At 57.9% G+C, this 230,686-nt stretch carries 191 protein-coding genes, 1 tRNA gene, 1 other RNA gene, 3 pseudogenes and 1 CRISPR repeat array (2 of these 197 only partly in view); of the genes and pseudogenes, 107 read left to right on the top strand and 89 right to left on the bottom strand.

The window, feature by feature from the left end; translation table 11 throughout:
- From AC3RLQ_RS10890 to AC3RLQ_RS10850, 9 genes are all read left to right on the top strand, one after another.
- Positions 1-856, top strand: partial view of an ABC transporter ATP-binding protein gene (locus tag AC3RLQ_RS10890; protein WP_493036961.1) — the 3' portion only. It extends 65 nt beyond the left edge of the window; 856 of the gene's 921 nt are visible here — the last part of the coding sequence; its start codon lies off the left edge, out of view; the stop codon is at positions 854-856.
- Complete coding sequence (locus tag AC3RLQ_RS10885; RefSeq protein WP_493036959.1) at positions 853-1,731, top strand: ABC transporter ATP-binding protein; 879 nt, start codon at positions 853-855, stop codon at positions 1,729-1,731. Before AC3RLQ_RS10890 ends, AC3RLQ_RS10885 begins: the two co-directional genes overlap by 4 nt.
- Positions 1,732-1,764: 33 nt before the next feature.
- Positions 1,765-3,171, top strand: coding sequence for an alginate export family protein (locus tag AC3RLQ_RS10880; protein WP_493036957.1), 1,407 nt, complete (start codon positions 1,765-1,767; stop codon positions 3,169-3,171).
- Positions 3,172-3,347: 176 nt separating this feature from the next.
- Positions 3,348-4,553, top strand: coding sequence for an MFS transporter (locus AC3RLQ_RS10875; protein ID WP_493036955.1), 1,206 nt, complete (start codon positions 3,348-3,350; stop codon positions 4,551-4,553).
- A 24-nt stretch (positions 4,554-4,577) separates the two neighbouring features.
- Positions 4,578-6,209 (top strand): bifunctional protein-serine/threonine kinase/phosphatase, encoded by a 1,632-nt coding sequence (locus tag AC3RLQ_RS10870; protein WP_493036953.1) that lies wholly within the window; start codon positions 4,578-4,580, stop codon positions 6,207-6,209.
- Between the two features lie 29 nt (positions 6,210-6,238).
- The gene (locus tag AC3RLQ_RS10865; protein ID WP_493036951.1) at positions 6,239-7,873 is read left to right on the top strand and encodes a diflavin oxidoreductase; all 1,635 of its coding nucleotides are present in this window, start codon (positions 6,239-6,241) and stop codon (positions 7,871-7,873) included.
- Positions 7,874-7,895: 22 nt separating this feature from the next.
- The gene (locus AC3RLQ_RS10860; RefSeq protein ID WP_493036949.1) at positions 7,896-9,611 is read left to right on the top strand and encodes a NirA family protein; all 1,716 of its coding nucleotides are present in this window, start codon (positions 7,896-7,898) and stop codon (positions 9,609-9,611) included.
- The gene (locus AC3RLQ_RS10855) at positions 9,608-11,197 is read left to right on the top strand and encodes a DmsC/YnfH family molybdoenzyme membrane anchor subunit (protein ID WP_493036947.1); all 1,590 of its coding nucleotides are present in this window, start codon (positions 9,608-9,610) and stop codon (positions 11,195-11,197) included. Before AC3RLQ_RS10860 ends, AC3RLQ_RS10855 begins: the two co-directional genes overlap by 4 nt.
- A 2-nt stretch (positions 11,198-11,199) precedes the next feature.
- A complete protein-coding gene (locus AC3RLQ_RS10850) occupies positions 11,200-13,407 on the top strand; it encodes a molybdopterin oxidoreductase family protein (RefSeq protein ID WP_493036945.1) in 2,208 nt (735 codons plus the stop codon).
- A gap of 252 nt (positions 13,408-13,659) precedes the next feature.
- On the opposite strand, the gene AC3RLQ_RS10845 is transcribed toward AC3RLQ_RS10850, so the two are convergent.
- Together AC3RLQ_RS10845 and AC3RLQ_RS10840 are read right to left on the bottom strand one after the other, a co-directional pair.
- A complete protein-coding gene (locus AC3RLQ_RS10845) occupies positions 13,660-16,191 on the bottom strand; it encodes a DEAD/DEAH box helicase (RefSeq protein WP_493036943.1) in 2,532 nt (843 codons plus the stop codon).
- A gap of 48 nt (positions 16,192-16,239) precedes the next feature.
- Complete coding sequence (locus AC3RLQ_RS10840) at positions 16,240-17,196, bottom strand: YHYH protein (RefSeq protein ID WP_493036941.1); 957 nt, start codon at positions 17,194-17,196, stop codon at positions 16,240-16,242.
- Between the two features lie 107 nt (positions 17,197-17,303).
- Here AC3RLQ_RS10840 and AC3RLQ_RS10835 point away from each other — a divergent pair, with 107 nt between their 5' ends.
- On the top strand, positions 17,304-18,491 hold the full coding sequence (locus AC3RLQ_RS10835; RefSeq protein WP_493036939.1) for a XylR family transcriptional regulator: 1,188 nt from the start codon (positions 17,304-17,306) through the stop codon (positions 18,489-18,491).
- On the opposite strand, the gene AC3RLQ_RS10830 is transcribed toward AC3RLQ_RS10835, so the two are convergent.
- The 7 genes from AC3RLQ_RS10830 to AC3RLQ_RS10800 form a co-directional block, all read right to left on the bottom strand.
- Positions 18,488-19,000: a hypothetical protein gene (locus AC3RLQ_RS10830; RefSeq protein WP_493036937.1), complete on the bottom strand. Its 513-nt coding sequence runs from the start codon at positions 18,998-19,000 to the stop codon at positions 18,488-18,490. The genes AC3RLQ_RS10835 and AC3RLQ_RS10830 overlap by 4 nt on opposite strands.
- 98 nt (positions 19,001-19,098) lie before the next feature.
- Positions 19,099-19,602 carry a hypothetical protein gene (locus tag AC3RLQ_RS10825; RefSeq protein ID WP_493036935.1) on the bottom strand — a complete coding sequence of 168 codons (504 nt, stop codon included), beginning with the start codon at positions 19,600-19,602 and terminating at the stop codon, positions 19,099-19,101.
- Positions 19,603-19,908: 306 nt separating this feature from the next.
- Entirely contained in the window at positions 19,909-20,382 is a 474-nt protein-coding gene (locus tag AC3RLQ_RS10820) for a DUF2127 domain-containing protein (protein ID WP_493036933.1), read from the bottom strand.
- 193 nt (positions 20,383-20,575) lie between these two features.
- Positions 20,576-21,523, bottom strand: coding sequence for an FAD:protein FMN transferase (locus tag AC3RLQ_RS10815; protein WP_493036931.1), 948 nt, complete (start codon positions 21,521-21,523; stop codon positions 20,576-20,578).
- 81 nt (positions 21,524-21,604) lie between these two features.
- Positions 21,605-22,003 (bottom strand): roadblock/LC7 domain-containing protein, encoded by a 399-nt coding sequence (locus AC3RLQ_RS10810; protein WP_493036929.1) that lies wholly within the window; start codon positions 22,001-22,003, stop codon positions 21,605-21,607.
- Between the two features lie 20 nt (positions 22,004-22,023).
- On the bottom strand, positions 22,024-22,677 hold the full coding sequence (locus AC3RLQ_RS10805; protein WP_422319793.1) for a GTP-binding protein: 654 nt from the start codon (positions 22,675-22,677) through the stop codon (positions 22,024-22,026).
- A gap of 63 nt (positions 22,678-22,740) precedes the next feature.
- Complete coding sequence (locus AC3RLQ_RS10800) at positions 22,741-26,058, bottom strand: hypothetical protein (protein WP_493036927.1); 3,318 nt, start codon at positions 26,056-26,058, stop codon at positions 22,741-22,743.
- A gap of 601 nt (positions 26,059-26,659) precedes the next feature.
- Here AC3RLQ_RS10800 and AC3RLQ_RS10795 point away from each other — a divergent pair.
- From AC3RLQ_RS10795 to AC3RLQ_RS10785, 3 genes are all read left to right on the top strand, one after another.
- Positions 26,660-26,734: transfer RNA gene (locus AC3RLQ_RS10795), tRNA-Glu, on the top strand.
- 183 nt (positions 26,735-26,917) lie between these two features.
- Positions 26,918-27,862: a GDP-L-fucose synthase family protein gene (locus AC3RLQ_RS10790; RefSeq protein ID WP_493036925.1), complete on the top strand. Its 945-nt coding sequence runs from the start codon at positions 26,918-26,920 to the stop codon at positions 27,860-27,862.
- A gap of 54 nt (positions 27,863-27,916) precedes the next feature.
- Positions 27,917-29,200 carry a class I SAM-dependent methyltransferase gene (locus AC3RLQ_RS10785; protein ID WP_493036923.1) on the top strand — a complete coding sequence of 428 codons (1,284 nt, stop codon included), beginning with the start codon at positions 27,917-27,919 and terminating at the stop codon, positions 29,198-29,200.
- A 37-nt stretch (positions 29,201-29,237) separates the two neighbouring features.
- Here the strand turns inward: AC3RLQ_RS10785 and AC3RLQ_RS10780 are convergent, their stop codons facing one another.
- Complete coding sequence (locus AC3RLQ_RS10780; protein ID WP_493036921.1) at positions 29,238-30,122, bottom strand: hypothetical protein; 885 nt, start codon at positions 30,120-30,122, stop codon at positions 29,238-29,240.
- Between the two features lie 209 nt (positions 30,123-30,331).
- On the opposite strand from AC3RLQ_RS10780, the gene AC3RLQ_RS10775 reads away from it, so the two are divergent.
- Positions 30,332-32,083, top strand: a complete 1,752-nt coding sequence (locus AC3RLQ_RS10775; RefSeq protein ID WP_493036919.1) for an ABC transporter ATP-binding protein — start codon at positions 30,332-30,334, stop codon at positions 32,081-32,083.
- Between the two features lie 195 nt (positions 32,084-32,278).
- Here the strand turns inward: AC3RLQ_RS10775 and AC3RLQ_RS10770 are convergent, their stop codons facing one another.
- The gene (locus AC3RLQ_RS10770; RefSeq protein ID WP_184338114.1) at positions 32,279-32,848 is read right to left on the bottom strand and encodes an elongation factor P; all 570 of its coding nucleotides are present in this window, start codon (positions 32,846-32,848) and stop codon (positions 32,279-32,281) included.
- Between the two features lie 131 nt (positions 32,849-32,979).
- On the opposite strand from AC3RLQ_RS10770, the gene AC3RLQ_RS10765 reads away from it, so the two are divergent.
- Positions 32,980-33,369, top strand: a complete 390-nt coding sequence (locus tag AC3RLQ_RS10765; RefSeq protein WP_493036917.1) for a hypothetical protein — start codon at positions 32,980-32,982, stop codon at positions 33,367-33,369.
- A gap of 123 nt (positions 33,370-33,492) precedes the next feature.
- Here the strand turns inward: AC3RLQ_RS10765 and AC3RLQ_RS10760 are convergent, their stop codons facing one another.
- The 3 genes from AC3RLQ_RS10760 to cysS form a co-directional block, all read right to left on the bottom strand.
- Positions 33,493-34,809 (bottom strand): DUF1552 domain-containing protein, encoded by a 1,317-nt coding sequence (locus tag AC3RLQ_RS10760; protein ID WP_493036915.1) that lies wholly within the window; start codon positions 34,807-34,809, stop codon positions 33,493-33,495.
- Positions 34,810-34,937: 128 nt separating this feature from the next.
- Positions 34,938-35,540, bottom strand: coding sequence for a 3-keto-disaccharide hydrolase (locus tag AC3RLQ_RS10755; RefSeq protein ID WP_493036913.1), 603 nt, complete (start codon positions 35,538-35,540; stop codon positions 34,938-34,940).
- 339 nt (positions 35,541-35,879) lie between these two features.
- The gene (cysS, locus tag AC3RLQ_RS10750; RefSeq protein WP_493036911.1) at positions 35,880-37,286 is read right to left on the bottom strand and encodes a cysteine--tRNA ligase; all 1,407 of its coding nucleotides are present in this window, start codon (positions 37,284-37,286) and stop codon (positions 35,880-35,882) included.
- A 401-nt stretch (positions 37,287-37,687) separates the two neighbouring features.
- Here cysS and ssrA point away from each other — a divergent pair.
- The 4 genes from ssrA (at position 37,688) to AC3RLQ_RS10730 (ending at position 42,100) form a co-directional block, all read left to right on the top strand.
- Positions 37,688-38,039: a transfer-messenger RNA gene (gene ssrA, locus AC3RLQ_RS10745) on the top strand.
- Between the two features lie 190 nt (positions 38,040-38,229).
- Complete coding sequence (locus tag AC3RLQ_RS10740) at positions 38,230-39,021, top strand: hypothetical protein (RefSeq protein WP_493036909.1); 792 nt, start codon at positions 38,230-38,232, stop codon at positions 39,019-39,021.
- 108 nt (positions 39,022-39,129) lie between these two features.
- Positions 39,130-39,483 carry a hypothetical protein gene (locus tag AC3RLQ_RS10735; protein WP_493036907.1) on the top strand — a complete coding sequence of 118 codons (354 nt, stop codon included), beginning with the start codon at positions 39,130-39,132 and terminating at the stop codon, positions 39,481-39,483.
- 121 nt (positions 39,484-39,604) lie between these two features.
- On the top strand, positions 39,605-42,100 hold the full coding sequence (locus AC3RLQ_RS10730) for a DUF5906 domain-containing protein (protein ID WP_493036905.1): 2,496 nt from the start codon (positions 39,605-39,607) through the stop codon (positions 42,098-42,100).
- A 969-nt stretch (positions 42,101-43,069) separates the two neighbouring features.
- Here the strand turns inward: AC3RLQ_RS10730 and AC3RLQ_RS10725 are convergent.
- The 9 genes and pseudogenes from AC3RLQ_RS10725 to AC3RLQ_RS10685 form a co-directional block, all read right to left on the bottom strand.
- A complete protein-coding gene (locus tag AC3RLQ_RS10725) occupies positions 43,070-44,053 on the bottom strand; it encodes a hypothetical protein (protein ID WP_493036903.1) in 984 nt (327 codons plus the stop codon).
- A gap of 237 nt (positions 44,054-44,290) precedes the next feature.
- Positions 44,291-45,067 (bottom strand): HNH endonuclease, encoded by a 777-nt coding sequence (locus AC3RLQ_RS10720; RefSeq protein ID WP_493036901.1) that lies wholly within the window; start codon positions 45,065-45,067, stop codon positions 44,291-44,293.
- Positions 45,064-48,084: an RNA-directed DNA polymerase gene (locus tag AC3RLQ_RS10715; protein WP_493036899.1), complete on the bottom strand. Its 3,021-nt coding sequence runs from the start codon at positions 48,082-48,084 to the stop codon at positions 45,064-45,066. Before AC3RLQ_RS10715 ends, AC3RLQ_RS10720 begins: the two co-directional genes overlap by 4 nt.
- The gene (locus AC3RLQ_RS10710; protein WP_493036897.1) at positions 48,081-49,109 is read right to left on the bottom strand and encodes a hypothetical protein; all 1,029 of its coding nucleotides are present in this window, start codon (positions 49,107-49,109) and stop codon (positions 48,081-48,083) included. Before AC3RLQ_RS10710 ends, AC3RLQ_RS10715 begins: the two co-directional genes overlap by 4 nt.
- Positions 49,110-49,120: 11 nt before the next feature.
- A pseudogene (locus AC3RLQ_RS10705) lies at positions 49,121-49,660 on the bottom strand (IS630 family transposase); the annotation flags it as partial.
- Positions 49,642-50,058 carry a transposase gene (locus tag AC3RLQ_RS10700; RefSeq protein WP_493031933.1) on the bottom strand — a complete coding sequence of 139 codons (417 nt, stop codon included), beginning with the start codon at positions 50,056-50,058 and terminating at the stop codon, positions 49,642-49,644. The pseudogene AC3RLQ_RS10705 and the gene AC3RLQ_RS10700, both read right to left, overlap by 19 nt.
- A 144-nt stretch (positions 50,059-50,202) precedes the next feature.
- The gene (locus AC3RLQ_RS10695) at positions 50,203-51,012 is read right to left on the bottom strand and encodes a hypothetical protein (RefSeq protein ID WP_493036895.1); all 810 of its coding nucleotides are present in this window, start codon (positions 51,010-51,012) and stop codon (positions 50,203-50,205) included.
- Between the two features lie 142 nt (positions 51,013-51,154).
- A complete protein-coding gene (locus AC3RLQ_RS10690) occupies positions 51,155-53,176 on the bottom strand; it encodes a hypothetical protein (RefSeq protein WP_493036893.1) in 2,022 nt (673 codons plus the stop codon).
- Positions 53,173-57,141, bottom strand: a complete 3,969-nt coding sequence (locus tag AC3RLQ_RS10685; protein WP_493036891.1) for an Eco57I restriction-modification methylase domain-containing protein — start codon at positions 57,139-57,141, stop codon at positions 53,173-53,175. The genes AC3RLQ_RS10690 and AC3RLQ_RS10685 overlap by 4 nt, the downstream gene beginning before the upstream one ends.
- A 294-nt stretch (positions 57,142-57,435) precedes the next feature.
- Between AC3RLQ_RS10685 and AC3RLQ_RS10680 the strand changes: the two genes are divergently transcribed.
- Entirely contained in the window at positions 57,436-57,726 is a 291-nt protein-coding gene (locus AC3RLQ_RS10680) for a hypothetical protein (protein WP_493036889.1), read from the top strand.
- A gap of 243 nt (positions 57,727-57,969) precedes the next feature.
- Here the strand turns inward: AC3RLQ_RS10680 and AC3RLQ_RS10675 are convergent, their stop codons facing one another.
- From AC3RLQ_RS10675 to AC3RLQ_RS10605, 15 genes are all read right to left on the bottom strand, one after another.
- Positions 57,970-59,181: a PDDEXK-like family protein gene (locus AC3RLQ_RS10675; RefSeq protein ID WP_493036887.1), complete on the bottom strand. Its 1,212-nt coding sequence runs from the start codon at positions 59,179-59,181 to the stop codon at positions 57,970-57,972.
- A gap of 13 nt (positions 59,182-59,194) precedes the next feature.
- Positions 59,195-59,836, bottom strand: coding sequence for a hypothetical protein (locus AC3RLQ_RS10670; RefSeq protein WP_493036885.1), 642 nt, complete (start codon positions 59,834-59,836; stop codon positions 59,195-59,197).
- Positions 59,833-60,870: a PDDEXK nuclease domain-containing protein gene (locus AC3RLQ_RS10665; protein WP_397385640.1), complete on the bottom strand. Its 1,038-nt coding sequence runs from the start codon at positions 60,868-60,870 to the stop codon at positions 59,833-59,835. Before AC3RLQ_RS10665 ends, AC3RLQ_RS10670 begins: the two co-directional genes overlap by 4 nt.
- A gap of 62 nt (positions 60,871-60,932) precedes the next feature.
- Positions 60,933-63,770: a DUF8741 domain-containing protein gene (locus AC3RLQ_RS10660; protein ID WP_493036883.1), complete on the bottom strand. Its 2,838-nt coding sequence runs from the start codon at positions 63,768-63,770 to the stop codon at positions 60,933-60,935.
- Positions 63,767-69,103, bottom strand: a complete 5,337-nt coding sequence (locus AC3RLQ_RS10655) for a DEAD/DEAH box helicase (RefSeq protein ID WP_493038717.1) — start codon at positions 69,101-69,103, stop codon at positions 63,767-63,769. The genes AC3RLQ_RS10660 and AC3RLQ_RS10655 overlap by 4 nt, the downstream gene beginning before the upstream one ends.
- 327 nt (positions 69,104-69,430) lie before the next feature.
- Positions 69,431-72,463: direct repeats of the CRISPR family, unit length 36 nt; unit sequence GCTTCAACGGGGCCGCCCTCCGAGGAGGGCGGATAG.
- A 213-nt stretch (positions 72,464-72,676) separates the two neighbouring features.
- The gene (gene cas2 / locus AC3RLQ_RS10650) at positions 72,677-72,994 is read right to left on the bottom strand and encodes a CRISPR-associated endonuclease Cas2 (protein ID WP_397386015.1); all 318 of its coding nucleotides are present in this window, start codon (positions 72,992-72,994) and stop codon (positions 72,677-72,679) included.
- A gap of 21 nt (positions 72,995-73,015) precedes the next feature.
- Positions 73,016-75,127, bottom strand: coding sequence for a CRISPR-associated endonuclease Cas4g/Cas1g (cas4g/cas1g, locus tag AC3RLQ_RS10645; protein ID WP_493036881.1), 2,112 nt, complete (start codon positions 75,125-75,127; stop codon positions 73,016-73,018).
- 276 nt (positions 75,128-75,403) lie between these two features.
- Positions 75,404-76,276, bottom strand: coding sequence for a hypothetical protein (locus tag AC3RLQ_RS10640; RefSeq protein WP_493036879.1), 873 nt, complete (start codon positions 76,274-76,276; stop codon positions 75,404-75,406).
- A gap of 131 nt (positions 76,277-76,407) precedes the next feature.
- Complete coding sequence (gene csb2, locus AC3RLQ_RS10635) at positions 76,408-77,997, bottom strand: type I-G CRISPR-associated protein Csb2 (protein WP_493036877.1); 1,590 nt, start codon at positions 77,995-77,997, stop codon at positions 76,408-76,410.
- 12 nt (positions 77,998-78,009) lie between these two features.
- Complete coding sequence (gene cas7g, locus AC3RLQ_RS10630) at positions 78,010-79,095, bottom strand: type I-G CRISPR-associated RAMP protein Csb1/Cas7g (protein WP_493036875.1); 1,086 nt, start codon at positions 79,093-79,095, stop codon at positions 78,010-78,012.
- Positions 79,092-79,910: a type I-G CRISPR-associated protein Cas8g2 gene (gene cas8g2 / locus AC3RLQ_RS10625; RefSeq protein WP_493036873.1), complete on the bottom strand. Its 819-nt coding sequence runs from the start codon at positions 79,908-79,910 to the stop codon at positions 79,092-79,094. The genes cas7g and cas8g2 overlap by 4 nt, the downstream gene beginning before the upstream one ends.
- Positions 79,911-82,586: a type I-G CRISPR-associated helicase/endonuclease Cas3g gene (gene cas3g / locus AC3RLQ_RS10620; protein WP_493036871.1), complete on the bottom strand. Its 2,676-nt coding sequence runs from the start codon at positions 82,584-82,586 to the stop codon at positions 79,911-79,913.
- Positions 82,587-82,694: 108 nt separating this feature from the next.
- Entirely contained in the window at positions 82,695-83,117 is a 423-nt protein-coding gene (locus AC3RLQ_RS10615) for a WYL domain-containing protein (protein WP_493036869.1), read from the bottom strand.
- Between the two features lie 2 nt (positions 83,118-83,119).
- Positions 83,120-83,476 carry a hypothetical protein gene (locus tag AC3RLQ_RS10610; RefSeq protein WP_493036867.1) on the bottom strand — a complete coding sequence of 119 codons (357 nt, stop codon included), beginning with the start codon at positions 83,474-83,476 and terminating at the stop codon, positions 83,120-83,122.
- An 82-nt stretch (positions 83,477-83,558) separates the two neighbouring features.
- Entirely contained in the window at positions 83,559-84,251 is a 693-nt protein-coding gene (locus AC3RLQ_RS10605; RefSeq protein ID WP_493036865.1) for a vWA domain-containing protein, read from the bottom strand.
- On the opposite strand from AC3RLQ_RS10605, the gene AC3RLQ_RS10600 reads away from it, so the two are divergent.
- Positions 84,235-85,383, top strand: a complete 1,149-nt coding sequence (locus tag AC3RLQ_RS10600) for a helix-turn-helix transcriptional regulator (RefSeq protein WP_493036863.1) — start codon at positions 84,235-84,237, stop codon at positions 85,381-85,383. The two genes, AC3RLQ_RS10605 and AC3RLQ_RS10600, sit on opposite strands and share 17 nt — an antisense overlap.
- 17 nt (positions 85,384-85,400) lie before the next feature.
- Here the strand turns inward: AC3RLQ_RS10600 and AC3RLQ_RS10595 are convergent, their stop codons facing one another.
- The gene (locus AC3RLQ_RS10595) at positions 85,401-87,305 is read right to left on the bottom strand and encodes a hypothetical protein (protein ID WP_493036861.1); all 1,905 of its coding nucleotides are present in this window, start codon (positions 87,303-87,305) and stop codon (positions 85,401-85,403) included.
- 362 nt (positions 87,306-87,667) lie between these two features.
- On the opposite strand from AC3RLQ_RS10595, the gene AC3RLQ_RS10590 reads away from it, so the two are divergent.
- Entirely contained in the window at positions 87,668-88,030 is a 363-nt protein-coding gene (locus AC3RLQ_RS10590; RefSeq protein ID WP_493036859.1) for a hypothetical protein, read from the top strand.
- A gap of 30 nt (positions 88,031-88,060) precedes the next feature.
- Here AC3RLQ_RS10590 and AC3RLQ_RS10585 read toward each other — a convergent pair whose 3' ends face one another.
- The 5 genes from AC3RLQ_RS10585 to AC3RLQ_RS10565 all read right to left on the bottom strand — a co-directional run bounded on the left by AC3RLQ_RS10585 (position 88,061) and on the right by AC3RLQ_RS10565 (position 90,755).
- Positions 88,061-88,306 carry a hypothetical protein gene (locus AC3RLQ_RS10585; RefSeq protein WP_493036857.1) on the bottom strand — a complete coding sequence of 82 codons (246 nt, stop codon included), beginning with the start codon at positions 88,304-88,306 and terminating at the stop codon, positions 88,061-88,063.
- Positions 88,307-88,439: 133 nt separating this feature from the next.
- Positions 88,440-89,129 (bottom strand): hypothetical protein, encoded by a 690-nt coding sequence (locus tag AC3RLQ_RS10580; RefSeq protein WP_493036855.1) that lies wholly within the window; start codon positions 89,127-89,129, stop codon positions 88,440-88,442.
- A 161-nt stretch (positions 89,130-89,290) separates the two neighbouring features.
- Positions 89,291-89,977: a DUF4230 domain-containing protein gene (locus AC3RLQ_RS10575; protein ID WP_493036853.1), complete on the bottom strand. Its 687-nt coding sequence runs from the start codon at positions 89,975-89,977 to the stop codon at positions 89,291-89,293.
- A gap of 54 nt (positions 89,978-90,031) precedes the next feature.
- On the bottom strand, positions 90,032-90,292 hold the full coding sequence (locus AC3RLQ_RS10570) for a hypothetical protein (protein WP_493036851.1): 261 nt from the start codon (positions 90,290-90,292) through the stop codon (positions 90,032-90,034).
- A 49-nt stretch (positions 90,293-90,341) separates the two neighbouring features.
- Positions 90,342-90,755, bottom strand: coding sequence for a hypothetical protein (locus tag AC3RLQ_RS10565; RefSeq protein WP_493036849.1), 414 nt, complete (start codon positions 90,753-90,755; stop codon positions 90,342-90,344).
- Between the two features lie 49 nt (positions 90,756-90,804).
- Between AC3RLQ_RS10565 and AC3RLQ_RS10560 the strand changes: the two genes are divergently transcribed.
- Both AC3RLQ_RS10560 and AC3RLQ_RS10555 read left to right on the top strand, forming a co-directional pair.
- Positions 90,805-91,470 (top strand): RNA polymerase sigma factor, encoded by a 666-nt coding sequence (locus AC3RLQ_RS10560; protein WP_493036847.1) that lies wholly within the window; start codon positions 90,805-90,807, stop codon positions 91,468-91,470.
- The gene (locus AC3RLQ_RS10555; RefSeq protein ID WP_493036845.1) at positions 91,437-92,225 is read left to right on the top strand and encodes an anti-sigma factor; all 789 of its coding nucleotides are present in this window, start codon (positions 91,437-91,439) and stop codon (positions 92,223-92,225) included. The genes AC3RLQ_RS10560 and AC3RLQ_RS10555 overlap by 34 nt, the downstream gene beginning before the upstream one ends.
- A gap of 187 nt (positions 92,226-92,412) precedes the next feature.
- On the opposite strand, the gene AC3RLQ_RS10550 is transcribed toward AC3RLQ_RS10555, so the two are convergent.
- From AC3RLQ_RS10550 to AC3RLQ_RS10520, 7 genes are all read right to left on the bottom strand, one after another.
- Complete coding sequence (locus tag AC3RLQ_RS10550; RefSeq protein ID WP_493036843.1) at positions 92,413-93,189, bottom strand: DUF932 domain-containing protein; 777 nt, start codon at positions 93,187-93,189, stop codon at positions 92,413-92,415.
- Between the two features lie 43 nt (positions 93,190-93,232).
- Positions 93,233-93,436, bottom strand: a complete 204-nt coding sequence (locus AC3RLQ_RS10545) for a hypothetical protein (RefSeq protein ID WP_493036841.1) — start codon at positions 93,434-93,436, stop codon at positions 93,233-93,235.
- Positions 93,437-93,508: 72 nt separating this feature from the next.
- Entirely contained in the window at positions 93,509-95,017 is a 1,509-nt protein-coding gene (locus AC3RLQ_RS10540) for a hypothetical protein (protein ID WP_493036839.1), read from the bottom strand.
- A gap of 95 nt (positions 95,018-95,112) precedes the next feature.
- Positions 95,113-95,256: a hypothetical protein gene (locus tag AC3RLQ_RS10535; protein ID WP_397383925.1), complete on the bottom strand. Its 144-nt coding sequence runs from the start codon at positions 95,254-95,256 to the stop codon at positions 95,113-95,115.
- Positions 95,257-95,288: 32 nt separating this feature from the next.
- Positions 95,289-95,450 (bottom strand): hypothetical protein, encoded by a 162-nt coding sequence (locus tag AC3RLQ_RS10530; protein WP_493036837.1) that lies wholly within the window; start codon positions 95,448-95,450, stop codon positions 95,289-95,291.
- A gap of 308 nt (positions 95,451-95,758) precedes the next feature.
- Positions 95,759-96,814, bottom strand: a complete 1,056-nt coding sequence (locus tag AC3RLQ_RS10525) for an ATP-dependent DNA ligase (protein ID WP_493036835.1) — start codon at positions 96,812-96,814, stop codon at positions 95,759-95,761.
- A 118-nt stretch (positions 96,815-96,932) separates the two neighbouring features.
- Positions 96,933-97,481, bottom strand: coding sequence for a hypothetical protein (locus AC3RLQ_RS10520; RefSeq protein ID WP_493036833.1), 549 nt, complete (start codon positions 97,479-97,481; stop codon positions 96,933-96,935).
- A gap of 125 nt (positions 97,482-97,606) precedes the next feature.
- On the opposite strand from AC3RLQ_RS10520, the gene AC3RLQ_RS10515 reads away from it, so the two are divergent.
- The gene (locus AC3RLQ_RS10515) at positions 97,607-97,885 is read left to right on the top strand and encodes a helix-turn-helix domain-containing protein (RefSeq protein ID WP_493036831.1); all 279 of its coding nucleotides are present in this window, start codon (positions 97,607-97,609) and stop codon (positions 97,883-97,885) included.
- Between the two features lie 39 nt (positions 97,886-97,924).
- On the opposite strand, the gene AC3RLQ_RS10510 is transcribed toward AC3RLQ_RS10515, so the two are convergent.
- The 5 genes from AC3RLQ_RS10510 to AC3RLQ_RS10490 all read right to left on the bottom strand — a co-directional run bounded on the left by AC3RLQ_RS10510 (position 97,925) and on the right by AC3RLQ_RS10490 (position 102,658).
- On the bottom strand, positions 97,925-98,740 hold the full coding sequence (locus AC3RLQ_RS10510; protein WP_493036829.1) for a RecB family exonuclease: 816 nt from the start codon (positions 98,738-98,740) through the stop codon (positions 97,925-97,927).
- Positions 98,737-99,336, bottom strand: a complete 600-nt coding sequence (locus AC3RLQ_RS10505) for a hypothetical protein (protein WP_493036827.1) — start codon at positions 99,334-99,336, stop codon at positions 98,737-98,739. The genes AC3RLQ_RS10510 and AC3RLQ_RS10505 overlap by 4 nt, the downstream gene beginning before the upstream one ends.
- A gap of 94 nt (positions 99,337-99,430) precedes the next feature.
- The gene (locus AC3RLQ_RS10500) at positions 99,431-99,754 is read right to left on the bottom strand and encodes a hypothetical protein (protein ID WP_493036825.1); all 324 of its coding nucleotides are present in this window, start codon (positions 99,752-99,754) and stop codon (positions 99,431-99,433) included.
- Between the two features lie 102 nt (positions 99,755-99,856).
- Complete coding sequence (locus AC3RLQ_RS10495) at positions 99,857-101,005, bottom strand: tyrosine-type recombinase/integrase (protein ID WP_493036823.1); 1,149 nt, start codon at positions 101,003-101,005, stop codon at positions 99,857-99,859.
- A 390-nt stretch (positions 101,006-101,395) separates the two neighbouring features.
- On the bottom strand, positions 101,396-102,658 hold the full coding sequence (locus AC3RLQ_RS10490; protein ID WP_493036821.1) for a L,D-transpeptidase: 1,263 nt from the start codon (positions 102,656-102,658) through the stop codon (positions 101,396-101,398).
- A 514-nt stretch (positions 102,659-103,172) separates the two neighbouring features.
- Between AC3RLQ_RS10490 and AC3RLQ_RS10485 the strand changes: the two genes are divergently transcribed.
- Positions 103,173-105,128: a hypothetical protein gene (locus AC3RLQ_RS10485; protein WP_493036819.1), complete on the top strand. Its 1,956-nt coding sequence runs from the start codon at positions 103,173-103,175 to the stop codon at positions 105,126-105,128.
- Positions 105,129-105,179: 51 nt separating this feature from the next.
- On the opposite strand, the gene AC3RLQ_RS10480 is transcribed toward AC3RLQ_RS10485, so the two are convergent.
- The gene (locus AC3RLQ_RS10480; RefSeq protein ID WP_493036817.1) at positions 105,180-106,754 is read right to left on the bottom strand and encodes a formylglycine-generating enzyme family protein; all 1,575 of its coding nucleotides are present in this window, start codon (positions 106,752-106,754) and stop codon (positions 105,180-105,182) included.
- Positions 106,755-106,921: 167 nt separating this feature from the next.
- Here AC3RLQ_RS10480 and AC3RLQ_RS10475 point away from each other — a divergent pair, with 167 nt between their 5' ends.
- On the top strand, positions 106,922-107,413 hold the full coding sequence (locus AC3RLQ_RS10475; RefSeq protein WP_493036815.1) for a hypothetical protein: 492 nt from the start codon (positions 106,922-106,924) through the stop codon (positions 107,411-107,413).
- 67 nt (positions 107,414-107,480) lie between these two features.
- Here AC3RLQ_RS10475 and AC3RLQ_RS10470 read toward each other — a convergent pair whose 3' ends face one another.
- Positions 107,481-108,086 (bottom strand): YdeI/OmpD-associated family protein, encoded by a 606-nt coding sequence (locus AC3RLQ_RS10470; RefSeq protein ID WP_493036813.1) that lies wholly within the window; start codon positions 108,084-108,086, stop codon positions 107,481-107,483.
- Between the two features lie 1,076 nt (positions 108,087-109,162).
- On the opposite strand from AC3RLQ_RS10470, the gene AC3RLQ_RS10465 reads away from it, so the two are divergent.
- From AC3RLQ_RS10465 to AC3RLQ_RS10450, 4 genes are all read left to right on the top strand, one after another.
- Positions 109,163-109,543 carry a helix-turn-helix domain-containing protein gene (locus AC3RLQ_RS10465; protein ID WP_493036811.1) on the top strand — a complete coding sequence of 127 codons (381 nt, stop codon included), beginning with the start codon at positions 109,163-109,165 and terminating at the stop codon, positions 109,541-109,543.
- Positions 109,544-109,572: 29 nt separating this feature from the next.
- Positions 109,573-110,481, top strand: coding sequence for a toprim domain-containing protein (locus tag AC3RLQ_RS10460; RefSeq protein ID WP_493036809.1), 909 nt, complete (start codon positions 109,573-109,575; stop codon positions 110,479-110,481).
- Positions 110,478-111,713, top strand: a complete 1,236-nt coding sequence (locus AC3RLQ_RS10455) for a hypothetical protein (RefSeq protein WP_493036807.1) — start codon at positions 110,478-110,480, stop codon at positions 111,711-111,713. Before AC3RLQ_RS10460 ends, AC3RLQ_RS10455 begins: the two co-directional genes overlap by 4 nt.
- A 376-nt stretch (positions 111,714-112,089) precedes the next feature.
- Entirely contained in the window at positions 112,090-113,346 is a 1,257-nt protein-coding gene (locus tag AC3RLQ_RS10450) for an NAD(P)/FAD-dependent oxidoreductase (RefSeq protein WP_493036805.1), read from the top strand.
- 264 nt (positions 113,347-113,610) lie between these two features.
- On the opposite strand, the gene AC3RLQ_RS10445 is transcribed toward AC3RLQ_RS10450, so the two are convergent.
- The 4 genes from AC3RLQ_RS10445 to AC3RLQ_RS10430 form a co-directional block, all read right to left on the bottom strand.
- Entirely contained in the window at positions 113,611-114,282 is a 672-nt protein-coding gene (locus AC3RLQ_RS10445; protein ID WP_493036803.1) for an REP-associated tyrosine transposase, read from the bottom strand.
- A gap of 442 nt (positions 114,283-114,724) precedes the next feature.
- The gene (locus AC3RLQ_RS10440; protein WP_493036801.1) at positions 114,725-116,152 is read right to left on the bottom strand and encodes a CBM96 family carbohydrate-binding protein; all 1,428 of its coding nucleotides are present in this window, start codon (positions 116,150-116,152) and stop codon (positions 114,725-114,727) included.
- Positions 116,149-116,679, bottom strand: a complete 531-nt coding sequence (locus AC3RLQ_RS10435; RefSeq protein ID WP_493036799.1) for a sigma-70 family RNA polymerase sigma factor — start codon at positions 116,677-116,679, stop codon at positions 116,149-116,151. Before AC3RLQ_RS10435 ends, AC3RLQ_RS10440 begins: the two co-directional genes overlap by 4 nt.
- A gap of 167 nt (positions 116,680-116,846) precedes the next feature.
- Positions 116,847-117,779, bottom strand: coding sequence for a TlpA family protein disulfide reductase (locus AC3RLQ_RS10430; protein ID WP_493036797.1), 933 nt, complete (start codon positions 117,777-117,779; stop codon positions 116,847-116,849).
- Between the two features lie 110 nt (positions 117,780-117,889).
- Here AC3RLQ_RS10430 and AC3RLQ_RS10425 point away from each other — a divergent pair, with 110 nt between their 5' ends.
- On the top strand, positions 117,890-119,347 hold the full coding sequence (locus AC3RLQ_RS10425; RefSeq protein WP_493036795.1) for a 3-keto-disaccharide hydrolase: 1,458 nt from the start codon (positions 117,890-117,892) through the stop codon (positions 119,345-119,347).
- 291 nt (positions 119,348-119,638) lie between these two features.
- Here AC3RLQ_RS10425 and AC3RLQ_RS10420 read toward each other — a convergent pair whose 3' ends face one another.
- The 7 genes from AC3RLQ_RS10420 to AC3RLQ_RS10390 all read right to left on the bottom strand — a co-directional run bounded on the left by AC3RLQ_RS10420 (position 119,639) and on the right by AC3RLQ_RS10390 (position 129,906).
- A complete protein-coding gene (locus AC3RLQ_RS10420; RefSeq protein ID WP_493031625.1) occupies positions 119,639-120,859 on the bottom strand; it encodes an IS4 family transposase in 1,221 nt (406 codons plus the stop codon).
- A 227-nt stretch (positions 120,860-121,086) separates the two neighbouring features.
- Positions 121,087-121,788 carry a hypothetical protein gene (locus tag AC3RLQ_RS10415; RefSeq protein WP_493036793.1) on the bottom strand — a complete coding sequence of 234 codons (702 nt, stop codon included), beginning with the start codon at positions 121,786-121,788 and terminating at the stop codon, positions 121,087-121,089.
- A gap of 142 nt (positions 121,789-121,930) precedes the next feature.
- Entirely contained in the window at positions 121,931-123,877 is a 1,947-nt protein-coding gene (locus AC3RLQ_RS10410) for a DNA topoisomerase IV subunit B (protein ID WP_493036791.1), read from the bottom strand.
- Between the two features lie 390 nt (positions 123,878-124,267).
- On the bottom strand, positions 124,268-125,155 hold the full coding sequence (locus AC3RLQ_RS10405; RefSeq protein WP_493036789.1) for a sugar phosphate isomerase/epimerase family protein: 888 nt from the start codon (positions 125,153-125,155) through the stop codon (positions 124,268-124,270).
- A gap of 63 nt (positions 125,156-125,218) precedes the next feature.
- A complete protein-coding gene (locus AC3RLQ_RS10400; RefSeq protein ID WP_493036787.1) occupies positions 125,219-126,310 on the bottom strand; it encodes a hypothetical protein in 1,092 nt (363 codons plus the stop codon).
- Between the two features lie 437 nt (positions 126,311-126,747).
- Positions 126,748-128,589: a GreA/GreB family elongation factor gene (locus tag AC3RLQ_RS10395; RefSeq protein ID WP_493036785.1), complete on the bottom strand. Its 1,842-nt coding sequence runs from the start codon at positions 128,587-128,589 to the stop codon at positions 126,748-126,750.
- A 75-nt stretch (positions 128,590-128,664) separates the two neighbouring features.
- Entirely contained in the window at positions 128,665-129,906 is a 1,242-nt protein-coding gene (locus AC3RLQ_RS10390) for a class I SAM-dependent rRNA methyltransferase (RefSeq protein WP_493036783.1), read from the bottom strand.
- A 193-nt stretch (positions 129,907-130,099) separates the two neighbouring features.
- Between AC3RLQ_RS10390 and AC3RLQ_RS10385 the strand changes: the two genes are divergently transcribed.
- Positions 130,100-132,286: an AMP-binding protein gene (locus AC3RLQ_RS10385; RefSeq protein WP_493036781.1), complete on the top strand. Its 2,187-nt coding sequence runs from the start codon at positions 130,100-130,102 to the stop codon at positions 132,284-132,286.
- Between the two features lie 112 nt (positions 132,287-132,398).
- Here the strand turns inward: AC3RLQ_RS10385 and queA are convergent, their stop codons facing one another.
- Entirely contained in the window at positions 132,399-133,379 is a 981-nt protein-coding gene (queA, locus tag AC3RLQ_RS10380) for a tRNA preQ1(34) S-adenosylmethionine ribosyltransferase-isomerase QueA (RefSeq protein ID WP_493036779.1), read from the bottom strand.
- Between the two features lie 137 nt (positions 133,380-133,516).
- On the opposite strand from queA, the gene AC3RLQ_RS10375 reads away from it, so the two are divergent.
- On the top strand, positions 133,517-134,644 hold the full coding sequence (locus AC3RLQ_RS10375; protein WP_493036777.1) for a Gfo/Idh/MocA family protein: 1,128 nt from the start codon (positions 133,517-133,519) through the stop codon (positions 134,642-134,644).
- A 44-nt stretch (positions 134,645-134,688) separates the two neighbouring features.
- A complete protein-coding gene (locus AC3RLQ_RS10370) occupies positions 134,689-135,372 on the top strand; it encodes an SDR family oxidoreductase (RefSeq protein ID WP_493036775.1) in 684 nt (227 codons plus the stop codon).
- 14 nt (positions 135,373-135,386) lie between these two features.
- Here the strand turns inward: AC3RLQ_RS10370 and AC3RLQ_RS10365 are convergent, their stop codons facing one another.
- Both AC3RLQ_RS10365 and AC3RLQ_RS10360 read right to left on the bottom strand, forming a co-directional pair.
- Entirely contained in the window at positions 135,387-136,124 is a 738-nt protein-coding gene (locus tag AC3RLQ_RS10365; protein ID WP_493036773.1) for an RluA family pseudouridine synthase, read from the bottom strand.
- Positions 136,121-136,858 (bottom strand): M15 family metallopeptidase, encoded by a 738-nt coding sequence (locus AC3RLQ_RS10360; protein WP_493036771.1) that lies wholly within the window; start codon positions 136,856-136,858, stop codon positions 136,121-136,123. Before AC3RLQ_RS10360 ends, AC3RLQ_RS10365 begins: the two co-directional genes overlap by 4 nt.
- A 63-nt stretch (positions 136,859-136,921) precedes the next feature.
- Between AC3RLQ_RS10360 and AC3RLQ_RS10355 the strand changes: the two genes are divergently transcribed.
- Positions 136,922-138,163 carry a prepilin peptidase gene (locus tag AC3RLQ_RS10355; protein ID WP_493036769.1) on the top strand — a complete coding sequence of 414 codons (1,242 nt, stop codon included), beginning with the start codon at positions 136,922-136,924 and terminating at the stop codon, positions 138,161-138,163.
- 127 nt (positions 138,164-138,290) lie between these two features.
- Here the strand turns inward: AC3RLQ_RS10355 and AC3RLQ_RS10350 are convergent, their stop codons facing one another.
- The 7 genes from AC3RLQ_RS10350 to AC3RLQ_RS10320 form a co-directional block, all read right to left on the bottom strand.
- Entirely contained in the window at positions 138,291-139,877 is a 1,587-nt protein-coding gene (locus AC3RLQ_RS10350) for a sulfatase family protein (RefSeq protein WP_493036767.1), read from the bottom strand.
- A gap of 57 nt (positions 139,878-139,934) precedes the next feature.
- Complete coding sequence (locus AC3RLQ_RS10345; RefSeq protein WP_493036765.1) at positions 139,935-141,446, bottom strand: sugar ABC transporter ATP-binding protein; 1,512 nt, start codon at positions 141,444-141,446, stop codon at positions 139,935-139,937.
- A complete protein-coding gene (locus AC3RLQ_RS10340; protein WP_493036763.1) occupies positions 141,443-142,492 on the bottom strand; it encodes a sugar ABC transporter substrate-binding protein in 1,050 nt (349 codons plus the stop codon). The genes AC3RLQ_RS10345 and AC3RLQ_RS10340 overlap by 4 nt, the downstream gene beginning before the upstream one ends.
- 311 nt (positions 142,493-142,803) lie before the next feature.
- Positions 142,804-143,280 carry a ribosome silencing factor gene (gene rsfS, locus AC3RLQ_RS10335; RefSeq protein ID WP_493036761.1) on the bottom strand — a complete coding sequence of 159 codons (477 nt, stop codon included), beginning with the start codon at positions 143,278-143,280 and terminating at the stop codon, positions 142,804-142,806.
- Between the two features lie 218 nt (positions 143,281-143,498).
- Positions 143,499-144,752, bottom strand: a complete 1,254-nt coding sequence (locus AC3RLQ_RS10330) for an exo-beta-N-acetylmuramidase NamZ family protein (protein ID WP_493036759.1) — start codon at positions 144,750-144,752, stop codon at positions 143,499-143,501.
- Positions 144,753-144,818: 66 nt separating this feature from the next.
- Positions 144,819-147,083 carry a peroxiredoxin family protein gene (locus tag AC3RLQ_RS10325; RefSeq protein WP_493036757.1) on the bottom strand — a complete coding sequence of 755 codons (2,265 nt, stop codon included), beginning with the start codon at positions 147,081-147,083 and terminating at the stop codon, positions 144,819-144,821.
- 108 nt (positions 147,084-147,191) lie between these two features.
- The gene (locus AC3RLQ_RS10320; protein WP_493036755.1) at positions 147,192-148,055 is read right to left on the bottom strand and encodes a ThuA domain-containing protein; all 864 of its coding nucleotides are present in this window, start codon (positions 148,053-148,055) and stop codon (positions 147,192-147,194) included.
- Between the two features lie 146 nt (positions 148,056-148,201).
- Here AC3RLQ_RS10320 and aroE point away from each other — a divergent pair, with 146 nt between their 5' ends.
- Both aroE and infC read left to right on the top strand, forming a co-directional pair.
- Entirely contained in the window at positions 148,202-149,086 is an 885-nt protein-coding gene (gene aroE / locus AC3RLQ_RS10315) for a shikimate dehydrogenase (protein WP_493038842.1), read from the top strand.
- Between the two features lie 907 nt (positions 149,087-149,993).
- Positions 149,994-150,848 (top strand): translation initiation factor IF-3, encoded by an 855-nt coding sequence (gene infC, locus AC3RLQ_RS10310; RefSeq protein ID WP_493036753.1) that lies wholly within the window; start codon positions 149,994-149,996, stop codon positions 150,846-150,848.
- A 48-nt stretch (positions 150,849-150,896) separates the two neighbouring features.
- Here the strand turns inward: infC and rpe are convergent, their stop codons facing one another.
- Positions 150,897-151,571, bottom strand: coding sequence for a ribulose-phosphate 3-epimerase (gene rpe, locus AC3RLQ_RS10305; RefSeq protein ID WP_493036751.1), 675 nt, complete (start codon positions 151,569-151,571; stop codon positions 150,897-150,899).
- A 69-nt stretch (positions 151,572-151,640) separates the two neighbouring features.
- Here rpe and tadA point away from each other — a divergent pair, with 69 nt between their 5' ends.
- Entirely contained in the window at positions 151,641-152,195 is a 555-nt protein-coding gene (tadA, locus tag AC3RLQ_RS10300) for a tRNA adenosine(34) deaminase TadA (protein WP_493036749.1), read from the top strand.
- Between the two features lie 555 nt (positions 152,196-152,750).
- Here tadA and AC3RLQ_RS10295 read toward each other — a convergent pair.
- On the bottom strand, positions 152,751-153,377 hold the full coding sequence (locus AC3RLQ_RS10295) for a hypothetical protein (RefSeq protein ID WP_493036747.1): 627 nt from the start codon (positions 153,375-153,377) through the stop codon (positions 152,751-152,753).
- Positions 153,378-153,553: 176 nt separating this feature from the next.
- Between AC3RLQ_RS10295 and AC3RLQ_RS10290 the strand changes: the two genes are divergently transcribed.
- From AC3RLQ_RS10290 to AC3RLQ_RS10140, 31 genes are all read left to right on the top strand, one after another.
- Positions 153,554-156,904 (top strand): hypothetical protein, encoded by a 3,351-nt coding sequence (locus AC3RLQ_RS10290; RefSeq protein ID WP_493036745.1) that lies wholly within the window; start codon positions 153,554-153,556, stop codon positions 156,902-156,904.
- Between the two features lie 327 nt (positions 156,905-157,231).
- Positions 157,232-157,636 carry a 30S ribosomal protein S12 gene (gene rpsL / locus AC3RLQ_RS10285; RefSeq protein ID WP_397384263.1) on the top strand — a complete coding sequence of 135 codons (405 nt, stop codon included), beginning with the start codon at positions 157,232-157,234 and terminating at the stop codon, positions 157,634-157,636.
- Positions 157,637-157,670: 34 nt separating this feature from the next.
- A complete protein-coding gene (rpsG, locus tag AC3RLQ_RS10280; RefSeq protein WP_397384262.1) occupies positions 157,671-158,144 on the top strand; it encodes a 30S ribosomal protein S7 in 474 nt (157 codons plus the stop codon).
- A 44-nt stretch (positions 158,145-158,188) separates the two neighbouring features.
- Positions 158,189-160,336, top strand: a complete 2,148-nt coding sequence (gene fusA / locus AC3RLQ_RS10275; RefSeq protein ID WP_493036742.1) for an elongation factor G — start codon at positions 158,189-158,191, stop codon at positions 160,334-160,336.
- 43 nt (positions 160,337-160,379) lie between these two features.
- Positions 160,380-160,688, top strand: coding sequence for a 30S ribosomal protein S10 (gene rpsJ, locus AC3RLQ_RS10270; RefSeq protein ID WP_294398955.1), 309 nt, complete (start codon positions 160,380-160,382; stop codon positions 160,686-160,688).
- A gap of 37 nt (positions 160,689-160,725) precedes the next feature.
- On the top strand, positions 160,726-161,379 hold the full coding sequence (rplC, locus tag AC3RLQ_RS10265; RefSeq protein WP_422318261.1) for a 50S ribosomal protein L3: 654 nt from the start codon (positions 160,726-160,728) through the stop codon (positions 161,377-161,379).
- A gap of 17 nt (positions 161,380-161,396) precedes the next feature.
- Positions 161,397-162,008 carry a 50S ribosomal protein L4 gene (rplD, locus tag AC3RLQ_RS10260; RefSeq protein ID WP_461526817.1) on the top strand — a complete coding sequence of 204 codons (612 nt, stop codon included), beginning with the start codon at positions 161,397-161,399 and terminating at the stop codon, positions 162,006-162,008.
- A gap of 2 nt (positions 162,009-162,010) precedes the next feature.
- The gene (rplW, locus tag AC3RLQ_RS10255) at positions 162,011-162,295 is read left to right on the top strand and encodes a 50S ribosomal protein L23 (RefSeq protein ID WP_294398963.1); all 285 of its coding nucleotides are present in this window, start codon (positions 162,011-162,013) and stop codon (positions 162,293-162,295) included.
- A 36-nt stretch (positions 162,296-162,331) separates the two neighbouring features.
- The gene (rplB, locus tag AC3RLQ_RS10250) at positions 162,332-163,171 is read left to right on the top strand and encodes a 50S ribosomal protein L2 (RefSeq protein ID WP_397384258.1); all 840 of its coding nucleotides are present in this window, start codon (positions 162,332-162,334) and stop codon (positions 163,169-163,171) included.
- Positions 163,172-163,195: 24 nt separating this feature from the next.
- The gene (gene rpsS, locus AC3RLQ_RS10245; RefSeq protein ID WP_294398970.1) at positions 163,196-163,474 is read left to right on the top strand and encodes a 30S ribosomal protein S19; all 279 of its coding nucleotides are present in this window, start codon (positions 163,196-163,198) and stop codon (positions 163,472-163,474) included.
- 22 nt (positions 163,475-163,496) lie between these two features.
- A complete protein-coding gene (locus AC3RLQ_RS10240; RefSeq protein ID WP_493036738.1) occupies positions 163,497-164,276 on the top strand; it encodes a hypothetical protein in 780 nt (259 codons plus the stop codon).
- Between the two features lie 26 nt (positions 164,277-164,302).
- Positions 164,303-164,740, top strand: a complete 438-nt coding sequence (rplV, locus tag AC3RLQ_RS10235; RefSeq protein WP_294398976.1) for a 50S ribosomal protein L22 — start codon at positions 164,303-164,305, stop codon at positions 164,738-164,740.
- A 33-nt stretch (positions 164,741-164,773) separates the two neighbouring features.
- Positions 164,774-165,565 carry a 30S ribosomal protein S3 gene (gene rpsC / locus AC3RLQ_RS10230; RefSeq protein WP_395730652.1) on the top strand — a complete coding sequence of 264 codons (792 nt, stop codon included), beginning with the start codon at positions 164,774-164,776 and terminating at the stop codon, positions 165,563-165,565.
- A 46-nt stretch (positions 165,566-165,611) separates the two neighbouring features.
- Entirely contained in the window at positions 165,612-166,034 is a 423-nt protein-coding gene (gene rplP / locus AC3RLQ_RS10225) for a 50S ribosomal protein L16 (RefSeq protein ID WP_397383893.1), read from the top strand.
- A gap of 17 nt (positions 166,035-166,051) precedes the next feature.
- On the top strand, positions 166,052-166,270 hold the full coding sequence (gene rpmC, locus AC3RLQ_RS10220) for a 50S ribosomal protein L29 (protein WP_294398985.1): 219 nt from the start codon (positions 166,052-166,054) through the stop codon (positions 166,268-166,270).
- A gap of 34 nt (positions 166,271-166,304) precedes the next feature.
- The gene (rpsQ, locus tag AC3RLQ_RS10215; protein WP_397383894.1) at positions 166,305-166,589 is read left to right on the top strand and encodes a 30S ribosomal protein S17; all 285 of its coding nucleotides are present in this window, start codon (positions 166,305-166,307) and stop codon (positions 166,587-166,589) included.
- A 43-nt stretch (positions 166,590-166,632) separates the two neighbouring features.
- Positions 166,633-167,001: a 50S ribosomal protein L14 gene (gene rplN, locus AC3RLQ_RS10210; protein ID WP_294398988.1), complete on the top strand. Its 369-nt coding sequence runs from the start codon at positions 166,633-166,635 to the stop codon at positions 166,999-167,001.
- Between the two features lie 5 nt (positions 167,002-167,006).
- Positions 167,007-167,291: a 50S ribosomal protein L24 gene (gene rplX / locus AC3RLQ_RS10205; RefSeq protein WP_300202268.1), complete on the top strand. Its 285-nt coding sequence runs from the start codon at positions 167,007-167,009 to the stop codon at positions 167,289-167,291.
- 91 nt (positions 167,292-167,382) lie between these two features.
- Positions 167,383-167,967, top strand: a complete 585-nt coding sequence (rplE, locus tag AC3RLQ_RS10200) for a 50S ribosomal protein L5 (RefSeq protein ID WP_397383895.1) — start codon at positions 167,383-167,385, stop codon at positions 167,965-167,967.
- Between the two features lie 27 nt (positions 167,968-167,994).
- Positions 167,995-168,384: a 30S ribosomal protein S8 gene (gene rpsH / locus AC3RLQ_RS10195; RefSeq protein WP_395730657.1), complete on the top strand. Its 390-nt coding sequence runs from the start codon at positions 167,995-167,997 to the stop codon at positions 168,382-168,384.
- Between the two features lie 21 nt (positions 168,385-168,405).
- The gene (gene rplF, locus AC3RLQ_RS10190) at positions 168,406-168,945 is read left to right on the top strand and encodes a 50S ribosomal protein L6 (RefSeq protein WP_422318248.1); all 540 of its coding nucleotides are present in this window, start codon (positions 168,406-168,408) and stop codon (positions 168,943-168,945) included.
- Between the two features lie 15 nt (positions 168,946-168,960).
- Positions 168,961-169,320, top strand: a complete 360-nt coding sequence (rplR, locus tag AC3RLQ_RS10185; protein WP_422318276.1) for a 50S ribosomal protein L18 — start codon at positions 168,961-168,963, stop codon at positions 169,318-169,320.
- A 19-nt stretch (positions 169,321-169,339) separates the two neighbouring features.
- Entirely contained in the window at positions 169,340-169,939 is a 600-nt protein-coding gene (gene rpsE / locus AC3RLQ_RS10180; protein WP_422318246.1) for a 30S ribosomal protein S5, read from the top strand.
- A gap of 30 nt (positions 169,940-169,969) precedes the next feature.
- Complete coding sequence (gene rplO, locus AC3RLQ_RS10175; RefSeq protein ID WP_461526820.1) at positions 169,970-170,413, top strand: 50S ribosomal protein L15; 444 nt, start codon at positions 169,970-169,972, stop codon at positions 170,411-170,413.
- 95 nt (positions 170,414-170,508) lie between these two features.
- Complete coding sequence (gene secY, locus AC3RLQ_RS10170; RefSeq protein ID WP_397383899.1) at positions 170,509-172,011, top strand: preprotein translocase subunit SecY; 1,503 nt, start codon at positions 170,509-170,511, stop codon at positions 172,009-172,011.
- 17 nt (positions 172,012-172,028) lie between these two features.
- The gene (gene map, locus AC3RLQ_RS10165) at positions 172,029-172,856 is read left to right on the top strand and encodes a type I methionyl aminopeptidase (protein WP_422318243.1); all 828 of its coding nucleotides are present in this window, start codon (positions 172,029-172,031) and stop codon (positions 172,854-172,856) included.
- 196 nt (positions 172,857-173,052) lie between these two features.
- Positions 173,053-174,312: an MdtA/MuxA family multidrug efflux RND transporter periplasmic adaptor subunit gene (locus tag AC3RLQ_RS10160; protein ID WP_493036731.1), complete on the top strand. Its 1,260-nt coding sequence runs from the start codon at positions 173,053-173,055 to the stop codon at positions 174,310-174,312.
- Positions 174,313-174,339: 27 nt separating this feature from the next.
- Complete coding sequence (locus AC3RLQ_RS10155) at positions 174,340-177,447, top strand: multidrug efflux RND transporter permease subunit (RefSeq protein ID WP_493036729.1); 3,108 nt, start codon at positions 174,340-174,342, stop codon at positions 177,445-177,447.
- A complete protein-coding gene (locus AC3RLQ_RS10150) occupies positions 177,444-180,560 on the top strand; it encodes an efflux RND transporter permease subunit (protein WP_493036727.1) in 3,117 nt (1,038 codons plus the stop codon). The genes AC3RLQ_RS10155 and AC3RLQ_RS10150 overlap by 4 nt, the downstream gene beginning before the upstream one ends.
- Complete coding sequence (locus AC3RLQ_RS10145) at positions 180,557-181,963, top strand: efflux transporter outer membrane subunit (RefSeq protein ID WP_493036725.1); 1,407 nt, start codon at positions 180,557-180,559, stop codon at positions 181,961-181,963. The genes AC3RLQ_RS10150 and AC3RLQ_RS10145 overlap by 4 nt, the downstream gene beginning before the upstream one ends.
- A 105-nt stretch (positions 181,964-182,068) precedes the next feature.
- Positions 182,069-182,449: a Rid family detoxifying hydrolase gene (locus AC3RLQ_RS10140; RefSeq protein WP_493036723.1), complete on the top strand. Its 381-nt coding sequence runs from the start codon at positions 182,069-182,071 to the stop codon at positions 182,447-182,449.
- A gap of 65 nt (positions 182,450-182,514) precedes the next feature.
- Here AC3RLQ_RS10140 and AC3RLQ_RS10135 read toward each other — a convergent pair whose 3' ends face one another.
- Positions 182,515-184,200 carry a formylglycine-generating enzyme family protein gene (locus AC3RLQ_RS10135; protein WP_493036721.1) on the bottom strand — a complete coding sequence of 562 codons (1,686 nt, stop codon included), beginning with the start codon at positions 184,198-184,200 and terminating at the stop codon, positions 182,515-182,517.
- A gap of 331 nt (positions 184,201-184,531) precedes the next feature.
- Here AC3RLQ_RS10135 and AC3RLQ_RS10130 point away from each other — a divergent pair, with 331 nt between their 5' ends.
- The 5 genes and pseudogenes from AC3RLQ_RS10130 (at position 184,532) to AC3RLQ_RS10110 (ending at position 187,111) form a co-directional block, all read left to right on the top strand.
- Positions 184,532-185,095 carry a WcaF family extracellular polysaccharide biosynthesis acetyltransferase gene (locus AC3RLQ_RS10130; RefSeq protein ID WP_493036719.1) on the top strand — a complete coding sequence of 188 codons (564 nt, stop codon included), beginning with the start codon at positions 184,532-184,534 and terminating at the stop codon, positions 185,093-185,095.
- Between the two features lie 103 nt (positions 185,096-185,198).
- Positions 185,199-185,930, top strand: a complete 732-nt coding sequence (locus AC3RLQ_RS10125) for a class I SAM-dependent methyltransferase (protein WP_493036717.1) — start codon at positions 185,199-185,201, stop codon at positions 185,928-185,930.
- Positions 185,930-186,046 (top strand): annotated as a pseudogene (locus tag AC3RLQ_RS10120) (NAD-dependent epimerase/dehydratase family protein); the annotation flags it as partial. The gene AC3RLQ_RS10125 and the pseudogene AC3RLQ_RS10120, both read left to right, overlap by 1 nt.
- 10 nt (positions 186,047-186,056) lie before the next feature.
- Positions 186,057-186,257, top strand: a pseudogene (locus AC3RLQ_RS10115) (GDP-mannose 4,6-dehydratase); the annotation flags it as partial.
- A 23-nt stretch (positions 186,258-186,280) separates the two neighbouring features.
- Positions 186,281-187,111 (top strand): FkbM family methyltransferase, encoded by an 831-nt coding sequence (locus AC3RLQ_RS10110; protein WP_493036715.1) that lies wholly within the window; start codon positions 186,281-186,283, stop codon positions 187,109-187,111.
- 110 nt (positions 187,112-187,221) lie between these two features.
- On the opposite strand, the gene AC3RLQ_RS10105 is transcribed toward AC3RLQ_RS10110, so the two are convergent.
- Positions 187,222-187,941 (bottom strand): glycosyltransferase family 25 protein, encoded by a 720-nt coding sequence (locus tag AC3RLQ_RS10105; protein WP_493036713.1) that lies wholly within the window; start codon positions 187,939-187,941, stop codon positions 187,222-187,224.
- A 261-nt stretch (positions 187,942-188,202) separates the two neighbouring features.
- Between AC3RLQ_RS10105 and AC3RLQ_RS10100 the strand changes: the two genes are divergently transcribed.
- The 27 genes from AC3RLQ_RS10100 to AC3RLQ_RS09970 all read left to right on the top strand — a co-directional run bounded on the left by AC3RLQ_RS10100 (position 188,203) and on the right by AC3RLQ_RS09970 (position 220,159).
- Positions 188,203-189,336: a polysaccharide biosynthesis protein gene (locus tag AC3RLQ_RS10100; RefSeq protein WP_493036711.1), complete on the top strand. Its 1,134-nt coding sequence runs from the start codon at positions 188,203-188,205 to the stop codon at positions 189,334-189,336.
- Between the two features lie 40 nt (positions 189,337-189,376).
- A complete protein-coding gene (locus AC3RLQ_RS10095) occupies positions 189,377-190,417 on the top strand; it encodes an NAD-dependent epimerase/dehydratase family protein (protein ID WP_493036709.1) in 1,041 nt (346 codons plus the stop codon).
- A gap of 2 nt (positions 190,418-190,419) precedes the next feature.
- On the top strand, positions 190,420-191,481 hold the full coding sequence (locus tag AC3RLQ_RS10090) for an NAD-dependent epimerase/dehydratase family protein (RefSeq protein WP_493036707.1): 1,062 nt from the start codon (positions 190,420-190,422) through the stop codon (positions 191,479-191,481).
- A 103-nt stretch (positions 191,482-191,584) separates the two neighbouring features.
- A complete protein-coding gene (locus AC3RLQ_RS10085; RefSeq protein ID WP_493036705.1) occupies positions 191,585-192,883 on the top strand; it encodes a polysaccharide biosynthesis protein in 1,299 nt (432 codons plus the stop codon).
- Between the two features lie 21 nt (positions 192,884-192,904).
- Entirely contained in the window at positions 192,905-193,753 is an 849-nt protein-coding gene (locus AC3RLQ_RS10080; RefSeq protein ID WP_493036703.1) for a hypothetical protein, read from the top strand.
- A gap of 42 nt (positions 193,754-193,795) precedes the next feature.
- Positions 193,796-194,986 carry a glycosyltransferase gene (locus AC3RLQ_RS10075; RefSeq protein WP_493036701.1) on the top strand — a complete coding sequence of 397 codons (1,191 nt, stop codon included), beginning with the start codon at positions 193,796-193,798 and terminating at the stop codon, positions 194,984-194,986.
- A gap of 25 nt (positions 194,987-195,011) precedes the next feature.
- On the top strand, positions 195,012-195,938 hold the full coding sequence (locus tag AC3RLQ_RS10070) for a hypothetical protein (RefSeq protein WP_493036699.1): 927 nt from the start codon (positions 195,012-195,014) through the stop codon (positions 195,936-195,938).
- A 75-nt stretch (positions 195,939-196,013) separates the two neighbouring features.
- Positions 196,014-196,769 (top strand): class I SAM-dependent methyltransferase, encoded by a 756-nt coding sequence (locus AC3RLQ_RS10065; protein ID WP_493036697.1) that lies wholly within the window; start codon positions 196,014-196,016, stop codon positions 196,767-196,769.
- 41 nt (positions 196,770-196,810) lie between these two features.
- Positions 196,811-197,758: a hypothetical protein gene (locus AC3RLQ_RS10060; protein WP_493036696.1), complete on the top strand. Its 948-nt coding sequence runs from the start codon at positions 196,811-196,813 to the stop codon at positions 197,756-197,758.
- A gap of 209 nt (positions 197,759-197,967) precedes the next feature.
- A complete protein-coding gene (locus AC3RLQ_RS10055; RefSeq protein ID WP_493036695.1) occupies positions 197,968-198,702 on the top strand; it encodes an FkbM family methyltransferase in 735 nt (244 codons plus the stop codon).
- Positions 198,703-198,834: 132 nt separating this feature from the next.
- Entirely contained in the window at positions 198,835-199,830 is a 996-nt protein-coding gene (locus AC3RLQ_RS10050) for an exostosin domain-containing protein (protein WP_493036694.1), read from the top strand.
- Positions 199,831-199,855: 25 nt separating this feature from the next.
- Entirely contained in the window at positions 199,856-200,743 is an 888-nt protein-coding gene (locus AC3RLQ_RS10045) for a hypothetical protein (RefSeq protein ID WP_493036693.1), read from the top strand.
- A complete protein-coding gene (locus AC3RLQ_RS10040) occupies positions 200,740-201,624 on the top strand; it encodes an FkbM family methyltransferase (RefSeq protein ID WP_493036692.1) in 885 nt (294 codons plus the stop codon). Before AC3RLQ_RS10045 ends, AC3RLQ_RS10040 begins: the two co-directional genes overlap by 4 nt.
- Before the next feature lie 29 nt (positions 201,625-201,653).
- Positions 201,654-202,820: a hypothetical protein gene (locus tag AC3RLQ_RS10035; RefSeq protein WP_493036691.1), complete on the top strand. Its 1,167-nt coding sequence runs from the start codon at positions 201,654-201,656 to the stop codon at positions 202,818-202,820.
- Position 202,821: 1 nt separating this feature from the next.
- Positions 202,822-203,805: a GDP-mannose 4,6-dehydratase gene (locus AC3RLQ_RS10030; RefSeq protein WP_493036690.1), complete on the top strand. Its 984-nt coding sequence runs from the start codon at positions 202,822-202,824 to the stop codon at positions 203,803-203,805.
- A 49-nt stretch (positions 203,806-203,854) separates the two neighbouring features.
- Complete coding sequence (locus tag AC3RLQ_RS10025) at positions 203,855-205,075, top strand: glycosyltransferase family 4 protein (protein WP_493036689.1); 1,221 nt, start codon at positions 203,855-203,857, stop codon at positions 205,073-205,075.
- Between the two features lie 171 nt (positions 205,076-205,246).
- Positions 205,247-206,443: a glycosyltransferase family protein gene (locus AC3RLQ_RS10020; RefSeq protein WP_493036688.1), complete on the top strand. Its 1,197-nt coding sequence runs from the start codon at positions 205,247-205,249 to the stop codon at positions 206,441-206,443.
- Between the two features lie 430 nt (positions 206,444-206,873).
- Positions 206,874-207,815 (top strand): glycosyltransferase family 4 protein, encoded by a 942-nt coding sequence (locus AC3RLQ_RS10015; protein WP_493038839.1) that lies wholly within the window; start codon positions 206,874-206,876, stop codon positions 207,813-207,815.
- A 53-nt stretch (positions 207,816-207,868) separates the two neighbouring features.
- Positions 207,869-209,335 (top strand): hypothetical protein, encoded by a 1,467-nt coding sequence (locus AC3RLQ_RS10010; protein ID WP_493036687.1) that lies wholly within the window; start codon positions 207,869-207,871, stop codon positions 209,333-209,335.
- A gap of 7 nt (positions 209,336-209,342) precedes the next feature.
- Positions 209,343-210,236 carry a glycosyltransferase family 2 protein gene (locus AC3RLQ_RS10005; RefSeq protein WP_493036686.1) on the top strand — a complete coding sequence of 298 codons (894 nt, stop codon included), beginning with the start codon at positions 209,343-209,345 and terminating at the stop codon, positions 210,234-210,236.
- A gap of 151 nt (positions 210,237-210,387) precedes the next feature.
- Positions 210,388-212,178 carry an asparagine synthase (glutamine-hydrolyzing) gene (asnB, locus tag AC3RLQ_RS10000; RefSeq protein ID WP_493036685.1) on the top strand — a complete coding sequence of 597 codons (1,791 nt, stop codon included), beginning with the start codon at positions 210,388-210,390 and terminating at the stop codon, positions 212,176-212,178.
- 15 nt (positions 212,179-212,193) lie between these two features.
- Positions 212,194-214,557, top strand: a complete 2,364-nt coding sequence (locus AC3RLQ_RS09995) for a glycosyltransferase (protein ID WP_493036684.1) — start codon at positions 212,194-212,196, stop codon at positions 214,555-214,557.
- A 78-nt stretch (positions 214,558-214,635) separates the two neighbouring features.
- On the top strand, positions 214,636-215,553 hold the full coding sequence (locus AC3RLQ_RS09990) for a class I SAM-dependent methyltransferase (RefSeq protein WP_493036682.1): 918 nt from the start codon (positions 214,636-214,638) through the stop codon (positions 215,551-215,553).
- A gap of 100 nt (positions 215,554-215,653) precedes the next feature.
- The gene (locus AC3RLQ_RS09985; protein ID WP_493036680.1) at positions 215,654-216,829 is read left to right on the top strand and encodes a glycosyltransferase; all 1,176 of its coding nucleotides are present in this window, start codon (positions 215,654-215,656) and stop codon (positions 216,827-216,829) included.
- Between the two features lie 48 nt (positions 216,830-216,877).
- The gene (gene gmd / locus AC3RLQ_RS09980) at positions 216,878-217,891 is read left to right on the top strand and encodes a GDP-mannose 4,6-dehydratase (RefSeq protein ID WP_493036678.1); all 1,014 of its coding nucleotides are present in this window, start codon (positions 216,878-216,880) and stop codon (positions 217,889-217,891) included.
- Positions 217,891-218,826, top strand: coding sequence for a GDP-L-fucose synthase family protein (locus AC3RLQ_RS09975; protein ID WP_493038837.1), 936 nt, complete (start codon positions 217,891-217,893; stop codon positions 218,824-218,826). Before gmd ends, AC3RLQ_RS09975 begins: the two co-directional genes overlap by 1 nt.
- A gap of 115 nt (positions 218,827-218,941) precedes the next feature.
- A complete protein-coding gene (locus AC3RLQ_RS09970; RefSeq protein WP_493036676.1) occupies positions 218,942-220,159 on the top strand; it encodes a glycosyltransferase family 4 protein in 1,218 nt (405 codons plus the stop codon).
- A gap of 168 nt (positions 220,160-220,327) precedes the next feature.
- Here the strand turns inward: AC3RLQ_RS09970 and AC3RLQ_RS09965 are convergent, their stop codons facing one another.
- Both AC3RLQ_RS09965 and AC3RLQ_RS09960 read right to left on the bottom strand, forming a co-directional pair.
- Entirely contained in the window at positions 220,328-221,401 is a 1,074-nt protein-coding gene (locus AC3RLQ_RS09965; protein WP_493036674.1) for an alpha/beta hydrolase, read from the bottom strand.
- A gap of 47 nt (positions 221,402-221,448) precedes the next feature.
- Positions 221,449-222,144 (bottom strand): zinc metallopeptidase, encoded by a 696-nt coding sequence (locus AC3RLQ_RS09960; RefSeq protein WP_493036672.1) that lies wholly within the window; start codon positions 222,142-222,144, stop codon positions 221,449-221,451.
- Between the two features lie 138 nt (positions 222,145-222,282).
- Between AC3RLQ_RS09960 and AC3RLQ_RS09955 the strand changes: the two genes are divergently transcribed.
- Both AC3RLQ_RS09955 and AC3RLQ_RS09950 read left to right on the top strand, forming a co-directional pair.
- Positions 222,283-223,017 (top strand): hypothetical protein, encoded by a 735-nt coding sequence (locus AC3RLQ_RS09955; RefSeq protein ID WP_493036670.1) that lies wholly within the window; start codon positions 222,283-222,285, stop codon positions 223,015-223,017.
- A gap of 94 nt (positions 223,018-223,111) precedes the next feature.
- Positions 223,112-223,351, top strand: coding sequence for an acyl carrier protein (locus tag AC3RLQ_RS09950; RefSeq protein WP_294399132.1), 240 nt, complete (start codon positions 223,112-223,114; stop codon positions 223,349-223,351).
- Between the two features lie 1,018 nt (positions 223,352-224,369).
- On the opposite strand, the gene AC3RLQ_RS09945 is transcribed toward AC3RLQ_RS09950, so the two are convergent.
- From AC3RLQ_RS09945 to AC3RLQ_RS09935, 3 genes are all read right to left on the bottom strand, one after another.
- Entirely contained in the window at positions 224,370-224,693 is a 324-nt protein-coding gene (locus AC3RLQ_RS09945) for a septum formation initiator family protein (protein WP_493036668.1), read from the bottom strand.
- Positions 224,694-224,703: 10 nt separating this feature from the next.
- A complete protein-coding gene (gene eno / locus AC3RLQ_RS09940) occupies positions 224,704-225,990 on the bottom strand; it encodes a phosphopyruvate hydratase (RefSeq protein ID WP_422323032.1) in 1,287 nt (428 codons plus the stop codon).
- Positions 225,991-226,185: 195 nt separating this feature from the next.
- Positions 226,186-227,382 (bottom strand): hypothetical protein, encoded by a 1,197-nt coding sequence (locus AC3RLQ_RS09935; protein WP_493036666.1) that lies wholly within the window; start codon positions 227,380-227,382, stop codon positions 226,186-226,188.
- Between the two features lie 495 nt (positions 227,383-227,877).
- Here AC3RLQ_RS09935 and AC3RLQ_RS09930 point away from each other — a divergent pair, with 495 nt between their 5' ends.
- The 3 genes from AC3RLQ_RS09930 to AC3RLQ_RS09920 all read left to right on the top strand — a co-directional run bounded on the left by AC3RLQ_RS09930 (position 227,878) and on the right by AC3RLQ_RS09920 (position 229,770).
- Entirely contained in the window at positions 227,878-228,096 is a 219-nt protein-coding gene (locus AC3RLQ_RS09930) for a helix-turn-helix domain-containing protein (protein WP_493036664.1), read from the top strand.
- An 82-nt stretch (positions 228,097-228,178) separates the two neighbouring features.
- Entirely contained in the window at positions 228,179-228,544 is a 366-nt protein-coding gene (locus AC3RLQ_RS09925; RefSeq protein ID WP_493036662.1) for a hypothetical protein, read from the top strand.
- Positions 228,541-229,770: a hypothetical protein gene (locus tag AC3RLQ_RS09920; RefSeq protein WP_493036660.1), complete on the top strand. Its 1,230-nt coding sequence runs from the start codon at positions 228,541-228,543 to the stop codon at positions 229,768-229,770. The genes AC3RLQ_RS09925 and AC3RLQ_RS09920 overlap by 4 nt, the downstream gene beginning before the upstream one ends.
- Before the next feature lie 472 nt (positions 229,771-230,242).
- Here the strand turns inward: AC3RLQ_RS09920 and AC3RLQ_RS09915 are convergent, their stop codons facing one another.
- A protein-coding gene (locus AC3RLQ_RS09915; protein WP_493036658.1) for a HEAT repeat domain-containing protein crosses the window boundary here: on the bottom strand, positions 230,243-230,686 show its 3' portion. 324 nt of this gene lie beyond the right edge of the window; only the last 444 of its 768 coding nucleotides appear in the window; its start codon lies off the right edge, out of view — the gene reads right to left on this strand; its stop codon occupies positions 230,243-230,245.

Raw genomic sequence — 230,686 nt, 5'->3', positions numbered from 1 at the left:
TCTCAAGAACATCAATCTCTCCCTGGAGGAAGGGGAGTTCGTCGTCATCGTTGGATACTCCGGATCCGGCAAAAGCACGCTGATCAATCTCATCTCCGGTCTGGTAAAGCCTGATGCAGGCGTGGCCACGATCTCCGGTGAGACCATCACCGGGCCGGGGCCAGATCGGGGCTTGGTCTTTCAGAACTACTCCTTGCTGCCCTGGCTGACGGTGGAGGAAAACATCGCGCTGGCAGTGGATGAGGTCTTCAAAGACTGGACGCCCGCGCAGCGCAAAGAGCATGTACAGAAGTACATCGACATGGTGAAGCTGAAGCCCGCGGCGCACAAGCTGCCGAAGGAACTCTCCGGCGGCATGCGGCAGCGCGTGGCGGTGGCTCGTACCCTGTCGATGAATCCCAAGGTGCTGCTGTTGGATGAACCTTTGAGTGCCTTGGATGCGCTCACTCGGGCGACGATTCAGGACGAGATCAGCGAGATCTGGCGTCAAAACCTCACCACGGTGCTGTGGATCACGAATGATCCCGATGAGGCATTGTTGCTGGCGGACCGTGTCATTCCACTGCTGCCCACCGCCCCCGCAACCCTCGGCGAGCCGATTTTGGTCGATATCGAGCGGCCACGAGATCGAAAGACGCTCAATCACGATCCTAAATTCAAAAAACTCCGCACTCAGCTCATCAACACTCTGTTGGATGCCAAGGGGCGCATGAAACCCAAAACCAGTGTCAAGCTCACGCTGCCAGACATCCTTCCTGAAGATCTGACACACGTGAACTCGTTGCAGTTTCTCAACCGCGCCGGTCCCAGGCGGCGCTCCGACTCCAAACGTGAAGAAGTGGAGGTGGTCGCATGAAATCCTCTCCTCCCATGCTTGAACTGGATCGTCTGTGGAAGACGTACGAGACGCCGAAAGGGCCGGCAACGATCGTCAAAAACTTCAATCTCAAATTGAAGGAGGGCGAGTTCGCCACGCTCATTGGCCACAGCGGCTGCGGCAAGAGCACGGTGCTCATGATGGTGGCCGGCCTGAGCGACCTCAGCCAGGGCAACATGATCCTTGCGGGGCGTGAAGCCAGCGGCCCGGGTCCGGACCGTGGCATTGTGTTTCAGTCGCCCTGCCTGCTGCCCTGGATGACGGCCTTTGAAAACGTCATGCTCGGCGTGAATCAGGTCTACTACACCGCCAGCAAAGCGGAGCGTCGTCACATGGCGGAGTATTACCTTACCATCGTTGGTCTTGGCGATGCGATGCACAAGCATCCCGGTGAACTTTCCCAGGGGATGCGCCAGCGCGTGGGCATTGCCCGTGCGTTTGCCCTGCAGCCCAAAATGCTGCTGCTGGACGAGCCCTTTGGCATGCTGGATTCACTCACTCGTTATGAACTCCAGGAGGTGCTGCTCGAACTGTGGAGGCGCAACCGCATCACGACCCTCATGGTCACGCATGATGTGGACGAAGCCATCTTTCTCTCGGATCGCGTCGTGATGATGACGGATGGCCCCGAGGCCGAAGTGGGTGATATTTTGCAAATCCCTTTCGAGCGTCCACGCAATCGCAAGCAGATCATGGAAGACCCGCGTTACTACGAGTTGCGCGAGCGGCTCATCACCTTCCTCAATGACAAGTCGCACATCCGCCCCAGCCGTGATCCGAAGTTTGTCCCGTCTCCAGACATGGCCGCCGAACTGGCCACCCATGCCCCCAATTTCCCTGCAGCCGCCGCTTAGCCGAATCAACAACACACCCACCCACTACACCCCATGAAAAGGCTACTCCCGCTTTTGCTGGCGACTTCCTCGCTGGCATTCGCCCAAACTCCCGCACCCAAATCCACGGCCCCCGCACCAGCGCCTGTCCCGGGCTTCACGCTGGCCCCTCCGCCGCCCACCTATGCTCCCATGAAGATGGGCAAGCTGACTGTGGATGTGCAGGAAAAGATGCGCTACGAAATCCGTGACAACAACTTCGACTTCAACAGCGCCGTCAACAGTCCGCAGGACGCTGCCTGGCTGCTCCAGCGTTTTCGTCTCGGACTTGGGTATGATTTGAATCCATGGCTCAAGCTCTATGTGCAGGGACAGGACGTGCGTGAAATCGGCGGCAGCCGGGCGCGCCAGATCGGAGTGAACGGCGCTGAAGGCGATGATGTCTTTGATGTCCTCAAGGCCTACATCCAGATCGGCAATCTCAAAAAGGGATTCAGCTCCGTCCTCGGTCGCCAGTTCCTGTCCTATGGCGATCAACGTCTCCTGGGGCCGCTGGAATGGGCGAATCAGGCGCGCACTTTTGACGCCTTTAAGTTTCGCTATACTGCGAGCAAATGGTCTCTTGATCTCTTCACTGCCAGCCCGGTGAACTTTGCCAACAACAAATGGAACAAGTCGGATTTCATTGATCAATCGGATCACCGCAATGCCTTCATGAGCGGAATCTACCTGAGCACGCTCTTTGTGCCCTTCAACACCACCACGGACTTCTATGTGTTTCACAACCGGGATGACGGCACGGCAAACTTCGGCGCACCGACTGGCTCAACGAGCTTTGTCACTCTGGGCACGCTGTGGAAAGGCGATCCGAAGAAGCTGAACGGCTTCGACTATGACACCGAGATGGACTTCCAAACCGGCAAGGTGGGCGGTCGTTCTCTCACCGCCTACGCCGGCCACTGGGGTGCTGGCTACAACTGGCTCAAGCACGCCTGGAAGCCACGTTTTGGTCTGCAATACAACTATGCCAGCGGCGATGGTGATCCTAACGATGGCAAGATCGGCACCTTCCAGAACCTGTATCCGACGAACCATCTGTTCTACGGCTACATGGACACCACGGCCTGGATGAACGTGCACAACCCCCAGGTGAATTTCAGCTTCATGCCGACGCCCAAGATGAAGGTGATGCTGGACTACCATCTCTACTGGAACGCCAACAATGCTGACGCATGGTATCGTGCCAACGGTGCCACCAAAGTTCGCCCTCTCAGCGCCGCCGCCAACAATGCGAGCAGTTTCCGCGGGCAGGAGTTTGACCTCACCGTGAGCTACAAGCTCAACCCTCACGTCGCGTTTCTGACCGGCTACAGCTATTTTATCGCTGGTGATTACCTGAAGCAGACTGGTGCGGCGAGCAATGCCCAGTTTGGTTACGTTCAGGTGCAGATCGACTTCTGATCTGCCGGACCCGCCGCCTGCCGCGACCAGTTTATCAAGCGGCAGGCGACTGGGTTTTTATGCATGAGAGAAATTCATCAATAATATAAAAAACATTCAAGGCGTTCGTGGATTGCCCTAGCACACTTGGCACGGGGAAAGCTCTCATAGAAGGGATAGAACTTCCACCCAACCTCATGAAATTAGCCGATCTCAAAACCTCCGGACACTGGCCCACGCTGTTAACTTCGTTTCTGTACTTTGATGTCAGTTTCATGGTCTGGACCATTCTCGGTGCGCTTGGGGCGCAGATCGGGTCCTCTCTTGGGCTCACACCTCAGGAGAAGGGGCTGATGGTGGCGGTGCCCTACTTGTCGGGTGCATTCATTCGCATCCTGCTTGGGATGCTGGTGGACCGCATCGGTGCCAAGAACACGGGCATCATGGCGCAGCTCATCGTCATCGCAGGCATGACCACGGCGTGGCTCACGGGCCTGCACCAGTTTTCACACACTTTGATGCTGGGAGTGGTGCTTGGCGTTGCCGGTGCCAGCTTTGCCGTGGCGCTGCCTCAGGCTGGGCGCTGGTATCCGCCGCACATGCAGGGGCTGGTGCTGGGCCTCGCAGGTGCGGGAAATGTCGGCGTGGTCATTGATGCGATCCTGGCGCCACGGCTGGCTGTCATTTATGGCTGGAATGCCGTTTTTGGTCTGGCTCTCATCCCGCTGCTCCTGGTGCTCGTCATCTACATCGTGTTCTCCAAGGAGGCGCAGGTGAAGGTGAAAAAGAAGACGCTCAAGGATTATGTGAACCTGCTGAAGGAGAAAGACGCGCACTGGTTCTGCTTCTTCTACACCATCAGCTTCGGCGGTTTCTCCGGACTGGCCGCATCACTCATCATCTACTTCACGTCCGAGTTTCATCTTCAGCCAGTCGAGGCTGGCACCTGGGCGGCGCTGTGCACGCTGGTGGGGGCTCTGGGCAGGCCGGTAGGAGGTGCGCTGGCCGATCGTCTCGGTGGTATTCGCGCCCTGCATGTCTTTTTTCTTGCTGCAGCACTGGCGCTGGTGCTGGCGGCTTGTGCAGGAACGATCGGGCTTTGCGCCTTTGGTTTCTTCCTGGCTTCCTGCGCTTTCGGCATGGCCAATGGCTCCGTCTTTCAGCTGCTCCCGCAGCGCTTTGCCAAGGACATTGGTGTGATGACCGGCCTGGTGGGCTGTGGTGGTGGGCTGGGCGGCTTCATGCTCGCCAGTTCGTTGGGCTTTTCCAAGGGCCTCACGGGCAGCTATCTCGCAGGTCTGCTCGCTTTTTCCACGCTGTGCATTCTGGCCCTTGTCGGCCTCAATTTCGTCAAACTCCGCTGGCGCACCACCTGGGGCGCTCTGGCTGAGGCACGCATTTAGTCCGCACCTTGTTTTTCCGAAGTGATGAAAGTTCTCACCACCAGTCACGGCATGGCCAGAGAAGAAGGGATTCCTTCTTCCGATGCCTTTGCCGTGCGCTCGTGGGATCAAACCGTCATCGCCGTGCTCAGCGACGGCGCGGGCAGCGGCGAACCCGCGCGAGAGGCGGCGCAGCGTGCGGTGAGCTCTCTCATTGAGCATTACAGCGCACGTCCGCGCTCCTGGTCGCCGCAGCAGGCGCTCACCACCTTTGCCCGCATCCTCAATCTGGCGCTGTATCAGGAGTCACAGGTGCGCTATGAACGCACAGAGATGGTGGCCACGCTGGCCGCAGTGGTGATCGAGGGAGACACGCTGCATGGCATCAATCTCGGAGACTCCTCCATCTGGCTCTGGCGTGAAGGAAAGCTGAACACGCTCTCCACCACACACGTGGAGACGGAGCGCTCCCACATCCTCACGCGTGCGCTCGGCATGAGTTCGGAGATTGAGCCTGCCTGTTTCACGCTCACGCTGCAGGACGGTGATGTGGCTTTCCTGTGCTCTGACGGTGTGTCCAATCATGTGTCAAAGGATGAGATCGCCATGGCGCTTTCCCGTCACAGCTCAGCTCGTGGAATTGTGCAGACGGCGCGCCAGAAGGCGAAGGATGAAACGCTGGACGACATGAGCGCCCTTGTTCTCGACATCCAGCAAACCGGCAGACTTCACGCCATGAATGCACGCCCGCTCACCATTCCCGCAGTTTTGAAAAAGGGTGACAAGATCGACGGGTATGAACTCATGCGCTCGTTTCATGGAACCAGCCGCGTGTGGCTGGCTGAAAAGGACGGCCATCGCGTGGTCATGAAATTTGCACCCGTGGAGGCGGTGGACAGCCCGCAGCATCTCGAAGCCTTCACACATGAGACGTGGAACGCCACTCGTGCGCAGTCCGCGCACTTCGTCCGCTCCTACGAGCCGCCGGGGCAGACCATGCGCTACTATCTCATGGAGTTTGCGGATGCGCCAAGCCTTGCCGCCGTGCTGCGCGAGCGCGTGCTCTCGGTGGACTCCGCCATCGCGCTGGGGAAGTTTCTCGCGGAAGCCACGCAGACGCTCCTGCGCCTGGACCTCGCTCATGGTGACATCAAGCCGGAGAACATCCTCTGCATCGGTGACTACACGCGCCTCACCTTCAAGCTTGTCGATCTCGGCAGCGCTGCCGCCATCTTCTCCGTCTCATCACGTGCTGGTACTGCCAGCTACCTTGCACCGGAGCGCTTTCACAGCGTTCCCATCAGCGAGCGCACAGAGATCTTTGCCATTGGTGTCACGCTGTATCAGGCGCTCACGGGCAGGCTGCCTTACGGTCAGATCGAGCGCTTCCAGACGCCTGTTTTCCATGTGGCGAAGCGGCTGTCCAAGATCAATCCGAACATTCCATCATGGCTGGAGGCTGTCATTCACCGTGCCATCGCCATCAAGCCCGCACGCCGCTACCAGCATTACTCCGAGCTGGCGCATGATCTCAATCATCCCGAACGCGTGCAGCCTTTCTATGAAGCGGACACTCCGCTGATCGAACGCAACCCGGTCGCCTTCTACAAGACCGGCTTTTTCATCTTTTTGCTCACCACGATCTGGCTGGCTTTCAGGCTCCTGTCCCAGAAGTGACGCACTTCAATTCCCCCACCGCCGCTAACATGAACTCAGTCCCCGTCATTCCTGACAACGCACCCTTCTCCACCGAGCAGCGAGCCTGGCTCAATGGCTTCCTCGCCGGTGTGCTCAATCGCGGCTCCGCAGCCGCCTCCGTGGTTTCGCCCCAGAAGGCAGCCACCCCGCTCCTCATCGCCTTCGGCAGTCAGAGCGGTAATGCGGAAAGTTTGGCCAAGCGGCTGGCCAGGGAAGCATCGGGTCGGGGTTTTGCAGCGCGCGCTGCAGGCCTCGACTCGCTGCAACCCTCCGACCTTGTCAAAGAACAAAACGTCCTTCTCATCACCAGCACCTGGGGGGAAGGGGACATGCCTGACAATGCCGTGTCCTTCTGGGACAGCCTCAATCAAAATGGCAGCAGTCCGAAACTGGATGGCGTGCAGTACAGCATTCTCGCGCTAGGAGACAAAAACTACGGTGATACTTTCTGCCTTGCCGGCAAGAAGCTCGACACACGCCTCGCCGAACTCGGCGCGAAGCGCATTGTGGACAGGGTTGATTGCGACGTGGAGTTCGATGATCTCGCGAAGAAGTGGAGCTCCAATGCTTTCACGGTCTTGAGCGGAGATTCCGCAGCGGCATCTGCCGCAGTCGTTGGTGCAGCAGAGGTAGAAGAGACAGGCTATAGCAAAAAGAAGCCGTTCCCAGCCAAGCTCATCGCCAACGTGCCTTTGAATACCCGGGGCAGCAGCAAGGACACCCGACACATTGCTTTTTCACTCACCGGCAGCGATCTGACCTACGAGGTGGGAGACGCTCTGGGTGTGTTCGTGCAAAACTGCCCGGAAGTGGTGGATGCGGTCATCGCTGCGCATGCCTTTGATCCGCAGGCGGTGGTAGCGCTGCCTGACGGTGGCAGCGCACCGCTAAGGGAGGCGCTCATCAAGCACTATGAAGTGAGAAACCTCTACGGAAAAAGGCCTGAAGCCAGCCTGACTCTCATGGCGTTCGTGGAAAATCTGCGCAAGCTGCAGCCTCGCCTCTACTCCATCGCTTCGAGCATCAAGAAGCACGAGAATGAAGTCCATCTCTGCGTCGCGGCGGTCCGCTACAGCAGCGATGGAGTGGCTCACAAGGGGGTGGCTTCCACGTTCCTGGCGGATCGCCTGCCGCTCGAAGAGACCACTGGCATCTACTTCCATGCAGCCAATCATTTTCGTCTGCCTGCGGATCTCACGAGGCCCGTTATCATGGTCGGCCCGGGCACCGGCATCGCGCCGTTCCGTGCCTTCCTCGAAGAGCGTGAAGCAACACAGGCCTCGGGAAAAAACTGGCTGTTCTTCGGAGATCAAAAGCGCGCCAGCGACTTCCTCTACCACGACCAGATCATTGAGTGGGTTCAAAAAGGGCACCTCACACGGCTGGACACCGCCTTCAGCCGCGATCAGGAAGAAAAGATCTACGTGCAAACACGCATGCTGCAGGCCGCCACGGAACTCTGGCAGTGGCTGGAGGAGGGGGCACACTTCTATGTGTGTGGTGACGCCAAACGCATGGCCAAAGATGTTGATGATGCGCTGCACAGCATCATCCAAACCGCCGGTGGAAAAACAGCCGAGGAGGCCGCCGCCTACGTCAACCAAATGAAAAAGGAGAAACGCTATGCCCGCGATGTCTATTGAACCACCTCCCGCTGTGCTCCCGATGAACACTGATTTTTCCAGCGAGCAGAAGCGCTACCTCGAAGGATTTTTTGCCGGCATTGCCGCAGGCGGAGTCTCCTTTGGTGATCTGGCGCCTGCACCGGCTGCTGCGCCTGCCGGACCCGCGTTGGATGATCTGACCAAGGAGGAGCGCATCAAACGTGAGCTGCATCCTTTTGACGCCATCGAGCAGCTCGTCATGGATGCACGGTGGAATTCCAAGCCCGAGCCCGAGTCGGTGTTTCGCTACAAATGGAACGGGCTCTTCTGGCTGAATCCTGTGAAGGACGGCTACATGTGCCGGTTGCGCATTCCCGGCGGCATCGTGAAGAGCTATCAGTTGCGGGAGCTTGCTGCCATCGCCCGGGAACTCACCACGGGTTACATTCAGATCACCACTCGGAACAATTTTCAGATCCGCCTCATCGAGCCGAAGAACTGTCCCGAAGTGCTGCGCCGCATCCAGGGCTGTGGCCTGCACTCCAAAGGTGCGGGTGCGGACAACATTCGCAACATCACGATGAACCCATGCGCGGGCTATGATCCGCATGAACTCATTGATGTGCGTCCGCTGGTGAACGAACTCGCCACGCTCATCATTGCTTCAAAGGAATTCTACGATTTGCCACGCAAGTTTAACATCGCCTATGATGGCGGTGGCCTCATCTCGGCGGTGGAGGATACCAATGACATCGGCGCCAGTGCCGTGAAGATCGGCGAGAACAGTGAGGGCATCGAGCCGGGAGTGTACTTCCGCATCGCTTTGGGTGGCGTCACAGGACATCAGACTTTTGCCAGTGACTGGGGTGTCATCGTGAAGCCGGAACAGCTCAATGACGTCATGGTCGCGCTGCTGCGAGTCTTTATCCAGTTTGGTGACCGTACGAACCGCAAGAAGGCGCGTTTCAAGTATGTGATCGAAGACAAGGGCCTGGATGGTGTGCTGGTCGAAGCTGAGAAGCTGCTGAAGTTCAAACTTACCCGCCTTGCGCCTACGGCACCGTGCCAGGCTAAGCGAGAATTCTCCCAGCAGGGGCATTCACACGTTGGCATGTTTCCGCAGAAACAGGAGGGCTTGGTTTACATCGGTGCCAGCGTTCCCGTGGGGCAGATGACCGCCAGGCAACTCGACCGCATTGCAGATCTGGCTGACAGTTATGGCTCTGGTGAGATCCGGCTCACAGTCTGGCAGAACTTCATCATTCCGAACATCAAGGCGGCCTACGCTGCCACGGTGGCAAAGTCGCTGAAGAAGCTGGGCTTTCCCAGCGAGCAGTCGAATCTCAAAAGCGGCTTTGTGGCCTGCACCGGCAACAAGTACTGCAAGTTTGCTGCCACCGATACCAAGGGGCACGCCATCTCCATGATGGAGTATCTCGACAAGCGCGTGAAGCTTGACAAGCCCGTGAACATTCACTTCACCGGCTGCGCTCACTCCTGTGCCCAGCACTTCATGGGAGACATCGGCCTGCTCGGCACCAAGGTGAAATCTGAAAGCGGGGAAGGCTACCACATCACCGTGGGTGGTGGCTTTGGTGAGAATCGCAAGATTGGCCGCCAGATCTTCAGCGGCGTGGCCTTCGAATCTCTCGGTTCCACCCTTGAGGCGATGCTCAAAGGTTATCTGGACAAGCGCAGCGCTGAGGAAACTTTTCATGCCTTCTGCAATCGGCACACGGTCGGTCAACTGCAGGAGGTGTTCAGCTCTGAGTCATGATGTGCGATCTGGAGCGCTCGATCTCAGCCGGCGGCTCTGCCGTCAGCATCATCGACGCGGCGCTTCGCGAGCAGCAGACGCTGCGCACTCCTGTTGCTCTTTTCTCCGACGAATACGATTCTAAATCAGTGCGTGATCGCTTCACGCATCTCATCCCGTTGAGCAAGCCGGATCCCGGTGAGCAGTATGCATTTGAGGTCAATCTGGACGCCTGCACCGGCTGCAAAGCCTGCGTGGCAGCCTGTCATTCCCTGAACGGACTCGATGATGGTGAAAGCTGGCGCGACATGGGCTTGCTCGTCGGCACCCGGAAGCAGCCTTATCTGCAAACCGTCACCACCGCCTGCCATCACTGTGCAGAGCCCGCCTGTGCGGATGGCTGCCCGGTGCTGGCCTATGACAAGGACGTGGTCACGGGCATTGTGAGGCATCTGGATGACCAGTGCATCGGCTGCAGCTACTGCATTTTGAAGTGCCCATATGAGGTGCCGAAGTTCAATCTGAAGCGTGGCATTGTGCGGAAGTGTGACATGTGCCAGGGGCGTCTCGCAGAAGTGGAGGCACCTGCCTGTGTGCAGTCCTGCCCAAACGAAGCGATCAAAATCAAGGTCGTGAAACTCGATGCAGTGCCGGATCGTGGCAGCATCATCACGGGTGCGTTTGATTCAAGCTACACTCGTCCTACAACGACCTATGTTTCTTCGAAACCGCTTCCAATATCCGCCAGACCGGCAGATGCGGGCCGGCTGGATCTTGATCATGGGCATGATCCGCTCGCATGGATGCTAGTTCTCACGCAGATGAGCGCCGGGGGCTTCATCGGTTGCGCCATCGCCATGTGGATGAATTTGATCACCTTGCAGCAGGCCGCCATGACCAGTGCAGCAGCCCTTGTTGTGGGGCTTGCCGGAGTGGCTTTGAGCACGCTGCATTTGGGGCAGCCATTAAAGGCCTGGAGAGCGTTTCTTGGCTGGCGCAAATCGTGGCTGTCCCGCGAGATCATGGCCTTTGGTGCTTTGCCAGCAGGCGGGCAGGCGATCTTTGTGACCTGGTGGCTCGGGAATTTTGAATGGATGCGGCTGGCTGTCACGGGGACTGCAGGCGCAGCCCTGATCGCCGTTTGGTGTTCGGTGATGGTGTATGTGGACACTCGCAGGCCGTTTTGGTCGATGCAGAATGTCGCCGCCAAATTCCTTGGCACGATGTTGCTGCTGGGAGGCGTCTTGTGTGCCGTCGTTTGGAGCTGGACCGGCATGGTCATCGCTTCGTGGGCCATGACATTCTCGCTGGTATGTCGTTGGAGTTTGTCGCTTTGGGAGATTTCCGGCTATCGGCGGGCTTTGGCCGATGAGAACTGTGCCTGGCACAAATCAGCGCGCGTATTGCAGAAACACCTTTCGAAGCAAATCGAAGCGCGGGGGCTGCTGCTCATTGTCACAGGCTTGTTGATCCCTGTTATGATCGCCGCCGGGGCCTCGGTGGGGTGGATGTTGAGCTTGTCGCTGCTGCTGACTTTTGGCAGTCAGTTGATGGAGAGGCGTTATTTCTTCACTGCCGCCGCTGGCTCAAAAATGCCGGGGAACTGAACATGATGAAACTCCCTGCCATCAAGCTGCCGGCAATGACCTTGCGAGAATGGGCCGGCCCTCTCACGGCTGACCTCGTGCGTGAACCCGCGAGGTTTGGCCTCGGACAGGTGCCATCCCACCTGATGCCGGATGCGACGACGACCGCGGTCTGTGGCTTTTGCTCCACCGGCTGCGGGCTTAAAGTCCATCTGAAAGATGGCGCAGCGGTCAATCTCACGCCGGATCCCGACTATCCGGTCAACCTCGGTGCTGCGTGTCCCAAGGGCTGGGAAGCGCTGAGTGTTCTGGATGCTCCGGACCGTGCCAGGATGCCGATTCTACATGGCAAGGAGGTCAATTGGGATACTGCACTTCGTTATTTCTGCGACCAAATGCGCGGCATCCTGGATAAGCACGGCCCAGAGGCCGCAGCCTACCTGAGCACCGGACAGATCATGTTTGAGGAGATGGCCTACCTCGGCGCTCTGGCAAAGTTTGGAATGGGCATGATCCATGGAGATGGCAATACGCGCCAGTGCATGGCCACTGCTGTTACCGCCTACAAGGAGAGCTTTGGTTTTGATGCGCCGCCGTTCACGTATGCTGATTTTGAAGAAAGCGATGTGCTTGTCTTCATCGGTGCAAATCCGTGCATCGCGCATCCGATCATGTGGCAGCGCGTGCTGCGGAACAAACGCCAGCCGCAGATCATCGTCGTTGATCCACGGACCACGGAGACGGCCATGGCCGCCACTCAACATTATGCCATCAAGCCCAAAAGCGATCTCACGCTCCTCTACGGTCTCGCCCATCTCATCATCCGCGACGGCGGCGTGGACACCTCCTTCGTGGAGCAGCACACCAGTGGCTTTGATGACTTTCAGCGCTTCCTCGCGGACTTCCATCCGGCGCGCGTCTCGCAGGAAACAGGCATTAGTGTGCATCGCCTCGTTCATTTTGCGCAGACCATCATCTCCGGATCACCGCGTGTCTCGTTCTGGTGGACGATGGGAGTGAATCAAGGGCATCAAGCCACCCGCACCGCACAAGCCATCATCAATCTGGCACTGATGACAGGGAACATTGGCAAACCCGGCACCGGCGCCAATTCGATCACGGGACAGTGCAATGCCATGGGCTCACGCCTCTTCTCCAACACCACGAATCTGCTTGGCGGGCATGATTTTCGCAATCCACGGCATCGCGAGAAAGTCGCCGCCGCCACCGGCATTCCGGTGGAGCGTATTCCTGACAGGCCCAGCATGGCATATGATCAGATCCTCAAAGCGGCTGACGAAGGCAAGGTGAAGGCGTTGTGGTTTGTGGCCACCAATCCAAGCCATTCGTGGATCGACCAAAACGAGATCAACCGCATTCTCGACAAGCTCGACTTCGTGGTGGTGCAGGACATGTACTGCACGACTGAAACGGCGAAGCGTGCGCATCTGGTGCTTCCAGCGGCGGGCTGGGGTGAAAAGGAGGGCTGCTTCATCAACAGCGAGCGCCGCATCGGGTACAGTCCCAAAGTTCATCGTGCGCCGGGTCAGGCGCTGGCGGATTTTCACATCTTCCGTCTCATCGCCCATTACTGGGGTTGTGATGACTTGTTTCGTGCATGGAGCAGTCCGGAGGCGGTCTTTCGCGTGCTGCAGCGCTGCACGGAAGACCAGCCCTGTGACATCACGGGCATCAATGGGCATGAGATGCTGCGCAAATCCGGCGGTGTGCAGTGGCCATTTTCCAGAGCTCAAAGTTCCAAGTTTGAAGCTTCAAGCTGGAAGGAGCGCCGCTTGTTTGAGGACGGACAGTTTTTCACTCCGGACAAGCGCGCGAAGTTTGTCTTTGATGCGCCGGAAGCCGCGCCGGAACAGAGCAGCAATGAGTATCCGTTGATTTTGATCACCGGGCGCGGCACCAGCGCGCAGTGGCATACGGAGACACGCACTGGGAAGTCCGCAGTGCTGGCGAAGATGATTCCTGAAGAGTTGATGCTGGATCTCAATGCGCAGGATGCTGCCCGTCTCGGCGTACGCGATGGCATGATGGTGCGCGTCATTTCGAAGCGGGCTGAGCTCACGGTCAAAGCACGGCTAACCACCACGGTCTCTCCTGGTGAGGTGTTTTTGCCGATGCATGACAGCCGCGTGAACCAGCTCACGCATGCCTCCTATGATCCTCATAGTCGGCAGCCGAGTTACAAACATTCGGCGGTGAGGGTGGAGAAGTAGCGCCAGTTGCGCCGCAAATGGAGTACGATGGACACTCTTGTCCGTCGATCAGCGCTCACATCATCTCCAACGCTGTCGAACTTCAAAACGCTCTTTCCAGAAGTAGGTTGAGTGTGTTTGGCGAACAAGACATTCTTCATCACGCAAACCCCTCGCCGCCAAACCGGCCGACTCTGGGGGCGTTCGCAGGTCATTGTGCTTGCCATGCGCTGATCGACGGACAGGAGTGTCCATCGTACTTCAGGCGGTGCGCTATTCGATTTTCCGCACGGTCAGCAGTTTCAGCGCTGGCTTGCCATCCTCACGGGCTTGAGCGAGATCCACAGCAAACTCCACCTGCCAGTCGTTCAGTTCTTCGGGATCGATCAGCACCTGGCAGATGCGCCAGGAGGTGTTGTCCTCGCTCGGTTCCACGTAGGTATGGCGGCCGTTGCGGGCTTCGTTGTCGAGGCGGATGCGCTCATGCTCCGCGTAATACGGTTCCATGAGAGATGCCAGGGCTTCGGCGTTGAGTGGGCCGCTGACGGTGCTGACTGCGGCTGGGTAGTTTTCAACGGAGAAGGGGCGCAGAAAGCGGAAGATCTCGGTGCGGATGAGGGCGGTGAATTCGCGTTTGTTGCGTGTGATGTCGGGCGCTTCGGCTGGTTTTTCCTGCGGCTCGTCCGGCTTGAAGTTGGGATCGCGCATACGCTCCCATTCATCCAACAGGCTGGAGTCTGTGCCGCGCAGCACTCCGGCGATCCAGGCTTCCATCTCCTGCACGGGCTCGGTCTTGAAGTTCTCAGGCACGGTTTGCGCCAGCACCTTATGCACGCCGGAGAGATGGCGTAGCAGCACGCCTTCGGCACGGTGCAGTTCGTAGTCGTTGATGTAGTCGCTGAAGGTGCGGAAGTTCTCGAACATCTCGCGCGCGATGCTCTTGGGGCGGATGTTCTCCTGGCCAATCCATGGGTGCGCCTCGCTGAAGGCGTTGAAGGTGCTGTAGATGAAGTCGCGGCAGGGTTTCGGGTATTCCAGCTCCTCCAGCTTGGCGATGCGTTCTTCAAATGGCACGCCTTCGTTCTTCATCGCCACCATGGCCTCGTCCTTCACCTGATCGAGCTGACGGCGCAGGATGATGTCCGGATTTTCGAGGATGGATTCGCACAGCGTCATCACATCCGCCGCATAGGTGGGCGAGGCGGGATCAATGAGCGCGAGGGTGTCGATGAGATAAAGCGAGAGCGTGTAGTTCAGCGAGAAATCCTCCTGCAACTCCACATTGAGCCGCAGCTTGGTGCCGTCCTCATCACGCTGCGCTGTGGGGATGATCTCGATGATCTTGCGCCGCACCAGCGCGCGAAACAGCTCCCAGGCACGCTTCTCGTGCTGTTTCTTCGCGTTGGTTGTTTCGTGCGAGTCTGCAATGAGCTGGCGCATCGCGGCACAGGCATCGCCTTTGCGGCTGAGCACTTGAAGCAACATGCCATGCGAGACTTGAAAGCGCGACATCAGCGGCTCCGGTGCGGCGCTTTGCAGCTTTTTGAAGGTGTCTTCATTCCAGCCCACGAAGCCCTCCGGTGCTTTCTTCTTCACCATCTTGCGCATCTTTTTCACATCGCCGGCAGCCTTCGCCTCCATCTTCGCATTCTCCACCACGTGCTCCGGTGCCTGGCAGACGACGTAGCCCACGTCGTCATACCCACGCCGTCCGGCACGTCCGGTGATCTGGTGGAAGTCACGCGCGCTCAGTGTGGCCACCTTTTCGCCGCCATACTTGCTCAAGCGCGTGAGCAGCACGGTGCGGATGGGCACATTCACGCCGACGCCCAAAGTGTCCGTGCCGCAGATCACTTTCAGCAGGCCGCGCTGCGCCAGTTTCTCCACCAGCACGCGATACTTTGGCAGCAGCCCGGCATGATGAATGCCCACGCCATGGCTGAGATACTTCTTCACTTCCTTGCCATAGGGGCTGGTGAACTTCGCGCCCTGCATCGCTTCTTTAATCGATGCCTTTTCCGCGGCGGTGCAGAAGTTCAGGCTCATCAAATCCTGCGCTGCCTGTGCGGCTTCATTCTGCGTGAAGTGCACCAGATACACCGGCGCTTTGTTGGCCGTCACGAGCTCCTGCAGCGTCATATCCACGGACGTCTGCGCATAGCTGAATTCCAGCGGTACCGGCCGCTCATACGCGGCCACCACGGTGGTCTCGGCCTTGGTCAGGTTGGTGATCTTCTCTTTGAAGAAATCGGAGCCGCCCATTGTGGCGGACATCAGCAGAAAGCGGGAGTTGCTCATCGTCAGCAGCGGCACCTGCCAGGCCACGCCGCGCTCACGGTCGGAGTAGTAGTGAAACTCATCCATGATGACTTCGCGAAAGGGGGCCTCAGCTCCATCCCGAAGCGCGTAGTTTGAGAGAATTTCCGCCGTGCAGCAGAGGATGGGCGCGTTGCGGTTCACCGTGGCATCTCCCGTCGCCATGCCCACGTTGTCAGGGCCGAAGTCGCGGCACAGGGAAAGAAACTTCTCATTCACCAGTGCCTTGATGGGACAGGTGTATACGGAGCGGCAACCTTTCGCGAGGGAGCGAAAATGCAGAGCCAGCGCCACCAGCGATTTGCCCGAGCCCGTGGGGGTGTTGAGGATCACGTTGCGATCATCAAACAGCTCCAAGATGGCCTCCTCCTGCGCAGGGTAAAGCTCCAGGTTTTTCTCCGCCACGTAGTCAAGAAACCCCGCCAGCAGCTCATCATTGGAGCAGTCGGTGGATTTCGGCAGTCGGCGCAGCAGCGGGTGGTCAGTCATCTCCTGCCCATCGCCTGCGACCATCACGCATGCAACCGTCTGACGAGATCAAAACGGGGGTGGGAAGAAACCTGGAGGTGGGCGCATGCCGGGGCCGCCGGGGGGACCTCCCGGGCCACCACGCCGACCGCGTCCCGGAGGGCCTAAGCCGCCGCCGGGAGGACCCCGCCGTGCAAAGCTGGCATCCGGTGTGCCGGCGAACTGACGTGGCACGTAGGGATACTCATCGGTGAGCACGTAATAATAGGTGCCCTTGGGAAATTCAGGCGTCACTCCAAAGCGGCCGTTGCCGGCATCCAGGTCGCCGCTGCCTTCGATGTATTCGTAGTCCTGCACAAAGGACCCATCATACTTGCCACCGGGAGAGCCAGCGGGGCGGGTGCCTGCCTTGATGGCATAGCTGGAATCGAGCTTCTTCAAGGCGCTGTTGCCATCCTGCGCCGTGCTGTAACCCCAGGGGCCATAAATGGGAAAACCATCTGCCGCCCAACCGACGAGCACCATCTTCGGTTTGTCGCCGGCGATTTTTTCGATCATGCCGTTGGGGATGCCGTGGTAGTGGTAGGCCCCATTGGGCTGCACGTGAGCGTTGCTCGCATCGAGCCCGAGATCAATCGCCCCGCCATGCGGTTCATACTGCCAGCCGCTCGCCGGATTGCCCTGCCACCACTCAGCGGCGAAGGGATCAAAGACAACGCCGTTCACCGCGATGCCGAAGGGCTGCAAGTGAAAGGGCACCGGCTTTTCCGCGACCTTCGGATGCAGCGGCACTTTGTAGTCGTAGCTCTGTGGCGCGATCACGTTGGGATTGTGCCGGTTGGGGAACTGGCCGGGCGTGTGATCGGGAATGCCATTGGCCTGGATGCGGCGGTAATGGTCATCCGTGGTGATCTTCACCTCATTCGGAGGCAGTTTTGATGAAGCGGCGAGGCAGGCGGTCACAAGTGCGGTGCTGATCACTTTGATCAGCATGGCAGGAGTGGCAGCGAGGCGGGAAAATCTCATGTCGGGGAAATAACCCCTCGGGCGCGGTTTCGTTACAAAAATAATCCTCCCATGCGTCTCACGATTCCTGCTTGCTTCCGGGGGAGGATTCCGGTTTGCATCCTGTCATGCCAAAGGCTCCACGTCCCCAACCCGACCGCATCCCGCAGGTCGCCGTTCTTGTCGATACTTCGCGGTCTTATGGCCGTGACATCGTGCGCGGCATCCGGCGTTATGTGGCGGAGCACGGCCCGTGGTCGCTGTATCTGGAGCCACGCGATCTGCGCAGCCGTTTCCCTGACTGGCTCAAAGACTGGCCCGGAGACGGCATTCTCTCACGCACCGTCGATGCCGCGATGCTGCGCCAGCTCAAGGCGACGAAGCTGCCGGTGATCGAACTCCGCACCACGGTGCTGCCGCATTCGTTTCCCTTTGTCGGCATGGACAACCGCATCGTGGGCACGCGGGTAGCGGAGCATCTGCGCAATCGAGGCTTCCAACGCTTCGCCTGCTATCTGGACACCGCCGAGGCCTTCTTCGTCGAACGCAGCGAGTACTTTACGCAAACTCTGCGTGCGCATGGCTTCGAGTGCTCCCTGTTCAAATCCGGCGGGGCAGGGACGAAGCGGCTGCGCTGGGATGAGCACCAGCGCGCCTTATCCGAATGGCTGACGTCTTTGGAGAAACCCGTGGGCGTGTTTGCGGTGAATGATCAGCTCGGCTTCTGGCTGCTGGATGCGGCGCGCCGTGCAGGCATCGCCGTGCCGGAGGAGGTGGCGGTTGTCGGGGCGGAGAATGACAACATGCTCTGCGACACCGCCTCCCCACCGCTCTCCAGCGTGCGCTTGCGCGGGCAGGCCGTGGGTTACGAAGCAGCGAGCATGCTTGATGAATGGATGGCGAAACGGCGTGTGCCCAAGCCCGGAGAAAAGCATCTGCTGGCGCCGGGGGACATCGTCGTGCGTCAGTCCAGCGACATCGTCGCGGTCGAAGATCCCCGCATAGCCGAAGCGCTGCGCTTCATCCGCCAGCATGCCACAGAGCAGATTGATGTGACGCGGGTTGCGCGGGAGACGGCGCTCTCACGCAGCGTGCTTGAGCGCCGCATGAAGGCGCTCATCGGCCGCAGCCCGGGGGAGGAGATCAACCGCATCCGCTTTGCGGCGGTGGAAAAACTACTCACTCAGACCGATCTCACGCTCGATGCCATCGCCGCCCGCTGCGGCTTCACGCACCCGCAGTACATGGCCGAGGCGTTTCGAAAGCGTGCAGGCATGACGCCGGGAGAGTTTCGCCGACAAAGGGCGGTGATCTAAGGTGCGGGATCGGCAGGAGGCTGCCGCTTCGATTGAAACAGCTTCACCGCCTTGAGAATCATCGCGGCACGGGAGCCGAAGACGAAGTGATCGAAGTCCGGACGCAGTTCCATGATGTGCAGGCACATTGCCTGCAGGACCATCAGATCAGCCCCCATGAAGGAAATGGGTTTCCGGCTGGCAAAGTAAAACTTCGCACCGCTGCCCACGGCGATTTCCACCTTCGTCAGATCATCCACGCGGCCTTCAGCGAGCTTCTTGCGGTGGCACAGCCAGTGGGAGATGACGCCGTCTTCGATACGGATGGAAAAAAGCAGGGTGGGCAGCACGAACACCGGAAGCAAACATCCCATGCCCACGCAGATTCCCAGCAGGAGCTTCAGATCCAGCGGGCGTCCTTGATGGTGGTTCATGGCACCAATCGCCACGGCTGCCACCGCGCCTATGACCAGACCGGCGATAAAAATAGAGCGTATCTGTTTCCAAGTATTGCCGAATTCAGTGCGCATGGTGGAGCATGCTTTAACTAAATCCTGCCTGAGACGGCAAGAAAAAAGGCGGTTCCGATGAATCGGAGCCGCCCTGTGAAACTGCTTTCAGCGCCTGATTAAGGAACCGACTTCACGCTGGAGAAGATCTTGCCCAGAGTTTCCAGGCTCTTCTCGCTGTCTTTCTTCGAGATCCAGTAGGTGATGGTCAGCACCTTGCCGTCTCCCACTTCGGTGAAGAGGAAGCCGATCACGGCAGGGCCCCACTCCTTGCTCTCGCCGCTCCATGAGATGCGGCTCCACTTGCGGCCGGAGTCTTCAAAGTCTTTGGTTTCTTTGGTGGCGGCATCCACCTTCACCTCATGATCTTCGGTCAGCCATTTGAGGCTTTCCTCAATGACGCTGTCCATCTGCTTCTCGTCGGCCACCACTTCGAGGTAGATCGTAGCCACATTGTCGGCGGATTCGGCGAGGATGCCGTCGTCAGAGGCTTCGGGCTCCCAGGAATCCGGGATGCTGACCGTCGTCGCTGGTTTGTCCTCCGGAAGTTTGACCGTGCCAGCCGAAGCCAGAGCAGGGAAAAGGGTGAGCAGGAGGGTGGCGACGATGAGGGTGTATTTCATGGGATAGAGTGCCGTGGGCACAACATATCGCAGCAACGAGACCCGTGGATTTATCTGCAAGTGGAAATCTGACCGCTTTTTGCAGTCGGTAGGTACAAAAAACGGGGTGGATCACTCGATCCACCCCGGTTCTTTGAAGTGTGTACCAACAGCCATGCAGGAACCACTATCTGAAAATTGCGACTGGCAGCCTTGCGCCGCTTTCGTTGTCTGGTCGCAGATTCCCACATCTTGAAGAAGATGTGTCAGAACGATGTAAAACATTCGCAAGAAAGACGGCTCCACTCGGCAGGGGAATCTGCCTGCTTAGTGAGTCTGCCTAGTTTTGCGCTTTTGCAGCAGTACCTTGGCCACCAGCAGCACGATCACCAGATTGACCACCAGGGCGGACACATGGATGACGCTTGCTTTCTCGTAGATCGCATAAACCTCGGGTGGCAGGTAGATGCAGCCGCCCACGAGAGCCAGCCATTCGGCCCACGCTTTCTGCTTCCACAACCCGTAGGCCTCCGCAAAGCGGATCGTGGAATACAGCAGCGCCATGCCGGCCATCAACCACAGACGCTGGTCGGTGAACGAGGAAAACAGATCAATGAAGATGTGGGGATACTTCCGGGCCGGATTGAGATGCAAATGCTCCACGATTTCGCTGCTCCACACGTGCAGATCCCGGTGCAACAGCCCCAGCAGCCCAAAACCCGCCAGCAGGACAATCGCCCCCTTGGCCGCTTCAATCGCGGCCACTACATCAAGACTTTTGCGCAGGCCGGAGGAGGTCATGCAAAACAATGCGCGGCCCGGTGGTGGCAGCAATGGGTAAGCGGGTGGATCATTTCAGTGATTCATCGTCTTGTCTGCCCTTGAAGGATGCATTGTCCCATTCGTTCAGGGGGCCTTGGTCTTCGTTGTTGAGCTGGATTCTGCCCGGGGAGCGCCAGCTTTGCTGAACTCTTACGGCATGTCTAATCCAGGCTCACTCCACAAACCGCACCGTCACACCTTTGACCTGCACCGCCATTTTGAGGCCGCGCTCCTTTCCCATCACGCAGATGGCGGTGTCGAGGGCATCGCTGGTCATGCAGTCCGGGGCGATCACGGAGCAGGCGATACGCTCCGTGAGTCCCAGTCCGGTCTGAGGCGAGACGATGTGGGAGTAACGAACGCCTTCGATCTCGGTGAACTGGTACAAGTCTCCCGAGGTCGAGACGCCGCAGTTGTGCAGGCGCACGCTCTCCAGTTTTTCTTCCGGTGCGGCGCTGGCAAACTGCCGCAGTTTGATCTCCCAGGCATCCTCTCCCGGTGGTGGATCGCCGATGGCGATGTCTCCGCCCGCCATGACGAGGGCGCGGGTGAGGCCGTGCTCACGCAGCACGCGCAGGCCGGCATCGGCGGCGTAGCCTTTGGCGATGCCACCGAGATCGAGCAGCATGCCTGGCTTCAGCAGCGTGATGGTGTGCGCTTTGGCATCCATCTGCACGGCGCGCCAGTCGGTGGCGGTGAACGCCTGCTGGAGGCGGTCTGCGGGGGGCAGTTTGTGGGTGCGTTTGGTACGCCGCCAGAGGTGGGTGAGATTGCCGCAGGTGATGTCCAGGGCGCCCTCGGTGAGGCGTGCGAATTCGAGGGAGTGCGAGATGAGTTTGAAAAGATCGTCGCTGGCTTTGAAGGGCTTGTTGGGTCCGGCATTGCAGAGCTGCATGAGCTCGCTGTTGGGCTCGTAGTCGGAGAAGACGGCGTTGAGTGCGGCGATGCGTTTGAAGGCGGCATCGGCGGCGGCTTCCGCCTGGGCTTTCGTGTCCGCATGCACGGAGATGCGGAAGGTGGTGGCCATGAGCGGCGCGGAGAAATCAAAGCGTTCCAAGGCCTGCGCTGGAAGGGCACAGAGGAGCAGGAAAAAGGGAAGGATGGAATACACGGAACTCACGGCAGGAGGATCGTATCGACGAAAAACCCGGCCTTGGAAAGGCCGGGGTAGGCAGCGGGATGGGAGTCTCCCATTCCTTGTTTACCAAGCTGGCTCTGCGTGAAGCGCGTCGGAGAGATTCATGGAAGGCGCAGAGACAGGGCGGATGCGGGTCGTGATGGGCTTTGCCAGTCCTTCACAAGCCGTACGGATCAGGGGAATGACGTCGGTATTTCGGCAGCGGACGAGCAGCACGCGGCGCTGTGGCAGACCGTGAAGGTAAATGACGCCGCCGTCATGCTGCTGGACGATCTCCAAGCAATCGCCGCTGCCGGACCGGCGGCCCAGTTCGGAGGCGGCAGACAGGGTGGCATGCGCCAGCACCAGGATGGCGGCGGTGGGTTGTTCGGCATCGCCCGCGCAATCGAGCAGACGCCCGGCGTCATCAGCGATAGCGATCTGAATGACTTCGGGAATGGAGGCGAGGGCGGTGAGTTCCATGGTCAAAGCACAAGGCGGGTTTACGCGGCGAGAGCGTGGGTGGGAAGCTCGTGAGGGGTGGCGGAGGTGCTGTCTGCAGGCGCGGTGCGCAGGCGGAACTGATGCAGCACGGCCTGGGAGATGGCATTCAGCGTGGCCAGCACATTGCGACCGCTGCGTGCGTCCGATTCGAAACTGAGAAAGGGCGTGGGCCGGTTGTTGAAAAGGTACTCCAGGTATTCCACCGGCGCGGCATTGGGCAGGTCACGCTTGTTGTATTGAATCACGATGGGCAGGCGGTCGAGCGCGCTGCCGTTCATGCGCAGGTTGGCTTCCAGGCTTTGCAACGAGTGCAGATTGTCGCGCTGGCGGTCCATCTGGGAATCCGCCACGAAGACCACTCCATCGGCCTGCCTGAGCACGAGTTGCAGCGTGGCATTGTAGGTGATCTGGCCGGGAACGGTGTAGAGATGAAAGGTGGTCTTGTAACCGGGTAGGGCATCCGCCTCGACGGCGAGGAAGTCGAAGAAGAGGGTGCGGTCCTGCGCGGTCGAGAGCGAGACGAGATCGCTGCAGCCATTGGGGTCCAGCTTGGCGTGGATCTGCTGGAGATTGGACGTTTTCCCGCTGAGCGGACTGCCGCAGTAGACGATCTTGAAACTGACGGTGCGGTCGTCGTGATTGATGCTGGGCATGGCGGAGGGGAATGACGAATGGAATGAAATGAAGACCGCAGCCTGACGCTGAACGCCGGGCTTTTAGTCCAGCATGCGGGCGAGTTCGCGGGCGATGAGAGTGATCTTGTCGCGCATGCCGGTGGAGGGTTCGTCATCATGCAGCACGCCGATGATGGATTCCCCTGGGAAGCAGAACGTCAGCAAACGACCACCCGCATTGAGCGTGAAAGTTTCGGCACCTTCAATGCCAATGAGCGGAGCGAGACCGCGCAACTGACGGGCGATGTCCGGCGCCTGGCGCTGGAATTCCACGGCATCCTCCTTGGATAAATCCGCATGGCTGAGCACCTGGGAGCCGTGCAGGCAGACGCAGGCGCTCAGACCCGGCTGCAGGGCCAGCAGTTCAACGACGCGTGGCGCGGCCAGTTTCTCCTCAGTGCCCAGCAGGGCGCGCAGCAGGAGCTGATCCGTCTGGGTGTCGAGCGGGGAAAGACCGAGGAAGGAATGCTTCACCGCCGCCATTTTAGCCGGAGCCGCCGCGAGCGGTGTGGCTTGAGCTGCGGGTGTCCTGAACAAAGCGGGTGCAGCCGGAGCGAATTTGGGTTCTGGTCTGGACTGCGGTGCCGCCGCCTCTGAAAACAGCGGTACATTCAGCGACGGGGAGCTGAACAACCCACGCGAGGCAGGCTGTGGTGCCGGGGCCGCAGGCGTGGAGAACGATGGAATTTCTTCCAGGGCCGGAGCGAAGGAAGGAGTGGGCTGAAACGAAACTGGCGCAGGCGCGGGTGTGGCAAACAGGCTGGAGGCTGGTTTGACCTCGGGCGCGGGTGCAAAAGCAGGGACAGGGGCAGTGGTCTGCGGTGTGGGAACCTGCCCAAGCAACTGGGCGCTGCTAAACCCTGATTCCGCAGGCCCTTTGCCTGAAAGGGGGCCGGTGGAGGAGGAGGCAAAAGGATCGAAGGGTTTCACCGTCCCAGCCAGAGGTGCACTCTGCGGAGAAGCTGAAGGAGCCCCTGATGGCGACGGCGATGCACCGAAGGATTGAAACGCTCCGGCAAGTGGCTGCAGGGGGTTCGATGGCGATGCAGACGCCGGCTGTGCTGAGGGAAATGAGAGTCCTCCCGGTGCTGGAGGCGGGGCCCCTTCGGCGGGTGCAGCAGGAGGAGAAAATCCAAACTGTGCAGGTACGCTGGCTGGCTGAGGGGAGCCAAAGGCTGAGTTGGGAGAGGAAGCTGCCGCAGGCTGGCTTTGGGTAAAGGGAGCCAATGCCGCAGCGAACATCGGAGCTGGCTGCTGGGGTTCAGCGGGGGCAGGTGGAGAAGAAGCAGCGAACATGGGCTGCGAATTCTGATCTGGCTGCTGCTGAGGATGGGGCTGCACCGAGAAGCGGGCAGGGGCTGGGGCTGCTGCCGGGCTGGGACTGCCAAAGGTGGCTGCCGCCGCAGGTGCCGCCGACATGTTGGTGAGCGAGTGAAACACCTCGTTCTGGGGCAGCTTGATCTTGAAGTCGCGCTTCGCGTTGGAGAGCGTGTTGCGGAAACCGAAATCGGAGATGCCATCAATGAGCATGCCGAGTTCCAGCACCACGTTGCCGGAGGCAATCTGTTCGTGCAGCGCGCTGGCCTGCACGCTGGTGGTGATCCACGCGGGGAGAGTGGCCGGGTTGAAGCCCAGTTCTTCCACACTGTAACCGGCTAAAACGGCAGCGAATCCAAGCTTCGCCATGCCTGATGAGCCGGGCGCCCCTGCTGGTGCCTGTGAGCCGAAGGCATTCGTCGCGGGAGCTTGCGGCTGGGAGGCAAACGAGTTTGGCGCGGGAGCTTGTGGCTGTGGAGCAAAACCGTTCGGCGCAGGTGACTCGGCCGGTGGTGGCGCCTCCTTCATGGCAGAGACGAAAGCGGAACCAAAGGGCATTGCGGGGGCCGTGGCCACGTCTGAAGGCGTGGATGCTCGCTGCTGTGCTGCGGGCGTGAACAAGGTGGAAATGGATGCCTGTGGCTGCGCCGTCGCGGAAGACGCAGCAGACCAATTTTCCGCCGGTGCAGGGGCAAACGGGGAAGCGGATGGCGCAGCTGCTGCAGGCTGCTGCTGCGGGCTGCCGAAGAGCGAACCATTTGGGCCACCACTCAATGAGAAGAGAGAGCCTGCCGATGTCGCGGGAGCAGACGCTGCGGGCTGTTGCTGCGGACTGCCGAAGGGCGAACCATTCGGGCTAACACCGAACGAGAAGGGAGATCCCGCTGGTGTTGAGGGTACAGGTGCTTCGGCTTGCTGCTGCGGACTACCGAAGGGCGAGCCATTCGGGCCACCACCGAGCGAGAAAGGAGATCCTGCTGGTGTTGAGGGCGCAAGTGCTTCGGCTTGCTGTGAGGTGCCGAAGGGCGAACCATTCGCGCCACCGCCTAGAGAGAAGGGAGATCCTGCCGATGTTGCGGGAGCAGGTGCTGCGGGTTGCTGTTGCGGGGTGCTGAAGGGGGAGCCATTTGGGCTGCCACCGAACGAGAAAGGAGATCCTGCTGGTGCTGAGGGCGTTGGTGCTTCGGCTTGCTGCGAGGTGCCGAAAGGCGAGCCATTCGGGCCACCGCCCAAGGAGAAAGGAGATCCAGTTGAGCTGGCGGGCGCAGGTGCTGCGGGCTGCTGCGGCGGGCCGAAGGGCGAGCCATTTGGGCTGCCACCCAGTGAGAAGGGAGATGCGGCTGAGCTGGCGGGAGCGGGGGCGGCTGGCTGCTGCGAGGTGCCGAAGGGGGAGCCATTTGGGCTGCCACCCAGTGAGAAGGGAGAAGCGGCTGAGCTGGTGGGAGCGGCTGCGGCTGGCTGCTGCGAGGTGCCGAAGGGCGAGCCATTCTGGCCACCACCGAACGAGAAGGGAGACCCTGCTGGTGCAGAGGGCGCAGGTGCTGCGGGCTGCTGCGGCATGCCAAAGGGCGAGCCATTGGGACTCGCGCCAAATGAGAAAGGCGATGCTGGAGGCTGCTGCGCCGAAGGTTCGGCGTTCGGCGGGCTCATTTGGAAAGGAGTGCCCAGGGGCGATGCGGGCGGGCCGAAGGAAAACGGTGCGGGTGATGGGGCTGCGGCAGGAGCGGGGGCCGCACCATTGACCTCGCGGGCTTGCGCGATCAAACCCGGAAGCTTGGCCGCTGGCAGGGACACCATGCGTGGATCCTGAGGTGAGATGGGCACTTGGAAAAGCGCTGGGCAGACCCGGTAGAGTTCAAAGACAGGCAGCGCCGCCTGTCCGCTGCGCAGGGCGTTTTCCAGCAGGGCAGGTGGCAGGGAAAGAGGCTGCTCCGCAGGCAGCGCCCCCATGCGCACCACTTCGGCTGGGAGCTGGTGGATCACATCGCCGACGGTTAGCGGTGAATTCGTGGGCGTGGCTCCGATGACGCTGAAAGGCGACATTCCTGCGGCTGAATTGATCGGCGGTGCAGCAATCGGTTCGTTGCCAGCTGTTCTGAAAAGTGGATTGCCCCCGACTTGGAAGGGGGATGCACCAGCTGGAAACTGTGTAGGGGGAGACGCTTGCATGGAAGAGGGGCTGTTCGTGCCAGGGCCAGCCATTCTCTGAGGATGTGATCCCGCGAAGTATTGTGGAGGGTCTTGCCCCGGTTCGTTAGAACCGGCCCCTCGCTGGAACAAACTTCGGAACGAAAAACTCATCTGCGGATGTAGCGGCCCGGCTTATCAAAATAGCAAGCCTGTGTGAAAAATCTAGTAATTATAAAGAAATGCCTCGGCATTAGCGTTATTTAACTGAGGTTAAGTATTATTGCCACACAGTTCAAGCATTTTTCAGCGGTTTCACTTATCTGAATCATTGTTAAGCATCCTTGTGGCTATGCCTGTAGGGGTTGCATGGTACTTCGCGCCGAAAAGGAGATGCGGCCCTGTCTTTAATGAACGGATACCGCCTGTCCGAAAAAGAATTTCAGAATCAATGAATTTTCTCTTGCGCAATTCTTCTTTGAAAGCAATATCCCCGCCCGCTCAATCCGAGCAAAACGACCCCTTCGTCTAGCGGTTAGGACACATCCCTTTCACGGATGCGACACGAGTTCGATTCTCGTAGGGGTCGCCACTCTCTTCAAGAGAGTGGCGGCCGAGGAAAATCAGCCACGACTGATCACCGGCAAAACTGCTTCACAATGGTGCCATATGCCATGCCATGGTAGTGCCGGCCCGGGATCAGGCCGCCCCGTCATTGTCACCGGAAAATGAAGCTTTGCTGGACACCGCAGGCGCATCCGCTAGGCATGCAGGCATGTCTTCATCAGGCGGCAAACTTTTCATCACGGGTCATCAGGGTCTTGTCGGACGCGCATTGATGCGTCACTACGCCGGCAAGCCGGAATGGCAGATCATCACCCGCACCAAGGCCGAGCTGGATCTGCGTGACCAGCATGCCACGGACGCCTTCTTTGCGGCGGAGCGGCCGGACCAGGTCATCCTCGCGGCGGCCACCGTGGGCGGCATCAAGGCCAGCTACACCCAGCCGGTCGATTTCCTGCTCAATAATCTGCAGATTCAAAACAGCGTGCTCTCTGCGGCACACCGCTTTGACACGAAGAAGCTGCTCTTCCTTGGCAGCACCTGCATTTACCCAAAGGTGGTGGAGATGCCCATCCGTGAAGACAGCCTCATGACCGGGCCGATGGAGGAGACCAATGCGCCGTATGGAGTCGCCAAGATCGCAGGGATCAAGCTCTGCCAGGGATACAGGCACCAGTATGGGCGTGATTTTATCTGCGGCATGCCGGCAAATTTGTACGGCCCCTTTGATAATTTTGACCCCGAGCACTCCCACGTGTTGCCCTCGCTGATCCGCCGTTTTCACGAGGCCAAGCTGCACAACAAGCCCAGCGTCACCCTCTGGGGCAGTGGCAGGCCGACGCGTGAATTCCTCTTCGTGGACGATCTGGCCTCCGCCTGCGCCTTCCTGCTGGAGAACTACAGCAGCCCCGACATCATCAACATCGGCACCGGCGCGGAGATCAGCATCCGCGATGCCGCAGAGGTCATCAAAACCATCATCGGCTACACCGGTGAAATCCTCTGGGACACCACGCAGCCAGACGGCAATCCGCGCCGCCTGCTGGACGTCAGCCGCATGGCAAACCTGGGCTGGAAGGCCAGCACCGACTTCCGTGAAGGTGTGGCGCGCACCTACCAGTGGTTCCTCGACAACCGGGCCACCGCCCGCGTGTGAACCTGCCAATGAAGTCTAGCTGGACACACCAGCACAACAATGCCAATTGAACCCATGGCCATCCAAGCTTTCCGCCCCGTCCTCATCACCCGCAACACCTGCCGTATTTGCGGCTCACGCAGCCTCACTCCTGTCGTCAGCCTTGGGGATCAATTCATTGGCGGCGTGCTTGCCAGCGCTGATGGCAGCGCCCTCATCAAGCGCAAGGTCCCTCTCGATCTCGTGCGCTGCGACCCTTCGCAGGATGAAAACGCCTGCGGTCTGGTGCAGATGCGCCACTCGGTGCCGCCGAAGGTTCTGTATCATCGCTACTACTATGAGTCTGGCATCAACCAGTCCATGATCGACAATTTGTCGGGCATCACCCAGCTCGTGGAGCAGACTGTCAGCCTCCGCGCCAAGGACATCGTGCTCGACATCGGGTGCAACGACGGCACGCTGCTCTCCAGCTACAAGACTCAGGGGTTGCGCCACATCGGCATTGATCCTTCGGACGTGGCCCTCAAGGCCCGCGCCAAGGGCTTTGAAGTGGTGAACGACTTCTTCTCCGCCCGCGCCTTTAGGAGCGTGCATGCCACGGAGAAAGCCCGCGTCGTCACCAGCATCTCCATGTTCTATGACTTGGAAAACCCGCACGCTTTTGTGCAGGACATCGCCGATGTGCTCGCCACGGACGGCATCTGGATCCTGGAGCAGAGCTACCTGCCAGCGATGCTGGACATCAACAGCTTCGACACCATCTGCCATGAGCACCTGGAGTACTACTCCCTCGCCGTTCTTGAGCGCCTCTTCGGCGATCACGGCCTCGAAGTCATCGACGTGCACCTCAACGATGTGAACGGCGGCAGCTTCCGTCTCGTGGTGGCCAATGCCGGCCAGGTGAAGCCTTCCGCTGAAGCCGCCGCCCGCGTGCAGGACCTCCGCATCCGCGAATTCGAAATGGCGATCGATTCCGACGCCCCTTACGCCGTGTTCCGCGAAAACATCGAGCGCATCCGCGCCGACCTCACCGCCTTCCTGCAGAAAGCCAAGGCCGAAGGCAAAGTGGTCCACGGCTACGGTGCATCCACCAAGGGCAGCACCACGCTGCAGTTCTGCAATGTCACGCCCGATCTCGTGCCCGCCATTGCCGACCGCAATCCGGTCAAGTGGGGCAGCTACACCATCGGCACGCAGATCAAGATCATCTCCGAAGAGGAATCTCGCGCTTTGAAGCCGGACTACTACCTCGTGCTGCCGTGGCACTTCATGCCTGAGTTCCTCAAGCGTGAGCAGGACTTCCTCGCCCGTGGCGGCAAGTTCGTCGTCCCCATGCCACAGGTGCATCTGGTGGGTTGAGTTTTGTCTTTAATCCCGGGGCTGTGCTGAGAGCGACTCATTTCGCGCCGCTCAGCCAGTCCTTGGGAACAAAGATCTGGAGTGCAAGATCGGCAGCGGTGGGATCGATGCTACAAACGAAGCCTGGACCACCCATCCAAAAGCGCCCTTCGGCTTCGCAAGAGGAGTGGGCATCAGAGGCCAAATATGCAAAGCATTGATCCGGCACACACATGGCGATGCTCGTATTCGTGGTCACATTCCAGCGAGCCAGCGTATTTTGAGTGATAAGAAACAGTGTTTCTTTGTCTGGACTGGGCAGTATTCTCAACAGACCGCTTATGCTGAATTGAAACACATTCAGCGGTTTCAGTTCGGGATTTCTGCCGGGAACAAGCTCTGAAAAGTCGAAAGCATATTTTTCGCTGTCATACGTCGTCGCGAAATACCGGCCTTTTATTGTCGCCAGTGTCACAATTTGGTTCTTGGTCAGCAATGTCTTTGTTTTTCCTGCATTGGAGAAGAGCCAGCAGCGATTGCCAAACTCGCCGTATGCATAAGCGCAGAGCCAATCTTCGCCCACGCGCATCATATGAGTGGGTTCTTTGAACCGTTTGTTAATGTGCGTCATGTCCGTGTTGAAGCTGACCCTCTGAGGCCGCCACTCCTGAGTCTCTGAATAGGTGAGCCTGCGAACGAGAACAGCAAGCTTTCCGTCTTGGAGTGTGACGTCGCACATCGGCCATCGTTCCTCCGGAGAGGTGAAGTTATTGCCCAGGGCCTGCCATACGTTCAGAACCTCGCTGGCAGTCACCTTGCCAAACCCTGACTGGGTAAGAGCGGCAGGTATGTGATCTTCAGCCGCCACGTCATGCACGACAGCCCCTGCCCAGCAAAAGATGATCGTCAGCAGATGAAATCTGCGAAAAGCGCATGGATTCATTAGAAGCTGAGGATGTCATATTGGCGGTTGAACTACCAGCTTTTTGCATGACGGCTCGACTATTCCACTCCTACGCCAGTGTGCTTGCGATACGCTGGCAGACGGGCGGGCTTACGCCACGACCATCCTACGATGAGGCGCACATCATACCACGCATTCCACATTCAGTTTGAATCCCGCGCCCTGCTCGCTCGTCTAGCCACACACCCATGGAAGACAAGCCCGAGCCGATGACGAACAGCGCCGCGCTGCGCCGCTTGCTTGTGTTCGCACGCGGGCATTGGCGCATCGCCGCGTGGCAGTTCACGCTGGCTGTGGCGGGCACCTCGCTCATTTTTGTGTTTCCCGGTGTGGTGCGCTGGTTCATGGATGAAATCATCCCGCTGAAGCGCGGCGATCTCATCTGGAGCGCGGGCGGTCTGGCGCTGCTGGCCTTCGCTTTGCGCGAAGGGTTGTTCTACTTTCGCACCCGGGTGAACTGCACCTTTGAGCAGCGCATGATCACGGATCTGCGCAGCCAGCTGCACCGGAAGATCGAATTGCTGCCGCTGCACTGGTTTGACCATCAAAGCACCGGGGACATCCTCACCAAGCTGGCCGACGACGTGCCTGCGACCCAGCGCGTCATCCTTGAAGGCATCGAGCAGGGCTGCACCGCCATGCTGCAGATTCTCATCACCGCCATCGTCATGCTGGTGGCGGATGCGAAGCTCGCGCTCATCGTCCTAGCCCCCACGCCGTTCATCGCCGCAGGGGGCTGGATCTACTCGCGCTGGGTCTCCCCACGCGCCACCGCCGCCCGTGAGGCCACCAGCGCGCTCAATGCCACGCTGCACGATACCATCACCGGCATTCGTCAGATCAAGAGCTTCACTGCCGAAGAGATGCGGCAGTGGAAGTTTCTCGCCGCCAGCCAGCGGCTTCAGGAAAAGCAGACACGCCTCATGGCTGCCTGGGCCTTCTACGCGCCCTCCATGACGCTGCTTGGAAACGGCGGTCTCGTCCTGCTGCTCATGGCCGGTTCCTGGTGGTGTGTGCAGGGCAGCATGACGCCCGGCCAGCTGATGGAGTTTTTGCTGCTCGTGGGCTTCCTTTACGAACCCATCGCCCGGCTCCACGGCGTCAATCAAACCCTGCTCAACGGCCTCTCCGCGGCCAAGCGCGTCTTTGCCATCCTCGACAAGGAAACCGAGGAGGACCTCGATGCCGGGCAGTCGCTCCAATCCATCCGTGGTGAGATCGACTTCAACGCCGTCACCTTCAGCTACCGTATCGAGAAGCCGGTGCTGCACGACATCACCCTGCGCGCCGCACGCCATCAGACCATCGCCATCGTCGGTGCCACTGGCTCGGGAAAGAGCACGCTTTTCCAGCTTCTCACACGCTTTTACGATCCGCAAAGCGGTGCCATCACGCTGGATGGCGTCCCGTTGCAAAATCTCAGCAAACGCTTCCTGCGCCAGTCCCTCGCCTACGTCACGCAGGAAGCCTTCCTTTTCGCGGGCACCGTGCGCGACAACCTCCTCATCGGCAAACCCAGCGCGACCGATGACGAACTCTGGGCCGCCTTGCGCGATGCCTGCGCCGAAGACTTCATCCGCCGCAGTCCCGAAGGACTCGATGCCGAAGTCGGCGAACGCGGCGTCCTTCTCAGCGGCGGCGAGCGCCAGCGCCTCGCCCTTGCCCGCGCCTTTCTCAAGGACGCCCCCGTGCTTCTCCTCGATGAAGCCACCTCCGCCGTGGATGTGAAATCCGAGCACCTCATCCAGGCCGCGCTGGCCAAACTCCGCGCCAACCGCACCAGCCTCATCATCGCCCACCGTCTCAGCACCATCGTGGAGGCAGATGTGATCTACGTGCTGCATCTTGGGAAGATCATCGCCCACGGCACGCATGAAGAGCTGCTGCAAAGCTCCGCGTATTACCGCGAGATGGCCGCGCTGGCGTTTGACGGAGGATAGGCCTCCGGCCTGTCAACGGACTGGGGCTTCCAGCCTGAGTCCGGATCCAAAAACGGAGGCGAGACGCCCCGATCCGCAAGACAGGCCGGAGGCCTATCCTACAAACAAAAACGCCTGAGCGTTTTCACACTCAGGCGTTCGTGGATTCAATGAACTCAGTTCAACTCAGTTCAACTCAGTTCAACTCAGTTCAACTCAGTTCGCGCGGCCGAGGTAGGTGCCGTCTTCGGTCTTGACGCTGATCTTGTCGCCAGGGCCGATGAAGAGGGGGACCTGCACGCGCATGCCGGACTCCGTGGTGGCTTCCTTGTACACGTTGTTGGCGGAGTCGCCTTTCACACCGGCAGGGCTGTCGGTGACGGTCATGATGATGTTCGCAGGAAGTTCGATGCCGGCGACGACGTCATCCGCGAAGACGACGAGGTACTTCTGGCCTTCGATGAGGTAGCCGCGGGTCTTGGCGTCCAGCTTGTCTTCACCGATGAGCACGTCTTCAAACGTTTCAGGGTGGATGAAGTGGTAGCCGTCGCCGTCTTTGTAGCTGAATTCGTGGTTGTCTTTGACGAGGTTCACGGACTCGAGCGACTCGTTGGAAGTCATGCGCAGGTTGTACATCTTGCCGATGGTGATGCTGCGGACGGACATCTGCACGAACGAGGCCATGCGCGGTGGCGTCTTGAGTTCGGTGTCGGTGACGACGCAAACGTCGTTGTTGTAACGGACGGCGTGTCCCTTGCGGAGATTGATAACTGGGGTGGCTGGCATAGGAGCGTGTTTCCTTGGCGAGTTTGGCGTGCTTTGCAAGCGCCGGTTCGCGCCCCGGAAAACCCCGGGGCAGGCATGCCGGACTCCAATCGCATTGATTTTCTTTGTTTTAGGAGCATGATTTAAGCGCCATGAATACCAATACATCGTCGTCTTCCGGCAAAGCCGGAATGTGTCTGCTGTGTGCCACCGCGATCCTGACCCTCACGAGTTGTGATCCTCTCTACTTTGGCCCGGGCTACGGTCCGGGTTACTCGGCCTACGCTCCGGCCTACGGTCGCAGCAACTACCTCTACTACCCGCGCTACTCCACGTACTACCATCCGCAGACGCGGCTGTATCATTATCATAACGGCAGCTCCTGGGTGGCGAGCCCGCGTCCTTTCGGCGTGCCCTCCGGCACCTTCCGCACTTCTCCCTCGGTGCCGCTGCACCTGAACAGCCATCCGCAGTTCCACCATTCAGGCGTGGGGCAGGCCTACCCGCACAACTGGAACGGACCCGGCCACGGGCGCCACTAGCATGGCTTCTTCCGACCGCTGCCGCTGAACCGGTGGCGTGTGTGGAAAGGTGGGAATGAAATCAAAAAGGCGCGGGACCAGTGGGTCCTGCGCCTTTCTTTTTTTTGAAGGATGAGCCCCCGGTTAAGACAGGTTCAGCGCGCCGCCTTCGCAGAGTTCCTTCTTGCCGAAGGTCTGCAGATCGTGGCCCATGGCCTGCGCCACGGACATCCAGAGGCGGTTGTGCGCGGCTTTGTCGAACTTCAGGCTGCGGCCCATTTTGAATCCGCAGCCGCCGCCGATCATGATGTAGGGGATGTTGTCCAGCGTGTGGCTGTTGCCCTTGCCGAGTTCATTGGTCCAGACGAGCAGGGTGTTGTCCAGCATGCTGCCGCCGCCGGTGGCCTCGGGGGTCTCGCTCAGGCGCTTGGCCAGATAGGCAAATTCGCCGGCGAACCAGGTGTTGATCTTGATGAGCTTCTCGTAGCTGTCCTTCTTGTCGTCCGGATCGTGCGAGAGGGAGTGGTGGCCCTCCTGGATGCCGAGCCAGCGCATCTGTGCCATGCCCACAGAGCGCATGTACTGCAGCGTGCCGATGCGCGCCATGTCGTTGGCCAGGGAGTTCACCAGCAGGTCGATCTGAATGCGGCTGATTTGAGGCGTGTTGTCGTTCACGAGCTCGATGCTTGGGTCCACCTGCGGCACGGGGTGGATCAGCTTGCCCTGTTTGTCGGCATCGGCCAGATCCTGCTCCATGCTGCGCACCAGCGTCATGTGCTGGTCCAGCAGCGCCTTGTCGCGGGCGCTGAGCTTGGAGGACACCTTTTTCAAATCCTCGCGCACATCGTCCAAAATGCTGACGAGGCTTTCCTTGTCCTTCATGCGGCCATAGACCTTTTTCAGGATCTGATGCGGGTCATCAATGGGTGCCACGGGCTGGTTGCCACCGGCATAGCTCATGCGCGTCCAGGGGTCGGCACGCTCCGGCACCGCCACGCCAAACTCCAGGGAGCCAAAGCGTGTCTTCGTTTCCGCGCGGCTCTGCAGGAAGTTCTTCAATTCCTGGTCGATGGAAATATTGCTGGCCCAGCCGGCGGGATTGCCGCCGCCGCCCATGATGTTGCCCTTGAGCAGTTCATCGCAGGTGAGCAGGCAGCTCATGCCGCGCATGTGGCTGTCGCCATCGCCCTTCACTTTGTTGGCGATGCCGTGCAGCACCAGCATCTGCTTTTTGAACGGCTCCAGCGGCTTGAGGATGGACTTGAAACTGAAGTCCGAGCCTTCCTGATCCGGCCAGAACTCGTTCGGCAGCGTGCCGTTCGGCGAGAACATGATGATCAGCCGCTGCTTCCGCTGCGGTGCAGGGGCGCCCGTGATGCTGGGCAGTCCCGCAAGGAAGGGCAGGGCCCCGGCAGAGATGCCGAGATCGCGCAGGAATTGGCGGCGGTGAAGGTGTTTCATGGGGGCAGGCTTTTTTTGTCTGAAGGGGGGTAATCATATACCACCGCAGAAGAGCCTATCTAGCACTGAGGCGGGGGCATTGATCATAAATCTGCCGCCCTTCCTGCGCCCCATCCTCCCAGCGCACCTCACGGCACTTCCTTGATCTGAATATGCCGGTACTCCATCACGCCGCGGTCGCCTTCGAGGCCGATGGGGCCGGTGGCGGGGAGTTTGAGGGCGTCTTCCAGCACCTCGCCGTTGCAGGTGCAGTGGGCCACCCCATCCTTCACCTCGACCACGATCTGGTTCCACTCCTGCGGCTTGTACGCCTTCAGCTCCTTATACGGACCCGCCACGAGGTAGTCGCGGCACTGCAGCTGCGGCTTGCGGATGAAGACGCCGCTGTCCGCATTCACGCTGGCGCGGAATTCCAGCTTGAGGGTGAAGTTCTTCGGGAACTCGGCCACGGTGTAGATCTGCCCGGTGAGCTTGTCCATCTCGGTAGGGAAGGTCACGGCAATGACTCCGTCCTTCACGATGTAGCGCCCTGCATCGGCGGCTTCGGTCTTGCCATCGTGCTTAGCGGTGATCGCGCCCGGATTCGGATCATCCTTCTTCGTCTTCTCGCGGAAGCACCAGCCGGTGAGATCCTTGCCGTTGAAGAGCGAGGTGAAGCCCGCCTCCGGCTGCCAGTCCTCCGCATGCAGGGTGGAAACGGCGAGGGCGAGAAGCAGGGCAAGGTGTTTCATGGTGATGAAAAAGCAGTTCACGACGGTTTTCTTCCGCCCGGCCGAAAAAAGCAAAACAAAAGAGCGAACTGATGTTCGCGATTTCGCAAAGGGCGCAGCGGGCCCCGTGCGCGATGGCGCGTATTTGGAGTGCGGTCGCGGAGTGAGGAACGAACGAAGCTACCGCTTTCGCAGGCCGGACGGCAGACAAAAGCCACGAGACCCACGAAAGCACATTCTCCTCGGAATGCGCAGGCTGCATGCCTCACGCTCACCATGAGACGCTCGAAAGCGGCAGCTTCACTCGTTCCTCGCTGCGCAGCCACGCTCCATATTCTGCTGCGAGCACTCACCACCGCCTTACTTCGCCACCACGGTAAAGCCTTCTTTGCTGTCCTTGATCAGCCAGCCGGCGGCTTCGAGTTCTTTCCGCAACGTGTCGGCTGCGGCCCAGTCTTTGGCCTGTTTTGCGTCCCAGCGCTGCTGCGCCTTGGCCTGGATGTCCGCAGGCACATCGGCGGCGGCTTCATCAGCGATGGCAGGCAGCGTGAGGCCCAGAGCCTGGAGCATGAAGTGCAGGCCGTTGCGCGCGGCGGCGGCTTCTTCCGCAGAGAGCGCGGCGGGCTTGAGCTTGTTCAGCACGGCGAAAACGGCGCCGATGGCACCGGGCACGTTGAGGTCGTTGAGCAGCGTTTCCCAGGCTTCGGCAAACGGGCCTCCTGATTTCGCCTCGGGCAGGGCAGGGGAGAGGGCGGCCAGAGCCTTGTCCGCCTTCGCCAGCTTTTGCAGCGCCTGCCGTGCGGAGTCCAGGCTGTGCATGGTGAAGTTCAGCGGCGCGCGGTAGTGGCCGGAGATCAGCACGTAGCGCACCTCCACGGCGCTGTAACCGCGCTGGGCCAGGTCTTCCAGCGTGTAGAGATTGCCGATGCTCTTGCTCATCTTGCCGCCGTCCACCATGAGGTGGGCCACGTGCATCCAGTGGTGGGCAAAGTGCCCGTGTGTACTGCAGCAGCTCTGGGCGATCTCATTCTCATGATGCGGAAAAATGAGGTCCACGCCGCCGCTGTGCAGGTCGAAGTCCTCGCCGAGGTATTCGAGAATCATGGCGCTGCACTCCAGGTGCCAGCCGGGTCGGCCTTCGCCCCAGGGGCTGGGCCAGAAGTTCTCGCCGTCCTCCGGCTTGCGGGCCTTCCACAGGGCGAAGTCGGTGAGGGAATCTTTCGTGTACTCGTCGCTGTCCGTCGCGCTGGCGGCCTCGCTGGCACCCAGGCGCAGTTCGCGGTCTTCCAGGTGGCTGAGCCTGCCGTAGTCTTTGAAGGAGGAGACACGGAAGTACACGCTGCCGTCCGCCGCCGCGTAGGCATGACCACCGGCGATGAGTTTTTCAATCATCGCCACCTGCTGGGAGATGTGCGCCACGGCGGAGGGCTCGATGTGCGGCGGCAGGAGGTTCAGCGCGGCGCAGTCGGCATGAAACTTCTGCGTCCAGCCCTGGGTGAAGGCGGTCAGCGTCTGCCCCGCCTTCTGGGAATCGCGGATCGTCTTGTCGTCCACGTCCGTGATGTTGCGCACGTGCAGCGTCGGCGTGCCGGAGGCCTCCACCACACGGCGCATCACATCCTGCGCCACAAAGGTGCGGAAGTTGCCGATGTGCGCCGGGCCATAGACCGTGGGGCCGCAGCAGTAGAAGCGCAGCGTCTTGCCATCCAGCGGCGTGGTTTCGCGATCGGTGCGTGTCAGGGTGTCGTGGAGCTTCAGGGCGGGCATGGGGGCGTGGAAAATGAATGGTGAATGCGGAATGTCGAGCGCGGGAATGAGCCGAGGTGGGTGGCATCAAGAGGTCCCATGGCAGTCAAAGGGCCGAAATGCGTGATCGAAGCGGAATCGTCCTCGTCCTCGTCCTCGTCCTCGTCCTCGATCCCGCCACCCCGCCACCCCGCCACACCCAGAACATGCGCGCCATGCCAGGCACGTATTGTAGTTCCGCCTTCAGGCGGTTCTGGTCGCGCTACCCAGAATCCAGATTCCGGCTACTGCGCAGCCGCGAAGCGAACCCGGTACTACGGAACAGCGCTGGGTTGCTCGCGGCCGCCTCCAGCATTCCACGCCACCCGCCGATGCCCCTTGACCACGCCCCGCCATGGCGTATCCTGAGGCCTCTCCAAAACGGGGGCGTACTGGTTTCGACGGGTAGCCTTAGTTCGGAGCTGCATGCCGAGGATGATTCGTTGGCCTCGTTAAACACCGGATCAAAAACACAAATGCAAACTCTAACGAGCTAGCACTCGCAGCTTAAGCCCTGCGACATCCTTCAGGCAATGTCTGGTAGCCTGAACGATGCCACTACCAGGCTGGTTTGTTGGCCGGGCGACCGGGTCACAAACGAGATCAAACAGGACGCTGGGTGAAGAGTAGGCTGTCTCAAGCCGCCTCCCACCGAGACCAAAGATGAGACTGAGCATGGAGACGCTACGGGCAACGACTATTCGGACAGGGGTTCAACTCCCCTCGCCTCCACTTCTTTGAGGGTCAAGGAAGTAGCGATGGAATAAGAGGCGAGTAAGACACAGGGTAAGACAATGACGCAGATGGACTTTGATGACTCGCAGCTTCCAATTGGAGAGCCAATTGTGGCGTTCAAAGCGATGGGACTCATCTAACTCTGCCTTGTGGGGGTGGACAAAATAGCTGTGACACGTCATTGATTTGAATGAGCAGTTCCGAGAAAAAAGAGGAAACGAGCGGGAATTCGACGATTTCTGCCAATCTCGTTAATCAAGCGGCAGCAGTTGCAAATTTGGCGCTTATCATGGCTCAATGTGAACGGAACGCAGATTTGGCCTTACTTGATGATGCCACATCCTTGCTTCCTACGGCTCAAAAATTGTTGGAACGGTCGGCATCACAATTGTCCACTCAGCCTTTAAGTATTAATTCGGCTACCGTTAAACAGCTTTACACATTCGACGAACTGTGTGCTGACAAAACAAAGCCAGTTCGCATTGCTGATGATGTGGTGTGGATCCCATTTGCAGAGGATGGGAGCAAATTTCGCGAACTTCTTCGCGCCTGTGCCAGTGCGTCTATAAAAACCCAAACCGAAAAGTGGGACGGGTATGTGGCCAAGATTTTATGCAGCATCGCAATTGAGCCTCCCACAAACCCAGAAGAAATTGATCCAAATGAACTGGAAATTGACAGTCTGCTTCAGACAAAAGGCGATTCCATCGTCAGAATACGGGGGCATGAAGTAAATGAGCTCCTCAGAATTGCCCGCGCTAATATTACAGAGAAGGGAGCGCGAAGTTTGGACTGGGCTCAAAAGATCATCGACAGTTGGCGTAAAACGCTGGCTGCTCAGCTCTACGAATTGTGGCTGAAAGAAGCGCGAGATCCAGGACTCACGAGAGATTTTGTCATTTGGCTAGTTGAGCAAAGAAAACAAAAAAACATTACCAAAGGGGTGCGAGGTAAGAGCTTGTTGGCATGCCCTCCTGATTGAGTCTTTTCAGGCAGAGTTTCGGTCGTAACTGAGGTGAAATCCGCCTTATCAGCCCCTTAAAACGATTGGATTAGGAGAAAAAAACTCGCTGTAATATCGTCTGCCGACATGAGCAATCATCGGCAACATAAGAATCATCCAACTTCTCAGGCCCCGGGCGGACCTGCGAGGATTATCACAAGCCGTCCATCCATTGCAGGGGATATTCCCAAAGGGTTTGAAAAGAGGTTTGAACCTGCATCTCTTGATGAGTGCGAGTTCATTCGGTTGCCCTCGGTTTATGAGCGCTGTCGTCTGACCGGCTTGAGTCGTTCGGCACTGGTATCCACTGCCAAGGCGGCAGGGGCATTTATCTCGGTCCGTCTTCCCGGAAAAGTTCGCGGGGCCGTGCTCATCGACAAGACGAGGTTGATGGAATTTCTGCGCAGCCAGGTCGTGATGGTGAAGGAGGGCGAGAAGTAGTGGATTTCCCGAGCCAACAAAACCCACCACCACCATGAACGGACCACCAAACAATAACGAAGCCGTCGGAATTCCAGTTCCGACGGCTTCAAAAAATTAACACCCACAGCTTTCGAGGACAATGAATGACAAGTTTTCAGAAAATACTGCCGCGTCTGAGGCTGCGCAACCTCCATGTGTAGTGCCGAATTCAAATCCTGAATCAGCGAGGATCTACCCAAGCAATAAGGACCCGCTTGCAGATTGTGGGCCGCCTCAACGTCCCGGCGTTACAAACCGCACGTTGCGTGACAATTGCATCCAATTGCTCAGCAATCCACCACTTGGACTTCGTCTGCGAATTCCCTATTTTAAGCCACGCGAGGAAACTGCACGCAGAAATCCAATTCCTGACGGTCACGGAGATTTTTATCGTGAACGCCTCATCAACGCGGTCGGCGATCAGCCGAAATATCACCAGCCAAAGGAAACTTTCCCCCACGCCTACTTTCCGAATGGGTCTTTCGATCTCATTAACGAGCGCGGTACCATGATCGTTACTGAGGGCGAGTTTAAGGCTTTGTCTCTAGCTGAGGCGGGTTACCCAGCAGTCGCTATCGGCGGCATTCATAATTTCGCGATTGGCGACGCCCTTGTTCCCGAGCTTGAGTTTCTCTTTACTCAATGTGGACCTGTCGTTCTATTTCTTGGTGACGCTGACACGGCTTTAAATCCCCAATTTGCGCATGCTGCGATCAAGTTCCAAAAGCTGGTGGTCGCGAAACTTCCACACACAATATTCAAACTGCCAAGGATGCCGCTGGCTGATCTCGGCCAAATGAAGGGCATCGATGACGCCAGGAAGGTGCTTGGAAAGGAAGACTTTGAGCCATACTTCAAGGACCTTCTCCAGAATGCTCTGGTGCTTGAGCAGGGGACACGCACTGAGGATCTCGTCTTTGAACTGATCAATCGTGAAACGGCTGGGTTGAATATCCTTGTGCAAAAATCCACTCATCAGGATAGCCATGACATTCTCAAGAAACTGACACGAGTTGCAACAGCATGCGGCCCGACCCGTGGCCAAATGGTGGCCCAGATGGCAGTCGATGCTGGGCTCTTGAAAAGCGTTTCGCTCTTTAAGCGGGAACAAAAGGTGCAGGCCCGTAAAGACGCAGGAAAGCGTTCGGAAGAGACAGCCAAAACTCCTCCTGAAATGTACTATTATCCAAAAGGGGCCAAAAACTACCTCTACCGGACCTCCTACGGTTCTTACACGCCCGTAGATCGTAGGGGAGCCACCAACCATTTGGTGAAGTGCGGATTCATGTGCAAAAACTGCGGTGAGAATTCGCTTTCTGAGACAGATTGTTTTTTGACGGATTTGGAAGCTCAGCCAATGGACTGGGTTGGCTCTCTGGCAGGCAGAAAATCCGGCATGCACTGGATCAACCAAAAACGCATTTTGGTTACCACATCACCCGCTTTGGTGCCCCCTCTTCAGGGTGAATACCCGGTTATCCGTGCGTTCGTAACCGGACTTCTAGACTACGATCCTGCAACAGATCCAAACCCTTCGAAGAAGAGTGACGATCCTGTAAATCAAAGCTGCGTTTTTTTCTCCTGGCTGGCGCTTGCTGTCAGGGACCTCTACGTCGATGGCAAATTCTGCCCGGCCCAGGCACTGGTGCTTGCCGGCCCAAAAAGAGTGGGGAAAAATGTCTGTCAGGAAATCATTACCCAGTGTCTCGGTGGCCGCCACGCCTCCCCGTTTTCAGCCATGGTTGGGGAAACCGCTTTCAATGGCGAACTTGTGGGTGCCGAGCACTGGATGATCGCCGACGAGCAGCACGGGAACGGATATGCTGAAAAGCAGAAACTGCAGTCGGCTATCAAGAAGTTCTGTGTCAACCAAAGCCTCTCGTTCAACGCTAAATATAGCGAGGCCATCAGCCTCGATCCATATCGCAGGCTCACCATTTCCCTGAATGATGATGCGGAATCCTTGAGGGTCCTTCCAGACCTCACAGAAAATGGTGCCGATAAGCTGATGAACCTTCACGCTTTCGGAAAACCTTTTCATGGAGAGGGAACCTCCTTCGATTGTTTCGGTGACTGGTGGAAGGTCGTGCTGAGCGAGTTGCCAGCCCTTATTTATGATCTCATCAACAATTTCAAAATTCCGGGGGAACTCCAGGACCGGCATTACCGAGTTGTCTCTTACCATAACGAAGACCTCGTTGAGGCATTGCAATCCACAAAGCCCGAAACCGCCTTTGCTGAGATTGTGCTCCGGTGGCTGACTCCCCAGGTACACATTCATGGAACCGCTCCTTGGCGTGGCACTGCGAGTGCGCTGATTGCTGCATTGAAGGAACGGGGGTGCCGGGAGATCGATGGCGTTGACCACTACAACAAACCCTTCCATGTGGGACGTTATCTCTCCGCCCTGTGTCGAGCGAAGCCGGAAAGCTTTTGCCACGGTGGGGTGGTTGACGGCTACGCCACGTACTTCATTGGCACACGCCTCCCGCCTGGTTCACGACAGCCACTGCCCGGTGAACTGCCTCCTCCGTTGCCACCAACGGAAACGATTTGCCCAGGACCGGATCTGCCACCGCCGCTCCCGCCTGAATAGCAGGGTTCTCAGGTCTGCTGGAAATGGTCAAAGTGGAGAAGTGTAGAGCAATTTCAGATCTAATAGAGGAGAAAAAGAAAAGTTCATGAAATTGAACAATCAATACAAGTCTCTCCAAAGCAAAGATCTCCACTTCTCCACTTCGGCCACTCCTGATTACCCCTACCGTCGCCCGCCCGGAGACCCTCCACCCATTGCACCATCGGTTTTGATTTCATAAAGTGAGCAATTTGGTCCTGTCGTCGCATGAACTCGCGCCTCCTTACCGACTCTGAAAAGAGGGAAAACAAGCGTTTGCGCATCGCTCGCTGCAAAATGCGGGAGAAGCACCTACGGGATGAGGCCATGATCATCCGCATCGGACAGATGCTGCCAAGTGCGGACCTCATGGAGGATGTCCTGAGCCCATTTGAGGCTTTTTCAATGCTGTACCGCCCGCTTCAGAAGGGCAGGGCCATGGAGCCTCTCATCCAGCTCCGTCTTTGCCGCCCAGGGTTGATTGAAGCACAGTCCCCCGTAGATCCTGTGGACTCCCCCCACCGTGTCGTTGAGGCCCCACTGCTGCATCGCTCACGTCGCAGTCGGATTTATCCCTGGCTGGTGCCTCCCGTCCGAGTCTCCCTGCCCGCCGGGATGTCATTGGCTGAACTCAAGGATGAAGCGGATAGTTGGAAGTGCGCCCCCATTGAGCCCTATGCCACGCTTGACCGGCTTCACTCCTTCACCGGCTCCTGGCAGCAGGCGGCTGATCTGGAACTGCAGCTAGGACTGATTACGACCCCCATCCCGGCCGCCATGATTGTAGAAATTGCACGGGCACGGGAGTTTTGGAACACCTGGTCCGCCGGCAGCCACCACCATCAGACCGCTTCAAAGGCAGGGCTGCTGCCAAAGCTGGAAGGCAGCAACTGGGCTTGTTTTGATCACGCCGGGTTGATGGCGCTTCTGCCAGGTGTGCGACTGCCCCGGTCAGTCTGCCGGGATTTCTATATGCTGCGGCTCGAAGGAAGTGTCATCCGACGTGACCACAGGCTGGTCATCTGTTCCCGAAACGGTCACGATCTTGCTATTCACCCGCTTTAGTGGTGGTGCATTGAGCATCAGGCACTTTGCACGTCTGCCCCCTGCAGGCATTGCACCCGGGCCGTTTGTTTGTCCGAGCGATAGTGCCCGCTCATTCACCTCGGGGGTGAAGAGATCTCTTTCCGCAGCTTCTAACATCCAGGCCACCCACGTCATCCCCTCATGGTCTCGATCTTCCTGCACAGGATTTTTCGCTGCGGCAGCAGAAACCATCAAGTGGCGATTAAAATCATCCGCCCCAGGTGGAAGCCCTCCGTCATTCAGATCTTCGATGTACTCCATCGCACGAGCAGCAACTGCGTAGCGAACCTGATCGCTCAATTCCAGAATCTCTTCAGGCGTCCTTGATTGACGAGCCGAAAGCAGATGAACGACCCCATCCAGGCCCTTGTGGAATGCGCTTTTCAGAAGCCGGCGTTCGCGGGATTTGGCTTGGTTTTCGCCTCCGCAAAAGTCACGACGCAGAAGAGATTCGAGCCATGATTCATTGTGAATGTAGCGCTCAATATCAAAATACATGCGGCAGAAAATAAAGATGTTCCGACGCGAAGTAACGACCTCTTTCGCCATTTGATCGTAGGTCATTCCGGCCAGCGCCATGGCTCGAATGTTTGATGCAATGCCGGTCATGCCGTTATGCTGCTGACAGCCAAGCGCATATCGCACCGCCTCGGGAATGAGAGATGAGCCCAGATGATAGCGCACCACCTGCCGGACCACGACATCACGCTCGTCTTCAAGCAATTGCACCCAGGATTGGTTCCCTCCACTGGCAGCGTGCTTTTTGAGGTAATCAGCGACCACCTGATGCCTCCAGTCAGGTGAATAATCCGACCCTTCTTCGAGGCTGCGAGTGATGGGAGCGATCATGGAGAACGCTCGGATACGATTTAGATAATTCCATAAAAAAAACGAGTTACAGTCAGACTGGTCTAGCTGGCGGTTTCATTCTTCCATGGGCTGGGGTGGTAGCGGTACGGTAAAACGGTCTTCAAAGTTGCCGGCGGGCATATCTTAAGCATCACCCAGTTTGCAGAATTGGCCGTTACTGAGACGATGAAGACGCATCAAAAAAGGTGAGCTTCAGGTCAGGGAAATTCACTGGCATTAGTTGTACTCAGGGGATTTGTTCTTCTGAAAAAGGTTTTCGCGATGCCATGCGAGGAATGGTGAGTGTTCAGCGGTGAGCCAACGGAGCTTAATTGGCTGATTGATGGCGAGCCTGGTTAAGATCTCGATGTCGAGGCGTGGGGAGAAGACTGCGGTTCCCAGCTCATCGAATGTCATGAGGCCGCAATCAAAGAGGGCGTCGATATGAGAGCAGAGGAGAAAGCCATTGAAGGCGTTAAGTCGTTCTTGGTCGGTTTCGCATCTGGCCCAGGGTTTGGCGTGGCTGGCACGGAGAAGTTCGGGGACGTCGATGCCGGTGATGGCGCAGGCTCCGCCCCAGTAGTCCATCTGGGCCTTGCGGAAGAGTTCCTGGCCTCGACGCTGTTTGACCAAGGCAAGGACCTCGGTCGTGCTCGGCGGGTTGGCACCGAGTTTGGCGATGTCGACGGCGTATTGCTCTGCAGCCTGATTCGGCAATGACATAGCCAGTTCGGCGGCCCGGCGCAATAGACAGCCCAGAGAGGCTTCCCCTCCTGCTTGGAAGGTGTTGCCACCTTGATGGAGTGATGGCAGGCTACGGACGAGCTCGGCCGTAGGCGGACCTTTAGGGAACTCCACCAGCCAAACCAGGTTCGTTTCGTTTGGTGTGACGTGAGCCTCAGCTTTGTGGCGGGCAGAAAACATAATCACTCGATCCACCGTACTCTCCCGAACGTTTTCCCAGCCGTGGGCGTAGCCGGCTTTTTCGATGAGTGTGCGTTCGAGGGAGTTCATAGCGGTGTAGTTCTTCGGGCCACTGATAGGCGTGAGGGAAAGCCGATGGGGAATGGCTTGAATTCAACATCTTTACCAGACGGAGGTATGGCATGAGACTGGAAATCTCTGAGGGCGGAGTAGTCGATCGCTCCAATGACGAAGTAATCGTTCAGACCACCCTTCACTCGGACGAGATCCCGCTTGAAGTGCTCCTTCATAGGGGCACGCATTCGGCTGTCTCCGAAGCGGCGGTTGTTGGCTTGGACAATGTATGCATGAACATCAAGAGCGGCGGACTCGATGAGGGCGGTAAATGATTCAATGTCTTGATTCCACTCGGGCACAAAAAGGACATCCACCTTGCCTTGAAAATGACTTCGATTCCGGATATCCGTTAGCTCGCTGCAAATAAGCACGCCGAAACAAAAACCTTGATGACTGTACACGGGACGGTCGAGACTAAAAGTAGTCGGTGCCATCAGGAACTTTCTCCGTTTATTTGCCAGTTCTTGGCGTTCGTTCCAAGCCGCTTGCTGCTTGGGTTGAAGTAGGAACAATGAAGTCTCGTATCCGGGGTAGGTCGTTCTGAGCACGATCAAGGCTTCATTATGTAATCCATGTTGATTCGTGGAGTCTTGCCGGTACTCCAGCCCTGCGACCACTGAGATGCCACACCCAGCGAGCCGGTTTACCATCGCCATTGCCCAAGCCCTAGGGAGGCACAGTTCAGGAAGTACGACATAATTCGGATGCGGTTGCGCTCCAATTATAGCGTCTAAAAGATGGGCAAGCCGCCGGTACCTCTTCAGCGAGAGAAGGGGCTTGCCATTAACTGCGCCCTTCCATTCATTGTCTTCGACTTCGAGGCTCGTGATGGCGACTTTCGGCTTCCAGTGCGAGATGTAGGGGATTTTGATCGTTTGAGGGTCATCGCTCTTTGCCTCCTTGATGCTAAGTGGCGTATGCTCGGGCATCCAAGTGCCACGGAAGCCCATGACTACGGAACTGAATAGATTACCATCTTTCAATAACCCTGGTGCACGAGACGTGATTTCACTCACTGGCAATGGGCGGGTCGGAAATGCGAGAGCCGTCCAGAGGGGCATTCGCAAATTGGCTGATGTCCTTAACTCATCCATGGCAGAGAGTCGAAGTGCTTCGCGGATCGCCAGTGAGCGAGGTTTGGAGGGAATATTTTCTGCATCCGCAGTTGCTGAAACCCAAGTGGTCCAATATGGGGCCTTCGCCCAATCGGCACGAGCTAGGCCGCGCGACAGTCTGGAGATCGAGGCGACAGAAGTCGGAAATTCACCAATGACACGAAAAGACTGTCGAATATGTACCAACAACTTTCGGGTCATCACGTTGGCGCTGAATACTGAGCGAAGCACGGCCTCAACGATTCGGATGCCAAGATTACAACAGGCTTCGTCAAAGACATGGTTAATGTTTCCGTCTCTGAGCCGGCATGTCTTGCGAAGAGTCTTTAGAAGTTTGACGAACTCATTGAGGAAATGTTTCGCTTCCTCCCAGTCACCACAGCCAGCCATTAGGCCCACGACACGAGGGTAGTACCGGGAGTAATCAAAGAAGGCAGGCGGTGTAATGAGATGCCTTTGAGCGAGTCCATAAAACTCGTGACGAACTCGTCGCCAGCCTGTGTCTTTGAGATCAATGTCTCGGGCGTGGGCTTCAACATCGCCTAGGAGCATGGCGAAGCCCGATCTGCGAAGCGTCACTGCATCTGCTTTGCGGAGTGCGTCGGCATCCAATGTTGCGTCAGAAGTTACCAGCAGTGCACGGAACGCCATCTCGCGTTCTGAGTCAGGCAGATCTGGTAGGTCACGAAATTCACTGCTCTGTTTGCGAATTTGTTCTTCGATAGGTCCGATCATGTCGATGCCATGCTGGCCTTTGAGCTGGAAAATCTTTTGCTTCTTCCCCACAAACAGCAGCTCCGAACCATCTGCATACTCCAGTGTAATCTTGAGCGACGGACCATCAGAAAATGGTTTCCTTTTTGTGGGTAGGATTGCTGTTGCAAGAGGGCCGAGCTTCTGGCCCAGCCAGCGCATGAATGCTTTCCCATCCGCAAAAGGTCTTGATCGATGGATCACCAGAAATACATCGTCCACATAGCGAGCGTAGTGGGCTGGCTGAATCCGATTCACCAGTCCCCTATCAAATTGGCGAAGGAGAACATTAGCAATGAGCCCCGAAGCCGACAGGCCGACAGGAAGACCTCGGGTGCCCCCGTTGTAATGCTGATGGGAAACCTCGTTCCAAGTGGAAATCGCGGTGATGATTTTCTGCGTGAATCGTTTTTGGGCTGGTGTGAGTGTGAGATCCATCTCGTCGAGATAGTCCTTGTGCAGCAAGAACGATGCATCGACTTGATGGTAGAATCTCTTTAGATCCATCGTCACAGCCACGATGCGGCGACCTTCCTTCAACTCACGTCGCATGGCCTTAAGCCCAGCAGATCGCCACTTTCCATAGGCGGAGAAATAGGGTTGGAACAAATCGGGAGAGAGGAGGTTCAATTTCCCTGTCTCCCCTGGCTGCGAGCCTTTACGGGGACGCCACCTTTTCAGCCTGTTTCCGACTGCATATCGAGTATCAAGCTTTGCTTCATAGAGGTGACCAACCTCAAGAATCCAAAGCGCGGAAATCACCATGAAATCAACAGTGGCATTGATCACCGGGCGAAAATCTGCCACAGCATCTTTTCCCGGCCTGCACTGGCGTTTCCACTGTTCGAGCGGGTCACTCGACTGGTAGTGGATCGAAGCATCTGACTCAACGTCGCCGGCTTTGACTGACTTTGGAATGCACGTCACCGCGCCGAGAAACGAGAAGTCCGTCTGCCACCTGGAACTCCGTTGATTGAGCTTTTTTTGCAATCGGATCAGGTTCGCACTCAGTTTCTGCTCGTAGTCAGCAATCTTTAATCCGTGGGCGCAATTGGTATCTCCAAAAGCATCCTTCTTGGCTTTGCGATAGGCGTTGTAAAGTTGTTCAAGACGGACTTTCATTTTGGCACCTCGGTAAGTTTTGCTTCAACATTTGGAAACCTTCCTTTTGAGTCGGGATCAGGTAGCCACCTGGGTCCTTCGTTTTGGTAGATCACTTTCCATGCAGCGCGGATTGCTCGGATTGTGAGCGTTACTGTCTCCCTCACGAATATCGCGTCAGTCTCGTGGAAAAAAATTTCTTTGACTGTGCCGAACTTGGTTGGTGCAGGACCGGGCTCGCAGTGGACGAACGCATCACGCCGCCATTTGCACTCACCAAACAAGGGATCGAAGACTGATTTGAAAGGTGCCATCGCATTATCCTGTTGGGCGATCATTGAAGGAATATCTTCCAATCGGGCTTTGAGCGATGATCTCTTTCTGTCTGGTTCTCGAAGCTTCTTTAGAGTCGCCTCGTCTGCTTGGGGATTTTCGATGACAAAGGCTGTTACGAGACCGCTGACAAATGATTCCAGAAGGTTGTAGCAGGCAAGGATCACGCTCCGGGCCAAGGATTGGCTGTTCTCGTTGTTATTCGGCCTTCGATTTCGCTGATGGTCATCAGCTATCGCCTCGGCATCGAGAAAAAGGTTGTTCAACAACGCAAGATCACGGGAGAGGTGATACTCGGGGTGACGAATCCCGGCTCCTCTGTATCCTTGAAGAATTACCTGGGCGTAGGGCGGGCATTCGATTTGAGTTCGATGGATGAGCGGGCCAAGGGCGGCTTCCACCTCATGAACTCGGCCGATCTCGAACACGGGCTGTTTGGCTGCCATCCAGGCATCATGTCTGCTGGCTAGCCACAATATGACTGTTTTTCGTTGCTGTTTGCCCCAAACCTCCGTGACCAAGGCTTTGTTGAGTTTCATGAGTTGGCGATCCAGGTCCTCAATCAGCCTCTTGAGCGGCTTTACTTGGAATAGTCGATAGTCAGGCAGATCGTCAACTCGACCTGCTTCCGGACCTAGAATGGCGACGCCAAGCAGCAGCGCTTTGTGCAGCTTCGTGGCTTCTTCGGCGAGGTTTAGAATCTGCGCGGACATGTTAGAGCATATTAAATAATACTATAGCCACAAGAAGCAAACCAACCTGCAGCGTCTTTGGCTGTGATTTTTGAGAATGCCAGACTGATGGCTTGGTCGAGTTGCTCGGGGGTGCGGGCCTCGGCGCTGCGCAGCAGCGCTTTGATCTTGCTCCACATTTTCTCAATGGGATTGAGGTCGGGCGAGTAGGCCGGCAGGAACCGCACCTCCGCTCCTGCTGCCGCCACCAAGCGCAGCACTTCCGGACTCTTGTGCACCGCGAGATTGTCCATCACCACAATGTCACCTTGCTTGAGTGTTGGGCAGAGCACCTGGCCGATATAGGCCACAAAGGCGTCGGTGTCGGCGGCTCCTGCCAGGTGCATGCAGGCCGTGGTGCCATCGAGCCGGATGGAGGAGATCATCGTGGTGCTCTGCCAGCGGCCACAGGGGGCTGCGGCATGCAGCCGCCGCCCACGGGGTGCCCTGCCGCGCAGGCGCGTCATGTTGGTCTTGGCACCGCTCTCGTCGAGAAAGACCAGCCGCCAAGGCTCTAAGCCGCCTTGCCGGCGCTTCCAGCAGCGGCGTGCTTTGCGGACGTCCTCCCGGTCCTGCTCGGCGGCGCGGAGCGTCTTTTTTTATATGTCAGCCCCATGTCCACGAGCACATAATGAATCGCGGGCAGCGTGCACTTCAGCCCCAGAGCGTCGCGCAGTTCGGCCAGCGTCATGTCGGGCTTGCGTTTGAGCTGCTGCCTAATGGTCATGCGGTGCTCAGCCACAATGAGCTTCTTGCGTCCGGCGAGGTGGTGCCGGGACTTGATGCTGCCGGTCTTGCGACGCTGCTGGAGGAGCTTTTTGACCATGCCCAGCGAGACGCGAAAGCGCCGTGCGATCTCATCACGCGTGCCTTCACCTTTGTCATACGCGCTGACGATGCGTTCACGCAAATCAAGGGAGAGTGTTGCCATGCCCAATGCATAGCATATCCCCGCCCAATGGCTACATTATTATTTAAAATGCTCTAGTCTGGATGGCTTAGGGCAGGTGGGCGTAGATTTGGAGGATGGCTGCTTGTATGCGCTAATGTCCCTGATTGGACCTGTCTTCGCGCTTCACAATGGGGATTCGACTGTGGTGGGCGGCAATGGGCGAACGACGCATGCGGCGATGAAACTGGGCACGTCATCGAACACGCTGCTATCGTTTTTAGTTCCGGGAGGCTGGGAAGCGTGGCTCCAGAAATTCGGCGTGCATAACACCCCTCGGAAATTGCGGACAGGCATCAGGCTGAACTCGGCATTCGGAGCATTGACGATGCGTACGGCCAGATGGTTGAGCTGGACCAGCACATCGAACGACTCCCGGTGCTGCTGATACTCATGGAGGACGTTGCCGTTCAAAGTTGCAAATCCACGGCTGATACGGAAACCGCACAAGGACTCTCGAATCCATCCAGCATAGGTCTTGCAGGAAGGCGGGAGAGCGTTTTCAAAAGCCCATCGGGAAGCGCTTGCAGGCAACTTCTCTAGTTGGCCACGCGGGGCGACTTCCCTGAGGCAGCAGGCGGTCTTCAGCATCCAACGGTTCACATTTCGCAGGTTTTCAGGAGATAATTGAAGCGTGTCGTGGGTCAGTTGGGACGACTCAATGTTGAGCCATGGCTCAATCACAGGCTTTACTGCTGCTTCGAGGGCACACATCCAGCCCGTGTTGCAGTCATGGCAGACAAGCTTGGTGACGACATTACCTGTGGCCCGAGGATTCCCATTGGTTTCCCAGCCGCCAGTGCTGGCAAACAGTGCCGGCAGCAGCGGGTCGTTCTTGCGGCCCATGGATTCAGCCAGCCATGCTGGAAAAGCATGCTCCCTACTGCCTGAAGGCTTGCCGCAGAAGATACAGGCGTTATTGCGTCGCTTGCTCATGAGGTGGGCTGAGTGCTTGCGTGCCGGGCGGCAGGAGTCGGGCGGGAAATTCAGGAGGGGTTGGTGGACGCCGCCGCTTTTGGCGCGGGAGTGGCCATATTAGGAGCGCCTTGGAGCTTCACGATAAAGAGGAAGTTGTTCATCAGAAATCTGCCTTCAACAGCCTGCCTTCCTTTGTTTTGCCGCTGAGTCTGTCTCCGAGCAGCCAGGGAGTTCCTTCCTGCATATCCGAAGGCGGATGTGTGGTCGTGGTGAGGATGTACTGAAAAGCAGCGGCCTCAGGCGGAGAGCATTCTTCCATTCTGCGAGCGTAGATGAAGAAGCGTTCGTAGATGACTCGCGCCATGTCGGCCTCCCGTGGGCCATCATGAATAAGGAACCGGGGATGATCACCCTTGCCTTCCATGCTATGAACGACGGCAGCAAGATCGAAGGCCAGCGTCTTGATAGTTTCAAGAGCCGCGCCTCCGAGTTCACGAATCCTCCTCACTGTGGGGTTCAGCCCCCTTTCCCCAAGTTCGGTTGAAGCGCTCACGCTGGTTCCCAAAACAGCTTGGATGACGTCGGCATACATTGCTGAGAAGGGCTTGAGTCGTTTTTCAGCATCCTCTTTCAAGGTTGCCAGTCCAGTCTTTAACTTTAGGATCTTGCCCTGGCCGTCGGACACCTTTTTTGCCAAGTCTGATTCGGCCTTGGTGGCCTTGAGGACATCGTCGATCTCCGATTCGGCAGTTTCCAGAATGGTTATTTCCTTCTGAATCCTTGCAGACGGACTTGGGTGACGTGCGATGGCAGCATTGAGGGCCGCACTTTTCGTGGCAATAGCTGCGGCGAGTTGATCCGCCTGTGATTCCAAACGTGCCTTTTCCGCCTCCTTAGCTTGGAGTGCGGTCGCTCGTTGTTGAGCTTGCGCTTCCAACTCGCCGATTTCGACCATTGAGGTATTTACGTCATCAGGAGACTTTGGGACACATCCTTTGTTTTTGGCGAAAATATAGCTGTTGGGACAATAATTATCGGCCACACGTTTGCCGTCACGCATTCCCTGAGTTTTGATTCGCTCGATGGTTAGAAGTTGCTCATCGGACTGTGCCTTTTCCGCAGGAATTTCCTTTGCCAACGTTTTGATGCGTGAGTCAGCCTCGGCTTTAGCCGAAAGTGATTCTTGAAGCTTTTTTCGTGCGTCTTGAACCTCCGGGCTTTCGGGTTGGTTTTGAAAGTGGTTGAGCGACTCTTGCCGTATGCTTCGCTGGCCAGTGATATGCTTTTGAGCGGTGATTAGATTAGCCAGATCGACGGTGACGGAGGGCACTTTGCTGAGAGTTCGGTCAAGACTTCTCCGCGCTGCAGAAACTGATGATTGCTTCAACGGCAGTTCAGCCTGCCAGCCTTTGATTTGATCCTCAGTTGTGGATATTTCCTGGCGGTTATCGTACTCCCCAGGGTCCAGCAAGCGAAGCACCGCACGCATGATGAGGTGCTGGGCTGTTGCGCTGGTTCGAGGATTGTCCGCCTCACTCAAAGAATCACGCCACGCAGTGATATTGGAGAATCGTGCTTCTTGGTCGCGAGCAATCCAAGGAATCAGATGGCGCCAGGCCTCAGATGGATGAATCTTTGAAAGAGGGCTGCCGCATTCGTTCTCTAAAGCTGATTGGAAAAGCTCGAAGCCGCCAGGAGCAGGATCTTCAGACCATACAGATTCCAAGGCTCCACCCTCAACTGCGAAGTCAGCTCCTAACCCGGCAAGACAGCGCCCCACGATCCATGTCTTTCCGTTCAACCGTATAGATGCGATGCTCCATAGTTCCTTAAAGGATTCAGTTACATGCTTGCATAGGTCATCTGTTCCGAAGTTGGGTTCTGCAAGAAGATGGCGCAGAATGCGACAAAAGAGAGTCTTGCCTGTGGAGTGACCGGCAATCCCATCGCGATACAGGCCTGCCGTGACTTCAGGATCCTCCGGTTCAGCCCAAAGAATGTTAAGACCACGCTGGAATTTGAAGCTGCGAATGCGGGTCTCGTCATTGAGCCCGGCCCCCAAACGACGCATGAGGTGTAGTTCTTGAAACCAAAGAAACGGTTCATGGATGTCTTGATGAGGGTTGATTGTCCTGGCGAACTTTTCCTCAAAAGTCATTTGGTGTGCTCGTTCGTGTTTCATGCGGTTTCAAGGGTGAGAAGCAGAGACTCAATTTCCTTTTGTTCTGAGATTTCGATAGCATCACTCCATTGAGCTGCGATTTGCAGCGCGATGCGAGAATCATCGACCGCTTCGTGGATCGGATTTTCTGGCAAACTGCCAGTCCAACGAATCTTGCGGACTCCTTGCTCACGCCAGATTTTTAGATCTCCGAGGATTGCCGAGCCTTTTAAAGTGGGAATGAAGTCTTTGGTTTCCAGAACTTCTTTGCGGCTCTGCCACCAAGAGACAGGGATTTCTGAAAACAGTTGCTTGCCCTCCTTCTCAAAAACGGCGGGTGCGCTCAACAACCAGTAGGCCTTTCTGAAAGTTTCGAAATCGAGATTCTGATTCAACTGCCTCAGCAACTCCGGCCAAACCACCACCCGGTAATCGTGAACCTTCTTGCGCTGAGGAGCTAGCAGGACAAATGCCGCATCCTGCCAATTTTTCACGATGACAGTGGATTCGGGTTTCGTCGTATGCGGCGGGTGGCAGCAGCTTGGATCGGCTGGCGACGGGTTGAGATGTGTCTGGTAGGCCAATCCCGTGCGGATGGCTTCACCAAGGGCATCGTAGATTTGGAGGATGGTTTCTTTGGTGCGGTAGTGGCCGTGTTTGGCTTCGTCTTTGCGCTTCACGATGGGGAAGGTGTCCATGATGTAGCTGACGGCATGGCGGGGCGTGGGGAAGGCGCGGGTGAGGGCTTCTGGCTGCTGCTGCCATTCGTTCTGGGGGCCGAGGTAGAGGTGGAAGAAGGCGGCGTCCAGCTCGCACCGAAGTAGGAAGCGCCGCTCCTCGTCCCACCGGAATGGCGGCCCGCTCCACCCGCAGTCAGTCGCGAATGCTTCCAGGTCCCACGCCGTATAGGTTAGCTCTAGCACGCGGGGGAGGAGCCAGTCGCGGAGCGATTGCGGATTGGGTATTTCGGGTTGCGTATGGTTGGCCCATGGGCAGGGCTGGGCGTAGGTGGCGGGCGGGAGGACGGGGAATTGGTTGACGTAATGATAGTCAAGCTGCGTGCCTCCAACTTTCTGCCGCGCTGAGTAATCAAAAGCGAAAGCGTTTAAGCAGGCCAACAAGCAGACCATTGAGATCGCAGGCTGTTGGCTCATCATGACTGGCGCTTTGTCCGCTACTCCTGAGAAGGGCAGAACAGCAGCAATCATTGTTCTAAAGTCACTAGTTCGCGCAATACGGCGATACACGGGAAGCCAGCGTCGAGCCTGTTGGCCGACTGTCGTCGCTTCCGCAGCAGCCACTGGCAGCCAATACCGGGGCTTAACTGTGAATGAAGGATCTTGCAGTTGGTCTAGGGGTACATCCGGCAATGCAGTTGATTCCGAATCTTCAGGCTTTGCGTCGTAATCACCGAAGCGATGCTCAAACTGGTGCATCATTTTCGCTTCGTAGAGGGGTAAATACACCTGTTCTTCTCGCCTGAATACATTGCCGTCGAGACACCATCCATCCTTAGCGAGTTCGTGTTGTTGTTTGAACATTCCACTGTCGTTCGACATGTCGAACATCCTGCTGAATCGGACAGACCATGGATTTGGAGCTTCGCCTGAATCAGCTACAAACACCGGCATTCGCCGGTAAATCAATTTGGTGAGCTCAGCGTCCGTGCTGCATCTGAAAATCGGGCAAGTCCGTGTATTGGGGTTCAGGCGAGCGATGTCATCCGCAGACAAAGCGAAAATCGTATCTGGATCTTGAAGTAGCGTTATGTCGCGAAGGAAGAATGCAAACTTTGCTTCGTCCTCACACGCATCATCTGTCCCTCGCAGCGTGAGCAAGCAAAACTTGAAACGAGCATGCCCAATATCACCAAATAGACCTGGGCCACTTTGGAAGTCGAATAAACTCACGACGGCCTTAGTCTCGACGATATCACGGAAGAAATACTTCGTTGTGTCGTCCGTAGCGATCCCAGTTGGAAGCACACAACCAATGCGCCCGGAACCTGATACGAGTGAACGATTGGCCTCGGCGAATACAGGATAGAGGTTCACATCGCCTCTTCCACAAAGTGGATAGCGCCCGCTTGAACGTAGCAGATGACTCTCTCCCTCCGCCTGCCTGCAAGCGTCAATGAATTGGCGGTAAAGAATAGGCTGTTCATTAACTAGACGGTCAATCAGGTGCTTTCGACTTGTTGCGTTTGCCGCGACCGCAATCTCTGGATTCCGTTCGGAGAACCACTCTTTCTCTTGGAGCTTAACTCTCTCCCACGGCGGGTTGCCGAGGATGCAGGCGAAGCCACCTTGGTCGAAGACTTGTGGGAATGCGAGGTGCCAGTGGAAGAATCGGTATTGGCAAGCGAGCGTTTCAACTTCGGCTTGGAGATCGTCGGGCAGGGGCTTGCTTCGGACGAAGTCGCGGAGATGGGCCGTGGTGATACCCCAAGCCGTTTCTGGTTCTTTGTTCTTGGTTGTTTTTGTTTTCGCAGCCTTGGGAGCTGGAAGGGCTGTTGCTTGGCCGAAGAGGTCGTCTTCTGTGTGAAGGAGATGGCCCTCGATGGGAGATGGAAGGTGGGAGTTTGGAGATGGGGAGGATTGGGCTTCGCCTGCGGTGGCGCGGTAGTGCTTTTTGATAACGAAGGCGGCGCACCAGAGGTCGGCGAGGAGTTTGGCGTGGCGGTATTCGGGGGTGGTCTCACTGGTGGTGAAGGCAGCTTCTTTTTGCTGAAGGGCAGTGGGCTGGCTGTCGTCCATGGCCTCGATCTGCGTGGCGGCGATGCGGAGGCGGTCGCGGATGGATTGCTCCTCCTGTTCGAAGAGGGGGCCGAAGCCGTCGCGCTCTTTTTTGTTCCGCTTTTTGAGTTCGGCGCAGGCGGCTTTGTCGTCTCCCTCGATGGCGGTGAAGGTTTCGTCGGGGAGACCGGCGGCGATGAGGTCGGGGGTGGTGCCGAGGAGGCTGTTGCCTGTGCGGATGTGGTGATTGAGGAAGCCGAGGGGCTTGCCGGGATCGACGGTTTCTAGCCAAAGGGCGACGCGGCACAGCTCGACGGCCATGGGGTTGATGTCCACGCCATAGAGGCAGCGGCTGGCGACCTCGCGCAGGGCATGGCGGTAGTCATCAGGGCGGACGGCTCCGTCGGGGGCGCGGAGTTCGGCGAGTTTTTCGGCGAGGCGACGGGCAGCGGCGAGGAGGAAGTGGCCGGAGCCGCAAGACGGATCGCAGACGGTGATGGAGAGCAGGGCGTCGATGGGGCGGTCAGGCTGCGCTGCAAGGCGGTCGGAGATGACAGGATCGAGGGCGGACTTGATGAGTTCCTGGACGAGGGAGTCCGGCGTGTAGTAGGAGCCGGTGGTTTTGCGAGCGTTGCCAGAGGTGGAAGCGTTGTCCGTAATACCAGAGAAGCCGAAGCTGCGGGCGGGGAGATCGAGCTGGGGGACGAGTTCCAGAAGGGACTCATAGACGGAGCCGAGCTCTTCAGGCCCCATGTTGCGGTAGTCAATAGCTCCGCGCTGGCCGGTCTTTTTGTCAAAGAACCAGCGCAGATGCTTCATGGCGGAGAGAAGGTCTCGATTGGTCAAAGAGGCGCTGTCTAGGTCCGAACACTGGGCCTGCGCAAAGAGGCCGCCGAGGGCGGGCAGGCCAAGCCGTGGCTGGCCGGTGGCCAAGGAGGAGAAGGTGATGCGGACGGACTGCCAGAGGTCGCCATGGGGATCGTGGGCAGATTGACGCAGGGAGCGGGTGCGCAAGCGGCGGAGGCTGTAGCCCGTTGCATAAGCCTGGCGGGCGGTGATGCTGGCGTCCTGCGGGTGCAGGAGATCGCGCTCTTCCGAGCAGAAAAGGAACAGGCAGCGGTAGATCAGGCGGAGAAGCTGCTGGAAGTAGTCTTCCTTGGTCAGGGCACCGTCATGGAGGCGCTGGCGAAGTGAATCGTTTTCCCGGTGGGTGATGAAGCCGGTGCCGAGGATGAGGAGCGCTTCCTGCACACCATCGCGGAGGCCATCGCGAATGCGGAGGCCCTGGGCGTGGCCTTCGGATTTCCACCTCTCCCAGATGCAGTCACTAGCAGATGAAGTGGCTGTGCCTGCGCGGGAGGCATGGAGCATGCGCCATAGCGCGGCGAAATCTGCATATCGCTGCTGTTCATCACGAAGGATGTTTTCGAGGTCGAACTCCAGGAAGTTGGGCCGCGTGAGGGTGTCGGCATCGCGCAAGAGGCGGAGGGTCTTGCCGTTGGTGACGATGGCCCAGAGGCTATTGCGATCAGCATTGAGGAACTCTTGGGCAAGCTGATGGGCGGATTTTCGGCGGGTGCCGGAGCCGAGAATGGCAAAGCGTTGATCAGGATCATCAAGGCCAAGATTATGCGGGGCGATGATTACAGGGAGGCGTCCGCCGATGGCCTGGGCGCTGATGGGAAAGGCGCGATCTCCAAGCTCTATTGGGGCCAAAAGCGGGTCGATGTCTACGTAGTCGAGGCACTGGCGGAAAAAACCCAGAACAAAGGTTTGGGTGGTGCTGACAGGATCGAGATCCGTGCGAGCGAGCTGTGGAACGAAGGCCTGCCATGAGGCGGTGGCAATGCGGAAAGCGCGGCCGTATTCATCGTGAATCTTGAGGCCGCGTGGGATGGCATAATCAGCCTCTTTCTGGGCGGTAGCGTCACCGCTGGCCGCACGTTCGAGCAGCTCAGGCACGAAGAGGGTGCCTTCAAGCCGGAGGGTGTCGAACGGGGTGGTATCGGTGAGTTTGCGGCGGCGGGACATTGGGGGAGAATGACGAAATCAGAATGAGGAATGACGAACGGACCGCAGTCAGGACGCGTTGTGGGTGCGCTTTTTTAACGCCTCTTTGAAGTCGCGGATGAATTGATCCAATTCGTCTTCCATCGAGGGAAAAGGAAACACCCGTGTTAAAGAGCCTGTGCTTTGATTAAGTTTGAAATCGGCGCTCATGCTGATCTCTGTCAGTATTTGCTTTGGCAGAGGGCTTTCGGGATCATCCTGGTTCTTGAAGACGATGGTTGTGTGAGCTTGAGACCTGCAGTCCACATCAAGTTTGATCCTTACTCCGCCTACACTTTCGAAAACCACAAATCCAGGAACCCAGATAAATATCCTTTCGAAGGGAGTCGTGTCATGTTGGAATGCTTCAAACAGCCTTTCGGCTCGGTAAGCACCTAAATCATTCATCATGGCGGTCAGTGCCAAGGCTGAATCGTGATGCTGTTTGTCTCGCATCAAGCCGTAAAATTTTTCCATGATTGGTTTGTTCATAAGATTTCGTCCGAGTTTGAGGATCAATTGTTGATACTGACGGAGCACGTGGGTGACCTCATCTGCGGTAGAGGTCTGGCAACATGGTAGCAGCCACCCGTGGTAAAGGTCGCCTTCTGATTCGTCATAGGCGCAAATCACCTTCAACAAGGCATGGACATCCTCGCGCTCCCTCTTTGTCCAGCCGGGTGTTTCAGGATGCTTCTTTTGATTCAAACACAAGTAAACAATGGCATCGCAGGCGTATCCCAGATCCTTGACCTTCTCCAAATAACGCACGAGCTGACGGTCCATGTCCGCCGCGCCATTGATCTTGTTTTCGATGATGATCGCTTTCTTGCTGTCCTCGTCACAAATCAGCAGGTCGATTCTTCCGGCCTCGCGGCAAACTCGTGCGTTGGAGTAGTTGGCGATTTCGATGGCGACCCCGTAGTGCTCCCGTAGGTATTTCAAAAACAGGCGCAGAAAATGATCGCCATGACCATGGCTACCTGCGGGATCGATGATTGCCTGCATGATGTCGCTATGGAGATTTTCTCGATAATAGACGTCGGAAATCAGGTGGAAGAGATTGAACCCCATATCCACCTCTCTGCGCTTCACGCACTCCAAATGCTGATGGCCAAGTCGCACGATCTCATCGTCATGAAGCCATGCAGAGACGATGCCTATGAAGTGCTCATTCAAGGCACTCACTTCGTTGAGCAGTTGGATTTTTGGCTCCATGGTTTGCATCAGATTTTGGAGCATGGTCGGCAGCAATTCATAGCGCATTGGACTTAAGGCCGTCGGGAACTCGAAGAATACCAGGAACTCCATACGATGAATTTCCGCCTAGGATTCCCGTCACGGATACGATGCTTCCAACCACCTGTGGAATGAGCAACTCCTGTCCATCACGCCAACGGCTGAGAAGCTCTTTGGCGACGTCCATGTGGCTTGGTTTGTTGTGTTGCTCATCAGTATAGCGTGAAGCAAAACCCTCAACCACATGGATGGTAATCTCCTGCTTGATTCGGAGACTAAGGGCATGGCAAAAATGTATGGCGGCCAGTGCCATGGATGCTCCAGCCATGATATTCCAATGGCGGGGGCTGCTTCGGTTGGTCTCGGAGTGGAAGCGTTCAAAGTCTCCTCTCGGGATCGGATTGCCGTCTGGATCAAAGGCTCCAGAAAGTGGAGCTTCGAGGATAAGCACGACTGCGGAATCATTCTTGCCGATCCACCTGCAAGTGGATTCCAAAAAACGGCTGTAGTTCAGTGGAGCCTGAAAATCTTGGTCAGTTGGCCATACTGCAGCACCGCATGTTTCCTTGGTCGCAGAAAAGCCAAGATCGATGGCGAGAACCGGCAGCGAGCGAAGGTGCGCCTGATTATCCTTGTTGGTGACTGGCGCGAATCTCATGCCTCTCCTTTGGATTTGGTGTCAGCAATGCGGCTCTGTGCGAGCTGGACGGCATTATGGAGCTTCTGTTCCAACAGCTTCTTGGGTGGCAAAGCGGTGAGGTATTCGGCGACTCGGATGCCGCGTGTGGCGAGTTCGAAGACTTCGATGCGCTCGTCGGATTTCTCGGCACAGAGGATGAGGCCGAGTGGTTCTTCTTCGCCCGGGCGCATCTCGTTCTTCTTGAGCCAGCGCATGTAGAACTCCATTTGGCCGATGTCTGCAGGGGCGAACTTGCCAAGCTTCAGGTCGATGACGACGAGCCGCCGCAGGCTGCGGTGGTAGAACAGGAGGTCGAGATAGAAGTCATCTCCATCGACGACGATGCGTTTCTGCCGGGCGACGAAGGCGAAGTCGCTGCCGAGTTCGACGAGGAAGGACTCCAGATCGCGGAGAATGGCGGATTCGAGATCCTTTTCGGAATAGGTGTCCTTGAGGCCGAGGAAATCGAGCAGGTAGGGATCGCGGAAAACGAGGTCAGGCGTGAGGCGATCTTGTTCGCGGAGATCGGCGAGTTCTTTTTTGATGAGTTTCTCGGGCTTCTTCGAAAGGGCTGTGCGCTCGTAGAGCATGCCATTGATCTTCTCGCGCAAGGTGCGTGTGCTCCAGCGCTCGACGCGGCACATCTCGGCGTAGAAGTCACGCTGGTGCGGTTTGTTGAGCGGGAGGAGGTCAACGAAATGCGTCCAGTTCAATTGTGTCGTCAGTGCCGACACAATCTGTGAATCTGGAAAGACCTCTGAAAATTGAATCATGCGCCGGAGGTTTCGTTCGGCAAAACTGCGGCCAAAATCGGCCTCCAATTGTGTCGCCAATGCCGACACAATTCGATCCCCATAACCGGCTCGCTTCTCCCTGAGGACGTCTAGGCGGATGCGCTCGCCGACTTTCCAGTAGAGCAAAACAAGGGCCGCATTGACGCCACGAGAGACGGTCTCCCTGGCACTTGTGATAAGATTGCGAACGTCACCGAGCAGTAGTGAGGGAACGGCCATTGGAGAGGCCGATTTCAAGATGCGGGAGCGAGATGACTTTTTGGCAGGCATGGCGAAATGGATCAGATGTCGGCAGGAAGGAGAACATACACACCGAGGACATCGACAGGGAGGCAGGGGGTGACAGTATAAGCGCCACGGTCATCTGCTGCCTGACGGACGCGGCGATGATCGGTGAGGAGGGCTTCTGCACGTTGCTGGGCAAGGGATTCGAGGTAAGTAGTCTGGGCTGTGAGAAAATCGAGGGCGGTCTGTATCTCGCGAGTGGCGGCAGCTTCGGTGAGGTTCGATGCGGGTTCGGCGGCGAGCAGGGCGGTGAGGTCGGATTCTGGGAGCCACTGCGGATCGCCACGACCAGCGACAGCGAGGGTGACGCATTCCTCTGCCATCAGCGTGCGGGTGACATCGCGGCGCTTGCTGGTGAGTTGATGGCGCAGGCGGAGGATGAAGATTGTCGTGGCGATGCTGACGGCGTTGGTGACAGTGGCGGAACTGCGGGCGGCGAGCGGGTGCTGGGAGCCAGACAGAGAATCCTCCAACAGGGTGTCGGCGAGCAGGGCGACGAGCGGGTGGGTGCGGTGGATGTAGCGAGCACCCGGCAAGGAAGCCTTTGGGTCGAAGTAGAGCGGGAGGGGCTTCTTGATACCTTCGAGGTCGAGGCGCTCGCGCAGCGCCTGCGGCAGGTGCTGCGGGAGCAGGCGGAAGGCGACTTTGCGGTGCGGCTCCAGCGGGGAATTCAAGCGAGAGCAGGTGTTTACGACGAAGCGCTGGATGTCACTACCGCCACCAAGCAGGGAACGCTGCTTTTCCCATTCAGGAAGCACCTCCTCTGGACGAAGCCGACGCTGGGCAAAGACGGTGCGGTTGGCCTTGGCGTTCTCCATGGCATCGCTCCAATGAGTGTCGAGTGTGGCGAGTTCGGGAGTAGCGGTCAGGTCGCCGAGGTCGAACTCTGTCTGGTAGTTCACCTTGCGGTTCTGTTTGAGCAGGGCGGCCTTGATAAGGGCCTGGTTGATACGCTGGGCATCCGCAGGCATGGGGACGAGAATGCCGAGTTCTTTGCGGATGGCCTCAGCCTTTCGGAGGATGACGTTGAGGATGAAACCATCTACTGGGTTGTCCTGGCCATAGAGCATGGTGGCACGCACTTCGCGGGCCTGCTGGCCGAAGCGATCCACCCGTCCTTCACGCTGCTCATGGCGAGAGGGATTCCAGGCGAGGTCGTAATGAACGACTGCGGTGAAGATGTGCTGGAGGTTGATGCCCTCGGATAGGCAATCGGTGGCGACGAGGACAATGGGTTTGGATGTCTCAAGCCATGCTTCACCGAGCGCAGCAACACGTTCCTCGCGTTCTGGGGATGGATATTCACCCGTGATGGCTTCGACGATGGCATCCTTAAACTCGGTGCCGAGATGCTGGGCGACGTAGCGGGCGGTGGCAATGTAGCGGCAAAAGACCACTGGGCGGAAGCCGTCTTTGAGCAAGCCGCGCAGGTGGGTGACGAGGGCGGCAAGCTTGGGGTCGCCTTTAGCACCGTTGAGGCGATGTGCGGTGGCGATGAGAGCTTTCAGTTTACCCGCTTCATCCTCCATGGCAGCGGCGGGTTCGATGTCGCTCTGGGTGAGTTCAGCGCCTGCGCCGTCGTAGAGGCGTTCATCCTCGTCCTCTGCGAGTTCCATAACGGCAGATGGATCGGAAGTGGACGAGCCTGAGAGACGGGTTTCAAGAGACTTGGCGGCAGCGGCGGGCGACGAGGAAACACAACGCAGGAGGGCGAGTGTGGCGTACCAGATCATGCGGGCGTGCTGGCCATGAGTCTGTTCGGCGCGGGTCGCGAGACCAACGCAGTAGTCGCGCACGTCATCAAAAAAGGCTCCCCATTCGCCAGTGAGAGCGTAGGTGATTTCGGTGGTGAAGCGGCGGGGGAAGACACTGGTGTCCTGCCATTCCTCAATGTCTTTGCGCCGGCGCTGGACGAAGTGACGGGCGAGCTCGTCGCGCAGGGTGCCGCGCTGATCTTTGTCTTCGCGAAGAGCAGAGAACTCAGGGCGTAGGAGCGAGAGCAGATTGTAGAATGCGTCGTTGTCGCCAGAGTGAGGGGTGGCGGTCAGCAGAATGAGGTGGCGGTCGTCATTAGCGGCGAGTTTTTGAAGCAACTCGAAGCGGAGCTGTTTGCCCTGGCCGGTGGCGCAGGTGTGGGCTTCATCCACTATGACGCATTCGGGGGCGATGGAGAGGAAGTGTTCGCGGTGACGCTCGCTTTTGATGTAGTCGAGGCTGACAACGACGAAGGGGTGTTGGTCGAAGAGAGATGTTCCAGGGGGCAGGGAACGTTCGACACGACTCGCGCTCGACGATGTGAGGGCGATGGCGCGGATGTGAAAGCGGTTTTCCAACTCGCCCTGCCATTGGTCCACGAGGTGGGGTGGGCAGAGGATGGCGCAGCGGGTAATCTCGCCACGGTCCAGCAATTCACGCAAGATGAGCCCGGCTTCGATGGTTTTGCCAATGCCGACGTCATCTGCGATGAGAAGGCGCACCACCGGCAGACGCAGCGCCATAAGCAGAGGGACAAGTTGATAGGCGCGAGGCTCGACGGCGATGTTGCCGAAGGATCGGAAAGGGCCGGCACCATTGCGCAGCTTCAGGTGAATGGCGTCACGCAGCAATGTGGCGGCTTGATGGCTGCCATGTCGGGATGGATCGGGTAACGGAAAGGTGGCGGGCTCGGGTGGAGTGAGTTCAAGATCGGGCAGGATGAGGGCGATGTCCTCTTCTGAACCGCCAAGGGGACGAAGGGATAGCGCTTCGGGTGAGGAGCCCGGCTGGACGACCCATTCTCGGCCTCGGGCACGGATCAGAGCACCTGGAGAAAAATCAGCGAAAGCGATGCTCATGCGGGAGGGAAAGGAGTGCCGAAGATGGCGGCGTGTGAGGCGAAGATGGCGGGCCACTGAGCGCTGTCAGGCGGGAAGACGATGACGGTGAAGCCACGGTCTAGAGCGTAGTCGATGGTGGAAGCCGTTGGGGGTGAGAGGAAGACGAGAGCACGAGAGGCTAGATATGCGGCATCTGCGATTGCGTCGCCGCCGTTAATAGGAAAAGCAAGCTGATCGGGCTTTCGCAAATTTAAGCTGGTGAGTCCAGTGAGCCAGACTTGGAGTGGCAAGGGAGTGCTGCCAGTGGTGGCATCGGCTGCCATGGCTGATGCGTGAAGGGGCTGCACGGTGGCATTCGCCAGCGCGGCAAGGAACTTCACCGCACCAGCGTTACGGCGGTCAATAATCTCATGATCGGGCTGGTTGTAGTAGGACAGGAGGCACTGATAGCAGCCTGCCTCGCATTGTATGGCATCAAGTCCGGCATTCGCACCGCCGAGGTCTTTGAGGTGATCAGGGTGGACCTCATTTCCAAAGATCTCGTAGTGCATGAGACTTAACGCGGTGCGTGCGGCCTGGGCAAGCTGGGTGGCATCGGTGGCGAGTCGATTGAGCACGCCTGCGCCGCCCTCAGCAGCCTCGTAAAAGAGCAGCGAGCGCCGCTCCTGCGGAGAGGGCAGGGCTTCGACCACAAGTTCGGCAGACTCGATCTGGAAAGTCTGTTCGATGCCGCGTTTGAGCGCGGCTTGAATGGTTGCCATAGATGCTTGTGGAAGCGGATCTGGCGGCGTGATGATGAGAATGTTGCGGTGGTCTTCGACAAAGGGGACGATGCGCTGGGATGCTGACTGCTTTTCCTTGGGCTCTTCGGAGGCATCTTCGGAGTCGCCTTCGGCATCGGGTTCGTCTTGCTTGCTCCACTGGCCGGTGAGTGGATTGATGTAGAAGCCCAGTTGTTTCTTGTCTTTGCGACGTCGCCAGCCGCGATTGATGCGCCACAGCGAGGCTGCTGGCGAGTAGGTGAGCTTTGCCACGGCCTCATTGCCACTGATGACATCGGCTTCCTGCTTGTCAGGGGCTCCACCGGGACCGGGCAGGAAGCGGTAGGTTGTGATGATGTCGAAGCCCTGGCGCTGGCGATCCTCGTCATTCACCGAAATGCGCTCTACGGGTTTGGTCTCGACGGTCTCGATGCGGTAAAGTTTGTTGACGCGGCTCTCCGAAACGAAAGCATTGCCGCAGTTATCGCAGACGTGGTGCTTCGGCTCGGGGTCTTCCGGTTTACCAAGATGACCATAGCCGCAGCGCGTACAGACGAGTGCATTCAGAGTGGCGAGCCGGGAGTCCGATGTGATGTGGTCGGCTGCGGTGACATTCAGCTTGGCACGCACGACGCGAAACATGCGGCCTTCATGGTAAATGAGACTACGCGGCCCGAACTCGGAGAGCGCAAGAAACCGTGGCCGACTAACCATGCTGCCTGAATCATCCTTACCGCTTTTGGTGCGGCCCTGAGCAGGTATCCAGGCCATCAGCGGAAGGCGTGGAAAGTTGTAGCCGGGCAGGAAACCTTGGCTGGCGAGATAGCGGAATGTATAAAAATCGTTGTTCTGCCCACCGCTGGTTTTGAGGAGGTGATTTCTCTGATTTACTGCGTCTGTATAGCGGCGCTTGGCATCCTCCGAATCTTTTCTGAGCGTGGCGGGACTCTTGTGAATTGCGTAGGCCACGTCCATTTGTTGCTGGGTTGCGTCGTAGAGATCCCGCCAACGTCCAAATGCTTTGGCAAAGGTGTCTGCACTCGTGCGAATGATGTTCTCGACGTACTCCTGCGAGAACCACGCGACTTTTTGTAGTTCATTTTCGACCTGAGCAATCACGTCTTTTGCCGCCGACAACGCACGTTGACCGACGGCAGGATCGGTGATGGCGTCCCATAAGCCGGGCTCTATCGGTTTCTCTCGTTCGTTCAAATTGAGAAGGGGTGCGATACTGGTGTCAATTTGCCTATATACCGCTGCGATCCAGACTGCGTGTAGGTGGCTTTCGATGAGGTCGCGATTGCAGAGATCAAGTGTGGGGGCTTTGACGACGCCGTGAACCATCTCGTCAGAGTGATGGAAGAACCATTGATCGTGAGGACTCATTGAGGCCGCGTAGGTGACGACGAGAGCGGCTTGGCCACTGCGTCCAGAACGTCCGCTGCGCTGAGCGTAGTTTGCCGGTGTGGGAGGAACATTTCGCAGATAAACCGTGTTCAGCGCAGAGATGTCCACACCGAGTTCCATGGTCGGTGAGCAGTAGAGAACCGGCAGGCGAATTAGAGGCCCACTCTGCCCAGACTCGTTTTTCCACCACTCTTTGTCGCGCTGTGACATGCGGAAACGAGCCTCCAGCACTTTGCGTTTATCGGCATCTACTTGCGCGGTGTGCTCATGCGCCTCGAAGTCGAAGAAGTAGTGGCCAGGCTTGCTGATAAGATCCGACACGGACTCATAAAGGTCGCGAAAAAAAACATTGGCTTTGCTGCCATCTGCCCCTGGCGTGTCATTCAGTTTCCAGCAAAGAGCAGTGTCTTTGAGCGCCCAGCCTGTCAGGGTTTTATCCACATTACATCGGGTCGCAAAACCGCATTTTGAAGCAGCCAGAAGGAAGGCGCGGATCAATTCGACAATGATCTCACCGTTCGTTTTTCGCAGACTTTTGGCTTCGGGATAGTTGTCCCATGCTTTTGCATAACGGATCTCACGCACTAGCCTAGATCTGGGACCGCCGCCTATGAGGTCATCGCGTTTGCGTCCTTTGTTGTCCGGTCGCTTGTCGAGGATGAGGTATCTCGAAGTCACCATTTTTTCATCGAAGCCGAAGGACCAGCGTTCCGTGAGGTGACTGGCGATGGTGGGCTTCATGCTGTCCTGCTTGGCAGCGTCGAGATATTCAGACTCCACGCACAAATCACGAAGCATGGCTTCGAAGATGATGCGGCCAAGGGTTGCTCGGGCCGGCGGTGGAAGTTCGCGCAGAAGTTTCCAAGCAGTACCTGTAGGGTCGGTGAGATTGTCTGGCTGCTTGTCGGCAGCAAAGGCATTCTCGTGAGCGGCAAATTCTGCCAAACCTGGATAGTCGATGTGTAGGAGGTCGAGTTGGCGCAGGTTTGGGTTGTTGAAGCGCCAGCCTTTGCGCAGATCCCGAAGCAAGCGGTAGCCGAGGACAAAGCGGGCAGCACGCGAAGCTTCCAATTTGGGTGGACCATAAAGCTCGGGTTCTAACAAGTATTCCGACAAGATGCTTTCGTCGTTCGTCTCAAAGCCAAGAGCCCGGAAGACCTGCACGCCCAGATCACCAGCGAGGAGGCTGCCGCCCTGCTGCTTCAGTGCCGTGAGCAAGCCGGCGCGAATTAGCAGGAGATACAGGAAGTCATTGAAATGACCCGCTTGCAGAGCGGCATCCTGGCGGTTGTCGGTGAATCCAAGTAGCTTGCGTGGATCGAAACTGGCGTTTGTGGGGAGTGGGGTATCGAAGTGCTGACGTAGTAGGGCCAACGTCAGAACCGTAGTGGCCGAGGATCGGCCTTCGCCTGAGAGACTGGAGAGGCGATTGATGTCGCGTCCATGGGCTTGGTGCTCGTACTGGCAATTAAGGCAGAAGCGGAATTTTCCTGGAATGAACCAGAAGTTTCTGCCTCCGCCATGGTGACCACGCTCATTCACTGAGACGGGCAGTGGAACTGCCTCCTTGTAAGTCTGCTTTATCTTGGTCTCGGTTTTGGGCTGCTCTGTCCAGGAGTCTGGGAGATCTTCGATGTTGCCTTGGTAGCTTTGCTCGGGTCGAATGGGGCAGAGAAATCCGAACCGTCGCTGTTTCTCATCGCTGCCGACATCGTCGATCTGGCGTGGCGTGAATTGCGGTGCGTTTTCGGACGACTCCCATACCGGATGATACTCCTGACCACATTCACGGCAGAAGTGGGTGGTGAAAAGCAAGACGCCCTCCTTCTGGCGACCGGGAGCGAAACGCTGGGCATCGAGGGTGATCTGCCTTTCGCCGTCGGGCTCCAGCGTGCTGAGCACTTTGCCAGGGCCGCTGATGAACTGGTGCAATTTGAAGGCAAACAGGGCACGTCCGTCCGGAGTGGTAACCTCCTGTGCAGCGCTGAGAAAGTTTTTCAACGCTTCCGTGGCCCTGGGGACTTCGACATCTGCATCTTTCGCCAGCAATTTCGCAGCCTCAGAAAGACTGCGCGGCCTAGCTCGACGAGGTTTCGACTGATTCCTCATGTCCAGGCCAAGTGTCAATTCAGTCCATACAGCGAGCGGGTCACGGCGGAAGGCGTCAAGTTCCGGCCACGGCCCTGAGGGAACGGCGAGGCGGCTGGCGAGGAGAGGCTTGATTGCGTCCAGTCCCTGAGACAGATCGGTGGTGCGCTCAAGGGTCTCGTCGATGACATCGGTCTCGGTGATGTTTGTTCCAAAGAGCTTGGAGGCCACGGCAGCCACCGTCCGCTGCTGGTCCTCCGCCGTGCCTGAGCTTGACATGGTGGCGGAGGTGCCGATGCAGAGGAGATTGTCGGCCTTGAGTCGCTGGCGAAGTCGGCGAACGAGCATGGCCACATCGGCTCCCTGGCGTCCTCGGTAGGTGTGCAGCTCATCGAGCACGAGAAACTCCAGCCCTTGGCAGTGGTTCACGACCTGCCGATCAACCTCCTCGAAGCGGGTGAGGATCAACTCCAGCATCATGAAGTTGGTCAGGAGAATGTCGGGAGGGTTCTTGGCGAGCGCCGCCCGTTCAGCGCTGCTCTCCTGCCCTGTGTAGCGGGCAATGCTAAGCCCGAGGCTCGATGCTCCGGGATTCTGCATGAACTTGCCGATCTCTTCCGCCTGGCTGTTCGCCAGGGCATTCATTGGATAGACGATGATCGCCCGCGTCCGGGGCGCTGGGTCCGTCTCTTTCTCGGAGAGGATGTGGTGAACGATGGGAATGAAAAAAGAGAGGGATTTGCCTGAGCCGGTACCCGTGGTCACGACGAAACTGCGCTGATTCTGTCCCTTGCTGACCGCCTGGACCTGGTGGGTGAATAGTCGAATGGATTGCAGGCTGGCAATGTCCTTTCCTGCCTTGAATAAGGTGGCGCAGCCCTCATGCAGAGAACCCTCTGCAACGAGTTCTTCAACAGAGAGCCCTCGTTTGTAGTTTGGATTGATCTGAATCAGTGGCTCAGGCCAGTAACGACCAGCTTTGTATTCAGCCTCGACGTGATTTTGAATATCCGTGGCTGCGATCCGCGTGAAGCTCCGGGAGAAGGAGCTATATTGGTCAATCAGGTCGTTGCGAAAGCGGAAGACGTTTTGCATGCGGAAATGGCTAGGCATGCATACTAGCAAGCGACCTTTATCAAAACAAAAGTTTCACCTGCTCTTTCTTGACGGAGATTCTGATGCGGCTGCTGACGGATCTGGTCAGCCAGACCGCCGACGTTTGAGGCCGCAAGTACCACCACGACGGCGAAGATGCCCTACAGGATAGCGAAGAGGCTGCCGAGGAGGGTGAGGGCTGACATGAGGCTCAATAGGGCATTATGATTGTCGCAAAAATGGCGCAAAAGTTCCGAGACTGCAGCCGTTCAATTCACCCGGCAGGTTGTGCCCCAAATCCGACGATGTCGCCCAGGCTAACTCGCAGCTTCAACGGGGCCGCCCTCCGAGGAGGGCGGATAGGCCGCCACGGCTCCGCGCCCAGGTCCGGCATTTCAACGCTTCAACGGGGCCGCCCTCCGAGGAGGGCGGATAGTTGCCCCTACGACTGGGAGCTTGTCGCTTTTCACACGTGCTTCAACGGGGCCGCCCTCCGAGGAGGGCGGATAGAGAGTGGCCAAATAGACGTGGTGGTCGGCCTTGTGCAGCTTCAACGGGGCCGCCCTCCGAGGAGGGCGGATAGGAACTCCTCGTTGCTCGGGTTGTGCCCGAAGTCGTTCGCTTCAACGGGGCCGCCCTCCGAGGAGGGCGGATAGATGTTCGATGGCATCACCGTTACCAACACCAAGCATGCTTCAACGGGGCCGCCCTCCGAGGAGGGCGGATAGGGCAGCTTCGACAAAGGGCTGGCTGCGGAGCTGGTGGCTTCAACGGGGCCGCCCTCCGAGGAGGGCGGATAGTCGGTGGGTGTGATCCAGGCCATGACGATGAATTGAGCTTCAACGGGGCCGCCCTCCGAGGAGGGCGGATAGGTGACTTCTCCGGGATGCTGGAGGACATCACACAGCAGCTTCAACGGGGCCGCCCTCCGAGGAGGGCGGATAGCGAAGAGACCCGCGAGGCCATCCTCGCCCTCGTGCGGGCTTCAACGGGGCCGCCCTCCGAGGAGGGCGGATAGTCTCATCACAGATACCTCGCCATCAAAAGATTTATTGCTTCAACGGGGCCGCCCTCCGAGGAGGGCGGATAGGCGAATAGCTGCGCTGCTTGTCTCCAAGCAAACCCACGCTTCAACGGGGCCGCCCTCCGAGGAGGGCGGATAGTTCCTGACCGCTGAAGAAATCGCCAGCTTCCAAGCTGCTTCAACGGGGCCGCCCTCCGAGGAGGGCGGATAGCCTTCAGCGTGGTTTGATGACACGGTCCCAAGCCTCGCTTCAACGGGGCCGCCCTCCGAGGAGGGCGGATAGGAAGGCCATCAAAAATGGGTTTCTCCTTCGCTGCGTGCTTCAACGGGGCCGCCCTCCGAGGAGGGCGGATAGCGCGTTCACCATTTCGGCGTATTCTTTGCGCTTGCCGCGCTTCAACGGGGCCGCCCTCCGAGGAGGGCGGATAGCCGCCGCCGCTTCACCGACCGCAGAAAACCACCGCAGAGCTTCAACGGGGCCGCCCTCCGAGGAGGGCGGATAGCCAATCGGATTGCGTCACGTAGTCGCCAACAAGGTGAAGCTTCAACGGGGCCGCCCTCCGAGGAGGGCGGATAGGATACCATGGTGGGATTCATCCACCCGCCGAATTTAGCTTCAACGGGGCCGCCCTCCGAGGAGGGCGGATAGCATGAGTTTGCGGACCTCCATTCACATCCCCCCGGTGCTTCAACGGGGCCGCCCTCCGAGGAGGGCGGATAGGATGCGTTTCATGGCAATCATTCCACGGTGTCAATTGCTTCAACGGGGCCGCCCTCCGAGGAGGGCGGATAGTTTTGATGCGCCAGCGGAAGGTGTTGGCCACCCACACTGCTTCAACGGGGCCGCCCTCCGAGGAGGGCGGATAGGCGCTCAAACCCAATCATGCCCTCAGCCATGCACGCATCGCTTCAACGGGGCCGCCCTCCGAGGAGGGCGGATAGATGAGGTAAAACATACGCGCCCTATGGCGCTTCACACAGCTTCAACGGGGCCGCCCTCCGAGGAGGGCGGATAGGAGCGGCTGAGCCTGGAAGCCGCGACCGACAGGAGCAGCTTCAACGGGGCCGCCCTCCGAGGAGGGCGGATAGGGCCAGCGTAGTGGCTTCAATGCCCGAGCCTTTCTCGCTTCAACGGGGCCGCCCTCCGAGGAGGGCGGATAGCCTGCCCCTGCAACTGTCGCCACTGCTCAGCAGGTCGTGCTTCAACGGGGCCGCCCTCCGAGGAGGGCGGATAGTCCTGAGCGCGGAAGGTGGTGAGCTGCTCATTCAAGCCTTGCTTCAACGGGGCCGCCCTCCGAGGAGGGCGGATAGGCGGATGCGGTGTGCCGGGGAAAAAATCAGCGGCCATGCTTCAACGGGGCCGCCCTCCGAGGAGGGCGGATAGCCCTGTTTGCCATGAGACCTGGCGCTCATTGATGGCCTCGCTTCAACGGGGCCGCCCTCCGAGGAGGGCGGATAGAATTTAGACCGCTACACCTTCAACAGCTTCCAGTTCAGCTTCAACGGGGCCGCCCTCCGAGGAGGGCGGATAGCATTGCAGCGCTTAGGCGAAGCCGCCGAAATCCTCGGCTTCAACGGGGCCGCCCTCCGAGGAGGGCGGATAGGCACGTCCCGCACCTCATAGCGCAGCTTGGCCAGGTCGCTTCAACGGGGCCGCCCTCCGAGGAGGGCGGATAGAGGCGTCTGTCCCATCCCGCACGCTCAGGCCACGTACTCGCTTCAACGGGGCCGCCCTCCGAGGAGGGCGGATAGAATCTGCCGCCCTGGGGGCTGTCCGGGTCGGGGTGGCGCTTCAACGGGGCCGCCCTCCGAGGAGGGCGGATAGGACGGTCAGGTTGTCAATACCAAGATCCACGATGAGGCTTCAACGGGGCCGCCCTCCGAGGAGGGCGGATAGCCCACCTACGCCTCCACGCCCATGACCACGCTGCAGCGGCTTCAACGGGGCCGCCCTCCGAGGAGGGCGGATAGGGCGCTGTCCTGGATTGTCATTGATGCACGCTGAGAGGCTTCAACGGGGCCGCCCTCCGAGGAGGGCGGATAGTGGTTTGCCAGTCATGGATTGATTCAGGCGGCCCATGCTTCAACGGGGCCGCCCTCCGAGGAGGGCGGATAGATTGCTTCCGCTTCACGCCACGGCTACCACTATCCATGCTTCAACGGGGCCGCCCTCCGAGGAGGGCGGATAGAAAGCAATCTACAACCGCGTGAATATGCAAACCATGGGCTTCAACGGGGCCGCCCTCCGAGGAGGGCGGATAGTAGCCGAGCCTCTTCAATCTTGCAGGGCACTCCAACAAGCTTCAACGGGGCCGCCCTCCGAGGAGGGCGGATAGAGTCGGCTCCCGGGCCTCGCAGATTCAAGCTTTCCAGCAGCACTTGGCGAGCGGCTGGTCAACAATGATGCTGGTGACGGGGACGACATTAAATAAAAGGGGCGAAAGCGTTGGTTTTCAACGTGCGAGCGCTTGCGGCATCCTAAGACGCCACCGAACCGCTCGCGGTCTAAACTTTGGATATGTAAAAGATCACAAACGAACATGAGTGTTCTACACCACGTAGCACGGCGCATCAAACTTGGAATATGGCAATCCCAACGATGAAATCACCCGGTCGCCACGTCCCTCAGCAGGCCCGAGCGAGACGAATAGCACCTGGTCTTCGTCCTGCTTGATCAGCGATTTCAGTTCACGCTGGAGTTGGACGAGTTCGCGGGGATTCAGATCACACTCGAAAACGGAGAACTGCAGGTGCGTGCCATGATTCTTGCACACCTTGAAGACCTTCTTCAACCGCCTGTCATTGGCGATGTCATAGCACACCAGGTAAGTGTGACGTGAACTGACGATGACATTGCGGTCGGACATGAGGGAAGGGATTTCAAATCGTCATCGGGTGACCATAGGCACATACTCCGGGATCTCTCCCGTCAGATGGCGGGCCAGCAGCCGCGCCTGCAGTTCCAGCACACGGCGATAGCTCACCTTGTAATCGAACACCGGGTGGGTGATCAGGGCGTTCATGCGTTGTTCGTAGGCTTGGAAAAAGGCCTTCCGCCCCTGGGGGCTCAGATTCACGGCATCACCGGCACGTACAAAATGACCGCTTTGGATCATGCGATTGTTGATTGCAGTCAGCACCGTGCTCTCTGCGATGAGTGGGCGAAACTCCTCCATCAGATCCAGGGCCAACGCAGGCCTGCCGTGGCGTGGTTGATGATAAAAGCCGACGTACGGGTCAAAGCCCACTGCCAGAGCTGCGATGGTGCAATCCTTCGCTAGCAAGCTGTAGGCCAGCGAGAGCAGCGCATTCACAGGGTCTGTGGGCGGCCGGCGACGGCGTTGGGTGAAGTCAAAGGTGAATGCCTCCGCTTCGGCCTTACGCTTTTTCTCAGCGGACTGCGTCATCTCCAGTCCCGGGATCTCATCATCGAGATCGTCCTCACCCACCTTGATCATACCGGCGAAGTTTTGAAAATAGAGTGCAGCCGCTGCGCCCTCCATGCCCAACAGCTCATCTAGACCGCGAGCCGACGGCACACGCCCGGCGATCTCCTTCATACCCTGCACGGCTGCGGCGGGCGGCTGCATATGCAGACGCATGAGCATGGTGCGATGGTTCCTGATCTTCGCCTGCACGATCTTTTGGGCCATCGCCAGACATTGCAACGGATTGGACGCTGCGGCGAACTGCCGAATTCGCGTATGCACATTCTTCAGACCATGCCCGCGAGTCAGTCCGTAAAACCAGCCGCCCATGCTGAAGTAGGCCACCGGGATCTCCTGCTCGCACAGTTCCTGCACCGCCTGCGTGCTGAGTTGGATGTTCCCAAACAGCGCCACATGAGTCACGTCATTCATCCGCACCTCGTCGATCACACTGTCGCCATCCTTGATGACCAGCCGCTCCGATTTGACGCCCACGCGATACCCCTGGGTGTTCAGATACAGCGCACGCTCATCGTCGCGTGCGGCGATCAATCGTCGTGGAGAATTCACCACTGCATTCGCGGGAAAGCGGGACGTTTCGGAGGGTAGGGGACGTGCGCCCACCAGCAGCCGCGTCTCATCCGGCAGGCAAACCGGTGCCAGAGAGCAGCGCACGCATTTGGGACTGTTCACCAGCGGCGGCGGGATCGTGGGAGAGGCCGCAACGACCCGCGCCGCAGCGATGCGGTCGATGATCCACGCCTCGATCTCCGTCGTCATCACCAGTCGCACTCGTTGCTTCGTCGCCCGGTAATAAATGACACCCTCATCACAGGGGTAGCCATTGTCGCGCAGGATCAGGATCTGCAGCCCCAGCTGCATCTTGTCAGCATCCCACAGTTCATTTTGGTCCACACCCTGTCTTGGCGCACCCGCCTTGTAGTCCACCGGCGTAACCGACTGCGCCTCGCGAACGGCAAAAAAATCATCCGCACATCGTGCCTTCACTTTCACCTCGATGAGGTCCATTTTGGCCACCACATCGAGCCGCGTCGAACTCATCATGGCTGAGCGTGAATGAATTGTCTCCATGGGAGGCTCCGCATCCTCAGCCGGCGTCATGGTCTCTGCCGCCGCAGTCTCGCCAGCGCTTGGCTCGGCCGAGGCCTGACTCTCTACACCTGGCTCTTCGCCCTCGGCGCTCGCTTTCTTCTTCGCTCGCAGCAGCGCACCTTTGCCCCGGTCCACCTTCTCATGGATCGCCGATCCTCGCGCAGTGTCCGCATTCTCCACAAACACCCCTTCCACCTGCTCGTAATAAAACAGGCGCGGGCAGTAAACAAACTCATTCAGCATCCGAGCCCGCATCGGCTCCTGGCTTTTTTCGGCTGGTTTTATCGTCGCAGGATCGGTCAACGACTCCGCCACCTCCACCATGCGCCGTACCCCAAAAAGATCGAACTCCGGGTGATCCACCGGCTCCGGCAGCGGTTCATAGAGATATTCCGGCTCCCACTTCTCGGGTCGATGCGGGTAAGGAGCACGTGCAGTGCGATAGGCGGGCAGATTCATGATAAGTGGCCCGCAACAGTCAATCCGCGCGGCTTCGTGAAAGTGAATCGAACGAACCATGCTAGCTGCACCAGCACGATTCGTAAAGAAATGTTATGCCCTGCTCCCGTGCTCCAGCTTGGAAAGTTAATCCGAATGGCCTGCTGACTCTACCAGCCCTGACAACAAACCCGCTACCTGTCCGTCTGCGCCAGCCTTTAACGCAAGCCTGGCAAGGCCGCCTCTATTGATGGCTAGGCATGGGTTATTGAATAGGGGCGGAGTTCACGCAGGCTGCTAAAAACCAAGGTGTGTACCTTGCAGCCAGATCGTGCCCTGAATCAGATCACCTCGTTTTGGCACGTAGCCATCCGACAGCGCTGGAGGAAAGACGTAGAGGGGTATTGTGGATCCCGTATTGTTTTCGTCGTGTCGGCACTGAACTTCCAATCGCCAGCCTTGTAATCCGGGTGCCAAACGCACTTTGGCGACTCGCAGGACCTGACCGACCAATTCATGGTGATCATGAAATGAGGAATATAAAGTTCGCATTTCCTCTGTGCGGAAAGTGATGGTCAAATTAGGATCATTGGCTTCATCATGCCGGCCTTCGGCATTCAATTCCGAGCGACGTTCCGCAATCCTCGGCCCATCCTTAATGACAATGGGTTCCGCAGTAAAGCGTTCCAAGGAAAGTGCCAGCCCTGAAAGTCCCACCTTCATGCGTCCACCCCGCCGCCATTCCTCTGCTTCCCGGCCAAACCGTGGGGCAAACAATTCAAGGCCATGACCGGTATCTGCATTAGCTGTGATGACGCCTTCGAAAGGACCATAGCTGTCTTCGACGCCAAAGATTTCCAGGATCCAGGGTGAGGTGTGGCAAAGAATAGGGAAGCCAGAGAGTAAATTCAGCGATTCCTCATGGCGTGGCTTCCCAAGTATAACGGAATAAATCACCTCTCGGCTCGACAGTTCTAGCTGGACCAATCTTCCAAAGTCACTCTGCGGCCATGGAATTTGAAAATCATGCATGGTAGTGGCTTCTTGAGCGGTAAGAGTCAGGAGCGAGATCAACGTCTCACCTTCCAGGCCCAAAGCCGCCCAGTGGTCACCATGGCCAAGCGGTTCGTTCTTGTTGACCTTCTTGCTTCGGCGGGATGATTTCTTCATATCGATGAATATGGCAGACGGTAGGTATCAGAAACGGGCGCAAACAACCCGAAGCCAAAGTGGGAGCCATAATCCAGAGCCAGACGGCTTTGAATCTCCTGCTCAAACTCGAGGGGGATGCTCCGGTGTTTTTATGTCAGCGCCGCAAACAAGCCCATGCCGGTGAACTTACCGCTGCCGATGCAGATCGGGCCAGGGACTTGGATGGTGGTACCAGTCGCGTCTCTCCACGTGATACGGACGTGGAGTTTGCGGTAGCGGCGGTGCTGATCTCCTGCCGCGTATTGGGTGGCAAGGGCGGTTCCGGGCCAGAAACCAGAGGAGCGCCAGTCAAGTTCGGCGTGGGTGGCGAGGGCTTCTGAGTAGCCAGCTTGACGGATGGCTTTGCGCAGGAGGACGTCGATGCGCTCGTCGAGCTTTTCGAGCACGGCGGCTTTTTCCTCTGCCGAAAGCTTGTTGCCGGGTTTGAGTCGCTGACGGAGCTTGCGGGGGTCGTCGTAGCCGGGGAGGATGACGGGGGTTACGGTGGCCCAGGTGGTGGCAGAGCGAAGATAGAGTTTAAGGGTTTCTTTTTCCCCAACTGCTTGTTGCTGGAGGATGGCGACCTCTCCTTTGCTTTCGTCGATGAGTTCGCGTGCTTCGAGCCGTTGCACAAGGCGTTTGAAGATTGTCGTGTCGCCGCCGCCGCGCAGGCTGATCAAAACCCGGCGCACGCTGCTCACGACGAGTGATTTTTCTCGTGGTTCGATGCTAGGCAGCGGAATGAAGGCAAGGCGTGGGCCTGCGACGGCTTGGTGGTTTTCACCTTGGGCTTCTCCGTGACCGAGAACGAGACTGCGGCCTTCTTCGGGGCTTAGCCCGGCGCTACGGAGCAAGTCCGGCTGGCTGGCGGCATGACGCAACATTCCGGCAATGTGCAGGCTGCGACGGGCGGGATCAAAGGCCTTAAAACTGGCACCATCAAGGCTGCGGAGTGCAAAGATGGCGTGGGGAACGGCTGCGGGGTCGGAGTCACGCCTATAGCCCACGACTTGGTAATCCGAGAGAGGCGGAACTGGGGCGAAGCCGTTGGCTGTGACGCGGTTGAGGAATGCTTGATGCCGCTGGGCCAGATCGTCGAAGGTGCCAGGTTTGGGAGCACGGAGTTCGGCTTTGGGGGCATCGCTACCGGGTTGCCAGGTCTCGCCAGGGAGGGATGCGATAGCATCCTCTGGCACGATTGCCGCTGAGGCAACGACCAGATCGACTCCCCAGCCGATGTGAGTGATGGATTCCACGGCTTGGAAAAGTACGCTGCGGTGCTCGTCGAAGCCGGGAGGCAACCCGGCGGTGGGCCAGAGGTAGTGAACGGCACCTTCACAGGGGAAAACCATCGGACGGATGGATTTCTCGGTGCGGTAGTTGGCGATGCTGTCATCTCCTCCTCGTGAAAGGGAGCGGCCCACGAGGTCGCCTGCGTTGTCCGGCACATACAGGCGGTATCCCTGCGATTCGCGGGCCTGCGGAGCGATGATGGCTGGCGGCGTGAGCTGCTCCAGCCACTTCAGGGCGGGTTCGGCATGGCGCAGGCCACGGCGTTCGTTCCATCGTGCGGCGGATGCAGCGACGATGGCCTGATAAAGCCGCAGTGGCGATGGTGGCCACTCAGGCTCCCCATGATCGGCACGCCCGTGGAACGCGCCATCCAGGAAGCGGATGGTGATGCAAATGTGGTCAGGCATGGCGTGGAGCGGTTACTTTTCCTTCTTGGCCTTTGGTTTCTTCTCTTTGGGTTCGAGGTCCTTTTTGGCTCGTTCAGCATCGAAAGGAACTTCCCGGCTTTCTCCGACTCCGAAGGCTTCAGCCGTCGCCTTAGCATATTTCAGGGCGGCGTCATGAGTGACGGTGAACGGCTTTCGAGCGCCATTGGCAAAGACTTCATCAGTCTTGCGCTCCTGGTCAGGATCGGAGACGAGGATGGTGCCTTGGCGCAGGTAGCCACCGGGCAGCTTGGTGAAGGCGACAAGGGCCAGGCCGAGGATGTAACGACGCAACACAAGCGTCGCCGCAGCATCAGAACCAGCATGGATGAGCTTCAAAGCAGCAACGGCGAGAGTGGCATCCCGGCGGATGCCGCCGTCGGCAATGATGCCGCCGTGAGAGCCCGTGGCAGGGACATGAGTGAACCCGGATGTAGAGCGTTCTTTGCGGTCTTTATCATCCTTGATGGGGCCGAGAATGTTTTCGTCGTCATACACTGTGACGGGGCTAGAGCTGCCCCCTGCCCAGTATTGCGCCGATCGGGTCAATTTCCGCACATTATAGGCGCGGATGGTGGAGGCGATCAGACGCGGCATTTTGGCCTGGGTATCGCGGGAATCCCAGACTCCGAACACGAGCGAAGTGGGGGCGATTTTGGCTAAGCTGGCGGCATTTCCATCCAGTAGTGCCTTAAACGCATCCTGGAGTTCCTGTTGCAGGGAAGAACAGCGGACGATTGCATCTCCTGCGCGATGTCCCGCTTCCAAGAGGTTAATTTTCTTGGTTCCGGCGGTAATGACGACTTGGGGGACAAGCGCGGCATGTTCAGGCTCGGCAAAGAGCGGCTCGATGCGGTTGGCCTGGGAGCCGACGCTATCCACGAGGGCGATGTTTTTGCCGTTCAGGTCGCCGTCGATATTGTAGCCACCTTTGAAATCACCACTTGGATCAGCAGCATAGGTAGAAGGGAAAAGCACGCCGTCGGCTCCCTCGACGGGAATCAAAGGCTCGCGTGTGACGATGGCGGCGGGACCATCGGGTTTCAGGTAGTGGTCAAACTGTTCGAGGATGTTGCTCATGGGATGTGTGTTGTGGTTTGGAGTTTGGCAGAAAGGAAGGCTTTGTGTTTGCGCTGGCTAGTCCGGAACCAGTTCTCAAATTGGTATGTTCTGATCTGTGATTCTGGGAGCAGACCAGCAATAGCGGCTGGAAAGAGAAGTAGCTCCCGTGGCGTGCTCCACGTTTTGTAGTTGAAAATGCGTGGCTCACCCGTTGCAATAGGTCGGCATCTCTGAAGACCAACAAAGCAGAGCGCCTCGACAACAGGATTTGCCAGAACGAGCATCTTTTGCGCATCAGTCGAGAAACCAACATCCCGGGAGTGAGTATTATAACCTCGACGTGAATCAAAGTAGAAGGGTTCGCGTTTTTTTGGCTTCTTCGCACGGCTTGCTGGCGGAACAGGCTGCTGCTCGTAAACCACCTGAGATTGGTTAAATGGGTCGGGCGAATCGGGGTCGATTGCTCCGCACATTGCAGCGAAGATAATAGCTTCCTTCATGGAGCCTGCCCAAGTCTTCAATGATTTCTGTTCCCACCAATCCAGGGTAATCGAGATCGGAGAAAAAATGTGAATCGGAACCAGTGCACCTTCTTCATCGTCATCCGAGTCCTCTTCACTAGCATCGTTGAAGTCTTGTGATTTCTCGAATTTGAAATTACGAGCGCAAGCTAGCAGGTCGCGCAAAGTTAGCTTCGTTTCAATCGCGAACTGTAAGCCTTCGAACCAGCCTCGGCTTTCAGCATCTAGTCTGCTCGCGATCTCCATGAGCCCGCAACAGGCAAACATTTGTCCGGGATTGGTCACGTCCACACTGAGTCTCACGGTGTTCATCTATTGGAGGGGCAGAGGTTCGATTTCGGCGCTGGCGGCGTAGTCGGCTGAGCGGAGGAGGGATTCAAGATAGGCGAGGCCCCAGCGGCCAAAGCGGCGCTGGAGACGGGCGAAGCGCTGAGGCACCTCGGTGGCAGCTTTTTGAGTGGCCTCGTATTCGGACTCGGGATCAAAAGTCTCGTCTGCGGGCGACATCGCGAAGTGAGGTCGTGCGCGACCGTGATGGCCGGCGACGAGGTGCAGAACGATGTCTTTTTCTTCGTCTGTAAGAGCTGCAAAGTCGCAGAGAAGATGGGCGTCGGCCTCTTTGTGCTGGCTGGGGGACGAGACATCCAGCAGAGAGCCGAACTCGTGGCGATAGGGATCGAGTCCAGGACGAGGGCGGAGCTTTTTACCGGTGGTTGGGTGCTTGCCTGATTTGGCGAAGCACTCCGATTTGTCGTAGTTGCCAATGCCTTGCTGCCAGTGGCGGCGTCGTTTGCCGAGATCGTGAAGCTGGGCCGCAAGGAGGATGCAGCGGCCCAGCGATGCGGAGAGCCCGAGCTTGGTGACGATATTGCGAGCATGGCTCACCACGTCTGCGACGTGCTTGTCAAGAAAGACGGCGGTGGTGTTTCCCGTGCTATCTGCGCCTGAGGCCTTTCTGGCTTCCAACCAGAGCCAGTATTGAGGCTTTGAGGTTTCTTCATCGACTTCACTGAGATCTTCTTTTTGAATCAGCGTGTCGATGAGCAGCTTGAGGCGAAGACGGGAATATTCTGCGGGAACATCTTCTGAGGCGCTTTTCACGCGAACTCGCATGGCAGGGCCGTCGAGAATATCGGCAACGTCGAGTGTGCCAGGTGTTTCCGGTGCAGCAGCCTTGCCCTCAAGCAGACCGCTTTCCGAAAGTCCACCGTGGGGCGGAGCCAGCAGCAGGGTCGCGTCGTGCAGCAGGGCTTCATTATCCTTTTCCGCGAGTTCAGCGAGAGAGTGGGAACGGGAGACTTTGCCATCATTTGAAACCAGCCAGGGGCAAAGAGTGGCGGCTTTGTCATGGCCGAGACGTTTCACGATTTGGGCGAGTTCATCCCGCACACGATAGGAGGACGAGCGCAGCAGTTCGTGAGGCTTGAGCGGATACTCGCTGAGCAGTTCCTCCGGGTCGTAAATTTTCGCGAGTTCGCCAGTGATGGTTTCCACCTCGCTACGCCAGGCGATTTGAGTTTCTGGGGGCTGCCACTCAGCCTCGCCGTGCAGATAGGGGGCAATGGCTGGGCGTCCGGGCAGTGGCTCGCGAATGCTGGTCATGGCCCAGGCATCGAACAGAATGTCGGTGGCGGGGCGGAGGGTTGGAAGCGGTGAAAAGGCCTTGGTGCGCTCGTCGGCATTCAGTATCCGAAGAGCTGCGGGACTGGCATCCGCATTGAGCTGGCGCAGGAGATTGAGCGTTCGCTGACGGGCAGCCTGCATGGGGTCAAATTTGCTATCGTCAGGGTCGGTGTTTTTGAAGGTGGCTGGATAGATGACCTCGACCACGGTGTCCGTGAGCATGCCGAAGCGGTTCACCCGGCCAAAGCGCTGTGCCATGCTCTCATAGGTCGAGAGATCACAGATGAGGTCGTCTGCGGAGAGGTTCACACCGACTTCTCCCGCGCTGGTGGCGACGAGATAGCACGTGCCCTCGTGAGGAGGTTGCGCATTCTCAGGCCGAGATGAAGACGGCAAGAAGCGGCTCAAGATGGGTTTCTTAATGAGTCCCTCTCGTTCTAGGCCGCGCATGGTGCCCGTAAGGACTTCGACTGGCAGCTTTTCAGCCGCGAGCGCTGAGGCTACTTTCTGCACTGCATCGACGGTTCGGGCGAAAATCAAAACAGCACGGCCTGAATCGCGTCGAGCCAAGGCAAGGTTGCTGAGCTTTGCAGCCAGGGGGGCGGGCTTTTCATCCTCAATCGGGTTGAGCCGCAGGAGCTTCCTAGCCCTGAGCCGCTGGCGCACAACTTCGTGCTCCTCATCGGCTGGGGTGAGGGTGAAGGGCTTGCTGGAATCCCTAGCCGTGGCGCTGAGTTGCAGCACATGCAGCGGCCTTGCATCACCACACCGTTTTTGTTCGTCCACGATACTGTCAAGCAACCTTTGGAAGGCGGGTTCCAGATGAGCTTCATCATGCACCAGCAGCACATCCTGCCCAAGGAATGCCGCATGGTGGGGGCGCGTTTTAAATCCGCAGGTGTATCGGCTGAAAAGAAGCCCGCTGCCGATCATGTCCACTGTGCCAACGATCACTGCAGGCCGAGCGGGATCAGCACACCATTCGCGGTTGTCCGCAAACTGTCCCCGCAATGTGCTCAGCGCCAAGGGAACATCCACTGGCACAGCACAAAGTGCAGTCAGCTTCGCGTTCAACTCAGGATTCGCCTTCAAACGCTCCCGAATGCGCTCAACCTCCGCTGTCGTCTGATCCACCACCGTGCGTCGATTAACGACATAGACCAGCCGTCGTGACACTTTTTCTGGACGTGTTAGCAAAGCAATCAACCAAATTGCAACAACTGAGGTCTTGCCGAGACCTGTGGGCAAATCTGCAACCGAAGGCGGCTCTGAACAAAGAAGGCGGTCATACAAGGCTTGTTGCCAAGGGAATGGAGCCGAACCTGTGAGTTCTAGGAAGAGGTCTGAAAATAAGGCAGTGGACATGCACGGAAAATCTCTAAATAGGTTGGGTTGTTTCGATCTTGGGTTCCTAATCAATTCCGCACAATCAGAAACTCGTATTCTTGTGTGCCATTTCGTTCAGCGCAGTTTTCACCAGGGGATTGGCGACTCCAGTGTGATTTGATCAAGACGCAGCGTGCGGTGGGCCTTGCGGTCATGGCACCAGCCGTTCGCGTAAAGGGTATCGGATTGCCCGGGACAGAACACCAGTGCCGGTGAGAAAAGCCGTGGCTCGCCTGGCTTGGTGCCACCCCGATAGATTAGCCGCAGACTTTGTGATCGTTCGGCGGCGTGAATCAAAAGCGCTGCTGTGGGGTCAGGACTTTCCCAGATGGGATGGCGTGACAGGCCACGCCAGTGCCTAAGCCAAGGTGGAATTTCGCTGTCAGCTGCGTTCAGCAAGGTGACTGGATCAGGAATTGCAAGGACCGGTGCAGTGCTGACGGCTGATGATGCGGTGGCAGATGCAGTCAACGCATTCAAGATGCGAGCGAAAAAGGAGCGGCGTCTCATGATCAGTCGAATGGATCGTTCAAACTGCCATGACGCGGATGCGTTCGGGGCGTGGCTTCGAGGATTTGCAGGCGGACTCCTGCAGACAGATGCACCTGAAGGGTGTGCGGCCAAGGTACGGTGACAAATTGCCCGCGCTGGAGGCTGATCAGCGGCTCACACGCATTGGCGTGCTGCAGGTAGGTAATGACCGGACGAGGCGTGTTGGTACTGACCGCATTCTGGCGATGGCAGGTGCGACTGGCGATACCTGCCACCGCAAACACGAGACCCAGTGCTATCGCGCCGGCGAGCGAAGCGGCAAGGCAGCTGAGCACGCATAAGACGAAAAAACCTGTGAGGGTTGAGGTATTCATCATTTGCTCATGGATGAGGACAAACCGTGCATCGTTTGTGGCATGGCCTTGAAAGGGACGTGGAACGGCTCATTTCTGCTGGAAATCATTTGGATTCCTCCTCCCGCAGAATGGCATCCAGGGTCATGGCCCCGTCCGTCTCGGCAGCGGCGTCCATTTGACCACTGGCCTTGAGGCGGGAGGCGCGGACTTTGCGAGCGAGGGCACTGCCGGTGGATTTGATGCCTTTGGCACTGAAGGTGACATTGGCTGCGACGGCACATTCGATGTTCATAACGGTGGCACTGGCAATGGCATCCTGATTCGCAGCAAGGAAGAGGAACTCCCAGCCTTTTGTCTCGCGGTAAAGGTGAATGAGATCGCCGATGTGCTTGGCGCTGTATTCCCGCGAGGCATTCTCCATGCCATCCGTGAAGATGGCGAGAATGACCTTAGCAGGCTGATGTGAGGCTGGAAGCTTTTGAAAACGAGTGTCAAGGTCCCGGATCGTGCGGCCGATGGCATCGAGTAAGGCCGTGCTGCCACGCGGAACGTAGGTGGCCGCAGTGAGCTGGGGAACGTCTTGCAGACGAAGCGCCATCATGGGCACCTCGTAGCGATCATCGAACTGTACCAGCGTCAGGCGTGCCTCTCCCGGCACGTCGATCTGCGATTGAACAAAGTCATTGAAAGCAGCTACGGCGGGTTCCTGCATGGGCTGCATGGAGCCGCTACGGTCCAGGATGTAGGCAATTTCGGTGAGGCTATTTGAGGCTAGTGGAATGGGGTCGGTTTTCATCGTGGCCGCAAACTGTCACAGGGGGTGGGACATTGGTGGGGTGACAGATGAACTTTCTGCATTAATCTTCGTTAAGATGCCTAAAGTATCCACCTCACGAACATCACGAGCCAAGGTTCCTGATTCGTCTCCCTCTCAGCGTTCCGGTGCCAGCCGTCCAGCGATGTGGCGGGTCCTGGAGATCCACAAGATCATCCGCACCGGCAAATATCCCAACTGTTCTACTTTGGCACAGGAAATCGAGGTGACGACCAAGACCATCCAGCGAGATGTGACCTTCATGCGCGACCAGCTCGGGCTGCCGCTGGAGTATGACCCGCTCAAGCACGGCTACCACTACACGCGGGAGGTGCATGAGTTCCCGATGCTGCATCTGTCCCGCAATGACCTCGTGGCCTTGTTCCTGGCACGTCATGCGCTGGAGCCGCTGCGGGGAACACGCTTGGAACGCATGCTGACGGAGAGCTTCAGTAAAATTGCGGATGCTTGTCCCGGAGAGATTTCCATCGAGTGGCATGAACTGGACGAAGCCTTTTCAGTGAAGGCCTCTGGGGTGCTGCCGGCGGATGTGACGCTATTTGGCGATTTGCTCGATGCAGTGCGGGCGTGCAGGGAGGTGAGTTTTGATTATCACAAACTCACCGGCAGCAAGCCGGAGCAGCGAACTGTACATCCCTATCATGTGGGGCAGATCGAGCACGGCTGGTATTTGCTGGCCCATGACCCAGTAAGGAAAGCCGTCCGAACCTTTGCACTTCAGCGCATAACGAACCTGAGCCTGCTGAAGACTAAATTTGAACGCAGTCCCCAATTCAATGCACGGGATCATCTGGGAGGCGGCTTCGGCGTGTGGAGCTATGCGGGTGAGGAGAAGCGCACACACGAGGTGCACCTCCGCTTTGAAGGCTACGCCGCTCGCGTAGTGGCAGAGCGCCTGTGGCACTCGACTCAAGCGATCCGAAAGCTGAAACCGGACGGCAGCGTGATCGAGTTTCAAGCGGACCTGTCCGGCCTGGAGGAAATCACCCGCTGGGTGCTGAGTTGGGGCAGCAAAGCAAGGGTGCTGGGGCCACCGGAACTCAAGAGCCGGGTGCGAGAAGAGCTGGCAGGGATGATGAAGAGCAGCGGATGAACCATATTCATCTGGAGCTAAGGTTTGAGTTCGTCATCGCTGAGCACAGGTATGGGCATCTCGACGCTTGCTGCTCGTTGTGCCTTGCCTCGCTCGATGAACTCACAGAGAATGTGCTGCCAAGTCTCGCCATTCACCCAAGCGTTGATGGTGGAACGCCATTCAGCAGGAGCATTTTGTCCAAAGGAAAGCGTTTCCATGTTGATGCCGAGCCAAAAAAAGCGCCCGTCCACCTCTTTGACCAGCGGGATCATTCTTGGGATTTGGTGGTTGTTTGCTGGAACCGGCTCCATGTGCCAGATGCGGCGGATGTTGCGAGTGACGATGTGGTCACGGCGTCGACGACCGTCGGCGGTTATCCGCTCCAGCCAAAAGCATTCTTTGGTAACAGGCCCATGATTGTGGTCGGGTGGGGCAAGGCAATCGAGACAAGCATACACGCGGCTGCCGTCTGGCAATTGAAGCGGTGTTTGTCCGTGCGAATCAAAGTGATCCAGCACGTTCGATCCATCAGGGTTCGGTTGGCATAGCCAGAGCTGACGCATCGACGTGCCGAAGTCCGGCTTGTGTCGCCGGATGCGGAACATGACTCGCGGAAGGTTCGGGTTATTGCGCAACAGATGAAGTAGAGCGTCATAGTGGCCACCAGCGACAATGTCTGAAATCAATGTCGGCGTCAGGGTGGTGGGCAGGCCAAGGGCTTCATACTTTTTGAGAAGTGGCAACTTCTCATCCGCCAACACGCAATTCAGAAATGTCGTGGTCACGCCACCTTGCGCATTACCTTTGTAAAACAAGGGAACCTGCCAGGGTTCAGCCAGCGGAACAAGCGGGGCAATCGTTTGCATCACCCAATCAAGATCATGCTGCCGGTAGGTGATTAGAGGATGACCGCCCGGAATGAATTGCCCCTTCTTTATGAAATCCTCCGGTTTGTAGTCTCGCCCCCCCTTGAAACAAGCGCCGTGCTCCAGAAGTCGGTCTGCCAAGCCCCATCGCTGGCTTCTCATGGCGAGCATGAGCGGATTATTTATGCCCTCACACGCCAAGCCCTGTACATTCGCACCATGCTTGATCAGCAGCTCGATCATCTCTTGGACATCAGCAGTGTCCTCAGCATCGCGCAATGCATGAATCGCAAATGACAACGCGCTGAACCAGTCGCTGAAGCTCCGTTCGAGATTCCAGCAGGGAAGGTTGGGTGTGGCTCCACGCTCCAGCAGGATGCGCATTGCAGATGGTTGGTAACACCGCACTGCGGCCTCCAGCAGCACGTCCAGCAGACGGGTGCTGTGTTGGGAGAGCTGCCGCTCGAATCCCATCTGATGCGGGTAGCCATTGACTCTGGTAACATACCCATCGCCACGAAAATCATGGTGCGACAACACGGCATCGAGCACATCAAGGCGGTTTGCCTGAATCGCATTCGCCGCAATCTCAGCGGCAGACTCCGCATCCAGCGAAGCGTCCGGAAGCTTTCGCAGAATCTCCGTCACCACATCAAAGACTGCCGGAGCTGAGGTGCCGTTCAGATGGTCTCCAATTAAGATGTCCAGGGCATCCGGGTTCGCCGCTCGTCGGATGTGCCTTGATAGACCGGCGAGATAACGCCCGAGTGCGTGGGCGGAAAGTTCCGGACCCAGGAGACTTGGAAGACGGCACATCAGCAGCGATCCTGTCGTCCATGAGCGGACTTCGACCAGGGGGAGAACTTTGATCAGCGTCTCTTTTCCGAGCGCACCTGCCGCTTTTTCGAGTTGTTCCCATTCTTCCTCCCCTTCCACAAAATCACTCAATCCGCCGTACCGCAGTGCGAAACCGTAGTGCATCCAGTCCACGATTCCCTGGGGACGCTTGGTTCCAGTCAAAGCGAGCGCTTCGATGCATTCGTTAGCCGTCCGTGTTACCTCTGGAGTGCTCATGTTATTTTCCATGCACTCATACTACTGTATTGGGTAGGACAATGGCAGGGTGATGTCTTGGCTTTTTTGACTTTTCGCACAGGACATGCCCCGCCTGTGCTTTCGCGCACCCCAATCTCCCTCTCGACTCGAAGAACGCTTTCTGATGCTGTGGAAACACTTAAAGGGGCCGGACTTGGAGAGAGCACACCGCTTCCATGGGGAGCGGCGTTGGCGGCGCCGCTATTTTTTTGACGTGTTTTTCCTTGGTCGCGTTATTCATGGATTCCGAGTTCCTCTAAATATTTGCGGTCAGGCTTCTCGATGCTCGACACCGCAAAAGCACAGTGGCTGCCCCTGCAACATCTCCGCACTTTCAAACCATGAACCTCCAACTCTCCAACGCCACCTTCACAGCCGCACGCGGCCGCCTGATTCAGATCGACGGCTTTGCCGCCGACATCAAAACCAAGTTCGGCCTGCTCTGGCAGGGCGTGTGTTCCATCGTCGCACTCAACCCCACAGACAGCGACAAGGCGGAAGCCCTGCTCATCTCGCCCTGTGGCCAGGATGGCGCCGTGTTTGGCTGTAATGAGCCGCGCCTGGTCGAACTCGCCGCCCGTCACAGCGCCTGGCTGAATGATGAAACCAACGCGCCCTGGGCGGACACCACCGCCGTGCCGCTTGAACCTCTTGAGACCGCCATGGCCTTCCAACAATACCTCAGCACCCTCAACCCTGCTTAATCCCATGTGGCTCTTCACCGTTCACGGTTTTTAGCTAATTCTTATCGGCCTAAAAGGCGGCAGCGGCATACTGACACAGTCAGTGATAATGCAGCTCGGCAGGAGATTGAGCAGGACTTGGCGGGCCAGCATGGCGAGCGGAGTGAAGGTGCCGCCCGGAATGGAATCGAGCCCCTGGTTCAAAGTAGTCCACAGCGGCCCGCTGAAACCGCGTTTCTCATCCCAGGTGATGACGACACCACCGGGTGTGGTGGCTTTAAAGGAAGCTTCATTCAAGATGGATCCCTTTTGCAGTGATCATCTCGCCTGTTTCGTATTCCAGTAGCGGACGGACATTGGGCAGACAGATAGCAAAATCAGCGTCTCTCATCTGACAACTGAGAGCATGAAGGAGCGCGAGACCTTGTGGTCACTTGCCAAAGAGTGACTGCCAATATTCAACGGCTTTCTGTTTGACAACCGAGTCTTGAGTCAGTGTCTTTGAAACCTCGGCGCTCGCTTTGCTAATTTCGTCTGCGACGGATTTGGCGAGATCAGCAGTCGTCTTGACTGCTTTGCTGTTGCTGACTGCCTGCCAGTTCTCTTTGATTGTCGATGTAGCTCGGCCAGCAACAGCGGCCGCATCATTATACGTTTGCACTACCACGCCAGTGGCAGAATCTACTTTTTTCCCAAGATCCGCGATCCCTGTTTTGATCGCTGGTTCGTTCTGCTTGTAGGCCTCAGCAGTAATGCCCGCTACAACCACTCCGAGGTTCAACCATACTTCGGCTTCACTATTCCCCCCGACGATTTTGCGGGTGAAGGCGGCGTCTGAGGATAGCGGCGCATAGTTGGCTCCCATATAAGAACCTGCACCGTGGCTCTGACTGCTCCAATTATGTGTTACCGTCGTCACTCCTCCATCCGCCCTTGGAATGTCATACACCTTTTGCGTGAGGCTGTTGGTGTTGGTCGGAAAGGGAATTTGGATTTGAAGCGGCGCCAGCGTCGAATTGGAGAGCAAAGGTTGTGGCGGTGACTGTTGTGCGAAGGCACTCGAAATAAAACTCGCTAACGCACAAAAGACGATCCGTGAAATTAATGATGAACGCTTCATAAACCAAAGACACATGGATAGGTGAGAATTCAATCTCTTTCTCAGTCTTGAGGTGGCGGCTGGAGCGTTGCATTACCCCGTTGCAGCGACGACAGCCCAGAACAAAGTGGTGCTCTAAAACATTTGTGTGCATCACATTCGCAGACCAGGAATCACCGACCTCATGGAAGAACCTCGTCGGCCGTCTGGAACGAATACTGTTCCTGAAGAGGGGTGAGACGATCCAACAGTTTCTGGGTCGCGGAGGCCATCAGATCGGACTTTTCGGCACTCGTTCTGGCCTGTTGGAGAAGGCTATTATGGGCGGCCTCTCGATCTTCGGGTGTCAATTTGTTCCACCACCCATTTTCATCCTTAACCACGGTGAGATTCTTCAATTCCGATGAAATCAAGATCGGCTTCGAATGATGCACGGTCACAATTCTTCCATCTTCCGATAGCTTCAGGCCGAAGGAGTCATTTATCGGGAAGCCGGCTTTGGCAACAAAATCACCCTTCAATTCCAGGCGCTTGGTGCTTCCAGCCCACGTGGCCTGATAAAAATACGTGTGCTCAAAGTCCTTTGTAGCTGTCACCAGTTCAGTGAGTTCAGTTGCAGGACCATGGACGACAGTGCCTGCTATGGTGATCTTGGGCTCCAATTGAAGAGCGCGATAAAGATCGCTGCCTGCTCGTCTGAGCAAGTCGTATCCTTCGTTTATGGCGCTGATGGCCTCATTTTTGGTGGAGCTAACCACTTTTATGGGTCCAACATAAACAAGAATATAAATGCCACCGAAAAGTATGCTCAGCACAAGGGCGACTGAAAAACCTTTTGCCAGCGCATTGCGTGTATTGGACGTGTTCATAGGATTTGGAGATGATTTTGTTCGAAAAATGTTTGGCGTGAGCTCTCGATACGCTCATTTGAAAATCCGGTAGATGCCATACCCTGCCATGCCGAATACGGCACCTGCTGCAACGATCGGCGCGGCACCAATAGAAAACGCTGTGCCAGCCACAGCGATACCAATTGATCCGGTGGTTGCGAACGTTGCTCCGCCCACGAGAGCTCCCGCTGCAGCAGCACCCCCTGCTTTGAGGACTTCATTTTTATTTTCTTTTGCGCTGACTGGTGCGGTGATGAGGATCAGTGCGGTTCCGAGAGTGATGATGTTTTTCATGAGATGTGGTATGTTAAAAGTTGCTGACCGAGTTTCGAAGGGATGCTGACTAGTGGTTGAGATCAGAAGCGGTGTAGGCAAGGAGGGGCGACAACTCATAGGGCATGTTCGCCGCATCGAATGCAGTGAGCGCATTCCCTGAAAGTGTGAAGAAGCGTGCAACCACCACGGCGACGAAGGTCAAGATGACATATTTCGGGGCGTCTTGTTTGATCTGCCCAGCCCTCGCTTTAGCCACTTGGGACTTGGAAGCGGGCGATGGTTGTGAATTCGAGCGCATGACACTTGCGGCTTGTCCATCAATGGAGGACGAAACCAGGGAGATGCAGAGAAGGGACCTGACAATTTTTGTTTTCATTTGGGTTTGCTTGCTATCTTGTTTAAAGCGGCGCATTTCGGTGCCGTCATAGCTTGTCCGAAAAACAGGAAATATTTCTTGGTACTCTTTTCTTTGCTTCCTCATAAACGACTCATTTTCAGCACAATGAAGGACGTAAAAAGTTTACACCGAAATGGAAACCGGCTCTTCTCATCTTAGCTCACTGAGGGAGCCCGAGGTGCCTTTTGAGTCTTTGCGGCAGGACCCAAAAGCTTGGACGAGAGAAGTTTACGAGTACCTCTACGGGCCAGCACTGAATCAAGCGAAACGCACTCTTGGGAATTGGGCTTCGAAGCATGCTGAGGATGTGGCGATTACGAGCATCACGAAGCTCATGCTCAAGCTGCCCAAGGAGACCCAATTCCAGAATTATATGGGGCTCAGGAACTTTGTGGTTCACATTGCAGCCGACGTTTCTATTGACCTTATCAGGAAGGAGAGCGCTAAAAAACGCAAGGCATCAGACGACGAAGTAGTGGGCGAGGATGAGTTCATGGAGCTCCCTTCTGACGAACCGACCCCATATGATTATGCTGCAGTTTCTGACCGGGCAAAAATCATCCACGAAATTCTAAAGACGTTAAAACCCAAACAGAAAGCCATTCTCTTTGATTTCTTCTTGGGCGGCCTCAAGCACAGAGAAATTGCCGAAAAGCACGGCCTACCAATCGGGAGTGTTGGTGGTTATCTTAACGAAGGACTGCGTGAATTAAAAGAGTGCATAGGACTCAAGCCGGCGCTGATGGGTGAATTGCAGGCTCTCACATGCATCAGCTTTATGTTTTTAACCACATTCTGAATATGAATTCCGAAGACGACATCCTCTTCATGGAGCGTGTGACGGCAAAGTTACGTGGGGAGCTGTCTGCTGATGAGCAAAGTGAACTCAACGCGATCATCGAGTCCGACCCTGCCAGGAAACTCGAAAGCGAACAATTTGCGGCTGCGTACCACCTTCTTGCCCTATGTGCTGCGGCTGAATCTCCGCCAAAAGAACTCTCCTCAACTGGATTGAAGAGGCTTCAAGAAGCTGCTACGAAAGTCGGCAAAAAGCCAAAAAAGCCACTGTGGTATTACGTTGGCATTGTTGGTGGAATCATTGGTGCAATGATTGTCATATGCCTGACAACCTGGCATCCTAGGGAAACTACACCGGAGCCTTATGTGGAGTATGCGATGCGAAGGCAAACTGGAACGTTTCTTGGCTTTCTGGGAGTGAGTACCGCATCCACGCAGTTCGAGATGAATGCAGCATTGCGTGGGAACTCTTTCAACTATTTGGAAAATGATGTTTCGATAAATGATTGGGAGAACAACTGGTCATCATCAACCAACCGGCCTGTTTTTAAAGTGCTTCTTCTGGCAAAAGGCGATTGGGAACATCTTGCAGCGAAATTTAGGACGACTCAACTTGGTGAAGTTCGAGTCACTGGGCATTGGAAAGGGAATCAATACAGGAAAACCATTTTGATAAACTCGGTGGGAGAATGGGAAGAGGCCATCCAAAGTGCAAGAAGGTACATCGAGACCTGCCTAAAAGAAGGAAAGAACTAGTATGGGTCCTTCTGGTATCCGACCGTTATGTGCAAGTGACATTGGCGGTGCTGTGAGATATAAAATGGGGGATCACAACAGATGGCGCCCCACCATTGTCTTCGGTAGCTAAAAGAAAAGCCCCTCTCGTGAGAGAAGCTTTTCCGTCCCGCCTGCGGCAGCTTGATCCTGTGGGAATCAAGTGCAGCTAGGCGGAGAGCCCGACGTGGTTGTCGAGCAGGCCGTGGAGGGCTTCCGTACGGCGGGGGAGTTCGGTGAGATTGCCCTTCAACGTTTCGGTGAACGCATTGAAGAGGCTCCAGACATTCCGGGGCTGGAAGTCCTCATGACGTGGCATACGCCATTCATGCAGAACCAGCGGGATATGGCGATTGGGGCAGACACCGACATCCAGGGCACGAACCACGAGATCGTGGGCTGTGCGGTCGTCGAGGTCGGTGAGTTTGTAGCTGGCGATGCGGCTGTCCTGATGGTGCCAGCGCTCCATCAGCCTGCCCACGGCGCTCTGCACAAGGCCGGGCAGATCACGCAAGATGAACCGGGTGTGCTTGCGGGCGAGTTTGACCTCCCCGTAAAACGCGAGATTATCGCAGCAAAACACGGATGATCCTGCCACAATGCCGGCGGGGAATGTCTTGTCGTGGCTGTTGCGCAGTCCGAGCACCCAACAGTAATCCTTGTCGTTCTCACGACGCTGGATTTCCATGAGGCCGAAGTAGCGCATGCCGTCGTGTGTCAGGCTGTGGGCCTGAGTTCCGACGCTCAGGCCGTTGCTGCGGAGGGTAAATTCCACTTGTTTCACCAGTTCGATGTGCGGGATGGGACTCCAGCTTTCCGTTGGATGCGGAGTGGGGACGGCGATGATTTCCTTCCGCTCGGCGGCACGAGCGCCGCAGTGGAGGATGAGGTTGGGATGGGGACGTTGAATGAACGTTGGGGCTTCGAGTTCGAGATGAGCAATCATGGGGATGGTTCCTTTAAGTGTTGGGTTTGAGTTTGAATGAGCGTCACAGTTTTTGGGTGAGGCGCTCGATGCGTTCGATGACGGGCACGGCGAGTTTCTTGGCATCAAGCCCGCCGCTGGTGAACCAGCTGCGGTCACCATGCACCTCCGTCCACTGCACCTTCACGGTGCCGAGGCTGGTGATGATGGTGGCTCGTCGTGGCCGCTCTTCCTTGTCGAAGACAAGGCTGGAGATGCGTGGTGACATGGTCTGAAAACAAGGCGGGCCGGGGCATCTGGTGGATGCGCCCGGCCCGTGCCTTGTGATTGTGGGTTGATGCTAGATGCGAACGCCCTGCAAGCTGCGCAGGGTTTGACGCACGGTTTGGATCTCCTTCTCGCTGGCCTTCTGCTCGCGCATGGACTGGCGGATGTGATCCCCGAGCCTGGTCAAGCCGTTGATGGTTTCACGGAATCCCGTCTTGATCGCCTCGATCTGCACGAGGGCGGCTTCGAGTGAGGATTTGGATTCTTCTTTGCTGGTTGCCGTCTGAGCAGTTGGCGTGCTGGAGCCGTTGGCTCCTGATGTTCTGGTTTGTCCGAGGGTGGGTTTGTTGGTTTGCATGGGTGGTGGTGTGGGTTGTTCCGCTGATGGCGGAGGATTGGTATTTGGGGTGGGTGCTGTCTCAACAGGAGGCGGAGTTGTGGCGGCATTGGTGTCGCCATTCATGCGCAGGGGCATGATGATCATCTGCCGCCCAGCCAGGCTGAACCTGAGGGGTGACATGGAGTCGATGATTTCGATGCGTGTGAGACCAAAGCGCAGCGCCTTGAGCAGCGTTCGCCGGTCGAGGAAAATCGTGGCATCAGGACCGGTGGCTCCGGCTTCCTGAATGTCGATCTTTGTCCATGGCAACTCCGGCCGGGATCTGCCCAGCAGGCGGAAAGCATTGCCAGCAACATCAAGGCCGATGGTGTGATGTTTGTCGTCACCAAGGGGCAAGCGCTGCACCGCCACCATCACCTCATCCACGGCCTCCGGGTTGATGGAGATCGTGGTTTGGTATGAAGCAGGGTTGGGCAGCACCGTTTTCCATTGGGGGAATTGGCTGTCGATGCTCTGTGACAAAAAGCACCAGTGGTTGCTGGCGATTTCAAAACAGGGCGGACCGTCGTCTTTGGCAGGCATGGTTCGGAGCTTCCACTCGCCATCTTGCTGAAAGCCTTTCCAGCCGAGGAACTTGTGTTCCGTGATGAGAATGGATTCCTTCAACGGGAGCGAAAAACTGTTCGAGCTGAACAGGTGATGACCATCCGTGCCAACAACGTAGTGAGCCCTGTCGTCGCGGACATCAATGAACGCTCCGTTGAGAACGGGGCGGGCGGGGTCAGCGCTGGCGCATTCAAGCGCCTCATGGATGGATGAGCGCAGGGCCTCATGAACTGCGATGCTGGTTCCATGGACCTCCGGCTGAAGAGGAAATTCTTCGGGCGGGGCGGATTCGCAGTGATGTTCGGCGCTCTGGCCGCCCACCGGGAAGCGAATGGAGATGGTGTTTTTGCTGAGCGGGACGAGCTCGATGAGATCGGCACCGCCGCAGCTTTTGGCGATGTTGTTCAAATCGCCGAACGGAACCAGCATAGTGGAAGGTTCGGCCTGGCCCCGATGATTCATTGAGTAGGTGGCGAAGCGGTCCAGATCTGTGACCGTGAGGTCGATGACGCCGGAGTCGTGACGACGCACGCGAATTTGGCCAAGAATGGCAAGGCTGATGCGTTTGGGAATGACTTTGCCGAGACCCGCGAGTGCGGTCCTCAGTTCGGCTACAGGAAGTGAGATGGTTTGCATGGGTATGGATGTGTATTGGGTTGAAGTGGATATGAAAAAGCCGTGGACACTTCTGTTGGCGAAGTGGCCACGGCCCGGTGGAGGGGTGGGGTTGGTTATTTGCTGAATCGTCGGAAGGCGACGAATGCGGCGACGATGAGAACTGCCAGCAGGAGCCAGTGATAGCTGACGACCACGAGACAGAACCCGGTGATCGCCAATAATACGATGGCCTGCAGACATTGCGTCCAGGTGGGCATGGTGAGGAGTGGTGGGTTGCGAGCGTTGCCGCTCAGGGTTTGTCCTGCTTTGACAAGGCACCAAGCACCTGAACCACGGCGAAGCAGACCAGGCAGATGCCAATGGTCTTCAAGCCATCGCCGATGGGCGTGTAGTCAGGTGGGGCCTCGGCACAGCCGGAGAGGAGCAGGAAGGGCATGAGGAGGCGGTTCATGGGCATGTGCTGACCTCCTTGGGTGGAGGTTGCGATGTTCCGCTGCTGATGACCGTCTTTCTGGTCTGAGGAGGCATCAGTATGATGACCTCATGGTGAATGGTCTGCTGTGGTGGTGGCGTGCTATCCAAAGAGGGCTTCTTGTGGCAGGCTACCAGCGTGGCAAAAATCACGCTGGTCAGCATCGGGTGAAACAGGGAATGAATTGAGAAGTGCTTCATGGGTAAGGTGTATGGGTTAAAACGCCGACAGCCCACGCACCCGGTGAAGGGCAGGTGGGCTGTCAGGCGTTGGGTTGAGTGGTGGGGTTAAGCGGCAGCTTTGAACTTGAGCTGCCCGGTGGTGCAGTCGGTGCGCTGGATGTCATCGCGCCGTCCCAGATAAACAGGCTGATAAACACAGCCGCTTTCCGGGAAGGCGTAGAGGTAGCGCACCTCCACGATGTCTCCTTGGGAGGGGACCGCGTGGTTTGGCGGGATGGTGACATTCCCGGCTGGGACCGGTTGTTCATCCCGCAGCAGGGCGAGACTCACGCTGCGTTGTTCATTGATCTGGCTCACCAGGAAGGAGGCCGTCACGTAGAACTTGTGCTTGAGCGCAGAGCCGCCACTGGCGGGGCGACCTGGGGTGTACAAGGCATCCAGACGCTTGAACACGACGCCTTCAGCTTTACTGGACTTGAGTTTTTCCAGCATCGCCTTCTTCGTCTCCGTAAGGATGGTTGTGGCGGCGGTGCAGATGCAATCGCCCCCTGACGGAACGATGTTGTTCAACGCCACTAAGCGCACTCGGTAAGGCTGGGGTCGGAGATCGGTTCCATCGAGTTCGAGCAGGTCGAAGGCGATGAATTTCTCGCCGACACACTCGCCGTCGAGAATGAGATGGCGGTTGAGCGCTTCAACGGCTTTGGTGATGGACTGCGGTAATGAGACGATCAAACCTGAGCGGTTGATGCCATCGATGCCTTGGTCGTTGCATCGGATGAGCAGGCGCCGGCCGTCGAACTTCTCCTGCATGACCCACTGAGGATCACACACGAGTGAAACGGCATCGTCCTGCTCAATGGGATTGAGCAACTGTGGCAGGATGCCAGTGGCCTGCTGCGCTTTGTCTGTGTGCTGGTAAGGCGTTCCAGTTTCGCCGGGCGTGTAGCCCTTGGCGGTCTTTTCGCGCACCAGCTTGTCGAAGATGCTCTTCGCCTTGGGGTAGTCCACTGGGGACTGGGTTTTGGTTCCGGTGGTGAGCGCGGAACCGCGTCGCCCGTAGGCGAAGTGAACGACGAAGCAGCCGTCCTTGGGTTGAATGCCCGCCTGATAGATTTTGTCAGACGAGCCTTCACAGAAGTAGAGAGTTATGTGCTCCATGGGGTGGGTTCTCCTTTCGGTTGGGTGTTGTGGGTTGAAACAAAAAGAGCCGCCCACGGGGTGTGGACGGCTCCTTTTGAAATGGATTTTTGTTCAATGGCTCGAAGCGTAGTCCCTGCTAAAATGCAGGCCTACGCTGCTGGAGACCTTCTTTGCAGCCTGTTTGGAAGCCATCAAGAAATGCCTTATGGAATGCCTGATCCATGCTGCTGGCTGGTTCAGGAGGTGCGTTCGAGAGCTTGATCAATTCATATTCTGCAGTTGTCGGGACTCGTCCGTAGTTTGCGGCCCATTCCATTCCCTTTTGGTAACCTGCGAATACAAAAAGCATGGAGCCCTTGACCTCGTCTGTGAGGACAACCTTCTTGGACTCATTTGAAGGCTCAGGAGAATTAGCCGGTTGAGAATCGACGTCAGCTATTGGCATCGGCGTTTCATTCACGGCTTCGTGAGTGGGATGTTGGGGCGCTTCGGCTTTTTGTTCTGTGGAAAAAACGCATATAAGAAAATATCCTCCGACCAAGACAACAAAGGCAGCAAAAACCCAGGCAACCCTCTCAAAGATTGAGCGGGGCGTTTTGGGTCTCGTTTTGTTTGGGATTTGGATGGGAGAATCGCACGAAGGACAGACCACGACTTGGCCTGGAGTGACTGATTGAATAGCCATCTTCTGTCTGCAAAGAGGGCATGAAAAAGAGTGGTGCATAGGGATTGTGGGTTTGTGGTTTGGATAATTACACTACCGATGAGTGAGTGTAAAGAGCATGACGGACCCGCTAATAGCAGGGTCAGATGACCAGCCCGACGCTCAAACGCTTATTGGCGAGATTGAAGCAGTTGCGTATGCAACAGGGGCTGACGCAGGAAGAATTCGCGGACAAAAATGGGATCTCTTACAAGTATTACCAGGCCGTCGAAGCAGGCAGGAAAAGAGACCCGCGCCTTTCGACATTGGAACGATTTGCCAAGATTCACGGCATTGAGGTCTGGCAGCTGCTTGTCCCCCTTTCGGATGATAAGACAATTGTCAAAAAAGACCTCCTGAAAGCAAAGCGCTCATCGAAGAAATGAAAGCGGCTCCGGTGGGCATTCCCGGAGCCGCTGGCGTGCTCAGTGCCATTTTTTGCACTCGTTGAAGAACTCGCAACTGCCGCACTGCAGTCCAGGCGCGGGTACGAAGTCCTCCATCTCCAGTCCTCGCACGTAGGAGTGGATCATCCGCAGGAGCTTGTCCTGCTGCTCCAGGCTGGCTGGCCCGCTGCGGGTGACAACCAGCTTGGGCGTTTTAAGCCGCACCAGATGATGCAGTTCGATGCCGCTCTCCTGCCGGTCGGTCGCCTCGCGGTAGAGCATGGCGTACGAGGTCGTCTGCACTTCGGTGAAGTGCAGCACCTTCTCGCTGTCGGGTGTACGGCTGGTCGTCTTGTAATCGACGATGCAGCCACCCTTTCGCACGAGATCCATGATGCCCACGAGCTTGGGCAGGCCGTGCCGGGCAAGGTCCAGCTCTACCGAGACCTCCACGCCTTCGGGCCGCTCATCCAAAGGGATGGGCGTGTCACGCAGGTAGGTTTCCAGCAGGGCGAAGGCACCGGCCTTGGTGCTCTCTTCTTCATCGCCCCAGTTGATCGGCTCATCCTCTTCGGCATTGGCCCAGGCCTGGTCAAACACAGTCCTGACCATCTCATCAAGCAGCGGGGCTTTGCGCCAGCGAGCAAGATTCCACTGCTGCAGGACTGCATGAACGACGGTGCCGACCCGCATGGCCGAAGAGGGCTTCTTCGGTTTGCCACTGAGGTAGCGGAAGTAGAACTTCAACCGGCACGACAACCACGTCCCCAAGCGGGAAGCGGAAATCGTTTCCAGCAGTTCGTCCTTGGTGCGGCCCACCTTGGCAACTGATTCCTGATCGGGGGATGCGATCATGACGTGAGCCCTCCAATCATCGGTTTCGACGCAGTGCGGTAGAGGGCAGGGGAGCCCGCCGTTTCCGTGCTAGGATGACCATTTCCGTTGCTGCGCGGCTTACCGTTGCGCCTGACGCCAGCGTTGTAGCGCTCGAACAGCTCGTCAATCAGACCGCTGGCCTGAAGTCGATCAAGCTGACGCACGCCGGCGCCGAACATCTCCAGCGCGATCTGTTCGACCTCACTTTTGTCGATGTTCTTCTCTCGCACGACCTTTTCGATCAGGCCGCGTTGCTTGTCGCTGCAACGCCAGGCTCCAGTGCTGGAACCGTTGGTGTGCCCGTTGCCGTTGGCATGTGGATGTCTTCTGCCATTGGTGGCGGGTGGGGCGGCACCGTTGGAGGCGCTGCCGTAGGTATGGGCATCGGGCATGAACCCGACTTCCTGGATGGATTGATCCACCGCATCCTGCAGGAGGCGGTAGAGCCTGCTGCTTTCCTGCTCGACCTGCGAGAGGTCGGTCAGTTCCGTGCGAATAGACACGGAGTATTGATGTGAGCTGTAGCCGGGGAGGCCCAGCTTCTTTGCGTAGTTTGCTTCGAGGACGATAGCCATGATGTGAATCTCCTTGGGTTTGATGTTGGGATGACGGCACAAAAAAGCCCGGCGAGTGGCCGGGCTTGATGGTGACGAGGTGGTGTTGATCCGGTCATTGATGCCGGTCCGATGGATCAGATCGAACCGGTGGTGTTTCAGCGACACAAACATCCGACGGCATCAGGGTCATGCGGCGCAAACCCTCGGCGACCAGACTGCTGGCGAGAGCAGTCATGGGGATGCCTTTGGATTTGGCCGCATGATAGAGCGGCGAGATGAGAGTGTACTGAAGCCGGGGCGAGTAGTATTTGGACTGCGCCATGAGAGTGCTCCAGACCATCAGCGACGGCGAACTCACCACTGCCCAGTAAAGGGCTTCACGATACGCCCAGGTGACGGGCGACTGTGGCGGAATGCCACGATGAGGAAGGCTCAATCGAGCCAGAGGCTAAGCCTTCCTCATAGGATTATGGTCTATAATTCTTCCAAAGAGGCCAAATGGGAGAATGGATGATGTCAAAAATGCAGTTGGTAACGCTCACAAAGAAGGGAGCGCAGCAGCGGCTTTGTTGAGGGCTTCTTCTCCCACTGTGGTATAAAGTTCGGAAATCTGCGCGGACTCATGACCGATGAGTTTTTGCACGACGGCGGCAGGAATGCCCGCCTCTTTGAGCAGTGTGACGGCTGTATGACGCAGGCTGTGAAACGAAAGCTGCTCATTATCATGACGACCGCCGCGCCCTTCGCCCGTGGTGGCACGGTGAGCCTTTTTCTCCCGCAGGCCAGCGAGGGCCAGTACGTCGGCGAACTGATTGGAGAGCGTTCCGCTTTTGCCGCTCTTCTTCAAAAGGGCGCAGGCTCGCGGATGCAGGGGAGAGAGTTCGGGCCGCGCATCGGGTGCGGGCAGGCTTTCGATGTGCTCGCGAAGCGGGGGAGCCATCGGGATGATTAGGACAGCGCCGGTCTTTTGCGTGACAAGGCGCACCTGCCCCTTTTCGAGATCCACGTTTGCCCAAGTGAGCCGAGCAATGTCGCCGATGCGCTGACCCGTGTAGAGGCCGCAAAGGATCATGGAGCGCCATTCTGCATCGGCCACTGAGAGCAAGGCGCGGATTTGATCGAGCGTGAAGGGACGGCGGCGCTTCTTGTCCGACTGCTTTTCGCGGATTGTCTCCACAAACTCGGCGGGATTGTCCACAATGAAGCCATCCCGCTTGGCGGCACGGAAAAGCATCTTCACGACTTTGATATGGTGATTCGCTGCCTTCGCGGAGAGACGTTCCAGGAGTGCATTGCGGAACGTGACAATGTGCTCCTTCGTCACCATGGTAAGCTCATCTTCGGCGAGTGCTCCGAGATGCTTTAGAAACTGGCTGGTGCTGTTTTCGTAAAAGACCTGCGTGGCCTTTGCGGTGCTTTTCTTCTCAAGCAGCCAGTTTGCCACGAAGGCATGAACGGAGGAGCTCGGAAGCACTTCACCGGTGATTTCAGCATGGAGCCGCGAGAGCACACGGCGGGCCTGCGTGGCGGTGCGTCTGACGGTCGCTCCCGCCTCGAATTGATCGGCGAGCTTTTGCGCTTCTTTACGATCCGTTGTTTTCGTGGAGGCATTCCGCCAGCGGCCATCTTTGGAGAGATAGCGAGCGTACCAGAACCGGCTCTTGGGATGCTTCCAAACGGATGCCATAAAAGTAAGACACAGAGTAAGACAAACGCGGATGTTTTCAATGACTTTGATGGCGCTGGAAGCCTTGATTTTGCAGGAAAGTTCATAATCAGAAGTGCGCTTGGCGAAACAGGGGTTCAACTCCCCTCGCCTCCACTTTCTTGAAGTCCAAGGGAGTGCGATGGGTTCTGAGAGTATGATTCCCTGAACTTGGGCCAGCACGTTTGGTGAAATCGGTTTTGGAAACGGCTGTCTGCGTGAAAGCCGTGCGCTGAGAGATCGGGACGATCCATCTCCGCCAGAGCCTCCGGCAGGAGAGGGATCATCTTGATCCCTCAACGCTCCGCCTCTCCCAGTTTTCTTAAAGCCCAGCGTCAAAGCTTGCGATCGGCCCAGCTCCAAAGCTCCACCTCAATGAATCGACACCACCACGCCCGCTCGCACGCGTGTGGCCAGGCGGGCGATGTCCCAGTTGGCCAGGCGCACGCAGCCGTGGCTGGCGCTGCGGCCGATGGAGTCGGGATCGCTCGTGCCGTGCAGGCCGATGCCGGGCTTGTTTAGAGCCACCCAGATCACGCCGACGGGATCATTCGGGCCGGGAGCGAGCAGATACGTTTCGTCGCCACGCTCGCCGGTCTTCAGGAAGGAGAGATCATAGCGGAAGTCCGGCAGCCGGGCGATGCCCTTCACCTTCCATTCGCCCAAGGGAGACACCGTCTGCGCGGAGCCGATGGTCACCGGATAAGCAGCCACGAGTTGGCCGTTTTCAAACAAGCGCAGCATGTTGTCCTTCGTGTCCACCTTGATGGAGATCTGGTCAGCCGTCAGCGGGCCGGACTTGGCCGGAGCCTGTTTCTCTTCGGCGGCCTTCGCGTCCTTGGACTTGGCTTTGTCGGCGACTTTGCCCTTCGCTTCGCTGCTCTTTTTGCCAGCCTCGGCCTTGGGCTTCTGCTTGCCCTTTTCCTTCTCCGCCAGTTGATCCAGCATCGGCAGCGTCTTCACGCCGCTGATTTCAAAAGGTTGCACATTCGGCACCCTCAGCGTGTCACCGACTTTCAATGCGTCCAGCTTGCCGGGGTTCAGCTCCTTGAGGTAATCGATGTCCACGTGAAATTTCTCCGCCACCGCCTCAGCCACGCTGGCGTACGGCAGCCATTTTAGCTTGGCCATTTCCGGCACTTCTTTCGGCAGTTCGCCTGTGGCTTTGACGTCGGCCTCCGTCACCACGTAGTCGATGAAGACGGCCTTCACGCTGGCCAGATCCATATCAGCGAGATCCGGCAGCGGGTTGGTCTTTTCAGGCTGGCCTTCCACCTTGGCAGGAGCGGGTGCCGCAGGCAGAGGAGGGAGGCCGTGCGCCTCACGGTACAAACCCAGCGCCTTCTCTGAAAAGCCGCCGTAACGCCCGTCGATCTTCCCCGGGCCGAAGTTCGCGCGATCAAGAAACACCTGCAGCCGCGTCGCCGCCTCACGATCAGCGGGCATGGCGGGCGTGGCCTTTTCGGCTTCAGCCGTGGCGGCGGGTTTGGCTGCTTTTTTGTCAGCAGCAGGCTTGGTCTCGGCCTTCGCCTTCGCCGCTTTCTTGTCAGCCGCCGCTGCGGGAAGAGCAAGCCCGCACAGCAGGCTGAAGGTAAGGGCAAGCAGAGGCGGCAAACGAAACACAGTGGGATACATGCCTTTCCTTCGCCTGTGCTTCGACAACCGGCTGTGCGCGAATCCGCTCGCGCAGGTGAAGAAGCCCCTGGCCCACGAATAACGCAGCCCCCATATGGAGTGCGGTTGCGCAGTGAGGCACGAACGAAGCTACCGCTTTCGACGTGCTTTGTGATCCCCGCACGCCAGCAGTTCTCCGAAGGCGGGACCACGTGGGACGTTCGCCTGCAGGTCAGCTCACGCCCACCACGCGCCTCTCGAAAAGCGGCAGCCAGGCTCATCCCTCGTTTCGCAGCCACACTCCAAACCATCCCATGCCGCATCAGGGTCATGGATGAAAAAAGGCTGCTCCATTTGAAATGAGCCTTGGAAATCTCCCCGTCTGCCGCCCTGCAAAACTCATCGCCCGGCCGCCCCTGCGAATGACAGAACCGCCCCCGCCACCCGCAGCGATACCAGTGACGAGATACGCTGCACTGAACTCCCGCCCCCGCCCGGGCCGCAACTCCTCTCAGGGCCGCCTGCCACTCCCACGATGTCTCACGCCAAAGTCCATTCACCCCACCGCAGGCTCCGCCTGGCGCTCATCGCCACGGCGGTTTTCGTTGTCGTCTTTTTCGGTGCTTATCACTGGCTGGTCAGCACCGCGCAGTCCACCCTGCGGCGGCGTTTGACGGAGCACGGGCTCAGCCTCACCAGCAGCAGCGATTCATGGTCACTCTTCGGCGGCATCACGCTGAACAACGCCGCGCTGCGCGGCCTGCCGGACAATGAGCCTTTGATCGAAATCAGCGCCCTGCATGTGGACATCCTGTGGCGGGAAGTGTGGAAATCACGCACCGCCGTCACGCGCTGGCACACCACGGATGGCACCCTCACCCTGCATGATCCGGCCGGGGCGGTGACCTTTGAGCACTTCACCACCGACCTCTCCGTGCAGGATGACAAGATCGACATCGCCCGGCTCGACACCGTGAATGGGCCCGTCTCCATCGCCGTGACCGGCCAGATCATCACCGCCAAAGCCAGCCGCCCCGCCACCGCGCAGAATGAGGAGGCCTTCAAGCTGAGCCTGAAGCCCGTGCGCTCCGTGATGGACATGCTGGATTTCAAACCCGGCGGCGGCACCTTCGCCATCACTGGCGGCTTCACGGTGGATCTCCGTCCCGACACTACACAGTGGACCGCCACCCTGCACGGCAGCGGCCCGAATCTGGAGCTGCACGGCGTGCCCATGAAACAGGCGGAGGTGGAGGCCCAGATCTCCCAGTCAGACTTGAAGCTCTCCTCCAAGATCGCCTTTGAAAAAGGCACCGCCGAGGTGGACGCCACCCTCGCAGGCTGGCAGGATCAGCCGCTGCTGCTCTCCGGCACGCTCATCGATACCGCCGGGCGCAAGGACACCTTCAAAGGCCAGCGAGTGGGCAAGTTCGACACGCTGACCATCTCCCAGCTCAGCGGTGACGCGAATCTGCTGGAGCTCGCGCTCAACATTCCCGTGCTCGCGAAAGGCCTGCCGAAGGACGTGAAGGTCACCACCTTTCCAGACATCATCGCGGAGGACTTCGTTTTCAATTCCGGGGCCCATCCCCCGGAGTGGACGCTGCGCTCCATGCGCATCCGCAGCGCCGCAGACCTCGTGGTCACCGTGCGCGAGCATCCGCTGGTCATTGAGCGCCTTCAGGGCAAGGTCTCCTACGATCACCGCGCCTGGCATTTCGACAGCTTGAAGGGGCGCATGCTGGGCGGCAGCTTCGCCCTCACCGCCACCTACGACGGCAAAAAACTCAGCGATGCCCATGTCTCGCTGCAGACCCTGCACCTGGACACCCTCACGCCCTGGGTGGGCAAGCTCAGCGCGAAGCTGGAGGATGCGCAGATGACGCTCACCTATCGCGGAGTCATTGGCGATGACCCCAGCAACTCCACCGGCAGCGGCACGCTGGATCTCATCCATGCGCCCATCGTGCACGTGCCCCTGCTGGATCAGGCCTATCAGCTCTTCCCCAAAATCCTCAACCATGAGGACCCCCACGACACCGGCGAGGTGAAAACCACCTTCATCATGAAAAACGGCGTCGCCATGGTGGAGCCCATGAAGGTGCTCGGGAAGTCCATCGTCGTCACCGCCCGCGGCACCGTGGATCTGAACAAGCGCACCGTGGAAGGCCATGGCCGCGCCAACATGCGCGGCTTTATGGGGGTGGTCATCTCGCCCATCAGCGTCGTGTTCATGGAGATGCAGGTGAAGGGCCCGTTTGACGACATCAAAGTCGCCCCTCTCGGTTTGATCGGTGCCGCGAAAAGCGTCCTCAAAAATGCCGCCAAACTCAGCAGCCTCGTCCTCCGCGAAGGCGTCTCCGTCCCCTTCGAAGCCCTTGGCATGTTCAGCCGGCAGAGCACGAAGGAAGAGGCGAAGGAGGCTGCCAAGGAAAGTGCGAAGGAAAGTGCGAAGGCAGGTGTCAAAGAAGGCACCAAGGCGGCGGAGTGAGCGCTCGTTCCATGCGCGTGTCCTGCCATGCCGTGGGATGGAAAGCTGGTCCTATTTGATCTTCTCGGCCGTCATGTCCTCGTTCTTGTTGCTCTTGCCTTTCATTCGTCCGTCCTTCGCTGGCAGGTCAAACTCCGCCCACGCGCCATTGGCATAATCAACGCGCAGGGTCTTCCCCACGACTTTCCATTTTCCTGCGATGTTGCCTGAGACGACGGTGCCGTCATTCAGCAGTTCTTTGTTCATGGCAAAGTCTCCGGCCTTGAAGATCCATTGTCCTGCCAGGGAGCTTTCAATGTCCGATTTATTCGAGGGCGCACTGGCCGCGCCTTCGGCACTTAGAACGACTCGGAAGCCATAATACGGGCGGCGATGAGTGGGTGGAAGTGCTCCCCTAAAGCCCGAAAGCATGTCGTCGGCTTCGTATCCATACCATGACCCACCACGTGATACCCTGCGTTCTTTTGCATCGTCAAACCAATCTGAGCACCACTCCCAGACATTCCCGCCCAGATCATAAATGCCAAGGCTGTTGGCTTGAAACTTCATCACGGGCGCCGTTGTGGTAAAACCGTCAGAATATCCTTTGATAAAGAAGCGTGTTGGAAATTTAGCATTGAAGGCAGCATCGGCATAATTGCCGAATCCGTTTGGCGGGGTCGGCATAACGCCCCATGGAAAAACTTTTGCGGCTGACATGTGCTTTGCGACTGGCAGGCCCGTTTTCGGTTCTTTGCCTGCCATGCCCACGGCGGCGCTCCATTCATCATCGGTGGGAAGGCGGTAAGTGCGGCCCTCCTTTTTGGACAGCCACTCACAAAATCCCACCGCTTCATCCCATGACACCATCGAGACCGGTTCGTTGTCATCGGTGCTCAACGAAACGCCTTCAAAAGTCACGTTTTTCCACTGGGTGCTCACATCTGCCCCCGCACTCGCGTAGCTGGCAAAATCGCCCCTGCGCGTTTCATGGATGCACATGAGGATGCTGGTGCCCGGAACCGGGACGAACTTCATGCCCAGGCTGTTGGTGTAGGCTTCAGCTTTGAGAGATGGCGATGGAGCGCCCTTTGACGCTGCCATATCCAGACCTGCATTCGCCAGAGTTTCCCGAATCTGCTTCACATGCAGTGCGCCCTCCACATTCTGCGCCGCCGTCAGCTCGTCCTGAATCTGTGCCAGTCCTTTGTCATACCGCTGTTTGGCATCGGTCAGAGCCAGCTTTCTGACCGCCTCGATCTTGGTGGCCTCGATCTTGTAGGCTGCATAGATGTTCTTGAGGGAGTCTGGCGGTGGTGACTCTGCTTCGGTGAGCAGAAGCCCCTGGCCGATGCGTTCGATGTCGGCCTTGATCCGCACCAGGGCATCCAGATCCTTCCGCTTTGCCGCCGAGGCGCTCTCACGCTCAAGGGCGGGCTTCACCTTGGCATTGAGCGCCTTGATCCCTTCTTCATAGGGAATCGCCACGCTTTTGAGCACAAAGGATTCAAAGCCCGATTTCAAGGTCTCCAACCGCTGCTGAGCCTCCACCGGCAGGGCAGGCTCTGCGGCATGTGGGCTGGATGCAAAGACAAGTGCCAGGCAGGCGAGCAGCGCCAGACTCAGCCGAAAAGGGGGTAGGTTCATCCGGCCAAAGAACCGAATCCATGCACGTAGTCAAAGTTCTTTGAGTATGGTGGCAAACCTTTGCAGTCATCGCCTCACGTAGGGGTCTTGGAGAATGCCTTAACCTCAAATCTTTCTCCCTCAGCGTGTTGCATGGCTGCGGCGTGGATTTCGTGCTAACCTTCTTCATGCGTGCACCTCGACGCGAGACCCCAGCCAGCCACACAGCGGAAGCGCCAGCCGCGAATGCGATTCGTACCGCAAGCGAACTGAAGAAGCTCATTGCAGGAAAAGGCAGGCCTGACACCACGCAGACGGCAGCGGTCCTCGCCAGGATCAGCATCGTCATGGCCGACTATCTCGAAGGCGGCAAACCCATCGGCATCGTTTTGAATCCCGTGGAAATTCTCTCTGCCGTGGCCGCCGCCATTCAGGAGGCCGAAGGCCGGCCGAGTCCCTGGCCGGACGGCGCGGACGCCCGCACCTTTTTCATCCACGGCCTCTACGACGAGATCATCCAGCAGCCCAGCAACATCTTCGAAACCAAGATCTTCCCGGACGGCACGGAGCGCTACATCCCCCTCGACAAAGCCACCTGGAAAGCCTGCCTCCAGCGCCTGCACGAGCAGATCATCGCCAGCGGATCGAAACTCGGGCAGCGCAAGAAACGCGGGGGATGAGGGGGGCGAAGTGAGGAGTGTGTTCGATTGAAACCTGGACGGAGGAGCGCTTTGCTGCAGCGCGGGGTCAGACCTTTTTACCTTGAGTCACGCCGGAGCCAGGATTCTCTTCGCTGGCCAGCATGTCCATGAGTTGCTCAAATCTCCGCTGCCTAGTTTCGGGCTTCTTCGCCGTCGCCAGTCGATAAGCGATGGAGTACCGGCTGGATTTGTTCAGCGTTTCAAAAAACTGCTTGGCCTTCGGCTTTCTCTCCAGTGCCGCGAGGAAATCCGCTGGCACCTTCATTTCACTGGCGGGGTGATAGGCGTTTTCCCAGCGTCCGTCCGCCTTTGCGGCACGGACATGCACCAGTCCAGGCTCCTTCATTCGACCCTCAAGGATCAGGCGCTCCACGTGCTCGGTATTCATTTTCGACCAGCCGCTTCTCGCCTTCCTTGGAGTGATCCGCTGGAGATAAGCCTGGTCATCCAGCGGCTTCTTCATTCCGTCAATCCAGCCCCAGCACAGCGCCTCGATCACGACCTCGTTCCAATCCACGCTCGGAACTCCGGTGTCCTTTTTGAATATCTTGACCCAGAGCTCACTTTCGGTGGCATGGTTCTTTTTGAGCCACTGACCCAGATGGGCAGGTGACGCGAAGGTCATTGTTTTCGCTGGATCGGGTGTGGGCATAAACTAGGGCTCAATTTGCCTGACATGAATGGCACTCAGTTAAGAGCATGCATCGCGGAATGAAGCGTTGCAGGCGGAAAGATTCCTGGAGCGCGGACCTCCTGAATCCGCAGCAGGTTGCTATCATCCAGCGGGTGTGGCTGCAGGCAGAGCATTTGAAAGCATGAGGACTTCGGGGACGAGAATGGATGCCACTGCATTTTCGGAAGGCGGATTTTACATGGACACGTTTTCCTGCCATTCGATATGTAGATTATCCCCCTCATTCAATTCCTCCTCGATCAGTGACCGGATTGTGTGGTCGTCAGTACATTGATCAAGGGTGAGCCTATAGGTTCCAGGAACAATTATTCCCCCAAAATGGTACGAGGACGCATAGGACGGAATTGTTCCGCTTGAAATTGAGCCGCATTTTTTAATCGCCGATTCAAGGCAGATGCGTTGATAATTGTTCCGAGGACTTTTGATATCTAGTGTGATTTGCTTCATGCGTCGGTAAGCTAATCTCGTTATGGAGATCGCCCAAGACGTGATCTATTTGGGATGATCGTTTAGGCGCAAATTGCGCTATTTGACACCCTATGCCTCTGACTTCTCCACGTTCATCCTTGCGGCCAAAAAGGAAAGATTGCGCATGCTGGCAGACGGGCGGGCTGTCGCCACACCCATCCTACGACGGGTGCGCATGAGCGCCACGCCTCCCCTCATGCGCTCTAACGTGGTATAATGTAACACAAAGTTGCAGATTCGGTTTGACTTTGAAAAATCGGACCCAAGTCTTGTTCTCATCCTTCGGGTGGCTGGTGTGAAGAACGCGGCGGGCCGGGAGGGGGACAGCGGGGGAGGCAGTGAAGAACTCTGAGTCTCGCACCAATGCAGGCCGGCGCAGCAGCCGGGCCGGGCGTTCCATGGGGTGCAGTGCATGCACTCTGGTGGATGCCGGGCCGGTGCGGGCGGTGCCGGTTGTTTTCCGAGGGCCTGAGCCCATGCCTCTGCCACGCATCCTGCGTCTCTGCGCATTCCCAGGACGAACCATGCTAATCAGATACCATATATTAATATCTAATGCTATGAAAATGCCTGAATCCGAAACCTTCTCTTTCGCCTCCATATCCACCTCCTCATCCGCTGGCCCTGTGCTTGCGTTTGGCGCTGCCTCTGACGCGTCGCCGCCCGGTGCGGGTGTCATTGCCTGCGCGGCCTCTTCCGATGCGTCTGCGCCCTTCTCTGGCGCTTCTGCCGCGCCCTCATTGTCCGGCTCCGCCGCCGCCTCGGAGGGCGGGTGGTTCACGCCGGAGCAGATGGCGCAGAGGCTCAATGTCTCCCGGCGCTGCCTGGGGAACTGGGCGCGGGACCGGATCATCCCGATGATCAAGATCGGGCGGGTGTGCCGCTTTGACCTGCCGCAGGTGATGGCGGCGCTGAAGCAGCACGAGCAGAAAGTTGCCAAGCGCTGAGAAACCCCATGCCCACCACGAACACACCCATGAAACTCGAGCTTGATCGTTTGGAAAAGGTCCGGAAGCGCGGCTCCCGGACCTTCGCCCGCTGCCCGGCCTGCGCTGAAATCGACCGGGACAGGGCGGGGGACAACCTCGTCATCTTTGCCAGCGGCTGCTTTTCCTGCGCCGCCTTTCAGCAGGACCGGGGGCACGCGCGCCGCATCCTGGAACTGGCGGGGAATGAGGAGGAAAAACGCAAACTCAGCAGCCGCAGCGGCAGCGGGCCGAAGGGCGCGTTTCCGCCGCCACGAAAGCGGCGGGAGCCTGCGCCCGCGTCCGCGCCGCCGGTGCTGCCGCCGGACTTTGATTCCCTCACGCGAGCCGCGCGCTGCCGTGTCTTCGGCTGCCCGGAAACGCAGCAGCTCATCGCGGCGGAGTTTGGCGTGCGGGCGGAGACGGTCCGCCGCCTGTCCATGCCGGAGGGCGGGGCGCTGGGTTTCTTCCCGCGCATCAGCATCTGCGGCTCGCCCTGCCTGCCGGACCGCATCGGCTACATCTACCCGCAGGGGATCAAGATCCGCGATCCCTGGGGGAAGGACGCCTCCGTGCGCTTTGCCTGGGCCTGCGGCCGCGCCACGGAGCCCTGGCGCTACACGCTCTCCCGTTCGCCCTCGCGCCCGGGGGTGCGGCATTACTTCATCACGGAGGGGGAGTCGGACCTCGTGGCCCTGGCGGATGCCCTGCAAAACCAGCTCAGAGTAGAAGATGGTATCGCCATGGTGGCCAGTCCGGGCACGTCCTTCCGGGAGGAGTGGGCGCGGCTGTTTGCAGGCTGCGAGGTGAGCCTCTTCTTTGACACAGATGCCGCCGGGGCCGCCGCCGCCGAGCGCACCACCGCCCTGCTGCGCCCGCATGCCAGCCAGGTGCGAATCCTTCACTTCAAACGCTCATGAAAGACCTCCGCAGCTATCACAATACCCTGGGGGCCGAGGCCCTGGCCGCCCTCGTCACCGATCCCGCGAACTACACCGTGGTGGCCAACTCCGGTTGCGCCAGCACCTTGAGCACCGCTCCTCCCGCGGGTGCAGGGGGCGGGGAAACCGCCATCACCATCACCGGCCCCGCCGCCAAGGGGAACGCGGTGGATCTCACGGACCTCGACGCACGGCGCATCCACCTGGAGCAGCCGCCGCCGCAGCCCGTGCCGGTTTTCTCGCTGCTCTCCCAGCAGATCTCCACGGCGGGAAACCTCACCGTCATCTCCGCGCAGGCGAAAGGTGGCAAGAGCGCCGTGGTGGGCGCGATGATCTCCAGCATCCTGGCCGCCGACGCACCGCAGGCGGAGGAGGCTGATGACATCGCTTTTGGGGAGCCAGCGCAGGATCTCCTCGGCTTCACCGCCGCCGCGCATGCGGGGCGCGCCGTGGTGCTGTTTGACACCGAGCAGTCACCTTATGATGCGTGGAGCCTCGTGCAGCGCTCTGCGCAGCGTGCCGGCGTCTCCGCCATGCCCGCGTGCTTTCGCGGTTACTCGCTGGCAGACGTTTCCACAGAGCGGCGCCGCGCCTTCCTCGCTGCCGAAATGCAGCGCGCCCAGCAGGAGTGCGGCGGCATCCACAGCGTGTTCATCGATGGCGTGGCCGATCTGTGCAAAAGCCCGAACGACGACATCGAAGCCTTCGCCTTGGTGGAGCAACTCGCGCAGCTGGCGATCACCTACGCCTGCCCCCTGATCCTCGTGCTGCATGAGAACCCCTCCGGCCTGGAGACGGGCAAGACCCGCGGCCACCTCGGCAGCCAGCTCGAGCGCAAAGCGGAGAGCAATCTCCGCATCGCCCGCGACGGCAAAAGCGGAGCCTCCATGCTCTTCTCCGAGCGCTGCCGCCACGCCTGCATCTCGCGTGATGACGCCCTGCGCTTCGCGTGGTCCACCCCCGACGGCATGCACATGACCGTGGAGCCGGAGACGAAGGAGAGCCGCACCGAGACCGCGCGGCAGAATGAGCAGCCCGAATGCCAGGCGGTGTTTGCGGGGCATGTGGGGGAGATTTCGTACACGGATCTCGTGCAGCTCATCATCACGCGGGCGCATCTCTCGGTGGCCACTGCCAAGCGCCGCATTCCCAAGTGGCTCTCCATCGGATTGCTGAAGCATGGGCCAACAGGTGGTTACTACCGTGTCTGATGCTTTGGTGTCAGGTATCAAAGGGGTATCAAATCGGTATCATGATACCGACAGGAGGTTGGTATCAAGGTATCACTCCCTATATATAGGGAGTGATACCTTGATACCAAATCCCAAACCCCAATGGTGATACTGAGACTGAACCCAACGGGTGAACCTCAATGATCCTGTGAATCCACCGCCGGTAGAAATGGAAACTCACCCCCATTGCGTCACCCATCCCTCAGCCTGTGAACCTGCTGCGGGCTGTGAACCTGCTGCGGGCTGTGAACGTGACGCCCGGCGCTGGCGGGAGGAGGGGCTGAAAAATTTTGCGACATTTTCGCGGCCACCCCTTGCGCCAATTCGTTAATCCGGCCATGCATCACCCTCACACATGAGCCAAAAACACTGGGATGTCATTGTCATCGGCGGCGGGCCTGCAGGGGCCACGGCTGCGGCCACGCTGCGTCAGGCCGGTCGTAGCGTGCTGGTGCTGGAAAAGGCCAAGTTTCCCCGCTTTCACATCGGCGAGTCGCTGCTGCCGTACAATCGCACCATCTTTGATGAGCTGGGCGTGTGGTCGAAGATCGAGGCCGCCGGGTTCATGGTGAAGCGCGGCGCGCAGTTCTGGATGGGCGACGGCTCGATTCACACGCGGATGAATTTTTCGCGGGGCTCGTTCACCGAGTTTCCAGAGTCGCTGCAGGTTGAGCGCGCGACGTTTGACGACATCCTGCTGCGCCATGCGGAGGAGATGGGCGCGGAGGTGCGGGAGGAGGCGCTGGTCACCGAGCATCGCGTGGAAAAAGACCGCGTGACGGTGAAGTTCCGCGCCAAGGACGGCACGGAGCACGAGGTGCAGGCGGCGTTTCTCATGGATGCCAGCGGCCTGGGCAACTTCACCGCGAACCGCGAGAACCTGCGCGAGTACTACCCCGAGCACAAAAAGATCTCCATCTTCGGCCACTACAGCGGCGTGCAGATGACCACCGGCGAGGAGAAGGGCGACATCCTCATCATCCGCCGTGAAAACTCCTGGTTCTGGATGATCCCGCTGACCGATGACAAGGTGAGCGTGGGTCTCGTGCTGGATCAGGCGCAGTTCAAGGCGCTGAAGAAGGACCCGCAGGAGGTGTTTGATGATGCCGTGCAAAACACGCGCGCCGTGCGTGAGCGCATGATCAATGCGAAACCGATCACGCAGGGGCATGTGCTCACCGATTTCTCCTACACGAACCGCAAGCTCGTCTCCGACCGCATCGTGCGCGTGGGGGATGCCGCAGGGTTCATTGATCCGGTGTTCTCCAGCGGCGTCATGCTGGCCATGAGCAGCGGCCGGCAGGGCGCGCAAGTGGTGCATGCGGCCATCGCCGCGGGCAAGGCGTGGACTTTTGCCATGAAACGCTACGAGTGGGCCACGCGCCGCAAGGTGGGACGCTTCTGGCAGTTCATCGAGCGGTTTTACACCAAGCACTTCGCGCAGATTTTCTTCCAGCCGAGCAACAAGTTCCGCCTGCTCTGCGCCATCAACTGCGCACTGGCAGGCCGCACGCAGATGACCTTCGGCACCTGGTGGCGCCTGCGGCTGTTTTTCACACTGGTGTGGATCCAGAAGTACCACCCGATTGCGAAGCCGATCCGGATTCGGTGAGGGGGGGCACTGAGCCGCTGGACTCTGTGGAGCGCGGACCTCCGAGTCCGCAGCGCTCCGCTAACAATGGGTACTCCGCTTGGCTCAACCCCTCATAGCTGGCGAGTGCTTGAATAGCACCTGAGCAGATGGGAGTCATGGAGGTACGCGGCCTATCCCGACCGATTGGGTAAAAGCGGCGCGCCCGCTGTTTGCGGCGTGCTGCGGACTCGGAGGTCCGCGCTCCTTGGGCACTGGGTGTTCGCCGAGGCCGGGGGGCAGGGCTCAGTCAGCGGGACGTACAAAGGTCCAGGGCCACTCCTTCCATGCAGTCACCAGACCGGCTTTGACGGGGTTGTTCCGGATGTAACGGATCGTGCGCGCTTCGTGGTCGGGATCGCGCATGTAGGTGTCCCAGTAATCGGCCTGCCAGAACGGACCGCCATTTCCCAGCAGCTTGTTCGCGTGGGTCGCGGTGAATTGCTTCCAACTCTTCAGGATCTCTGCCATGGAGACCTCACCGACTTCAAACAGCACGTGCACATGATTCGGCATGAGGGTCCATGCGAGGAGCCTGTAACGCGTGCCGTCAAACTTCCGCAAGGCATCGGCGACGAGCCGGGCAATGCGTTCATCCCGCAGGTGGCACACACCGCGGCCTTGATCGAGCCAGGCTTCAAGCTGCAGGCGGCGCTCGCGATGGTCTTCGATCTTCAGCAGTCCTTCCCACTCCTCCCGCAGCTCAGCCGGGAAGCTGTCGGCCAACCGAAATGTCACGAACTGCGTCAGTCCCGGTTCATCGCGGTGCGGGACGTAGCCACGCTCGTTCCACCCCTGAAAACCCGCGAGCTGTTCCTCCTTCGTCGGGGGCGACATCTCACGTTGTCTCTTGACCACTCGGCGAATCTCCGGCCGGTGCGGCGGCCCAAGACGCGGCAGGCGAGGGTCTTCATTCATGAAACGAGGAAACAAAAGCTGACGCGACATGCAACTGAAAACCGGAGCGCGGACCTCCGAGTCCGCAGCACTCCGCAGACAATGGGCGCGCCGTTTTTACCCAATCGGTAGGGAGAAGCCGTGTAAGCCCACGACTTTCATCTACTTCGGCGCTCTTCTAGCACTCACCAGCTATGAGGGGTTGAGCTAAGCGGAGCATTCATTGCTGGCGGAGTGCTGCGGGCTCGGAGGCCCGCGCTCCATGGGCGCTGCGTATTCGCGGAGCATTCATTGCTGGCGGAGTGCTGCGGGCTCGGAGGCCCGCGCTCCATGGGCGCTGCGTGTTCGCGGAGCATCCATCGCTGGCGGCGTGCTGCGGGCTCGGAGGCCCGCGCTCCATAGGCGGTGGTGCTCGCGGGGCGCTTGTTGCTCGCGGAGCGCCGTTTGCGCTGGGCTGGCTGCCTCACCGCAGCTTCACGCGCAGCATCGGCGCGGAGCGGGTGCCGTTCTCCTTGGTGGCGAAGGCGTGAACGAGGCCGCTTTCCTGGTCTTCGTTGGTCTCGCGGCAGATGATCAGGGTGGCGATCTGGTTGGTGTCGGCGCTGAGGAAATCGGCGAGGTCTTTGCCGCGCAGTTTGCGGGTGCCGCGATTGATGCCCTGGGCGATCTCGAATTTGCCGAGGAGTTTGACTTTAGCGGCCACTGGGAGATGGCGCTCGGGCTGGGCGGGATCGTGGGCGGGGGCTTGCTGCCAGGTCAGACCGGCTTCTTCCCAGGCGTCGGCGCTTTCATCCAGCACGCCGTAAACGGCGAAGGTGCTGTCCGGCACGAAGCTGGCGAAGCCGAGTTCGCTGGGCTCGATGGTGAGCACGAGCTCCGCGTCCTCGATGGTGCGGCCGCTGAACTTGCTGAGGTCAAAGGCGATGTAGCCTTTGCGGTTGAGATCGGGCTTGGTGTCCTTGCCGCGCTTCACGCGGAAGAAGGGGTGCGTGCCGAAGTCGTGCGGTGCTTTGTCGGATGACTGGATGTAGCTGTCTTTGCCACGGCCAAACGCCGTGGTGACGGCCTGCCAGCCGTCTCCGGCATCCATGACGATGGAGGGCTGCCAGCGGCTGGGCTCGGCATCGGCGTCATCGCCGGCGGAGGGGTGCATCTGCTTCTGCGACCAGCCACGGTCCACGCGCTGGCCTTTTTCCAGCTTCCTGGTGGCGGCACCGGTTTTGTCGTCCACCTCCACGAGGCCTTCCATCACTTGCACAAGATACTTGCCGTCCTCTCCGGCGCTGAGGCCGAACTTCGTGCCCCAGTCGATGACTTTGGCGTCCTTGGTGTCGATGCTGAAACCTTTGGCCTGAGGCGGGACTTCCGCCACCAGCGTGCCACGGCGCAGCTTGCAGTTCATGCCGTCCAGCACTTCCACGGTGGCTGGGGCCTCCAGCACCAGCTCCGCGCCGCTGTCAAAGCGCAGCACGGCCAGGCCTTCGATCAAATCCAGCATCCCGGGCTTCAAACGTGCGCCCTCCACCGTAGGCAGGCTGCTGCCGGCCCACTGGCACTGCTGTGCGCGGATCAGCGTGGCCACCGTGCCATCGCGCGTGCCGTTCAGCCAGAAGATGCCAAAGGTGATGCAGGCGGCTGCTGCTGCGGTGATGGCATGACGCCACCACACCGGCCTGGCGGTCACGCGTTCTGCGGGAGCGGCCTGCTGGGTGTGCCAGGAGTCGTCAAAGCAGAGTTCGGCACGCTGGTGCAAGGCTTTGGCAAAGAAGGTGCGCGCCTCTGCATTTTCACGCAGTTCGGTCTCCAGCGCGGCCACCTCGGCGGCGCTGAGTTTTTCATCGGCGTAGCGCTCGGAGAGTTCCAGCAGTCTGAATTGATCGGCAGGCTTCATGATTCGGCTCCTTCCAGTTGCAGTTCTTTTTCCACGCAGGTCATGAGACTCATGCGGATGCGGCTCAGGGCGCGATACACTGCGCCCACCGTGCTGCGGATGCGCTCGGCCACGCCATCGATCTCCAGGTCTTCGTAGTAGCGCAGCGTGACGAGCTGGCGGTGTGCGGCGGGCAGCTTGGCCACGCAAGCGCGCAGGGCATCGCCCCGGCGGTCGCCGCTGTCGCTGAGCTTGGAGACTTCATCGTGCAGCAGCTCCAGCATCTCATCGCTGAGGGGCGTGGCCTCGCGCTTTTTCTGGCGGCGATGCGTGAGCACCTGGTGAAAGGCGGTCTTGCGCGCCCAGGCCAGGAAGTTGGTGCCGCTCTCGTACTGATCAAAGCAGCGCCACAGGATCATCTTCGTCTGCTGCAGGATGTCGTCCGCGTCATGCGGGGCGGGCACCATGCTGTGAACGTACACGCCCAGGGCACGATCATGGCTCGTGAGCAGTTCGAGGAATTCCTGGGTGCGGTCGGGGGAGGACATGGCGATACCAGTACGAGGCGGCGGCGTGGGAAATTTGGACAGGATATTTGCGAAGGGGGCGGGGGAAAGCGACAATGAGACAGTCAGACAATGAGACGGGACACGCGTTTGCGAGTCTGCTGGTCTGATTGTCTCTCAGTCTGATTGTCTGATAGTCCCTGCCACTCTCAATGCGCGGGCGCTTCGATCGTCGCATCCAGCTTCTTCAGTGCCACCCACAGGGCCGGGTCTTCCGGATGGCCGTTGAAGAGGACTTTGCCCTCTGGGGAGAGCAGGACCATGCGGGGGATGGTGGCGATGTCGAGGGCCTTGGTGTAGGGGCGCTCAGCGGGCTCGATGAGCCAGGGCATTTTGGCGTTCTGCTCCTGGCGGATGCGTTCGGCGGTGGCCTCGGCGTTTTCATCGTCCTTGTTCACTGCGGCCACGACGATGCCGTGGGAGGCGAGCGCCGCAGCCTTCGTTTTGAGCGCGGGCATCAGGTTCATGCACGGGCCGCACCAGGAGGCCCAGAAGTCCAGCAGCAGGGCCTTCTTGCCGCCCAGCACATCGGTCAGCGTGGTGGCCTCTCCTTCCGAGGTGGTCAGCGGGGCTTTGAGGTCGATGACCAGCGCGGCCATCTTGGCTTCCAGGCGAAACTTTTCCATGGCCTGGATGAAGACCGGCGCCTGCTGCGGGCTGAGCCAGATGGCTTCGAGGATGTTCGCTTTGAAACCGGCGGCATCCTTGGCCTCGCCTGCCTTCAGGGCCTTGATGTAGGCGACGAAGGATTGGATGGCTTCGACGTTTGGCAGTGCGGCGGCACCGGCCGGATCAAAACTGCCGGCGAGGATTTCCACTTCCGGCAGGATCTTGACGAGGAAGGGCGTGTTTTGATGCCGCAGGCCCCAGACGAGCTTGGCCTCGATGATCTGCTGGCGCAGCACCCCGGCTTTGTTGGCCTCTTTGGCGAGCTTCTGCAGGTCTTCCTCGGTCGTGTCCTGGGCAAAGAGCCGCTTCACCAGCGCCTGGGCATCGGCCGCAGCCTCCTGGGTGGCAGGGGCCTGGGCCTGCAGGGAGAGCTGGGCGCAGCAGAAGAGAAAAACACAAAGGGCGGGTTTCATGGCTTTGGAAGCGTCCCGATTTTTGTGACCAATGTCGAGCAGAAAGTGACCATCCTCGGGAGGAATGAAAGATGCCTCTCGCAGGGTGCGACTCCTGTGTCTCTTCATCCATGAAACTCACACTGACCCTGACACTCCTCCTCGCCACAGCCGCGTTTTGCCGCGCTGCGGACAACACCCCGCCGAAAGGTTTTACCGCACTCTTCAACGGCAAGGACCTTTCCGGATGGTATGGCTGGGGCACCCAGGACCCGAACGACCTCTGGAAGATGACGCCGGAGGAGCAGGCTGCGTACAAGAAGAAATCCATCGAGGGCGGCCTCGTGGATGCCAAGGGCAATGACAAGGGCGACCACGTCAATGCCCACTGGAAAGTGGAGGACGGCCAGCTCGTCAATGACGGCAAAGGTTTGTACCTCACCACCGACAAGGACTACGGCGACTTTGAGCTCATGGTGGACTACAAGATGCTCCCCCTCGGCGACAGCGGCATCTACCTGCGCGGCATCCCCCAGGTGCAGATCTGGGACTTCACGGAGAAGGACGAAAAAGCCGTCGCGCTGGGCAAGCCCTTCGGTTCCGGCGGTCTTTGGAACAACAAGAGCCCTGAGGGCAAGAACCCCCTGAAGCTCATGGACAAGCCCCTGGGCGAATGGAACACCTTCCTCATCAAGATGATCGGCGAGCGCGTGACCGTGACCTTCAACGGCGAAGTCGTCGTGAAGAACGCCGTGCTGGAAAACTTCTTCGCCAACAAGAAGGCAGGCTACCTCGCCTACGGCAAGAAGGACGCCAAGAAAGCTGAAGGCGACGCCGCCAAGCCCGCAGAGAAAGTGCCCAACGGCTGGTTCCCAGATCCCGCCTTTGCCAAAGGCCCCATCCAGCTCCAGACCCACGGCAGCGAAATCCGCTGGAAGAACGTTTACATCCGCGAGATCTCCGCTGAAGAAGCCAACAAGGAACTCGAAGGCAACTGGGCCGAGGAAGGCTTCAAGGAATACATCAACGGCAAGGACCTCAGCAACTGGCAGGGTGCCGTGGACAGCTACGAAGTGGTGGACGGCGCGATCACCTGCAAGCCCGGCAAAGGCGGCGATCTGCTGACCAAGGATGAATTTGAAAACGGCACCATCCGCGTGGAATTCAAGCTCCCACCTGCTGGCAACAACGGCATCGCCCTGCGCACCCCGCTGGGTGGTCACTCCGCTTCCGACGGCCTTGAGCTCCAGGTCATCGACAGCGACGGCTACAACGCCAAGCAGGCCGCCGCCGGCAAGAAGGGCCTGGAGCCCTATCAGTATCACGGCTCCCTCTACCACTGCGCCGGTGCCAAGCACGGCTACCTCCGCCCCGTGGGTGAGTGGAACTTCCAGGAAATCCAGGTCGATGGCCAGAAGATCAAAGTCATCCTCAACGGCACCAAGATCCTCGACGTGGACATCGACAAGCTCGACCGCACCCAGATCGCCCACCCGCCGAAGGGCCTGGACCACACCAAGGGCTTCATCGGCTTCGCCGGGCACAGCGATCCCGTGGTGTTCCGGAGTTTTAAGGTGAAGGCGAAGTAAAGAGCAGCAGAGATCCCGAGAGTTTAGTTGTTGAAACCCGTCAGGCTGTGAGGTCTGGCGGGTTTTTTTGTGCCAGCAGTAGCACGGGCAATCCTGCCCGTGTCGAGCGCTCTCTCTGCGGGCATGATTGCCAGTACTGTTCGGCACGCGGTCTGCTATAGAGGGGTGAATGGAGCCAAGCATTTTTGAATTGAGGCGGCGGTGAAAGGGCCAGGGAGTGGGAGGTGGGCGACATCGTGGCATCCGGGCACGCGCAGCCCTGGCGCGCGCGCGCGCCTGCACTGCCCTTTGCTATGCGGGTTTCCAGTTGCTCAGCGTGCCATGCCGCGGCTTGCGCACCCGGGTGGCGCGCTGCACCTCAAGCCGCAGCGCCTCGGCAAGCTCCTCCTCGCTGGCCGTCTGCATCTGATGAAAGGCCAGCATCTCCAGCATGCGTTTGCTCGGCCGCCGTCCCAGCCTGCGCGTCAGCAGCACCGCGCAGATCAGCGCGGCATAGATCTGGATGGCCACGCCGTTTTCGCTCTCCGCAAACCAGTGCCGGCAGGGCAGCAGGCATTTGAGCCAGCGGAAAAATCCCTCCACCTCCCAGCGCTGCCGGTAGAGTCCGGCGAGCTCCCCGGCGCTGAGCTGTTCTGCCGTTTGATTGCTCACCAGCCATACGGGCTCCTCCATGTCCGGCCGGTCGACGACCACCAGGCGGAACGGGCCGCGCCTGCACAGGGCCCTCTCCCCGAGCATGACGCGCTCATCCCGGCAGACGCCGGCCTCAATGTCGCGCTGGCTTAGCGGCAGCTCCTGGAGCGTCTCCACCTTGACATGGTTCTGGCGCAGGCGCATGAGAAAGCCGCACCCGGCGCTCTCGAGCTCCTCGAGGTAGCGGTAGTTCATGCCGTAGTTGCGGTCGCCGATGTAGAACTCCCCGGCCTTGAGCTGCTGGCGCAGGGCTTTGCGCTCGCACAAAACCCCGTTGGAGGGCAGGCCGCCGGCAGGCAGGCCGTCGGCCAGGCGGTATTTGATGTGCAGGCGCACGGCGCGCTGGTCCTTGTACTGGCTGCGCCAGGTGGCCCAGTCCATGCGCGGGAGCACATACCACAAGGTGCTGTCGACCACGCGCAGCGCGGCGAGGTCCACGCCGCCGGGACCGGGCTGCGGGGGAAGGTCCGCCACCAGGCGCTCCAGCACGGCCTGGAGCAGCCGCGCATCAAAGAGGCTCTGCGCCTCCGAGAAGCTGCCCAGGCTTGCGGGCAGGGTGCCCAGGGAGCGTTGCGTGCGCTGCAGCCTGCTGGCCTGGCAGAGCCCGCGCATGGAGGTGATGACCGGGTTGAACAGGCCGAGCAAAAACAGCGAGAAGTAATCGCGCTGGTGGAGGGTGCGCCGCGGGTCGTGCTCGCTGCGGTGGGGCTGATGCAGCGGGCTGACCTCGTCGAGCACACGCTGGAACTGCTCGATGAGCTTCCAGTGCCGCAGCTGGGCGGCTTCAATCTTGGGGGCTGGGACTCGGGCTGCAGCCATCAGCAACTTCATGCCACCCTTCGCCCAAACGTACAGCAACGTTTTTGTCACATCACTCCACCTCAAACCCTGTGCCGAACACTATTGGCAGGATTGCCCGTGCTACTTGTGGTGTGTCGCACGCCCAGCGTGGAGTGGTCCGCACATTCCATGTGCGGTGCCTGGTGGTCTGGCGGCTCAAGGACGCAAGAAGTCCTGCCGGGATATCTTTCGTGTGTTCGCCGGGCTCACGCGTTACGTTGCAGCAGTCTTTTGATCCGTTTGAACAATCCGGGGCTGGCTTGGTGAAGACGCTCTTCGATCCGACGCACCAAGGACTTGGCTTCTTCGTAGTCCAGAGGTTCGGCTGAGCCTGTCACGTAGATTCCATTGTTTAGCACGGAAATCTTGTGGACGACCGGTTGCAGTGCTGTCATTGCCGCCTCGAGGGAGATTTTGTATTTTAGCTGAAGCGGCCACTCATCCATGAAGAAGACAGGATAGAGTTCGCAACCTGAAGCACGTGGTCCACCCACTTTAATGATGCCTTCACTGCTGATGATTGGATCTTCGAATCTCTGATCCCCCACGGTGACGAGGTAGGGATTCATGCCGCCGATCAATGCCGGGAGGAAGTCTTCGAGGATGTCTTTGCCAAAGCTGGCGTCAGGAGTGAACTTAATATTAAGCGAGTCAGCTCCCGGGAAGGGGCTGCCGCCGGTCTCTGGTCTGAATCGATAAACGATGTGGCCCTCCATTCCACGGGGAAGGAAACTGGCAAGATTGCAGAAGGCAGTGAGATTTCCGCCTTTAATTTTTGGTGCCGCTGGAATGGCTCTGCCCTGGCATAGTTTCGAGTGGTTTTGCAGATGTTGGAATATCCGGGCGTGAACAGTGGCAATACCCTCATCCGCGAACGCTTCGGCACTGGCTCGGATGTTATATTTCATCAGATGTGCCTAGAATGCCCCTCATGAGCCGCATCTCAACTGCAGTGCACTGTTTTTCGTGGCTCATTTTGCTCCCAAGTGCGGCAGGGCAGGTGCTTCACGGAGTCGTGGGATCCAGTTGCGGCGCAACTGGGCAACTTTGCTACGCCGCCTCCGCAAGTGCCGCAGGCACCGCGTCCTTGAACTCCAGCTCCTCCTCGATGCGCAGGTTTTCCACGATGTAGGCCTGGCGTTCGGGGGTGTTTTTACCCATGTAGAAAGAGAGCATCTCCTTCACGCTGCGGTGCTCGGAGGGGATGGGTTTGCCTTCGGCATCGACTTCGTGGTCGCGCACCTTCACGGGCTCCAGACGCATGTGGGGGCCGATGAAATGCTTGAACTCATCCGGGCTGATTTCACCGAGGCCCTTGAAGCGGGTGATCTCGGCGGTCTTGCCGCAGCGGTGGATGGCGCGCTGGCGCTCGTCGTCGCTGTAGCAGTAGTAGGTTTCCTTTTTGTTGCGCACGCGGAAGAGCGGGGTCTGCAGGATGTAGAGGTGGCCTTTGCGCACGAGCTCGGGGAAGAACTGCAGGAAATACGTGATCATCAGCAGGCGGATGTGCATGCCGTCCACGTCGGCATCGGTGGCGAGCACGACGCGGTTGAAGCGGAGTTCTTCGAGGTCTTCCTCAATCTGCAAGGCGTTGGCGAGAAGATAGAACTCCTCGTTTTCATACACGATCTTGCGGGTGAGGCCGAAGCAGTTGAGCGGCTTGCCGCGCAGGCTGAAGACGGCCTGCGTCTCCACATCGCGGCTCTTGGTGATGCTGCCGGAGGCGCTGTCGCCTTCGGTGATGAAGAGGGTGCTGTCCTCGCGGCGCTTGTCCTTGGTGTCGAAGTGCACACGGCAGTCGCGCAGCTTCTTGTTGCAGACCTTGGCCTTGCGGGCGTTTTCACGGGCGGCCTTCTGGATGCCGCTGATCTCTTTGCGCTCGCGTTCGTTGGAGTTGATCTTTTCCTGCAGCGACTTGGCGATGTCGGCGTGCTTGTGGAGGAAGTTGTCGAGCTGGGCGGTGATGACGCTGGTGATGTGACCGCGCAGATTCCGCCCGTTCGTTTCCATGTGGGTGGAGCCGAGCTTGGTCTTGGTCTGGGACTCGAAGATGGGCTCCTGCACCTTCACGCTGACGGCGGCGATGAGGCTGCCGCGCACGTCGGCGGGATCGAACTGCTTTTTATAAAACTCGCGGCACTCCTGCACGATGGCTTCGCGGAAGGCGGCGAGGTGGGTGCCGCCCTGTGTGGTGTGCTGGCCGTTGACGAAGCTGTAGTACTCCTCGCCGTAGCCGGTGCCGTGGGTGAAGGCGACTTCCACGTCCTTGCCCTCCAGGTGGATGATGGGGTACTGCGGCTCTTCGGTGAGCTTGGCGCGGATGAGGTCCATCAGGCCGTCCTTGGACTTGAACTTCTCCTCGCCCGATGGCGTGCGCAGCAGCAGTGTGAGGCCGGGATTGAGCCAGGCGTAGAAGCGCAGCATTTCGCGCACGAAGTCGAGGCGGTAATGCGTGTCTTCCGCGAAGCTCTCCGCATCCGCGCGGAAGGCGATGCGCGTGCCGTTCGGCTCGCTGCAGGGCGTGGGTTTGCCCATGTCATAAACGACGATGCCCTGGCTGAACTCGATGGAGCGGGTCTGGTTTTCGCGGATGGCCTGGATCTCAAAGAACTCGGACAGGGCGTTCACCGCCTTGATGCCGACGCCGTTCAGACCGACGGAGCGCTTGAAGACTTCGCTGTCGTATTTGGCACCGGTGTTGATCTGTGCGGCGCATTCCAAAAGCTTGCCCAGCGGGATGCCACGGCCGTAGTCGCGCACATTGACGGTCTGGTCCTCCGCGATGGTGATCTCGATGGTGTTGCCGTAGCCCATGACGTGTTCGTCGATGCAGTTGTCCAGCACCTCCTTGAGCAGGACGTAGATGCCGTCCTCGGGCAGGGAGCCGTCTCCCAGCTTGCCGATGTACATGCCGGGGCGCAGACGGATGTGCTCGCGCCAGTCGAGGGACTTGATGGAATCTTCAGTGTAACCGTGTGCAGGAGCGGGGGTGGCCATGAGAGGGAAATGACAAATGACGAAATCTGAATGACGAATGAGGGAGCCGAACCCAGGGGATCAGCGACTCAGGGTCGATTGGAACGCTGTGAGATGGCAGAAAGGGGCGGGGGTGTCAAGGGGGTGTACTGGTCGTACGAGTAGGGCGGGGCGGGGGATGAGGGATTTATGATTTACGATTGATGATTTGGGGAATGGGGGTGTGACAAGGCGCAGCGCAGGCTCTGGCGTAGGGGGATCGTCCCGATCCCCCATCTGAGGCGGCGATGGCTGCGGCGTGACCGAAGAAGATAGCCGCGTCTATTCGGCGCGGAATCTAGGGCGTGAGCGGAGCGTGGAGGGATCGGGACGATCCCTCTCCGCCGGAGTGCTGGGATTTCTGCGCGCTTCTCAATCCTTCACCGATTTGCGCGCCTCGGTCACGAGGTTCATGAAGAGCTCACGCTGTTCCGCCAGAGCGGCGACGCGGTCTCCCGCTGGCAGCTTGTGGGCTTCGAGGCAGACGTGGCCCTGATAATCGGCTTCCACGAGCAGCTTGGCGAGCTGGTCGAGCGGGTAGGTGCTCTGATTCACACCCCGGATGTGGACGGTGTGGCCCAGGCGGTCTTTGACGAGGGCAAAGTTGGCCGCGAGGCCGGCGCCGATGAGATCGGTGTCATTCGAGTTCCAGCAGACGCGCACATTGTCGCGGTCGGCGGCGTCCATGATGGTCTTGATGTGGGGCAGTTCGGAGGTGTCCTTGCCGTGAACCTCCAGCCGGATTTCCTGGCCAAAGCCTACGGCGTAGTCGCCCAGCTCCGCCAGCGCCTTGCCGATCTGCGCGAGCGTTTTCTCCACGGGCACGTCCTTGGGGAGGCCGTTGGGCTTCACTTTGACACCGCTGGCGCCGAGGTCGTGGCTGAGCTTGATGTACTGCTTGGCCCCTTCGATGTTCTTCTTCAGCTCGTCCTCCTTGGGGGAGTGAAATTCAAAATTGGTGCCCATGCCCAGGAGGTCCACCGGGGAGTCTTCAAACTGCTTCCGTACTGCGGCGCGCTGCTCGGGGGTGAGATCGGTGCTGACCTTGTGCGCATGCTCGATCCGCAGCTCCACGGCCAGCACCTTGGCGGCGTCGCAGTTTTTGAGCAGGGTGGGCAGATCCCAGTCGGCACCCCACATGTAGGTGACGAGGCCAAACTGGATGTTTTCGCCCTTGTAGGAAAGCTTGGCGTCGGCGGCGAAGGCTGCGGCGGCACTGGTGCCGAGGACGGTGTGGAGAAAGTGACGGCGGGAGGACATGGTGGTGGGTGTAAACGCCTGCCACCGGCGGCTCATTGCAGCCGCCTGTCAAAACCTGCGGCCTCAGCGCACTTCGTCCGCCGCCTTTTTCTCAGCGGCGATGTCCTTGCGGCGGAATCCCTGGACGCGTCCTTCACCCTTGTAGAGGTAGATTTTTTTGACGTCCTCCAGCCGCATGATCACCCATGGGGAGAGGATGTTTCGTCCGTTCTTGGTATAGACGAGGTTGTCCGCCAGATGCACGCAGGAGTGAAAGGCGTCGCCGGTGGTGTTGTCGAGAAAGAAGAGCACGTCGGCGAACTGGTAAGGAGGCTCCACCGGGGTGAACTGCTCCAGCACCTGGCTGGTGGCCAGCCGGGCGTCCAACAGGTACTCATGAGGCTCGTAGTTGAAAAAATTGAGCGAAGTCCAGTGGCAGTCAGGCATGACGCCATGCTTGGCCATGTCCAGGCCGGGATAGGTGTAGAGCAGCTTGCGGGCGAGCGCGGGCAGAATGTGAACGAGTCCAAGGTCATCCACACCGTCGAGCTCAATGATGGACCGGACCATGGGCTCCAAATCCTTGCGGCGGAGGCCGGTGCCAAAACTCCAGTATTTGATGATTTCCTCGGCGTTGGAGTGTCGGTCGAGCTTGAGGCGGATCATCAGGGTGCGCGTGCGGGTGCAGGCCTTGAAGATGGACCGGGCCTCGGAATCCGACTGGGCGTAATTCAGCAGGACAGGGATGTCGCTGAAGGCAATGGCGTCACCGCGTGTGTAGCTGAGCTGTTTGATTTTGCTGATGATTTCAGGCCGCAGCTTGCTGCCCTGGTACCATTCCTCCACCGTGGTGCCAATGATCAGGACCGGATCCGCCTGATATTCATTCTCCGGGTACTTCGCCAGTTCTGAGTAAATCGTCGTCCGCGTTTTCGGGGTCATGCCCTCCAGCTCAGCCAGGGGAGGCAGCACGTGCACAAAAGACCCTTCTTTGATCAGATGTTTCGGGTTGAGGAGGGTGGCGATCAACGACTCTGACAGGCCGGCTTTGGTAAAAAAGGCGGGCAGGCTGTAGAGTGAGGAGGCAGGGAAGGTCCAGCGGGGGATCGGGCTTGGCAGAGGAAACTCCTCAATAAGGCTGGCTGGTGCCTCCAGGTAAACGTAGGCGCACTTCATTTGTCCCCATGGCCCGGGCGAGGTGTCGAAAACGGCGGGGCTGGAAGCGGGGGCTGGGGCTGCGGCTGTCGGGGTCTGATTGCTCCCTAAGCCGCTGAGGATGACGCTGAGATTTTCGGCACGGGTGATTTGTGCCTCTGAACCCGCCGGGAGTGACAATCCCGCAATGAACGCAGTCAGAACGGACAGGCTGGCTTGACGAGCTATGAAGATGTTTTCTCGAAGGCTCCTGGAGAGGTAAAAAGAGAGGGAGTCTGGAGGCATTGGGTTGAGGCTTGCATGCAAGCATAGGCTGCTTGCACATCATGGGACAATCCCCATGGCTGGGGGGGATTTGGTAGAATACGTGCCATTGAAATGAAAAAAATCATGCTGAATCCGCAGTCATAAAAAAACTCTCCGCTGGCAACGGAGAGTTTTGTCGAGGCTACCGCTGGTTACGGTTTGAAAGACCGGATGGCGGTGACTTTCACTTTGCGGGTGACGTGGTGGCTGTCAGTGGAGAGCTCCAGTTCGTCGCCGACTGCCTTGCCGATGAGGGCTTTGGCGGATTCCGAAAGGTAGCTGATGATGTTCTTGTCCAGATCGCCATCCCAGGCTCCCAGAATGGTGAAGGTGTCCTTGGCACCGGAAGCGAGGTCTTCGACATCGACGACCGTGCCGATGCCGACTTTGTCCGTAGGCACATTGGCGAAGTCCGTGCCACGGGCGTTGCGCAGTTCGCGTTCCATCTTGCCCTGCATGCGCAGGAGGACGGACTGCTGGTCGCGGGCGGCCTTGTAGCCACCGTTTTCGCGCAAGTCACCTTCGTCACGGGCGATCTGAATCTCCTTCTTGTTCTCCGGGATCTTGACATTGACGAGGTCTTCCAGTTCCTGCTTTTTCTTTTCCAGGCTTTCCCAGGAGACGATCAGGGAGTCGTCTTTGTGGGAGCCGGCGTTCTCGTCCATCATGGCTTCCATTTCAGGGCGCACCTTGATGATGCGGGCCATGAGGGAGCGGCGGGTCAGTTCGTCAAAGAGGGAGCCATTGATCAGGCGCTTGGCCAGCAGGCGGACGTCTTCGTCTTCTGCCTCTGCCACCATCTCGCCGAGGAGAGTCTTGTCATCCGAGAGCAGATCCTGGAGGCGGCCAGTGCGCTTGGGTCCGCCTTCCATGTGATCGCTTTCAATGACGCCGAGGATGGCATGACCGAGATCGATGTCGAAAACGGATTCCGCCAGGCCTTTGCGCTCGCGGGCCATCCAGATCAGCAGATCGGCGGAGAGCATGCGGTTGCGCAGGGATTTCTTCAAGGCATCCGCCAGCACGTCGAGTTCGTCGTTGGCATCCAGCACGGTGGCGATTTCAGCCACGGCGCGGCCACCGGTCTTGGTGAGGTGGTGCAGGATCTCAGGCACCCAGCCACGGTTCGGGAAAGCTTCGGGGAAGGCGCGGTAAATGCGGCCGAGAAGGCTGGCGGAGAGTCCCTTGATGGAATCCGCGAGCACTTCCTTCGTCTCGGTGATGAGGTCGGAAATCTTCATGGAGCCCATCGGCGCGGCGGCGCTGAGGCTTTCGAGGAGTTCGTCCCGTGCCAGCAGGAGTTGCAGGCACTCCTTGAGGTTGAGCTTCACGCTCTTGCGGGCGGAGTCGGAGATGTCCTGGAAGACGGGGATGAGCTCGGTCTTCGGATCGGAGAAGAGGTCGATGTCCTTCTGGATGCTGGCCAGAGTGGCGAGCTTGGTCTTCAAATCGCGCGCGGCGAGGAAGGACTTCACCATCTGGGTGCCGGCGTTCTCGGCCTGGTCACGTAGCACCAGCTTTTCAGAACGCTTGGCGGGCACCACCACATGGCGGTGCGTCTTGAGCGCACGCTTCGCGCCTTCCCACCACTTCTTGTAGTCGGCGTCGGAGACGATGCGGCCTTTGAGCAGCTTTTCCAGGTCGTCGAGGTGCAGTGTGTTGCCGCTGCTCTTGAGGGCCAGTTCCACCAGCGCGGGGGGATTCTTCGCCGCCATTTCCTTGAGAGAGTCGAGATCCGCCAGACGACGTGCGAGAAGGTGGTCCGGGGAGATGATGTCCAGCGAGCTGATCGCAAAGGTGAGCTTGAGCGGATGGCCGGGCTTGCCTTCGAAATCGATCAGCAGGCGGTCTCCCAGCAAATCCCATTCAGCGATTCTGCCGACGCCCCAGCTTTTGTGGAGAACGAAAGTTCCGGGTTCAAGTTTGGAAAGTTTCTCGCCGTCAGCAGCAGGGAGCTTGCCTGCGGCCACAATGTTTTGCACCTCTGGATTCATGGGACGCTAAGAGTAAACAGTCAGAATAAGGTAGCAAAGGAAACCTGTAACGATTCATTCACCCTTTTCCCGGGTTTACCACGCGATGCACCACAGCACTTTCAGGTAGCGGCTTTCGGGACAGTTGGACATCACCGGGTGGTCGGCACCAGCTCCGGTGCGGTCAATGATCTGCAGGCGGCGCTTGTTGCGGTGCGCGGCACGCATCACGATTTCCTCAAACTCAGCGACATCCAGCAGGCCGGAGCAGGAGCAGGTGACGAACAGGCCGCCGCGCTTCAGCAGGTTCAAAGCCACGGCGTTCATGTCGTAGTATTTGTTGCGGCCCAGCTGGCCTTCCTCGGGGTCGCGGGAGAAGACGAGCTTCGGCGGATCGAGCACCAATGCATCCCAGAGGGCGCCGTTTTGCTGCATCTGGCGGCCCCAGGTGAAGGTGTCGGCATGCACCCAGTCGATGCGGACCTGGTTCAAATCGGCGTTCTTTTTCGCCTGGGCGATGGCTTTTTCATCGAGATCCACGGCGGTCACGTCTTCGCAGCCCCCGTGGATGCGTGCGCTGAGCGCAAAGCCCCCGGTGTAGCTGCACAGGTCCAGCACGCGCCGTCCGCGGGCCAGGTGGCCGAACTTCAGGCGGTTGTCACGCTGATCGCAGAAGAAACCGGTCTTGTGCCCGTCTTCGAAACCGACCTGATAGCGCACGCCATTTTCGCGAATGCGCACGCCGCGTGGGGCGGGGGCGTCCGCTTCCGGCACCTCCGAGTAGCGCATGCCTTCAATGCGGGCGATGTCCGGATCGACTTCAATGAGATGCTGCTTCGTGCCCAGGGCGGCGTGCAGTTTGGGCAGCCAGCGGGACAGGCGGCGCCACACGCCGAGCGTGGTGACTTCGATGGAAAGCACATCGGCATAGCGATCGACCGTCAGGCCGCTGAGGCCGTCCCCGTCCGAAGAGATCACGCGCCAGGCATCGGTGGTTTCATTGAGGCGGAGGGTCTTCAGGCGCAGGTCCAGCGCGGCATCCACCCGGGCGTCCAGCGCGTCTTCGGTGAGCACCTCATCGCCATGCTGGAGCACCCGCAGGGGCACCTTGGCGTTGGGATTGAAAAAGCCGCTGCCAAAAAGCTGCCCCTCTTTGTCATACACGTTCACCAGATCGCCCGCTTTGGCGTCCGGGGACACGGCGCGGAGCATGTTTGGATACACTGCCGGATGAAACGAAAAGTACTTCATCTGCGCCCAGGGTCGCAGCCAGGACTCGCTGCCGGCAGGGGGCGGAGCGGGAGATTCACGGCGGGGATAACGCGGGGGAGGAGGCATTGGCGGAAGTTGACGGTGGTTGACGATGGCTGAAGGCTCGCTGCGCGGGCGCTGACAGTGGTTTGAAGAACTCTGTTCCACAGCCAACAACCGCAAACAACCGCAAACAACTGCCATCTTCCCCTCCGCCCCTTTTCCCGCTGGCATGCACGTTGCTCCCCGCTTAGGTAAGCCTGCATTCCGCACACCTACCATGGCCTCTGAAAAGCCCGTCACTCTCAAAGACCTCACCATCCTCGGCAAAGAGAACATTCCCTCAGGCGGGGGATTCTTGATCCTGCCCAGCCAGCTGGGTTACTTTGATCTGCTGCGACTCGAACTCGTGCTGGCAGGCCGTGAGGTGATTTATGTGGTGAAAAAGGGCGCCGCCCTGCACCCGCTGCTGCGGGTGCATCTGGAGCGGGAAAGCGTGCACGCCATGGAGTTCACGCCGGGTGAGACCGAGACCTCCGCCTACCGCAGCGCCATGGCTGACGCTGCCAAAAGCGGGGCGGTCATCATCTATCTGCCAGCTGAGGCGGCGACGATGGTCTCCCCCATGACCACCGTGCCGGGCACGAAGCTGGAATTTTTGCTCAAGGCCGGCATCCCCGTGCTGCCGCTGCATGTGCACCGCCGTCAGGACACCGCCCTGCCGATCGAGCGCCGCTACAGCGACGCCGAGGTCATCTTCAATTTTGGCAAAGTGCTGCAAGGGGATGAAACGAACCTCCCCAACTATCAAGAAAGCCTGCTGCTGCTCTCTGAGCAGTGCATCAACGAATGCGCCGCGCTTGATCTCAGCCTCGGCTACGCCTTGATTCTGGGCTTTAAAAAACATGGCACTCGCAACAGCGTGGTGGATGGCAAGGACGAAAAGATCCTGCGGTTCGACAAAGTTTTTGCCACGGCACTCGCGCTGTCAGAGGTCGTGAAGAAGGAGACTAAAAAGGCACGCGTGGGCATCATCCTGCCACCGGGCTTGGGCGGGCTCATCTGCAATGTGGCCGTCGTCATGGCTGGAAAGATTCCGGTGAATCTCAACTTCACCGCCGGACGCGCCGCCATTGAAAGCTCCATCCGCCGTGGCGAGATCGACCGCTTCCTTACGGCGGACATCTTTGTGCGCAAGATGCAGAGCTTCCCCTGGCCGCCGAGCAAACAGCTCATCCTCATCGAGCGCATCCTGCCGAAGATGAAGCTCGCCATCGCCAAGTGGCTGGTGCTTAGCAAGATTCTGCCCGCCGCCGTTCTGGCTGCCATGCTGGGCATCTCCAAAAAGGGCGGGCGCAAAGAGGCGCTGCTGCTCTTCACCAGCGGCAGTTCCGGCGAGCCCAAGGGCGTCGCGCTCACGCATCGCAATCTGGTGGCCAACGTCATGCAGTTCGGCAGCCGTCTCGGCATGCAGAGCAACGACAGCATCCTCGGCTGCCTGCCGCTCTTCCACAGCTTCGGCTGCACCGTCACCCTGTGGTTTCCGATCATCTACGGTCTGCACCTCGTGACTTATCCCTCTCCGCTGGAGGTGAAGAAACTCGCGCAGCTCATCGAGAAATATCGCATCACGCTGATGATCTCCACGCCGACCTTCCTGCGCAGCTACCTGCGCGGCGTGAATCGTGAGTCACTGGCCTCCATCAAGTACTGCGTGACCGGCGCAGAAAAACTCCCCAGCACGGTGGCGGACGCCTTTGAAACCCGCTTTGGCAAACGTGTGCTCGAAGGCTACGGCCTCACCGAAACCTCCCCGGCTTCGAACTTGAACCTGCCAGACCCTGAATCGCTCGGCGATGAGGAAAGCGGCTACTCCTGGCTGCCGAGCCATCGGCAGGGTTCCGTGGGTCACGTCGTGCCCGGCATGGCGGTCCGCATCACCAACCCTGAAACCGACCAGCCGATCCCTCTGCATCAGAGCGGCATGATCTGGTTCAAGGGGCCGAATGTTTTCGAAGGCTACCTCAACGATCCGAAACGCAGCGCCGAAGTGCTGAAGGACGGCTGGTTCCGCACGGGCGACATCGGCCGTCTGGATCTCGACGGTTTCCTCTACATCGAAGGCCGCCTGAGCCGCTTCTCCAAGATTGCCGGCGAGATGGTGCCGCATGAAACCGTGGAAGAAGCTCTGGTGAAAGCCATGGGACTCGAAAACGAAACCGTGCGCAAGATCGCCGTCGTCGGCGTCCCCGACATCGACAAAGGCGAGGCCCTCATCCTCCTCACAAGCATGCCCGGCGGCCCCGAGCACCAGGAGATCCTCGACCTCCGCTACCGCCTCCTCGACAAAGGCATGCCGCCTCTCTGGATTCCGAAAAAGATGATCCGCGTCAGCGACATTCCCGTGCTGGCCTCCGGCAAGCTGGATGTGCAGAACTGCGAGAAGATTGCGAAGGCTGGGATGTGAAAGTAGCCCAGTTGCGCCGCAACTGAATTGCTCCGAAGTGAGGCGGGCACTCTTGCCCGCAGCGAGCGTCCTGGGACATTCGGTTGCGGGCAGGAGTGCCCACATCACTGCCTTACACAATCAGCATGCAGTCCCCATAGCTGAAGAATCGGTAGCGTTCGCGTATCGCCTCCTCATAGGCCTGCATCACCAAATCTTTGCCTGCAAAGGCGCTCACCAGCATGATGAGCGTGGACTTCGGCAGGTGGAAATTCGTCAGCAATCCGCCCGCCACGCGGAACTCAAAGCCGGGATGAATGAAGATGTCCGTGCTGCCCTGGGTGGCGATGACTTTTCCATGATCGCGCGCCACCGTCTCCAGTGTGCGCAGAGCGGTGGTGCCCACGGGGATGACGCGCTTGGCAGATTGCACGGCTTCGGCTGTGGCCTCTGAAACCTCATACACCTCCGAGTGCATCTTGTGATCGGCGATGTTCTCCACCTTCACCGGCTGAAACGTGCCGACACCAACGTGCAGTGTCACAAAGGTGTGGGGCAGGGGACTCAGGACATCCGGGGTGAAGTGCAGGCCCGCCGTGGGTGCGGCAATGGAGCCTTCGCTGCGGGCAAACACCGTTTGATAACGCTCACGGTCGGCAGGCTGATCATCGCGGCCCATGTAGTGGGGCAGGGCCAGATGGCCGTGCTTGGACTCATCCACGACGCGGTCGAACTCGATGATGCGGTCGCCATTGTCCTCCATGATCTCGACGACCGTGCCCGTGGCGTCGCCAATCGGCACGGTGTGACCGACGCGAAATTTCTTCCCCGGCTTCACCATGCAGCGCCAGCGCGTGGGAGTCAGCGGGTTCAGCCGCAGCACCTCGTGGCCTTGATTCGTGAAGTAGCGTGCCGGCACCACGCGCGTGTCATTCAGCACCAGCATGTCCCCGGCTTCGCGTGAGATGAACTCGCCGACCTCCCGGAACATCCGGTGCTCAATCCTGCCTTCTTTGCGATGCAGGACCATCATCCGCGACGCCGAACGATCCGCCAGCGGTTCACTGGCGATGAGTTCAGGCGGCAGGTGGTAGTCGAAGTCGGAGGTCAGCATGCGGTGCTCTTCCCTAACTTGAAACTTTGAACCTGAAACCTGAAACTTCGCCTTCCCCGTCCGATTCCTCCCAAACTTTGTCCTTCCCATCTCCCGCCGTTCCCGCCTATAAGAGCCGCGTCATCCTTCCAATCATCATGTCAGACAAAAAGCTCAACATCGCCGTCGTTGGCCTCGGTTTCGGGGCGGAATTCATCCCCATCTGGCAGCGCCACCCGCTGACCACCTGCTACGCCATCTGCCAGCGCGATGAGAAGAAGCTCAAGACCATCGGCGATGCCTTCGGCGTGGACGTGCGCTACACGGATTTCAAGGCGATGCTCAAGGACCCGAACATCGATGCCGTCCACATCAACTCGCCCATTCCTGACCACGGCTGGATGAGCATCGAAGCGCTCAAGGCGGGCAAACACGTCGCCTGCACCGTGCCTATGGCCACCAGCATCGAGGACTGCAAAAAGATCTGCGACCTCGTCAAGAAGACCGGCCTCAAGTACATGATGATGGAGACCGTCGTCTATGCCCGTGAGTACCTGTTCATGAAGGAGCAGCTGGATCAGGGCAAACTGGGCAAGCTGCAGTTTGTGCAGGCCTCCCACCAGCAGGACATGGACGGCTGGCCGAACTACTGGCCCGGCCTGCCGCCGATGTGGTATGCCACGCACTGCGTCGGCCCCGTGGCTGGCATGATCGGCAAGCCTGCCGAATACGTGAGCTGCTTCGGCTCCGGCACCGTGCGTAAAGAGCTGCAGAAGTGCTACGGCTCCCCCTTCGCCGTCGAGACCGCGCACATCAAATTCAAAGGCACCGATGTCAGTGCCCGCATCATCCGCAGCCTGTTTGACACCGCCCGCCAGTATCGCGAAAGCATCGACGTCTATGGCGACAAAGCCTCCATCGAATGGCCGCTCATCGAGCATGAACCCCTCGTCCTGCACCGCGCCAAACTGCCCGAGCACAAGATCCCGAAACTGATCAAGACTCCCGACTTCGCCAAACGCCTACCGAAGCCGATCCAGCGCTTCACGACGAAGGGCGTCTATGATCTTGGCAAGAAGACCCATCTCAGCTTCACCCAGGGCAGCGGCCACGGCGGCAGCCATCCGCATCTCGCCAACGAGTTCGCCAATGCCCTCGCTGAAAAACGCCAGCCCTTCCCGAACGCGGCGCAATCCGCCAACTGGACCTGCGTGGGCCTCTGCGCCCACCAGTCCGCCATGGCCGGCGGCAAGATTGTGAAATTGCCGGCTTTCACCTTGGGTTGATATTGTTGGCCAGTTGCGGCGCAACTGGTTAACTTTGGCCCTGCATGCCTGCTTCGTCCGAATCATCACCCCGCATCGCCGTCATCACCGGCGGTGCAGGGGATTTGGCGCAGTCGATTGCCACCGAACTGCGGCAGGCCGGGTTTGAAGTGTTGTCCCCCGGACGGGAAGCGCTCGATGTGAAGAGTGCCGACTCCGTGCGCAGCTTTTTCGCGAGAGTGAAGCAAATCGATCTGCTGGTGAACAACGCAGGTGTTTGCCGTGATGTCTCCGTGGCGAAGATGAGCGAGGCCGAGTTCGATCAAGTGGTGGATGTGAGTCTGAAAGGCGCGTTTCTCGTGGCGCAGTCGGCGGTGAAGCTGATGTCCAAGCAGCGCCATGGCCACATCGTGAACATCGGCTCCTACTCGGCGCTGAGTGGTCCGGCGGGTCAGGCGAATTACGCAGCAGCCAAGGCGGGACTGATTGGCTTCACGCAAAGCATCGCCAAAGAATACGGCGCACGAAACATCCGCGCGAACTGCGTGTTGCCCGGCTTTCTGGAAACCAAGATGACGCGCCATCTGCTGGAGGATGCCATCTGGCGCGAGGGGTTAATGAGCCAGCACACCCTGGGCCGGCTGAACACCACACAGGACGTGGCGCGCTTCATCGTCTTCCTGCACAGCATGGAAAACGTGAGCGGCCAGGTCTTCCAACTCGACAGCCGCGTGCGGCGCTGGGCATAAGTCCCCATCGCATTTCAGAGCGTAAACTCCGGCGGCAGCGGTGCATCCCAGCCCGATGGAAACCCTTCGAGATTGAGCTCCAGCCGCGAGGAATGCAGCGCCTGCCGTGGCAAAATAAGCTTGGCCTCCAGCGCTTCCGTCCACCCGGTCTCGATGAATTCCAGGTAGCAGCGGTCATCGCGACCATAGAGTTTGTCTCCGACGATGGGCAGGCCGAGATGGTGCAGATGCACGCGGATCTGGTGCATGCGGCCGGTTTCGGGCTTCGCTTCGATCAAGGCAAACCGTGCGCCGTCACGCTCAAACCGCTGCAAGGTGCGGAAGGCGGTGTGGCATTCGGCTCCTTGCGGGTGGACGATTTGTTTGACCCAGATGTCAAAGGGCTGCACATCGCGCGCGTTCAGGATCGGGGCATCCAGCGTCAGTTCCTCCCACTCCGGCCAGCCATGTACGAGGGCCACGTAGGTCTTGTGAATCTTGCGCTCCTGCATCGCCATGCCGAAGAGGCGGGCGAGTTCGTGATTCTTGGCGATGAGCACCACGCCGCTTGTTTCGCGGTCGAGGCGATTGATGATGGACACCTGGCCACCGTTCGCAATTTCATACGCCAGCAGGTCGCATACCCGATGCCAAAGTGTGGGCGGGCCCTTGGGATCTCCCGGATGGATTTGCAGCGGCGCCGGTTTGTTGACCACGATGTAGCCGTCGGTCTCATCGATGACGGTGAAGGTGGCGTTGTTACGAATGCTCACGGCGGTGACATCCCGGGAAGGGCGATCCGCCAGCCGTAGACGATGGGCTGGGGATTGTTGAGGTATTCGGCGTCATCGAAGTGCCACCACTCAGACTCCAACTGGATGAATCCGGCCTGCTTCATGGCGGCTTGGAGCATTTGCAGGTTCTGTTTCACCACAGGATCGTTGCCGGTGTAGTTTCGGCTCGCATGAGCGAAGTCCTGGTCAAATCCGGTGGGCATTCGCTGCGGGTTGCCTTGAGCATCTACCAGGGTGAGATCGACCGCTATGCCTCCGCAGTGGCGGCTCCATCCCGCATTCGGGGAGAGAAACATGCCCGTGCTGCCGCCGGCCTTGTGCAGCGTCTCCTGCGCCTCCGGCGGTCGATACGCATCCCAGATGCGCAGGCCGTACCCCTGAGCTTGCAGGATCGCCTGGGCCCGCTTCAGCTTTTCCGCCGTTTCCGTCCGCAGCAGGCATGGCATGTGGGGCGGGTAGATAGGTTGACCGGTGACGTTATCCGCAGTGCCGTAGCGCAGATCGATGGTGATGCCCGGAATCACTTTGCGCACATCCACGAGGCCGCGCTCCCGCGCCAGTTCCAGGGTGCGGCCGGCATCGAGGGGACGGCCGGAATCGAGGGTGTCGTTCGCATACAGCGTGCCGCGCCCCTTCTGCGGACTGGTACAGGAACTGAGGGCGGTGACGGTGAAAAAAATGAGACGCAGGCTGCGCCAGGAATCTGAAGTCATGCTTAGTTTTTGCTTCCGTATTCACGCACGGCAGGCCAAGTTTGCAAACTTCAGCCCACATTCATGCGCTTTCAAATTCTCAACACCCTGCTGCACATTCTGGCCTTCTACATGGGGGCAGGGATCGGCTCCTTCCTCAATGTGGTCATCTACCGCCTGCCGCTGGGAATCTCGGTGAACAATCCCAAGCGCAGTTTCTGCCCCTCCTGCAAATACAAGATCCCGATGTGGCAGAACATCCCGCTGCTGAGCTGGCTGCTGCTGCGTGGGAAATGCGCGAACTGCGGTGGCAAGATTTCCATCCGCTACTTCCTCGTGGAGTTGCTGACCGGCGTGGCATTCTACATGGTCTTTCTGAAGATAAGTGGGGAGTACGCTCAGGGCGGCAATCCTTGGTTCATGATCAAAGCCTGGGGGCCGCACGTGCTTTGCCTGTGGGTGTTCATGAGTCTGCTGATCTCGGGCACGTTCATCGACATCGACCACTTCATCCTGCCGCATCGGATCACCATCGGTGGCACGGTAGTCGGGGTGCTCGCTTCCTGGTGGGTGCCGGCGCTTGTGGCGGAAACAACCCACACACGCGGCCTGCTCATCTCTCTGGCGAGCGCCGCCCTGGGACTCGGTGGTCTGTGGATCGTGGTGGAGCTGGGCAAGCTGGCCTTTGGCAAGGTGAATCACCGGCAAAAGCCCGCCTTCCTGAAATCTGCCTCGCCTGGAATGAGCAAGCTGATGGGAAAACTCATGGGCAGTGAGTGGCTGGATGGACCCGTGAAATGGAGCGTCGTTCAGGAGGATGAAGAACTGCCTCCAGTGGTGTCCATTGGCCGTAAAAGGATGGAATGGGGTGATATCTTCGGCATGCGTGACTCCGACCATATGGTGATCACCTGCGACGATCTCAAAGTCAATGACCGCACCTGGCAGAACGTCACCGCAGTGATGTGGATGGAAAAACTGCTCGTGAAGTCCGAGGGCGCTGGAGAGGAGTTTCCGCTGGAAGGCGTGAAGATTCTGCATGGCACGGTGTCTCAGGTGGTCATCCCCCGAGAGGCCATGGGCTTTGGCGACGTGCTCTTTCTCATGATGATCGGCTCCTTCTGCGGCTGGCAGGCGGTGCTTTTCACCATCTTTGCCGCATCGGTCATCGGCACCCTGTCTGCCATTGTACCCCGCATTCTCGGCAAGGCCGAATGGAGCGCCAAGATCCCCTTTGGCCCTTATCTGGCTCTCGGCGCCGCACTCTGGGTCTTCTACGGCCCGCCGATTGTTGAGTGGTACGTGAGCAAGACGATGTGGCGGTGAAAGAGGAGGCGAGCAGATGAATGGCATTCCCTGCCGTCCGGCAGGTGAGGGATCATCCTGATCCCTCAATACTCAGCTTCGCTTACCCCTTTCAAACGGGGATCAAGATGATCCCCCTCCATTCGGATCACTCCTCCTTCTTCGCGCCTGCCTTCTTCTTGCCCGCGCCCTTGCCTTTGGGTTGCTCCGGCGGATTGACCTCGCCATCGAAGGCTTTGTTGCCGAAGGCAAAGCGCGGCGGGGGCATCGTTTCCTTCACCTCGGCCTGCAGGCGGATGATTTCGGCTTTGAGTTCCTTTACGGTGTCGGCGTAGGCCGGGTCATCGTAGAAGCTTTTGGTCTCCAGCGGGTCCTTTTCACGGTCCATCAGCTCCCAGTCATCGACGTCCGGCTTGTAGTAGTGGATGAGTTTGTAGCGGTCTGTGATGACGCCGTAGTGCGGGCGCACGTGGTGCGGCACCGGATACTCGTAGTAATGGTAGTAGAGCGATTTGCGCCAGTCAGCGGGCGTCTCTCCTTTGAACAATGGCACGAGGCTGCGGCCATGCACATCCGGCAGGTTCGGGCACTGGGCGATGTCGAGGAAGGTGCTCGCGAAATCGATCAGACTCACGATTTTGCTGCTCGTGCTGCCGGGTTTGATCACGCCGGGCCAGCGCACCAGGAACGGCGTGCGCAGGGATTCCTCAAAGATCCAGCGTTTGTCGAACCAGCCGTGCTCGCCAAGGTAGAAGCCCTGATCGCTGCTGAGCATGACCACGGTGTTTTCGGTGAGGCCTTCTTTGTCGAGGTAATCGAGCACGCGACCCACGTTGTCGTCCACCGCCTTCACGCAGGCGAGGTAGTCGTGCATGTAGCGCTGGTAGCGCCATTTCACGAGATCACGGCCAGCGGGTGCTGCCTCGCGGTACTTGGCATTGCGCGGCTCGTAGTAGGCGTCCCAGGCTTTCTTTTGCTCTTCGGTCAAATTGCCGGGAGTCACGAGTTTCACATCGCGATCCGTCATGGTGCGGTCGATGCCCATGTCGTGGTCGCTCACCGCCTTGCTGCGGCCGGAGTAGCTGTCGAACAGGGTCTCGGGCTCTTCGTAGACGCGGTCCTTGTCAAAGCCGAGGTAGCGCACGGGCGGTTCCCATTCGCGATGCGGGGCCTTGTGCTGGCACATCATCATGAAGGGCTTGGTTTTGTCGCGCTGCTTGAGCCAGTCGAGCGTGAGATCACCGATGATGTCGGTGGTGTAGCCCTGGTATTTCACATTCTTGCCGTTGTCGACCATCGGCGGGTTGTAGTACACTCCCTGGCCGGGAAGCACATTCCAGTAGTCGTAGCCCACCGGGTCCGTCATGAGGTGCCATTTGCCGATCATGGCCATCTGGTAGCCCTTTTCATGCATCACCTTCGGGAAGGTCGGCTGGCTGCTGTCGAACTTGCTGTTGCTGTTGTTGTAGAAGCCGTTGGCATGCGAGTACTTGCCAGTCTGAATCACCGCACGGCTGGGGCCGCATATGGAGTTCGTCACGAGGCAGCGGTCGAAACGCATGCCTTCCTTCGCGATGCGGTCCATGTTTGGCGTGTCGAGCAGCTTGCGGTGGTCGCCGTAGCAACTCATGGCCTGGTAGGCCAGGTCATCACAGAAGATGAAGACAATGTTCGGCGGCTGCGCGGCACTGGCGGCAGTCGCGAGCACAAGGGAGGCAAGGAGGGAGCGGATCATGGTTGATGGAAATGCTGGATGTCGAACGCGGGAATGAGGGACGCTTTTCAAAAAGAATCAGCCCGCATGCCCCATGGCGGCGGCCATGAGCTTTTCCTGCGTGGCCTCGGCGCGGCTGAAGGCTCCGCCGATGCGGCCGGAGTTGAGCATGAGAATGCGGTCGCTCATGCCGATGAGTTCCGGCAGCTCGCTGGAGACGAGGATCACGGCTTTGCCTGCGGCAGTGAGCTGGTTGATGATCTCATAGATTTCCAGCTTGGCCCCCACGTCGATGCCGCGTGTGGGCTCATCGAGAAGAATGACCGTGGGTTCCGTGAGCAGCGCCTTGCCCAGCACCACCTTTTGCTGATTCCCACCGGAGAGCTTGCCGACGATCGCCTCAAGTCCCGTCGCTTTGACGCGGAGCGAATCGAACATGCTCTGATTGCGCCGGATCTCCGCATTGCGCTGGATGAATCCGCCACGCACCACGCTGGCCAGGGAAGACAGCGAGAGATTGAAGCCAATCTCCTGCTCAAGATGCAGGCCGTAGCGGCGGCGATCTTCTGAGGCCAGCACCAGGCCGCGCTGGATGATCGTTTCTGGCGTGAGGCGGCTGAGAGTCTGGCCATTCAGTTCCACACTGCCGGAAACATGGCGACCCCAAGCGCCGAAGAGATGCATCAGCAGTTCCGTGCGTCCTGCACCCATGAGTCCGCCGATGCCGAGCACTTCGCCGGCGCGCAGTTCAAAGCTGATGTCGTGCAGCCTCGCGCTGCCAGTTTCAGCATCAGTCACGCTCAGGGAATCCACGCGCAGGATCACTCCTCCGGGCTGGCTGGTGCGGCGGGGGAAGAGATCGCCGATCTCGCGGCCCACCATGTGGCGGATGACTTCGGCCTTGCTGGTGTCAGCGGCGTTTTTGGTGCCCACGGTTGAACCATCGCGCAGGACCGTGATGCGATCCGCGATGCCGAACACTTCGTCGAGTTTGTGAGAGATGTAGACGCTCGCGATGCCGCGCTGGCGGAGATCACGCAGGATGTCCAGCAGGATTAAAACCTCGTGCTCGGCTAGTGCGGCGGTCGGTTCATCGAGAATCAATATCTTCGAGTTCTTGGCCAGCGCCTTGATGATTTCGACAAGCTGCTTCTGCCCCACTCCCAGCGTGCGCACGGGCGCGGCGGGATCGAGATCGACCTTGAAACGGTTCAGCAACACCTGTGCTTCCTGATACATGCGCGGCCAGTCGATGAAGGCCCCCCAGCGGCGTGGCTCACGGCCCAGGAAAATATTTTCCGCCACCGTCATCTCCTCAACGAGCGCCAGTTCCTGATAAATCACAGCGAGTCCGGCCTTCTCCGCGTCTTTGATCGTTTCAAAGCGCGCTTCATTCCCATTCACCTCGAAGGAACCTTCGTAGCTGCCATGCGGATGAATGCCTGAGAGCAGCTTGATCAGCGTGCTCTTGCCCGCTCCGTTTTCTCCGCAGAGGGCGTGGATCTCGCCTTCGCGAAGATCAAAGGACACATCTTTGAGGGCGGTGACGCCGGGGAAGCGTTTCGTGATGTTTTGAGCACGTAAAATCATGGCTGGGAGGATTGGAACACTTCGTTTTCCTTGCGGAAACCATCCTTAACAACGGTCTCGCGCAGATTCTCCTTCGTGACAGAGATAATATCCAGCAGGACGGAAGGCACGTCAGTCTTGCCATTCGCAACCGCATCACGCGCGATGACGGGTTGGCGGCGTGCCAGTTTCAGCGCGAGGTCGGCCGCCTGCGTCGCGATGCTTTGGATCGGTTTGTACACCGTCATGGCCTGCGTGCCCTGTGCGATGCGCTGGCATGCGGCGAGGTCGGCGTCCTGCCCGGTCACGATGATCTTCCCGGCGAGTCCTTCCTCCGTCAGCGCCTGGATGGCTCCGCCTGCCGTGCCGTCATTGCTGGCCAGGATGGCGTCGAAGTTCGGGCCGTTTTTGGTGATTGCGGCATTGGTGATCTTTTTGGCGCTTTCGGGTTTCCAGTCCTCGGCCCAGTCCTCAAAGATCACCTCTACTTTGCCGGCGGCGATGAGGGGCAGCAGGATGTTGTCCTGCCCCTGCTTGAAGAGCTTGGCGTTGTTGTCCGTTTTTGCGCCATAGATGCGGATGAGGCGCAGCTTGCCACCAGCGGGGATGCGATCCGCGAGAAACTTCGCCTGCAGTTCGCCGACCTTCACATTGTCAAAGGTCAGGTAGAGATCGAGATCGCAGTCCGTGATGAGCCGGTCATAAGACAGCACGGGGATGCCAGCCTGATGCGCGAGATTCACCGCCTTGGCCATCGCCGCGCCGTCGTGTGGAATGATGACGAGAGCATCGACCTTCTGCGTGATGAGGCTTTCGACATTCTGCAACTGGATGGCGTCGTTGCTGTTGGCAGACTGCACCAGCACATCGGCGCCTGCGGCCTGCGCTTTGGCGGTGAAGATGTCACGGTCCACCTGCCAGCGTTCTTCCTTGAGCGTGTCCATGGAAAGGCCGATGAGCGGCCTCTGCCTTGCCGCTGTGACGCCCGCGCCACCGCGAGCGATGACCAGGCCAATGACGACGCTCAGGGCGCAGGAAACGAGAACAAGCAGGATGCGGGCGGGCATGCCTGCTGTTTTAGCGAATCTGGGCTGGTAGCGCAAGCGTCCCGCTTGCAGTCAGTCAAAAGGGCCACGGTTAAGCGCCATCGTTTGCACCATGCTGCCTTCCCGCGACGCATGCTCTCCTGCGCCCAATTCAGGGCGCGACCTTGGGCCGGCAGGTGAGGTGGGGCGTTTGTCCCAGGGCAGCACTCGCCAAGGCTCGGCCCGCCCTGGGCTGACTCCTTCGCGCCGTTGGCGCAACCGTGTGCGCTGAGCGCATTAAAGTGCCCTGCATGGATCTCCACCTTAGCCAGCGTTCAACTGCACGCTTGTTCTTACTTCTTCGCGGTCTTTTTAGCGGGTGCTTTCTTTGCAGCGGCCTTCTTCGCCGGAGCTTTTTTGGCAGCCACCTTTTTCACCGCAGCTTTCTTGGCCGCCTTGGGTTTTGGCTCCGGTGGAGGAGGCGCAAGGTTCAGCTCCATCTCAGGGGCGTCTCCCCAAAGTTCTTCGAGGGCGTAGAACTCGCGCTTCTCAGGCGTGAGGATGTGAACCATGACGCTGCCGTAGACGAGGATGATCCACTGGCTCTCAAAATTGCCGTCTTTGACGTCGGGTGGAGTGGCATGCTCTTCCTTCATGCGCTCGACGATTTCGTCGCGCACGGCACGGAGCTGAGGCGTGGACATGGCCGTGACGAGCACGAAGTAGTCGGAGATGGGCGAGAGTCCGCGCAGGTCCAGAATGCGGATGTTCTCCGCTTTTTTGTCATCGGCGTAAAGGGCGCAGGCGCGGGCGATTTCGAGGTCTTCCATGGTTGTGTTGTATCTAACGCACAGCCATAAGCACGGATTTGAGTCTTTTGACAGAACTTTTACACTCCGTTCATGCAGCGTTGACGCAAGCTTCCCCTCATGCGCCACTCTCCCGGCACCATTAATCGCACTTGTGCCTCCGTCCCGCCTGCGTCTGGCTGGTCACCTTGCAGACCAGCCCAAGTGCTCATTAGCGGCGTGGGCTACCGCTGGCGGGGTCAGGGATAGAGCAGGAAACGCTGCCGCTGGGAGCGGAAGCTCTGGTTGTGGCTCTGCCAGCGCGCCACGATGTTCACTGCGGGAACTCCACGGCGCAGATCGGAGTAGAGAGATTCGCTGCCATAGACTTTGTTGAAGAGGTTCAGCTTGGAGCCGCCCATGCGGCCAATCACCTTGCCTCCGGTGAGACGGTTGATTTCAGCTAGGAGAAGAACATCGAGTGCAGTGATGTCTGCGGTGGCACGTGGAGAGATGTTGATGCGGACACCACCAAAGCCGTTCTTGGAATAGGGCGAGAAACTGACGCCCGGGGTGTTGAGGCGTTGACAATACGCATAAAGCGCCTGCGGATTCACGCCACTGCCACCGGCGTAGCCAAAGGGGTTCTCGGTACCGATGCCGATGTCCACAGAGGTGGCCCCTCCGAGGATGCCGGTGGCGACGTAGTAGAAGGGGGAGGTGGCGTGCGGGATGTTGGGCGAGGTTTGATACCAGTGCAGCCCGGTGTCCTGCCAGACCATGCCACGGTTCCAGCCCTGCATCTTGACCACATTCAGGCGTGGTGTGCGGGCCATCCAGCCTCGCGCACCTGCCATCATGGCGAGTTCACCTGCGGTCATGCCATGCACGTAGGGGACGGGGATCTGGCCGACGAAGGATTTCCATTTGGATTCCAACGGCGGTCCCTCTACGCGCCAGCCACCGAGGGGATTTGGGCGATCAAGAACCACGAACTGCTTGCCGCACTCAGCGGCGGCTTCCATGGCCACGATCATGGTGCTGATGTAGGTGTAGCTGCGGCAGCCGATGTCCTGCAAATCAAACACCAGCACATCGATGGGGGCGAGCATGGCCGGAGTCGGCTTGCGGGTCGGGCCGTAGAGCGAATAGACGATGAGGCCGGTCACGCTGTCGCGCCGGGTGCTGACGTGCACGCCGGCGCCGATGGTGCCGTCGATGCCATGCTCCGGCGCATACAGCGCGACGAGATTCCGACCCAGCGCCCGCTGCATGGCGGTGCGTGTGCGCTCACCACGGCCCGTCATGCTGGTCTGATTGGTGATGAGGCCGACCCGCTTGCCCTGAATGAGATCAAAGTTGCGGGAAGCCAGCACGTCGATGCCGAGCATGAACGGCCCCGCCTGAGCAGCCTGGGGCTGATAAGCCTGCTGCGGTGCAGGCAACTCGCACGAGGCTAGAATGAGCGCTGCGAATGCAGCAGCGGTCCGAAGAAAAGCGCGTGGGAAAATCATGCGCAGTTCATAAGGGCGAATGCCGCACGCGGCAACGTCACGGATCAGCGAAATCCGGGGTGCGGCTCACTTGCTGACCTGGGCGGTGGAAGCGGCTGGGATGTCGAGCTGCAGCAGGCGTTTGGATTCCTCCAGCGCGAACTTGGCGTCCTTGAAGGGTTCCCAGCTGATGTCCTGCCAGCGCTGCTTGCCCTGGGTGTCGATGAGTATGGTGGCGTGCAGGTTTTCGTTTTCGAAGTCGTCGTGGGCGCGCACTTTTTTGAAGGCTGCAAGGCTGCTGTCGCTCAGGATGGGGAAGGGGAAGGGCTGGTCGGCTTTGAGATTGAGCTTGGGGCGGATACCTTCGGCGACCTGCGGGGTTTCGAGCGTGACGGCCACGAGCTGAATGCCCGCCTTCTCAAAATCGGCGGTGGCCTTGGCGAAGGCCTGGATCTGCTCGACGCAATGCCCGCAGTCATGCCCGAGGTAGAAGATGAAGAGGGTGGGTTTCTTCGCGGTGAAGTCGGTGCTTTTGACGGACTTGCCCTCAAGCGTCAGGGCTTCAAAAACCGGGGCCTTGGGGGCGCTCCAGTGGACGGGGCCGAGGGATGCGATTTCCGGGCGGACGCCGCTGTCCGTACGCTTGGGGGCAGGTGCCGGCCAGTCACCTTGGACGCCAAAGGTTTTAGCGAGCGTATCGAGGCGTTTGGCGATGGGCAGATCGCGATCCATGGCGAAGGCCAGCTTGCGGGTTTCCTCGAAGGCTTTTTTAGCCTCTTCCGTTTTTCCGCAGGCCTGCAGGACCTCCGTTTTGATGGCGAAACCGACGAGGTCCTGCGTGAAGTTTTTGGTGAGTTCTGCTGCCTGCACTTTGTCGTCGAATTTGAGCCAGTAACGGGCGAGACGCTCCTTGGGGATATCGAGCGGCTTGAGGTCTGACAGGAGCTTGTGAGTTTCGGCACGGCGGACGGACCCGTCCTTGGTGCCGAGGGCGACCAGCGCCTTGAGTTCGGCGATGGCGTTGGCTTTGGCCTTCACCTCAGGTTTCGGGGTCTTCTTCGCCTTGGTGTCCGTGGAAGCTTCTTTGGCGTCTGGCTTTTTGGGTTCAGCAGCCGGCTTGGTATCTGTCTCGGGTTTGCTGGTCTTGGCGGGGATGACCACGGCTTCGAGGTCCTTCAAGGCGGCGGCGACTGCGGGAGTGTCGCCGAGTTGAAAGCTGGCGAGCCCAAGCGCATGGAGGCGCGTGATGTCATGCGTGGCCTGGCCTGCGGGAACCTGAGTGAAGGCCTTGACCTCGTTCCAATTTTCCCATTTGAGGAGAGTTTCGATCAAACGAGTGCGGCCGTAGCTGGCGGAGGTGGAGGGCTTGTCGAGGGTGTTGTAGGTGGGATGGCGGGGAATGGCGATGAGGCTGCGTGCCAGCGCGGCGGCGTCTTTGGCGCGGCCGAGGTCGTTGAAGGTGCGGGTGAGCCACTCTTCGTTGTGCGCGTAATTGTGGATCTGATCCGGCAAAATGTAGGTGCGGATCATGTAGGCATGATCGACGCGGGTGCTGGCCTCCTGCTGCCATGCGGCATCGTCGGGGCGCTTCAGTTTGGAGAACGTATGGCCGGGCATGTGCCACATGTGGGCGATGCCGGGGGCCGCCTGCCCGCACTGTGCACCGGACTTGAGGGCAAAGATGGGTTTGGTCTGATCCCACAAATGGATGCGGTAGTGATGCGCGGGGTGATTCGGCACGGCGGCGAAGATTTGATCCAGCAGGGCATCGACGGCCTGGAGGCTGGACATGGGGGCTTCTTCGCGGGAAAACCAGATGCGCCAGACGAGGAAGGCCTTGGCTTCGATGTCCTTGGGGTTGTCCTGAACCAGCGTTTCGAAGTCCTTGATGCAGTCGAGGCTCTTCTGCTTTTTGTCGCGCTTGTCGTTTTCGCGGTAGAGGTTTTCGAGGGTGGTGATCCACTTCTGCTCACGTGGCGTGGCCTTGGCTTTGAGCGGGGTGGCTTTCTTGATGAAGGCTCTGGCGCGTTTCTCATTGTTCACGTTGGCCATGCTCATGCCCCAGTAGGCCATGGCACATTCGGGGTCGAGGGCGGCCACCTGACGGAAGGAGCGCTCTGCCTCATAATACCAGAAGCCATGAAGCTGGCCGACGCCCTGAGTGAAGAACTTCTGCGCGTCCGGCTTTTTGGAACTGATGGGGAAGTGCACCGCATCCCCACAACCGGGAATGAACACCGCCGCCTGACGCGGGCCTTCGTTGAAAGCTTCCCCATTGGCGGAGTGGCCGGGGTCTCCATGGGCGTGAAACGCGATGGCGAGAGTGAGGGCGGGAACGATGAAGTGGCGCATGGGAAGGTGATTCAAACGCTGATCGGGATGAGAAACTGTGTCTAGTTGGAAAATAAAAATGCCCGGAGGGAGCCTCCGGGCATTCGTGAAGTTGAGCGAAAACAGGGCTTATTTGCCGTATCCAGGCTCCGCCTTGCCGTTCTCGTTGATGTGGCCGGTAGTCCAGAGGATGCCGCGGGTGATCAGGTCGAGGTAACGGGCATCACCGACGGTGGCGGTGTTGTGGCCGATGGTAGTGGAGAAGATTTTGGTTTTGTTCGGGCCGTATTCGTTGGTCCAGGCGACGACGCTGGTGGCTTCGGTGGCTTTGGCGTCAGGTGGCAGGGTTTCGCCCTTCTTGGCCTTTGGCGGGACGATCTGCACACCCGTGGCCAGCGGCTTGCCGGTGAGGACCTGGATGTTGTTGTAGAGCTCTTCGTTGATGGTGGTCCAGTTTTCGAGGCCCTGGGTGATTGGGTGGGTTTTGTCGGTGAAGGTGATGGCAATGGGCTGCTGCGGGCCGTGGCCAGTCGATTGCAGACCGATCATTTCATACCAGCCCGAGTTGTCGGCACCGGCTTTCACGGGTTCGCGGAAATTGCCCCAGCGGTAGCTGTGCATGGCGCAGTGGAGATTGATGGCGGGCTTGCCGGCCTTGTGGGCATCGAGAATGGCGGCGACGTAGGCGGGATCCGTCACATCGGCGCTGCATTCGTCGTGAATGATGACATCGAAGTCTTTGGCCCAGTCCTTGGCCTTGTAGATTTCAAAGGTGGCCTTGGTGGTCTTGTCGGGGTTGTAGGCGACATCGACGATGGCGTTGATGCGGGACTCGATGCCTTCTTTGAGCACGAGGTGCTGCTTGTCATACTCATGGCAGCAGCCGCCGGCGACGATGAGGACGCGCAGAGGTTTGACGGCGGTGTCGGCGGCCTGGGCGAGAAAGAGGGCCGCAGATACGGCGAGGGTGAAGAGAGGGAAAAAGAGTCGCATGGGGTTGGTGAGTGGTTGTAACGAGAGTGCTGATTGCAGCGCGGATGGAACGGGATGTCGAGTGGGAAAATTGCGGGCAGCTTTGACAGCCGGTGGTTCTGCGGCATGTCTGGAGTGTGGGAGATTTTTTATCATTCGAAGATTTGATGGGCTGGAATGCGGTGGCCGGGCGCTTCACGCCGCCGGCGCGGCTGGCGGTGATCGGTGATCCGATCGGGCACTCGCGCAGTCCGCAGATGCACAATCCGGCGCTGCAAGCCTGTGGTATCGACGCGCAGTACATTCGTGTGCAGGTGCCGGTGGGCCGAGTGACCGAGGCGTTTCGGCAGTTTGCCAAATGCGGCTTTCTCGGCGTCAACATCACCATCCCGCACAAGTTTGAAGCCTTGGACGCGGTGGATGAGCTCGATCCCCTGGCTCGTCAGCTCGGTGCGGTGAACACACTGGCGATCCGCGATGGCAAACTGCATGGCTACAACAGCGACGGCCCCGGCTTTTTGCGCAGCGTGAAGGAGGCGTTTGGCGCGGACGTGAAAGATCTGCGGGTGCTGATCCTCGGTGCAGGCGGTGGCGCAGGGCGTGCAGTGGCGGTGCAAAGTGCCCTCAGCGGATGCCAGAAACTGCAGCTCGTGAATCGTTCCCAGGCCAAGGCTGAAACCGTGGCCAGCGAGATTCAGGCGCTGGGTGGCTGTCCTGATGTGAGCGTGGTGCCGTGGGATGATGATGATTTAAGAGACGCGCTGGCAAACACCGACCTGATTGTGAATGCAACATCACTAGGTATGAAGCCTAACGACTCTAAGCTGCTGCCAGCGGATGCGCTGCAGGCACGGCACCTCGTCTTTGACATGGTTTATCGTGCAGGTGGGGAGACCCCATTGCTGGCGGATGCCAGGCAGGCTGGGGCCCGCACCGTGGATGGCCTGACGCTGCTGCTGCATCAGGGGGCGATCTCTTTTGAGCACTGGTTTGACCGCCCGGCCCCGCTGGAAGTCATGCGTGCAGGCTTGCAGAAAGCCGTGATGGAGTGACATAGTACGGGGTCGCATGAGTTCCTCGCGCCATTTTGTTCTCAGCTTTTTTGGCCCTGTCGTCGCTGGTGGAGTCTTTTGCGGGTTCATTTTGCTCCTCTGGAGCTGGCTGGAGCGCCATCACATCTCCCCGCTGGTGACGATGCTGGTGGGAGGGCTGTTGGTGGGAATGATCACGCGCCGGTTTGTGAGGAACTGCGTGGCGGTGAGCTGCCCGTTCTGCGGTGGGAAAAGCTACGAAATTCCTGGTGGTGGAAACCGCTTTGCCTGCAGGGTGTGTGGGAAAGACCACTGATGGAGAACGAAACAACCAGCTGGTGGGCGCTCTACTGAGACGCTGCGTCGTTGATTTCCTGCTGCCATCCCCTCTGTACGGAGGAGGGCGGCGGGTCGGAGTTGGGAAAAGCGCTTTTTTCCAAGCCTTGCTTTTATCAGTGATTCCCTGAGATTTGACGTAGGAAAATAAATCGGCTTGCTGAATCTCTTGAAAGTCGTTACTTATGTCCAGCGTTTGAGTCCACGGCTCCGCCAGCGGCTTTCTAATGAAAGCGCTTTTTCTTCTGACTTTCTCCGCATGATTTTTTCTTTGTCGCGTCCACACACCCCGCATGATCGGGCAGGAGCAGGCGCGTGCATGTCGGAATCGAGTCCGTGCTGATATGATGTTTTCAGCGCGCCTTTCCCCACCAATTTTCCAGGTGCCTGCCACAAGGCGGCCTGGAGTTTCGAACACACCCGGAGGTATCCTATAAGCAATCCATTCCAGCAGTTGAGCGGCGGCAATTTTGCGCCACGTCCCCAGCAAAACCAAGGCACAGGCGGCCCACCGAGGCCTGCGGGTCCGGCCGGCCCCGCTAATTCAGCTCCTGTTCCCGGAGCGCGTCCCACAGGACCCGCCGGACCAGCCTTGGGAGCACCACGGCCTGCAGGACCGGCCCGTCCAGCAGGGGGCTATCAAGGTTCCAGTGGAGCGTTTCGTCCCGGTGGTGGTGGCAATCGTCCAGGCGGTCGTGACCGACCCAACGGTCGTTTTGTAGATCAAACCCGTGTCAACGAGCGCATTCGTGCGCCGAAGGTGCGCGTCGTCGAAGAAGATGGTCATCATCAGCTTGGCGTCATCCCGACTTCGCAGGCCATCCGCATCGCCAAAGAACGTGGGCTGGACCTGGTGGAAGTGGCTCCGAACGCCGATCCGCCCGTGTGCAAAATTGTCAATTACGGCAAGTACAAGTACATCCAGGAGAAGCACAAGAAGGAGGCCCACAAGCATCAGAAGGGCGGCAAGGTGAAGGAAATGAAATTCCGCATCGGCATCGATCCTCATGATTACCTGATCAAGATCACGCATGCGGAAGACTTCCTCGCGGAAGGCCACAAGGTGCGCATCCAGCTGCAGTTCCGTGGTCGCCAGATGGCGCATCAGGAGCTCGGCCACTTGCTTGCCAAAAAGATCAAGGCCGACCTGCTCACCATGGGCCACGTCGATCAGGATCCGCGCATGGCGGGCCGTAACATCAACATGCAGCTCAGTCCGTTGCCGGAGCGTCAGCGCCAGCGTAAGTTCAAGACCCACCTCAAAGGTGTCACTGAACATAAGGACATCATTCACCACGAGGGACATGATCCGCGCGAGGACAAGCACGATGAGCATGACGATCATCACGATGATCATGTCGACGGCCATCACGCGGAAACGGACCACGCAGCCGAGGCTCCGCCACCAGTGCAGGCTGAGGCGCCACCGCCACCAGCGGCTGAATAACTCCAAGATCCCCACGAAGGGCAGGATTCATTTCCTGCCCTTTTTCTTTTATGCCACGGAGGCTGCGAGATCGCGCATCGACTGGTTCATGTCCGGCGGGCCGAAAGACGAGGTGCCGCAGACGAAGAGGTTGGCGCCGTGCTGTTTCGCAATGGGGGCCGTGTTCGTGTAAATGCCGCCATCCACTTCGAGGTGAAATTTTAATCCGTTTGCGTCGCGGTAGTCACGTGCCGCAGCCAGTTTTGGCATCGTTTCCTTCTCCATGAAGGGCTGCCCGCCGAATCCGGGCACCACCGTCATGACCAGCAGCAGGTCAATATCGTGGACAAATGGCAGCGCGGCTTCAAACGGCGTGCTGGGGTGCAGCGCGATGCCGCAGTGCAAGCCGGCCGCGCGGATGCGCTTCAGGGTCTCCAGCACACTGGTGTCGTAGTTTGCCTCGACGTGGATCGTGATGTTCTGCGCTCCGGCCTTGATGAAACGCTCCAGATAATGATCCGGGCGGTGGATCATGAGGTGCACGTCCAGATACATGTCCGTGCATTTGCGCACCACCTGCACCATTTGCGGGCCGAAGGAAATGTTGTCCACGAAGTTCCCGTCCATCACATCCAGATGCAGCCATTGCGCCCCGGCATTGGCGGCACGTTTGACTTCAACGTCGATCTTTGACCAGTCGGAGGCCAGCAGGGAAGGGAGGATGAGGTTCGTCGTGTGATTCATGCCTTGAGATAAGGTTCAGGGTTTAAAGTTCAAGGTTTGAGTTGATGCGGACTGCGTTTATAAAACGCGGTGACCGACCCCCTGATCATCAATCCCTTCGACGACGAGTACTACATGCGCGATGCGCTGCGCCAGGCGCGCAAGGCTGCCAAGCAGGACGAAGTACCCATCGGGGCCGTGATCGTACATCAAGGCAGCGTCATTGGCCGTGCCTGGAATCAGGTGGAGACGCTCAAGGATGCCACGGCCCACGCCGAAATGCTGGCACTCACCCAGGCGGAGAGTGCTCTGGGCGACTGGCGGCTCACGGATTGCGATCTGTACGTCACCAAGGAGCCCTGTCCCATGTGCGCCGGGGCCATCATGCACTGCCGTGTGCGCCGCGTGATCTTCGGTTGTCCCGATGTCAAAGGCGGTGCTGCGGGGGGCTTCTGGAACCTCCTGCAGGCACCGAATCTGAATCACCGCACCGAGATCACCCCCGGTGTTCTCAATGACGACTGTGTGCGCATCCTCAAGGAGTTCTTTGCGGAAGCCCGCCGTCGGCGTGCGGAGGGGCTGGAGCACAAGAAGGGCGCGGCTAAGGAGGCGGCTGACGACAATGTGGTGTTTGACGGCCCCTAAAACCAGTCACCGTTCTGGCGAGGATTCTGAGAGCACTTGGGTGCAAATCACCTCGCGCAAATAATTGAGCAGCTCACGTGGCGTCTGCTGGCGTTTTTGGGTCTCGATTCTGGCCCAGTCTAGCAAACGCCAGAGTTGGATGAGCGGCGCGCCCTCGGAACTTAGGCCAAGAGTATTACCGCAGCGGCAGTTGGCCAGAGTCACAGTTCCTATGGGGTGCCGTGGCCTCCAGATACCCAATTCTGCATCGAAGGGAATGGCATCTCCTTGGTGTTCGGTATTCAGCAGGTATTCCCTCAGGGTGGGATAGCGGTGCTGGCATAGGGGGCAGACGAGAGGGAAATGTCTCTCCAAATATTTGCGCGTAGCCGCGACCACTTCGGCTTCTCTCATCATAAGGCGTTCGGCATGGAATGTCGAAAATGGACACACATGCCGATATGGAACAGCGGACTGAGCCGGCTGTTCAATTGTAGAATAAAGAAGGCTGTGGAAGGGTAAAGCGGTGGATGTGGACCGCTTTGCTGCAGGTCATGCCGGCCCGCAGTGGATCGGCTAAGGCGCCTCTCCTGTGAAAGTAGCGATTACTTTCGGGTCCGCGCCGGCCTTGATCGCGAAGATTTCACAACTCGCGGCGAAGGGGTCACTGGTGTAGCGCTCGGCGAGATCGGCGGCAAATTCATCGAGCAGTTCCGCCTTGGCCGGGAAGATATAAAGAGAGTGGCGGTCCGGCGTGACCACCCAGATTTCAGGGCCAAACAGTTCCGCAAAAATCTTAGGCAGTGAGGGGGCGATGAGCAGTGTGGCATACAGCGAGGAATCACCGCGATAGACTGCGTAGGCGATCCTGCCGTCGTCACCCTTGATGAGTTCGGGCTTGAGTTGAAGCAGCCGTTTGTCTGCGGCGACTTTGGCGCGAGCAGTGAAAGATTCGACGCTGAGACCGAGCTTCGTGAAGGTATCCACAGAATGTGGTTCAACGCCGCTGACGGCGTTGGTGCTCTCTCTGTAGCAGGTAAGCACCGTTTGCTGCGAATTCGGCAGGGTGATGGAATAGGCGCCACGCATGGCCTTGGGCTCAGGCATGAGCAGGAGGGATTCGAGCTTGCGTTCGACGGCAGCGGGCTGCTGGGCGGGCATGAGGGTGGCCACGAGGAACAAGATGCAGAAAAGAAGGCGCATGGAGTGGTAGTGTGGCGCTAAGTGCGGGGGGAAGCAAATGCGCAGCCGGCAGGCGTGTCCCTGATTGAATCTGAAATTTTTTGTGGGATTGAAAAAAGGCGAGACTCAGATAATTTTGCATTTCTTCCGCCTGCATGCTCATGCATTTCCTACGATTATTTCAGCGTCCGCCCCCGATGGCTTTGTGCTTCGGGTTGTTTCTGGCGGCCGCCATGACTTCATGGGGCGCAACACCGGTGATCACAACCACGGCGGCCACCGGAGTGACGAATGTAGATGCCTCCTTCAACGGCACTATCGACCCCAAGGGAGATATATTTGAAGTGAGGGCGGAGTATGGAACGACGGCGAGTTATGGATCGGTGACCCCGGCCTCATCTTACTTTAACGGGACAGGCGCGCAGAACTGCGGCTTTCACCCTTCGAGCCTGAGCCCCAGCACGACCTATCACTATCGCATCGTCGCCAGCACGCTGGACGGTGGGAGCACCTATTTTGGCAATGATATGACAGTCACCACGCTGGCGACTCTGCCAGCCTCGATGGGCGCGGCGATAGGCAGTGTGTCCGTTGCCGATCCCACCCAGGTGGCTTTCTACATGACTTCGATCACGGCCGGTATTTCCCGGGTCACGGTCTCCTATGAATATGGCCTGACAACGAGCTACGGCTCCGAAGTGGTGAGTCCTAATCAGGTGGCGCCGAATACGACCGTCAGCAACGCCGCGGGTGCGTTAGTCACGGGCTTAACCCCTGGCACAACGTATTATTTCCGCGCGAAGGCAGTGAGCGACCAAGGGGTGGTTTACAGTGCCGACAGCGCTTTTACCACACCTGTCGGTCCCGTGGTGGTTACGACTGCAGCGACGTCAGTGACTGATCTCGGTGCGACGCTGAATGCTACCGCAATGACGAATGGCATGGCTTTGGACATCTCCTTTGAATGCGGCGTGTCATCCTACACGAATGAAATACCTGCCTCGTATAAAATGAGCAACACGAGCGCCGCACCCGTGAGCGCGCGGGTGGATTTTTTGCGGCCCGCCACCACCTACCATTACCGCGTAAAGGCCGCTTACTACTTGGAACCACGTTATATTTACACCACTCCCATCTATACTTACCATGGAGCGGACCAGACTTTCACCACTGGGCCTGCGGCCACTCCGCCGACTGCGGGAGTGATCACCTCCTCAAGTGGCGGAGGCACGACGTTGCGGCTGGGCTGCGAACCTGTTTCTTCAGGGAGTTCACCGGCCACGGTTGTCTTCCAGTATGGGCTCACGGATTCTTACGGAAGCTCCATTACCGCCCCGGATCCTCTGCCAACGAACTACTCTGGCATCGCGACGTATGTGGACCTCACCGGATTGAGTCCTTCCACCACGTATCATGTGCGCTGTGTTCTGACCAATGGCGAAGGCTCGGCTTCCTCGGCGGACGCCACCATAACCACAGGCGCGCTGCCTACGTTGGCCGCCGCAGCGGCCACGGGTGTGACGGATCTCTCCGCAGTGCTCAATTCGAGTTACGATCCCAATGGGCCCAGCACAACGGCCACGCTGAGTTTTGATTTCGGAACCTCCACGGCATACGGCACCACGCTGAATGCCACGCCGGGAAGTCTTGCCGCCGCAGGAACGTTCAGTGCGAACGCCACCGGCCTGCTGCCTGCCACGACCTACCATTATCGGGCCCGGGTTCATTATTCGTTTGGCGCGGGAGTGGACTACTCCGGGCCTGACGTGGTCTTCACAACAGCTGCCGCCAGCACCCTGCCCAGCGTGAGTGATGCTGCGGTCGTGCGCGTCACCACCACAAGAGCCTTGATCAGTGTGTCCAGCATCAGTGCAGGCAGCTCGGATGCCCAAATCTTCTGGGAATACCAGGCCGCCGGGGGGAGTCCGCAAACGGTGCCGGCAAATCCCTCCACGCTGGCCGTGAGCACCACAAGTCCGGCCGCATTCACACTGACCCAGCTTTTGCCCGGCACCAGCTACACCTGCCGCTGTGGTGCCACGAACGGGGAGGGGACCACTTACAGCGCCCCGGCTTCGTTCACCACGCCGAGCGCGCCTACGTTGATCACTACGGCAGCCATGAGCGTGACGGATGTCTCCGCTGTCTTGAACGCCTCCACCAATGCGAACGGAGGCTCAAGCTATATTGTGGCTTTTGAACTCGGAACGACGACGAGCTACGGCACGCTTTTCAATCCGACGGCAATGAGCAATGTCCTCAGTGCCACGGCCCCCACCACCGCCTTTGCCGCCACGGCCGGCCACCTGCTGCCGAACACCGCCTACCACTACCGTGTACGGGCGCAGGAAATCGTTTTCGTTGGCAGTTCGGTCATGACTTTTGACATCTACTACGGGCCAGATCAAACCTTCACCACGGGAGCACCTTCAACGCCTCCTACGGCCACGACGCAGAGCGCAACAGGGCTCGCGCCAACAGGAGCGACCTTGAATGCGCTCTTCGAAACCGGAAGTTCACCGGCCACGGTTGTTTTCGAATACGGCAGCACCACCGCTTACGGCAGCCAATACACCGTCCCAGCCGCCTTCGATACGAGCACGGCAGCCACGACGACTTACGCCCTGCTGGGGCTGACGCCGAATACGGCCTACCACTACCGTGTCCTTGTGACCAACGGTGAGGGGACGAGCACCGGACAGGACATGACCTTCACCACCTTGTCTCCGCCTACGGTTACTGCCACTACCGTCACCGCTGTGTATGCCACATCCGCGAACTTCAATGGCACCTACAACAGGCAGAACGGCTTTTACACAGTCACGTTCGAATATGGCGAGACGACAGCCTATGGACTGACAGCCACGACGGGCGTTGTAGTCACTGGTGGCTTAGGTGGCACAGGTGGAGGATTGATTCTTGGAGGTGGTGGCATTAATATAGGCGGGATAAATACGTCCAGCAGCGGCTCGGCCACCGCCTACTCCCTGCAGCCCCTGACCAGCTATCACTTTCGCATGAAGCTCACGGATGGGTATGGTAACAGCTACTACGGCGGTGATGCCAGCTTTACCACCGTCTCGCCTGTGCAGGCGTGGCGGCAGCAAAAGTTTAGCACGGTGCAAGATGCTGGCAGTGCGGCAGACCTTGCCTGCCCGGCCGGAGACGGCGTCCCTAATTTGCTCAAGTACGCACTTAACATGGATCCTGCCAGAGCGGGTGTGCCGCCGCAGCCGATACTGAAGGATTATTCGGGTGATCGGCGTCTCAGTTTCACCTTCACTCGTGATTCCGCGAAGACGGATGTCACGTACGAAGTGCAGGCGGCGGACAACGTTGCCGGACCATGGACGACACTGGCCTCCAGCGTTGGTGGTGCTGTGACCAGCGGGCCGGGGTTTGTTGGTGAAACACCTTCGGGCCTTTTTATTATCTTGCCATTGGGGGCGCCCACACCTCCGCAACCCATGGACGTCGAAGTGAAGGATGTAGTGAGCATGAAAGATGCACCACGCCGTTTCATGCGGCTGCAGGTGACGCGGCAGTAAGAGTGTGCTTTCCAGCATGGAAGTTGCGCGTATTCAGCTGAATTCGATGCCGGTTGTTCACAAAAGCGCTATCGCTGACCGCACGAATGTGAATAATTATTTCAAAAAGTGTGAAATAGAGCTTGCGGGATGCCGGGGACTCGCCAGAATGCGCGCTCCCCAAGGCCCGGCCTCTTCAACGAGACCGGCAAATCAAGATCCTCCACGGAGGCTCTTCATTATCGGAACCAGAACCGGAAAAGTCTGCGTATGCTCATTGTGAGCATGGCGCGCTGTCCCCCGAAACTGGCTACGAACAAAGCCAAGGGTTCACAGCTCTTTCACACCATGCCCACCATCAATCAACTCGTCAGACACGGCCGCAAAGATAAAGCGGTAAAGTCGAAGTCTCCTGCGCTTGCAAAGTGCCCGCAGCGTCGTGGCGTCTGCCTTCAGGTGATGACCCGCACACCTAAAAAGCCCAACTCCGCTTTGCGTAAGGTGGCCAAGGTGCGTCTGACCAATGGCTACGAAGTCATCGCCTACATCGGTGGTGAAGGTCACAATCTTCAGGAACACAGCATCGTGCTGGTTCGCGGTGGTCGTGTGAAGGATTTGCCCGGTGTGCGTTATCACATCGTCCGCGGCACCCTTGACTGCCTTGGTGTTGATGCCCGTCGTCGTGGCCGTTCCAAGTACGGTGCAAAGCGTCCAAAGCCAGGTGCTGCCGCCGCTGCCGCGAAGAAGAAATAATTTCCGCTGATTTCACTCCTAATTTCCACACGCCATGGCCCGCAGAAAACGCGTTTATAACAAAGAGGTTCGCAAGGACAGCCGCTACGACAGCGAACTCGTCGCAACTCTCATCAGCAACATCATGCTTGATGGCAAGAAGTCGCTCGCCGAGCGCATCGTTTATTCCGCCATCGAGGCGCTTAACGACAAGACCGACAGCGTCGATCCTCTTGAGCTCTTCAATCGCGCCATTGAGAACACCAAGCCACGCGTGGAAGTCAAAGCCCGCCGCGTCGGTGGTGCCACCTATCAGGTGCCCCTCGAAGTTTCTCCTCGTCGTCAGGAGTCCCTGGCCATGCGCTGGATCGTTGGTTTTGCCCGTGGCCGTAAAGGTCAGGCAATGCACCGCGCTCTTGCCAATGAGCTGAAGGATGCCGCCCAGGGGCAGGGGAATGCCGTCCGCAAGCGCGACGACGTTCACAAGCAGGCACAGGCCAACCGCGCCTTCGCCCACTTCCGCTTCTAATCGTTTCACTTTACTTTTTCCGTCACTTTTCGTTTTTCCGACCCATGTCGAACCCCAATTCCCCCAACCGCGAATACCCACTTGAGCGCACCCGCAACATCGGGATCTGTGCCCACATTGACGCGGGCAAGACGACCCTGACTGAGCGTATTCTGTTCTACACCGGCATGATCCACAAGATCGGCGAAGTGCATGACGGCGCTGCGACCACGGACTGGATGGAACAGGAAAAAGAGCGTGGTATCACCATCACCTCTGCTGCCGTGACGGCACGCTGGAAGCAGCTCAAGGAAGAAGGCATCTTCAAGCTGCGTGAGATGGAAGACATTCGCGTCAACATCATCGACACCCCCGGACACGTGGACTTCACCGCTGAAGTGGAACGCTCCCTTCGTGTGCTCGATGGCGCCATCTTCGTGCTTTGCGGTGTGGCTGGCGTGCAGCCTCAGTCCGAAACCGTTTATCGTCAGGCTGAAAAGTATCGCGTTCCCCGTATCGCTTTCGTGAACAAGATGGACCGCACCGGTGCCAACTTCGACAATGTGGTTGATGACGTTCGCAAGAAGCTCGGTGCCAATGCTTGGCCGATCCTTATCCCAATCGGTGCTGAAGACAATCTCATCGGCCAGATTGACGTGGTGAACCAAAAGGCGATCATTTATAACGATGACGAAAAGTTTGGCTCCTCCTACAAGGTGCGTGACCTTGAGGGCGCTGAAATTCAGAAGGCCAAAGACGCTTATGAAGGCCTCGTCGCAGAAATCTGCAACCAGGACGAAGAGCTGGGCATGAAGTTCCTCGAGGAACTGCCAATCACGATCAAGGAAGTCAAGGAAGCCCTTCGCCGCACGGTGATCGCCAACAAGATCATCCCGATGGCCGGTGGTTCTGCCTTCAAGAACAAGGGAGTGCAGTATCTGATCGACGCCGTCATCGATTATCTCCCAGGGCCGCTTGACATTGAGCCGCAAACCGGACAGCTCGTCGACGATCCTGAAACCAAGGTTGAAGCAGTGCCGGATGACAATGGCAAGTTCTGCGCCCTCGGCTTCAAGCTCTGGTCCGACAAGTTTGGCCGTCTCGTGTTCTTCCGTGTGTATTCCGGCAAGGTTTCCAAGGGCGACACGATCTACAATCCCCGCACCCGCAAGTCTGAGCGCGTGGGCCGTCTGATTCAGATTCAGGCCAGCGTTCATAAGGACATCGATACCTGTTACTCGGGTGACATCGCCGCCCTCGTGGGTGTGAAGGACGTTCGCACTGGCGACACCTTCTGTGATGAAGACCTCGACATCCTGCTCGAGCCACCAACATTCCCAGAGCCCGTGATCTCGATGGCCGTCGAGCCAAAGACCAAGGGCGACCAGGAAAAGATGGGCAACGCCCTTCAGCGTCTCTCCGAAGAAGATCCAACATTCTTCGTCAAGACCGACGAAGAAACCGGCCAGGTCATCATCGCCGGCATGGGCGAGCTTCACCTCGAAATTCTCTGCGACCGCCTCAAGCGCGAGCACAAAGTGGAAACCACCACTGGCAAGCCGCAGATCGCCTACCGCGAAACGCTCACCATCCCTGCCGATGGCGAAGGCAAGCTGGTCAAGCAGTCCGGTGGCCGTGGTCAATACGGACACGTCGTCATCAAGGTGCGTCCTGGTGAGAAGGGCTCGGGCATCGTCGTCGAAAACAAAGTGGTCGGCGGAACGATTCCAAAGGAATTCATCAACCCAGCCAAGGCGGGTTGCATCGAAGCAGCTCTCAACGGCATCATCGCTGGTTATCCGGTGATCGACATGCACATCGACCTTGTCGATGGATCCAGCCACGAAGTGGACTCCAACGAAAACGCCTTCAAGATGGCCGGCATCTTCGCCGTCAAGGACGCTCTCAAGAAAGCCAAGTGCATTCTCCTTGAACCGATCATGGCTGTGGAAGCTTCCACGCCAGAGGATTATCAGGGCGACATCATGGGTGACTTGAACCGCCGTCGTGGCAAGATTCAGGGCATGGACAGCCGCGGCACCACCGCCATCCTGCGCGCTGAAGTTCCTCTTGCTGAAATGTTTGGTTATTCCACCGCCATCCGCACTCTTTCTTCCGGACGCGCCAGCTACTCGATGCAGCCTTCTCACTTCGAGCAGGTCCCGCATCAGATTGTTGAGCAGATCGTCGAGCAGCGTGGAGGCTCCAAGTAACACGGCCCACGCGCACTGAAACCCTACCCTAAGGACCATCGTCATGACTAATCAACGCATCAGAATCCGCCTCCGCGCCTATGACTACCGCGTGCTCGACAAGAGCACGGCCGACATCGTCGAAACCGCGAAGCGCACCGGCGCACGTGTTGCAGGCCCCATCCCGCTGCCAACCCGCATCGAGAAGTTCACCGTGAACCGCTCACCGCACGTCGATAAGAAGTCGATGGACCAGTTCGAAATCCGCACACACAAGCGTCTGCTGGACATCGTCGACCCAACCTCCCGCACCGTGGACGAGCTCAAGAAGCTCAACCTTCCTTCCGGCGTGGACATCACCATCAAGATCTAACTCGATCTCATCACTTTAATAACAGGAGGACACACTCATGAGTCTCGGATTGATCGGTAAAAAACTCGGTATGACCAAAGTTTACGACGCCAAGGGCGACGCAATCTCGGTCACAGTGGTTGACGTCAGCGGCAACACCATTCTTCAGGTGAAGCGCAGCGATGGCAAAGACAAGTACAGCGCAGTGCAGGTCGGCTATGGCGACCAGTTGAAGGATTCCCGCGTGACCAAACCACTGCTGGGCCACTTCAAGAAGCACGGTTGCACGACTGCCAAGCGCATCGTCAAGGAATTCCGCCTCACTGGCGACGACCAACTGCCAGCGGCTGACGCCAAGCTCGACGCGAGCATCTTCAGCAACGGCCAGGTGGTTGACGTCATCGGCAACACCAAGGGCAAAGGTTTCCAGGGCGTTGTGAAGCGCTGGAACTTCGCCGGTCAGCCAGCTTCGCATGGTCACATGATGCATCGTCGTCCTGGTTCCATCGGTTGCCGTCTGACTCCCGGTCTCGTCTGGAAGAACCAGAAGATGCCTGGCCATGACGGCACCACCCGCTGCACCACCCAGAATCTGGTTGTCGTGCAAAGCCGTCCTGAAGAAGGCATCCTGCTCATCAAAGGCGCACTCCCCGGCAACAAAGGCAGCATCGTTGTGGTGCGCCCCGGCAAAAAAGCCGTCGCCAAGAAGTAATAACGAGGAACTGAACCATGTCCGCTACCATTCTCTCAGCCGACGCCGCCAAGGCGGCCAACATTCAACTGACCGAGGGCTATAAAGGCTCTCAGGCTCTCAACGACACGCTGGTGGCCTACCGCGCCAACCGTCGTCAGGGCAATGCCCACACCAAGAACCGTTCTGAAGTTTCCGGCTCCGGCAAGAAACTCTGGAACCAGAAGGGAACCGGCAATGCTCGTATGGGCAGCAAGCGTTCCCCCATCTGGAGTGGCGGTGGTGTCGTCTTCGGCCCACGCAACACAACGATCTGGGCCAAGAAAACCACCAAGGGAACCAAGAAGCTCGCTCTGCGTGCCGCTTTGACCGCCCGCATCCTTGATGGTGAAGTGCTCACCACCGGCAGCTTTTCCGTGGCTGATGGCAAGACGAAGAGCTTCATCGCCGCCGTCAATGGCCTGACCACCGCGAAGAATGTGCTGCTCATCGGCAAAGGCTTTGATGAACTCACCTTCCGCGCCGGCCGCAATGTCCAGAACGTTCAGCTTATCTCCGCTGACGAAGTGAATGCCGAACACCTCCTTCGCTATCGCAGCGTTGTGGTGACCGGTGACGCCCTTGAAACCCTTGCCAAGAGGACCGCCTGATCATGAAAGACCTTCATAAAGTCATCAAAAACATCCGTCTCAGCGAAAAAGCCACGCTGCTGGGCGAACAGAACAACGAGTACGTGTTCTCTGTGGACGTCGAAGCCACCAAGATCGACATCAAACAGGCCATCGAAAAGCTGTTTGGCAAAAAAGTCACCGGTGTCCGCACTGCGAACTATGACGGCAAGGCCCGTCGTGAGCGCCGCGCCGATTACGGCCGCACCAATCACTGGAAGAAAGCGATCGTCCGCCTCAAGGCTGGCGAAAAGTTCGACCTCGCGTAACCCCAGGCCCGCAACCCTTTAACTTATCCTACCGTCATGGCGCTGAAAACATTCAAGCCAACCACGCCCACCAATCGCTACAAAGAGTGGAACTCCTTCGAGGAGATCACCAAGCATTCTCCGGAGAAAAGCCTTACCGTGGCTCTCCGTAAATCCGGTGGCCGTAACAACACTGGCCGTATCACCTGCCGTCACATCGGTGGTGGTCACGACAAGCGTTACCGTCTCATCGACTTCAAGCGGTCCCGCCGTGATGAAGCAGCCAAAGTGGTCGGCATCGAATACGATCCGAATCGCTCCGCTCGCATCGCCCTCGTCGAATACAAGGACGGCCAGCGCGCCTACATCCTCGCTCCAAACGCCCTCAGCGTCGGTGCTTCGGTGATGGCCGGCGAAAAAGCCGCTCCTGAAGTGGGCAACGCTCTTCCGCTGAGCAAAATCCCTCTTGGTACTTCGATCCACAACATCGAACTCTCCCCAGGCAAAGGCGGCGTCGTCGCCCGTGCTGCAGGTCAGGCCGCCGTGCTCTCCAACCGTGAAGGTGACTTCGCCCTGGTGCGCATGCCTTCCGGAGAAATCCGCAAGATCCTCTCTGTCTGCTACGCCACGATTGGCCAGGTCGGCAACGTCGAGCACATGAACGTCGTCAGCGCCAAGGCGGGCCGCACCCGCTGGCAGGGCACCCGCCCAACAGTCCGCGGTATGTGTATGAACCCGATCGACCATCCTAACGGTGGTGGTGAAGGTCGTTCCAAGTCCGGTGGTGGTCGTCAGCACCTGCTCAGCCCATGGGGCCACGCGAAGGGTGAGAAGACCCGCAACAAGAAGAAGGCGACCAACAAGCTCATCATCCAGAGCCGTCACGCCAAGAAGTAATCCATTCCTCACTCACGCACTCACATGGCACGCTCCCTCAAAAAAGGTCCCTTCGTTCAGCAAGCCCTCCTCGACAAGGTGGACAAGCTTAACGACGCCAAGCAGAAACGCCCCATCAAGACTTGGGCCCGTTCCTCCATGGTCACTCCTGACCTCGTCGGCCACACCTTCCTGGTTCATAACGGCAAAGACTTCGTCTCTGTCTACGTGACTGAAAACATGGTCGGACACCGCCTCGGCGAGTTCTCCCTGACCCGTCTGTTCAAGTCTCACGGTGCTGTCACCGTCAAGGCCGCCAAGTAATTCCTGAGCATCGAGCTTTTTCATGTTACTCCGCACTTCCATCACCTGGATCACTCTCTCGCTGCTTCTTGCAGTGGGTGTGTCAAGCCTGCGTGCGGATGACAGGCTCGAAAATCAGGAACTACATATCTCGCTCCAAGTCGCCGCCGCGAAGATCCAAGCCCAGGATGCTCAAATCCTTGCGGCCAAGGATAAGAACGACGCGCTGGCTCAGAGCGCCGCTGCCGCCAATGCTGAAACCAACGAGCTGAAAGACCGCTACGAAAAACTGCGCGGTCTCCTCGAAGGTCTTGGCGTTGGAGCACTCGAAAACTCCAAGGATCAAACTCAGGAGCGCCTGCTCGCTGCCCTCAGCGACCTGCGCATCATGAAAGAGCAGCGCGACGAACTCGCCAGCGCTCTGATTGAACTGGCTGAATCGGGCATGGGCCTGATGAAAAGCGCTCAAAACGCTGATCCTGCCGCCGCCGACCGTCTGAACAAAGCCATTACCACTGCCGATGCCGCGCTTGTCAAAGCCGGTGGTGGTCAGAACGGTCAGGCTGTGGGTGACCTGCAAAACGCCCGCGTCGTCAGCCTGAAGAGTGAACTCGGCATCGCCGTTCTCTCCATCGGTGCTAAGGATGGGGTCAAGCCGGGTATGCCCTTTGAAATTTACCGCGAAGACAAGCCCATCGCGAAAGTCCTTGTTACTGAAGTCCGCAACTCTGTTTGTGGTGCGGTAGTCCAGGAACTGGCCACTGCCAATGATCCCGTCCGCGTCGGTGACCGGGGTCGCGTCGATCTCAACAAATCTCTCTAACGAAGTCAAGAACCCCCCCTCGCTTTATGTCCGTCCGTTCCGTCCTCAAATACGCCAGGATCTCCTCGCAGAAAGCCCGTCAGGTCACACGTGCCATCACCGGCATGCCCGTCTCCCAGGCGCTGAGCGTTCTCGACTTCACTCCAAAGAAAGCCGCCTTCCTTGTTGGCAAGACTCTTCGTTCCGCCATCGCGAACGCTGAGAACAACCACGAGCAGGATGCCTCTGAATTCATCGTTCAGTCCGCCATCGCCACTCCCGGCCCGGTCCTGAGCCGCATCATGCCACGCGCACGTGGTTCAGCCGCTCCGATCAAGAAGCGCATGACCCACATCACCGTCATCATCGGCGCACCGAAGGCTGAAGAAGCCAAGGCTGAAGGCGAGAAGAAAGCTCCTAAATCCGCCCGCCGCAATGCTCCTGCCCTCAAGAAGGCAGCCAAAGCCAAGAAAGCTTCTGAATAACCGCAACGCCCCCCAACCGCACCTCTTCACTTTATGGGACAGAAAGTAAATCCGATCGGCTTCCGCCTTGCAGTCACCAAAGACTGGCGCTCCAAGTGGTACGCACCTGAAAAAGAATACGCAGACTCGCTTCACAGCGACCTTGCCATCCGTGCTTACCTCAAGGAAAAGCTCATGCAGGCCGCCATCTCCAAGATCGTGATTGAGCGCGCTTGGAACCAGGTCCGCGTGACTCTTCACACCGCCCGCCCGGGCCTTGTCATTGGCCGTAAAGGTCAGGAAATCGACGTCATGAGCCAGAAGGTTTCTGAAATGTGCGGTGGCAAGCAGGTCAAGATCGACATCTTCGAAATCAAGCAGCCAGAACTCGACGCCCAGCTCGTCGCAGAAGCCGTCGCCGTTCAGCTTGAGCGCCGTATTTCCTTCCGCCGCGCCATGAAGCGTTCCGTGCAGACCGCCATGGACATGGGTGCTGATGGCATTCGTCTCCGCTGCGCCGGCCGTCTCGGTGGTGCTGACATCGCCCGCGCTGAGTGGTATCGCCAGGGCAAGGTTCCTCTTCAGACTCTGCGTATCCCGATCGATTATGGCTTCGCTGAAGCCCGCACTGTTTACGGCATCATCGGCGTCAAGTGCTGGATGAACCGTGGCAATGCTCCTGAAGGCGTCTCCCGTCCTTCCGGCGATCGTCGCCCACGCAGAGATGACCGTGGAGATCGCCGTCCAGGCGCTCCTGGTCCACGCGGTGGTGACCGTGGCCGTCCAGGTGGTGGTGGTGGCTATGGTGCCCCAGCTCCAGCCCCAGCTCCAGCAGCCCAGGCTTAATTTGCCCCTTCTTTCGAACTAAACCCTTTCCACCGGACCTAGACGTATGGCCCTTCTTCCAAGCAGAGTAAAATATCGCAAATCGCAGCGCGGCAATCGCGGCGGCAACGCCACCAGCGGCAACAAACTGGACTTTGGTGACTTCGGTCTCCAGACCCTTGAGCGCGGCTGGATCAAAAACATCCACATTGAAGCCTGCCGTGTGGCCATCACCCGCTACCTCAAGCGCAAAGGAAAAGTCTTCTGCCGTATTTTCCCTCACAAGCCTGTCACCCAGCGTCCACCGGAAGTCCGAATGGGTAAGGGTAAAGGCGCTCCAGAATTCTGGGTTGCAGTCGTCCTTCCAGGCCACATGCTCTTTGAAATCTCCGGCGTGAACGAAGCCACCGCTCGTGAAGCCTGCCGTCTTGCCGCTACGAAGCTGGGCCTCCGCTGCCGCTTCGTCAGCCGCGAAAGCCTGCACAAATAACCAACGCGAACTGAATTATGAAGATCAAAGAACTCCGTGAATCGACTGTGGAAGAACTCTCCGCACGCCGTCGCGAACTGAAGCAGGAAGCGCTGAATCTGCGTGTGCAGCAGAGCGCAGGTGGCGGTCAGCTCGAAAATCCAGCCCGTCTGACCCATATCCGCCGCGAGATCGCCCGGATCGAAACCATCATCACCGAGCGCACCCGCGCTGCGGCTGCCAAGAAGGCCGCCTGATCCGGTCATCACCCCCTGAAGCATTTCTAATATCATGAGCGAACCCACCGCAGCAGCCCCTGCAGCCACCGAAAAACCAGCCGTGCGCAAGACGCGCGTCGGCACCGTGGTGTCTGACAAGATGACGAAGACAATCGTCGTCAAAGTCGAACGCCGCGTTCCGCATCCAATCTTCAAGAAGATTGTGCGCAAAACCTCCAAATTCTATGCCCACGACGAAAACAGCGTGGCCAAAGAAGGTGACAAGGTGCTCATCGCTGAAACCCGTCCTCTTTCCAAGCTTAAGCGCTGGGAGCTGATCGAAGTGCAGAAGCACTAGTCGTATTTTTTGAACCCCCTAACCTGACCAGGAGAAACAGTTTATGTTGCAAATGGAGTCCTCAATCCCGGTGGCTGACAACACCGGTGCCCGACTGGCCACGATGATCGGCGTGCTCGGCAAGAAAAACACCCGCTTCGCCTACGTTGGCGACATCATCACCGCCCACGTGCGTGAGTCGACCCCGACCGCAGCCGTGAAAAAAGGTGAAGTCGTCCGCGCTGTGATCGTGCGCACCTCGCATCCAATCCGCCGCGTCGATGGTTCGATCCTGCGCTTTGACCGCAATGCCATGGTCATCATCGACAAAGACAACAACCCGCGTGGCACCCGCATCTTTGGCCCTGTGGCCCGTGAACTGCGCGACAAAAACTTCATGAAGATCGTTTCCCTCGCACCTGAAGTGCTGTAATTCCAATGAGCCGTACCAAGACCCACGTTAAAAAAGGCGACAATGTCGTCGTCATTTCCGGAGCCGCCAAAGGCGCCCAGGGAGTCGTTCTGGCAGTGCAGACCGCTAAAAACCGCGTGCTCGTCGAAGGCGTGCGCATGATCAAGAAAGCGATCAAGCCAACCCAGCAGAACCAGGCCGGCGGCTTTCAAGAGCAGGAAGCCCCGATCCACATCTCAAATGTCAAGCGCGTTGATGCGCCTGTGAAAGAGAAGAAAAAGAAAGTTGCGAAGAAGAAGGCCAAGGCCTAAAGCAACGCCCCCCATTTGCCTCCCCCCTCGTCATCGTCGCTCCCGCACGGTGCGATCATCGAGGGAAAGGCGGCACAGCCCAAACTGAATCATGGAACACATCCTACAGACCCTATATAAAGAAAAACGCACTGAGCTGCAAACCCAGCTCGGTCTTGCCAACATCCACCAGGTCCCTCAGCTCAAAAAAATCGTCGTGAACTGCGCCATCGGCAGTCAGGCGGAGCGTAAGCAGGCGATCGAAGACGCCGTGAATGAAGTGACTCTCATCACCGGCCAGAAGCCCGTCATCACCAAGAGCAAGAAGGCAATCGCCAATTTCAAGCTGCGTGAAGGTGAAAACGTCGGCGTCAAGGTCACCCTTCGTGGTGGCAAGATGTATGACTTCATGATGCGTCTCGTTCGCACCGCCATCCCTCGTATCCGTGACTTCCGTGGTGTCGCCCCCCGTGCCTTTGACGGTCGTGGCAACTACACCCTCGGCGTTGCCGAACAGTCGATCTTCCCAGAAATCGAGCTCGATAAGATCAAGCGTCAGCTTGGTTTCGACATCACCTTCGTGACCAGCACGAACAATGATGACCATGCGCGTGAAATGCTGCGCACCCTGGGCATGCCATTCCGCACCCGCGTCGCTCAGCCGAAGAAGGAAGATGGCACTGAAGCCGCCGCATAACCCCAACACCCGGACACCCTCAGCGTCATGACCGACCCGATCGCAGATTTTCTTACCCGCATCCGCAACGCCTGCTCAGCACAGCAGGAGCAGGTGCTCATTCCCTTCTCCAAGTTGAAGGCCGAACTCTCCCGCATCTTGCAGGAAGAAGGCTACATCTGGGGCTACGAAGTGGACACCAACGCCACCCATCCCCGCCTTAAGCTCAAGCTCAAGTATCAGGACAAGACCGCCGTCATCCGCAAGATCGACCGCGTCAGCAAGCCTGGTCTGCGCAAGTATGTCGGCAGCACCGAGATTCCTCGCGTCCTCGGCGGCCTGGGCATCTCCATCCTTTCCACACCACGCGGCATCATGACAGGTGCCAAGGCCCGCAAGGCCAAAGTGGGCGGTGAACTCCTCGCCACTGTCTGGTAACCCCCAACCGTCACAACCATCATGTCACGCGTAGGCAAACAAATCATTTCCATTCCAGACAAGGTCACCATCAAGGTTGGTGACGACCGCTCTGTGCAGGTCAAGGGCCCAAAGGGCGAACTCGGCTGGACTCTTCCTCTCGGTGTTAAAGTCAATTCGGACGCCAAGACCATCAACGTCACCCGCGATTCCGAAGACCGCAAAGTGCGTGCCCTTCACGGCACCACCCAGCGTCTGATCTCGAACATGCTCATCGGCGTCAGCCAGGGCTACACCCGTAATCTTGAGATCCACGGCGTGGGTTTCCGTGCCGCGGTCAAAGGTTCGAACATCGATCTTCAGCTTGGCCAGTCCCATGACCGTCTGCACCCCATTCCAGCGGGCGTGAAAGTGACCGTCACCGAAAACACCAAGATCGCCATCGAAGGCATCGACAAACAGGTTGTCGGCCAGCTCGCTGCTGACATTCGTGCTTACTACCCGCCAGAGCCTTATAAGGCCAAGGGCGTGCGTTATGTGGGCGAACACATCCGCCGTAAAGCCGGCAAATCCGTCAAATAATTTCCGGAGATACTCATCATGGCTCTTACCAATCGCAAAGATATCCGCGCTCGTATCCACAAGCGCATCCGCCGCAAACTCAGCGGCACCGCCGAGCGTCCCCGTCTCGCAGTTTACTTCTCGAACACGAACGTTTACGCCCAGGTCATCGACGACACTGCCGGCAAGACGATCGTTTCGGCTTCCACCAAGGAAAAAGGCTACGGCGCTGGCAAGGCCAACGTCGAGAACGCCACGAAAGTCGGTGCTCTCCTCGCTGAGCGCGCCATGGCAAAAAACATCACCGAAGTGGTCTTTGACCGTGCCGGTTTCATTTATCACGGCAAGGTGAAAGCCCTTGCAGATGCCGCCCGTGAAAAGGGTCTGAAATTCTAAAACCGCCTCACGTAAATTTATGGCCGAAGAAACAGTAGTTATCGATCCCCCAGCCGCCGCACCTGCGGAGGCTCCTGCACCAGCTCCGACTCCTTCCTACGGTGGTTTCCGTGGTCGTGATGATCGTGCGCCGCGTGAGACGGATGGTGTCGAAAAAGTCGTTCACATCAACCGATGCGCCAAGGTGGTCAAAGGTGGTCGTCGCTTCAGCTTCAGCGCACTCGTCGTTTCCGGCGATGCCAAGGGCAAAGTGGGCTGCGGTTTTGGCAAGGCCAACGAAGTCTCCGACGCCATCAAGAAGGCGACCGAAGCTTCCCGCAAGAACATGTTCTCCATCTGCCTCAAGGACAGCACCATCCCTCATGAAGTGGTGGGCTCCCATGGCGGCGGACACATCCTCCTCAAGCCTGCCACGGCAGGTACCGGCATCATTGCTGGTGGCGGCGCTCGCGCCGTTCTTGAAGCCGCAGGCGTCAAAGACGTGATCGGCAAGTCGCTGGGTTCCAGCAACCACGCCAACGTTGTCCGCGCTACTCTTGCTGCGCTCACCGCACTGCGCCCTGCCGATGAAATCCTCCGCGCTCGCGGCAAGGAAATCAAAGAGCGCAAGGCCCTCTGATTGAATCTCATTTTCCTCTTTTAAATTTCCATGCAACTCCAAGACGTCAAACCCCGCCCCGGTGCCAAGACGCGCCGCAAGCGCATCGGCTGTGGCGAAAGCTCCGGTCACGGTAAAACCTCCGGTAAAGGCAACAAAGGTCAGATGGCACGCGCTGGTCGTGGCATCCGCCCCGGCTTTGAAGGTGGTCAGATGCCGATGCATCGCCGTCTGCCAAAGAAGGGCTTCAACAACAAGCAGTTCAAGGACGTCTTCGAAGTCGTGAACGTTGGCGAACTTAATGAAGCCTTTCAGGATGGCGCTGTCATCAATGAAGCCGCACTGCGTGAATCGGGTCTGGTGAGCCGCAATTGCGATTTCATCAAGATTCTCGGCACTGGTGATCTTGCCCGCAAGCTCACCGTCCAGGGCGCAAAAGTCAGCGCTACGGCCCGTGAAAAGATTGAGAAGGCCGGCGGTTCCATCGCTGCCTGATTTTTTCTGACCCAACCAACCACTTTGATGGGCCGGTCTCCGCGCAGCGAATGCTGTCAGGAAGCAGGCCCATCTTCGCTTAGAGCCTCTCTCTCATGATCTCTGCTTTCGCCAACAGCTTCAAAGTCCCCGAACTTCGCTCGCGCATCCTTTTCACCCTGGCGATGATTGTCATCGTCCGCATTGGCACGTCCATCACACTTCCGGGTGTTGATGCCACCGTGCTGAATGCCTGGATTGAAAACAAAGCGGGTGACAATGCCTCCGGTGCCTCACAGGTCGCCGCGCTGCTCAATATCTTCAGCGGGGGTGGGCTGCAAAACTGCGCTATTTTCGCTTTGGGTATCATGCCCTACATCAGCGCCAGCATCATGCTGCAGCTCCTTACGGCCGTCTGGCCTCCTCTGAGCAAACTGGCTCGTGAAGAAGGTGGTCGTCAGAAGATCACGCAATACACCCGTATTGCCACCATTGTTCTCTGCGTCTTCCAGGCCACACTTCTGGCCCAGTCTTTGCACGATCCTGCCCAGAACTACCTCATGGCTGGTTTGCAGGATGCCATCGATAAATTGGGCGGGAGGCCGCTCGTTCCGAACTACGGGGCTGGATTCGTTTTCACCAGCGTCATCACTATCACTGCAGGCACCATGCTGATGATGTGGCTGGGTGAGCAGATCACGGACCGTGGCATTGGCAACGGTGTCTCCATCCTCATTTGCGTGAACATCGTTTCCGATCTTCCAGGCGCTCTGATTCAGGTCTGGCAGACCTTCGTGGGCAGCATCAAGGCCAGCCCTGCCAGCGCCTTCACTCTCGTCCTTCTCATGGGCTTCATGATTCTCGTCATCGCTGGTGTCATTGCCCTGACCCAGGCGACACGACGCATTGCCATCACCTACGCCAAGCGCGTCGTCGGTCGCAAGGTCTATGGTGGTCAGACACAGTATCTGCCGCTCAAGATCAATTATTCCGGCGTCATGCCGATCATCTTCGCCCAGGCCATCCTGCTGTTCCCCTCCACCATTCTGGCTTCGCTCTTCAAAGATGTGAACTGGATCCAGCGGATGGCGCTGTTCATCAGCAGTGGCTGGGTTTATTATGTGGCTTCCTCGCTTCTTATCTTCTTTTTCAGTTACTTCTGGGTGGCCACGATGTTCCAGCCCACGCAGATTTCGGAAGATCTCAAAAAGAGCGGTGGCTATGTTCCGGGTATTCGCCCAGGCAAGCCGACTGCCGATTTCCTTGATTTCACCATGAGCCGTCTCACCTTCGCCGGTGCAATTTTCCTCACGGGTCTCTATGTGATGCCGGGCGTCGTCAGCAGCTCGATGAAAATTTCCAGCTCGGCTGCGCAGTTCTTTGGCGGCACCAGCCTGCTGATCCTCGTTGGCGTGGTGCTTGATGTCATGCGCCAGGTCGAAACACATCTGCTGCAGAGCCACTATGACGGCTTCCTCAAGAAGGGCCGTATCCGTGGTCGTGTGGATCGAATCCAGCAAGGCGCACGCGCCGTGGACTCCACCACCGTCGTGTGGCTGTGGGTTGCTCTCGCCATCATGGTCTTGATTGGCGTCGTGTATAAACTTGCCCTTAAGTGAGCTTCATCCAGCGCGTCATGGCTTTTGTAAAATCGGGGAACATCCCAATCCGTCACGGCGCGCAGCAGCAAGGTATCCGCAGGGCCTGCCAGGTCGCACGTGATGTGCTGATCAAGACCGCCTCGCAGGTCCATGTTGGGGTCACGACCGCCGAAGTTGATCGTTTTGCCGCCGCCGAAATCAAGGCGTGCGGCGCCACCAGCGCCTTTCTCGGCTACCGCCAGTTTCCTGGCACCATCTGCATCTCCATTAACGAAGAAGTCGTTCATGGCATCGGTGGTCCGCGCGTGATTCAGGATGGCGACATCGTCAAAATCGATGTCGGTGTCTATTACGACGGCTGGGTAGGGGACAATGCTCTGACTGTACCTGTTGGCAATGTGGCCAAAGAAACGCTGCACCTTCTCGCCGCCACGGAAGAATCACTTCTCAATGCCGTCAAATATGCACGTGACGGCTGGATGCTTGGCGATTTGTGCCACAGCGTGGAACACCACGTCACCCAATATGGGTACACCGTCGTGCGTGAGTTCGTCGGCCATGGCGTCGGCAGAAAGCTTCATGAAGAGCCGCAGGTTCCGAACTACGGAAAGAAGGGCGACCGCCCACGCCTCAAAGCTGGCATGACGCTGGCCATTGAACCCATGATCAACATGGGAACGGGGAAGACACGCATCCTTGAGGACAAATGGACCGTGGTCACCACGGATCGCAAGCCATCCGCGCATTTCGAGCATGTGGTTCTCGTCACGACGGACGAGCCTGAGATCCTCACGGCACGCGACCGCATGTTTCCAAAAGGGGTTGCTGACCTCACGCCTAGGCCGGTTTCAGAACTGGGCTGATCCGGCTCTCGTGGCAGCCGCTACAGTTAATAGGACAGGGGCCTGACAGGGCCATGGCTGTAGGCGTTTTCCGACTGCCTATATTTTTTTTCTTCCGCCGCTCTGTCGCTGGACTGCTTCTAAGCGCATGCCAGATTCGTAATCTCGCGTGCGATTGAACTTGGATGGTTATCCACGTGCGCGATCCGATTTTGACATGAAAGACACCGCCCCTTCTTCCCATTCGTCATCGCCGAAAGGCCGCGCCGGATGTTTCGTGATCATCTTGTTGGTATTAGCCGGCGGCGGCTGGCTGTGGATGCACCGCCCAGCACCAGCGGCAGGTGCTATGGGCGCGGCAGGCAAAGGTGGCGCGCGAGGGGGGATTGCTGCTGTGACCGTCGGGGAAGTGAAGCAAGAGGACTTCGAGGAATGGGTGAGTCTTGCAGGGACCGTTACACCGCTGAATGTGGTGGTGGTGCGCAGCCGTGTGGACGGGCAGTTGGACAAGGTGCGCTTTGTGGAAGGGCAGATGGTCAAGGCGGGGGATTTGCTCGCAGAGATAGACCCTCGTCCCTTTCAGGTGACTCTTGACCAGGCCAAAGGGCAGCTGGCCCGGGATGAGGCCTTGCTGGCCAATGCCAACAAAGATCTTGGTCGATACACCGAGCTGCTCAAGCAGGACTCCATCGCGAAACAGCAGGTGGACACTCAAACCTCCTTGGTGCGGCAGTATGAATCAGCCTTGATTTCGGATCGTGCCACGGTGGCGAGTGCGGAACTTCAGCTCAGCTACACCAAGGTCACGGCTCCGCTCACCGGGCGTGTTGGCTTGCGTCAGGTGGATGCGGGCAACATGATTCGAGCTTCGGATGTGAACGGTCTTGTCATCATCACGCAGATGGATCCCATTGGCCTGATCTCCTCCATTCCCCAGGAGCGTGTGGCTGCAGTGCGCAAGCGCCTCGCTGGCAGTGAACCGGTATTGGTGGAGGCCGTGGACAAGGAGATGAACAAGGTGCTTGGACGCGGCAAGCTGCTGACGACGGACAATCAGATTGATGTCACCTCAGGCACCTTGAAACTGAAGGCGGAGCTGCCCAATGCCGACGGCCTTCTTTTTCCGAACCAGTTTGTCATCACCCGAGTGCTGGTGGACACAAGGACGAAAGCCACAGTGGCACCTGCAACAGCGATCCAGCGCGGGGCCAAGGGGGCCTACGCCTATGTGCTGAAAGAAGAGGACAGCACCGTCATCATGCGCAATCTCGTCACCGGACCCGTCCAGGGAGAGCGCGTTTTGATCACGGAAGGATTAAAGCCAGGAGACAAAGTGATCACGCAGGGGGTGGATCGTTTGCGTGATGGCGCCAAAGTGGAAGTCATCACGCCCGGCAAGACGGCACCTGGAGAGCGCCCCAAAGGAGACAAGCCCAAGGGTGAAGGGAAGGGGAGCAAAGGCGCGCCATTGTCATGATGGCTGAAATCGCATGAAGATTGACGCATGAATCCCTCCCGCATCTTCATCGAGCGCCCTGTCGCCACCACCTTGCTGATGGTGGCGGTTTTGCTTGTCGGTGGGCTGGCTTACCGGCTGTTGCCTGTGGCGGCATTGCCCCAGGTGGACTATCCAACGATCCAGGTGGTCACACTGTATCCCGGTGCGGGACCCGAGGTGATGACCTCCTCCATCACCGCCCCTTTGGAGCGTCAGTTCGGGCAGATGCCTGGCCTCGCACAGATGTATTCGATCAGCAGCGGCGGCTCTTCGGTGATCACGCTGCGTTTCACGCTCGGGCTGCGTCTGGACATTGCCGAGCAAAGCGTGCAGGCCGCCATCAATGCCGCCGCAACACTGCTTCCCACGGATCTGCCCAATCCGCCGATCTATAACAAGGTCAATCCGGCCGATGCTCCAATCATCTCGCTGGCACTGACTTCGCAGACTCTGCCGCTCATCAAGGTGCAGGACGCTGCCGACACACGGCTCGTGCCCAAATTGTCGCAGATTTCCGGCGTGGGCCTTGTCTCGCTCAGCGGAGGCATGCGGCCTGCGGTGCGCATTCGCGCCAATCCCGTGGCCCTTTCTTCGCGAGGCCTCAGCACCGAGGATCTGCGCAATGCCATTTCCATGGGCAATGTGAACCAGCCCAAGGGCGGTTTTGACAATGCCACGCGCAGCAGCACGGTCGATGCCAACGACCAGCTGCTCTCCGTCGATGACTACCGCAATCTAGTCATCGCCTGGCGCAATGGCGCCGCTGTGCGTGTGATCGATGTCGCTGACGTGGTGGATGATGCCGAGAACCTGCGCCTCGCCGCGTGGGCGGATGTGAAGCCTTCGACGACAGTGCAGCCGGCGGTTGTCGTCAATGTGCAGCGCCAGCCGGGGGCTAATGTCATCGAAGTGGCAGACCGCATCAAGACGATGCTGCCGAAGCTGAAGGAGAACCTGCCGCAGTCGGTGGATGTCCAGCTTCTTACTGACCGGACGACCACGATCCGTGCTTCCGTGGAGGATGTGCAGTACGAACTTTTGCTCTCCATCTTCCTCGTGGTCGCGGTGATCTTTGTCTTCCTGCGCAGTTTGCGGGCGACGTTGATTCCGGCGGTCGCGGTGCCTCTTTCACTCGTGGGCACCTTTGCCGTGATGTGGCTGTGCGGTTTCAGTTTGAACAACCTGACGCTCATGGCGCTGACCATCGCGACGGGCTTCGTTGTGGATGACGCAATCGTGATGATCGAAAACGTCGCGCGCTACATCGAGAATGGTGAAGAACCGATGCCGGCCGCGCTGAAAGGCGCGAAGCAGATTGGTTTCACCATCATCTCGCTCACCCTGTCCTTGATCGCGGTGCTGATTCCGCTGCTCTTCATGCAGGATGTGGTGGGCCGATTGTTTCGGGAATTTGCCATCACGCTGGCCATTTCCATTGTGATCTCGGCGGTCGTCTCCCTCACCCTGACGCCGATGATGTGCGCCCGCCTGCTGAAGCATGGCGGAGAAGGGCCGATCGCGCAGAAGGTGTTGCATGCCTTTGATGCCATCATCTCGCTCTATGGCCGGGTGCTGCGTGTGGTTCTTGATCATGGCGCGACGATGATGCTCGTTTTTGCCGCCACCCTTGTGGCGACCGGGCTGCTGTATCAAAGCGTGTCAAAGGGCTTCTTCCCATTGCAGGACACTGGCCTTATCCAAGGCTTTGTAGAGGCACCGCAAAGCGTGTCTTTCGCGGCGCTGGGCCAGCAGCAGCAGGAGCTCTCACGTCTGGTCACGGAGGATGAGGCCGTGAAAAGTGTTTCGTCCTTCATCGGTGTGGATGGCGTGAACACCACTCCCAATACGGGACGCATGCTGATCAATCTTGTGCCGAGGCATGAGCGAAATGTGACCGCTGCGCAGGTCGTCCGCCGTCTGCAGGACAAGGCCAACCGTCTGCCCGGGGTGCAGCTGTACCTGCAGCCGGTGCAGGATTTGAACATCGAGGACCGCGTGAGCCGGACCCAGTTTCAATACACGCTGCAATCACCGAGCATTGAATCCTTGCAATTGTGGACACACAAGTTGGTGGACGAACTGAGAAAATCATCCCTGCTGGCGGATGTGGCAGACGACCTGCTGGACAAAGGTCTGCAGGCGCGCGTGGTGATCGACCGTGAAACGGCGAGCCGCCTCGGCGTGACGGTCGCCGCCATCGATGCAGCCCTCTACAATGCCTTTGGGCAGCGGCTTGTTTCGACCATTTTCACCCAGAGCGGGCAGTATCGCGTGGTCCTTGAGCATGGACTGGAGTTTCAGTCAGGACTCTCCGCCTTTGACCAGGTGCGCGTGCCATCCACCGGCGGGCAGCAGGTGCTCCTGAACACGATGGCCAAAATTATCGAGGAACCCGCCACGCTGGCCATCGCACATCAGGATCAATTTCCCGCCGCCACCGTCTCTTTCAATCTGGCACCCGGTGCCTCTTTGGGTGCTGCGGTGGCGGAAATTGAACGCATCAAAGACGACATCAACATGCCCGAAAGCATTGAGAGTTCCTTTGCCGGCACGGCGCTCGCGTTTCAAGGCGCGCTGAACAATCAGCTGCTGCTCATCCTTGCCGCCGTCGTCGTCATGTATCTGGTGCTAGGCATCCTCTATGAGAGTTTCATCCATCCTTTGACGATTCTTTCGACGCTGCCTTCTGCTGCAGTGGGAGCCCTGTTGGCGCTGGAACTGACGCACACCGAACTCGGGGTCATGGCCATCATTGGCATCGTGCTGCTGATCGGCATCGTGAAGAAGAACGCCATCATGATGATCGACTTCGCGATCGAGGCTGAGCGTGAGCACAACATGCCGCCACGGGAGGCCATCTATCAGGCCTGCCTGCTGCGTTTCCGACCGATCCTCATGACCACCCTGGCCGCCTTGCTCGGTGCGCTTCCGCTCATGATTGGCAGCGGGGAGGGCTCTGAACTGCGCCATCCGCTGGGACTCACGATGGTGGGTGGTTTACTTGTCAGCCAGCTGCTCACCCTCTTCACCACACCGGTCATTTATCTGATGTTTGACCGCTTTGCGCCTTCACGCCGGGAAGAAGCGGCGGCTGAAATTCCTGCCATTGCATGAATTTGACCGACACCTTCATCCACCGTCCCGTGGCGACTACGCTCGCCACGCTGGCGATCGCGTTGTCGGGTGTCCTGGCTTACACGAATCTGCCGGTTTCGCCCTTGCCGCAGGTGGACATGCCTTCGATTTCCGTCTCGGCCTCTCTGCCTGGCGCCAGTCCCGAGACCATGGCCGCCACGGTGGCCACACCGCTGGAGCGTACGCTGGGCCGCATCGCCGGGATCACGGAGATGACCTCGTCCTCTTCGCAAGGCAGCACGAGTATCAGCCTGCAGTTTGACATCAGCCGCGACGTGGACAGCGCAGCTCGGGACGTGCAGGCCGCCATCAATGCGGCGCGCAGTTTGCTGCCAACGGGCATGCCGGGCAATCCGACCTACCGCAAAATGAACATGTCGGACTCGCCGATCATGATCATGGCGCTGACTTCGGACGTCGCCACCTCTGGCCAGATGTATGATGTCGGGTCCACGGTGATCGCGCAGAAGATTTCACAAATCGAAGGCGTGGGCAGTGTCAGCGTCGGCGGCAGTTCGCTGCCCGCCGTGCGCGTCAGCATGAACATGCCGGCCATGACGCGGGCGAATCTCACCATGGAAGACGTCCGCGCCGCCATCGCCGCCGCGAACGTGAACCGGCCCAAGGGGGTGGTTGAAGATGAAAATCGACGCTGGCAGGTGCTGGCGAGCGATCAAATGGACAAGGCTGACGAGTACAAAAACGTCATCGTCAGCTACGTCAATGGTGCGGCTGTGCGGCTGGCGGATCTCGGCGAAGTGACGGATTCTGTGCAGGACGCCTACAACTACGGCAGCACCAACGGCAAGGTCTCCGTGTCGCTCATCGTCTTCCGGCAGGCCGGAGCAAACATCATCGAGGTGGTGGACAAGATTAAAGCCATGATGCCAAAACTCCGTGCGATGGCTCCCGCCTCGATGGATCTGGACATCACCATGGAGCGCACGGTGACCATCCGTGCCTCGATCGATGATGTGCAGTACTCGCTGCTGATTGCCACGTTGCTTGTCATCCTGGTGGTGTTTGCCTTTTTGCGCCGGGTGCGGGCCACCTTGATTCCGGGCGTGGCGGTGCCGGTGTCCCTGCTGGGCACTTTTGGCGTCATGTATCTCTGCGGCTACAGTCTGGACAATCTCTCACTGATGGCCCTCACAGTCAGCACCGGTTTTGTGGTTGATGATGCGGTCGTCGTGCTGGAAAACATCACCCGCCATGTGGAAAATGGCGTGCCCGTGATGGAGGCCGCGGGCCGGGGGACGCGTGAAGTCACTTTCACAGTCATTTCGATGAGCGTCTCACTGATCGCCGTGTTTATTCCCATCCTGCTCATGGGAGGTCTCATGGGGCTGTTGTTCAGAGAGTTCGCCGTCGTGCTCTCCGTGGCCATTGCCGTTTCGCTTGTGGTTTCACTCACCACCACGCCGATGATGTGCGCGCGTTTGTTGAGCGCAGAAAAGGAAGGCCACAAGCCCGGTTATTTTGCACGGCTGTCTGATGGCATTTTTCACTGGATTCAGTCATTCTACGCCAGCACGCTGCACATCGCCCTGCGGCATCACTGGCTCACACTGACGGCGCTCATCGGCATCGTCGCTCTGACCGCCTGGCTCTATGTGACGATCCCCAAGGGCTTTTTTCCACAGCAGGACAACGGATTGCTTATCGGCGGTATCAGCGCGGATCAGAACATCTCCTTCCAGGCCATGCGGGAGAAAATCATCGCAATCGCACGGATTGCGCAGGCCGATCCAGCGGTTGTTAAGGTGAATGCAAGCTGCGGTTCCGACTCGCGCATGGGCGGGCCGAAAAACACCGGCAGGGTCTTCATATCGCTCAAACCGATGGGACAACGTGACCCGGTAGATGTCGTGCTGGCACGTTTCCGTGGCAAACTTTCAAAAATCACAGGCGCCACCCTGCTGCTGGTGCCGTCGCAGGATTTGCGCATTGGCGGGCGCTCCAGCCGTGCCTTGTATCAATACACGCTTCAGGCCGGTGACGTGGAGACCCTGCGTAAATGGGAGCCGAAGGTACGGCAGGCGCTGCTCGACCTCAAGGAGCTCGTGGATGTGAACAGTGATTTCGAGGACAAGGGCACCGTCACCAGACTTGTCATTGATCGTGATGCCTGCGCCCGTGTCGGCGTGAGCATGCAGGCGGTGGACAGTGTGTTAAACAGCTCTTTCGGCCAGCGCATGGTTTCCACAATCTATGCTCCGCTGAATCAATACCGCGTGATTTTGGAGTCATCTCAAAATGACGACCCCGGAGCATTTGATCAGGTGATGGTGCGTTCCAACTCCGGCAAGCTCGTGCCATTGAACCAGCTTTCGCGGTGGGAGTTCGCACCTGCTGCGCTGTCCATCAGCCATCAGGGGCAGTTTGCGGCGCTGACCTTTTCGTTCAACATCCCGCCCGGAGTGGCCTTTGCAGACGCTACCGAAGCCATTACGAATGCGGTGAACAAACTGCAGATTCCCGAAGATGTTCAGCGCGTTTTTGCCGGCACGGCGGGGGCGTTCCAGGCCTCGCTGGACAGTCAGCCCGTCCTTATTCTCACGGCTCTGCTCGTCATCTATCTCGTGCTGGGCATTCTTTATGAGAGCTTTCTGCATCCTCTGACGATCCTTTCGACGCTGCCCTCTGCAGGCGCAGGTGCCTTGCTTGCCCTGTATGTCTGTGGCATGGATTTCACGGTGATGGCGATGATCGGCATCTTCCTGCTCATCGGCATCGTGAAAAAGAACGCCATTATGATGATCGACTTTGCCCTGCAAACCGAGCGCGAACGTGGGCTCGATTCATTCCAGGCCATCTTCGAAGCCTGTCAGTTGCGCCTGCGCCCCATTTTGATGACCACCTGCGCCGCCTTGCTCGGCGCGTTGCCGTTGGCTCTCGGGACCGGCGTTGGGTCTGAGCTGCGCAGGCCGCTTGGCATTGCCGTTGTTGGCGGGTTGATTGTCAGCCAGATGCTTACACTTTACACCACGCCTGTGGTGTACTTATTCCTCGATGGCCTAAGGCTGCGGTTCCTGAAAAAACATCCTCCCTCCCAGCACATGACCGCCGCGCCCGTTCCAGTCACTCTATGAACCGTCTTTTTTTCTGCACGCTCATTCTTGCCACCGCCGGCTGCAGCTTCTCACCGAAGAAACAGGCTCCGGTGATGAATCTGCCGGCAAACTTCAAGGAAAGCCGCGGCTGGAAAGTCGCGCAGCCCGCCGATCATCTGCCACGTGGCAACTGGTGGTCCATCTTTCATGACAGCGATCTGGACGCCATCATGAAAAGTTTGGAGGTTTCCAATCAATCGCTGCAGTCCGCCGTGGCGAAAGCGCAGCAGACCTCGGCTTTGCTCACGGCCGCCAAACTTGCCTTCCTGCCAACAGCCTCTGCTACGAGCGACTACACCGTGAATAAGAGCGGTGCTCTAGGCGGCTCCAGCAACGCCAACTCCATCAATGCCGCCCGCAGCGGTTCAGGCGTGAAAAGTATTCAATCCGTAGGAGGATCGGCCAACTGGGAACTGGATCTCTGGGGACGTCTGCGGCATACCGCCAAGGCCACCAAGGCGGACGTCGAAGCGGTGCAGGCGGATGTGGAGTCCACCCGGCTCACCCTGCAAACTCAGGCGGCGCAGAGCTACTTTTCACTGCGCGCAGCCGACGCTCAAAGGCTCTTGCTGGAGCGCCAGGTGGCCAGCTACGCCAAGTCGCTGGAACTCACGCAAAATCGCAAAGCACAGGGTGTGGCCTCCGAGGCGGATGTCGCTCTCGCAGCGACTCAGCTCGCGACCTCGCGTGCCGCTTTGATCGAAACCGGTGTGACACGGGCGACGATGGAGCATGCTCTGGCCGTCCTGACTGGCCGTGCCCCTGCCGATTTCGGCTTGAAGCCGGCGACCCTCACCTCGCATATTCCAGCGCTGCCAGCCATGGCTCCCTCAACGCTGCTTCAGCGCCGCCCTGACATCGCCGCGGGTGAGCGTCGTGTGGCTGCCGCCAACGAACGTATTGGTGCCGCCATCGCCGCCTTTTTCCCCACCATCTCTCTTGGGGCCGCCACTGGCTGGCGTGCCCTGGCCAACCTGTTTGCGCAGGGCAACAATTTCTGGTCGTTTGGTCCTGATGCCAGCCTGGCGATTCTTGACAGCGGCCAGCGGTTGGCCGCCAAGGCGCAGGCAGACGCCACATGGAGGCAGGCCGTCGCGGATTACCGACAGGCCGTGTTAACCGCGATGCAGGAGTCTGAGGATGCGCTGTCCACGCTGCGCATTCTGGCCGCCGAAACTGAAGCCCAGAATGAAGCCGTGCATGCGGCCCGGGAGAGCGAACGCATCGCCACCAATCAGTATGAAGCGGGCACCTTGAGCTACATCAACGTTGCCACCGCTCAAGCCACGGCCCTGAATGCCGAGCGCAGTGCCATTGATCTCCGCTCGCGTCGTCTGAATGCGACCGTGGCCCTGATCAAAGCCTTGGGTGGCGGGTGGTGAGCATGGGTAATTAATCACTGGAGCCAAGCGCGGTCCTGATGAAGCAATCGTTGGCGAATGAATCTCAAGGCTTGAATCGCAGATGTGGATCGTTAAGAGATCCGCATGGAACTCATCAACAACACTCCCCAGGTGCCGGCTGCGGTCGGTCCGTATTCTCAAGCGGTGAAGCATGGCGGCCTGCTGTTTTGCTCAGGCCAGATTCCCATTGATCCGGCTGCAGGAAAGATCGTGGCGACGGATGTGGAAAGTCAGACGACCCAGGTGCTGGCCAACATCCGCGCGCTGCTGGAGGTGCAGGGGCTGACCCTAAGCTCGGTCATCAAAGCGACCGTCTTTCTGCAAAACATGGTTGATTTCCCCAAGGTCAATCCGCTCTATGAAGCGGCATTTGCCGGTCACAAACCCGCGCGTTCGACCGTGGCGGTTGCAGGACTGCCCCTGGGAGCCTTGGTGGAGATCGAAGTGATCGCGGCGCTGTCTTGAGTGCCACCAGATCACCATCCTCTCCCGACCCAATCCGGCGCCTGTTGAAGCTGTGCTGATGGCACTTAAGGCGTGCCAAAATCCAGCACACAGCGGAAGCCCAGATCTGCACGGGAGGCGTTCTTGAGCGCATGTGAGCGGGCGGATGTCAGCAGTGCTTCTTTGTCAAAGCTCAGCCAGCTGCCGCCGCGGATGACGCGCTCTTCCGGCGCACCGGGCCATGCGTCTGCGCACCATTCAGACACATTGCCGCCCATTTCATAGAGGCCCAGGGCGTTTCCGCGCGCGCTGTCCACAGGTGCCGTGTAGGAGTAATTGTCTGTGGTGCCCGGGATTTTGGTGGCATCCAGATTGGCAGCGAGTGCCTGCGGTTTCCAGTCATCCGCCTTTGGCGTCCAGGGGTAGTGTGTTTTGTCGGCAAGATGTCTCGCGGCGGGATCGGCGCCGGGTTCATTTTTCAAACCCGCAGCCAGGCTCCATTCGGTGTCGCTCGGCAGACGGTAGGAGGCGGTGGCTGGGATGAGCTTGCTGGCGCGGTCGCGCTCGGTCAGCCAGGCGCAGAAAGCCATGGCATCTTCCCAGGACACACCGGCGGCAGGATGATTCCCACCCAGCAGAAAGGAGGGTTTCTGGCTCCAGTTGCGTCCGGTATCCCGCAGCCAGGTTTCGAAATCGCGCACGCTGGTTTCCGTGACGCAGATGAGAGGGCCGCTTTTCTCCTGCAACGGGACAAAGCGCATGCCCAGTGCATTGATGAAGGAACTACCATCCGCGACTGCGGGTTTGAGGCTTGCTGGATCGGGCAGGCCGCCATCATCGCCCTTGCCCTGCATCTGTTTGCGCAGTGCTTCCACCGCGGTGGAGTCCACCTTGCGGCTGTCAGCCATAGCCTTCATGCGTTCCTCCAAAGCCTGCTTTTTCTCCGCATCGGAGGCGGCTAGGAGGCTGGCGGTACGACGTTTGTCGTCAAACACACAGCGGAAACCAATGGTGGGGGCCCGCAGGTCTGCAGGAACGACATACTGATAGGCCGAAGTGAGGCATTCAGCACGGAAATAGGCCCAGGAGCCGCCGCGCAGGACCCCGGTCGGTTGCGCCCGGATCTCCACTGGCTGGGTCCATTCCCAAACATTCCCCGCGAGGTCATACAGTCCCTCCCGAGTGGGGGTGAAACTTCCTACCGGTGCGGTGAATGCATAGCCGTCATTGGGGTAGCCGGTGATCTCGCCATCGGCAAAGTTGGCGGTCTTTGCAGGCGGCGGCCAGTCCTGCCCCCAAGGATAGATTTGATCGTCCAGCAGACGGTCTTCAGCGGAGAGGCTGATCTTCTTGCGACCACGGGCCAGACCCACGGCGGAGTCCCACTCTTCCGGCGTTGGCAGGCGATAGCTCTGGGAGCTGTCGATCAGGTGCTTTTCGCGCTCAGTTTCGGTGAGCCAATTGCAGAAAGCCACGGCATCCTGCAGGTTGACGCCTACCACCGGATGCTCTGGCGATTGCTCAAAGTGCGTCTGGTAGGACCACGGATACTTTTTCTGCCGCAGAAACTCATTCCATTCGGAGAGCCGTGTCTCCCAAATGGCAAACTGTACGGTGGTACCGGGAACGCTGGCAAAGCGCGTGCCCAGAATGCTCACCCGTGGCGCATTTGGGTTGGCACCTTCAGGCTTGAGGCTGGTTTGTCCCTGGGCGCAAAAACACGCGGCCAAGCCGAAGACAAGGGCGGTCAGAAGGGGAGGAGGGCGGCGCATGGAAATGGATAAATGCAAAAAAGGCCGGGTTCATCCAAAAAGAACTCGGGACAACACGACAACTCATACTTTGCCGGAGAAAAATGTACGCTGCCAGCGCAGCTTGGTGTCAAAGTGTTAACATACCGGAGAACTTTATTCTTTGCGCTGGGTATCAGCATGGTACAGTCACCTCCCTTTTTGAAAAATGCCGATCCTACCACGGCAAACCATCCAGGCCGCTGCTTGAGCGACCTTTGGCGGCAGCTTGGCTGCGTGGTACGTTTTTGAAGTTATTTGAGTCGTTTTGACGCTTTGTCGGCAGGGTAAGCAAGTGCCTTAAATCAAGCTGATGATAGATCTGTCCAAGTTTGCCAATGAGGACTTTGAGCGAGGTGCGAAGCGCTGGAAAGAGGCTGCCTGGCTTTTGACAAAGAGGATTTTTTTTCAAACTTCGGTGCCATGGCCTTCTGCTTTACGATCATCCCTGCTCCGCTGGTTCGGTGCCCAAGTGGGCACAGGCGTTGTCATCAGGGCGAATGTGAACATTTCCTTCCCATGGCGGCTGATCCTGGGTGACTTCGTCTGGCTGGGAGAAGAGGTCATGATCCTGAGTCTTGCCCCAGTGACAATCGGATCACATGTCTGTATTTCACAACGTTCGTTCTTGTGCACAGGCTCACACGATCATCGCAGAGAAACGTTCGATTTGATCGTGCGTGGCATCACATTGGGCGATGGTTGTTGGATCGCCGCACAATCGTTCATCGGTCCTGGAGTGGAGGTGGGCAGCGGAAGTGTGGTGAGTGCAGGAAGTGTGGTGATGAACTCAGTCCCAGAACGCACTTTGGTCAGGGGAAATCCTGGAGTGGTGATCAAAACTCTGGCCATGAACTCAGATTCTTTACGACTTTGAAAACCTCGTGATCGAATTGCCCCAGTGCGAGTACCGTGACACTACCTCGCCGACGTTGCCATCGAAGTGAAAAGTGTTGGCCTTAAAAGCTTCTGAAACCTCCATGATTCCTCATCCAGTCCTGCCCCATCGCTACACCCAGCCTGAAGAAAGGCAGAGCTACGTCAAAGAACTCTTCGATCAAGGAGCCGCGCATTACGATCCCATCGTCGGCTGGGGATTCTTTGGCACGGGTAATCTCTACCGCAAAACAGCGCAGAGCCGCCATGGATTGCGGCCTGGCATGCAGCACCTTGATGTCGCCTGCGGGACAGGCCTCGTCGCCGTAGCCGCCAGCCAAGTGCTCGGTGGTGATAGCACCATCACCTGCGTGGAGCCCAGCGATGGCATGCTGGCTGTGGCCAAGGGAAAGCTGCCAGGCGCGCGTTTCATCCAGAGCCGCGCGGAGAGCATGCCTGTCGAAGCCAACGCCTATGACTTCCTTACGGTGGGCTACGCATTGCGCCACTTCGCCGATCTGGAGGCCACCTTCCGTGAATTTCACCGTGTGCTCAAGCCCGGCGGCCGCGTCCTCATCATGGAGGCCACCCGCCCAGCGGGCAGGCTTGGCTCCGCGCTCTTCAAGCTCTACTTCGGCATCGTGTATCCCTTCTTCGCCCGCCTGCTCACCCGCAGCGAAAAGGCGGAGGAGATGATGGTGTACTTTTGGGAGACCATGGACGCCTGTGTCCGTCCTGAGGCCGTCGTCTCAGCCCTCAAGGCCGCCGGTTTCCAAGACGCCCGGCGTATCGCCTGCATGGGCGTCTTCAGCGAATACGCCGCCGTCAAAGCATGATGAATCTTCTCATCACTGGCGGGGCAGGCTTCATCGGCTCAAATCTCATCCGGCACGTCATTGGCCAGCCTGAAATCTCGAAGCTTGTCAATCTGGACTGCCTTACCTCTGCCGGTTACCTAAAGCCCGAACTCGGGGCATTCGCGCAGTCTCATCACTTTTGTCTCTGACCGTCCCGGTCATGATCGACGCTACGCCATGGATGCGACGAAAATCGGTTTCGAACTCGGCTGGAATCCCGAACACACCCTTGAAAATGGGCTGCATGATACCGTGTCGTGGTATCTTCAGCATCAGGGCTGGGTGGAATCGATCGTTCGTGACTAAATTCATGTGGGATCCCATCTTCAATGAACCGTCTCTTAAGTGTGCTGCGCCATCCGAAGCCGCTTCGTTTTTTGGCCGCCCAAGTATTCTGGCGTACCGGCTGGGGACGGCGGATCACTTTTCCAATGCGTTCGTTTCGTCTCCATCTGCATCCGGCCAACCTTGCCTGGCAGCTCTGGGTGGACCGACATCAAAGGGATGCCGATTTGGACATCATCCGTTCACTTCTCAAACCGGGAGACACGATGATTGACGTCGGAGCCAACATAGGATTTACCGTCATGGAAGGGGCACGCGCCGTCGGCGAGAACGGCGTTGTTCATGCCATCGAGCCCCATCCCTTCATTCATCGCTGTCTGGAGGAAAACCTCAGCCTAAACCAGTTCAGTTCACCGCAGGTTCAGCGTTATGCAGTCGCCGTTGCAGACGCCTCCAGTGAAGAGGGGGCGCAGTTCACCGATGACCGCCGTGATGACATGAATTTCATGGTTCCCAAAGGTTCCGCTCACCACTCGGGCTTGAACACTAAAAGTATCACGGTTCCAGTCACCATCCTGGATGTTTTGTTTCCGGACTTGCTTCGCTGTGATCTCTTAAAGATCGATGTCGAGGGGGTGGAACTCGCCGTGCTGCGCGGTGCCAGCAACCTGCTCAAAAACACCCGGCAGATTTTGATTGAAGCCGGGGATCCGAACTCAGCCCGTCATGGCTTTGCAGCCAACGATTTGCTGACGTATTTGGAATCCGCAGGATTCGAAGTGCGCTCCGTGGAGCAAGGGAAGGGGATGAATGCTCCCGTTCAAATTGAAGATTACCGCAATCTTGTCGGAAACTGGCTGGCCGTTCGCAGGTAGACCGAGATCAAGTGCAACAAGCGGGTTTTCAAACCCTTTCTCGATACAACAAGGCTGGCTCAAACATGGAACGTATTGATCACAGAGTGAAGGCAACGACTCTGCGCCGATCATGGCCTTGCAGGGTTCAAGGCGGGATCGTTCATCCAGCTCTCAAACGCCCCTTGGGTGACCAAGGGCGGCTCAGCCCAGTAAGAATGGATATGCAAAGCTTGGCCCGCGGCATTCAAATGCCAGTCAATGGGACGGTTGAAAGACGGATGCGCAAACCGGCTGGACAGCACACGCTCCGCACAGCCGGGATGAATCAGATACGCCTCCGTGCAGCGGGAGCAGCCGCCACCACCCCACAGCAGCCCGCGTTTCCAGCCGCGCCAGTAGAGACGCTTGCCGGCGCGTCGCAGCCACCAGGGGACATGCAGATCACAGCCCAGTCCGATAAAGCACATGTCCCACTCTTTGGGCAGCTCATTCAGGCAGTCTGTCAAAGCGGACAGAAAGCCAGGACGGATCAGGACATCATCTTCCAGGATCAGATGCCATGCGTGCGGCTCAGCCACGACTTTGCGGTAAACCGCCAGATGCTTCAAGATCAGAGACACCGAACCCGCTGCGATCACTTTAGGGTCTCCCCACTCGCCGCGTTCAAACGCACCATCTGCCAGCACTTCCTCGCGATCATGCGCTGTCATCCAGCTTACCGGAAAGTGGTCCAGCCCATGCTCCCGCAGCACACGCTCCATATGCGCCCGGCGTTCCGTCAGCCGGGTATAATGAATGACATGCACCCGCAGGTTTTCCGGAGTGATGGCGGCAGCGTCTTGTTCCATGTGAGAATGGCAGTTTTTCACACACCCTGCCGTTCCTGCAACAGCTAAGAGCCGCCAGCTTGCTCAGCTCCTCACCCCTCTCGAATGTTATCATGGCTGTCACTTCGCCACAATCGACTGCGCCTGTACCGCTGGAGCGCGATCTTTGGCGGCTTCGCATTGGTGCAGCTGTTCGTACAGGCGCTGAATGCCATCGCGGGTTTCCTGCTGGTGCGCACTTTGGAGAAGCCGGATTACGCCTGGTTCACCATTGCCAGCAGCATGAGCGCCGCGCTGGCCGTCCTGGCGGATGCAGGCATTGTCAATGCCGTCACCTCAATAGGTGGCACGATCTGGCAGGACAAGGCATCTTTGAAAGGTCTGGTGCACGCTGCGCTGCGCCTGCGGGTGAAACTGGCGGCTCTTTCTTCAGTCATCGTTGCATGCATTTCCCTCTGGCTGCTGCTTCGCAATGGCGCAGGCCTTCCTTCTGCACTTGGACTGACTGCGCTGGTGCTCGCCCCCATCTGGCAGATTTCCACCACCGCTATTTTCAATGTCGTCAACCGTCTGCAATCGCGCACCCGGCAGCTTCAAGTGGCAGATCTTTTGCCTGTCTTTGTCCGGACTGCGCTGACAGCGGCACTGGCTCTGCTGGGAGGGCTCACTCCCCTCACTGCTCTCGTGGCGGTTCTGGTGGCCCATCTGACCCAATATGGAATCGTCCGCATGCAGGTTCTGCCATTGCTGGGGGACGTGCAGCCCATTGGCCTCGCCGATCATACGGCTCGCATCTGGGACGTGGTTCGTCAGCTGTTGCCAAACTGCATTTTCATCTGCATTCAGGGCCAGCTTGCAACTTGGCTGATCAGCGTCTTTGCCACCACCAGCGAGGTCTCGGATCTCGGGGCGCTGAATCGACTCGCCGTCATCTTCGCCGTGCTCGCCGGGCCTCTCGGGCAGTTCGTATTCCCTTCCTTTGCCCGTGCCTCGGACAGAAAACGGATGTGGGCCATGGCAATCGCCCTGGTGGCAGGTACGGTGGCATTCAGCATCATGGTTCTGGCGTTCGCTTGGTGGCAGGGGCATTGGTTCCTCTGGGTCCTCGGTGGCAAGTACATGCATCTTCAGCGGGAACTGGAGCTGGTGCTGGCGGGCATGGCCCTCACCAACGTATCTGGTTTTGTGTGGGCCTTGAATGCGTCCCGCGGATGGAATCATCTGGCCTGGCTCAATATTCCATTAACCCTCGCTACCCAGGCTGTGGCCGCCTGGATGCTGCCGCTCAACAGCGTGATGGGGCTGGCTTGGTTCATCATCGCTTCGTCGGCCGTGCAGTGCGGCCATGCTTTGGCCACATGCATCTTCGGCCTTACTCACGACCCTCGCATCCAGTCAGCGGCTCGAATATGCTGAATCAAATCGGCTTCAATCATCCTCCATTTATATTTTTCCCATGAAACTCCTCGTCACCGGATCCTCCGGTCTCATCGGTTCCGAAGTCGTTGATTACTTTTGTCAGCAGGGCTGGCAGGTACATGGCGTAGACAACAACATGCGTGCCGACTTCTTTGGCCCGCAAGGGGATACCCGCTGGAATCAGGAGCGGCTCAAAGCAGCGCACCCATCTTTCCATCACCACGAGCTCGACATCCGGGATCGCAAGGCTGTGCTCGACTGTCTCGCCACGCTGGCGCCCACCCATGTCGTCCATACCGCTGCGCAGCCCAGCCATGATCTCGCTGCGTCGCGGCCTTTTGATGATTTTGATACAAACGCGGTCGGCACCTCAAACCTTCTAGAGGCCACTCGCCTCCATGCCTCGGAGGCCGTGTTCATCCATATGAGCACCAACAAAGTTTATGGTGACCGTCCCAATACCATCAAGCTCAAAGAGCTGGACACCCGCTGGGATTATGATGATCCCGCCTATGTCGGCGGCATTACCGAAGAATTCTCCATTGATCAGAGCAAGCACAGCCTTTTCGGCGCATCGAAGGTCGCTGCCGATGTCATGGTTCAAGAGTACGGGCGCTACTTTGGCATGAAATGCTGCGCCCTGCGTGGTGGCTGTCTTACGGGCCCAAACCACAGCGGTGTCGAACTCCATGGCTTCCTCAGTTATTTGATCAAATGCAACCTGGCCGGAAAAAAGTACAATGTCTTCGGCTACAAAGGCAAGCAAGTGAGGGACAACATTCACAGCCTCGATGTCGTCCGCTTCATGCACGCCTTCTTTGAAGCTCCTCGCTGCGGCGAGGTTTACAACATCGGTGGTGGTCGCGACAACAGCGTCTCCATTCTGGAGGCCTTCGACAAGATCTCCGCCATTTCCGGCAAACCCATGAAATGGGAGTATGTAGACAAGAACCGGGAAGGGGACCACATCTGCTACATCAGCGATCTGTCCAAAATGAAGAACCATTATCCGTCGTGGGGAATCACGAAGTCACTGGATGATGTCTTCGAGGAGATCCACCGCGCTTCCGCCCAGTAATAATGTCTCCACAGCGCATACTCATCACGGGTGGTGCGGGCTTCATCGGCTCCAACCTTGCCTGCCACCTTCAGGGGGCGTTCCCCTCTGCGCAGATCGTCTGCATGGACAATCTTTACCGACGCGGATCTGAGTTGAACGTCGTGCGTTTGCAGGATCGCGGCATCCGGTGCCACCGTGGCGACATCAGGTTCGTGGATCAATTTCCTGCGGGCGAATTCGACTTGCTGATTGAGTGCTCGGCGGAGCCCTCCGTGCTTGCCGGGCAGGATGGTTCTCCCGACTACCTGTTTCAGACGAATCTGGTCGGTGCCTATCACTGCCTTGAAATGGCGCGGAAGTGGAAGTCCAAGGTTCTTTTTCTTTCCACCAGCCGCGTTTATCCCGTCGCACGGCTCGAATCTCATCCTTGGCAGGAAATGGAAACCCGCTTCGCATGGGCTGACGAAGGCACGCTAGGTATCAGTTCGCGCGGCGTGACCGAGGCGCTGGATCTCGGCGGTGCACGCTCCCTCTATGGCTACACCAAGCTTTCCGCAGAACAGTTGATCGAAGAGTACCGTGAGAGTTTCGGCTTACAGGCCGTCGTGAATCGCTGTGGCGTCGTCGCGGGTCCGTGGCAGTTTGGCAAGGTCGATCAGGGAGTCATCGCCCTCTGGATAATGGCGCACATATTCGGCAAACCCCTTGCCTACATCGGCTATGGCGGCACAGGAAAGCAGGTGCGTGATGTTCTTCATGTGCAAGATCTCTGCGATCTGATAGCGCTGCAAATCACCGGTTTTGATGCCTGGGAAGGCTGGGTTGGCAATGTGGCGGGGGGGGGGGCTGGGAGTATTTCTTTGCAGGAACTCACCCGGTTGTGTGAAGCTGTCACGGGAAATACCATCTCGATTCAGGCCAGCCTCGAACAGCGTCCATTCGACCTGCGTCTTTTCATCGGCGACTGTGATCGCCTGTTTAAGCGTACAGAATGGAGGCCATCGCGTTCGCTTACAACTCTGGTCACCGACATTGCTGACTGGGCCCGATGCAATCAGGCTGCACTGTTAGGATTATCCTGATAATCTTTTTTTACCGAGAAGGCACACCGCTTGTGGAGAGTCCGTTCCCTGTTCCTGAGGCCGCTTGGATTTTTTCAGTCCGCCATGACGCACTCATTCCAGCATGATCGGCGCACTTCCATCCGAACCTGTTAATTCCATGCGGGCACGCTTTGTCCGCTGGCGCGCACCGCTTCAGTCTTTCCTCGTCGGTCAGCCAGCGGTACAGCTTCTAAATCTCATCACGGGTTTTTTCCTGATCCGGTGGCTCGACGTCAGAGAGTTCGCCATGTTCGGCATGGCCTTAGCGTTTCAAAGCACGGTCACGCAGTTGACGGATCTCGGCTTTTCCGGTTCCATCATCGCCTTGGCAGGATCGCGGGGCCGCGATCCCGAGGTCCTTGGGAGCTATCTGCGTTCCGCACGCAACTGGCGGTCGAAGATGCAGGGAATGGTTCTGCTCATCGCCGCAATGGTTTTTCCCCTCATCACATGGACACAACCATGGGGTTACAAGGTCAAATGCCTCCTGTTTGGCACCGTTGTCCTCGGGGTTCTATTCCAAGGTTGGACTATGTATGGAGCTCCACTCTTGGTGCATCGGTCGCTGCAGAAGTATTATCGTCCGCAGATTCAGTCTGCAGTTTTTCGCCTCGTGCTGAGTGCAGGCTTGTATGCCGTGGGTGCACTCAGTGCCTGGGCTTCAGCCCTGCTTGCGGCACTCTCACTCGGTTACACGGGGTTCAATTACAGGCGTTCCTCCCAAGCCTATATTCGGGAGCCGGAGCAAAGCGAGTCGGAACGCAATGCAGAGATGTTGCGCTACCTCTCCCCGCTTATTCCCGGGGTGGTCTTCACAGCGCTGCAAGGACAGATACTCGTCGGCATCAGCGCGATTTTTGGCACCACGCAGAACTTGGCCGAGATCAGCGCGCTTGGACGAATTGGCCAGTTGTTTCTCATCCTCGGGGCTTTTAATGCCGTGTTTGTCGAACCCTACATTGCCGCTGTCCCGCATACACTGTTGGCCAGACGTTACTGTCAGATTTTAGCGGCTGCGCTTGGCATCGCATGCATTATCGGAACCGTCGGCTTTCTGCTGCCGCAGCCCCTGCTTTGGCTGTTGGGTCGAAATTATGCAGGGCTGGAGCGGGAGATCGGCTGGGTGGTCTTGAGCGCCTGCATCAGTTATGTGGGTGGCGTCATGTGGACAATGCATGCGGCACGACGGTGGATATTCTGGTGGGTGACCTGGTTTTACATCGTCTGCCTGATAACTGCTCAATCTCTCTGCATCGCCTATATGGATCTGAGTCGAACAGTTGCCGTTGTCTGGCTTGGCTTCATTACCAGTTTTGTGGTGCTTTTGGTTCATGTCATCACCGCATATTTTGGATTTATCAAGAATTCAACCGAGCACTAGGCTTCAATTTATTCTAACATTATGATGGCAACGCTCAAACGTGTCTGGTCTCCTTGCAAGGCGGTCCTGCCCGCAGGTCTTCTCAAAATCGCCCGGTTTATTTACAGTTCAGCCTACCGTAAAAGTCTCGCCGTTCAACGCACCTACGCTCTTATAGATCAAGCCTGGCCCTCAATTCTTAAGTCCACGCAGGCTGAGGTTGTGACTGGGCCTTTTCGAGGAATGCGTTACATTCACGAGTCAGCGGGCAGCGCACTCTGTCCGAAAATCCTGGGTACTTATGAAAAGGAACTCCATGCCGTCATTGAAGCCATCATTGCACGGCGTCCTGCCTGCATTATCGACATTGGTGCGGCCGAAGGATACTACGCAGTTGGTTTTGCCTTGAGATTGCCTGATTGCAAGGTGGTTGCTTTCGAATCGGATCCGCGAGGCCAGGAATTGTTGCGCCAGCTTGCTTTACTCAATGGCGTTGCTGATCGCATTGAGATCAAAGGACATTGCAGTTTAGAGGGCCTGGAGGCAAGTCTCGCCGCCCACTTAGAGAATTGCGTCGTGATTTGTGATGCAGAAGGAGCTGAGTTTGAATTGCTTGATCCCAACAAAATACCCGATCTCGTCGGCATCTCTTTGCTAGTAGAACTTCATCACTGGGGGCAACCGGATGTGTGTTCCGTTCTCAAATCTCGATTCCAGCCCTCTGCGTGCAGCACAGTTATTCGGAGTCTTCATCGGACTCCTGCAAATTTTCCTCCTTCAGCAGCCCCATCACTTACGATAAGGCATCAGTTGGCTAGCATGAACGAATTGCGCCCGCCAGATATGGAATGGTTGTGGATAGAGCCCAAATGCGGGCATGCTAGTAACTGAGTCCGATCGTCGGAAGATTCCAATCGAAGGCATCATTTTGCATTGAATATCACTTTTTTTACCTGCTTTGATTTCCCACAGGGAACTTATTTCCGTTGGCATAATCTGGCCATCGGCTTGAAGAGATTAGGGCATGAGGTTACTGTTCATGCTATCGGGTCGGCGCATGGGGGACGTACTCAATACGAGGTCAGAGATGGCATTCGCTATGTCTTGGTGCCGTTGACGCCTTTCATCCACCGCTTGCTGAACTCCCGGCTCGATCCCTTCACCTTATTGAGGGCAATCCGTCATGTGCCAGAGCCTGCGGACATTTATCATATTTTTCAGCCCTTTCCGCACAGCTGTTTGCCTGCTTTTTTCCACCGAAGAAACACCCGCTGCCTACTCTTCGACTGGGATGATTTTTGGTGGCCAGGACTTTCTATTGCCAAAGGTGGCTTTTTGTGGCGTGGCAGATGGTTGCCGAGAATGGTGAATTTTCTTGAACGAAAAATGCCATCCGTGGTGGACGCTGTTACTACCTGCAGCGGTTTCCTTGCAGAGGAGGCTCTAAAAAGGGGAGCAATCACTACGCAAGTGATTCACAATGGCTATTGGGCAGATCAGATTCATTCATCCAAACGTGCAGCCAGAGAAAATCTTGGACTTGACCCTCAGGCTTTTTATTTCGGATTTATGGGGCGCACGCTTGGGGAGATAGACTGGTGTCTGGATGCGCTCTCTGCGAGTCCGCCACCCGGAAGAACTGTGAGACTGGCACTGTGCGGCATGTCACCAGCTTTAATAGAAACGCTGTCGGCCAGCAGTCGTGCTTCCATCGACTGTCTGGGCAATCTCACACCAGAGGAAACCAAGATCTTTGCGCGTGCAATTGACTGCGGACTCCTACCCTTGGAGGACACCCTCTTCAATCAAAGTCGATTCCCAATCAAGTTTGCCGAGTATCTAGGAGGTGAAGCTTACGTGGTGGCTTCTGCAGTAGGGGAATTTGCCCGGATTGCCCCACATATTCCAGGCGTGATATTGGCGGGAACCACTCGCAAAGAGTGGAGAAAAACGCTGGTTTCTTTGAATTGGGAGCAACTCAGCATTCCGTTTTCTTCGGACTCAAAGTCAGTGCTCGCACAAAAAATGGACTGGCATGTGCTTTCCACGCAGTTGCAAGACTATTATCTCGCTTGTCTAAGAAAAAAGGTCTGTCCGCCTTCGGTTTCCAACCGGGAGGTCTAACCGGGGTGTTAATGAATCAAACGATATGTCTCGCCATCTCATTCTTTCCGCCAACTACGCGGCCGGCGCATTGGAACTGCCAGTTCCTTTTCTCCGGAGCTTGCGATCGAGCGGCAGCAGGGCCGATGTTGTTCTCATTGCGAATCATGGCAGTCGGGCGGATGAACAAAATCTCGCCTCCCTCATGCCTGGTGCCCGGATATGGGCACCGATCCCCAAGCAACGTTATCGGGTTTTACGCCGCCTTGCCACGACCTTTCCGGCATTGGCAAGATTGGTTGCTCGCAGATTGCGGCATGCATGGCTCATGCACCCTGAACGCCGTCTTCGCATTGAACTCTGGGCCGCCTATCTCCTCAACATCACGTGTTCACGCTACTTTCTGGCCCGCCGGTTCCTTCTTGAAAACCCAGGTGCTTATGATCATGTCTTGCTTGCGGACAGCCGGGATGTCGTATTCCAGCGGGATCCCTTTGCTGAGCTTCCTCAGAACCTCATCACTGGTCTTGAAAGCGTTCTTGTTCGCGATGAATCCGGCAATCGCCAATGGCTGCAGCATCTCTACGGAGATGATTCCGCGTTTCCTATGCAGGAGGTCCTTGACCAACAAATCATCTGCTCAGGTGTTACCATTGGTGATGCCACTGCTATCTCATGCTACCTCGATCGTCTCTGTTCAGAATTCATGGAAAAACTGCCACGGATGATCCATCGCCCCTATCTCGACCAAGGAGTTCATATTGGGTTGCTCCGAACCGGGCAGATCCACGGTGCACATCTCACTCCTAATGGAGACGACTGCATTGCTACCGTTGGCACAAGTGATTTGAGTGAGTTTACGTTTTCTTCTTCAGGTGACATGTTAGCACGCAATGGGAAACGCGTGAGCATCGTTCATCAATACGACAGGCATCAAAAATTGACGGAAAGTCTGCTCAGCCGGTTGCTATAAATCTGTTAAATAATCCGTCATATATCAATGCCCGGTTTTAATTCTGCGGAGTTCCGGGTTCACCCACAATTATCAATGCAAACTCTCATTCACTGGTGGCGCCGAGCTTTTACTTTCTGCGTCCTGAAATGTGTTTACTCCTACACCCATGGTCGCGTTGCTTCAGGACCTTTTAAAGGCCTTCGTTATCCTCCGCCCTTTGATTGTGGCAACGCGGTTCCTGCAAAACTTTTGGGCATCTATGAGAAGGAGTTGCATGGAATTATAACTGGGTTGCCAGGCTCTGCATTTCGGCATGTTATCAACATAGGGGCAAGTGAGGGCTATTATGCTGCCGGTTTGTCGCTTCTTTTCCCCGATGCGGAGGTGCTGGCCTACGAGGCAAGTTCTGCAGCACGGGAGAATCTCAACACATTTATTTCTTTCAATGGTCTGAATAACCGTGTCAAGGTGCGGGAGAACTGTGACGCGAAGGTCATGAGCGAAATGGGGAAATCAATCAATCCGCAAGAAACTCTGGTGGTCTGCGACATCGAAGGTGGAGAAGTGGACGTGCTCAATCCTGATAATTACCCGTGGCTGAGGCAGTCCAAAATTATCTTTGAAACGCATGATTTTGCCCATCATGGAAGCTCGGAACAGATTATTGCCAGATTTTCAGCCTCCCATACTGCAATTCGCCTTCCTACAGTCCCTCGAACACGAAAAGATTTGCCGGTTTATCTTCCTGGTTTCCTTCTGCAGAGAGTTTTGCTTATCGTGGGGGATCAGCGTCTGCACCTGGGGAATCAGGATTTCGTGATTCTTACGCCGGTGTCTCCAAGTAGGTAAGATGGTGGGATAATTCGCGGGGTTCAACAGTGACCAAACGCATGCACAACAGTTCATATTTTAGTCGCATTGCAAGCAAGCTGAGACCTGATAAATTTTTCGGAAGCATTATCACCCGATTGGTTTGGAATTGGGAAAACAAACGTGCTTATGCGATTCGAGACGAGATTTTCGGGTTTCCATCTGTCATCACCTCGCAAGATGCGTTGAGCGTTCGTCTTGTTGTTCTCACGACTCCTTCCAGGATCAATAACGCCGCCTGGACCGCAAGGTCGATTTTGGCCAATGTTAAGTGCAATCTAGCGCTCACATTCGTGATTGATGGTGAACTTTCTTCTGAGGTTCTTAAAAAGCTTGGCGCCGTTTTTCCTGCAGCAGAGATTGTGACCGCTCAAAAGATGCTGGATTCCGTCACTCCAGGATGCCCTTCATTGGCAAAACTTGCGGAGTATCATCCAATGGGAAAAAAGATGGCAACTTTGCTTGAGGTGCAACGCCATGGCCCCGTGCTTTACAGCGATGACGATGTTTTGGCGTTCAAGCCACTTCAAGAAATTGATGCGCTGATTGATGCCGGATCGTTACAAGCCGGATACTTGCATACACCAGATCACGGAACATCTTTGGAACCCTCCATATTGATGGCGGCCAGAGAACTGAATCTGGCTTGGTTGGAGGCTATAAACGTGGGGTTCATGCTGCTGCCGAAGAATTCCCTCGATATCGACTTGTGTGAAAATATTCTAAAAATTGCCCCGCGCGTTGAGACTTGGTTTCCTGACACCTTTCTGATCGCCATTCTGCTGAGACAAGTTGAAAGCCTGCCATTGCCTGCTGAAACCTATGTGACTAATGTACAACGCCAGTTTTGGGGAGAGGAAGATGTGGATTACAGCAACATTTGCCTTCGCCATTTTGTGACGCCCGTTCGACACCTGATGTATTCCCGTGGCATGGCCTTGTTCAAAGCAACTCACCTGACGCGTTAGGCCCTGGTTTGTTATGGGTGTCTGCAGAGTGGCTCCAGCCTGCTGCAGATTGCTCCCACTCATGAGGTGCATGAGTTCCACTGCATCGATGACTGTCAAAAAGCCCTCGGCCTCTTCCAAAAGACTGGCTTCCTTGCCAGGGTGGCGCAGGCGACCGATCATCAGTGATTAAATTTCCGTGATCCCGATCTTGATTCCTTAAAGAATCAATGAGTTCCATCCTTCCTTCAGTTTCATTTCCCGGCCGCATGATTAAATGGCTTGGCCAACTTCCCAAGCGATGGCATGCCCGTTCTGTCGATCCCAGCCGACGCCTCAGCAAAATCCTCGGACGGTTGAACAACCTTTCAGTTGTTCAAATTGGTTCCAACGACGGTAGGGCTGGCGATCCGGTTTACTCCCTCCTCCAATCTCATCCAAGTTGGAATGCGCTGCTTGTGGAACCAGTTCCGGAACTTTTTCAGCGGCTCACACAAACTTATCAAGGTTGCACTAACGTCCGCTTTGAAAATGTAGCAATTTCTGATCAAGCGGGGACCAGTTCATTTTTCATTGTCCATCCTTCTGTTTTACGGACAATATCAGACTTGCCTCCTTGGTGGGATCAGTTGGGTTCATTTGACCGTAATCACATTCTCAAGCATTTCGGCGCCATCATTGAACCCCACATCGCAGAAATAACCATAACAACTCTGCCTCTTGCCGATGTTCTCGCCCGCAACCATATTTCCCGCATTGATCTCCTCCATATTGATACCGAGGGCTTTGATTGGCAAATCCTTAGCCAGCTCGACCTCTCCCGGTTCAGACCCAAGGTAATCCTTTTCGAATACAGACACCTTTCCGAGGCGGAGCACTCGGCTGCCATTGCTTACCTTCAACCTATTTATCGACTTTCCCATCTGGATGTTACCGGGGATTTATTATGCGAACTCAAGCGTTAATCATTCAAAATTCTGCCGAGCGGTCTCTGCACGCAAACTGCGTATTTTCCAGGGCGCATTTTGATGAGTGGCTCCGTTTTAGCGTCCATCGCGCTTGATTAAAAAAATCGGGTATTATTTAAGCGCTTCTTTGTGAAGGTTCATTTACTCAGTGCCTATACTTCAGATAAGGATTTTTCTATTCTTGATTGGATCCGGAAATTCTGCCAGAAGGGTGAATTTGAATTTTGTGGCGACCCTGCCCAAGCCGATCTGATTCTGTTCGCCGAAACGTACGCAGGCCTTGATCCCTATTTTTTTGATGTTGTTAGCCATCCAGTGTTCCGTGCGCATCGCCAGAAATGCGTCCTCTACCATATTAGCGATGTCACGCTGACACTTTGCCGCACGATCTCGCCCTCCATCGACAGGCACCATCCCAATGTTCATACCCGCCGTTCCTTCAGTTACCTTGTCCGTGTTCACGACAATCCTTTATTGAGTGCAATTTCAGAAGTTGCCATCGCCAAGGTTGAAAGAATTTATTTGTTCTCCTTTGTAGGCGATTCTCAGACACATCCCATTAGAAAACGTCTCTTAGCATTGAGTCACCCAGAAGCCTTGCTTAAAACTGCCAGCGGCTCTTCCGCGATGTTCATGAGAGCGACTGATCGCGAGCCTTTCCAAAAAGCTTTCCTTCAAACCATTCTCGATTCTGACTTTGTTTTATGTCCGCGTGGTTTGGGGCCTACTTCCATGCGCCTGTTTGAAGTCATGCAACTCGGCCGCTCCCCGGTGATCATAAGCGACGACTGGCTGCCAGTCTCGGACATCCCGTGGAAAGAGTTTGCCCTCTTTGTTCCCGAGGCCGATGTCGGGCAGATTCCCCATCTATTGGAGCGGAACCGCCACCGGGCTGTTGCGATGGGCAAGCGGGCCAGGGAAGTCTGGTTGCAGCACTTCTCGCCGCAGTGTGCCGTGGAGGGGCTTCTCCAGCGCGCCCTGGAATTGAGTCGGATACCTTTCACGGCCCGTGAACGCATGGCAGATCGGCTTACGCTGCTTTCCCCCAGACACTGGCGCATATTAGCCGCCTGCCTGAGGCGCCGCCTCCTCCAGGGCAGCTATGCTGGCGCCTCCACGACTTGAACGAGCTACTTACTGCATAGTCATCATGAAGCTTGAATTCATTGCCACCTTGGCAAGCCCTGAGGTGCGTCTCCGCTTTTTAGCCATGGAGCGATCTCTGCGGGCCGTTGGCTGCGATTTGCCGCTACGCGTCATCCCTTACAACGATGGCCGTTTTGATCTGCCTCCTAATGCTGAGTGGTGGCTGGAACCAGAGCTTTCGGCTTGGCTGCGGCAGTGGAACGCGCATCCCACCATGCAGAAGTACCAGTGCCTCATGGAAGCGAATTTTCAGTTCGTTGATTCTGATGTCATTTTTCTCTGTGATCCGCGTGAAGCACTTGCGGCTTATGAAGGATTCGTCACCTCATGCGGTCATTGGAAGAACCCAAACGAAACACTGACGGTTGAATCAGCCAGGGCGTTCTCCCGGATGTCCACCAATTGGCAGGTCAACGTTTTCAACACTGGGCAGTGGGCATGTGACCGACGCCTCTTTACTTTGGATGAACTCCGCATGCGCTGTGAGTCTCCGGATTTTCGCGGCACCTGTCTAACATTTCCCCATCACGAACAACCAGGGATAAACTTGCTTGTGCATGCGAGCAGGGTGCCCGTGACCAACCTTACCCTGCCCCCTACCCGGATTGAGTCCACATGGGCAGGGGACTACCCAGGCGAGTTCGAGTGTTACTGGACCGACCCTCGAAGAAAGCCCTACCTCATTCACTGGGCCGGCTGCCGCATAGAGGAACATCGGCCGATTGACAGTTTAATGGAGCAATTCCTTACACCTGAAGAGAAACAAACCTGGGCTCTCCAAGTCCAGCAGGCGGCGATCCGAAGGGTTTCGGCAAATAATTCTCTGCGCGGCAGATTACACCGGCTCAAGCGGGCCTGTGGCCAGTTCGTTGCCGCTCTGCGGTCGGCATGATCGTTTCCATTCCTTCTCCTCCGATCACCAACATCTTTCCTGCCATGAATTTCCTCCGGCATATCGCCAAAAAGCTGTTGTCCCCGGCTTGCGTTCATTGCATCAAGCAATGGCGGTTGCGTCGGCTTATTCGTAACTTTTCCGCCCGGACGGTGACCCATCGCTACGGGACGCGTGAGCTTTCTATCCGTCTCACGGATACCTTGGCGGAAGGTTGGTATGATCACGACTGGCCGGAACTGCGAGAAATCGTTTTCATGCGCCAAGGCAGGCTTCGGCCCGGAGCGCGTGTATTCGATCTAGGTGCCCACCAAGGTATTGTAGCTATGATGCTTGCCGGTGAAGTTGCTCCTGATGGCCATGTAGTCGCTGTGGAGGCCACTCCTCACAATGCCCGTGTTGCACGGCAGAACGCCGCTCTCAATCTGCTGACCGATCAGGTCACGGTTATTCATGCCTTGGTTGCAAGGGAGCCCGGTCGGTCGATCGACTTCACTGCTACACTCAATGGACAAGTCTGCCTTAAAGGGGCTGGTGTCTCCGTTTCAACTGTCTCTGTAGATTCCCTCGCGGCTGAGTTTGGCATGCCTGATGTGGTGGTCATAGACATTGAAGGCTTCGAGGGCGAGGCCCTCGCCGGAGCTTCAGCGGTGCTGCGTCAGGGGGCCGAGTTCTTCGTCGAAGTCCATGTCGGGGCTGGTCTGGAACAGCACACCACCAAAGAGGTGATTTTGCAGGTCTTTGTATACCATGGATACTCCTGTTTTATCACGCCCGAGTCCGGAGGAAATTTTGTTCCTTGGTTTTCTGGCATGTCATTACCAGACGAACGTTTTTTTCTTATCGCCCGCCCTCCGGTGTCAATGGGCTCTGAGTGCTGAGTTAGTGGTTTTTATTGAGAGACTGCTGATTGAAAAATTTCAAAAAACAGATGGTCAAAGAAAAAATTCAGATCTTGCAAGTTCTGCCGAAAGTTCCACCGGCTGTTTGTGGAGTCGGCGACTATGCCTGGGGGCTGGCTCAACGCCTTGAGTCAGAACAAGGCATGCAAAGCAGCTTTCTTTGTGCTGGAACCTCTTGGAAGGAGCCTGTGGGAGAGGTGGAGTTTCCTGTTCACAGGCTGCCGGATTTGAGCACGAGGAGTCTCGTCGATTTCGTGGTTTCACGAAAGAGTGAATTTTCCGCGGTGATCCTGCATCTGTCATGTTACGGCTTTCAAAAACGAGGAGTGCCGCTGTGGCTGGCTGCAGCTTGGCAGGAGCTTAGCCAAATTCAGGACCGTCCACGTTTGCTGACCATGTTTCATGAGTTGGCAGCCTCGGGCCCGGTGACTTCCTCCGCCTTCTGGCTGCGCCCCCTGCAACAGTGGGTGATTCGCCGGATCGCGCTGGCTTCAGATGGCGTGCGCACAAACCGGGAGCGGTATGCCGCGTGGTTGCGCTCGGTTCCCGGAATGAATGGGCGGGAAGTGGTGACCATGCCGGTGTTTTCCAACTTTGGCGAACCGAAAACGCTGCCTGCCTGGAACGAGCGCGAACCCGCCATGTTCATGTTTGGCTGGGGTAATTACACAGGAGAAACCCTGGGTGTCCTTATCGCACGAGCGGCTGCACATTGCCGCCGCCTGGGTTTGTCCCGGCTTCATGTGCTGGGGGGGGGGCTGCTGCCGGATGTCGAGACATTGGGGGTCGAATTACTGGGCCATGGCTTTATGGCGGCTGAGGACATATCAAGACTGTTGCTTTCATGCCGTGCGGGCTACTCGGCCTACGATCCCGAATACTTTGGCAGGTCAACTTTGATGGCGGCCTTTGCCTCCCACGGTCTGGTGGTCATCTGCCAGGGACAGCGTCCCCGGCTTGAAGACGGATTGATAGACGGCACACATCTCTTGAATGAAATCACCCTTGAGCGCATCACGGAAGTCTCCAAACTTCCGTGGGAGTCGTTGGCCGGCGCATTTAAAGGATGGTATGACCAGCATTCCCTAGCTCAAAATGCAGCCAGCTACGCGGACCAGCTACGTATGCTTCACTTCAACTCCCGCTCCTCTGGACTTGGGGCATTTTCTTTGTGACATGAAACGAGCGCTTATCACCGGCATCACAGGACAAGACGGATTTTATCTCGCTGAGTTCCTACTGGGGATGGGCTACGAGGTGCACGGCCTGGCACGTCAGATCGGGCTGGAGCACATCCGGAGCAATCTGCTGCAGGATGTTCCACCGGAATTGTACCAGCGCTGCCACCTGCACGCCGTGAGTCTGGACAACTTCCCCGGCTTGTATCGGCTGATCTCTAGAACCGCGTTTGATGAGTGTTATCATTTGGCTGCCTCCAGCTTTGTTGGGGAGCGATTGGCCGATGGCTATCAGACCATTCAGAATAACATCGCCAGCACTCACTATCTGCTTGCGGCTCTCCAGGAGTTTCAACCAGCCTGCCGCTTTTACTTTGCTGGTTCCAGTGAGATGTTTGGCCGTCCAGCTTGCGCGCCCCAAGACGAGCAGACCCCGCTGAATCCGCGCAGTGCGTACGGCATCAGCAAGGTGGCGGGCTACCATCTGACGCGGAATTACCGGGAGCAGTACGGCATGTTTTGTGGAGTCGGTATCCTGTATAACCACGAGAGTCCGCGTCGCAGACCTGAGTTCGTCACCCGCAAGATCAGCATGGCTGCGGCGCGTATTGCGCTGGGCGGCACGGACAAGCTGCAGTTGGGAAACCTTGCCGCCCGGCGTGACTGGGGCTTCGCGCCCGATTATGTGCGGGCCATGCATGCAATATTGAATCATCATAAGCCCGAGGATTTTGTGGTGGCCAGTGGCGTATTGCACAGCGTAGAAGACTTGTGCCGACTGGCCTTCTCCCGAGTGGGGCTGAACTGGCAGGATCACGTGGACGTGAGTGAAGCTTTTTATCGCGCCGAAGAAAGCGTGCCGCTGGTGGGCTGTGCCGACAAGATTCGGGAACAAACTGGGTGGGGCTCAGCAACCAGCTTTGAGGGAATGGTTTTCCAACTGGTCGATGCTGACTTGGCGCGGTTGAAATCGAAGATATAAGGCTGCTGTGGCAACATTAGGTGAAAAGGTTGGCAATTTGAGAGGTTTAATGAGTTTGTCGCGCTCTGCAGCCACGATTGATGTGATGTACTGTGGAGTACACACCGCCTTTGAATGCGCCTTGGCGGCGCAGGAAATGGGACTCCTGCGGGAATTTCATTGCTCCTTCTATGATGCCCAGGGCTGCTGGGGGGGCTGGGCCAGCCGACTGCTTGGCACCGAACGGCTGCGCAACCGGCGGATTGCTGGTTTGGAGACACAAAGTGTGCGCGAACATCCCTGGCCCTGGCTCGCCAACACTGTGTGCCAGCGATTCGGGGGGGGCGCTGAATCCATGAAAATGTTTATGGCCTTTGACCAGCATTACGCAGCGGAGCTTCGCCGCTTGCCGCCCACCGTTCTTGTGACGACAGAGCGTTGCGCCTTGGCTTCGTTGCAAGCCGCCCAAACTACAGGCACCCGCACCTTGCATGACTGTCCGCAGTTGCACCCAATCTCTTTGGATGAACTGATGCGGGAGGCGGCAGATCGGGCGGGGTTGCCATGGAGTGGCTTTTCGGATGGGAATGTCATGAAGGAACGCAAGCTGCAGGAATTTGCCTTGGCTGATCGGTTGATGGTCTATTCTGACTTTCAGCGGGACAGTTTTATCTCTCAGGGGGTCTCTTCGGAACGCTTGTTCGTGAATCCGCTTTGGGTGGATGTGGATTTCTGGCGTCCTGTGGGGGCTGTATGGGAACGCCGCGACAACAGGCCGTTGCGCTTGTTGTTTGTTGGCGAGTTGTCGTTCCGCAAAGGCCTGCCATTTTTGTTCGAGGCTCTGAAGCAGCTTGATGCACCCGTGCATCTGACTCTTGCGGGCCGCTCTACAGGCCAGTTTCCTATTCCTGATCGGCTAGGACGTGCCGAGGTGGTGGCCATTGGACCGGTGACCAAACATCGTTTGCGCGAGCTGTACTCGCAAAGCGATCTGATGGTTCTGCCGTCCGTGGCGGATGCCTTCGGGTGGGTGGCTGTGGAGGCCATGGCCTGCGGCACTCCAGTGCTCGTTACTGCGAACTGCGGTGCCCCAGTTCCCGATCCCGCATGGCGCCTTCCGGTCATGAACAGCGAAGCCATCGCCAATCGGCTTCAATTTTATTTGGATCATCCTTCCCAAATTGCCGTGGACAGGGCTCGTTGTCGGGCCTTTGCCACTTTGTTCAGTCCTGAACGATTTCGATCACAAATCAAGAGTGTTTACACGGAGTTGCTGGCCACATTGTCTTAGCAGCGCAAATCAGATCCCTTTTAAAGGCTAAAGAGATGTGGCACCAAAATTTTGATCATTAACCTGGGTTCCGTCATCGTCCTGCCAAAGCTTGTTTCAGGAGGTTCCCCATAGAGGATCGAATTTGAATGAATAAGTGTTGTTAATGTTCTCAAATACCCTATTTGCCGAATGAAGAAGCTTGTCCTGTTTTCCTGCTTTAATCCTGATATAGGTGGTGGTGGTGTGAATTTACGGACCCAGATCGACGGTTTGACGGGATGGGACATTACTTGGACTTATTTGGGATATGGCCCTTGCCGTTATGAGGGATGCAGGACGGTCTGCCTTGGCGAGCCCTTTGTTGGCGGCCCCTTGGTTCTTGATTTGATCCGTGGGCCATTTTTGTGGTCGGGTTTGTGGCAAGAGCCCGTCAATCAACTGGCACGAAAACTTGCCGATTTTGCGCCGGATGCTTTTTGGGTTTTGGGGATGCATGAAGGAATTCTTCTCGTGCCGGAGTTGCATCGGATCACTGGTGTCCCTATTCACGTCTCAGTCCAGGACGACCAAGAGAAGGGGGTTTTCGCAAGAATGTTCCGATTCGCTTGGATGGCGTCTCTCGCCAGACGCCCTGTTGCGAGGGCTTTACGAAAAGCCAGTTCAGTGGATGTTACCAGCAAGGGGATGCAACGATACTACCAGAAGAAATTTGGATTGGATTCGAAAGTTGCCCACCTTGCCATGTCCCCTATTTCGATTGGGATCCGTTCGCCGTTAGGCGCCGTAGACCAAGAAATCTATGTGGGACATATAGGAACTCTTTACGACGAGTCTGTCGGTTTGCGTTTTGGAGAAGGGCTGAGGGCCTTGTCTGTGCGCACGGGCAAACGGGTCCGATGGGTTTTGATTGGTTTAGCACCAAAGTTTAAACGCCTTCGAGCCATGTTTGCTGACATAATTGATGATCACGCAACCATGCCTGAATCCGATGCCGTTAATCTTTTGTCCAAGTGCAGTTTCATGTACGCCATGTATCCGTTTCGGAAAAATGCAGCCGTCTTTCGTCAGACGAGTTTTCCAACAAAAATGAGCACCTACCTGCGTGCTGGGAGGCCAATCTTTGCGCATACTCCGAAGGACAGTACCATGGCTGAGTTTGTCGAAAGGTTCAGCCTTGGGCAAGTGTGTCAGTCGCTTGATGCGGATGAGATTGCTGCGGAGTCGGAAGCTTTAATCCGTAAGGAAATTGGGTTCGAGCAATTTGCATTTGCCGCAGAAGAGGTGTTTGGAGTCCGCAATATTCAAATCATTCAAAGCTGCCTTGATTCGCTGCTTTCAGCAGCCAGAAGCGCTTCTGGACGTTGTTGCGGGAACGGAGATATGTGACAATAAACTGAGTGGCGACCATGCTCAGTTCTATGGCTGATCGGCTTGGGCCACCTGCACTCTCAGTGGGGCTCTTCAGCGAACGTGGCGAGGAAACTGTCTGGGGCGAAGACGAGTTGAATATTCAACCAGAGCAATCTTCTTGATTCTACTCGCTCACCGCACGGGGAATGCAAACAGTCGCCAAGCTGCGATTGCGCTTCTGGAGCAAGGCGCGCTCGCGGAATGTCATCATGCGATTGCATGGTCTGCATTGCCTTGGGTGAGTCGTTTTTTGGGTCGCAGTATACGGTCTCAGCTCGAACGACGCCTATACCCAGGGCTTCCCTCCCCAAAATTAAGGACGCATCCATGGTCAGAAGTGGGTGGATTGCTTTGCCGAGAGTTCAACATTCCTGCGATAAGCCCATGGATTTGCCATTATTTTAACATGGATCGCGCCAATCGTTCGTTTGATTTTGCCGTCAGTCGCAGGCTTCGGAGCGTCAAGGGCCTTGATGGTGTTTATGGTTACTTCGACACCTCTCTTCACACGTTTAGAGAGGCAAAACGGCTGGGCCTTTGCACGATCTATGAGCTGCCTACGCCGTATTGGCGCACCACTCAACATCTTGTCAACACCGCGAGGCAGGCCCGGCCGGATTGGGCGGTCACCCTTCCCAGTTCCGACGCCTTCGCCGAATCCGGGCCCCGACGCGATGAGGAACTCCAGATTGCTGATTTGATCATTGTGCCCAGTGATTTTGTGAAAGACAGCCTGGCTGAAGCGCCGGCGTTTAAAGCGTCGGTGGAGGTTGTCCCCTATGGCTGTCCTGAGGTTGCCGAACGCGATGGTCGCGTGCCGTGCGACGGAGCGCCGCTTCGATTGTTGTTTGCAGGCACGGTTTCGCAGTCCAAAGGGCTGGCGGATTTGCTGGATGCCATCGCTCCGCTGGGGGACCGGATTGAACTGAGTGTGGCGGGTGATCTGGCGGGCTTTGGACCGGTGACAGAGGCGAAACGCTCGCCGCAGGTGCGTTTTTTGGGGAGGCTGCCTCACACTCGCCTGCTGGAGGAAATGCAGCGCCATGATCTCTTTGTGCTTCCCACTTGGTATGAAGGTTTGTCATTAGCTTTGCTGGAAGCCATGAGTCAGGGGCTGCCAGTGCTGACGACCGTGAACTCGGGGTTGCTGGGACTTATTGAGGAAGGCCGACAAGGGTGGATGATTCCCGTGGGATCGCCCAAGGCGATTCACGACTGTCTGGAAAAGGTATTGTCAGAACCTTCCATTCTGCTTTCGATGGCTTCTAAGGCTGCTGACTGGGCGCGACGGCATTCATGGGCCAGCTACCGTCAGCGCTTGCAGCAGGCGCTGAATGCCCGATTTTGAATAGCTTGATCGTTGCTATCCCACTTTTCATTCCCTGACCGTTTTCGAACCGTATGAAGCTGACCATTTCACAGATGATATACCTCGGGGCCTTCGGCTCCACCATCATCGTCTTCCTTTCGATGATGAACTGGCGGAGGGCGGTGCACGCGGCAATGGTGGTGGCGCTTCTGGAAGGGGCGATTCGCAAGTGGGTATTCCCCCAAGGCTCGGAACTGGTGTACTTCTTCAAGGACATCATCCTGCTGGGAGCCTACATCAAGTTTTTCCTATTCCCGGATCCGGATGTGCGTGCTTGGCGGCTGCGGGTGCCTGGAACTTTTATCGCGTGCATGGCGATTTCTTTGACGATCTTTGGTGCGGTGAATCCGAACCTCGGATCGCCGTTGCTTGCGGTTTACGGCCTTAAAATCTACCTCTGGTACGTGCCTTTGGGATTCATGGTTCCTTTGCTGTTCCGGAACGAGCAAGAGATGACAAGACTGCTTTTCCGATATTCCCTGTTTGCGATCCCCATCTGTTTACTGGGGGTGGCCCAGTTTTTCGCCGGCCCGAGTTCTCCCATCAACACCTATGCTACCAGCGATCTAGCCGGTGTGCAGAGTGTGGCAACCTTTGGCTTGGAGCAGGGACGTGCCCGGATCACCGGTACCTTTTCCTACATCGGTGGCCACAACGTGTTTGTGATGGTTTTCTTCATTATATCGCTTTGTCTGTACACCGCGATGGAGGGAAAGAAGCGCCTGATTTTGCTGTTCGGCAACCTGCCTCTGCTGCTGGCCAATGCCTTGATGACCGGGTCGCGGTCCACGGTGTTTTATTTGCTGGCGATCGGCTCGATTGTGGGGTTCACCTCCGCCGTTAGCAAAATTGGGAAATCCAAAAACACCTTCATCTATTTGATGTTTGGCTTCACTGTGGCTGCTGGCGGCGTTGCGATCTTTTTCCAGAAGGCCTTTAATGCCTTTGAAGTCCGACGGCAAACTGCTGGCGATTCTGTTCAAGGTCGCGCTTTCCTGCACCCTTTGGCGGCCATCGAGGCGGCTGCCAAGGAAGTGGACTTCATGGGCTTCGGTATCGGCACCTCCCACCCGGCGACTCTGGGCATCCGCCGCGCGTTAAAAGTTCCCAATCCCAAGAAAGAATGCCCCTATTATGATATGGAGATTGGTCAGTGCCTGGCTGAGCTGGGCTGGCCAGCTTTCTTGATGTGGTATGCGTTCCGGGTGATGATGATGGTGCATTGCTGGGAGGCGTTCAGGCGCTCACCTCCTTCCATTTTCAAGTCGCTGGCTCTGGGCTTTTTTTGCTACCACCTGCTGGTGTTGCCGGGGCAGATGGTGCTCAATCATACGGGGAATGTATTCCTTTGCGCCACTTGGGGTTTTTGTCTCATCCCTCGTTTAGAGAGCATGGTGCGTCGGTCTCGGCCCGGTCAGTTCCCGCCGACTCGTCCTCCTATGCCGCAACAACCGGTTTTGCGTGGCAGCAAACATCCGCGGCCAGCACTGCGTGGATGATGTTTGCATGACCAACACAAGCATTCCAATCTCGGTGGCAGTACCGGGCTTTCGGCGTTTTGATCAGCTGCGTGTCACGCTGGAGTGTTTGCATGCCTGCCAGCCCCCGCCAGCAGAAATTCTGGTGCATCTGGACGGCAATGACAGAGTTTTACGTGACTTGGTACTGAGAGAGTTTCCCGGAGTGCGGCTTTTGCACTCAGAGATTTTGATAGGGCCTGGCGGAGCGCGAAATCGGATGACGCAGGAAGCGCGATGTCCGTGGGTGGCTCATTTTGATGATGACTCTTTTCCACATGACCGCGATTACTTTGCCAGAGCTTGGTCCCTCATTGTCAGACTGCCCGAAACGGCGGTGTTTTGCGCCAGCATCCTGCCGATGGAGTCAACCGATTCTCAGGGGCTGTGGCTGCAGGCCGTCTACCCTGGGTGCGGTCATCTCATGAGTCGGGATTGGTTCCTGCGAACGCGTGGATATCTGCCGATCCCGATCGCCTATAATCTGGAGGAGGTGGACGTGGGCATTCAACTTCACGCCATGGGGGGGCTCTGCTTGCAATCCGGTGAATTGCGGGTGTTCCATGATCACCTGCCGTCGGTACGTGAAGACGATGACATACAAGTGGGGATGATGATCAATACAGTGCTGTTTCCCTTGTTGAGGTATCCGCTGCTCTTGCTGCCGCAGGCCTTCGGCAGTGTCATGAGACGCTTTTTTCGACTAGTACTAAAGAAGGAATGGAGGGTTCTTGCAAAGGCTCTCTGTATATTGCCGGCAGCCATCAGTCATTATCTCCCTCTGCGCGCACCCGTGAGCACTGCTGCGGCCTGGTCTTGGCTGTTGCTTCGCCGTAATCCGCAGCGGATAAGAATAACTGCATCTGGCCCCTCTTGCCAATAACCATGTCAAAATTATGGCTGTAGCGTTTCATTGGCTGTGTCGGCATGAGAAAGTCTGGCCTGGCAGATCATCAGATTCAGGACGGAAACACCATGATTATAAATGTGGTCGATAGCAGCATGACCCGATTTTAACCTATTCTGAAACTGATATGTGTGGGATTGCTGGAGTATTAAGCATGCGAGGAATGGAACGAGAAAAACTCTCGGTCTCATTGCGGCAGCTCTCCACTGCATTGAAACATCGCGGGCCAGATGATCAGGGTGTTTGGTTGAACTCCGCAGGAACCGCAGGGCTTGCTCATGTACGGCTGGCCATTCTTGACCTGACTCCAGGCGGACATCAGCCGATGCATTCGACGGACGGAAATTTGCACATCACGTTCAACGGTGAGATCTACAACTTTCGGGAACTGCGCCGGGAGCTTGAGACCGAAGGCGTGTCGTTTCATACTCATTCGGATACTGAGGTGCTATTGCGTCTTTATGAAAAAAATGGCCCGGCAATGCTTCCGAAGCTGCGAGGAATGTTTGCATTCGCCATATGGGATGAGACGCGTCAGCTTTGTTTTTTGGCCCGGGATCCGCTAGGCATCAAGCCTCTTTATTATGCCGTGTCTGCTGGACGGCTTGCGTTTGCATCCGAAATGCGGGCTTTGCAGTCAGCCGGACTGGTTGGAAGCCAGTTGAACGCCGAAGCGCTGGTGCGCTACTTCCAGATGGGATCAGTGCAAGAGCCTCAGACCTTGCTCACTGAGGTGCATTGCCTCGAAGCAGGACATTACTTGCTGTGGGAAAATGGACGTCTGGCCAAGAACTGCTATTGGCGAGTGGCATTTGCCACTGATGAGATAGATTCAGTTGTCGCCGTTCATGAAGTGAGGCAGGCTTTGCTGGATAGCATCAATGCTCATTTCGTCAGCGATGTTCCAGTGGGTATTTTCTTGAGTGGGGGGATTGATTCCACTGCTGTTCTAGCTCTTGCGCGTGCAAGTGGTCATGAAGAAATCGACACATTTTCCATTGGCGTGGATGATGCAAGAATGGATGAAACCGACCTCGCGGAGCGAACTGCGATGCATTTTGGTTCCAACCACCACATGCTTCGACTAGATTCGATAACGGGACAGCAAATGTTCGTGAATTTCCTGCATGCGATGGACCAGCCCAGTGTTGATGGACTGAATACCTATGCGGTGTCTGCTTTCGCACGACAGAATAGCATGAAGGTGGTGCTGTCGGGGCTTGGCGGCGATGAATTGTTTTCCGGTTACAAAAGTTTCGATGTGGTGCCACGGCTGCATGCATTGAACCGGGCGGCGCATAAAATACCTTTTGGGGCAGTTCTGGCTGGAAGAGTCTTGGAAAGAAACCCTTATTCAGCCAAGCTACGACGTATTGGCTCCATGCTGAGACACAAGCCTACTATTGAAAATTCCTATCGATCTTTTCGGGGCGTCTTCTCTTTGCATGAGGCAAAATTGTTGGCCTCGCATTATCTAAAGTGCCCATACGACAGCCTTCCTGCTATGTCCGGCCAGCAAATTCAATCGCAAGACATCCACGACGCTGTCAGTGAGTTCGAAATAACACTCTACATGCGCAATCAACTTCTCCGGGACAGTGATGTGATGAGCATGTCCCAAGGCTTGGAACTTAGGGTCCCGCTGGTGGATCGCGTTTTGTTTGAGCACATCGCCAGGGTGCCGGCATCTTTTAGGCTGCGCCATGGCAAGCAGATGCTGCTGGATGCAGTGCCTGAAGTGCCCGATTGGATCCAGAACCAGCCCAAACGTGGGTTTGTATTTCCTTTTGAAAAATGGCTCGGACAGCAATGGGGGGCTGAGTTTGCTGAGGCAACTCGTAAACTTCCCTTTAACAATCCCACTTGGTACATGCGGTGGGCGGTATTTATGATGGATCACTGGATTGAGCGAGTTTAATAAATTTAAGTGGAGGTGATCAATAACCAAATAATGCCAAATCAAGAGCAATCGTGTGAACTGCCTTTACCCACTAATCAGGAAGAAGATATTATAACTAAAGCGCTGCTCAGTGTCTGCGTGGTTACCTATTTGGCATCGCCTTATCAGGTGGAATTCTTTAACAAGATTGCAAATCGCGGTGAGATAAAACTCAAAGTTATATATCTTCGAAAAGGCGATAAGAATTATCCCTGGGGTCAAATAACAAGGCAGCATGAGTACTGTGACATAGCAGGGAACCCCGGAGCTATTTCTGAGGCTTTTAAGTGGTGTCGTGAAGCCTCCCTGACTGTGTATAATTACTATACTCATTGGTTTGCCCTTGCAGCTCTTCATTTGAGATATTGGAATGGGCGACCATGGGTTTTTTGGGGGGAGAGTCCAGGCTTTCTTCGATTAGGAAGGTTAGGGCACATGGGGCGTAAGATACTGTTGAGCCCCATTGCCGACAGCGAATCTCCCATTTGGGCGGTTGGTCGCAAGGGGATCGAGGGATATCGGCATGACTGGGGAGATACAAAAACCTATGTGAATCTACCCTACTTTTCAAACTTGGAACGTTTTCGGAAACAGCCGAGGCAGCCAAGTATAGACGAGTGCTGTATTGTCTATTCAGGAATTCTCAGCTATCGCAAAGGGGTCTTGGAGCTGGCGCATGCCTTCTGTTCGGCTGCACAAAAAAATCCAAGGTTGCGGCTTATCATCATGGGCGCCGGAGTCTTAGAAAGAGAGATGCGTAATATTTTGAAGCCGGTGAAAAACCTTGTTACCTGGGAGGGGTTTCGCCATTGGAATGATTTGCCTTATGTATACTCTAAAGCTCATGTTCTGTGCCTTCCCACTCGACATGACGGCTGGGCCATGGTGGTGCCTGAAGCGCTGGCATCGGGGCTTCCTGTGCTGACTACTTATGATGCTGGGGCCGCTGTTGAGCTTATCGAAGATGGGGTTAATGGTTGGGTGATGCCAGCAACGAATATCGAGTGCATCACTCAGGCATTGCTGAATATTGGCATGCTTTCGTCGGAAGAACTGGAGAGATTCAGCCGGTCCGCGCGCGAAAGTGTGATTAATCATAATTTGGAGATGGGAAGCAGCCGATTCATTCGAGCTGCTTATGAAGCTGTGGCTGCTTTTCAATGCCGCCTCGTGCCAGACAATCCTGTGATCTTTTCAAGATATCCCAAGCTTTTAATCACAGGAACTTATGTCCCTGATTGTCTAAACAGCATGAGCCGTTATGCAAACCTAGTTCAGACTGCGGCAAAAGCATATCCTGGGGATGTTCAGCGAATCGATCCGCCGACAATCATTGGTGATTTTAAATGGCTTCCTGTCAGACTCAGCAAGCTGCTAGGGTATGTTGATAAATATATCATTTATCCCGTGATTCTTCGTTGGCGAGCAGTGAAGGCCTCCCGTGTTAATGATTGCATCATTCATTTGACAGACCAAGGGCTTGGTCTCGTGATTCCATGGATCAGAGACTTTTCTGTAATTGTGACCTGTCATGATCTTATAGCAGTGCGTGGCGCTTTAGGAGAGATTCCGGCCATGCAGCGTTCTAAATGGCGTGGGCTATTTCAAAGACTTATTTTAAGCGCGCTGCGCCTGCCTTCCACGGTTGTTTCCATTTCAAATAAAACTCTGGTGGACTGCAAGCGCTTGCTTGGAATGGGGCATGACTTTCGTTTGATATATAATCCTCTTGATCCTGAATTTGGCAGAGAGCCTATGAAAACCGAGGTTCCCGGCCTCCCCGTTCGCTTCATTTTGCATGTAGGAAACTCTTTGTGGTATAAGAACCGTCCAGGAGTTCTGAAAATCTTTTCCTCTCTGGTTCAGTTGTCACCTGATATTCCTGATCTTGTTCTAATGGGGGATCCTCCAACAGAGGTGGAAAAGGAACTGATCAATGAACTTGGGATCAATGATCGTGTAGTCTGGATATCACGGCCTCCTGGAGCATGGATCGTCGCTGCCTATGATCGTGCGTACCTGCTGCTCTTTCCATCGCTTGAAGAGGGCTTTGGCTGGCCGCTTTTGGAGGCCATGTCTAGAGGTTGTCCGGTCATTAGCTCCAACCGGCCTCCGCTTTCAGAAATTGGTGCGGAAGCGGCAATTTATGTGGACCCTGAGGATCATGTCAGTGCTGCACTGATTGTCTGGGAGTTTTTGAAAAAAGGCGAGCCTGAGTGGCAAAAATATTCTGCTCGCGGCCGCTTGCGAGCCAAGGATTTCTCGATGGGGAAATTTGCCTCGGAGTGGTTGAGTGTGTATCAAGCGGTGATGAACTCGCGCCTGGACCAGGACATTCAGAAGAAGCAGCGAAAATGATGATTGCTCGGAAGTAAAATTTATTTCGATTCAATGTTCAATAAAGCCAAAACCTTAATTTTATCTTAAAACATACAAATGAATACAGATCAGAAACTGCCGCCGGGTTTTTCCAATCCTACCGCTCTTCCAGATGAAAAAATGCGAAGTGAATGGCAGGTGCACAATCGCACTTGGTGGCAGAACAACCCAATGCGTTATGACTGGAACAATAAAATACCAGTTAAAGAGTTTTCTCGAGAGTTCTACCAGGAAATTGACAGCCGCTTCTTTTCTGACGCTGCTCGTTACCTGCCGCCGACGACAAAACCCTTTGACCAGCTCATTCCATTTGATCAACTCCCAAAGTTGGACGTGTTGGAAATTGGTGTGGGTAACGGCAGTCATGCACAGTTGCTATCGCAATGCTGCAAAAGCTATACAGGCATCGACCTTACTGATTATGCAGTCAAAAGTACAACGGCTCGTTTTCAGGTATTCGGGCTCAAAGGCGTGATTTGTCAGATGGATGCTGAAAACATGTCTTTTCAAGACGCTTCTTTTGATTTTATCTGGACTTGGGGGGTGATTCATCATTCCTCAAATACCGACAAAATATTGAAGCAGATGAACCGCGTGCTTAGGCCGGGTGGCAGTTCCACGATAATGGTTTACTATCGTAGTTTTTTCTACTTCTACATTTTCACCGCTATTTTTCGCGGCATTTTTCAAGGCGGTTTTCTCAAAACACGCTCGTTGCATGAACTAGTGCAGCTGTATACCGATGGGGCGATCGCAAGATTCTATACTAAAGGTGAATGGAAAGAGCTGGTCGAAGCGAATGGTTTTGAGATCGTTGATACTCGAATAATGGGTCAAAAGTCAGAGATTATCCCTTTGCCCTCCTCGAAGTTTAAGAATTTTGTGATGCGCCTGATACCCAACTCATGGAGCCGTTTCATTACCAATACGCTTGAACAAGGTTCCTTTTTGGTGACTACCATTCGTAAAGCCTGATCGAAATTGACGTCTGATTTTGCATGGTTCAGATCATGAAGATGAACAGGCCATGACTGAAATCGGTAGCTAGATTCGCTGTGCGTTAATTAATCAACCCATGCGTATTCTTCATGTCATGCCCTCCATGGACCCGGTTTTCGGCGGGCCGGTGGCCGCCATTCATGTGATGGCTCGTGGACTGTTGAATGCCGGTGTGACTGTGGACATTGTCACTGTTCACCCCCGCGTTCGCTCCAATGTCGCATTTGATGACTCACGTGAGGGATTGAAATGGCAGTCTTTTCCCGTTCAACTGGCTGGTTACGGGGTGTCACTTCCACTATGGCGATGGCTCAAAGCCCATGTGCATGAATATGATCTGGTTCACATCCATGGGGTTTTTAGCTTTGCCAGCCTCATGGCTCAGCGTCTAGCCCGCCGTGCCGGGGTTCCTTATGTGGTTCGTCCCTTTGGAGTGCTCAATCGCTGGGGCATGGAACGGCGCAAGTCCTGGCTGAAGCACTTCATTTTCACATGGCTTGAAAAGCCGGTGCTTGATCACGCGCATGCCCTGCATTTCACCAGCGAAGAAGAGGCGGCGGATGTGGCGAGGTTGGCGATTAAAGCTCCCGGGTTCGTGATTCCGTTAGGGCTCGATTTATCCCCCTACCAGCAGTTGCCACCAGCGAGCCTGTTTGAAGCTCAATTTCCAAATTTCAAGGCGGATCAAACGATTCTCTTTCTGTCCAGAATCGACGTGAAAAAGGGGTTGGATCTCCTGCTGCCGGCCTTCAAATCGGTGATCTCAAGGGTCGAGGGAGTTAAACTCATCATTGCTGGCGATGGCGATCAACATCTGGTGGCCGAGCTGAAACGCATGTCTGTAGAGCTGGCCATTGCCGACCGCATTCTTTGGACTGGATTTCTTTCGGGGGATCTGCGGCTTTCGGTGATGGCGAGGGCGACGGTTTTTTGCCTTCCATCACGTTCTGAAAACTTTGGCATGGCTTTGCTGGAAGCCATGGCCGCAGGGCTGCCATGCGTCGCGACAGACCAGGTCGCCCTGAGCGTGGAGGCGGCCAAGGCTGGAGCGGTGAGCATGACCCCGGTCGAAGCCCTGCCAGTGGCGGATGCACTGATCACGTTGCTGGAGGACGAACAACTGCGCATGGACTTGTCTGCGAAAGCGCGAGAGTATGCCACCCAGAACCACTCCATGGCCGCCGTGGCCGGCCGGTTGAAGAAATTTTATGAAATGCTGTGCGCCACGTCAGCCAAGTCTGGCAACTCATAAAAGGGCTGTGGCATCATGCTGTAAGTTAAAATTGATAAATCTCCCCCAATGAAAAAAGCACTCATCACCGGCATCACAGGGCAGGACGGTTCGTATCTTGCCGAGCTCCTGCTGGCCAAGGGGTATGAGGTGCATGGCGTCATCCGCCGCTCTTCCAGTTTCAACACGGGACGCATTGACCACATCTACCAGGATCCGCATGTGGATGGGGCGCGGTTGATTTTGCACTACGGGGACCTCGCTGATGCGGTGCAGATGGTGAAGCTGCTGTATGAACTGCAGCCGGATGAAATCTACAACCTGGGGGCGCAATCGCATGTGAAGGTGTCGTTCGACATCCCGGAATACACGGGGGATGTGGACGGGTTGGGCACGCTGCGCATTCTGGAGGCCATTCGTGAATCGGGGCTGATGAAGAAGACGCGCTTTTACCAGGCCTCATCCTCGGAGATGTTTGGCAAGGTGCAGGAGGTGCCGCAGACGGAGAAGACACCGTTCTGGCCGCGCTCGCCGTATGGCTGTGCCAAGGTCTTTGCCCACTGGCTCACGGTGAACTATCGGGAGAGCTACGGTCTGCATGCGTCCAGCGGCATCCTGTTCAATCATGAATCGCCGCGCCGCGGGGAGACGTTTGTCACACGCAAGATCACCCGTGCCGCCACGCGCATCAAACTGGGCCTGCAGGACAAGCTCCATCTGGGCAATCTCGACGCGAAACGCGACTGGGGCTTTGCCGGTGAGTATGTGGAGATGATGTGGCTCATGCTGCAGCAGGAGCAGCCGGATGACTATGTCATCGCGACAAATGAAACCCACAGCGTGCGCGAGTTTTGCCAGGAGGCATTTGGGCTCCTCGGTCTCGACTGGGAGCTGTACGTGATGCATGACGCCCGCTACGAGCGTCCGGCCGAGGTGGATCTGCTCATCGGCAATCCGGAGAAGGCGCGCAGGCAGCTTGGCTGGGAGCCCAAGGTGAGGTTCAAAGAGCTGGTGAAAAAAATGGTGGACGCCGATCTTCTGCTGGCTGAACACGAGGCCAGAGTGAAACGTATTGAAGCATGATGAAGCTGTTTATTTCCGGGCATACAGGCATGGTGGGGAGCGCGCTGGTGCGGCGTTTCCAAAAAGTTGCGGGCGTGACCCTCGTCACACGCACACGGCAGGAGCTCAATCTGTCTGATCAGGCGGCGGTCGCGGCCTTTTATCAGGCTGAAAAGCCTGACGCGGCGATCATTGCGGCAGGCAAAGTGGGGGGCATTCATGCCAACAGCACCTATCCCGCCGAGTTCATTTATGAAAATCTGGCCATTGCGACGAACTGCATCCACGGTGCCTACAAGGCCGGGGTGAAGCGTCTCCTGTTCCTCGGTAGTTCCTGCATTTATCCCAAGCTGGCCCCGCAGCCCATGCCTGAGGATTGCCTGCTCACCTCGGCGCTGGAGCCGACGAATGAGGCCTATGCCATCGCCAAAATCGCGGGGCTCAAGATGGCCGAATACTACCGTAAGCAGTATGGCGTGGTCTATCACTCCGCCATGCCGACGAATCTGTACGGCCCCAATGACAACTACCATCCGCAGAACTCCCACGTGATGCCGGCGCTGATCCGGCGCTTTCATGAGGCGCGGATGTCGGATCTGCCAGAAGTGGTGGCCTGGGGCACCGGCCGGCCGCAGCGCGAGTTTTTGCATGCGGATGATCTGGCGGACGCCTGCGCGTTTCTGCTGCAATTGGAAAATCCGCCGGACTTGGTCAACGTCGGCTGTGGCTCGGATGTGACGATTCGTGAACTCGTGGAGATGGTGGCCGAAGTGGTGGGCTACAAGGGGCAGATCGTCTGGGATAAAACCAAGCCCGACGGCACCCCGCGCAAGCTGCTGGACACCACGCGCCTGAACCAACTCGGCTGGCAGCCGCGCATCTCGCTCAGAGACGGGCTGGAGCAGACCTATGCATCTTTCATGGAGGAGATGCGGTCCAACCGCCTGCGCGGCTAAAAATCGCGTTCATCAAACTGCGCTGCGGGTTGCGGTGCAGACGTAGCCTTGGATTCAGCAGGTGTTATTCCGCGACGTTCCTCATTCTGAGGGGCGAGTGTCAGTTGCCAAAGCCATGAAAATCCTTCTGCTCAACCAGTGCTTCCATCCGGATCACGTGGCCACGGCGCAGCACCTCACGGATCTGGCGCATGAACTGGTCCAATGCGGCCATCAGGTGACGGTGGTGGCGGCTTCGCGTGGGTATGACAATCCGGACATTCGCTATCCCGTGCGTGAGACATGGCGCGGCATCGATATCCGCCGCATCTGGACGCCGGGCCTTGGCAAGAAAGCCAAGTGGCGGCGTCTGGTGGATTTCGCCATCTTCTGGGGCAATGCCACGCGCATCCTGCTCTTCATGCCACGGCAGGACGTCACGGTCTGCCTGACTTCGCCTCCGCTCATTTCCACGCTGGGCACGGTGGTGGCCAAGCTCAAAGGCGGTGCGGTGGTGCCTTGGGTGATGGATTTGAATCCAGATGAAGCCGTGGCTGCTGGCTGGCTGAAGGCCGGGGGCCTCGTCGAGCGCACGCTCACATTCATCCAAAACTGGAGCTTCCGGCGTGCCTCACGCATCATCGCGCTGGACCGCTTCATGGCGGAGCGCGTGATGGCCAAAGGCGTGAGCGCGGAGGTCATTCACACCGATGCGCCGTGGTCGCATGATCAGGCGATCCAGTACGACGTGGCCGCGCGCGAGGCCTTCCGGGCTGAGCACGGGCTCGCGGGCAAGTTCGTCGTCATGTATTCCGGCAATCACAGCCCCTGCCATCCGCTGGATGCCGTGCTGGCGACTGCGGAGGAACTGCAGGGGGAGGAGCGGCTGCACTTCCTGTTTGTGGGCGGAGGCAGCGAGTTCAAAAAGGTGCAGGCATTTGCGAAAGAGAAGGTGCTCAAAAACATCACCTGTCTGCCGTATCAGCCGATGGAGAAGCTCTCGGGTTCGCTCTCAGCCGCAGACCTGCATCTGGTGGTGATGGGGGATCCTTTTGTGGGAATCGTGCATCCCTGCAAGATCTACAACATCCTCACGCTGGGCATTCCATTTCTCTTCATCGGTCCGGATCAAAGCCACGGCGCTGATCTGGCGCGGCGGCTCGATCAGCCGGCGCATGGGCGCGTGGCGCGCAACGGGGATGTGCCTGCCATCATGCAGCAGATCCGCGATGCCATGTCCCTCGGCACGCAGCCGGTCAGTGCGGCAGCCAGAGCTCTCGGAGCGGAGTTTTCCCATTCGGTGCTCTGCCCACGGCTGGTGCGCGTCATTGAGCAGGCGGGTGCGCGGCATTAGACTTGTGCTTGGACGTAGGATGGGTGTGGCGACAGCCCGCCCGTCCATGAGGGCGCTGCAAACACTGTGGCGTACGAACGTCCTGGTAGTCGGGCGGTTTGGCAGAGGGGAATGTGGGGCGTGGCAATGTCTTCGACGCCAAATACACCCGACCTACTTAAAGAGCCGTCATTGAGCAGGCTGCAGCACGCGCTTGATGAGCTCGTAGCTGGCAAAGCGTTCCACGTCGGGGAAATCGTGATCGGAGTCGGGGTGGGCGATTTGCAGGTGTGACTCCGCCTGGTGCAGCCTGAACAAGGGCAGAGCTGCGGCCGCGATGCGGTCCACGCTCTGCCAGCGGAAGTTCGCATCCCGCAGCGGTGCGTTCACAAACACATGGCGCGGGGCGAGGCAGGCGATGAGTTCGTAGTGGTCCCAGGGGCAGTCCTGCGGGTGGCCGAGGTAGTCCGCCATGCGCAGCATGTAGCGCTCCTGCACGTAGCCCTTGATGTTGCCGCCGTAGTAGTCCAGCAGCGAGTCAAAGCCGCAGCTTGAGACGATGACCTGGATGCGGTCGTCAAAGACAGCGGTGAAGATGGCATTGTGCCCGCCGAGCGAGTGGCCGATGGCGGCGTAGCCGTGGCTGCGATCCACGTAGGGCAGGGAGTCCAGGTAGTCGAGGCCGCGCAGGTTGTCCCAGATGGCCTTCATCGTGCCGCTGGGCATGTGCAGCGCTTTGAGATCAGGCTGGTAATCCGCCAGCAGCGGATAGCTGGGCGAGAGCGTGACGAAGCCGCGCTCGGCCAGTTCCTGCGCATATTGCCGGTGGGGTTTGCCACCCAGGCCCACGACCACTTTGAAGCCGATCTTGTTTTCCGTGGGGTGCAGGCAGAGCACCGCCGGGGTTTTCGTGCCTGCGAGCGCTGTTTTGGGAATGCACAGATAAGCGGTGACCTTACCGCCGGGCTGGGAGGTGTAGGTGATGAGCCTGCGCACATAGCTGCCGCAGTCGGTTTCCTCCACGATCTGCGGCTCCAGCGCGCAGCGCAGCTCCGGGCCGGGCAGGGGACCCGCGACCTGCTGAAACCCTGCCAGCGCCTCCGCACGGCGGCTCGCCCATTCAGCGGCCGTCGTGGCTACCTTGGTCGTGCCGTCCTTGGCATGGTATTCGAGGAGGTTCGTGCGGCTCAGTCCACGAATCGGTGGAACATCCTCCGCATAGGCGAGGCATGGCAGGGCGAGGGCAAATAAAACGCGGCGCATGGGAGCCATACGCCGCGTGTGGTAGCTTTCTTCGTCACCGTGCAGGCTCACTCATCCCGCCGGTTCCCGCCGAGCAGGAGCATGGCGTAGTAGAGGAAGGTGCCCAGCGCGCTGATGAAGGCGGCCACGTAGGTCAGTGCGGCGGCGTCCAGCACTTTGCTCATCGCGGCGGTTTCCTCGCCGGGAGCCACGGCGCCGGTGCTGGCCAGCACGCGCTTGGCACGGGCCGTGGCGTCAAACTCCACCGGCAGCGTGATCAGCTGAAACAGCATCACGACGCCAAAGCACAGGGCCAGGATCGGCAGGGCGATCTTGGGCGCAAAGTAGATCAGGCCAAAGCCGACGAAGGGAATGATCTGCCCGGCGATGGTGGTGATGCCCACCGCCGCCATGCGCCACTGCAGCGGGGCGTAGAGCTGCTGGTGCTGGATGGCGTGGCCGCACTCATGCGCAGCCACCCCCAGCGCGGCCACGTTGGTGCCGTAGTAGTTTTCTTCGCTGAGCATGAGCTGCTTGTTCGAGGGATCGTAATGATCGCTGAGCTGGCCCGGGATCGGGTTGATGGTCACATCACGGATGCCGTTGATGTCCAGGATGCGCTGGGCGATCTGCGCGCCGGAGAGCCCGGAGCGTGCCGGCACCTGCGAATACCGTGCATAGGCGCTCTTCACACGCCAGGAGGCATAGACGGACAGCGCCATGGTGCCAAGGAACAGCAGGAGGTAGAGAGGATCAAAGTACATGGTTCTTGAATGGGGTTGCCATTAATTACGCACACCATGCCCTCTTGGGCATCCCACGGGCATTGCAAAAGTGCGCGTAGTTTGTCACACAAAATCCCGTGTTGCTTCCCCCCGAGGCTGCGATTGAGTCAGTCGTTCATGGAAACCGCCCCCACCACTCCCGCATCGGCCTCGGAGCCCATCCTCTGCCGCGTTACATCCTGGTACTACCGCCGCATGGGCCTGCTGGCCGGGCTGTTCCTGATCTTCGGGCTCGTGTTTCTCCATGACGGCATGAGGGGCTATCCCCAGGAGCTGGCCATCGCGCAGGAGAAAGAGAAGTTCATGAAGGAGTTCCTGCCCTCGTTTGAAGCCGCCAAGAAAGAAGGGCGCCTCCCGCAGTGGATGGAGGATGCCAAAGCCAGGGGCATGCCCACCGGCGTGGACGGGGATTCACCCCGCTGGAAAAGCTACGCCGCGAAGAAGGGCTGGAAAGAGGAGCCCAAGCTCTACAGCGAGCGTGAGATCGCCGAGCAGTTTTATTATGGCTACGGTTGCTTTGTCGGGGCGCTGATCGCCGGCATCCTGATCCTGCGGAATCGCGGCAAGGTGCTGCGTGGCGAAGCCGACCACTGGGTGTCTCCCGAAGGTGCGCAGATCCGCTACGCCGATGTCTTTCGCGTGGACAAGCGCAAGTGGGAGCACAAAGGGCTGGCCTATGCGTGGTATCGCACGCAGGCCGGCGCGGAAAAGCGTGCGGTGATCGACGATCTGAAATACGGCGGCGCAGACAAGGTGCTGGAGCGTTTGCTGTCTCGTTTCAGTGGTGAATTGATTGAAAAAGTCAGCGAAAAAGCAGCCCCAGAATCCACATCCACAGAGATGGAAAAATAATGGCACTAGTTTGAGTTTGAAAAAGGCGGGAATTTCCCCTTGCCAAAGCAAATGCAGCCGCTAAAGCTCCGCCCCATCCCAACACCCCCAATCTATGGCAGAGAACATCACAGAAAAAGTTAGAGACATCATCGTTGAACAGCTTGGCGTGAATCCCGAGCAGGTCACCCAGGAAGCCAAGTTCATCGAAGATCTCGGTGCCGACTCACTCGACACCGTCGAGCTGGTGATGGCCTTCGAGGAAGAATTCGGCATCGACGTCCCTGACGAAGAGGCTGAGAAGCTTCAGTCCGTGGGCGACGTCGTCCGCTACGTCGAAGAAAACGCCGAGTAATACCGGCCTTTTTTAGAACTTCAAAAACAGCCAAGTGGTTCATTCCGCTTGGCTTTTTTGTTGTGGGGTGGCGGTGGGGCAGGGGTGGGGCGTGTAGCGCAGCTCCGAAGGGGCGCGGAATTGATTCCGCAGCATTGATTCGCTTCGCTCCCCTTCGGGCTCCCTGCGGTCGTCTATCTCGCTTCGCTCGGTTCCGCAAGCCCCCATGCCGCCGCTTTCGCCTCCAGCACCGCCGTTCCAACGCAGGTGCGGTCCAAATGGCGTAACGCGCAGCAAATTGATCCTCGGCTTCAAGAGATGGATGCGTGAGCAAGCGGCTGGCGCTTCGGCGGAGAGCTGCGGAATCAATTCCGCGCTCCTGCCGCGTTTTTGGACTGCGGTCGCGCAGTGAGGAACGAACGCAGCTACCGCTTTCGACGTGCTGCACGGCTCACGCATGCCACCAGTTGTTCGAAGGCGGGAGCCGGTGGTTCTTCGCCAGCCGGTCAGGTCACGCCCATCACGAGACGCTCGAAAGCGGGAGCCGGTGGTTCTTCGCCAACCGGTCAGCTCACGCCCATCACGAGACGTTCGAAAGCGGCAGCTTCACCCTTTCAGGGGTGCGCAGCCGCACTCCAAAAAACCCTCGCGTGTCCACGTCGCCACATGGACTGCGGTCGCGAAGTGAGTAACGAACGCATCCCCCTCCTGCCGATGGCGGAGCCATCCAACCCCTCGCTACAGGCTGGGATGGCTCCGCCATCACTGAGCGGCGAGATTCCGCTGGGGCGGCGCATGTTGGGACTGCGTGGCTGTGAGAACGCCAGTGCTGGCATCGCTCCGCGATGCGCGTGCCTTGATGGGGTGTGATGCGCGTGTTCGAGGGGTGTCGCTCCGCTCAACCCCTCGCTACAGGCTGGGATGGCTCCGCCATCAATGAACTGCAAGGTTCCACTGGGCATGCTGCCTGCAGGGGGGGCCTGCTCCAGCACGTCATTGTCGGCACCTCATCCATGCGGCGGTTTCCGCCAGCAGTCTCTTAAAACCTCAGCACAAACTCGCCTTCCTTCTGCAGATGCAGGCGGTCACGGGCGGCCATTTCGAGGTAGGCGTTGTCGTTTTTGATCCACTCCATGCGGCGCAGGAGCTTGTCGCGGTCGGATTGCAGCACATCGCGCTGTCCTTTGAGCATTTCCAGTTTCACGCGCATCGCGTTCTGCGTGTCGATCGGGTTGTCGCAGAGGACATACACCACAGGGACAATGAGCAGCAGCAGAACGAAACGGGCCACCTTGAGGAATGCGCGCACCCAGCCTTCCCAGCGGGACTGGGGTTCGGATGCGCGCACTTCTCGGTAGTTCATAGAGTCTTGATTAGACTTTCATGCGGCCGCCGAAGACGGCGTTTTCACCCAGTTCCTGCTCGATGCGCAGAAGCTGGTTGTACTTCGCGATACGATCGCTGCGGCTCATGGAGCCGGTCTTGATCTGGCCGCAGTTGGTGGCGACGGCGAGGTCAGCGATGGTGTAGTCTTCGGTTTCACCGGAGCGATGGCTCATGACGGCGGTGTAACCATGACGGTGGGCGAGCTCGACGGCGTCGAGGGTCTCGGTGAGGGAGCCGATCTGGTTCACCTTCACGAGGATGGAGTTTGCCACGCCCTGGTCGATGCCCTTCTGGAGGAATTCGACGTTGGTGACGAAGAGATCGTCGCCCACGAGCTGGGTGTTGGAGCCCAGTTCCTTGGTGATGACGCCCCAGCCAGCCCAGTCGTTTTCGGCGCAGCCGTCTTCGATGGAGATGATCGGGAACTTCTTCTTCAGTTCGGCGTAGTAGGCCACGAGTTCGGCGGCGGTGCGCTCGGACTTGTCGGACTTCTTGAAGACGTACTTGTTCTTCGCCTTGTCGTAGAACTCGGAGGAGGCCACGTCGAGGGCGATGAAGATGTCTTCACCGAGCTTGTAGCCGGCCTTGTCCACGGCCTGGGCGATGACTTCGAGGGCGTGGTCCGCGCTCTTGAGGGTCGGGGCAAAGCCACCTTCGTCACCGACGGCGGTGCTGAGGCCCAGATCGTGCAGGATCTTCTTGAGGGCGTGGAAGACTTCGGAGCCGTAACGCAGGGACTCGGAGAAAGTCGGCGCGCCTTTTGGCATGATCATGAATTCCTGGAAGTCGATCGGGGCATCGGAATGCGCGCCGCCGTTGATGATGTTCATCATCGGCACAGGGAGCACCTTGGCGTTCGGGCCGCCGATGTACTTGTAGAGGGGCTGGCCCAAGGTGGCGGCAGCGGCCTTGGCCACGGCGAGGGAGACGCCGAGGATGGCGTTCGCTCCGCACTTGGCCTTGGTCTTGGTGCCGTCCACTTCGCGCATGGCGTTGTCGATGCCGACCTGGTCGAGGGCGTCTGCCCCGATGAGGGCATCAGCGAGTTCATTGTTCACCGCATCGACGGCCTTGAGCACGCCCTTGCCGGAGAAACGCTTCTTGTCGCCGTCGCGCAGTTCCAGCGCTTCGTGTTCGCCGGTGCTGGCGCCGGAGGGGACTGCTGCACGGCCCATGGCTCCGCCTTCGATGTAAACATCCACTTCAACAGTGGGATTGCCGCGTGAGTCGATGATTTCGCGTCCGATGATGCGAGAAATGGTGAGTTCGTCCATGAGGATAGATTATTTAAGTTTTGCTAATAATTAGGATTTTTCAAGAAGGTTTCGAGAAATCTCCGGGGGAGCGGGGTTCATACACGGGCGGAGCTGGGGTGCAAATGGTAGGTTTTGACGGAGGTGCAAGAGATAGCCCTGAGCGGCGGGGGAAGGGGGGCGGAAAAGCCCGCTGGCGCTGGCAGTGAGGAGGCTTCAAAAGCCTGGCGGGTCCACGAGGAACTGAGGCTTGTCTGCTTTCTTGGGTTGTCTGGTTGGCTTGGAGGGCGGCGGGCTGGCGGACCTCAGTTCCGAAAGTGTTTGATCCGCTGGTAGAGGAAGGGCGGCCTCCTTCAAGCTGTATTTCTTCTGCTCCATGGGCAGAGTGCTTGTCGTTTTTGATCCTCCGGCGCCGGGTGGTTTTTCCGCCGGTTTATTTGTTTTGATCGACCATTTGCCAATGACTGAGGTAATCAATTTGTCGGTGTAGGGCGACTGGATCCATGCGTTTGCCTTTTCGCCCTCCACTTCATAAAAGAAGGACTGCGGCTGCGATCCTGGGAGTGGGTTCGGGGACACAGACAGAGTGAAACCCAGCTCGTTGATTGTGGTGTCCACCCTTTTGCTGTTGGCTGTCGGGCCGATGTTTCTCAGGGTCGGAGTGGTGGGAATGATCGTGACGACAACTCCTCCCGCCGCGTTGCGGACGACTGTGAACGTGAACGTGTATTGGAAGCTCCGCGGCTGGATGGCAATTCCAACATCAGCCGGAATATTTATGAAAGCCTCCAAGTCTGAGAGAACGGCATCCCGGATGCCATTGTCGATGATGACATCTTTGAGGCGAGGGTCGTCATGGCAGACGTCATGGATGAGGGACGACGGGTCGATGGTGAAAGTCACCACCTTGACTTGTTTGCCGATCGCCTGGCGGCTGCCGTTCAGTGACGGGACCACCTGCGTGCCGGTCAGATTGGAAAACGGGATGACCATGGAGAGGTTGCCGGTATCCGTCACATCCTTCGTCACGGTCGTGGTCAGAGTGCCGTTGCCTAAACTGAAGAACAGACTATCAATGGCATTAGGAGTCCGATTATTCTGGAGATCGAGATCTTTCTGTCTTTTCTGCAGATCCTTGGCCGCCAGGATGGCTCGTCCAATCGCGACCTTGATGGCGAGCAGGGCCTTCGAATATTCCAGCCCATTGGGCAGGCGGGTGCTCAGCTTGTTTCTGGCGCCGGGGAGAGGTGATTTCAGGAATGCACTGCAACTGGTTGCTGCAAAGGGCAGCACGGTCAGGGCGGCGAAGGCAGCGGTTAGCGTTCTCGTGATTACGTTCATTGCGGGGCGGGCATTGACGTTTATGTGGCGCGGATACTGACGTTGATAACAGGGTTGCTTCGTGATTTTCAATGAAAAATTTTAAGTTGCATCAAGAGGGTGATGCGCTCTTTCGGTGGGTGTGGATGCCGGGTGAAATTCTAAATATGATGATGGATTCCAGGCGTAGCACACCCCGCGCCAGCTTGCCCCCGCTTCACCACTGGGCGTCTTAAAGATTCCAGAAGCTGGCGCGCGCCACCTCAAGCCCCCTCACGCCACATAAAATCACCAAACGTCGTTGACATCTCAAAAACGGGACCCAAGACTTCTTGCATCCTCGGGTGCTTCGTCGTGCAGAACGCGTTGGCCTGAGGGAGACAGCGCCGCCGGCAGTGAAGAACTCTGATCCGCGCAACCTGCAAGCCGGCACCGCCACCCTGTGGCGCCTCCAGGTCACTCCTGGACCGCCGGTCGTTTCCTGAAACAGAAGCCTGGCCCTTCGCATCTGCTCCGCATTCCTGCGGTCTCTGCGCATCCTCGTGCCAGCATTTAAACACTGAATACCACTAAATACTACATACTGCTATGAATACGAACCCAAACGAAACCCTGCCACAGGACGAAGCCGAACTGATCACCCCGGAGCAGCTCGCCCAAAAGCTGAATGTCTCCCGCCGCTGCCTGGCCAACTGGGCGCGGGACAAGATCATCCCCATGGTGAAGATCGGGCGCATCTGTCGCTTTAACCTCCAGAAGGTCCGGGCCGCTCTGGCGCACTACGAGCGCGCCGCCATCACACGCTGAACCCAAATGCGCTTCCCGTGAAGGAGATGACGGCTGCGGCTGCATCTCCCTTCACGGGGCGCAACCCCACCCCAGCACGCTCATGAAACTCAATCTTGCTCGTTTGGAGAAGGTGCGCCGGCCGCGCGGCTCCAGATTCATTGCCCGCTTTCCGGCCTGTGCCGGGATGAATTCGCAGGCCTCTTTTCCTGCGTCCGTGCGGCGTCAGAAACCCCCGCAGGACGCGCCGCTGCTGCGCTCCGCAGTTGTGACCCGCGCCGCGCGTTGCGAGGTCTCAGAAGGCCTGGAAACGCAGCCACGCATGGCCTCGTGGCGGCTCTGGCTGCGGCAGGCCATCATCACCGCAGGCGGGTCCGATTTCCTCGGCATGGTAGATGCTGGTATGGAAAATATCACGCCCGCAGACAGCGCCGGCGCACTGCCACGCTTCACCCTCTCCCACCCATGAAAGACCTGCGCAGCTACCACAATGCCTTCGGGGCGCAGGCCCTGGCCGACCTCGTCAGCGATCCGGCGAACTACACCGTGGTAGATAATACCACCACCCTGAGCACCGCGCCGCCTGGCACAGGTGGTGGGGGAGGGGAGATTGCCATCACGATCACCGGCCCCGCCGCCAAGGCCACGGGGAGCGCGGTGGATTTCACGGAGCTGGATGCACGCCGCATCCATCTGGCCAGTCCGCCGCCGCAGCCCGTCCCGGTCTTCACCCTGCTCACGCAGCAGATCTGCACGCCGGGAAATCTCACGGTCATCTCCGCCCAGGCCAAAGGCGGCAAAAGCGCTATCGTGGGCGCGATGATCGCCAGCACGGTGACCGCGCCGCCTCCGGCGGATGCGGAGGACGCCTTCCCCGCGTGGGAGCCGGAGTGCGATCTGCTGGGCTTCACCGCCGCAGCGCCTGCAGGTCGCGCCGTGGTGCTGTTTGACACCGAGCAGTCGCCTTATGACGCGTGGAGCCTCGTCCACCGCGCGGCCCTGCGCGCCAATGTCAGCAGCATGCCGGATCACTTTCGCGGCTACTCCCTGGCGGATGTTTCCACCGAGAAACGCCGTGCCTACCTGGCCGCCGAAATGCAGCGCGCCCATGAGGAATGCGGCGGCATCCACAGCGTCTTCATCGATGGCGTGGCCGACCTGTGCAAAAGCCCGAATGACGACATCGAAGCCTTCGCCTTGGTGGAGCACCTCGCGCAGCTCGCCATCACCTACGCCTGCCCCATCATTGTCGTGCTGCACGAGAACCCCTCCGGCCTGGAAACGGGCAAGACGCGCGGCCACCTCGGCAGCCAGCTCGAGCGCAAGGCAGAGAGCAATCTGCGCATCGCCAAGGATAACCGGGGCGTCCCGCTCGTCTTCTCCGAGCGCTGCCGCCACGCCTGCATCCCGCGTGAAAACGGCCTGCGCTTTGAGTGGTCCGGGCCCGAAGGCATGCACGTCACCGTGGAGCCGGAAACGAAGGAGAGCAAAGTGGAGGCGGCGCGAAAAGTGGAGCAGCCTGAATGCGGGGCGGTGTTTGCAGGGCAGGTGGGGGAGGTTTCGTACACGGATCTCGTGCAGCTCATCATCACGCGGGCGCACCTCTCTGTGGCCACGGCCAAGCGCCGCATTCCCAAGTGGCTCTCCATCGGACTGCTGAAGCATGGGCCAACGGGAGGCTACTACCGTGCCTGATGCTTTGGTATCAGGTATCAAAGGGGTATCAAATCGGTATCATGATACCGACAGGGGGTTGGTATCAAGGTATCACTCCCTATATATAGGGAGTGATACCTTGATACCAAATCCAAACCCCAGTGGTGATACTGATACTGAACCTCAATGATCCTGTGAACCCACCGCCGGTGGAAATGGAAACTCACCCCCATTGTCCCACCCATCCTTGAGCCTGTGAACCTCCCGCGCGCTGTGAACGTGCTGCGGGTTGTGAACCTCCCGCCGGTGCCCCTCAGATTGGACTGCGGGACTTGGCACGTCCTGCTTATTGTTTTTGGATTGCGGCTGCGACGGGCTGTTGCTTCCGTTGGGTTTGCAGTGCGCAGGGAGCTGCCGCTTTCGAGCGTCTCGTGATGCGCGTGGGATCACTGGCCTGCGAAGAACCATGGGGCAGTGGTGTTCGAGTGTGCTGCCGCCTGCGCCGTGCTGACTACGGCAATCGTTGCTCCTGAAGAACGTGGCTGCACATCCAGTTGGGCTGGAGGTCTGGCAGGGACGCGATCGCGGCATGCAGCTTGTTCCACTGATCGCGGGCTTTGGCGGGGTGGGTTTGAATCAGGCAGTCAATGGCGCGGGTTTGATAGCTCACGGCCGATGCCGGTGGCAGGCGCAGCAGGGACTCGATCACACTCAAATAACCGGCTTCATCGCCGAGACGATGCAGGGCTATGGCCAGTTCGTGGAGCAGGTAAGGAGTGTCCGAGTTTTGATATTTGAGCAGCAAGGGAACGTGTTCTTGATTGCCACACATGCCCAAGGCACGAATGGCGCGGGCCTGGATGTCAGGTAAGTCTTTTGCCTTGAGATCGCTCACCCAAAAATCCGGCTTTTCGAACGCATAACGGTCGTCCAAGTTGACACCATCAATGTTGAA

This window comes from Prosthecobacter sp. GW821-HT29F12 (assembly GCF_058803405.1).
This window is presented reverse-complemented; position numbering and strand designations above follow the sequence as displayed.

Coding starts and splice junctions, on each gene's coding strand:
- AC3RLQ_RS10855 (WP_493036947.1), top strand. CDS start 9,608: ATGATGTGCGATCTGGAGCGCTCGATCTCAGCCGGCGGCTCTGCCGTC.
- AC3RLQ_RS10655 (WP_493038717.1), bottom strand. CDS start 69,103: ATGCAAAACGTCTTCCGCTTTCGCAACGACCTGATTGACCAATATAGC.
- AC3RLQ_RS10570 (WP_493036851.1), bottom strand. CDS start 90,292: ATGAAAAACATCATCACTCTCGGAACCGCACTGATCCTCATCACCGCA.
- AC3RLQ_RS10615 (WP_493036869.1), bottom strand. CDS start 83,117: ATGAGACGCCGCTCCTTTTTCGCTCGCATCTTGAATGCGTTGACTGCA.
- AC3RLQ_RS10845 (WP_493036943.1), bottom strand. CDS start 16,191: ATGACTGACCACCCGCTGCTGCGCCGACTGCCGAAATCCACCGACTGC.
- AC3RLQ_RS10660 (WP_493036883.1), bottom strand. CDS start 63,770: ATGAGCATCGCTTTCGCTGATTTTTCTCCAGGTGCTCTGATCCGTGCC.
- AC3RLQ_RS10835 (WP_493036939.1), top strand. CDS start 17,304: ATGCCAAAGGCTCCACGTCCCCAACCCGACCGCATCCCGCAGGTCGCC.
- AC3RLQ_RS10870 (WP_493036953.1), top strand. CDS start 4,578: ATGAAAGTTCTCACCACCAGTCACGGCATGGCCAGAGAAGAAGGGATT.
- AC3RLQ_RS10390 (WP_493036783.1), bottom strand. CDS start 129,906: ATGCCTCCTCCCCCGCGTTATCCCCGCCGTGAATCTCCCGCTCCGCCC.
- queA (WP_493036779.1), bottom strand. CDS start 133,379: ATGCTGACCTCCGACTTCGACTACCACCTGCCGCCTGAACTCATCGCC.
- AC3RLQ_RS10060 (WP_493036696.1), top strand. CDS start 196,811: ATGCACAACAGTTCATATTTTAGTCGCATTGCAAGCAAGCTGAGACCT.
- rpsL (WP_397384263.1), top strand. CDS start 157,232: ATGCCCACCATCAATCAACTCGTCAGACACGGCCGCAAAGATAAAGCG.
- AC3RLQ_RS10765 (WP_493036917.1), top strand. CDS start 32,980: ATGAATACCAATACATCGTCGTCTTCCGGCAAAGCCGGAATGTGTCTG.
- AC3RLQ_RS10780 (WP_493036921.1), bottom strand. CDS start 30,122: ATGAATCCATGCGCTTTTCGCAGATTTCATCTGCTGACGATCATCTTT.
- AC3RLQ_RS10070 (WP_493036699.1), top strand. CDS start 195,012: ATGTCTCGCCATCTCATTCTTTCCGCCAACTACGCGGCCGGCGCATTG.
- AC3RLQ_RS10725 (WP_493036903.1), bottom strand. CDS start 44,053: ATGATCGCTCCCATCACTCGCAGCCTCGAAGAAGGGTCGGATTATTCA.
- AC3RLQ_RS10080 (WP_493036703.1), top strand. CDS start 192,905: ATGATGGCAACGCTCAAACGTGTCTGGTCTCCTTGCAAGGCGGTCCTG.
- rplC (WP_422318261.1), top strand. CDS start 160,726: ATGAGTCTCGGATTGATCGGTAAAAAACTCGGTATGACCAAAGTTTAC.
- AC3RLQ_RS10330 (WP_493036759.1), bottom strand. CDS start 144,752: ATGATTTTCCCACGCGCTTTTCTTCGGACCGCTGCTGCATTCGCAGCG.
- AC3RLQ_RS10425 (WP_493036795.1), top strand. CDS start 117,890: ATGAAACTCACACTGACCCTGACACTCCTCCTCGCCACAGCCGCGTTT.
- AC3RLQ_RS10715 (WP_493036899.1), bottom strand. CDS start 48,084: ATGAAAGTCCGTCTTGAACAACTTTACAACGCCTATCGCAAAGCCAAG.
- AC3RLQ_RS10665 (WP_397385640.1), bottom strand. CDS start 60,870: ATGGCCGTTCCCTCACTACTGCTCGGTGACGTTCGCAATCTTATCACA.
- AC3RLQ_RS10710 (WP_493036897.1), bottom strand. CDS start 49,109: ATGTCCGCGCAGATTCTAAACCTCGCCGAAGAAGCCACGAAGCTGCAC.
- AC3RLQ_RS10775 (WP_493036919.1), top strand. CDS start 30,332: ATGGAAGACAAGCCCGAGCCGATGACGAACAGCGCCGCGCTGCGCCGC.
- AC3RLQ_RS09985 (WP_493036680.1), top strand. CDS start 215,654: ATGCGTATTCTTCATGTCATGCCCTCCATGGACCCGGTTTTCGGCGGG.
- rpsH (WP_395730657.1), top strand. CDS start 167,995: ATGACCGACCCGATCGCAGATTTTCTTACCCGCATCCGCAACGCCTGC.
- AC3RLQ_RS10875 (WP_493036955.1), top strand. CDS start 3,348: ATGAAATTAGCCGATCTCAAAACCTCCGGACACTGGCCCACGCTGTTA.
- AC3RLQ_RS10575 (WP_493036853.1), bottom strand. CDS start 89,977: ATGAACACGTCCAATACACGCAATGCGCTGGCAAAAGGTTTTTCAGTC.
- cas3g (WP_493036871.1), bottom strand. CDS start 82,586: ATGTCCACTGCCTTATTTTCAGACCTCTTCCTAGAACTCACAGGTTCG.
- AC3RLQ_RS10595 (WP_493036861.1), bottom strand. CDS start 87,305: ATGAGCACTCCAGAGGTAACACGGACGGCTAACGAATGCATCGAAGCG.
- AC3RLQ_RS10860 (WP_493036949.1), top strand. CDS start 7,896: ATGAACACTGATTTTTCCAGCGAGCAGAAGCGCTACCTCGAAGGATTT.
- AC3RLQ_RS10405 (WP_493036789.1), bottom strand. CDS start 125,155: ATGTCCTCCCGCCGTCACTTTCTCCACACCGTCCTCGGCACCAGTGCC.
- AC3RLQ_RS09930 (WP_493036664.1), top strand. CDS start 227,878: ATGAATACGAACCCAAACGAAACCCTGCCACAGGACGAAGCCGAACTG.
- AC3RLQ_RS09970 (WP_493036676.1), top strand. CDS start 218,942: ATGAAAATCCTTCTGCTCAACCAGTGCTTCCATCCGGATCACGTGGCC.
- AC3RLQ_RS10025 (WP_493036689.1), top strand. CDS start 203,855: ATGAGTTTGTCGCGCTCTGCAGCCACGATTGATGTGATGTACTGTGGA.
- AC3RLQ_RS10830 (WP_493036937.1), bottom strand. CDS start 19,000: ATGCGCACTGAATTCGGCAATACTTGGAAACAGATACGCTCTATTTTT.
- AC3RLQ_RS10375 (WP_493036777.1), top strand. CDS start 133,517: ATGTCAGACAAAAAGCTCAACATCGCCGTCGTTGGCCTCGGTTTCGGG.
- rpe (WP_493036751.1), bottom strand. CDS start 151,571: ATGAATCACACGACGAACCTCATCCTCCCTTCCCTGCTGGCCTCCGAC.
- AC3RLQ_RS10675 (WP_493036887.1), bottom strand. CDS start 59,181: ATGCTCCAAAATCTGATGCAAACCATGGAGCCAAAAATCCAACTGCTC.
- AC3RLQ_RS10110 (WP_493036715.1), top strand. CDS start 186,281: ATGAACCGTCTCTTAAGTGTGCTGCGCCATCCGAAGCCGCTTCGTTTT.
- AC3RLQ_RS10865 (WP_493036951.1), top strand. CDS start 6,239: ATGAACTCAGTCCCCGTCATTCCTGACAACGCACCCTTCTCCACCGAG.
- AC3RLQ_RS10240 (WP_493036738.1), top strand. CDS start 163,497: ATGTTACTCCGCACTTCCATCACCTGGATCACTCTCTCGCTGCTTCTT.
- AC3RLQ_RS10020 (WP_493036688.1), top strand. CDS start 205,247: ATGAAGAAGCTTGTCCTGTTTTCCTGCTTTAATCCTGATATAGGTGGT.
- aroE (WP_493038842.1), top strand. CDS start 148,202: ATGGGCTGGAATGCGGTGGCCGGGCGCTTCACGCCGCCGGCGCGGCTG.
- AC3RLQ_RS10085 (WP_493036705.1), top strand. CDS start 191,585: ATGATCGGCGCACTTCCATCCGAACCTGTTAATTCCATGCGGGCACGC.
- AC3RLQ_RS10145 (WP_493036725.1), top strand. CDS start 180,557: ATGAACCGTCTTTTTTTCTGCACGCTCATTCTTGCCACCGCCGGCTGC.
- AC3RLQ_RS10370 (WP_493036775.1), top strand. CDS start 134,689: ATGCCTGCTTCGTCCGAATCATCACCCCGCATCGCCGTCATCACCGGC.
- AC3RLQ_RS10535 (WP_397383925.1), bottom strand. CDS start 95,256: ATGCCCACCTGGACGCAATGTCTGCAGGCCATCGTATTATTGGCGATC.
- AC3RLQ_RS10790 (WP_493036925.1), top strand. CDS start 26,918: ATGTCTTCATCAGGCGGCAAACTTTTCATCACGGGTCATCAGGGTCTT.
- AC3RLQ_RS10160 (WP_493036731.1), top strand. CDS start 173,053: ATGAAAGACACCGCCCCTTCTTCCCATTCGTCATCGCCGAAAGGCCGC.
- AC3RLQ_RS10345 (WP_493036765.1), bottom strand. CDS start 141,446: ATGATTTTACGTGCTCAAAACATCACGAAACGCTTCCCCGGCGTCACC.
- AC3RLQ_RS10505 (WP_493036827.1), bottom strand. CDS start 99,336: ATGGCTATCGTCCTCGAAGCAAACTACGCAAAGAAGCTGGGCCTCCCC.
- cysS (WP_493036911.1), bottom strand. CDS start 37,286: ATGCCCGCCCTGAAGCTCCACGACACCCTGACACGCACCGATCGCGAA.
- cas7g (WP_493036875.1), bottom strand. CDS start 79,095: ATGAGCAACATCCTCGAACAGTTTGACCACTACCTGAAACCCGATGGT.
- rplP (WP_397383893.1), top strand. CDS start 165,612: ATGGCCCTTCTTCCAAGCAGAGTAAAATATCGCAAATCGCAGCGCGGC.
- asnB (WP_493036685.1), top strand. CDS start 210,388: ATGTGTGGGATTGCTGGAGTATTAAGCATGCGAGGAATGGAACGAGAA.
- AC3RLQ_RS10740 (WP_493036909.1), top strand. CDS start 38,230: ATGAGCAGTTCCGAGAAAAAAGAGGAAACGAGCGGGAATTCGACGATT.
- AC3RLQ_RS10550 (WP_493036843.1), bottom strand. CDS start 93,189: ATGATTGCTCATCTCGAACTCGAAGCCCCAACGTTCATTCAACGTCCC.
- AC3RLQ_RS10460 (WP_493036809.1), top strand. CDS start 109,573: ATGAAACTCGAGCTTGATCGTTTGGAAAAGGTCCGGAAGCGCGGCTCC.
- AC3RLQ_RS10015 (WP_493038839.1), top strand. CDS start 206,874: ATGGATCGCGCCAATCGTTCGTTTGATTTTGCCGTCAGTCGCAGGCTT.
- AC3RLQ_RS10410 (WP_493036791.1), bottom strand. CDS start 123,877: ATGGCCACCCCCGCTCCTGCACACGGTTACACTGAAGATTCCATCAAG.
- rpsG (WP_397384262.1), top strand. CDS start 157,671: ATGGCCCGCAGAAAACGCGTTTATAACAAAGAGGTTCGCAAGGACAGC.
- AC3RLQ_RS10560 (WP_493036847.1), top strand. CDS start 90,805: ATGGAAACCGGCTCTTCTCATCTTAGCTCACTGAGGGAGCCCGAGGTG.
- AC3RLQ_RS09955 (WP_493036670.1), top strand. CDS start 222,283: ATGGAAACCGCCCCCACCACTCCCGCATCGGCCTCGGAGCCCATCCTC.
- secY (WP_397383899.1), top strand. CDS start 170,509: ATGATCTCTGCTTTCGCCAACAGCTTCAAAGTCCCCGAACTTCGCTCG.
- AC3RLQ_RS10730 (WP_493036905.1), top strand. CDS start 39,605: ATGAATGACAAGTTTTCAGAAAATACTGCCGCGTCTGAGGCTGCGCAA.
- AC3RLQ_RS10320 (WP_493036755.1), bottom strand. CDS start 148,055: ATGCGACTCTTTTTCCCTCTCTTCACCCTCGCCGTATCTGCGGCCCTC.
- AC3RLQ_RS10805 (WP_422319793.1), bottom strand. CDS start 22,677: ATGCCCAGCATCAATCACGACGACCGCACCGTCAGTTTCAAGATCGTC.
- AC3RLQ_RS10005 (WP_493036686.1), top strand. CDS start 209,343: ATGACCAACACAAGCATTCCAATCTCGGTGGCAGTACCGGGCTTTCGG.
- rpsQ (WP_397383894.1), top strand. CDS start 166,305: ATGAGCGAACCCACCGCAGCAGCCCCTGCAGCCACCGAAAAACCAGCC.
- cas4g/cas1g (WP_493036881.1), bottom strand. CDS start 75,127: ATGAATCTGCCCGCCTATCGCACTGCACGTGCTCCTTACCCGCATCGA.
- AC3RLQ_RS10030 (WP_493036690.1), top strand. CDS start 202,822: ATGAAACGAGCGCTTATCACCGGCATCACAGGACAAGACGGATTTTAT.
- AC3RLQ_RS10590 (WP_493036859.1), top strand. CDS start 87,668: ATGAACCTCCAACTCTCCAACGCCACCTTCACAGCCGCACGCGGCCGC.
- AC3RLQ_RS10040 (WP_493036692.1), top strand. CDS start 200,740: ATGATCGTTTCCATTCCTTCTCCTCCGATCACCAACATCTTTCCTGCC.
- AC3RLQ_RS10135 (WP_493036721.1), bottom strand. CDS start 184,200: ATGCGCCGCCCTCCTCCCCTTCTGACCGCCCTTGTCTTCGGCTTGGCC.
- AC3RLQ_RS10480 (WP_493036817.1), bottom strand. CDS start 106,754: ATGAACCTACCCCCTTTTCGGCTGAGTCTGGCGCTGCTCGCCTGCCTG.
- AC3RLQ_RS09975 (WP_493038837.1), top strand. CDS start 217,891: ATGAAGCTGTTTATTTCCGGGCATACAGGCATGGTGGGGAGCGCGCTG.
- AC3RLQ_RS10420 (WP_493031625.1), bottom strand. CDS start 120,859: ATGGCTGCAGCCCGAGTCCCAGCCCCCAAGATTGAAGCCGCCCAGCTG.
- AC3RLQ_RS10415 (WP_493036793.1), bottom strand. CDS start 121,788: ATGAAATATAACATCCGAGCCAGTGCCGAAGCGTTCGCGGATGAGGGT.
- rpsE (WP_422318246.1), top strand. CDS start 169,340: ATGGCCGAAGAAACAGTAGTTATCGATCCCCCAGCCGCCGCACCTGCG.
- AC3RLQ_RS09920 (WP_493036660.1), top strand. CDS start 228,541: ATGAAAGACCTGCGCAGCTACCACAATGCCTTCGGGGCGCAGGCCCTG.
- AC3RLQ_RS10490 (WP_493036821.1), bottom strand. CDS start 102,658: ATGTATCCCACTGTGTTTCGTTTGCCGCCTCTGCTTGCCCTTACCTTC.
- AC3RLQ_RS10785 (WP_493036923.1), top strand. CDS start 27,917: ATGGCCATCCAAGCTTTCCGCCCCGTCCTCATCACCCGCAACACCTGC.
- csb2 (WP_493036877.1), bottom strand. CDS start 77,997: ATGCCTGACCACATTTGCATCACCATCCGCTTCCTGGATGGCGCGTTC.
- cas8g2 (WP_493036873.1), bottom strand. CDS start 79,910: ATGAACACCGTGAGACTCAGTGTGGACGTGACCAATCCCGGACAAATG.
- AC3RLQ_RS10735 (WP_493036907.1), top strand. CDS start 39,130: ATGAGCAATCATCGGCAACATAAGAATCATCCAACTTCTCAGGCCCCG.
- AC3RLQ_RS10100 (WP_493036711.1), top strand. CDS start 188,203: ATGAGCGCCGCGCTGGCCGTCCTGGCGGATGCAGGCATTGTCAATGCC.
- AC3RLQ_RS10065 (WP_493036697.1), top strand. CDS start 196,014: ATGCAAACTCTCATTCACTGGTGGCGCCGAGCTTTTACTTTCTGCGTC.
- AC3RLQ_RS10140 (WP_493036723.1), top strand. CDS start 182,069: ATGGAACTCATCAACAACACTCCCCAGGTGCCGGCTGCGGTCGGTCCG.
- AC3RLQ_RS10350 (WP_493036767.1), bottom strand. CDS start 139,877: ATGATCCGCTCCCTCCTTGCCTCCCTTGTGCTCGCGACTGCCGCCAGT.
- AC3RLQ_RS10055 (WP_493036695.1), top strand. CDS start 197,968: ATGAGTTCCATCCTTCCTTCAGTTTCATTTCCCGGCCGCATGATTAAA.
- AC3RLQ_RS10880 (WP_493036957.1), top strand. CDS start 1,765: ATGAAAAGGCTACTCCCGCTTTTGCTGGCGACTTCCTCGCTGGCATTC.
- AC3RLQ_RS10545 (WP_493036841.1), bottom strand. CDS start 93,436: ATGTCACCACGCATCTCCAGCCTTGTCTTCGACAAGGAAGAGCGGCCA.
- rpsS (WP_294398970.1), top strand. CDS start 163,196: ATGGCACGCTCCCTCAAAAAAGGTCCCTTCGTTCAGCAAGCCCTCCTC.
- AC3RLQ_RS10720 (WP_493036901.1), bottom strand. CDS start 45,067: ATGAACTCCCTCGAACGCACACTCATCGAAAAAGCCGGCTACGCCCAC.
- AC3RLQ_RS10385 (WP_493036781.1), top strand. CDS start 130,100: ATGGCCTCTGAAAAGCCCGTCACTCTCAAAGACCTCACCATCCTCGGC.
- rplV (WP_294398976.1), top strand. CDS start 164,303: ATGTCCGTCCGTTCCGTCCTCAAATACGCCAGGATCTCCTCGCAGAAA.
- AC3RLQ_RS10045 (WP_493036693.1), top strand. CDS start 199,856: ATGAAGCTTGAATTCATTGCCACCTTGGCAAGCCCTGAGGTGCGTCTC.
- AC3RLQ_RS10435 (WP_493036799.1), bottom strand. CDS start 116,679: ATGTCCTCCCCCGACCGCACCCAGGAATTCCTCGAACTGCTCACGAGC.
- AC3RLQ_RS10430 (WP_493036797.1), bottom strand. CDS start 117,779: ATGAAACCCGCCCTTTGTGTTTTTCTCTTCTGCTGCGCCCAGCTCTCC.
- AC3RLQ_RS10850 (WP_493036945.1), top strand. CDS start 11,200: ATGATGAAACTCCCTGCCATCAAGCTGCCGGCAATGACCTTGCGAGAA.
- AC3RLQ_RS09945 (WP_493036668.1), bottom strand. CDS start 224,693: ATGAACTACCGAGAAGTGCGCGCATCCGAACCCCAGTCCCGCTGGGAA.
- AC3RLQ_RS10105 (WP_493036713.1), bottom strand. CDS start 187,941: ATGGAACAAGACGCTGCCGCCATCACTCCGGAAAACCTGCGGGTGCAT.
- AC3RLQ_RS10515 (WP_493036831.1), top strand. CDS start 97,607: ATGACCAGCCCGACGCTCAAACGCTTATTGGCGAGATTGAAGCAGTTG.
- rsfS (WP_493036761.1), bottom strand. CDS start 143,280: ATGGAAGACCTCGAAATCGCCCGCGCCTGCGCCCTTTACGCCGATGAC.
- AC3RLQ_RS10530 (WP_493036837.1), bottom strand. CDS start 95,450: ATGAACCGCCTCCTCATGCCCTTCCTGCTCCTCTCCGGCTGTGCCGAG.
- AC3RLQ_RS10130 (WP_493036719.1), top strand. CDS start 184,532: ATGATAGATCTGTCCAAGTTTGCCAATGAGGACTTTGAGCGAGGTGCG.
- gmd (WP_493036678.1), top strand. CDS start 216,878: ATGAAAAAAGCACTCATCACCGGCATCACAGGGCAGGACGGTTCGTAT.
- AC3RLQ_RS10290 (WP_493036745.1), top strand. CDS start 153,554: ATGGCTTTGTGCTTCGGGTTGTTTCTGGCGGCCGCCATGACTTCATGG.
- AC3RLQ_RS10125 (WP_493036717.1), top strand. CDS start 185,199: ATGATTCCTCATCCAGTCCTGCCCCATCGCTACACCCAGCCTGAAGAA.
- AC3RLQ_RS10670 (WP_493036885.1), bottom strand. CDS start 59,836: ATGAGATTCGCGCCAGTCACCAACAAGGATAATCAGGCGCACCTTCGC.
- rplE (WP_397383895.1), top strand. CDS start 167,383: ATGGAACACATCCTACAGACCCTATATAAAGAAAAACGCACTGAGCTG.
- AC3RLQ_RS10470 (WP_493036813.1), bottom strand. CDS start 108,086: ATGCCCACACCCGATCCAGCGAAAACAATGACCTTCGCGTCACCTGCC.
- AC3RLQ_RS09950 (WP_294399132.1), top strand. CDS start 223,112: ATGGCAGAGAACATCACAGAAAAAGTTAGAGACATCATCGTTGAACAG.
- AC3RLQ_RS10610 (WP_493036867.1), bottom strand. CDS start 83,476: ATGATGAATACCTCAACCCTCACAGGTTTTTTCGTCTTATGCGTGCTC.
- AC3RLQ_RS10095 (WP_493036709.1), top strand. CDS start 189,377: ATGAAACTCCTCGTCACCGGATCCTCCGGTCTCATCGGTTCCGAAGTC.
- AC3RLQ_RS10395 (WP_493036785.1), bottom strand. CDS start 128,589: ATGAATCCAGAGGTGCAAAACATTGTGGCCGCAGGCAAGCTCCCTGCT.
- AC3RLQ_RS10840 (WP_493036941.1), bottom strand. CDS start 17,196: ATGAGATTTTCCCGCCTCGCTGCCACTCCTGCCATGCTGATCAAAGTG.
- rplF (WP_422318248.1), top strand. CDS start 168,406: ATGTCACGCGTAGGCAAACAAATCATTTCCATTCCAGACAAGGTCACC.
- rplB (WP_397384258.1), top strand. CDS start 162,332: ATGGCGCTGAAAACATTCAAGCCAACCACGCCCACCAATCGCTACAAA.
- AC3RLQ_RS10150 (WP_493036727.1), top strand. CDS start 177,444: ATGAATTTGACCGACACCTTCATCCACCGTCCCGTGGCGACTACGCTC.
- rplN (WP_294398988.1), top strand. CDS start 166,633: ATGTTGCAAATGGAGTCCTCAATCCCGGTGGCTGACAACACCGGTGCC.
- AC3RLQ_RS09925 (WP_493036662.1), top strand. CDS start 228,179: ATGAAACTCAATCTTGCTCGTTTGGAGAAGGTGCGCCGGCCGCGCGGC.
- AC3RLQ_RS10010 (WP_493036687.1), top strand. CDS start 207,869: ATGAAGCTGACCATTTCACAGATGATATACCTCGGGGCCTTCGGCTCC.
- rplX (WP_300202268.1), top strand. CDS start 167,007: ATGAGCCGTACCAAGACCCACGTTAAAAAAGGCGACAATGTCGTCGTC.
- AC3RLQ_RS10495 (WP_493036823.1), bottom strand. CDS start 101,005: ATGGCATCCGTTTGGAAGCATCCCAAGAGCCGGTTCTGGTACGCTCGC.
- AC3RLQ_RS10090 (WP_493036707.1), top strand. CDS start 190,420: ATGTCTCCACAGCGCATACTCATCACGGGTGGTGCGGGCTTCATCGGC.
- AC3RLQ_RS10455 (WP_493036807.1), top strand. CDS start 110,478: ATGAAAGACCTCCGCAGCTATCACAATACCCTGGGGGCCGAGGCCCTG.
- AC3RLQ_RS10800 (WP_493036927.1), bottom strand. CDS start 26,058: ATGTCGCCTTTCAGCGTCATCGGAGCCACGCCCACGAATTCACCGCTA.
- rpsC (WP_395730652.1), top strand. CDS start 164,774: ATGGGACAGAAAGTAAATCCGATCGGCTTCCGCCTTGCAGTCACCAAA.
- AC3RLQ_RS09960 (WP_493036672.1), bottom strand. CDS start 222,144: ATGTACTTTGATCCTCTCTACCTCCTGCTGTTCCTTGGCACCATGGCG.
- AC3RLQ_RS10450 (WP_493036805.1), top strand. CDS start 112,090: ATGAGCCAAAAACACTGGGATGTCATTGTCATCGGCGGCGGGCCTGCA.
- rplO (WP_461526820.1), top strand. CDS start 169,970: ATGCAACTCCAAGACGTCAAACCCCGCCCCGGTGCCAAGACGCGCCGC.
- rplW (WP_294398963.1), top strand. CDS start 162,011: ATGAAAGACCTTCATAAAGTCATCAAAAACATCCGTCTCAGCGAAAAA.
- AC3RLQ_RS10565 (WP_493036849.1), bottom strand. CDS start 90,755: ATGAGGAAGCAAAGAAAAGAGTACCAAGAAATATTTCCTGTTTTTCGG.
- eno (WP_422323032.1), bottom strand. CDS start 225,990: ATGGACGAACTCACCATTTCTCGCATCATCGGACGCGAAATCATCGAC.
- AC3RLQ_RS10700 (WP_493031933.1), bottom strand. CDS start 50,058: ATGGCAACACTCTCCCTTGATTTGCGTGAACGCATCGTCAGCGCGTAT.
- AC3RLQ_RS10525 (WP_493036835.1), bottom strand. CDS start 96,814: ATGGAGCACATAACTCTCTACTTCTGTGAAGGCTCGTCTGACAAAATC.
- AC3RLQ_RS10695 (WP_493036895.1), bottom strand. CDS start 51,012: ATGAGCAAGCGACGCAATAACGCCTGTATCTTCTGCGGCAAGCCTTCA.
- AC3RLQ_RS10485 (WP_493036819.1), top strand. CDS start 103,173: ATGTCTCACGCCAAAGTCCATTCACCCCACCGCAGGCTCCGCCTGGCG.
- AC3RLQ_RS10555 (WP_493036845.1), top strand. CDS start 91,437: ATGCATCAGCTTTATGTTTTTAACCACATTCTGAATATGAATTCCGAA.
- rplD (WP_461526817.1), top strand. CDS start 161,397: ATGTCCGCTACCATTCTCTCAGCCGACGCCGCCAAGGCGGCCAACATT.
- AC3RLQ_RS10360 (WP_493036771.1), bottom strand. CDS start 136,858: ATGACTTCAGATTCCTGGCGCAGCCTGCGTCTCATTTTTTTCACCGTC.
- AC3RLQ_RS10465 (WP_493036811.1), top strand. CDS start 109,163: ATGCCTGAATCCGAAACCTTCTCTTTCGCCTCCATATCCACCTCCTCA.
- AC3RLQ_RS10445 (WP_493036803.1), bottom strand. CDS start 114,282: ATGAATGAAGACCCTCGCCTGCCGCGTCTTGGGCCGCCGCACCGGCCG.
- AC3RLQ_RS10295 (WP_493036747.1), bottom strand. CDS start 153,377: ATGCGCCTTCTTTTCTGCATCTTGTTCCTCGTGGCCACCCTCATGCCC.
- AC3RLQ_RS10580 (WP_493036855.1), bottom strand. CDS start 89,129: ATGAAGCGTTCATCATTAATTTCACGGATCGTCTTTTGTGCGTTAGCG.
- AC3RLQ_RS09965 (WP_493036674.1), bottom strand. CDS start 221,401: ATGCGCCGCGTTTTATTTGCCCTCGCCCTGCCATGCCTCGCCTATGCG.
- AC3RLQ_RS10440 (WP_493036801.1), bottom strand. CDS start 116,152: ATGAAGCCTGCCGATCAATTCAGACTGCTGGAACTCTCCGAGCGCTAC.
- AC3RLQ_RS10885 (WP_493036959.1), top strand. CDS start 853: ATGAAATCCTCTCCTCCCATGCTTGAACTGGATCGTCTGTGGAAGACG.
- rpsJ (WP_294398955.1), top strand. CDS start 160,380: ATGACTAATCAACGCATCAGAATCCGCCTCCGCGCCTATGACTACCGC.
- AC3RLQ_RS10605 (WP_493036865.1), bottom strand. CDS start 84,251: ATGAAAACCGACCCCATTCCACTAGCCTCAAATAGCCTCACCGAAATT.
- rpmC (WP_294398985.1), top strand. CDS start 166,052: ATGAAGATCAAAGAACTCCGTGAATCGACTGTGGAAGAACTCTCCGCA.
- AC3RLQ_RS10155 (WP_493036729.1), top strand. CDS start 174,340: ATGAATCCCTCCCGCATCTTCATCGAGCGCCCTGTCGCCACCACCTTG.
- AC3RLQ_RS10340 (WP_493036763.1), bottom strand. CDS start 142,492: ATGCCCGCCCGCATCCTGCTTGTTCTCGTTTCCTGCGCCCTGAGCGTC.
- AC3RLQ_RS10355 (WP_493036769.1), top strand. CDS start 136,922: ATGCGCTTTCAAATTCTCAACACCCTGCTGCACATTCTGGCCTTCTAC.
- AC3RLQ_RS10325 (WP_493036757.1), bottom strand. CDS start 147,083: ATGCGCCACTTCATCGTTCCCGCCCTCACTCTCGCCATCGCGTTTCAC.
- AC3RLQ_RS10600 (WP_493036863.1), top strand. CDS start 84,235: ATGGGGTCGGTTTTCATCGTGGCCGCAAACTGTCACAGGGGGTGGGAC.
- fusA (WP_493036742.1), top strand. CDS start 158,189: ATGTCGAACCCCAATTCCCCCAACCGCGAATACCCACTTGAGCGCACC.
- AC3RLQ_RS10755 (WP_493036913.1), bottom strand. CDS start 35,540: ATGAAACACCTTGCCCTGCTTCTCGCCCTCGCCGTTTCCACCCTGCAT.
- AC3RLQ_RS10400 (WP_493036787.1), bottom strand. CDS start 126,310: ATGAAGTGCGCCTACGTTTACCTGGAGGCACCAGCCAGCCTTATTGAG.
- AC3RLQ_RS10760 (WP_493036915.1), bottom strand. CDS start 34,809: ATGAAACACCTTCACCGCCGCCAATTCCTGCGCGATCTCGGCATCTCT.
- AC3RLQ_RS10810 (WP_493036929.1), bottom strand. CDS start 22,003: ATGGAACTCACCGCCCTCGCCTCCATTCCCGAAGTCATTCAGATCGCT.
- AC3RLQ_RS10540 (WP_493036839.1), bottom strand. CDS start 95,017: ATGCAAACCATCTCACTTCCTGTAGCCGAACTGAGGACCGCACTCGCG.
- AC3RLQ_RS09990 (WP_493036682.1), top strand. CDS start 214,636: ATGAATACAGATCAGAAACTGCCGCCGGGTTTTTCCAATCCTACCGCT.
- AC3RLQ_RS10690 (WP_493036893.1), bottom strand. CDS start 53,176: ATGAAACACGAACGAGCACACCAAATGACTTTTGAGGAAAAGTTCGCC.
- AC3RLQ_RS10820 (WP_493036933.1), bottom strand. CDS start 20,382: ATGACCTCCTCCGGCCTGCGCAAAAGTCTTGATGTAGTGGCCGCGATT.
- AC3RLQ_RS10825 (WP_493036935.1), bottom strand. CDS start 19,602: ATGAAATACACCCTCATCGTCGCCACCCTCCTGCTCACCCTTTTCCCT.
- AC3RLQ_RS10640 (WP_493036879.1), bottom strand. CDS start 76,276: ATGAAGAAATCATCCCGCCGAAGCAAGAAGGTCAACAAGAACGAACCG.
- AC3RLQ_RS10510 (WP_493036829.1), bottom strand. CDS start 98,740: ATGATCGCATCCCCCGATCAGGAATCAGTTGCCAAGGTGGGCCGCACC.
- cas2 (WP_397386015.1), bottom strand. CDS start 72,994: ATGTCCGACCGCAATGTCATCGTCAGTTCACGTCACACTTACCTGGTG.
- map (WP_422318243.1), top strand. CDS start 172,029: ATGGCTTTTGTAAAATCGGGGAACATCCCAATCCGTCACGGCGCGCAG.
- AC3RLQ_RS10770 (WP_184338114.1), bottom strand. CDS start 32,848: ATGCCAGCCACCCCAGTTATCAATCTCCGCAAGGGACACGCCGTCCGT.
- AC3RLQ_RS10520 (WP_493036833.1), bottom strand. CDS start 97,481: ATGGCTATTCAATCAGTCACTCCAGGCCAAGTCGTGGTCTGTCCTTCG.
- AC3RLQ_RS10475 (WP_493036815.1), top strand. CDS start 106,922: ATGCGTGCACCTCGACGCGAGACCCCAGCCAGCCACACAGCGGAAGCG.